Below are 211362 nucleotides of genomic sequence, written 5' to 3'. Positions count from 1 at the left end.
CAGGAGCAAATAAAGAACATTTATTCCATTCGAGAGAGAGGGCTTTTTAAAAGTCCTTTCTTTTGAAAAAATGTCTTTACATACACCCTAAAAGTTGCATTAGTTAGTTGAATCTAGTAAAGTAATAAACTCAGTAAATTTACTTTTCTCTAAAAATGTTAAATGAAATAGAAAACTTACTATTGCAAAACGGAAAATCCTTCCCATCGCGTTTGTTAATATTTAATTAATGGATACGATTTAATCTTTTTAATCTTTGTTTAACAACAATAAAATCAATAAAAACACACAAACAGTTAATTTTAAGAAAGTTCTCATAAATAATTATAAAAATATAGGGAAAATATCTATATTTTTGTTAAAAAAATAAATTCCTTGATATAAACTTTATATTTGAAAGCCTCGCTATTTTTAAATATTTAAAATCTACAAATGACAGATAAACTTGACCTCTATTTCAAGGCTGCACAATCAGCTAAGATTGGTATTTGGAAAATGAATTTACTGACTAATCATATTTTTTGGGATGCAGTTACAAAATGTATTCTTGAAGTTTCTGATGATTTTGAACCTGTAAACGGTAGCGGAATAAATTTTTACACGGAAGGTGAAAATAGAGATAGAATTAAAAGTCGTATGGAAAGTGCTATGCACCAAGGAATTTCTTTTGAAGATAAATTTCAAATTACCACAGCTAAAAATAATATCAGATTCATCGAATGTATTTGCCAAGTAGAAATCATTGATGGAAAACCTGTAAATTTATTAGGCACTTTTCAGGATATTACAAATGAGCAAAATTTAATTAATGAACTGCGGTTAAATGTAGAAAAATTTTCGTCTATTTTTTCTAGCGCCAACGACGCCATTTTTATCATTGACACTTCAAATGGAGTTATAACAGATTGTAATCCAAGATCATCCGACCTTACCGGATATGATCTTTTTGAATTAAAGGGTTTACACAATTCTGAACTTTTCCCGGAAGAATTTAGAAAACAAGTCCGTTTTATTTTAAATTATAATTTATACAGGAATGAATATACCGTAGACGAAACGTATATAAAAACAAAAGGCGGAAAATCAATACCTGTAGAAATAGCTTCGGGTAAAAAATTTCAGGTAGATAACATCACCTATCTAGTTTGTTTCATTAGAGATATAAGCGAAAGAAAAAACGTCGAAAATAAGTTAAATTTACTTTCACTCGCTGCCTCCGAAACTACAGATACCATAGTAATTGCAAATTTAAACGGAGATGCAGTATGGGCAAATCAGGCTTATTTAGAACTTACAGGTCTGAATATGGAAGAAGTAATAGGCCAAAAACCTGGTTATTTATCCATAGGGCCTGAAACTGACTTGAAGACAACCTTGTTAATGCAAAAAGCAATCAAGAATAAAGAAAGCATAAAAACCACGATACTCAATTATAATAAAAATAAAGAAAAATATTGGTTTGAGTTGAATATTACCACAGTATTCGACAGTGATAATAATTTCATAAACTTTGTAGGAGTAGGCCGCAATGTGACTTTAAGAATTGAAAAAGAATTAGAACTCAAAAGATTGTTAGAAATCACTAGTTGTCAAAACAATAAATTATTTAACTTTACACATATTGTTTCCCATAATATTCGGTCACACACTAGTAACCTCTCTATGATTGTCGATGTTATAGAAAATACTGACAACATTGAGGATAAACTTTCTTATTTTGATTTATTCAAAGAAGGAACTGATAAACTGTCTGAATCAATAGAATATTTGAATGAGATTATATGCATTCAGCAAAATACAAATATTGAAAAAAAAGGGATTCGCTTAAAACACGAAATCGAAAAAACAAAAATGGCATTAAGCTTGGCCATAAAAGAGAGCAAAATAATCATTACTGATACTATTCCCGAAGATTTAGTTGTTACTGCCATTCCCGCTTATTTAGACAGTATTTTAATAAATTTGTTTACAAATGCCATAAAATACAAGTCACCTGAGCGAACTGCAACCCTTTCAATAGGATTCGAAATTATTGAGGATTGTATTGTTATACATTTTAAAGACAATGGGTTAGGATTAAATTTAGAAAAAAACGGCCATAAACTCTTTGGAATGTACAAAACTTTCCACGGTAACGAAGATGCGAAAGGAATTGGATTATTTATTACTAAAAACCAACTGGAAGCTATGGACGGCAGAATTGAAGTTGAGAGTGCAGTGGGTCAAGGTTCTAATTTTAAAATTTATTTAAATGAAAAATAAATTAACATACATCATAGATGACGACAAATTAACCGTAAAACTAATGAGTATCCTCATTTCTAAAAATGATTTTTGTGAAGAAATAGAATCGTTCTACAACGCTCAAGATGCTATTACTAAATTAAAACAAAATGCAGAAAATAACGCAATTCTGCCGGATGCAATTTTACTGGATCTAAATATGCCGGTCATGGATGGATGGCAGTTTTTAGATGAATTTATTTCATTACCATTAAAGAAAGATATTCATATTTTCATAATGACTTCCTCCATTGACCCAGTTGATATTGAAATGGCCGCGAAATACAGAGTGGTTAGAGAATATATTATGAAACCTATAACTACCCAAAAATTAGATGTTTTATGCAAATTAATCGGTGATTTAAACTAAATCTGATTAATTAGTAACAAAACGCTTCCTTGATCGTCCAATATAAAAAAGTAAAAGATGAACTCATTGGAAACGATACTTTCTATCAAAAATCTCAACAAACGATATGGTGCTCTTCAAGCGCTAAAAAATGTTTCTTTCAATATCCACAAAGGCAATGTATACGGAATTCTAGGTCCTAATGGTAGCGGAAAATCAACTACTTTAGGGATCGTACTAAATGTTGTCAATAAAACTTCCGGAGAATACAGCTGGTTTGGTGGTGCAATGAAAACCCATGAAGCACTAAAAAAAGTGGGCGCAATTATCGAAAGACCCAATTTCTATCCGTACATGACGGCGAAGGAAAACTTAGAATTGGTCTGTAAAATTAAAGGAATTAGCTACACTAAAGTCACCGAAAAGTTAGAGTTAGTGGGATTAACAGATCGACAACACAGCAAATTCAGCACGTTTTCTTTAGGAATGAAACAGCGATTAGCCATAGCTTCTGCATTGCTGAACGATCCTGAAATTTTGATTCTTGATGAGCCCACAAATGGTTTAGATCCCCAAGGAATTCATCAAATTAGAGACATTATCAAACAAATTGCCGCGAAAGGAACGACTATACTACTTGCGTCTCATTTATTGGACGAGGTAGAAAAAGTGTGTACGCATGTTTTAGTTTTAAGAAAGGGAGAGATTTTATACACGGGATTAGTTGATGGTATGTCAGCAAATGAGGGATTCTTTGAATTACAGGCTGATGACAATACGAATTTAATTGAAGTTGTTAAAATGCATCCGGCAGTTAAAAATGTTGCGAACGAGGATGGAAAAGTTTTAGTGTATTTGAAAGATAATTTAGAGGCTAAAGAATTGAATCGATTTCTTTTTGAAAAAAACATACTTTTAAATCATTTGGTTAAACGAAAAAACAGTCTGGAAGAACAATTTTTAGAATTGACGAAAAATAAATAACTCCGTCTTGTTTTCTCACAACCTTAAAATCATAAATATCAATCTAAAAATGAAAAGACTCCTTTCTATAGAACTTCAAAAAATCTGGAAAAATAAAGCAAGTCGGATTTTGACTTTAACATATTTTATTCTCTTAACCTTCATTGCATTAATAGCCTCAATAAAATTTGACTTGGGTATTTTTAAGTTTCATTTGGCAGAGATGGGAATATTTAACTTCCCTTTTATTTGGCATTTTAACACTTATATCGCAGCGATATTAAAATTATTTTTGGCTATCGTAATCGTGTCCATGATGGCAAACGAATATAGTTATGGAACTTTGAAACAAAATTTAATTGACGGAATGAGTAAAAGAGAATTTATTCAGTCTAAATTTCTAACCGTCATTTTATTTGCAACAGTTTCTACGCTTTTTATCTTCATAATGTCACTTCTTTTAGGGTTAAGTTTTTCTTCTTATACTGAATTCAGCATTGTTTTTTCAAATTTAGAATACCTGTTGGCTTATTTCCTTAAATTAGTTGGTTTTTTCTCCTTCTGTTTATTTTTAGGAATACTAGTGAAACGTTCCGCATTTGCGTTGGGATTTCTTTTAGTTTGGAATATTATTGAAGGAATTATCAAAGGAATTTTGACTTTCAAAATATTCCCAAATAGCAAAACTGCGGCTTCAATTATGCAGTTTTTTCCTTTAGAATCCATGTCCAATTTAATAGTTGAACCGTTTTCTCGATTGTCAGTGGTAAAAAACTTGGGAACACAAATTGGTTTAGACAACATAAAAGATTATGGTGTACATTATTCCTCCGTTGGTATTGTTTTGTGCTGGACCGTAATTTTCATTTTCCTTTCCTACCGATTATTAAAAAATAGAGATTTGTAGTATTTTATATCTCTACGAGCGGTGCGAGAACAATACTGTTTTGTCTTTTCATTTTTTGAATTTCAATTAATGCACCCGCACAATCTATTACAGTAACCAACTCGTAAAGAGCAACTCAATTAGTTGAAAATATTTTGGTAAAATGTTACTATGGAGCCATTTCTTGCGCTGTAGTTATTAGAGATGAATATTCCGGCAGGCAAAAAAGTTATTTTTATTCTAAGATGTCAATAATTTTCCTTTTAAAGAAGAAGCTCTTTTATATACTTAAAGCAGTCTGAATTCCCTATCATTGGAAAGGTGTCAATTTTATAAAAGAAAGAAAAAAATATTTTTTATAAAAAGAAATTCTAACTCATGTAGCTTCTTATTTTTTTGCGTTTGAAGATCATTTTAATATGGATAGTATGGATTTGAAAACCTGTAAATTTAATGTCGAAACTGGATCTAAAGCCACAAAAATGTATTTACAACTGATTCATCAGTAAGATTTAGTCCATCACAAAACAATTGTTTTTTTCTTTATCAACTCCACGTAGTTTGTTACGAAAGATTATAAATGCATAAAGCGTACAACCTACTCAAAAATGCAAACCAATTGCGCAATGATTAAAATATTCTTTACGAAAAACTAAAATACTAAAATTAAATATGAGCAACAATATTATGCTGGACAACTTAAAAGAAACCTTTATTGATTTAATCTCTTTTCTAAAAAATCCTATAGACGAAGCGGGTCCCGAATTATCAGTCGTTAAAAAATTTAAGACACTAATTTCTTTATTTATTATTGAAATTCCTCTGATGGCAGTTTTGATACTTCTGATAAGTGGTTTGGAAACATTGGGACTTGTTGACCCAGATAACCACAAAATTCTGGACATGATAAAGTCGTATCCAGTTGTATTGTTATTAGTGTTAACCGTTGTAATTGGTCCTTTAATTGAAGAATTAATTTTCAGGCTATATCTGCGTTATAAAAATAATTATGCGCTGCATTTTTTAATTTCATTCGTTTCCCTCACGGGCGTTCGGAATGAACAAAAGGCAGAAACGTTTTTGATTTCTCTTTGGAAAAAAAGATACAAGTTCATATTCTATTTTTCTGCTGTGCTTTTCGGGTTGATCCACATCAGTAATTTTGAATTTTCGTATACGATTTTACTTTTATCACCAATATTGGTGGCACCACAAATAATTTTAGGTCTCATTATCGGCTATGTAAGAGTTCGCAATGGATTTGTTTCAGGACTACTGATGCATTCACTTCACAATGCTTTCTTTATCGGCATCCCTTTATTTTTCATGTTTAACGATACGGAAAAACTAAACGCCGAAACCAGTTTATATTCGATAAAAATCGAAGAAACCAATGATATATCTATTCCAAGTACCCAAAAAAACCATTCTGACAGCATTATTTATAAAAATGTAAGTCTGAAAACTACCGTAACATATTTATTGAATACAAATGAAATATTGCTGAAAACCAATGATAAAGAAATGTTAGACAATACGCTGAACTTAAACTTCAAAAACAAATCGAAAGACAGTTCTCGAACCAAAAGTATTGCTTTGAATCAATTGGCTAAAAGCTATGATTTTAAAATCAAAAAAAGTACCAAAGCAACTGAAGTCTGGAATCTAGAAGTTGTAAATCCAGCGTTATTATTGAAAAATAAATCAAACAAAAACGCTTGTGGAAACATGATTACTGTAAGTTCAGAGGAAATCATCATCAAAAAATCCAAAATTAATGCGCTTATCAATGCTCTGATGCCAAAAATCAATAAAATGATTTTGGATAAAACAGGCAACAAAGACAATTATAACATTACACTTAAAACGAATGATTTTGAAAGTATAAAAAAACAATTAAAAGAAAAATATGGACTTTCCTTAGTCAAACAAAAAGTAAATTTAGAGCACATCATGATTGAGTTTCAAAAGCCAGAATAAATTCAATTCTTAAGTACAACTCCTTCTCCAATTGCAGCGAAAAAACAAGAGTTACCAAAGCTCTGCAACGCTTTGCATTAAATAATCACTCCAAAAACTTCGTGCTTACAGCATAAAGCGTTAATGGACTCAAATAAAAACACCTAAAAGTAAAAATATTTCCCAATTTGAATTTTTAAAACCATTCAAACACTTATTTTTGCGCTATGGCAAAGAAAAATACAGACAAAGTTGTCTTTCATCAAATAAAAGTCCTTGATGCTGGTGCAAAAGGCGTTTCGGTAGCAAAGGCTCCCGATGGAAAAGTAGTTTTTATCCCGAATGTAGTTCCGGGTGATGTGGTTGATGTGCAAACTTTCAAGAAGCGCAAAGCCTATTACGAAGGTAAAGCTGTTCATTTTCATGAATTTTCCGAGCATCGTATAGAACCTATTTGCGAGCATTTTGGTGTTTGCGGTGGTTGTAAATGGCAGAATATGAAATACAGTCAACAGTTGTATTACAAGCAAAATGAGGTGAAAAATCATTTGCAACGCATTGGGAAAATAGAACTTCCTGAATTTGAACCGATTCTTGGTTCAGAAAAACAGTTTTTTTACAGAAACAAAATGGAGTTTTCTTTTTCGAACAGCCGTTGGTTGACTGAAAAAGAAATTGACAGCACCGAAGATCTAGGAAACAGGAATGCACTTGGTTTCCATATTCCGAAAATGTGGGACAAAATTCTCGATATTAATAAATGTCATTTGCAGGAAGATCCATCGAATGCAATTAGAAACGAAGTGAGAGATTTTGCTAATGCAAATGGACTGACTTTCTTTAATCCAAGAGCTCATGAAGGTTTATTGAGAACTTTGATGTTGCGTACATCTTCGACAGGTGAAATCATGGTTTTGATTCAGTTTTTTGAAAACGACAAAGCTAATAGAGAATTAATTCTAGATCATCTTTACGAGAAATTCCCTCAAATTACTTCGCTGCAATACGTAGTGAACAATAAAGCGAACGATACTTTATACGATACTGATATTAAATTATACAAAGGAAGGGATTACATTTTGGAAGAAATGGAAGGGTTGAAATTTAGCATTAATGCAAAATCTTTTTATCAAACTAACTCTGATCAAGCCTACGAATTGTACAAAATAACGCGTGATTTCGCCGGTCTTACCGGAAATGAAATTGTTTATGATTTATACACAGGAACTGGAACTATTGCACAGTTTGTTTCTAAAAAAGCAAAAAAAGTAATTGGTGTAGAAAGTGTTCCTGAAGCGATAAAAGATGCTAAACTGAATGCAGAACGCAATGAAATCACAAATTGTGAGTTTTTTGTGGGGGATATGAAAGTGGTTTTCAACGATGATTTCATCGCACAACACGGTCATCCTGATGTGATTATTACCGATCCGCCAAGAGATGGAATGCACAAAGATGTAATTGAACAAATAATGAAAATTGCTCCTGAAAAGGTGGTTTATGTAAGTTGTAATTCGGCTACACAAGCGCGTGATTTGGCTTTAATGGACGAAAAATACAAAGTGACTCGTGTACGTCCTGTGGATATGTTTCCGCAAACGCATCACGTAGAAAATGTTGTACTTTTGGAAAGAAGAAAATAGTAGTCCGTTTGAAGTTTTAAGATTCCAGAAAGTGTAATCCACAACACTAAACACTGAATATTATTGTATGAAAAAGATATTTTTATTGTTATTGTTTTTTGTTTTCACTTTCTCCAGTTGTGAGAAAGACGACATTTGCGATGCAAATACTCCCACAACGCCACGATTGGTGATTGGTTTTTATGATTTTTTGAATCCTTCAGTTTTAAAAAACGTATCTAATCTGAAAGTTGTTGGTGAAGGAATGACCGATGGAATTCTTTTTAACGGCAGCCAAACAACCAGCGGAAATACCATTTCAATTCCGTTAAAAACTGTTGGAACAAGCACAACCTATAGTTTCACATTAAATTCAGGAAATCCTAATCGTGCATTGGTTGATGAAGACATTATAAAATTTAATTATACCACACAGGAACTTTTTGTTTCCAGAGCGTGTGGTTACAAAACAATTTTCACATTAGATCCAACAAATCCATATACGCATACCGATGCAACAGCAGCAAATCAAAAATGGATAAAATTTATATCGGTTGAAAAAAGTAATATCGAAAATGAAAATGAAACACACATTAAGATCTTTTTTTAGTATTTGTCTCCTATTGTCGTTGACTTTGGTGCAGGGGCAAGAGACTACTCCTATCAAAAGCGATCCAAAAACCACCAAAACAGACCAGATTATTCCTGAAGCACCTATACCATTAGTAGAAATTAAACCAGCTTTGAAAAAGAACGATTCAATTCCTGTAAAGACCGATCGTTATGGCGTACGTGTGGGTGTTGATTTATATAAATTGACACGCGCTCTTTATGACAAAAATTATAAAGGAATTGAATTAGTGGGAGATTATCGATTGACTAAAAAATATTTTTTGGCTGCAGAATTAGGGAATGAAAATAAAACTACGGATGATGATCGCGTCAATTTCACTACTAAAGGTTCATACATAAAAGCGGGTTTTGATTATAATGCTTACGAAAATTGGCTGGATATGGAAAATATCATTTCTATAGGTATGCGTTACGGTTTTAGCACATTTAATCAGCAATTGAACAGTTACAGAATTTACAATGCGAATCCATATTTTGGAGAAGTCCCTGTAATTCCTTCTGGTAAAAAGTTTGATGGATTGTCCGCTAGTTGGATTGAAGTCGTAGCAGGAGTAAAAGCCAAAGTATTTAATAATGTGTTTGTGGGTTTTAGCCTTCGATTGAACCGATTGGTAACCAATAAAGAACCTGAAAATTTCTCCAACTTATATATTCCAGGATTCAACAGAACCTACGATGGTAGTTTTGGAGTAGGATTCAATTATACAGTAACTTATTTTGTTCCTATTTACAAGAAGAAAGTTGCTCCAAAAAAAGTAGAGAAAAAATAACCGCCAATTCGCTAATTTTTATTTTTGGTGAAAATTAGCAGATTAGCGGTCAGTATTTTAAAAAACACAACATCTTAGGATTTCTAATCTACCCTATTTCCTTAATTCCTTTCATGAAAATCCATTTCATGTATAATTTCTCTCCATCTTTGGTTTTTATCGCATGAAATTTTGGCGATAAAAGTGTTCCTATTACAAAGGCGGTTAACGGAATCCCGAATCCAGTTAAATTAGTATAATGTTCCACTAAATACCTAGCAGAAATAAATAATATCGCAAAACATCCAAGTTGATATATAAATGCTCGTATTTGTAATTTGGTCATGATAAATTATAAATTGTGAGTTATGAATTATAAATTTTTAGTTGATTACTCCTGACTATCTTCTAAAGTCTGATTCGTAGAATCTGAATCCTGAACAGCCTGAAACTTCGTTCTTTTACTTCCTTCATACATTTCGTATTTTACCAAACGTGCTTCTAAACCAGCATTAAAAAGTTTAATTTTTCTCGAAGGTTTCAGACCTACATATTTCAGTGCTTCCAAGTTCGCTGTAATCATCCAGGCATTCGTTCCAGGGTAATTTTTCTTTAAGGTATCACCGATATTTTTGTAGAATTCTTCCATGTGAATATCCAGACGCTCATCATACGGCGGATTGAAAACGATCTGCAGTTTTCCTTCCGAAGTTTTTTCAGTGTCAAAAAAGTTCTTTTCTTCAATAGAAATATACTCGTCAAGATTGGCGTTTTTGATGTTGTCTTTGGCCTTTTGAACCGCACTTGGTGCTTTATCGTAGCCTTTTATGGTGTAATGAAACTCACGAACGCGTTTTAATAAACTGTCGGAAATACTATCAAACAAATCATTGTCCCAATCGTTCCATTTTTCAAAAGCAAATTCTTTACGGTTGATGTTTGCAGGAATGTTGCAGGCAATCATGGCGGCTTCAGCTAAGAACGTTCCCGAACCACACATTGGATCCAAGAAATCTGTTTGACCGTCCCAACCGGAAAGCAATAGAATTCCTGCTGCCAAAACCTCGTTTATAGGAGCAATATTCGTTGCGGTTCTGTACCCACGTTGGTTCAATGCATTTCCTGAAGTGTCCAATGCAACTGAAACCTGGTCTTTATCGATATGGATGTTGATTCTTAAATCAGGATGTACTTTATCAATACTTGGACGTTGTCCGGTTCTTTCTCTGAACTGATCGACAATCGCGTCTTTACATTTTTGGGAAACAAATTCCGAGTGATTAAAATATTCCGAATGTACTGTGGTATCAATCACAAAAGTCTGATTGGCAGTCAGTAATTTAGACCAATTCACCCCAGAAATACCTTTGTATAAAGCCTGTTCGTTATTTGCCTTGAAAAAATAAATAGGTTTCAGGATTTTCAAAGCGGTACGCAAAGACAAATTTGCTTTGTACATAAACCCTTTATCTCCTTTAAAACTCACCATTCTCACACCTTGCTCTACGCTTTGCGCGCCAAGGTTTTGCAGTTCTTTTGCTAATATTTCTTCAAAACCAAAAAAGGTTTTGGCAACCATTTTATAATTATTTTCCATTTGCCCCCTCTGTCCCCTAAAGGGGAAATTGTTATCGTTATATTCGGCAAAAATACACTAAATTTGCATTAATCGAATTAATTGAAAAAGAATAAATGTCTGCAACACAAAATCCACCGACTGAAAATCAACTAAAATCAACTGGAAACTGGTACACTTCCTGGTTTGACACTCCATATTATCACATCCTTTACAAAGATAGAAACTATGGAGAAGCTCAGGTTTTTATGGATAATATTACCCATTACTTAAATCTTCCTGAAAACGCAAAAGTATTGGATTTAGCATGTGGTAAAGGCCGCCATTCTATTTATTTGAACCAATTAGGTTTTACGGTACTTGGAGCTGACCTATCTGAAAACAGCATTGCCGAAGCCACTAAAAATACGAATGAGACCCTTCATTTCAAAGTACACGACATGCGTGAACCTTTTGAAGAAAAATTCGATGCCATTTTCAATTTATTTACCAGCTTTGGTTATTTCGAAAATGACGAAGACAATCTCACTACATTAAAGGCCATCAAAGAAAGCCTGACGGAATATGGTTTTGCCGTGATTGACTTTATGAATGTTGCTCAGGTCATCGAAACGCTTATTCCGGAAGAGACAAAAACGGTTGAAGGCATCGATTTTCATATCAAACGTTATTTAAAAGAAGGTCATATTTACAAAGAAATTGACTTTGAAGATAAAGGCCAAAAATTTCATTTTACTGAAAAAGTAAAAGCTTTAACATTAAAAGATTTTGAGGAATTAATGGAAGAAGCCGGAATTTATCTATTGGATATTTTTGGTGATTATAAATTAAAAAAATTCCATAAAACAGATAGTGAACGCCTAATCATGATTTTTAAGTAAATGAATTACCTTTTACCATTACTTTCCGTAATCATCGGATATATTGTCGCCTTGAGTATCCGACCAAAGAACAAAATCAACCTAAAATTGCTGTTGGCTTTCAGTGGTTCTTTCTTACTTTCATTGACGGTAATGCACTTATTACCTGAAATTTATGAAAGTGCGAACCCAAACATCGGACTCTTTATCATGCTGGGAATATTGTTCCAGATTATATTGGAATTTTTCTCAAAAGGAGCGGAACACGGTCACGTTCACGGACAGGAAACAATGACGCAAATCCCTTGGTTATTATTTATTAGTCTTTGTATACATGCGTTTCTGGAAGGATTTCCCGTAAGCCATCATCATGATTTAGCGATAGGAATTGCCATTCATCACTTGCCTATTGCCATCATTCTGACTACCTTTTTTACCAATGCCAGTTTGAATAAAAAAGCCATTTTTTTCTTCATGATCACCTTTGCAGTGATGACGCCGCTGGGAACCATTTTATCTGATTATCTGCCAATATTAAACGTTTATTACACTGAAATCACAGCCATAGTAATAGGAATTTTATTTCATATTTCATCCACCATTATTTTCGAAAGCAGCGAAGGACACAAGTTCAATATCGCAAAGGTTTCGATGATTGTAATAGGAATTGCGTTGGCGTATTTTATATAATTTTATAATTTGGGCGTAACCGCAAGAGTCGGGCTATTCGCTGTAAATGAAATTGACCGAATTCCGACTAAAATAAAAGTAAAATGAGGTAATCTTTTTTCATTTCGCTAAAGCTACATGATAAAAAGGATTTCCGCTATTATCCCTCACCGAAGAAAAATAAATGCACGGACAACTCGCAAGTTTTCCCTTCAAAAAAAACATGAATATGGAATTCACGAAAACCACCGAACAATCCTCGAAATACGAACATTTAGAAAAAATGTCGGTTCAAGAATTGTTATCTAATATCAATCAGGAAGACAAAACCGTTCCGCTTGCCGTAGAAAAAGCTTTGCCAGAAATAGAACGTTTAATCACTGAAATAGTTGCCAAAATGAAACTGGGTGGACGATTATTTTACATTGGCGCCGGAACATCGGGGCGTTTAGGAATTCTTGATGCTTCAGAATGTCCGCCAACATTTGGCGTTCCTTTCGATTTAGTAATTGGGATCATTGCCGGTGGTGACGCCGCCATTCGTAAAGCCGTAGAAAATGCCGAAGACAACGCAACACAAGCCTGGATTGACTTGAAAGCTTTCAATATAAATGAAAATGATATTGTTCTTGGAATTGCCGCTTCAGGCACAACTCCTTATGTCATTGGAGGATTACAAGCTTGCAATGAAAATTATATTACTACAGGAAGTATTTCTTGCAATGCCGAAAGTCCACTTTCGAAAACGGCAAAATTCCCTATTGAAGTGGTTGTAGGACCCGAATTTGTAACCGGAAGCTCCCGAATGAAAGCAGGAACGGCACAAAAAATGGTACTCAATATGATAACAACCGCCACCATGATTCAACTGGGAAAAGTGAAAGGCAACAAAATGGTCGATATGCAACTCAGTAACAGCAAACTCGTGGATCGCGGCGTAAAAATGATTATGAGTGAAATTCCCGTTGCCTACGAACAAGCCGCTGACTTATTAAAAAAACATGGTAGTGTGCGAAAAGCAGTCGATTATTTTACAGCTCAATAAACAGATTACAGGCAAACATTTTTGAGTACATCAAAAAACTTTAAACCTTAAATAAAACAATGGCAACCAACAAAGAACTATTAGCTAAAGGAATCAAATATTTATCAGGAGCTTTACCGTTGATCTTTATTGGTCCGACCTTAATATATAATGCCTTTATGAACAAACAAAATGTATGGCATTATGCGATTTTAGCAATAGGAATAATTGCTTGTCTGGGGGCGATGTATTTGATGTTTTTGGGTTTAAAAACAATTATGAAAAGCTTATTTAACGACTAATGGAAAACTTAATTCACGTTCATAAAACATTTGAAAAAATAGTTTACGTCGATAAAAAAGTAAACAATAGAGAATTTGAGGATTGCATTTTTAAAAACTGTGATTTATCAAATAGCGATTTCTCTTACAGCACATTTATGGATTGCGAGTTCATAGATTGTAATTTGGCTATGACCAAATTATCAGGAACTAGCTTGAAAGGTGTACAATTCAACAACTGTAAATTGCTGGGAATTCAGTTTGAGGAATGCGATGACTTCTTGTTTAATGTAAGTTTTCAGGAATGCGTTTTGGATTATTCTTCGTTTATCAATAAAAAAATGCCAAAAACAAAATTTAATTCTTGTTCGTTGCGAGAGGTCAGTTTTGTTGGAACCAATCTTACGAGTGCTGTTTTTGACAACAGTAATTTAGATGGTGCTGTTTTTAACAATACACAATTAGCCGGCGCCGATTTTTCGAAAGCAACTGATTATAAAATTGATCCTGAATTCAATCCAATGAAAAAAGCAAAATTTTCGACACAAGGAATTATTGGTCTTCTGGACAAATACGATATTAAAATACAATAATGCATTACCCCAGATGGAAGTGAAAACCCGCAAGGCTCAAAGCTATTTTTTCTTGACTAAAAAGAGCGACCAAAGGAAGCTCCTTTTTTGTCAATAGAAAAAAAGATTTTAGACTTGGGAGTTGCAACGTACAGCTGGATTAGGTCCTAAAAAATAAATAATTTAAAAATGAAAAAAATAACATTCCTCCTCCCACTATTGCTACTGTTGTCATGCTATGATGCGGAGCGCAATTGCAAAGATTTCAAAACCGGTAAATTCAAATTTGAATATGAAGTTGACGGTATCAAGAAAACAACTGTTTTTGAAAGAAACGACAGTATTGAAATAGAAACTTTTGAAGGAAAGACTGACACCGCTTCGATACGATGGGTAAACGATTGCGAATATGTTTTGCTAAAATTGCATCCAAAAAATATGGCCGAAGAAAAGGCTATTGGCATGAAAATTTTGACAACCACAAAAAATTCCTATACCTTTGAATTTGGTTTGGTGGGTTCTGATGCTAAACAAAGAGGAACGGTTACAAAGATTGCTGACTAAATAGTATAAACTATAATTAAATAATCATGGAAGTATTTTTAAATCCGGATGCGTGGATTGCCCTTTTAACATTAACATTTCTGGAGATTGTGTTAGGAATCGACAATATCATTTTCATATCAATTGCCACTGGCAAATTACCTGTCGAACAACGTAAAAGAGCCACAAAAATCGGAATGTTTCTTGCCATGTTCATGAGAATCGCGCTTTTGTTTGGTATTAATTTATTAATTCAAATGAAAGAACCTTGGTTTCATATTGATTTCAGTTGGTTTTCAGCGGGAATCACAGGTCAAAGCCTTATTTTACTTGCTGGTGGATTATTCTTAATATATAAGAGTACGAATGAAATTAGAGAAAAAGTAGACGAAAAAGGGCATGAAGAAAAAGAGTTAGGAAAATCGGCCACAAAATCGTTTCAAAATGTACTTTTTCAAATTATAATGATTGATTTAGTTTTCTCTTTTGATAGTATTCTTACCGCGGTAGGTATGACTAACGGAGTTGAAGGTGCTTTGTATATTATGATTACCGCTGTGGTTATTTCTGTATTAATCATGATGCAATTTGCTGTTCCTGTTGGAAACTTTGTCAACAAGCATCCTTCAATTCAAATACTTGGTTTATCGTTTTTGATTCTTATTGGAATGATGCTGCTTACTGAAAGTGCTCATTTATCGAATGCTTTAATCTTTGGAAGTCACGTTTCACCAGTACCAAAAGGGTACTTGTACTTTGCGATATCATTCTCATTATTAGTTGAAGTACTAAACATGAAAATGAAGAAAAACAAATAATAAAATTTTTTTATTTAATAAAAAAGCTCCCTTGCGGGAGCTTCTTTTATTCTAAAGATAAAGTAATCTGACCGTCATCGTCTAATTGAATATCCGCATCATCAGCATCCGTTTCTCCTTTTACTTCTAAATCCTCAGGGATAATCTCAACAGGGATTTCATATGGTAACGATTCAAGCAGGTTTACTTGTTTTAGCTTATCGGTTGTCAATTGATTTCCTAAAGCTCTAAATCCTTTTACGGAAATAAATGATTCTATGTCTACCGTCATCGTCTCTTTTTGAACTCCTTTTATTTTTGTAAAAACTAATTCTGCTACCGGACGATAATCTGTTGATACAATCTCTAATTGTGAATTAGGATGCTCCGTGATAAAACTTTCTTCTTTATTTTCGGTTTCCACCAAAAAACGTTTGATGTAATACCGCTCTTTTTCGCCATCATAATAAATAGCTGAAATTGGTTTCTTCGGAACCCATTTTTCCAAAACTACCATATCTTCATCAAAATGAGTAGATAGTTCCGGTGTAATTACTTTTATTTTCCCGGATTGCGATATGATTAAAATTTTATCATTTGGTCTGAACTCTCCTAATAACTCCCCTCTTGCATCTACGTTTAAACGCTGTACAGTGTCATCAAACCAGATTTTTCTTGGCAATAAAGTAGAAATTCCTTTCTCCTTCAGTTCTATTTTTTTAATTGGATATTTAGTTACCAAATTTCCTTTGGAAGCCCTCCCTTTTATCGTTAAACTGGCAAAATCAATATCGAATTTCAATTTTTTAACACTTCCTACCTGACGCAATAATATCGTAATAACTTCCGCTTCTCCATTTGGATTACAAGAAAAATACACTACTTGAGAACCTGCCGTTTCATTGGTTAAATCATACGCTTTGTCTCGGGTCACTCCCGAAACATTGAATCGTTTTATATATGAAGGCCCAGATTTTCCATCACGGTAAATCATGTTATAAATGGTACGCTTGTCGCTTTTGTCAAAAATAGCAATGTGTATAATATCTTTTCCTACAAAGGTCTTCGCATCTACTTTGGTAATCATCATTTTTCCGTCACGCAGAAAAACAATTACATCATCAATATCAGAACAATCTGTGACGTATTCGTCTTTCTTCAAGCTAGTACCCACAAAACCTTCTTCTTTATTGACGTATAATTTAGTGTTTCGTAAAACTACTTTGGTCGCTTCGATATCATCAAAAATACGGAGCTCCGTTTGACGTTCCCGCCCTTTGCCGTACTTCTCTTTTAATCTAGTGAAATAGGCAATCGCAAAATCAATCAGATTTTCTAAATTGTGTTTTACTTGTTCAATATCCCCTTCCAACGATTCGATTTTATCCTGCGCTTTATTACTGTCAAATTTGGAAATACGCATAATTCGGATATCCAATAAACGCAAGATATCTTCTTCGTTAACAGCTCGTTTTAAGTGTTTTGTATGCGGTTTCAAACCATCATCAACCGCTTTCAGTACTCCTTCTCTTGTCGTTTGCTCTTCAATGTCACGATAGATTTTATTTTCGATAAAAATACGTTCCAACGAAAGAAAATGCCATTGTTCTTCCAATTCACTCAATTGAATTTCGAGTTCGCTTTTCAGTAATTGAACTGTTCTGTTCGTTGAAATTTTCAACATTTCCGAAACCCCAATAAACAACGGTTTGTTATCCTCAATCACACAACCTAATGGTGCTACCGAAGTTTCACACGCCGTAAAAGCAAACAATGCATCAATCGTTTTATCTGGAGAAACACCCGGGAAAAGGTGAATTAATATCTCAACCTCAGCTGCGGTATTGTCCTCAATTTTCTTGATTTTGATTTTACCTTTCTCATTTGCTTTCAAAATACTGTCAATCAAAGTGGTCGTATTTGTCGAGAACGGAATTTGGGTAATGACTAAAGTATTTTTATCCAGCTGCCCAATTTTGGCACGTACACGTACACGTCCGCCACGTAATCCATCATTGTAATTGGACACATCAGCAATGCCTTGTGTCAAGAAATCCGGATATAAGGTAAATGGTTTTCCTTTTAATATTTTTATGGACGAATCAATTAACTCATTGAAATTATGAGGCAACACTTTCGTGGAGAGACCTACCGCAATTCCCTCTGCTCCAGAAGCCAATAATAATGGAAATTTTACAGGCAGATTGTTGGGTTCTGCACGACGACCATCGTAAGAAACACCCCAATCCGTAATTTTTGGACTATAAATAACCTCCAGAGCAAATTTAGACAAACGCGCTTCAATGTAACGGGAAGCCGCAGCACCATCTCCCGTTAGTATATTTCCCCAGTTTCCCTGACAGTCTATCAATAATTCTTTTTGTCCAATTTGTACCATCGCATCACCAATACTCTGATCTCCGTGAGGATGATATTGCATGGTGTGTCCAACAACATTGGCAACTTTATTATAACGGCCGTCATCTAATTCCTTTAAAGAGTGCATAATTCTGCGCTGAACCGGTTTAAAACCGTCCTCAATCGCCGGAACTGCACGTTCCAGAATCACATACGAAGCGTAATCCAGAAACCAGTCCTTGTACATTCCCGTAACTTTGGTAATGGTATCGTTTCCGTCTTCTTGATTATCGTAAAAATGTTGTCCACCTGTAGAAATTATGTCTTCAAATGCACCTTCGCCAGCTGTGTTTTGATATTCTTGTCCTTCTGGTAATATGTTGTCGTCGTCTTCGTCTTTCATTATCTCGATTCCGAAATTAATTGTATTAAATCCTCTCTGCTTGGCAGAATTGTTTTGTATTTACTGGCAAAAATTTGCTCGTTATTTTCTGGTAAAGTATATTCTACAACTAAATCACTTTTGTTTTGGCAAAGAACAATTCCTATCGTTTTATTTTCGTCTTCCAAACGCATTTCTCTGTCGTAATAATTGACATACATTTGCATCTGTCCTAAATCTTGGTGTTTTAATTCGCCTATTTTTAAGTCAATCAGCACAAAACATCTAAGAATTCTGTTGTAAAAAACCAAATCGATTCGAAAATGTTTATCGTCAAAAGTAATTCTGTTCTGTCTTGCGACAAAAGTAAAACCATGACCTAATTCTAATAAAAAATGTTCTAGTTTATTGATAATTTCTTCCTCTAATTCCGATTCAGAATACTGATGTAACTCTGGTAAACCCAAAAATTATAAAATATAAGGATCTTTAATAAGGTCTTTTGGTTTTTCTATAATCTGACCTTGTTCCGAAAGTTTCAAAACTCCCGCTGCATCTCGACTTAAAGCCAGTCGTGTATAAAGAGCTGAATCATATTGTCGTTTTAATTCTCGAACACTCCAATTGTATTTCTCAGATTCAATTTCGTAAAAACGTCTTTCTTTTTCATCGTCAATTCGCATTAAGAAAACATAATGTGTCCAAGTCAATTTAAAAAACGAAGATAATGTTTCGTAATCAAATTTATTTAAATCCGCGTTCACTGTCTGCGCTTTTTGAGATTTAAATTCCCCGGTCAGTGACTGGAATATTTGAATTTGTAAAATCCGAGTCATTGACTCGGAAATTGAGTAAGCTAAATAAAACTTCCTCATATTTTCTAAATTATCAGCAGAAAACCCTTTTCCAAACTCAATTGTCAACTGTTCCGAAAGTCCTTTTAGTAGTTGCTTTCCGTATTGAGCTCGTTCTTTTCCGCTTTGTTCTTCTTCAACAATCATTCTTCCTATTTCAAAATAGGTATATACCATTGTTGAATTTACGGTACGCAAAACCTGTTGACGGGCATTTTGCAATAGCGCGACTACTTGAGAAAATAAAATTTTATTTTGTGGATTATCTGAAACTGTATTTTCTTCGTCTTTCATTAAATATATTCTATTGAATACTAATTAATTTAATTTTGTTCTAAAAATGCTAAAAAGAATATTTTTCATTACAAACATGATCTTCTTTTACAGCCTCAATTCCATTTTTATCCAACTCTTTATTTACGACTTGATCACATTCTTTGTGATCATTACTAATTTTAATAAAAAAAACAGTTGACAAACTAATCACAAGTAATATAGCGATAAAATTCAGTGTTTTTTTTGTAGGCATTTTTTAACGATTTAAACTTTCTCAATTACATCTAATTCTACTTTCAAATTCTTAATGATAAATTCTTGCCTGTCTGGTGTATTTTTACCCATGTAGAAAGACAGTAATTGTTCAATAGAAGTATTTTTATCCATCATAATAGGATCTAAACGAATGGTTTCTCCTATGAAATTTTTGAACTCATCTGGAGAAATCTCTCCCAATCCCTTAAATCGGGTGATTTCTGGTTTAGGTTTTAATTTTTCGATAGCATTTCTACGTTCTTCTTCAGAGTAGCAATAAATGGTTTCTTTCTTGTTTCGAACTCTAAAAAGTGGAGTTTGCAAGATATACAAATGACCTTCCTTAATCAACTCGGGAAAAAACTGCAGAAAAAAAGTAATCAGGAGCAAGCGAATGTGCATTCCATCTACATCGGCATCGGTCGCAATTACTATGTTGTTGTAACGCAATTTTTCTAATCCATCTTCAATATCGAGAGCGGCCTGAAGCAAATTGAATTCTTCATTTTCATAAACAATTTTCTTGCTCATTCCATATGAATTCAACGGCTTACCACGTAAACTAAAAACGGCCTGTGTATTTACGTCACGTGATTTGGTGATAGATCCGGAAGCCGAATCTCCCTCAGTAATGAAAAGCGTGCTTTCCAAATTTTTAGGGTTTTTAGTATCCGGAAGGTGCGCGCGGCAATCTCTTAATTTCTTGTTGTGTAAATTCGCTTTTTTAGCGCGATCTGTTGCCAATTTCCGAATCCCGGATAGTTCTTTACGCTCTCTTTCGGCTTGAATAATTTTTCGCAATAAGGCTTCCGCAGTTGGAGGATTCTTATGTAAATAATTATCCAATTTCGTTTTTACAAAATCGTTTACAAAAGTTCTCACCGAAGGCATTCCCGGTTCAGAACCCATATCTGTTGAACCTAATTTGGTTTTAGTCTGTGATTCAAAAACGGGTTCCATTACTTTGATGCTTATCGCCGTAACAATCGATTTTCGAACATCTGATGCTTCAAAACTTTTATTGTAAAATTCTCGAATAGTTTTCACTATGGCTTCCCGATACGCCGCTAAGTGCGTTCCTCCTTGGGTGGTATTCTGTCCGTTTACAAATGAGTGGTATTCTTCGCTGTATTGCGTTTTACTGTGTGTTAAAGCCATCTCGATATCATCCCCTTTCAAGTGAATGATTGGATATTCCAAATCTTCGGCGTGAATGGTTTCTTCTAATAAATCTTTCAGACCATTCTCAGAAAAATATTTTTCTCCGTTAAAAATGATAGTCAAACCGTTGTTTAGGTAACAATAGTTTTTGAGCATTTTGATAATATACTCAAATCTAAATTTATAGTTTTTGAAAATCGATTCATCCGGAATAAAAGTTACTTTGGTTCCTTTTCGCTTCGTTGTCTCAATAATATCTTCTTCGACAACAAGATTTCCAGCAGAGAATTCGGCTGCTTTTTGTTTTTCATCACGAACAGATTCTACACGGAAATAGTTCGACAATGCATTCACGGCTTTTGTCCCTACTCCATTCAAACCAACCGATTTCTTAAATGCCAAAGAATCGTATTTTCCTCCGGTATTCATTTTAGAAACTACATCAATCACTTTTCCCAGTGGAATTCCACGTCCATAATCCCGTACCGTAACCGTTTTATCTTTTATAGTTACCTCGATCGTTTTACCGGCGCCCATGACAAATTCATCGATACAGTTATCAAGAACTTCTTTTAAAAGAATATAAATACCATCATCCGGCGAAGATCCATCACCCAGTTTCCCGATGTACATTCCGGGCCGCATGCGAATATGTTCTTTCCAGTCGAGTGACCGAATATTATCTTCGGTATATTGATTTTGTTCGGACATTGTAAAATTTGTGGATTTTGTGCTAATGTAGTGTAATTCGATACATTTTGAAATACCAAAGCACCAAAGTTATCAAGAATGATATTGACAAACGATTCGTGATTTAGGAGTAACGATTTTAGATTGCAGATTTCAAATTACTATTAGTACTTCTATTAAAATTTAAAAATTATTAATAATTTCTTTCAATTGATTATCCAACTCTGCATTGGAAATTTTACCATTTTCGACATCAAAATTAGCCTCAAAACTAGGCAATGAAAACGTTGCTTTTATATTTCCACCGTAAAATGGAAAGGCATTTTTTGCAATTCCTAAAACGCTTGCTCCACCTTTAGCTCCGGGCGAAGTTGCCATCAATAACATTGGTTTTTCCTGAAAAACTTTAGCATTTATTCTGGTACACCAGTCAAAGATATTCTTGAAAGCAGCAGAATAATTTCCGTTATTTTCTGCCATTGAAACCACTAAAACATCGGCGGGGGCAATTTTAGCCAGAAAAGCTTTGGCTAATTCGTGCTGACCAATTTCTTCTTCGATATCAACGGTGTATATTGGCATTTGGAAATCGTTTAAATCCAAAACCTCAACTTCTGCATTTGCGAAAAGATTTGCTGCGTAAGTCGCTAATTTTTTATTGATAGAGTTTTTGCTGGGGCTTGCGCCAAAAGCGATTATTTTCATAAGAATTAGTTTTTTTTTAAAAGTACTAAAAATCGGCTCTGCCACAAAAAAATTACCTACTGATTCACAGATTATGAAAATAAAAAACCAAACGTCATTTTTCCCAGATTAATTTTACCCCAGAGTGAAACGGAAAGCATTTTGCAGAACAATCTTATTTTTTCTTGATAAAAAAGAGCGACCAAAGGAAGCTTCTTTTTTGTCTTAGAAAAAAGAGATTGATGGGAAAATCTTGAAGTGGAAAGCTGGAATAGGTACAAAAAAAGTCGAAAGCAATTACTAACTTTCGACTTTATCACTTTTGCCTTTATGACTTTTTTTTAAACGTTAAATCTAAAATGCATTACATCTCCGTCTTTTACGACATATTCTTTTCCCTCTACTTTAAATTTCCCGGCTTCTTTACATTTAGCTTCTGAACCATATTGAACGAAATCTTCGTACGCAATAACTTCGGCACGAATAAATCCTTTTTCGAAATCAGTGTGAATCACTCCTGCGGCTTGTGGAGCAGTGGATCCAATATCAATAGTCCAAGCACGAACTTCTTTTACACCTGCTGTAAAATAGGTTTGTTGCTTCAATAATTTATAGGCTGCACGAATAAGAACTGACGCTCCAGGCTCCGTCAAACCCATGTCTTCTAAGAAAACCTGACGCTCTTCGTAACTTTCTAATTCGGTAATATCAGCTTCAGCACCAACCGAAAGGATAATCACTTCGGCATCTTCATCTTTTACCAACTCCCGAACTTGGTCAACATATTTGTTTCCGCTCACAGCTGAGTTTTCATCCACATTACAAACATACAAGACTGGTTTTGCGGTAATCAATTGAAACCCTTCCATCAAAATTTCCTCATCATTATTTTGAGGAGTTACCGTTCTGGCAGATTTTGCCTGAAGTAACGTCTCTCTGATTCGGTCTAAAAGTGCTTTTTCGGTTTGCGCTTCTTTGTTGCCTGTTTTTGCGGCGCGATTTACTTTTTCTAGACGTTTTTCAACGTTTTCTAAGTCCTTCAACTGCAATTCGATATCAATCGTTTCTTTGTCACGAATTGGATTTACATTTCCGTCAACGTGTACGATATTATCGTTGTCAAAACAACGCAAAACGTGAATAATGGCATTACATTCTCTGATGTTTCCAAGAAATTGATTCCCTAATCCTTCTCCTTTACTGGCACCTTTTACCAATCCTGCAATATCAACGATATCAACCGTTGCCATTTGAACGCGTTCTGGTTTCACCAACTCTTCCAATTTTTCAATTCTCGGATCTGGTACATTTACAACACCTATATTTGGCTCAATAGTACAAAAAGGAAAGTTGGCACTCTGCGCTTTTGCATTGGATAAACAATTGAATAATGTTGATTTTCCAACATTTGGTAATCCTACAATTCCTGCTTTCATATGTGGATAATATTTTATTTTTAATGGAATATTGTGTCGTGAACCTGTTGTTATTTCGCAACCGATCTTACGAAACTTTTTTTACGTATCACACGCTATTTGTAAATTCAGCGGTCGCTCAAAAGTTTGCAAAGATAAGATTTTAATAATATTTAAATTGATAAAAATCGCAGTTTAAACAGGTATCATACATTTTTAAAAAAAAATTAAATTATGTTCTAATATTTTGTTAAAAAAAATTATATTGCGAATAATTTAAAACTAAACAAAGGACTAAACACATCTTATTATGAAAAAATTTATATTATTATTATTCCTATTAAACGTCACGCTTCTTTTTGCCCAAAAGGAAGTTTCGGGTGTAGTACAAGATAATACTGGTGCTGGATTACCAGGTGTTAACATTATCGAGAAAGGAACGAACAACGGGGTCTCCACCGACAGCGATGGAGGATATAAAATAAAAGTGAAAGAAGGTGCCACTTTAGTTTTTAGTTATGTAGGATTCTCTACTATCGAAAAATTGGTTACAGGCACTTTTATCAAGGTTGTTTTATCAGAAGAGGGCGGAGAAGTCCTGAAAGATATTGTAATTGTGGGTTCCAGAAACTCAAAAAGAACGGTAGTAAATTCAGCGGTCCCCATTGATATTATTAACGTAAGAGACGTAACGACACAAAGCGGAAAATTAGAAATTAATGAATTACTCCAATATGTTGCACCTTCATTCAATGCGAACAAACAATCAGGTTCTGACGGTGCAGATCATGTTGACCCCGCTTCACTAAGAGGTTTAGGCCCTGATCAAACGCTCGTTTTGATAAACGGAAAAAGAAGACACCAATCGTCTCTTGTCAATCTTTTTGGAACTCGTGGAAGGGGAAATACCGGAACAGATTTGAATGCGATTCCGGCATCTTCAATAAAAAGAATTGAAATTTTGAGAGATGGTGCTGCTGCACAATATGGATCTGACGCTATAGCAGGAGTGATCAATATTGTTATGAATGACAATGTAAATGAATTAACTGGTGCCGTAACTTACGGTGCCTATAATACAAATGCAAAAGGAGATTTTCTTCCCGGAACCGCTAATACAGATGGCAATCGATTAGACCAAAATGGTTTCGGTAATTCTAAAGGCAAAAATAAAAGTTTTGATGGTGGTTCTATAAAAGTAGCAGCTAATTATGGTGTTGCGATTGGAGAAAAAGGCGGTTTTGCTAATTTTACCACAGAATATTTAAGTAAAAATAAAACCTTACGCCCTGGATATGATTTCAGAAAAGGTTTTGGTGAAGCAGAAATTCAAGGATTCAATTTTTTTGGAAACATGGCTATTCCTGTATCCGATAAAACTGAATTTTACGCTTTTGGCGGAAGAAACTATAGAGATACGGATGCATATGCTTTTACAAGAAATGATGGTGAAAGAGTAGTAGAATCCGTATATCCTGGAGGTTACACCCCTAGAATTACGTCAAATATTATTGACAACTCTATTGCTGCAGGTTTTAGAACTGAAACGGCAAGTGGTTGGAAAATAGACATTAGCAATACATTTGGAAAAAACCTTTTCCATTATTTTATCAAAGGAACTATCAATGCATCATTAGAAGATGCTTCTCCAACAGAATTTGACGCCGGAGGACATAGTTTGAGCCAAAACACAACAAATTTTGATTTTTCAAAAAACTACAGTTCCGTTTTATCAGGAATGAATCTTGCATTTGGAGCAGAATTCAGAACTGAAAAATTCAACATTTTTGCCGGAGAACAAGGTTCTTACGCTACTTATGACACCAATGGATTTCCTATAACTAATCCTGCAACTCAATCTGCTCCAATCGATCCTATTTCCGGAGAGCCAAGACCAGGAGGTTCTCAAGGGTTTCCGGGATATAGTCCCGCAAATGTCGTTGATAAAAGTCGTACGAACTTGTCTTTATATACGGATACAGAATTTGATATAACGGATAGTTTTTTAGTAAGTGCAGCGGTTCGTTTTGAAAACTACAGTGATTTTGGAAGTACTGTTAATGGAAAAATAGCGACTAGACTTAAAGCTTCGAAAAACATTAATTTTAGAGGTTCGTTAAGCACAGGATTTAGAGCACCTTCATTGGCACAAATTTACTACAACTTACGTTTTACTAATTTTAATGCCGGAGGAGCAACAGAAGTGCTACTCTCACCAAACAATAGCCCTGTAACGCAAGCATTTGGAATCGGGAAATTAAATGAGGAAAAAGCAGTTAATGCATCATTAGGTTTTACTTCAAATTTTGGAGATTTTACAGCTACAGTCGATGGATATTATATTAAGGTAAAAGACAGAATTGTTTTAACTGGCTATTTTGATGCAAGCCAACTAAATCTTGGTGTTTCAGCTGCCCAATTTTTTACCAATGGTGTTGATACAAGAACAGCTGGTTTAGATTTAGTTTTTGCATGGAAAAAAACATTTGGCGATTCAAAATTGGGAGCGACGTTGGTTGGAAATATCAATGACATGAAAATTGACAATGTGAAAAACGGAAGTTTAGACGAAGGTACTTTTTTTGGAAAACGTGAAAAAGCATTCTTATTGGCTTCAGCGCCAAAAAGTAAATTTGGCTTAAATCTTAATTATTCTAAAAATAAATTCGATGCTGGTTTAGCTTTCACCCATTTTAGTAAAGTAGTTCTTGTGGATTATGCTGATGAAGATGACGTATACAACGCAAAAACGGTTACTGATTTAACTTTAGGCTACAAATTATCGAAGCAATTAAAATTGAGCATTGGAAGCAATAACCTCTTCAATATTTACCCTGACAAACAAGATGAGCAAGGAAATACTGAAGCAGGAGGATATTGGGATTCAGTACAAATGGGATTCAGTGGTGCCTATTATTATGCTCGATTGGGATTTAATTTCTAATTCAATTATCCAATGATTATAAAAGGGCTGTCAATGACAGCCCTTTTTTTATTTCGCTTACTCTCCCAAAATTGAATACTTACTAACCGCTATTATTGACGGAAAATATATGCTACCGATTAGCGTAGTATGATCACACTACAAAAATAAAACAAAAAACCCCGAGCGTAAAACTCAGGATTCTTGGTTTGATGTACTAACAAATACTATTTTATTCGTTGTGTAAAAACGCTTGCCTATTCAGTAACGTTTCTTCGCTTTCGACGTGATTGTCATCCGGAATACAACAATCTACAGGACATACAGCCGCACATTGTGGCTCATCATGAAAACCTTTACATTCAGTACATTTTCCCGGTACAATATAATACACTTCGTCAGAAATGGGAGTTTGAGCTTCATCAGAATCAATTTCGGTTCCATCAGGTAAAATCACTTTCCCTTTTAGTTTTGTTCCGTCTTTATATCTCCAATCGTCCGCTCCTTCGTATATTGCTGTATTTGGGCACTCGGGTTCACAAGCACCACAATTGATACATTCGTCTGTAATTATAATTGCCATCTTTTTAATTTAGGATTAAGGAAATAAGATTTTGGATTTAAGATTCTCATATCTTTCCTCTTTTAATCTTTTAACTATACGTTTTATAGCTTATTTTTGTGCAAAATTACAATCAAAACTATTCATAAGCAAACATTATGACATTAGAAACAAAAAAAAGTGTTTTTGTTGAATTAGGAAAATTTTTAAGTCAGTTTTCTGAAAATAACACTTTAAAAAATCCGGCCGTTTTGCGCAACGAAACGTTTTTTGATGCTTTTGTTGAATTAATACATTTATCACAATCGCACAATGGCTGGTACACTCCTGAAAACGTCTATTTCTCTATACATTCTTGGGCAGAAGCTTTAACAGAAGAGAACCTGAATAAATGGCTTTCAAGCTACACAATTCCGATCCGAGAGCCTAAAAATGTCGCGTTGATTCTTGCCGGTAATATTCCTTTGGTAGGTTTTCACGATTTCCTTTCGGTTTTGATTACAGGAAATAATGTGCTGGTAAAAACATCATCAAACGATCAGCATTTATTGCCTTTTTTAGCGAAATACATTACTGCGGTTAATCCTGAATTTGCTGAGAATATTACTTTTGTAGATGGAAAATTAGAAAATTTTGATGCCGTAATAGCCACAGGAAGCAACAACACAGCTCGTTACTTTGAATATTATTTTAAAGACAAACCTTCCATTATTCGAAAAAGCAGAAATTCAGTAGCGGTTTTGACCGGAAATGAAACCAAAGAACAACTTACCGCTTTGGGCGAAGATATTTTTCGTTATTTTGGATTAGGTTGCCGCAATATTTCTAAACTTTTTGTGCCGAAAGGATATTCCTTTGTTCCTTTTTTTGAAGCGATATTTGCCTACCAAGACGTAATTCATTACGAAAAATACGCTAACAATTACGATTACAACAAAGCCGTTTTCCTGATGAGTAATTTTAAATTATTGGATAATGGATTTCTGACTTTAAAAGAAGATCAAAGTCATGCCTCGCCTATTTCGAGTGTTTTTTATGAGTTTTACGATGATCTGAATGAATTAAAAATGAGATTAAAGTCTGAAAATGAACTGTTACAATGTATTGTTGCTGATGAGACTATTGAAAACAGCGTGGCATTTGGACAAACTCAAAATCCCCGATTATGGAATTACGCAGATAACACCGATACAATTTCATTTATGTTAACGATATAGCCAAAAAAAGTTCAATTATTCCGAATAAATTAACGCTTTTTAAACTCCTATTGTCGAAATTTGCATTTTAATTTTTTGGACATAAACTACACCATGAAAAAACACAACTACAGCGCAGGACCTTGTATTTTACCGCAAGAAGTTTTTGAAAAATCAGCACAAGCAATTTTAAATTTTAACGATTCCGGGTTATCACTTTTAGAAATTTCGCACAGAAGCAAAGACTTCGTTGCGGTAATGGATGAAGCGAGATCCATCGTTCTTGAACTTTTAGGTCTCGAAGGCAAAGGATATCAAGCATTATTTCTTGCTGGCGGAGCAAGTTTAGAATTTTTAATGGTTCCTTACAACTTGATGCAAGAAGGTGGAAAAGCGGCTTATCTTGACACAGGAACTTGGGCAGCAGCAGCTATAAAAGAAGCAAAACTTTTTGGAGATACAGTTGTTGTCGCTTCCTCAAAAGAACAAAATTACAATCATATTCCAAAAGGATATACAATACCAGCAGATGCTGATTATTTCCATTGCACCAGTAACAACACTATTTTTGGAACGCAAATGAAAGAATTTCCATCAGTTGATATGCCACTTATATGCGATATGAGTTCCGATATATTTTCAAGAGAATTAGATTTTTCTAAATTTGATTTGATTTATGCAGGAGCACAAAAAAATATGGGTCCCGCAGGAACTACTTTGATTGTTGTAAAAGAAGAAATTTTAGGTAAAAATGGTAGAATAATCCCAAGTATGCTGGATTACGCCAAACATATCAAAGCCGAAAGCATGTACAATACGCCGCCTGTTTTCCCTGTTTACGCATCTTTATTGACGCTACAATGGTTGAAAAACCTTGGTGGAATTGCTGCTATTGAAAAAATAAACAATGCTAAAGCGGCATTGCTTTATGGAGAAATTGACAGAAACCCATTATTCAAAGGAGCTGCAGCTGTTGAAGATCGTTCGAACATGAATGCTACTTTTTTATTAAATGATGAAGCGCATGCAGAGACATTTGATACAATGTGGAAAGCAGCGGGAATATCTGGATTACCGGGGCACCGTTCAGTAGGTGGTTACAGAGCTTCTATGTACAATGCGCTTCCGTTAGAAAGTGTTCAGGTGTTAGTGGATGTAATGAAAGAATTGGAAGCCAAAGTCTAGTTTTTAGCCGCACTTTTCAGTTATACAAAATAGCAATTGAATTCTGGATTCCTAGCCCTGATAGCAGTGAAAATCCTTTCTAGTCCTGAACTTGTTTCAGGATCCTGAAACAAGTTCAGGACTAGAAAGATTGTAACGGATAGCGGGAAATAGCTTCAGAAAAATAAAATAAAAATAATATGAGGACTAGATTGCTTCTTTCCTCGCAATGACATAAAAAATGAAAGTATTAGCCAATGACGGAATTTCTAAAAGTGGAATATTAGCTTTAGAAAAAGGTGGATTTGAAGTTATAACGACTAAAGTAGCGCAAGAACAGGTCGCTAATTTTGTTAATGAAAATAATGTAAGCGTAGTTTTGGTTCGTAGTGCGACTAAAGTTCGTAAAGATATCATTGATGCTTGCCCAGGATTGAAAATTATAGGTCGTGGCGGTGTAGGAATGGATAATATTGATGTGGATTATGCGAAAAGCAAAGGGATTCACGTAATAAACACTCCAGCTTCATCCTCAGGATCAGTTGCAGAATTAGTTTTTGCACACTTATTTTCTGGTGTTCGTTTTTTACATGATTCGAACAGAAACATGCCGCTTGAAGGAGATACCAACTTTGATGGTTTGAAGAAAGCATACGCAAACGGAATCGAATTAAGAGGAAAAACACTTGGAATAGTTGGAATTGGCCGTATTGGTCAAGCTACCGCTAAAATGGCGTTAGGATTAGGAATGAAAGTTATTGCTGCCGATAGTTTTATCCCGCAAGTTGATGTTAAAGTTGAATTTTTTGACGGACAATCCATCACAACAAATATCGTTTCTCAATCATTGGAATCTTTATTCAAAGAAGCTGATTTCATTACGTTACACGTTCCCGCACAAGATGGTTACATCATTGGAGAAAAAGAATTGGCTATAATGAAAGACGGTGTAGGTATTGTAAACTGCGCTCGTGGCGGCGTTATTGACGAAGTTGCATTAGTAAAAGCATTAGACAGCGGAAAAGTATTATTTGCTGGACTAGATGTTTTTGAAAACGAACCAACTCCTGAAATGGCTATTTTGATGAATCATAAAATCTCGTTGACTCCACACATTGGAGCGGCAACAGGAGAAGCCCAAGATAGAATTGGTACTGAATTAGCCTCACAAATTATTAGTATATTAGGTTAATTTTTCCTTCTTAAATATTTAATGAGAGGCTGTTTGATAAAAACAGCCTCTTTTTTTACTTAACAGTATACCAATCAATGATTTGTTTTATGTAACTTTATAATTCAATTTTATTATCATGAAGAATAGCTACTACATAATAATTGTCATTTTTTGTTTGCTTTTGGGCTGTACTACCTCAAAGTCTGCTTTTCCAAATACTGAAAAATCAGTTGCGGCTCAAGGCGATACGGTAAGAATTGCCAATGACAAACTGGAATATGAAGTGATTATTATTGATCCCGGTTTTAATACCTGGCTCAATTCAAGAGCATTCCCACGACAATATCATTCTCAATCTTTTTTTGAAAACAAAAACCAGTTTTATGTGAGTGAATGGAACAGTCGGGTGTTGCAACCGCAACGATATGATCCCAATTTGTACGAAATGACAATCAATTATGACCCTAATATTGATTATGGGTACGAGGTAAATTATTTGATATACAATTATATGATTTATTTTCAAAACACGTACAAACAAAAACTTTTTGGTTTTGTCCCCATCAGATAATGTTGCTATATTTGTATTCATTATAAATAAAAATGAACAAACTTAAACAGCGATGGGGAATTGAAACTAATTTTCAACTTACCCTAATATTTATTGTTTTTGCAATAACCGGATCGGCATCGGCATGGCTTTCAAAACCGTTTTGTTTTTGGCTTGGAATTACAAAAGAAGATTTAAGCTATTGGTTCACTCCTATCAGATTAATTTTAATTTTCCCGATCTATCAAGTACTTTTGGTTCTAATTGGTTTTTTATTTGGACAGTTCAGATTCTTTTGGGCTTTCGAAAAAAAATTGCTGAAACGCATGGGATTAGGATTTCTTTTTAACGACTAACTAAAAATGCCTCGAATTACGAGGCATTTTTGTTTTTAATTACATAATTATAAATCCAGGTTAAGGTAAACGTTGGTATAAAATCCGAAAATGGTAAAATTTCTTCCAGAAATGTCACTACTCCTCCCACTCGACCTATTGTTCCTTTATACATCCAAGTCATCAAAAAACCAGCTAAAGGAGCCCAAATTACATCTGAAAATTCACCGATTAAGGGGACGGTAAATGAAAGCATTCCAATGGAATCAAACAGAATTCCCAACACCAAATCTCTAGTTTTGTTATTTACTGCACTAACGGACACTTGTTCTGTCATGGTATTTTGATTATTATTTTCAAACTACTTACAAATCTAATGCCAATTATTTTTTTAGCTTAGCTTGATATAATTTTTTCAACTTATCAATTTTGGGCGTGATAACATAGCTGCAATATCCCTGCATTTTGTTCTGATTGTAATAGTTTTGGTGGTAATTTTCCGCAACATAAAACTTGGGGGCTGGAGAAACTTTGGTAACAATTGGTTTGCCAAACGTATTTTCAGTAGTCATTAAAGCCATATAATCCTCGGACATTTGTTTCTGGAAAGGATTATGGTAAAAAATTTCACTGCGGTATTGTGTCCCTACATCATTCCCCTGACGGTTCAATGTCGTGGGATCGTGTGTGGCAAAAAATATTTCCAAAAGCTCACCAAAACTGATTTTATTAGGATCAAATGTAATCTCAATCGCCTCAGCATGGCCGGTTTCTCCAGTACCAATTTCCTGATACGTAGGATTTAACGTGTTTCCTCCAATGTATCCTGAAACCACTTTACTAACACCGTCCAGTTCTAAAAAAACTGCTTCAGTACACCAAAAACAACCTCCCGCAAAGGTTGCAACTTCAATTTCGTTTTGTATTTCCATATTTTTAGTTTCTATACTTTTAGGCAAAATAACATTCTTTTCTTTTGCACAAAATGAAAAAGGCAACAGCGCCAAAAAAAACCCAATTATTTTTTTCATTATATATGATTTAAAGTCAAAGTTATTCATTAAAATCCTTCGAATATTCCCTCTTAACTAAAGTTTATACTTTGTCAAATCAAAATTTACTATGATGCTTTCAATAATCACTAAAATCTTTGTTTCTTTGTCAAAACAGTTTTAAAATGATCCAAGCAAAAAATCTACATAAATATTATGATCAACTTCACGTATTAAAAGGAGTAGATTTGCATATTCAAAAGGGAGAAATTGTTTCCATAGTAGGTGCTTCCGGTGCCGGGAAAACGACACTTTTGCAAATTCTCGGTACTTTAGACAAGCCAACCGTTGAAAACGGAATCGAATTGCGCATCAACAATGAAGACATTCTGACCATGAATGACAAAAACTTATCTAAATTCAGGAACCTAAATTTAGGTTTTATATTTCAATTCCATCAATTATTGCCTGAATTTACCGCACTGGAAAATGTATGTATTCCTGCATTTATTGCTAATAAATCCAAAGAGGAAACTGAGGTCGAAGCCAAAAAATTATTGACATATCTTGGCCTTTCACATCGAATGAACCACAAACCAAATGAACTTTCTGGTGGGGAACAACAACGTGTGGCGGTGGCCAGAGCGCTGATTAATAAACCAGCCATCATTTTTGCTGATGAGCCTTCCGGAAATCTCGACACGGCTTCCGCTGAGAACCTGCATCAATTATTTTTCAAACTGCGAGATGAATTGGGACAAACCTTTGTCATTGTTACTCATAATGAAGATTTAGCCAATATGGCCGATAGAAAACTAATAATGGTTGACGGATTAATTAGTAATTAGGAGCTATTTCCAGCTATTCACTATATCTTTTTATTTTTAAAGAAAAAATAAAAAGGATGCCGTTTCTATCTGGGCTAAACCTTGCAAGAACAAGCTGTACTTCCTAAAAAAAATTAGTATCATAAGTCATCATCAATAATGAATCCATCAGAACTTAAAGATTTTCTCGACGAAAAAGTCTTGCAATACAACACACCCGACTTCATAGAAAGTGATCCGGTACAAATTCCACATTTATTCTCACTAAAAGAAGACATTGAAATTGCCGGTTTTCTCAGTGCCACTATTGCTTGGGGAAATCGCAAGATGATCATAAGTAATTCATATCGTATGATGGATTTAATGGGAAACGCCCCGTTTGATTTTGTCATGTCGCACACCGAAAATGATTTGGAACGATTGGAAACTTTTGTACATCGCACGTTCAACGGAATCGATTTTGCCTGTTTTATTAGAAGTATACAGCACATCTACACCAATCACGGCGGTTTAGAAGCGGTGTTCAGCAAACATCAGGAAACCCATTCAATGCAAAAAAGCATCCATGAATTCAAGAAAATATTCTTCGAAGTTCCACACCAGTACAGAACCCAAAAACATATTTCGGATCCGCTGAATAATTCGGCAGCAAAAAGAATCAACATGTATCTTCGTTGGATGATTCGCCAAGACAACAAAGGAGTCGATTTAGGAATTTGGAAAAGTATTTCAACAGCTTCATTATCTTGCCCTTTGGACGTACATTCCGGAAATGTGGCACGCAAATTAGCAATATTGACACGAAAACAAAATGACGGCAAAGCTTTGTCAGAATTGGATTTAAAACTTCGTGAATTTGATGCAAAAGATCCCGTAAAGTACGATTTTGCTTTATTTGGATTAGGGGTTTTCGAAGGATTTTGACTTCCTGAAACGGTATTTTATCGTTTGTGTAATTTTTATTTATATATTTAAACCGAAAGTTGTTTTAGAACAGTTCCCGCTATTTTATTTACGACAAATGCCTTTACAAAAATTGAACTTAAACTGAACAAAAACATGAAAACCTACTTGAATGTTTTGCTGCGAGATAATATTGAAGTCAACATTATTTTCCGAGCTGAATTAATATTTTTCAATAGCCTAAAAAATTTAAAAACTGAATTTAATTTTCCCAATAATTCTTTTTATAAACTCAAATTACCAAGTGATTTGATTCGGCATTTTATAAAACACAACTTGCTTTTTATCTTTCCCAGCTTCCATCTGTTGCTAAATCTAAAAAATAATGGATTTGGCAACAAAGACATATTTAATGATCTCGTCAAAACAAGTCTTTCTTAACATAGATTGTATTAGTTTGTAACAAAAATTACAAATAAGCTTTCATCACAATGGGTATAATCTTTGTTTACGTACTTTGATAATTTACTAAAATCACCAAGTTCTAAATAACTTCATTAAATTAACATAAGTCAGAAACCATTGTTGATGACTTTTCGTAAATATAAATGATAGGTATTAGACCAATCATTCCTATTTGGCATTCCCAAGTAGAATAAATTAGAGATTCACTTTATGACAAAAAAATTACTCAGAGAAAAACTACGAAATAAAATTGCAGAAGTCATAAATTTCTACCAATTAATTTTAAAGCAGCAGTCGTATACATTTTTACCAGAATTAAAATTAATGTACCATGATTGATGCCAAAAAAATTGTCTTAGCAGAAGATAATTCTATTTTTTTGTTGTTGTTAAAATTTAGGTTAGAAAAAGAAGGTTATAAAATTCTGACCGCTGTAAATGGCAAAGAAGCAATTGAATTAATTGAAGAACACAGTCCAGAATTAATTTTGACCGATATTATGATGCCTTTCATCAGCGGATTAGAAGTCATTAGTCATGTAAGAAATAAACTGAACATGCAAACTCCTATTATTGTTTTTTCATCAGCCGGTCAAGAGGAAATAGTCCTTAAAGCATTTGATTTAGGTGCTACTGATTTTATGAGTAAACCTTTAAGCCCTAATGAACTGGTCATTAGAATAAAAAGATTACTGCCGTAATAATTTAAATTGCCTGATATTACACTATGAATACAAATTACTATTTGATTGATTATTTTCATGAATCGCCATCTATTATTCAAGTAGCATGGATCATTAGTGGTGTGTTTTTTATAATTCTCACTCCATTGATTCTTTATCTAAAATTTTTGAGAGGACATTTAAGAAAAAAAGAGAGAGTGACTGCTGAATTTGAGAATGATTACGAATCGTCTCTTATTAAATATTTGTATTCTGGAAATGACGAAGAGGAGATAAGCGCAGAGCAAAAAGTAATTATTAATCAATTAAAAGAATGTATTCCAGACCCTTTCAGACGAAAAATTTTAATTGCTGTTTTGTTAAAATTAAAAAATGAAGTTTCAGGGGAAATTGCTGAATCTATTCAGAAACTGTACTTTCATACCGGTCTTGTCAATTTTGCTTTATCACGATTAAAACATAAAAAATGGTACGTCATAGCTAAAGGAATTCGCGAACTAAAGCAATTTCATGTCAAGGAAGCACATGATGAAGTTATTGTTCACATCAATCATCCCAGAAAAGAAGTCCGAAAAGAAATGCAATTGTACATGGTCAATTTATTTTATTTTGAAGGACTTGATTTTTTAGATATTTTAGAAACGCAATTATCAGAGTGGGACCAGATTCAATTATTAGAAGTATTGCAACGAATGGAAAACCAAAATATTTCTAATATTAAATCTTGGTTGAATTCCGATAATGATTCCGTTATCATTTTTGCTTTAAAACTTGCAAAAATTTACAATCAGTTCGAGGCAAAAGATGAACTGATTATTTTGCTGTACCACATTAATAAAAAAATCAGACTGGAGGCAATACATGTATTAAGTTATTTGAATGCTTTGGAAGCCAAAGAAATTTTGAAAAATAATATCGAAGAACGCAGTCCGGAGGAACAAATTGCGTTTTTTAAAATGATGGAGGATTTGTATGAACAAACGGATGAATCTTTTGTAGTGAAATACATCCATCACGAAATTTTTGAAATTAAAGTTTCTACTTTAAAAATTTTAAAAGTACTTAACAGAGAAAGATTCAATCTTCTTAAGTTCGAATCTTCAGAGCCAAAATTTTTGAGAATTGTTAATTTTATAGAAAACAATTAAAGATGGGTGTAACTACATATCAAATTATTCTTGAGGTAATTCATTATTTATTTTTTATTTACAGCATTGCGGCAATAGGATCTTATCTTTTACTTGCCGCCATTTCTGGTGTGGAGACGGTTGAATACAAAAGAAAAAACAGTTTTGTCAATTACAAAGAAATAATGTCCTCAAACATTTCACCTTCTATTTCTATCATCGCACCGGCGTATAATGAAAGCTTAAATATTGTTGAAAACGTGCGTTCCTTATTGTCTAATCACTATGTAAATTACAACGTAATCATAGTAAACGACGGAAGTAAAGATGATAGCTTGGAAAAACTGATTGAAGTTTATGATTTGGTACTGGTAGATTATCTCATCAACGAACAAATTCCGACCAAACCCCTTAGAAAAGGAATTTACAAATCAATAAATCCCGCATTTGAAAAACTCATTATCGTTGATAAAGAAAACGGAGGAAAATCTGATGCTTTGAATATGGGACTTAATATAAGCAACAATAAATATGTAGCTTGTATCGATGTAGATTGCTTATTATTAGAAGATTCTCTTCAAAAAATGATAAAGCCATTTCTGGAGACCACTGACAGGAGAGTTATTGCTGCCGGTGGAGTGATCAGAATTTCGAATTCCTGTGTTGTCATCGACGGTAAATTACATGACGTTAATTTTCCTAAAAAACTATTAGAGCAAGGACAAATTCTAGAATACATTCGTGCTTTTTTATTAGGAAGAATGGCTTGGAGCAGACTCAATGGTTTGTTAGTTATTTCTGGAGCTTTTGGTCTTTTTGATAAAAAAATCGCAATTAGGGTTGGCGGTTACGACACTAAAACTGTAGGAGAAGATATGGAGCTTGTGGTGAGAATGAGAGGCCACATGGAGGAGCTGAAAAAAAAATATAAAGTAGCGTATATTCCTGATCCGTTGTGCTGGACCGAAGCTCCTGATAATTATAAAATATTTATTTCCCAAAGAAACAGATGGACGCGCGGAACTATTGAAACCTTAAGAAGACATCGTAAAATTGGCTTTAATCCAAAATATAAAGCGCTGGGAATGCTGAGTTATCCATATTGGTTTTTTTTCGAAAGATTGGCACCGGTAATTGAAGTGGTTGGTCTGTTTTATTTTGGAATTCTTATTTTGCTGAATCTAGTACGATGGGATTATTCAATTGCCTTTATTACTTTAGCCTATTTATTTACCGTTTTCTTTTCGCTGATAGCTTTAGTTACTGAAGAATTAACCTATCATCAGTATAAAAAGAAAGGAACGGGTTTTCGCTTATTACGGATTGCTTTTTTAGAACCAATCGTTACTCATCCTTTTATATTATATGCCGCAATTCGAGGAAATATAGATTACTATTTTAACAAAAATAAGAAATGGGGAGAAATGACCCGAAAAGGAATGACGAAAGGATAAAATAATAAACCACAGATCAATGAAAATGAAATTTACTTATAAAGACATTTTAGAATACCTATATGCAACGGTTTCGTTAATCCTTGTTTTTTGCCTGTTGAGTTTTATTGAAGTAATTAAAAATTTTGATAAACTGTCATTTGCGTATAGAATATTAAATGATTTTTTCACCGGTATGTTAATTGGATTGTTGTTTTTTCCGTTGTATTTAGTTTTAAAATACATTAAAAATTCTGTGGGAATAATTGTCATCAAAATATTATTCTCTATTATTGCGCTCATTCAACTTGGACTAATAGGATACAGCCTAACCACTCATATTAATCTTGGTGCAGATCTTTTAGGGTATTCTTTGAGTGATATCTACACTACTGTTACTGCATCTATATCCATTTCATTCCTTCTATTTTTACCGTTGATAATTTTGCCTGTTATTTATTTGGGAATGAACTGGTTGTTGCATTTTTTTGGACATAAAATCAACTCTAAAATTTTACTTGTAGCTGTATTCTTTTTTGGAAGTTTAAATTTAGTACTTGCCGGAAGCGGTAAACCTGCTACTCAAAACAAATTGAATTTCTTGTTGAGTGACATCATTCGTGCTGAAAATGATAAATCTTTGGCTACTCAGGACAATCCCACTTTTAGAAAAGAATACCCTTTAGAACAATCTTCAGAAAACACTAAAGATGTTCTGGCGCCATTTTTCAACATCAGCAAAGAAAAACCAAATGTTGTTTTTATAATTGTCGAAGGACTTGGTAGTGATTTTACGGATGACGGTGAGTACAAAGGTTTCACGCCGTACTTGGATTCGTTGACTTCGAAATCCCTTTATTGGGAGAATTTCGTAAGTACTTCTGGTCGAACATTTGGCGCACTGCCCTCGTTATTAGGTTCGTTGCCTTTTGGCGAAAATGGCTTTATGGAATTAAATCCGTTACCAAAACACAATTCACTTATCAGTATACTGAAATCAAACGGATACACTACCAATTATTTTTGTGGTGATGAATCCAGTTTTGACAGAAAAAGTAATTTCTTAGAATACAATGGTACCGATAAAATAATAGATATCAATAAATTTGGCCCCGGATACGTTAAAACAAAAGAAAATGCCGGTGGATTTTCATGGGGTTATCCCGACGCTGAAATATATCGTAAAGCATTAACTGAGTTAAAAGGTAGCAAGCAACCTAGGCTGGATATTATAATGACGCTCACCAATCACGAACCTTTTGATTTCCCTTCTAAAAAAGTGTATTTAGAAAAAGTGGAACACATTTTAAAAAACAAATCATATTTTGAGAAAAACAAACTAAATGAATACAAAGACATATTTGCCTGTTTGTTGTACACGGACAATTCTATCCAAAATTTCATGGAAGCCTATTCTAAAAGACCTGATTATGTAAATACCATTTTTATAATTACAGGTGATCACAGGCTAATTCCGGTACCGCAAAAAGATAATTTATCCCGTTTTCATGTTCCTTTTTACATTTATAGCCCGATGCTGAAGAAAACGGCAAAATTCAAATCTATTTCTTCACACAGTGATGTAACGCCAAGTTTAGTTTCTTTCTTAACAAATAATCACAAATTCAATGTATTAGAAAAAACAACTTGGCTTAGTAAGGGACTCGACACTGTGAGACAATTTAGAAATATTCACAATATTCCTTTGATGCGATACAAAGGAAGCATCAATGATTATATTTATAAAGATTATTTCTATTCTGATGGGACTTTGTTTAAAATTGATGAAAATTTCAATCTGAGTGAAACGGACAACAACATGACGGAAACGGTAAGTAGTTCTTTCACGGATTTTAAAAAATTAAATGCTTATTTGACAACAAAAAATAAAATCACCAACGCTGTTTCAGGGTATAAGAAACCGACATATACTTTTACTGCTGAAGAATTTTCGACCATTAAGAAATTAACAAAAGGACTGGATCACGACCGCATTTTCTTTTTAGCACGAGATTTAGCATTCAAAAAAGAGCGCGAAAAAGCACGATTATTATGCAATTATGTTCTGAATGACCTTCCTAATTATGGCGACGTCAGAACTCTGAAAGGGCGAATATTAGCTTGGGATGGCGATTATAAAAATGCGGAAAAAGAATTGTTGGAAGTAATCAACAGAACCCCTTTTTTTGGTGATTCCTATTTAGCGCTGATTGATGTGTATTGGTGGTCAAACCAAAATAAAAAAGCAGTGGCTATTGGCAAACAAGCATTAAGCAATCAAATAAATGATGCCGAATTGGGTTATAAATTGGCTCAGGCATACAATAGAATGCAGAATTATAAAGATTCAAACAAAATTATGGATAGCCTATTGGTGCTATATCCTAAAAATAAAGAATACTCAAATTTTAAAAATTCCTTAAAAAAATGATGGCAAAAATAATTATAAAATTAACTTTTATGTTCGTACTTTTTGGCAGCTTTCAAGTGTCCGGACAAGAAATTAAATTTGATGGTGATCCGGATGCTTCTTTCGAAAATGCTCGTAATCTAGCATTCAACCTTAAGCGGAAACAAGCGCAGGACACCTTATTATTTATCCTGACAAAATATCCTGATTACCATGACGTAAGATCATTTTTGGCAACGACATACTCTTGGGACGGTGAATATAAAAAAGCCAGAAAAGAATTTAATTATGTTCTGGAGAAAGACAAAGAGAATAAAACTATTTGGATGGCAGCCATAAAAAATGAATTGTGGGGTGACTTGCCGTTTGCAGCAATAGAAATGACGAATAACGCGTTAAAAACATTCCCTAATGACTCCGAGTTATTGTTATTGAAAGCAAGTGCGCAAGAAAATACAAATAATCCATTAGAAGCATTAAGTACGATTCAATTCGTGTTGGATCAAAATCCTGACGACCAGAAAGCCAAAGATTATAAAGCGACGTTAAACAATGGCTTGAGCCGAAATGCGATTGGAATAACCTCTTCAGTGGATATTTATTCCGATGTTTTTGACCCAATGCAGTATTATGCGTTGACGTACAGGAGACAAACCAAATATGGAAGTATTATAGGAAGAGTAAATTTCAATAGGAGATTTAACGAAAATGGATTGCAATATGAAGTGGATTTGTACCCAAAAATTGCAAAAGGACTGTACGCCTATGTAAATGTTGGTATTGCTAATACTTTTCTGTTTCCTGACGTAAAATATGGTGCTGAATTATTCAAATCGTTGCCTAAAAGCTTCGAAGTTTCATTGGGATTCCGGACCTTGAAGTACAATACTACCACCAATATCTACACTGGATCAATAGGCTGGTACACCGGAAATAGTTATTTATCGTTCCGTCCCTACTTTACTCCCGGAGAAGCAGGAATTAGCAAATCCGGGACTTTAAACTATCGAAAATACCGAAGTGATGCTGATAATTATTTAGGCGTAGCTGTCAGTGTGGGTTTTTCACCGGAAATTAATCAATTTAATATCAATGAAAATGCAGCCAAATTTGTTGATTTGGAATCTCAGAGAATCAATCTGGGCTATTATTTTACTTCTGCAAATAAACAAAACGCCTGGGGTGCACAATTTGCGGTTTCACACCAGGAAATAATATTTGACCAAGGGAATTTCTTTTGGATTTATTCATTAGCTCTTTCGTGGGATTTAAAATTCAAATAAAATAATGCAAAACAAATTGCCCGTTCCTTGAATACAGTAGATTTTATAGTTTTACTTTCAAAAAGACTATCTTTGCAAAAAATTTAAGCAAATGACTACTTTTGAGCAATTCAACCTTCCTAAATCCGTACAAAAAGCGATCGACGATTTAGGATTTACAACACCCACTCCTATTCAAGAAAAAACCTTTTCTGTGATAATGTCCGGAAGAGATATGATGGGAATCGCTCAAACGGGTACCGGTAAAACATTTGCTTACCTATTGCCTTTATTAAAATTATATAAATTCACACCCGGACATACTCCAAAAATAGTTATTCTGGTACCTACTCGCGAACTTGTGGTTCAGGTAGTTGAGGAAGTAGAAAAACTGACAAAATACATGTCGGTTCGAACTATTGGGATTTTTGGTGGTGTCAATATTAATACTCAAAAAACGACTGTTTATCAAGGTTGCGACATACTGGTGGGAACTCCGGGAAGAATCATGGACTTAACGCTGGACAATGTAATTCGTTTTGAAGAAATGCAAAAGCTGGTCATAGATGAGTTTGATGAAATGCTTAATTTAGGATTTCGTACCCAACTGACAGCTATCTTGGCGATGATGCCTAAAAAACGTCAAAACATTCTTTTTTCCGCTACAATGACCGATGAAGTAGATGCAATTTTGAATGATTATTTTGATTATCCAGAAGAAGTTACACTTTCGGCATCAGGAACTCCATTAGAAAACATCAAACAATTATCTTACAAGGTTCCTAATTTCAATACCAAAATAAACCTTCTAAAACACCTGTTGCAAAATAACGAGGACATGAGTCGTGTTCTGGTATTTGTCAATAATAAAAAGATTTCGGATATGGTTCTCGAGCGAATCGAAGAAGATTTTGATAGTCAGTTTGGAGTAATTCACTCTAATAAATCACAAAATTATCGTTTGAGCACGATGGCGTCCTTCCAAGAAGGAAATTTACGTGGTCTGATTACCACTGATATTATGGCTAGAGGCTTAGACATTTCGAATATTACCCACGTTATCAATTTTGAAATGCCCGAAATGCCTGAATTGTATATGCACAGAATTGGTAGAACCGGTCGTGCTGATGCTTCAGGAACCGCCATAAGTTTTATCGCACCTCGTGAAGAAGAATTTAAAGTAGAGGTCGAAGTACTTATGAATATGGAATTGGCGATTGAGCCTTTCCCGGAAAGCGTTGAAGTTTCATCCAAATTAATCGAGCCTGAAAAAGACAGACAACCGATTAAGTTTATGATGAAAAAACAGAAACTTGACGGAGATGGTGCTTTTCAAGAGAAAAGTAAAAAGAATAAGAAAGTCAATTTGGGAGGACCTGGTGTTACCAAGAAAAAAACACACGGTTCTGTAAACAGAAACATGCTAAAAACCAGAGACAAAAAGAGAAAAGACAAGAACAAATAACGATCAGTATTCCGTTTTTAGTGTTCCGTTTCTTTGTCCTCTTTTTTTGCTTAGCATGAAGGATAAAAGATTAAAACAAAAATAAATAGTAAAAAAGGGTTGGAAAATAGAAATCATTTTCCAACCCTTTTTCTATGAATATTATTGAATTTTTTAGTTTAATTCTTTGTGAAAACCAAACAAACCGGAGAACACAACGCAATCTTTTTACTAGTATCAGTAAGTAAACCAGTCTTTTTATTTCTCTTAAAAATTACAATATCATTTGTAAATTGATGTGCTACCAAAAGAAAATTGCCGCTTGGATCAATGGCAAAATTTCTAGGTCCTTTTCCTAGAGTGCTGGTTTGTCCATTCAATTGTAATTTTCCGTTTTTTTGAATTTTAAAAATTGTAATGTTATTGGCTTCCCCGCGATTAGAAGCATATAAAAACTTTCCGTCCGGCGAAATATGGATATCCGCAGCACTAAAATTCCCTTTATAGTCTTTTGCAAGAACAGTGGTTTCATCAATCTTTTTTAATATTCCGTTTGAGTACCTAAATACGGTTAAAGCTCCGTCAAGTTCTTGTAATAGATAAACAAATTTCCCGTCTTTACTGAACGTCAAATGTCTCGGTCCACTTCCAGACTTCACTGAAATGGTATCTTTAATTTCTAAAACAGTACGTGCAGCATTAGGATTGTAAGCATATGAATATAATTTGTCATTACCTAAATCATTGGACAAAACAAACTTTTTATCTGGAGAAAAATGAACCATGTGCACATGAGGACCTTCTTGTCTTTGCGCATTAGTTCCTTTTCCATAATGTTGAATAACTTGCTTTGCTTCAGCAAGACTTCCGTCGTTGTTTTTATTAAAAACGGAGATGTTCCCGCCAGAATAGTTTGCAACAATTACATTTTTGTCGTCGTTTATAATGTAACAAGGATTAGCACCTTTTGAACTTTGTTTGTTAATTAAGTCTAATTTTCCGCTTGCTGGATTATAACTAAAAGAACTTACGGTACTTTCAGCCCCAAATTCATTCACGGAATAAACAAAATTATTATCTTTTGAAACTGACAAATAACTTGGATTTATAACCTTTTCAGTCGCATTTTTAAAACTGAAATCACCTGTCTTTGAATCAAATTCATACACATAAATTCCTTTACTATCGCAGCTTTGGGTATAGGTTCCAATCAGTAGATTAAATTTATTCTTTTGTGCTTGAACACTTGTAAAAATGAAAATTAATAGAACAACAGCAAATGGTTTTTTCATGTTTTTAAATTTTATTGTACAGCTAAAATACACATTATATTCAGAAAGAATTTCAATTGTTTATTCCTTTGAAAATTTTTAACAACTTCATCTAAAACTGTCAACAAATTTGTATTTTTGACTCACGAAGTTCAATGAATTCCATTGAAAACCAAATTCAGTGAAGTAAACTCAAGCTCAGAATGCATTTTAAACATCCCGAAATTTTCTACTTTCTGTTCTTGTTGATTGTTCCAATTTTGGTTCATTTATTTCAATTACGCCGTTTCAAAAAAGAATATTTCACTAATGTTCGTTTCTTAAAAGCACTTTCGATTCAAACCAGAAAAAGTTCTAAAATCAAGAGATGGCTACTTCTCGCCTGCCGATTATTATTGCTAACGTTTATCATTACAGCATTTGCACAACCTTTCTTTGAGTCAAAAGACAGCAAAAATGCCAGTAATGAACTTTACATTATTTTGGACAATTCTTTTAGCATGCAAGCCAAAGGTAAAAAAGGTGAATTGCTGAAAAGAGCCGTTCAGGAACTACTCGAAGAAACTCCGGAAAACGTGAATTTCTCTTTGCTCACCACTTCCGAAAATTATTGGAACACAGATATTAAGTCTGTTCGTAGTGCTTTGCAAAATCTAAAATACAGTGCTACTCCTTTTCAATTAGACAATATGTTAGCGAAGTTAAAAGCGCATAAATCAGCTTTTAAAAAAGATATCATTGTCATTACCGATGCTGTAGGTCTGAATGAAAAACAACTGAAAAACAGTGATGCTACTAATTCTCTTTTCTTTATAATCCCAAAAGCAGAACAAAAAAACAACGTTTCTATTGATAGTGTTTTCATCAATAAAACATTAGACAATTTTTATGAAATCAGTGTCCAAATATCCGGTTATGGAAATGATTTCAACCCGATTCCAATTTCTTTGTACAATGAAAACAAGCTTATTGCAAAGACAATAGTACCATTGAACAGCAAGAAAAAAAAGCTGAATTTTACGATTCCAAAACAAGCTTTTCATGGCTATTTTTCCATAGTTGACAATGGATTATCTTATGACAATACGTTGTTTTTTAGTATTTCTAAAACTAATAAAACCAGCATAATCAGCATTGGAGAACCGACAAAAAGCAATTTCCTGTCCCGAATTTACACCAGTGAAGAATTCAATTATAACAATTATACTTTAAGCGCGTTAGATTACAATAATTTGGAAGAACAAGATGCGATTGTTTTAAATGAATTGGATGAAATTCCGCAAGCTTTGGCTACCACTTTGAAATCTTTTGTAGAAAAAGGCGGTAATTTAATTGTAATTCCTTCGGCAATAATTTCAACCACTAGTATGAATTCTTTTGTATCGAATTTTGGGAATCTAAAATTTAATTCTTTAGAAAACAGAGAAAAGCTGATAACTAAAATTAACTTCAATCATCCTATATTCACAGGTGTTTTTGAAAATAAAGTGACTAATTTCGAATATCCAAAGACAAAAAGTTCGTTTTTATTATCCAGTTCCAGTCCTGCGGCTTTGTCTTATGAAGACCAAAGTATTTTTTTGACTTCGATAGCAAATTCGGTTTCAGCTGTTGCTGTTTTTGCAGCTCCTATCAACATCGAAAATTCAAATTTCCAGCAATCTCCATTAATTGTGCCTACATTTTACAAGATGGCGATGAACAATCAAAACAACGGTGTAAATGCTTTGATAATAGGAAATAACAACCCGCATTTGACAGAGGCATCATTAAACAAAGACGCTATTTTAACTGTAAAAGGTTTGGACGAACAATTTATTCCTATCCAACAAATTCTGAATAATAAAGTCAAAATGACTTTCAATGATTATCCGGAACAAGCCGGAAATTTCAGCATTTGCAATAAAAAAGAATGGATTGAAAACATCAGTTTCAATTACAGCAGAACTGAAAGTGATTTGGCTTCAGGCAATGAAAATATTCTTTCGAAATATAAAACAATCGAATCAATTTCATCGCTATTTGACACTTTACAAACTGACAGAACTGATAATCAACTTTGGAAATGGTTTGTTATCTTTGCGCTGTTATTTCTAATAACCGAAATGGCAATTATACGATTCGTAAAGTAATTAACGAAGGTCCAATAATTAAAAAATTAATATGAAATAAGCATGACCATCAATTGGTCGTAAGAGTTAATACAGCTCTGCGAATTCCATATTCCATCAAAAAAACAAATATTATCTATATATGAAATTAATTATCAGAGGTGCCAAAATTATCGATTCGAAAAGTCCCTTTCATAACAAGACTCTAGATATTTTAATTGTTGATGGTTTTATAAAAAAAATTGGAACTTCGATTCCAAATCCAGATAAAGCAGACGAAATACAACTTGACAATCTTCACGTATCACAAGGCTGGTTTGACAGTAGCGTTTCGCTTGGAGAACCTGGTTTTGAAGATAGAGAAACCATTTCGAACGGACTTAATGTAGCTGCCAAAAGCGGTTTTACGGCAATCGCATTACAGCCCAACTCCTTCCCTGTTATTGACAATCAATCCCAAGTAAATTTTGTTTTAAATAAAGCACAAGGATTTGCAACACAACTCTATCCTATTGGCGCTTTGAGCAAAGAGAGTGCAGGAAAAGACATGGCTGAATTGTATGATATGAAAAAAGCTGGAGCAGTTGCCTTTGGAGATTATAATAAAAGTTTAGACAATGCTAATTTGCTAAAAATTGCCTTACAATACGTTCAGGATTTTGATGGATTACTCATCGCTTTTTCACAAGACGAAAATATAAAAGGAAACGGAGTGGCGAATGAAGGCATTGTTTCTACCCGATTGGGACTGAAAGGAATTCCAAATCTTGCTGAAGAATTACAACTTGCCAGAAATTTATTTTTGTTAGAATATACCGGTGGAAAACTACATATCCCGACAATTTCGACTAAAAAATCAGTTCAATTAATCAAAGACGCCAAAGCCAATGGACTTAATGTAACGTGTAGCGTAGCAGTGCATCATTTGGTTTTAACCGATGAAAAACTGGAAGGTTTTGACACCCGCTATAAAGTTTCGCCGCCACTTAGAACTGAAACTGATAGAAAAGCATTGCTGAAAGGAATAAAAGATGGTACGATCGATATGATTACATCCGACCACAATCCGATAGATATTGAACATAAGAAAATGGAATTTGATTATGCGAAAAATGGAACAATTGGATTGGAAAGTGCTTTTGGTGCTTTGATGACAGTCTTACCATTAGAAATCGTAATAGATAAATTGACATCCGGAAAAACAACTTTTGGTATCGACACAGAAAAGATTAGTGAAGGGTCTAAAGCAAATATTACCTTGTTTAATCCAGAACCAGAAAGCATTTTCACAAAATCATCAATTTTATCAAAATCAAAAAACTCCGCATTTCTGCAAACAGAAATGAAAGGAAAAGTTTATGGGATTATCAATCAAGGAAAATTAATTTTATCAGAAAAAAATGAATAATAATAATAATAATAATAATAATAATTCAGAGTCAGGAAAGACCGCTGCCATAACCAGTTATATTTTAGGAATTGGTGTTTTCATAGCGATGTCCATGAACTCCGAAGACAAAAATGAGTTTGCTTCTTTTCACATTCGCCAAGGACTTGGACTCACGTTAACTTTTATATCATTGGGATTAATCATCAGTAATTTTGACAGCTTACTGATTTCGGCTCCAATGTGGATTTTCGTCTTTGTTTTGTGGTCTTATGGAATTAATACTGCTATAAAAGGAGAAACAAAACCAGTTCCTTTACTGGGAACTTATTATCAAAAATGGTTATCAAACATATCATAATTACAATGAACTTATCCTTAAAATACAAAATACGAGAACCTAAAATAAAATTAGACAAAAATCCGCTTATCCTTTTATTGCACGGGTACGGCAGCAATGAAGATGATTTATTTTCATTTGCTACTGAACTTCCGGAAGAATATTACATAATCTCGGCACGTGCGCCTTATGATATGCAAAATGGTGCTTTTGCGTGGTACGCAATCAACTTCGATGCGGATGAAAACAAATTTTCTGACCACGAACAAGCTAAAGTTTCAAGGGATTTAATCGCTGGATTTATTGATGAGCTAATTGCTAATTATCCAATTAATGAGAAACAAATTGCTTTAGTTGGCTTCAGCCAAGGCGCCATCCTAAGTTATGCTGTGGCACTTTCATACCCAGAAAAAGTTCAGAAAGTAGTAGCTATGAGTGGATATTTGAATTTAGAGATTATGGCTGATGATTATCTTAAAAATAGTTTTACAAACTTGAAAATATTTGCTTCACACGGAACTGTAGATCAAGTAATCCCAGTGGAATGGGCAAGAAAAACACCTGCAATAGTAGAAAATTTAGGAATAAATATCACATGCAAAGAATATCCTGTGGGTCATGGAGTAGCTCCACAAAATTTTTATGACTTTAAAAATTGGCTTCAGGAAAAGTAGTATTTAGTAAGCTGTCGCAGTTTTCAATACTGACAATTTCTGAAAGCTGCGACTGAATATTTATTTTTGGTATAATAAGGATTGATTTACTTCAAATGAAATACTGTCATCTGCATTTACAAAATATTTTAATAAAACCTCACCCCAAATTTCACCATCACTAAAGTCAGCAATAATCCATCTGTGATTTAGTATTTTTGCCTTATTGATAATAAATTTATTGGCACCAATTTGATCTTGACCAGTGTAAGGATTTCCTTTTGGGTTGGAATTAAAATCTAATAATTTTTCAGTGACGTAAGGAATTAATTTCTCGTATTGGATTGTTTTTTCAGAACTTGCAGAATCAAAGTAGTTTTGCGCATTTTCATTTTTTTCCAAAGAAAAATAGTTGGCATCCGCTAATCTTTTAGTAACCGAGGCTAAACTGTCCTTTAACTTTGTTGTTGTTTTTTTGTATCTATTTTGTTCGAAAGCTACTTGTTTACTCAAAAACATATACGTAAAAATTGAAGAAAGAACAGCTAGAATAGTGAGATAAAGGAATAATGATCGTTTCATTTTTAATAAAATTAAATTTTAATTTCTAAATTATCGTAGGCAAGATAAACATTTGCGGGAAGATTTTTTTGAACCTCTTCATGATATCCCATTATATGACTGATGTGCGTGAGATACGCTTTTTCTGGTTGCACCAAAGTTATGAATTCTAACGCTTCTTTCAAATTGAAATGTGTGTCATGCCGTTCTTCTCGTAACGCATTCACAACCAAAACTTTTAAATTTTTTAGCTTGGCTATTTCTGTTTTTTCAATAGTTTTCACATCTGTTAAATAAGCAAAATCATCAATTCGGTACCCAAAAACCTGAAGATTTCCATGCAAAACATTTATTGGAACAGCAGTTTTGTTTCCAATAGCAAATGGCTGGTCGTTAATAACTTCGATAGTTTTTACGGAAGGAGAACCGGGATATTTATCAACCGTTTCAAAAACATAATCGAAACGCTTTCTTAAATTATAAATCACTCGCTGGTGTGCATAAATTGGAATTTCTCCTTGTTTAAAATTAAAAGGTCGAATATCATCAATTCCAGCAGTATGATCTGAATGTTCATGGGTAAAAAGAATGCCGTTCACCTTTTGACAATTAGACGAAAGCATTTGCTGTCTAAAATCAGGTCCGCAATCGATAATAAAAGAATAATTTTCCCAAGAAATCCATACAGAAACGCGTAGTCTTTTGTCTTTAAAATCAGTGCTTTTGCATACGGGATGATTACTCCCAATAACGGGAATCCCTTGTGACGTACCAGTTCCTAAAAAATATACCTTCAACTTTCTTGATTTTGTTTACAAAAATAGGATTAATTCTCTTTCATTAGAAACCTAATTCATTAACTTTGACAAATATTAGCCATATTAAAAGAAAATGGATACAGAAATTAAATTAAAAGGTGATAAAATCATCGAACAAATTCCTTCTACTAAAGATAAAGCGCTCCGTATCAATTTGAATGAAAATATTTATGGAACTTTTGCAGAAATTGGAGCAGGACAGGAAACTGTAAGACATTTTTTTAGATCTGGTGGATCTTCAGGTACAATTGCAAAAGCAATGTCAGCCTATGATAAAGACTTCAGTGATGCTGTATATGGAATAGAAGAAGACGGCCGATACGTAACGGAAAGCCGATTAAAAAAAATGCTTTCTCATGAAGTAAATCTTATAGAACGACGACTGAGCAGAGAAAAACATCCCAACAAAATGTTTTTTAGTTATGCCAATACCGTAGCTACTATTGATTTTGCTAAACAATTTAAAGGACATGGCTGGGTTGGAATCAGTTATCAAATTGAACCGGATGAGGATTACAACGAGATTATTCTTCACATTCGCTTTAAAGAAACTGATGTTCGTTTACAACAGGAAACACTGGGAATTCTTGGCGTAAATTTGATTTACGGTGCGTATTACAAATACAATGATCCTAAGCGATTATTGCGTTATTTATACGATCATTTAGACAAAGATCAATTAGAAATAGATACAATTAATTTCTCAGGGCCCCGTTTTGCTGATGTAGACAATCGTTTGATGAGTTTACAATTAGTGAAAAATGGAATGACTGATGCTGTAATGTTTAATCCTGATGGAAAAAACATTCTTCCTGCAGCCATACTTTACAAGAAAAACATTCTTGCTTTTAGAGGGAGTTTCCGTCCCGTTACAAAAGTAAATATGGACATGTATGAGAAATCATTGAAAATGTTCCTTAATGAAAATAAGGTAAATGCCGAAAATACTTTAGTTGTCTTTGAAATTACATTATCCAACTTGCGTTCTGATGGAGAAATAGACGAACGGGATTTTATGGATCGAGCTGAATTATTGTGTTCTCTTGGACAAACAGTTATGATTTCTAATTTTCAAGAATATTATAAAGTGGTCGAGTATTTCGCTAATTATACCAAAGCCAGAATGGGATTAGCCATGGGCGTAAATAATTTAGTAGATATCTTTGACGAAAAATATTACCGTCATTTAAGTGGTGGAATTCTGGAAGCTTTTGGAAAATTATTTTATCGCGATATGAAAGTATTCCTATATCCAATGATTGGAGAAAATGGAGAAATTATTACATCCGAGAATTTAAAAGTACATCCAAGAATGAAAGAACTCTATAAATTCTTTAAATTCAACGGAAAAGTAGTTGATATTGATGATTATGATCCTACGATTTTAGAGGTTTTCTCCCGCGAAGTCTTGAATATGATAAATCATGGAAAACCGGGCTGGGAACAAATGCTTCCTTCTGGTATTGCAGAAATAATTAAAGAACACAGACTTTTTGGATTTGATCCAAATAAAGTCTTGAATGAAAGCAATTAATTGATAATAGTCAATAATCAGTTTTTAGATATAATTAATATCAGAATCCGTCTTAAATTTCGATAAAAGTTATAAAATAAAGTCCAGAACTGCGGTCAATTATTACCTCAAGTCTGGACTTTCCTTTGTCTTTAATAATCTAAATTCAGTTTATGAAAACATAATTTGAAACGAGTAGTAACTAAACGCTTATTTTAGTATCTGTGCCGCATGAGCTTTAGTTTTTACATCAGCTATCACCTCATCAATGATTCCGTTTTCGCCTATTACAAATGTAGTTCTGTGAATTCCGTCATATTCTTTACCCATGAATTTTTTAGGTCCCCAAACACCAAAAGCCTGAATTATGGATTTATCTTCATCCGCAAGTAATGGAAAAGGAAATTCATACTTATCTTTAAACTTAGCTTGTGCTTTTTGGCTGTCGGCACTTACGCCTAACAATGCATAATTATTAGCTTGAAAACGTTCGAAATTGTCTCTCAAATCACAAGCTTCTGCGGTGCAACCTGGCGTATTTGCTTTGGGATAAAAGAAAACCACCAGTTTTTTTCCTGCGTAATCTGCTAATTGATGTGATTTTCCCGATTGGTCAAGACCAGAAAAATTAGGGGCTTTATCTCCTTTTTTTAATGTTGTCATTATTTATATTTTTTTATTTATTTGAATTAAAGTTGCACTTTGCTTTTGCTATTGAAATTGTTTTTCTTTGCCAATCAAATTTAACTAATAATGAATAAACAAGAACGTGTAACTTTTGTTATAAATACGTTAAAAGAACTTTATCCTACAATTCCAGTTCCACTGGATCATAAAGATCCCTATACTTTATTGATTGCGGTTTTACTTTCTGCCCAATGTACCGATGTGCGCGTGAATCAAATTACACCTTTACTTTTCGCAAAAGCAGATAATCCGTATGATATGATAAAAATGTCTGTGGAAGAAATTAAGGAAATCATTCGACCTTGTGGCTTATCTCCAATGAAATCAAAAGGTATTCATGGTTTGTCTCATATATTAATTGATAAACATGATGGAAAAGTTCCGCAAAGCTTTGAATTTCTGGAAGAACTACCTGCCGTAGGACATAAAACGGCTAGTGTCGTCATGTCGCAAGCTTTTGGAGTTCCTGCGTTTCCTGTTGACACACACATTCATCGCTTAATGTATCGATGGAATTTAACCAATGGAAAAAACGTAGTTCAAACGGAGAAAGATGCGAAACGCATTTTTCCTGAAGAAATCTGGAATGACCTGCATCTTCAGATTATTTGGTACGGAAGACAATATTCTCCGGCTCGGGGCTGGGATTTAGAAAAGGATAGTATTACCAAAACAATTGGCCGAAAAACGGTACTCGATGCATATTATAAAAAATAAACTGAAGACAAACAAAAAAACCACTAATTCTATTTAAAATCAGTGGTTTTTTTTTCATTACCGAATTGGGCTACTAAAATTTATTTCTTTTGGAATTATATAGATTCTAATTTGATATAATTTCAAAACTTATATTTTCTATTTCTATTATGGTTAACGCTTTTGAATAGCCTAATAAAAAAGAAATTGTTTCTTTACTTGGTTTCATTACTTGAGAAAATAATGATTTTTTTGAGTAAGTTTTTGCCATAAAGTAATATGTATTTGTTTTACATTACAACGCAGCACTTTTCAAAATATTATTAATTGGTTAAAACAATTTGGTGCTTATCAATTACCTTTCTCAAATTCATCAAAGCATAACGCATTCTTCCTAATGCAGTATTAATACTCACTCCAGTTATTTCCGAAATTTCCTTGAAACTCATGTCTTGATACATTCTCATGACTAAAACTTCTTTTTGATCAGCAGGAAGTCCTTCAATTAGCTTTTGTAAATCCATTTGAACTTGTTCAGATATTATTTTATTTTCTATCGTCAAGGAATTATCAGACATAATAGAGAAAATTGAAAATTCCTCTGTTTCCCTGAACATTGGCATTTTTTTGGTTTTTCGGTAATGATCAACTACTAAATTATGGGATATACGCATTACCCACGGTAAAAATTTACCTTCTTCATTGTAAGAGTTTGATTTCAAGGTTTTTATTACTTTGATAAAGGTATCTTGAAAAATATCGTTGGTAATATCTCTATCCGGGATTTTAGAATAAATAAATCCATATATTTTTCCCTCATGCCTCTTTATTAGTTTAGCTAAGGCATCCTCATTACCTGCGACATATTCCTTAACTAATGACGCGTCTGGGAGTTGTATATTAACCATAATAATACTTTTTAGTTTTTAATTAAAATTGGAGAGTTTTCTCTAAAAAGTAGTTTTTTATTATAGGCTAAAGTGTGTTTAGGTTTGTTCAGTTTTCAAATTTAACTAATTATTATTTTACCATGCAAGTAAAATTAATAAAAATTAACATTTCAAAATTTAAATTTGTTAAAATTTATCTTCTTTTTTCACATTTACCACACAAATAGCATGCCGATGCATAAGAAAGCGTTAATTTAATCTAAAAATTTTAATAAAAATAAAACTAAAATAAGGTCTGCTTATTTTAGTTTCACTTATTTATGCATAAAAACTATACCAGAAGAAAAATCAGTTTTCAACCGTGCTTTTAATGATTATTTGTGAGTTGTTCATTCCCTTTTCTCTGTTGAAAATTGATTACTTTTGTAAAAATTATCATTTTTATGCAAGTTGACCTTTCGAAATTGGATCCAAGGAAAAATATCATCATAAAAGGTGCACAGGTACATAACCTAAAAAATGTTGATGTTGCTATTCCCCGAAATAAATTAGTGGTTATCACAGGACTTTCGGGTTCAGGAAAATCAAGTTTGGCCTTCGATACTTTATATGCCGAAGGACAGCGCCGTTATGTAGAAAGTTTATCTTCGTATGCGAGACAATTTCTTGGACGATTGGACAAACCAAAAGTAGAATATATTAAGGGAATTGCTCCTGCGATTGCTATCGAACAAAAAGTGAATACGACAAACGCGCGGTCGACGGTAGGAACCTCAACAGAAATATATGATTACGTAAAATTACTTTTTGCCAGAATAGGACGAACTTATTCCCCAATTTCCGGTCGTGAAGTCAAAAAAAATACCGTCACTGATGTCGTTTCCGATGTGAAAAATTTTGAATTGGATAGCAAATGGTTGTTGCTCGCGCCTATTCATTTGGAAGAAGGACGAAAATTGGAAGACAAACTAAAAGTCCTTTTGCAACAAGGATTTGCCCGAATATTGGTAAATAATGAAATGATTCGTTTAGACGATTTACCAGACTCATTAGATAAAAAAGAAATCTTTTTAATCGTCGACCGAATAGTGGTTAATCACGACACTTCCGCAGAAGAAGAGTTTTACAATCGTCTTGCTGATGCGGTTCAAACTGCTTTTTTTGAAGGAAAAGGAATTTGCCATTTACAAGAATTAAACTCTGATAAAAAGTATTCCTACTCCAATAATTTTGAATTGGACGGCATCACATTTCTGGAACCAAACGTTCATTTATTCAGTTTTAATAATCCATACGGAGCATGTCCTGTTTGTGAAGGTTATGGAAATATTATTGGTATTGATGCCGAATTAGTTATACCAAATACGACATTATCCGTTTTTGAGAATGCTATTTTCCCTTGGCGAGGCGAAAGTATGAGTTGGTTTCGTGACGAACTGGTAAGTAAGGCGTACAAATTTGACTTTCCAATACACAAACCATATTACCAATTATCTGAAGACCAAAAAGAATTAATCTGGAATGGAAATACCTATTTTCAGGGGTTAAATGATTTCTTTAAAGAATTGGAAGAAAAGAATTATAAAATCCAAAACAGAGTGATGCTTTCGCGTTACAGAGGAAAAACTAAATGTCATTCCTGCAAAGGAAAACGCTTAAGAATTGAAGCTTCCTACGTGAAAATTAATGAAAAAACAGTTTCTGATTTAGTTGATTTACCGATAAAACATTTGGTTACTTTTTTCAAAAACATTGATTTAGATGTTTATGAAAAACAAATTGCCAAACGATTATTGGTGGAAATCAACAACCGTTTGTCTTTTCTAACCGAAGTAGGATTGGATTATCTGACATTAAACAGGAATTCAGCAACACTTTCCGGAGGAGAATCGCAACGTATTAATTTAGCAACTTCGCTTGGAAGCAGTTTAGTTGGTTCCATGTATATTTTAGATGAGCCAAGTATTGGGTTACACCCAAAAGATACAGAACGCTTGATAAAAGTATTACTTTCCTTACGGGATTTAGGAAATACGGTTATCGTAGTAGAACACGATGAAGACATCATGAAAGCTGCTGACATGATTATAGATATTGGTCCGGAGGCCGGAACTTTAGGCGGGAATTTAGTCGCTCAGGGAACCTACGACGAAATATTAAAATCGACTTCACTTACAGCGAAATATCTAAATGGTGATTTAGAAATTACTGTCCCTAAAAAAAGAAGATTATTTAAGAATTTTATCGACATAAAAGGAGCACGAGAAAATAATTTACAAAATATTGATGTTACTTTTCCGCTGGATGTATTGACGGTAATTACAGGAGTTTCTGGAAGTGGAAAAAGTACTCTTGTTAAGAAGATCCTTTTTCCGGCCATGCAAAAAAAATTGGAAAACGTAGGTGAAAAAGCAGGACAGTTTACAGAAATGAAAGGTTCATTTGCACAAATTAAACACATTCAATACGTTGATCAAAACCCAATAGGAAGAAGTTCCCGTTCAAATCCTGTGACTTACATTAAGGCGTATGATGACATTCGGGAATTGTATGCCAAAGAAAAACTATCAAAAATAAGAGGGTATCAGGCCAAACATTTTTCTTTTAATGTTGATGGCGGAAGATGCGAAACCTGCAAAGGAGAAGGTTCTATAAACGTAGAAATGGTTTTTATGGCCGATGTTCAATTACCGTGTGAAACCTGTAACGGAAAACGATTCAAGAAAGAAATTCTGGAAGTCGCTTTTGAAGGTAAAAACATTCACGATATACTAACGATGACAATCGATGATGCTATTGCCTTTTTTATAGTAAATAAACAATCTAAAATCACTCAAAAATTACAGCCTTTACAGGATGTAGGCTTGGGCTATGTGCAATTAGGACAATCGTCTTCTACACTTTCCGGAGGAGAAGCACAGCGAATAAAGCTCGCTTCATTCCTGGTAAAAGGAGCTACAAAAGATAAAGCTTTATTTGTTTTTGACGAACCTACAACTGGATTGCACTTTCATGACATCAAGAAACTAATAGCTTCCTTCGATGCATTAATTGATAAAGGGCATTCGATTATTGTTATCGAACACAACCTTGATTTAATAAAGTGCGCGGACTGGATCATAGATTTAGGTCCCGAGGGCGGGGAAAATGGTGGCAAATTACTTGCAGTAGGAACTCCGGAACAAGTTGTAAAAATAAAAGAATCTGTTACGGGAAAATATTTGAAAGATAAATTATAAATATTATCCCATGTAACATTTTTCTTCAAAAGGATTTCCGTCTTCATCAATTGCTATTAAAATCTTTTTAGCTTTTGATGAAACTTGCGAAATGTAAATCCAAGCTATAGACCAAAGTCCAAGAGTAGCGCAAAAGATGCAAAAATTAAAAACATGATCAACCTTTTTTTTCTTTTTCAATAAAACGACAAAAGGTAACTTATCGTTTCGCTCTAATACTACAAACCCATCATTGGTTTTATCGGCTATTATAGATAAAAATTTGATTAAATTATCATCGCTTGTACTTTTATTACTATTCATGCTTATCATTGAAATTTAAATACTTTTTTGCTGTCTTTAATAAAACTGACTTTGCAAAAATAATAGTAAATTTAAAATTCCACAATACCCACTTTTAGTGATATTTGATTTCTTTTTGTTAAAAAAGCTAAAGTAACTTTCGATAAGTAATAGGAAATGAAACAGTTATTTTTTTTTATTATCCAACAGAAACGCTCCTAATTTATCTTAGCTTTTTCAAAACAACATCGATAGCTTGATTAATTTCGACCGAAATAACAAATTTATAATTAATGTAAATGTAAGAAATAGTTAATAAAACTGATTTTAATATTATTGCTATTTTTGGGTCAAAAGGAAATTCCCAAAAATAAAACAAAAGAAACAATAGCAATGTGATTCCCATAGAATACAATGTTTGCTTTGTAAATGGATACAAATGCAAACGTTTCACCACAAAAAGCAACTTGGCTATGCTATATAATGTTATTGATAATAATGTTGCAAACGCAGATCCCATAATCCCGTACAAAGGAATAAAAATCGCGTTCAACCCAATAGCTAAAGCAACTAAAAAAACACCGAGGAACAACACAGCTCTGTAATATTTTGTATTAAAAATTATTGCATTATTATTCCCTAATATTAAATCAAAATATTTAGATAATCCAATCATAAATACAACTAAAATACCACCGCTGTACTCTTTGGGAACCATTTCATATAACTGATTGATATTGACAAATATACCCAACATAACAAAGCCACCCACGACTTGTAAATTAATAGATGTCTTTTTATACAAAATATTTAATTCCTCAAATTTGTTATCATGCATCAGTCGGGCCGTAATTGGATAGACAATTTGGTGCATCGCGCGACTTGGAACAGAAATAACCAAAGCAATATAAGTAGCAACGGAGTAATACGCTATATTCTCAATAATCATGTATTGGTTAAGCATAATTTTATCCCCATCCAATAGCAAATTAGCTACACTCCCTGATAAAATAATATAAAAAGTATACTCCATTATATTTTTTACATTAGAAGGTATTGCAAATTGGAAATCAGGCTTTTTAATATAATAAGCATAACCCATTGTAATAATTAATGCCAAAAAGTAAATTCCTGCAGTCACGTAAACGAACTCCACAACTGTTATCCATCTGTAATAAACGCAAATCAACGCAAATAATGAAAACAATCTCAATCCTACCTCTTTAACAAAATTACCAAAAACCGAATGCATGTGAACTTTGGCCCAAGCATAAAAAATTTCGAAATAAGCCATGCATAATCCTACAAATGGAATAAGCCAAATGAAATCCTTAACTACCGGGTTTTTCTTTGTTACAAAGAATAAAATATCATCAAAAAAAAGTAATCCTAACAATATTAAAGGAATAGACAAAACTAAAGGAAACAACACGGTGAAAGATAAAAATCTGGATTTTTCCTCTTCTGACTCATATTGCGAATAAAATTTCACTAACGTATTTTGCATCCCTATTGCAAATAAAGGCATGATTACATTTGCACAAGATAGAATGTAACCTGTTACAGCATAATAAGTATCTCCTAAAAAAACAGGATACAAATACAGCGTATTTATTGCACCAATTCCAAAACCCAAATAGGTAATTATTGTATTCTTTAAAGACTGATTTAATACTATTCCCATTATTTTATCATTGCGAAGTATTGAGAAACCTCACTTTCTAATTTACATTTTGTTAAGCAATTCAACCAATTCTTTCGTTAGGTTTCTTCTGGAATAATTTTGTAAACCGACTCCATTTGATTGTAATTTACCTTTCAAAAACTGATTATAAAAGTCCAAAATTACACTTTTAAGTTTTACTTTCTCGGAATAATCAAAAAACACACCCGTGTTAGTATTCGTAATAATCTCAGCAAAATCTGAATCTTTAGGACCTATGGCAACAATAGGCCGGTTTGAAACCATGTACTCAAATAATTTTCCCGGAATAATGCTTTTAGTATCTTCCGAATTAATTTCGACAAGCAACAAAACCTGCGACTTTCGTTGGTGCGCAATCGCTTCCGAATGGGAAACATAACCCAAATTATTCAAATACGTATTAAGCCCGAATTGATTTAACGTTTCTAAAACTTCCTGACTAACCGCTCCGATTAGTTTTATTTCGAAATGCGATTTGAAATCTGGAATCTCATGAATTAATTCAACCAAACTTTCCCATAAAATCAGAGGATTTCTTTCCGACAAAAAAGAACCGATGTGTGCTAAACTAAATTTAGAATCCAGCGTTTGTTTTTCAACTTCTTCCTTATCATAGCCATTCGTTATTACCGCAATAGGTTTAGTGGTAATCTCCTGGAATTCGGTTTTGGTGGTTTTGCTCGTTACAATAATGGTATCGGCTGAATTTAAAACCTGATGTTCTAAAACTTTGTGTTTTTTGGCAGCAAAACTCGACAATCGCAATGATTTGTGATAGCCAATTGTCGTCCATGGATCACGGAAATCAGCAAACCATCTCAGATTTAATTTTTGTTTTAATTCCAATCCAATAAGATGCAGACTGTGTGGCGGTCCTGAAGTAACAATTGTATCAATATTATTGTCAACGATGTATTTCTCCAAAAAAGCAACCGATGGTTTTACCCAAAAAACACGCGCATCGGGAATAAAAAGATTTCCACGAATCCAAAGAAAGGTTTTATCCAGAAAAGATTGCTTTTTCTGATTTGGAATAATTCCTGAACTGATTTTTTTTGTTTTATTCTTCGAAAGAAAAGACGCCAGTTGATACGGTTCAAAAATCTTCTGTTTCAGAATAATGGCTTTCTCCGAAACTTCTTTTACCAAGTTTTGATCAACAATAGGATATGTAGGATTCTGCGGAATATAAACAATCGGCTGAATGCCAAAATCTGGCAAATACTTGACAAACTTAAGCCAACGTTGCACTCCTGGTCCTCCAGCAGGAGGCCAATAATAAGTAATTATTAAAATTTTCTTGGGTTCCAAAGTTAGGCTTTTGTAGTAATTGATTTTAAATCCATAAAAAACGAATTACTGTTTTTATACAATCCTTTTGAAATAAAGTATAAAACTGGTAACGACGGTAATAACAATATTAATCTAAATTTGTCCCGATTAATGAAGTATAGTGTTAATAAAACTCCAATAATAATTCCTACAAGAAAAAGCCAAAACAATATTTGTTGAAACGATTTTAAACCGAATAATTCTATCATACTTTTAACAAATATTTTTATTATTTAGTTTCTCCAACTCTTCAATATCGAGCTGGTCTTTCAGTCTGTTGGCTGCTTTTTTGGCAATAATCAGATTATCGTAATCAATAAAAAAAACCGGAATTCCATCTATATCTATGATATTTGCTTTTTCTAAAAGTACTACGAAAGGCTTATTTTCTAGACCTTTAACGGAAGTCATAATATCCAATCTAAAATTAATATTTAAAGTGAAATCTGTGCAACCCGGAATGAATTGCATCGTTTTAATACTTTCAAAATCACCTAATCCCATTTGTTTAATAGCATTTCTCAAATTTTCACGATTAGCAATCGTATCTTCAATGAAAATATCAATATCTCCTGTATTTCTTCCGTAGCCATAAATGTTTACAGCAAATCCACCGATGGTTAGATAGTTTACATTGTTTTCTGACAAATACTTCCAAACATCTATTATTTGTTTCTGCATATTTGTTTCAAATTATTTTGATTTTGAATATTTTTTTGCCGATTTTAATACGCAAGAAAGTTCGATTATTGCCATCAGTTTTTCAAAACGTTGTTGATAAGTCAATTGTCTTGTTTCTTCAATATATCTTGCCTCCATAACTGACGGAGGTGCGTGATTTAATTTGACTTTACCCATTGCTTTAAAAATTTAGAATGTATTCGAAATTTATTAGATCAAATTTACAAATAAATATCAGACAGCTAACGCCTTTTTCTTCCTTTCAAAATAGATCCCCCCAATCAAAAGCAATAGTATCCCTATGGAACTAATCAACGTTATTGTACTTCCGGTTTTAACGACTTGTGGCTCAAACTTGAATTCTATCGAGTGTTTTCCAGCTGGAATTTGCAATCCCCTTAGAACGTAATCTACTCTAATATGATCTGATTTTCTACCGTCTATATACGCATTCCAACCTTTTCCATAATACATTTCGGAGAAAACGGCTAAACCTTCATTTGCGTTTTCAGAATTGTACTTCAAATAATTGGGTTTGTAGTTTTCTAAAGTTACAGTCGCTGCGCTGTCTTTGGCGAAAGCCGTCTTTTTTAATTCAAAATCTTTACTATTTACGACTGCCACATTCTTAGAATCTAAACTATCCAACGCTTTCATCTCATCATCAGCAGAAGTCACCAATTTTACTTGACTTACAAACCATGCATTTCCATTTGCATTAGGATTTGACGTTGGAAATTCTTTCCCTTCTTTATCAGTTTGGATTACATACTTTACATTAAGCATATTCAGTACTTCCATGTTGTTATTAGAAATTTGGTAATCGAATAACTGCTGCATTCTTCGCGGTTTTACTGCACTATAACCTCCAATTGATTTATGAAAATAGGAAGCTCTGGCACTGGATAAATTCCCAGAGACCTCGAAAACTCTGTAATGTGTGGTATCTTTAAGAATCTCAACATTCGAAGGGGATTCTTGAAAAGGAACTTCTACTTCTCTTCCGGTAACGAAATCTTTTCCCGAAACATAATTTTTATCCACGAAAAACAAGTCGGAAACCATCAATAATCCCACGATTATAATAGCCGTATTTTGAGCAAATCTATCTTTAATCGATAACCACAAAACTCCCGTAGTTAGTAAGATAAAGAAAGCAGAGCGCAATAAATCAGCGCTATACAAACTCATCCTGTCCTGTTTCAATGCATTTACAAAATCCGGACCGTAGGTTTGTTGAAAATAAGCATCATTTCCGCCAGAAAAACTGAACATACTTTTGCTCAAAAACAATATTACAATAATTCCGAGGCTTAAAATTCCAGTTTCATATAAAGCTTTCCACTGTAATTTTTTATCCAATTGAAAAAAAGACTGCAACCCCATAATCGCCAAAACAGGGAAACACAACTCAAGAATAACTTGTATGGAGGAAACTGCTCTGAATTTATTGTACATCGGAACATAATCAATGAAAAAGTCCGTCAATATTGGGAAATTTTTTCCCCATGAAAGCACTAACGCAATTATTGAACCGCATAGGAATACATACTTTATTTTACGTTTATCGATGAACAAAGCCATTATTGCTAAAAAGAAAACCACCACACCTATATAGGCAGGAGCCGCTACAATAGGCTGATCGCCCCAATACGTTGGCATTCCAGAAACAAAATCAGTTGCCTGATCTTCCGGCACGCCTTGACCAATCATGAATTCATACATATTACTATCTTTCCCAACGGCCTCATTATTTGACCCACCAAAAAGTCGCGGTGCAATCAAATTAAAACTTTCAGTAATTCCATAACTGTATTCCGTAATATAATCATGCGTCAGCGCACTGCTGTTTGTATTTTTTGAACCATCAGGATTAAAACTTAATTCGCTTTTTCCACGCGTACTAAAATCCGCATATTCAGAAGTTGCCAATAAATTAGTCGCATTCGCACCAAGAGCAAAAATTCCGGCTACTGCCAATGTTCCAAAGGAATACAACATTGATTTATATTCCTTTTCTTTTACTAGCTGATAGATAAAATAAGCAGAAAGAATTAATAAGAAAATCAATAAGTAATAAGTCATTTGGAAGTGATTCGCATTGATTTCTAATGCTGTTGCAAATAGTGTAATCAAACCTCCCAGAATATATTTTTTCTGAAAAACCAGAATAAACCCAGCAATAACAAGTGGCATGTAAGCAATCGCATGCGCTTTGGCATTATGGCCAACGCCCAAAATAATGATCAAATAGGTAGATAAACCAAAAGCTAATGCTCCAAAAAAGGCTTTCAAAGGATCGACTTTTAACACCAGCATCAAACCGTAAAATCCTAAAAAATATAAAAATAAATAATCCGCAGGTCGCGGTAAAAAACGCAACGCATCATCAATAGCGCCAATATAATCGTGTGGGTATTTTGCTCCTAATTGATACGTTGGCATTCCGCCGAAAGCTGAATTAGTCCAATAAGGTTCTATATGATCCGTGCCTCTAAAGTCATTTTGCTCTTTGGCCATTCCGGTATACTGTACAATATCAGACTGGAAAATTTGTTTTCCTTGTAGTACAGGATAAAAATAGAGTGTAGAAACAAGTACAAAACCAAGTAGGGCAAGGGCGTGTGGATAGAACCTATTTATTATTTTCAATTTAAAAAAGTTTGGATTAGAATAAAAAGCTTGTTAATAATGACAAACTTAATCTATTTCTTCGTAATCAACATAATCTCCCACTTTTTTGGTTTCGCGGGGATTTTTAGTATTTACTGAATTGTATGTTACATCATCCTTACTTTGTGTTTTTTTCCAAGTGCTGTCTTCCGCATGCTTTTGTTGTTTCTGCATACTTTCGCCCGCTTTTTCAACTACTTTTTTAACTATTAAAGGCAAAAATAATTTTGCTAAAAATCTGAAAATATAGTAGAAAGCAATCATATAAAATAGTGCTTTTATAAAACCCGTAAATGAAGCTGTTTGCATAGAAGTGTAATTTTTTCCAAAATTAATAAATTCATCTCGAAAGTTCGGGACAAAATAAAAATATCATTCTTAAATAAATAATAAAATATAGTACATTTGAAAAGCGTTATTACTTTTTAACTCAAAAAAAATAATATGTCCAAAATCAAAATCATACTTATCGCAGCTATTGCAATGTTTCCAAGTATTCATTACAGCCAGCATACGGATCAAATAAATTCTAACAGACCAGGAGAAACCATGTCGGCTTTTGCAGTTGGGAAATCAGTAATCCAAATAGAAACAGGCGTTTACGGAATCAAACAAAACCATAGTTTGTTGAATTATGATGCCAATGGTTTTGGTGTTGATGCCACCTTACGATGGGGAATGTTCATGGAAAAACTTGAATTGATAGCTGACATACAGTACCAGAACGAGAAATATACCACCTTGTTCAATAGCTCGAAAAGAGCCGACTTCAAACAAACTATTTTGGGAGCCAAATATTTGATTTACGATCCTTTCAAAAATTACGAGAAAAAGGTGAATATTTATAGCTGGAAAGCCAACAGAGCTTTTAATTGGCGTCAACTGGTACCTGCCGTTTCTGTTTTTGCCGGAGCAAATTTCACTATGGCGGACAATCCATATTCTTTTTCTAAAGAATCCAGCATTTCCCCAAAGATAATACTGATAACTCAAAACCATTTGGGTGACGGTAGATGGGTTTTTGTAACCAATATAATAGCTGATTATGTAACAACTGATTTTCCTAGTTATGGTTATGTATTGACTTTAACCCGAGGATTTAATGATAAATGGTCCGGATTTTTGGAAAACCAAGGATTTAAAAGTGATTTTTATAGCGATGCCATTGTTCGCGGAGGCGCCGCTTATTTATTAAATAAAGACATGCAAATTGACGCTTCGATTGCTACAAGTCTGAAAGACACTCCATCTGCCCTCTATGGCGGAATTGGTTTTTCCTGGCGTTATGACGCCAATTATCAGGAAGTGCGCATAAACAATGACTCAGGGGACTCAGGAAAGAAAGCGGAAAAAAGAGCAAAAAAGACAAAAAAAGGATAATCACAGAATTTAAAAAACAGAATGATTACAATACAAGAAGCAAAAACTAAAAGTGAATTAACTGAATTTGTAAAATTCCCTTTTTCTTTATATAAAAACAATAAGAATTGGGTTCCGCCATTAATTGGTGAGGAACTGGAAGGATTTGATAAAACTAAAAATCCTGCTTTTGAAACTGCTGAAGCATATTTTTATATTGCCAAAAGAAATAACAAAACTGTAGGCCGAATTGCCGCAATCATCAATTGGAGCGAGGTAAAAGACCAACAAAAAATGAAAGTTCGTTTTGGATGGTTTGACGTGATTGATGATGTAAAGGTGACTGAAGCACTTTTAGAAAAAGTATATGAATTAGGTCGAAAAAACTATTTAGAATATGTTGAAGGACCTATGGGTTTTTCAAATCTGGATAAAGTGGGCGTACTTACCGAAGGTTTTGATGAAATAGGAACCATGATTACTTGGTACAATAATCCATATTATGCCACTCATTTCGAACAATTGGGATACGTAAAAGAGAAGGAATATATTGAAAGTAAATTTCCTTTTGTAAACGTAAAGCCTGAATTTTTTGAAAAAGCAAATGATTTGGTTAAAAGAAGGTATCAATTAAGTCCGCTTAATTTTAAAACGACCAAAGAAGTAATGCCGCACGTGGATAAAATGTTTGATTTATTCAATAAGTCTTATGTTTCGTTATCTTCGTTTGTAGCTATTTCAGATACAGAAAAAGAATATTTCAAGAAAAAATACATAAGTTTCATCAATCCTGAATTTATCAAATTCGTGGAAGACAAAAACCATAATATTGTTGCTTTCAGTATTGTAATGCCCTCTTTTTCTGAGGCGATACAAAAAGCAAAAGGGAAATTATTCCCATTTGGATTTCTTCATTTGCTCAAAGCAAAAAAACGAAGTAAGGACGTCATTTTCTACCTTATTGGTGTGTTGCCTGAATACCAAAACAAAGCGGTCACAGCCATTATATTCAAAGAATACTACGAAACTTTCAAAGAAAAAGGTATTGTCAATTGTTTCAGAACTCCTGAATTAGTTGATAACGCCGCAAGCATCAACTTGTGGAAACATTTTGATCCTCAGATTCACAAGCGCAGATGTACTTATAGAAAAGAGTTGTAATAAGTAGTTGTCTAACATTAATTCAAATAAACTTTCTTTTGCATTGCAGTGAAAATTTTATTCTACTTTAGGGTTTTAAAACATTTTTTATCTTAAAATATTTAAAACAAGTAAAACAATTTACATGAGAAAACAGATACTCTTAACAATCGTATTTTTATTAATGTCAATGCACAGCGCTGTCGCACAATTTATAGACAACAAACCAATTTCAGAACTAGATATTGATTACATAAAAATAAAAGCAGAAGCAAAATTATTTGCTAAAAAATTAAGTATTAGTATTGATTATGGTCAAGAAAAAGTAGAAGAATTAAAAGACCTGAGCGGAAATCCAAATCAATTCAATTCTATGATTGATGCTTTAAATTTTATGAGTAAAAATGGATATGATTTCATAAGTATTGACAATGAAAAAATAGGTGACACACAATACTTGTACCGCTATATCATGAAAAAAAGAAAACAGTAATCGTAAATAATATTATTTTGTCACCTTGAGCGCAGTCTAGATGTAATTGATTTCTCGACTGCGATTGAACGGACAATTAGATTAATTTACTAATGCCATTCATGAAAATCACATTTTACAATCCACTTTTGACAACAGAACATTTCCATCAAATTGTAATTGTTTTTTATCTTTAAAAGTTACTTTCCCTTTATTGTCATCAATCACATCTCCAAAACCTTCGACATAAGAATCGTCTTTTTTTAAGAAAGCAACTTCTCGAACTGACGAAATACCTTCGGACATGAAAGTGTAATCCGCATAAAGCGTGTCTCCTTTAAATTCTCCTACAAGTGTTCCTGCATTTTTATCTTTTTCAAAAAAATTATAGCTTAAATTTCCCGAAGAAAGCTGACCGTTTTTTACATTTAAAGTCAATGAAACAGTGTCTTTTTTAAGAATTGCTCGGTAACACTCTTTAGATTCAGGTTCTTCAACAACAATTTTTTCTAAAACAGCAGGAGATTCTTCCGTTTTCATTCCTTTTTTACAAGAAACAAAAACACTAATAAAAACGACACCCAATAATATTACTTTTTTCATATATTTTCAATTTAGTTTAATAAATATACTAATTCCTGACACAATAAAATACAAAAAAATCCATCATTGCGAAAAATGATGGATTTATATGTAAAAACTTAATTACTTAATTATGCATCTAAATCGACTGTAGTTCTAATTGCAATTTCTTTGTATGTCCCATTTTCTAGTTTCTCACGAATCGCTTCAAAAGCAGTTAGTGTTTCATCAACATCTGATAAAGTATGAGACGTTGTAGGAATCATTCGCAACAAGATAATCCCTTTTGGAATCACAGGATAAATTACAATCGATAAGAAAATGCCGTAGTTTTCTCGTAAATCGTTTACCATAATCATTGCTTCCGGTACACTTCCTTCAAGATATACTGGAGTTACACAGGTATTGGTGTCACCTATATTAAAATTACGCTCTCTCAATCCGTTTTGCAACGCATTTACGTTTTCCCACAATTTATCTTTTAATTCCGGGTGATTACGCAACAATTCTAATCGTTTTAACGAACCAATTGTTTGTATCATTGGCAATGCTTTAGCAAACATTTGAGAACGCAAATTGTATTTTAAATAATCAATTATGTCTTTGTCTGCGGCTATAAAAGCACCAATATTTGCCATCGATTTCGCAAAAGTTGAGAAATAAATATCAATTCCGTCCTGACAACCTTGCTCTTCTCCTGCTCCGGCACCTGTTTTTCCAAGTGTTCCAAAACCATGTGCATCATCAACCAGCAAACGGAAATTATATCTTTCTTTCATGGCAACAATTTCCTTCAATTTTCCTTGTTGTCCACGCATTCCAAAAACACCTTCGGTAATAAAAAGAATTCCTCCTCCTGTAACTTCCGCTAATTTTGTCGCACGCTCCAAGTTTTTTTCCATGCTTGCAAGATCATTGTGACGGTATGTAAAACGTTTGCCCATATGCAAACGAACGCCATCAATAATACAAGCATGAGCATCAACATCATACACAATTACATCATTTTTTGTAACCAAAGCGTCAATTGTTGACATAATTCCCTGATATCCAAAATTCAACAAATATGCCGATTCTTTCATTACAAAAGCTGCCAATTCATTCTCTAATTGCTCATGATATTTAGTGTGACCACTCATCATACGCGCTCCCATTGGGTAAGCGGCGCCATATTGTGCTGCTGCTTCCGTATCTGCCTGACGCACTTCGGGATGATTAGCAAGACCTAAATAGTCATTCAAACTCCAATTCAAAATATCTTTTCCACCAAACTGCATTCTTGGACCCAACTCACCTTCTAATTTAGGAAAAACAAAATAACCTTCTGCTTGTGAAGCCCATTTTCCTAACGGTCCTTTATTGTTTTGAATCCTTTCGAATAAATCTTTTACCATAATATATCAAGTAATAATTTTAATTTTGAGAAGTGGCAAAAATAATTATTTAAACTTTATAAAGGACTTGAAAGTAAATTTATTTTTCAAGCTTTAACTTTATGATTATCTGGAGCTAATTCCTGCTTTACACTGTATCTTTTGCACTGTCAGGAAGATTGCTGCGTTCCTCGCAATGACAATGCAAAAGGATGCCGTTGCGGTCAGGGCTAAAAAAACGATTCAAATGGTAAACTTTGTATATTTGAATTATATAAAACATAGTTTATGTCTGACAAAATAACAAATGAACTGCATGAACTACTAAATGCCAAGGTAGTTAGTGCAGAAACAGCCGAGAGAATACGCGATTACTTCCACCAAAAAAAAAAAGAAAACTATAACAGACTCTTTTCCGTTTTTGGGATTTTGGGAGCCATACTTGTTGGACTTGGAATTATTCTTGTTTTCGCACATAACTGGGATACTCTTTCTAGACTTACCAGAGTAGTATTATCTTTTCTCCCGCTTCTGATTGGCCAGATTTTTTGCGGCTATTCTCTTTTAAAAAAATCCGCAAGTACGGTTTGGAGAGAAACAGCATCCGTTTTTGTATTCTTTGCCATTGGCGCAAGCATTTCATTAGTTGCTCAGGTTTATAATATTCCCGGAGATATTAATTCCTTCATTATCGCTTGGATGCTATTGAGTTTACCACTGGTTTATCTGCTTCAATCCTCGATAGTTTCTCTTTTATATATTGCTGGGATTACGTATTATGGCTGTAATTCTAATTATTTTACCTATCCAAGTACGCATTCCTTTTTACACTGGTTTTTACTTTTAGGAATTGCTCCCTATTATTATCAGTTGGTAAAAACTAAAGCACTAAGCAACTTTACACTGTTTCACAACTGGTTTATTTCTATATCAATTGTAATTTGCCTCGGTACGATTGCCCATAAAAATGGACATTTACTGTATTTAAGCTACATGAGTTTATTCACGATTTTTTACTTCATTGGTAAGACTCCATTTTTTGACCAGCAGAAATTAAAAAACAACAGCTTTCTGATTGTTGGAAAATTAGGGATACTCTATTTATTGCTGTTATATAGTTTTAAGTGGTTTTGGAATAAATCTTTTTACAAAACGGATTCAATATTAGAAACACTGCTGTCGATAGAATTCGTAACTGCTTTTGTACTCACAGTACTCGCAGCGTTTTTCTTTTACAAGAAAAACAGTCCAACAAATTTTAAGGAAGTCTCTCTTTTTGAACTTTCATTTTTGATGAACATACTTCTTCTCATTACCGGTTACGAGTTTTCATTAGCAGCAAATGCACTCGTATTATTCATTGGTATATTTGAAGTTAAACGAGGCTTAAAACGAAATCATATGGGACTATTGAATTTTGGATTACTCCTTATTACTGTTCTTATCATGTGTCGTTTTTTCGATACTGATTTAAGTTTCGTCCTTCGAGGGATTCTATTTATAACAATTGGTTTAGGATTCTTTTTGGCTAATTATTTCATCCTTAAAAAAAGAAACAAAAATGAAAAATAAGAAAATTACATTCCTAATTTTCATCTTGATTGTTATGGCGCAATTATACGTTCCATTCCAAATGATATACAATCAGGAAGATATTATAAAAAGTGGAAAAGAATTTAGATTCCAAACTATTCCAATAGATCCGTACGATCCTTTTAGAGGAAAATACATTACATTATTCTTTAAAGAAAGAGAAATCACTGTACAAAAAAACATTAAATGGCACAGCGGTGAAACTGTTTTTGCAACACTCACTACCGACAAAAATGGGTTTGCCAAAATCAGTTCTATTTCTAAAATCAAACCAAAAAATAACGAATCCTATATTAAATTGAAAATTAGTTTGGATTATATTAACTCCAAAATACTAATAGATTTTCCTTTCAATCGGTTTTATATGAATGAAGATATTGCGCAAAAAGCGGAGAAAATCTATCAGGAATTCTCTATCAAAAAGAAAAACGAAACTTACGCTTTAGTGGCAGTAAAAAATGGAGAAGCGGTACTTAAGGATGTTCGCATCAATGACGTTTCAATTAAAGATTTGGCTTCCAAAAAATAAAATAAACACAATTCAAAAGAATAATCTGTACCTTTAAGTACGAAAATCAATACTTTTAATAAAATGTCACAAGATACAAAAGAATTAAAATTAGCCGTTCTCATTGATGCTGACAATGTTCCGTACAGCAATGTAAAAGGAATGATGGAAGAAATTGCTAAATTTGGAACACCCACCACCAAACGTATTTACGCCGATTGGACTAAACCAAATGCAGGTGGCTGGAAAAGTGTCTTATTGGAACACGCCATTACTCCTATTCAACAATACAGTTATACAGTTGGAAAAAACTCTTCGGATTCAGCGATGATTATTGATGCTATGGATTTATTGTATTCCGATAAAGTGGATGGTTTTTGTATCGTATCCAGTGATTCTGATTTTACACGTTTAGCCATCAGATTAAGAGAATCCGGAATGAAAGTCATTGGAATCGGCGAACAAAAAACGCCAAACTCATTCATTGTAGCCTGTGACCGTTTCATTTATATCGAAGTTTTGGATGGCGCCATTAAAAAGAAGTTACCAAAAAGAACCGCAACTGATACTAAAAAAGCAACGCCAAAAAGCTTAAATAAAGTCGATTTGCATACCATAGAATTAATAGAGTCAACCATAGAAGATATTGCTGACGATAGCGGTTGGGCGTTTCTAGGTGATGTGGGAAACCTAATTGTAAAGAAAAAACCGGAATTTGACCCAAGAAATTATGGCTTTTCAAAATTAACTCCCATGCTAAAATCATTGACTGACATACTCGAAATCGACGAAAGAGACTCTGATAAAAAAGGAATCAAACATGTTTATGTAAGACTGCGTTTCAGTTAAACTAATTTTTTAACCGCCTCATATAAAGTTTCTTTCTTTAGTGGTTTCGACAAATAATCATTCATTCCTATTTCCTTTACACGATCTTTTGTGGTTTCCATTACATCGGCGGTAACTGCAATGATAGGAATATTGCTGTTGTGCGCTCCAACTTCGCCATTTCTGATAGCGATTGTTGCCTCATAGCCATCCATGATTGGCATTTGTAGATCCATTAATACAATATCAAATTGATTTGTTTTAAATGCATCTAATGCTTCCTGACCATTATTAGCATAAACCACCTTAGTATCCAACCATTTTTTTGTAATCATTTTTATCACCATCTGGTTAATGAAATTATCTTCGACCACTAGAATGGATTTTCCTACCAAATCATCCAAAACAACTTTAGCCGGAGCCTCTAGCTTTTTTTGCTGTGCTGATATGGCAAAATCAATTGTAATAACGACAGTCGTTCCTTCGTTTACTTTACTTTCCATTTTGATGGTTCCGCTTTGCATATCGACTAAAGTTTTCACGATATAAAGTCCTAAACCAAGTCCGCCAAATTTTCGTTTATTATCAATAATATTTTGAGAAAAAGAGTCAAAAATACTTTCCATTTTATCTTTTGAAATGCCAACACCGGAATCCGAAACAGTCAAAATCAAACTGGCTATATTTCCCTCTTTCAATTGGCAATCAACATGAAATTTGACAAATCCTGTCGCTGTAAATTTGATGGCATTATTCAGCACATTATTCACAACTTGAACCAATCGGTTAACATCCCCGATCACTAAATCAGGAAAAGTACCTGACTTTGAAAACTGAAAAACTAATCCTTTATCTTCGGCTCTATTGATGGCATTATTCTTTAAATTTCCCAAAACCTGTACTAGATCAAATGGGTTCTTTTCAAGCTTTAATTCTCCTTTCTCGATTTTAGAAAAGTCTAATATATCATTCACAGAACTTAATAAACTATGAGAAGAGTACTTTATAATTTGGCAATTTTTTTTGATTACATCATCCTGAACTTCACTAGAAATAGAATCAATTAAATTTATAATTGCATTCAGCGGCGTTCGCAATTCATGACTGATATTCGATAAGAAATAGGATTTTAAATCATTCATTTCTTCGGAGCGAATCAAAGCAAGACGATTGAGCTCGTTTTTTTCATTTTTCAAATTCCGTATCAAATTTGCCATCGAAAGTGAAAGAAAAATAACCTCTAATCCAGTCCCTAATTTTGAACTGTTTTGATTGAAAAAATTATTAGGTAATAATCCGAAATTATATAAAATAAAAATACCGAATCCGATAATCAGAAATGAAATACCAGCTGTAAAAAAAGGATCTATGTACTTTTTTTTACAATATAAATATATTATTGAGCAAACAATCAAAATTAAAAACACAAGCGTAAGAACATTAACTAAAACATACGAAAATAATAAAGTTGAGGGAATAAAAATGATGCATAATAATAATAAAAACAATAATACGTAAGCGATATTAAACAGAATATAAATTTTCTTACTATTTTTTTTAATCTTTAAAAATAATTCACTGTATTTACCCGAAAAAAAGACGGCAATTATCGCCATAAATAAGACAGTATGATTTGAAAACCATCCTGCATTTGGTGTGACATACTTGTAGAAAAAACCATCTAACGCGAATTGTAGTAATCCAACAAATAAAACGTATAGACTGTAGTATAAAAATATTTTTTCATTTAAAGCAAAAAAGAAGAAAAAATAGATAATGGCTGCGATAGACAAAATGCCGTAAAAAATTCCAAAAAATAATTGTTCATTTGAAATCATTTGTATGAACCTTTCCGACGAATAAAGCATCATGGGAATTTTTATTACCTCACCGTCACTCTTTAAATGCATATATAATTGCAAACTGGATTTTGGTGCTATTTCAATCTTAAAAATAGTTTTTCGATTATCGAAACTACGTTCGGAATATGCCAAATTATCCCCACTAATCTTGGTAGTTATTTTTCCTGAGGCTACATCAACAATAAATAATTCTACTAAATCTGTTATGGGACGTGCCGTTTCCAGATAATAATTTAATTTTGAATTTGTAAGATTTTTTATTTTTGTTTTTGACCAAAAATTATTTTGAGTAAAACCTAAATCATCATTTTCACTGATAAGTTTTGTGGGATTCAGGGTGTCATAATTGGCAACAACATATTTGATATTCAAACTTCTTTTCCCTACATCTGCAATTGTGGTGTGATTATGCAAAGAGATTTCTTTAGGAATTGTATCACCGCTAAAGACATATTGAGAATAGGTGTTTGAAAAAAACAAGGTGAAAAATAATAATTTCAAAATAGCACAAATCTGTTTATTGGTTTTTTGACTCATGTTTAATAAATTATGATTAAGCAACATATGTACGTAACGTAAGAAACTTTAGTTTTCCAACTACGCTTAAATTTTACATTTGTTTTGTGAAATAAAGCAATTTCTGTCAAATAACAGAATTAAAAGTCCAAAATATTTAAAATTCTTATTATTGTCGGGGCTGAAAAAACTTTACAATAAGTCAAAAAATTATATTTTTAGTAATATTCGTACTTATGAGTAAACCTGTCATTTATTATTATTTTAATATTGGATTGCTATTCATGGCTGCATTGATTGTATATTCTCAGTAAGTTTTGCAAATGCTTCACGGTACAAACATTGCATTTTAAGAAATTTTGCTGTTTTGGGTTATTTCAGATATATTCGAAATGATAGCTCCTGCGATTCAGCGATATTTTTCAGAACGTTCCACGAACGGAAAACCATTTTCAAGAAATGAATGTTCGCTCACGTATCAAAGAGCTAAAAATATTGATTCGAAGACATCGTTTGGGACACAAATGAATTAAAACCAGTCTATGTAGGAAGGAAATAAACATTCTATTTTCCCAACAGCAGACAATTAAGAGCTTCTGCGGGTTTCAATTGGCGCGCCTGATTGAACACAACAGTATTAACCTTGCTGATTAAACATTTCAGCAATGAGTTTTGATTCTTTAAGCAAAAATGCAATAGTGAAACTGAACCAAGGAGCCCAAAAAGAAAAATTACATCACAATACTATCAACACATGGCGACGTATTCTGGCAAATGGGTACTGGTTGTTTTGGCTGCCGAGATGATAGAGGTGGACTCTATGGCATTAGTTTTGCTGAAAAAGCAAATTTGCCAGAAGTAAAAATGAGTTTAATTAAATTACCGAAGCCAGCAAAATAAGGTCACGAAGGTGTTTTGCCTGTAGCAAAAAACACGTTGCAAATTACTAAAATAAGAGGTCTTTTACTAAACACAATAATACTTTCTTCTCCTAGTCGTGCTGCTTTTGAAGATATAATAGCTTTAATTGCTTTAATAGCAAAATTACGTCAGCTGTCTAATGGCAAACCAATTGTCTTTAAATTATGCATTGGAGATACCCGAGAATTTGAACTAGTATGCCACGAAATGATTACCCAAAACTGCTTTCCTGATTTCATTACCGTTGATGGTGCCGAGGCAGGAATTATTACTGGATCATTAAAATTTGCAGATGGTGCAGGAATGCCATTTGAGTCATTACATATTTTTGTCAACAAAGCTTTAGTTAGTTTTAGAATTAAAGAAAAAATCCGAATCATTTCCATTGGTAAACTTATATTTGGATATTCCATACGGAGAGCAAGAGCAATTGGCGCTGACATCTGCAATAGTGCGCGCCGATGTATATTATTGTTGGGATGTATCTAAGCGTTAGGATGAAACAATAACCAATGTATAACAAGAGTTGCAACACAAGACTAAATGAGGATAAAAGGATTAGTGGTTACAGATAAGACAGAACGCGTTTTTAATTTTAATAAAAACACTTTATACTCCGCTGACGTGATCCTTCCTGCAGCAAGTAAAAAAAGCTTTGCTGGAGTTGACATCAATATTTTTGTTCACGGTGCTGAATTAGTTCATTTATCCGATTTATATTTTTCGAAATAATTTAAAAAGTGTAATCAAGAATCAAAGTAAAATACGCTTGAATTAAAAGGAGGGCCTTTATAGCCCTCCAGTTGTTGATTCTGATTTACCATTATCAACTCATACTGTTACAAGTATAGATGATTATTGAATTATCAAATCTTATTGTAAGATGGATATACTCAAGTAATGAATCAAAACCACATTTAAATTTAAGATTTAATAAATTAACAAGTGCTAATAATCAATACTTTAACCTCAAATTAACAGGTGATTTTAGTAATTACGATTATGAAACAAAACTAATATGTATTAGTGGTAATAAAAAAAGGAGGACTTGTAAAGTCCTCCAATTGTTGATTCTGATTTACCAATACTAACTCATACCGTTACTGATAGAGTCAATTATAAGTTGTCAATCTCATTATAAAAGTAACAACTTAATCAATTAATCAAAACCACAATCAAAGATACAATTATTTTATTGCAATAAATTCATTGTCAGTATTTTAACTATAATTTAAAATTTTAAAAGCATTATTTCATTTATATAATTCATATTTGAAAGGAAATTTTATCATATAGTTTTTTAAAATTTAAAATGAGATCTTAACAAACTGCAAAATTATTTATTGGAGAAAGAGCAAAAAAAGGAGGCCGTTTTAAAGGGCCTCCAAATATGAACTTTGGTGTGTTGTTATCAGATTGAATCTTTCGATGCTACTAACTAATAAATACTCTTCTCTTTGCAGATGGACATATTCAACAAAAAACCAAAACCATATTCAAATATACAACAGTTTTTGAATTAAAAACCCTTAATAAAGACTTTAACATGTATTTAACGTGCTGTTTGCCAATACAATAACAACAATTCTAAACAGTTTATTTAAATCCCAACATTACGAATAAATAAGTGAATGCATTTTCAACAATTGAAAAATTGTAAAAATCATGTTCTTGTTTTACAAATAGGCACAAAAAAAGGAGGCCTTTTTAAAGGGCCTCCAAATATGGACTTTGGTTTGTTGTTATCAGATTGAATCTTTCGATGCTACTAACTATTAAATACTCTTCTCTTTGCAGATGGATATATTCAACAAAAAACCAAAACCATATTCAAATGTACAAAGGTTTTAAACATAAAAAACAATTAATTAATATTTTAACATGTTTTTAACTTATTGGATTACAGTCTATTAACAACCCGTTATCGATGTAGTCTAGAATAAAAAATTTCTGATGAAAATATTTAAAAAAAAAGGAGGCCTTGTTAAAGACCTCCAATTGTTAATTTTGATTTACCATTATCAACTCTACCGTTCAGAACAATTGACTATCTGAATATTATCACCATCGCTGGTAAATTATTCAAGTGACCAATCAAAACTACGCTCAAATATACGTTAATATTTTATTTAAAATATTAACAATCAATTATTTAACTAAATATTAAGACGATAAATAAAACATATATAAAAAATGCTCAAATATTTATATCGAGCCAATACATATTAGTAATAAAAAATCAACCATTTCAATTCATAAATAAGTAGAAAATGTATATTTGAAGATTAAAACTAAAAAAATGCAATTTGTTTTCGCCTCAAATAACAAAAATAAAATCTCGGAATTACAAAGCATGCTTCCTAAAACTATAACCATTTTAAGTTTAGAGAGCATTGGTTGTTTTGAAGACATTCCAGAAACCGCGAATACTATTGAAGGGAATGCAATCCAAAAAGCAAATTATGTCACGGAAAAATTCGGGTATGATTGCTTTGCCGATGATACTGGACTGGAAGTGGACGCTTTAAATGGCGATCCGGGTGTCTTCTCTGCACGCTATGCTGGCGAACAACGCAGTGCAGATGACAACATGAATAAATTATTAGAAGCCTTAATGTTTCAAAATGAAAGGAAAGCACAATTTAAAACTGTTATTGCATTAAATTTAAACGGCAAACAATATCTTTTTACAGGAATTGCAAAAGGCGAGATCACTTTAGAAAAAATTGGTAATCAAGGTTTTGGTTACGATCCCATTTTTCAACCGGAAGGATTTCTTCAAACATTTGCCCAATTATCATTGGACGTAAAAAATAAAATAAGTCACAGAGGAAAGGCGACTCAGCAATTAATTACTTTTTTGAAAGAAACCGAATAAGTTATGATTACAACATTTTTACAATACAATATTAAATTCAATGTCATAATTTTACACGCAATTTTCTAAATCGAAACTTCAAATTTGTAAATAAAAATATAACTTTCTGATAATCAAATTATAATAAATCATCAAATCTTAAAATAGCATTAGTTTATATGGATTATAAACAGTAATTTTGCACCCTATTTTAAAAATACATATGAATAAATTTGAACAATTAGGATTGAGTGAATCGTTACTGAAGGCGATTTTAGATCTAGGATTTGAAAATCCGACCGAAGTACAGGAGAAAGCGATTCCCCTATTATTGGAAAAAGACACAGATATGGTTGCGTTGGCTCAGACAGGGACAGGGAAAACGGCAGCTTTTGGTTTTCCAGTTATTCAGAAAATTGATGCCAACAACAGAAACACACAAGCATTAATTTTATCTCCAACCCGCGAATTGTGTTTGCAGATTACCAACGAAATTAAAAACTACTCTAAATACGAAAAAGGTATTAATGTGGTAGCAGTTTACGGTGGAGCTAGCATAACAGAACAAGCGAGAGACATAAAGAGAGGTGCGCAGATTATTGTGGCAACTCCAGGAAGAATGCAAGACATGATCAATAGAGGTTTGGTAAACATCTCTCAAATCAATTATTGTATTCTTGACGAAGCTGACGAAATGTTGAACATGGGTTTTTATGAAGATATCGTAAACATCCTTTCGACTACGCCAGACGAAAAAAATACATGGTTATTCTCTGCAACAATGCCTGCTGAAGTAGCACGTATTGGAAAACAATTCATGAAAGATCCAATTGAAATTACAGTTGGAACTAAAAACTCGGGTTCAGCTACAGTTTCACACGAATTTTACCTTGTTAATGCTCGTGACCGTTACGAAGCTTTGAAACGTTTAGCCGATTCTAATCCAGACATTTTCTCAGTAGTTTTTTGTCGTACCAAAAGAGATACGCAAGCTGTTGCTGAAAAATTGATTGAAGACGGATACAGCGCTGCTGCTTTGCACGGAGATTTATCTCAAGCGCAACGTGATGGGGTAATGAAATCTTTCCGCGGAAGACAAATTCAGATGCTTGTAGCGACTGATGTTGCTGCACGTGGAATTGACGTTGACAATATTACTCACGTAGTAAATTATCAATTACCCGACGAAATAGAAACGTACAATCACCGTTCTGGTCGTACTGGTCGTGCTGGTAAATTAGGAACTTCTATCGTAATTGTGACTAAAAGTGAATTGCGTAAGATTTCTTCAATTGAAAGAATCATCAAACAAAAATTTGAAGAGAAAACAATTCCTTCTGGAATTGAAATCTGTGAAATCCAATTGTTACACTTAGCAACGAAGATTAAGGATACTGAAGTTGATCATGAAATTGACACTTACCTTCCTGCAATCAATAGTGTACTTGAGGGTTTATCTAAAGAAGAACTTATTAAGAAAATGGTGTCGGTTGAATTCAATCGTTTTATCAATTATTATAAGAAAACTAGAGATATTTCTAATCAAGCATCAGGTTCTGAAAGACGTGATCATGATGACAGAGACGGTGCTCCACGAGAAAATAACAATAGTGGTGCAACAAGATATTTTGTGAACATAGGTTCTAGAGATAACTTTGATTGGATGTCATTAAAAGATTATTTGAAAGAAACATTGGACTTAGGTCGTGATGACGTTTTCAAAGTAGATGTAAAAGAAGGTTTCTCTTTCTTTAACACAGATCCCGAACATACTGACAAAGTAATGGAAATATTGAATAACGTGCAATTAGAAGGACGTAGAATCAATGTTGAAATTTCTAAAAACGACGGTGGCGGAAGACGTGACCATAATGGAAGAAGTTCAGGTGGAAGTTTTGGTGGCGGAAGAAGTTCAGCTCCAAGAAGAGAAGGAAGTTTTGCCCCAAGAAGAGAAGGTTCAGGCGGATTTAGAAGCGATAGAAGTTCGGCTCCAAGAGAAGGTGGATTTGGCGGAAGAAGTGATGCTCCAAGAAGAGAAGGTGGTTTTTCATCTGACAGGCCTAGAACGGAAGGTTCATCTGATAGAGCACCGAGAAGATCTGAAAGCTTTGGTGATTCACCAAGACCAAGAAGACCAAGAAGAGACTAACAGATATTGTTAATTTTCTTATAATTATACTGGAACTACAAAATATTTAATCCTGTTTTATTACTTTTAAAGTCTTAAATCAGTTTATGAAATATTTTGTAGTTTTCTTTTTTTTAGTAATATCCACAACAGCGTTTGCGCAAGTTAAAGAACCTTCACAAAAAGTTGATGGTATCATCATCAGTAATTCAACCAGACAACCCCTATCCAGCGTAAATATTATTAATATCAACAAAGTAAGAGGTGCTACAACTGATGCAGGAGGATTTTTTGAGATAGATGTTCAATTAAACGACACCTTACACATTACAAGTCTGGGTTTTCAATCTCTTCGTGTTAGGGTCACCAATGACTGGATCAAAAATAAAAGCACCAAAATACAACTTACTGAAAAAGCGATCGCACTTGAAGAAGTGGTAATACGCCCTTTTAATCTGACCGGTTATCTTGAAGTAGACACCAAAATTATTCCTGTAAAAGAAAACTATCGCTACAGTATTTCCGGCTTGACTCAGGGATATGAAGCTGGCGAATATTCTCCAAATGCGTTTGGAAAAGTTCTTGGTTCTATCTTTAATCCAGCAGATATGCTGTATAATTTCTTTGGTAACAATCCAAAAGAGCTCAAAAAACTCAAAGAAATGAAGAAAGATGATACGGTACGTAATCTTCTGGAATCAAAATTTGACAGAGAAACTATAGCCGTACTTTTAAATATTGATAAAAATGAAATTCCTGAGATTTTACAGCGTTGCAACTATTCGGAATCGTTTATAAAAACGGCGAACGACCTACAAATTATGGACGCCATTAGTGGTTGTTATGAGGAATATAAAGTTCTAAAGAAAAAATAAAAATTGTTATTGAATTAAAGTTTAGACTTTTATAATAAATTAGATTATTCCTCAATTCTGAAAAAATTGGGGACTTTTATTTTAAAGTCATTACATTCAAGTTCTATTCAAAATTTTAATAATCAAAAAAGTGAAATAAATGTCCAATATACCTTTCCAAACTATTGATTGGGATTCAATAGAAAAAACTGAACATATCGGGACAACAGGAATAGCGCATTGGCAAACAATACAATTAGGCGGACTTAGAATTCGTAAAGTAAGGTATTCCAAAGATTATCTGGCAAATCACTGGTGTCAAAAAGGACATGTTGTTCATTGTCTTGAAGGAGATTTTATTAGTGAATTAAAATCGGGAGAACAAGTTCTGCTTTCTAAAGGAATGACCTATGTAGTTTCTGATGATGCTAGTTCGCATCGCTCTATGTCTGTTAATGGTGTAGCATTATTAATTATCGATGGGGATTTTTTAAAATAATATTTAAGACAAATCAAAAATATTATATACATTTACCTGAATCAACAATTAAAAACAAAACCTAAATTCCTATATCATGGCAAAAAGTCAAGACGCAAAGAAAACCGCGAAGAAAGAGCCCTTAAAAACGGCTAAAGAAAAGAAAGAAGAAAAAAGAGACAAGAAAAACAGTCCTAAAAGAGATTAAAATTAGTGTTCAGCATTCAGTTTATAGTGTTCAGTTTCATTTGTTACTGAACACTATTTTTTTTTAAATGCTGAACACTGAATATTATTTCACCGGAATATTAGCTAAAATTTCCAATAGAAATTTCCAAAATTTCTGAGAAGAAGAAATACTCGCTCTTTCATCCGGAGAATGTGCACCATGAATCGTTGGTCCAAAAGAAATCATATCCATATCAGGATAATTAGTTCCTAGAATCCCACATTCTAATCCTGCGTGACACGCCACCACTTTTGGTTTTTCACCGTTTTGTTTTTCATATATTGGAACTAAAACATCTAAAATCTCTGATTCTGAATTTGGTGTCCAACCTGGATATGAACCTGAAAATTCTACTTCACAACCCATTAATTCAAAAGCGGAACGCAACGCATTAGCCAAATCAAATTTAGATGTTTCGACAGAAGAACGCGTTAAACACTGTACTGAAAGTTGACCATCTCCAACAATCACTTTGGCGATGTTATTTGATGTTTCTACTAAATCGTCAAAATCAGCACTCATTCTATACACTCCGTTGTGAGCAGTATACATGGATCTCACAAAGTAAAACTGAGCAATTGTTGGCATTACTTTAGTAGGAGCTGCAGCCATTTTTTCAAAAACAACTTCAAAATTTGGTTCCGTTATTTTAAACTCCGTTTTGATTTCGTTTACAATTTGCTGCATGTCAAAAACAAAAGCTTCATCATACACTTCGGCAATAATTACTTTTGCCTGACTTTCACGAGGAATTGCATTGCGTAAACTGCCTCCTTTTATTTCAGCAATTTGCAAACCAAAATTATCAAAACCATCAAATAACAATCGATTCATGATTTTATTGGCATTACCCAAACCTTTGTGAATATCCATTCCTGAATGTCCACCTTTCAATCCTTTCACAGTAATTGTATATCCTACAGAACCTTCCGGAGTTTCCTCTTCATCATACTCAGCAGTAGCTGTCACATCGATTCCTCCGGCACAACCAATGTCAATTTCATCATCTTCTTCTGTATCTAAATTCAGCAGAATTTGACCTTGCAGAATACCTCCTTTTAAATTCAAAGCTCCTGTCATTCCAGTTTCTTCATCAATGGTAAACAAAGCTTCTATTGCAGGATGCGGAATATCAGTGCTTTCTAAAATTGCCATGATAGCCGCAACTCCAAGACCATTATCAGCACCAAGAGTTGTTCCGCGAGCACGAACCCAATCCCCATCAATATACATGTCAATTCCTTGTATATCAAAATCAAAAACAGTATCCGAATTTTTTTGGTGCACCATATCCAAATGTCCTTGAAGTACGATTACTTTTCGGTTTTCCATTCCAGCAGTAGCTGGTTTTCGAATGACTACGTTGCGAATTTCATCTTCGAAAGTTTCTAAACCTAGGCTTTCGCCAAAGTTTTTCATGAACGCAATCACACGCTCTTCTTTTTTAGAAGGACGAGGCACTGCATTCAAATCGGCAAACTTATTCCAAAGTGCTTTTGGTTCCAGATTTCTTATTTCTTGGCTCATTTAATTTTGTTTGAGGTTTTACATTTACAAGTACCAAAGTTACAAAGTTTAAATTCCCTATGGTAGTAATTGATATTGTAATTATATTTACATTACCAAAATTCAAACATTGAAAACTAAATATTTCCTTTCCTTCTTTCTATTTATTCAAATACTGCTTTTGCAAATTATTCCCTTTTACCCCGCACAGATAGAAGAATGGTACAGCAATGGTTTCTATCCGATACTTTCATTGTTTTCAAGAACTATTTTCGGTGAAATTCCTTTTTCTGTCGGTGACTGTCTTTATTTCCTTGTTATTCTATTGATTTTTAAATGGTTTTGGAACCAACGAAAAACATGGAAATCCGAATGGAAAAACACTTTATTTAGCATCTTGAGTTTTGTTTCAGTTTTTTACTTTTTGTTTCATGTTCTTTGGGCGTTGAATTATTACCGTGAACCGCTTTTTGAAAAAATGGAAATTCAAAAAGATTATTCGGATGAGGATTTGTTGGCTTTCACCAAAAAAATAATTGCCAAAACCAATGCTGTTCAAAACCAACTCACAAAAAACGACAGCTTGAAAGTGGAATTTCCTTACTCCCAAGAACAGGTTTTTGAAATGAGTCTGAATGGATACAAAAACTTATCCGCGGAATATCCTTATTTTTCCTATTCCAAGTTGAGTACCAAGAAATCACTGATTAGTTTGCCATTGACTTATATGGGTTTTGGAGGCTATTTGAATCCGTTTACTAATGAAGCACAGGTTAATTATTTGGGTCCAATGTATAGTTTCCCGATGACTACAAATCATGAAATGGCACACCAAATGGGTTACGCCAGCGAAAGTGAATGCAACTTTATCGGCTTTTTAGCAACTATAAAAAATGATGATCCATACATTCAGTATTCGGGCTACAGCATGGCTTTACGCTATTGTTTAGGTAATTGGCAAGCCCGAGACGAAACGATTTACAAACAATTATTAAAAACTGTCCATCCCGGAATTTTGAAAAACTACAAAGAAAGTGAGCATTTCTGGAAGCAATACGACACGATTATCGATAAGGGTTTTCATGCTTTTTACGACCAATTCTTAAAAGTGAACCAGCAAAAAGACGGCATGGAAGGCTACAGCAAATTTGTGAATTTGATGGTGAATTATTATAAGGAAAAAGAATTTTAGTCTTAAAGTTTGAAAGTCAAATGTCTAAAAGTAAATTGACGATCCTTCTAATACTAATTTTTGAGACAGATTTAAATATTTAAAAAGAGATAAGGAGAATTTAGAGCGTTATTTAAGAGACATAATTTGATTTTTTATCCCTTGATAATGAAAGAAAAAAGTTACAGTGGAATAACAAACAACTCAAAAAAACTACCAACATTTGACTTTAAGACTTTCTAAAATTACACTTCATCACTCGTAAAAGTCATAAAACTTTTCTTTTTGTAGGGTCTAATGATTAATCTTCCTTCACGATCAAAACGAATGTAATTGTACACCCAATTCAGGAATACGACGGCCTTATTTTTGAATCCAATAAGGGAAAACAAGTGGACAAACATCCAAACAAACCAAGCAAAAACGCCACTGAAATGGTAATTAGGTAAATCGACAACCGCTTTATTTCTGCCTATGGTTGCCATCGAACCTTTATCATTGTATTCGAAGGCTTCCATAGGTAGCTTTTGAATTAATTTTACTAAGTTTTCACCCAACAATTCCCCTTGTTGCATTGCAGGTTGTGCCATCATGGGATGTCCTTGCGGATAGCTTTCGGATTCCATGGAAGCGATATCGCCTACTGCAAAAATATTGTCGTAGCCCACCACTTGATTGAATTCATTGACCCTAATTCGTTCTACTTTGTCAACCAAAGATTTACCATCCAATCCCGCGACAAGAGCGCCTTGAACTCCTGCTGTCCAAATTACGGTGGCAGTTTCAAAAGTCAAATCGGAATTTGTGGTTATCGTGCGTCCGTCATAATTAGTTACGCGAACGTTTTTCCAGATTTTAACTCCTAAATTAGTTAGAAACTTTTCGGCAGCTTCAGATGATTTCTCACTCATTGTATTAAGAATCCTGTCGCCACTTTGAATCAGATTGATTTCCATTTTGGCAATATCAAGATCGGGATAATCTTTTTGCAGAATGGCTTTTTTCATTTCGGCTAAAGCTCCGGAAAGCTCTACTCCTGTTGGTCCAGCACCTACGAGTACAAAATTGATGAGACTATTTTGTTCGGCTACATCAGTGGTTAAAACCGCTTGTTCAAAATTTTCAAGAATCAGACTTCGAATATTGAGCGATTGCGGTATGGTTTTCATAGCCATACTGTTGCGCTCAATTTCTTTGTTGCCAAAATAATTGGTTTTGGAACCTGTGGCAATCACGAGATAATCATAGCTCAATTCTCCAATTTCGGCGATTATCTTTTGGTTTTTAGTGTCGATTTCTTGAACATTGGTGAGTCTGAAATAGATGTCATCGTATTCCTGAATTACTTTTCGGATTGGGTATGCTATAGAACCCGCTTCGAGACCGCCTGTAGCTACTTGATATAATAAAGGTTGGAAAGTGTGATAATTGTGTTTGTCTAAAAGGACAACCTGAACTTTTTTGTTTTTTAGTTTTTTGGCTAATGCAATCCCCGCAAAGCCACCTCCTATAATTACTATTCTGGGTAAAGTTGAATTTGGGATGTTCATATTTTTATAAAAAAGTTTCAAAATTGTCAAGAATCAAAGATACAATGTTTTCTACTGTTGAATTTCATCAAATAGTATCGAAATTTTTGTTTTTTAACAAATGCTCTTCTAAAAACTATACGGGTGAAGTAGCCCCGATGGCAATGAAAATCCTTTATTTACTGATTTTTATCAGGAAATAAAGATTGTAATGTATAGCGGGACGAGTCTTAGTCATGAAATGAATAGTGTTGTGCTCCTCGAAAAAAAAGTGCTACTTTGTAACAAAAACCAGTATTGAATTACTAACGTATATATGAGTGATAATTTAGAACATTCTTTTGTAAAGCAGTTGCAGGAAAATCAGAATATAATCCACAAAATTTGTAGGTTATACACTAATGGCGATGATGCACACAAGGATTTGTTTCAGGAAATTACAATTCAGTTATGGAAGGCTTTTCCAAAATTCAGGGGTGACAGCAAATTTTCTACTTGGGCGTATCGAGTTGCATTAAATACAGCAATTACTTTGTATCGAAAAACAAAACGATCCATAGTTACTATAGAATTTGAAGGACGACAACATTTCCTGAATGATGTGGAATATGACTATGAAGAGGAGGAACAATTAAAATTAATGTACAAAGCAGTTTACCAACTGAATGATATTGAAAAGGCGTTGATATTTATGTATCTGGAAGATAAAGATTACCAGGAAATATCAGAAACATTGGGGATTAGCGAAGTAAATGCAAGGGTGAAAATGAATAGAATAAAAGGGAAATTAAAAAAAATATTAAATCCATTAGGAATATGAAAGAGCTGGATTTATTAAAAAAAGATTGGCAGAAGAGCGAAAACTCTTTTGAGCAAGTATCCGAAATCGAGATTTATAAAATGATACATAAAAAATCTTCTTCGATAGTGAAGTGGATTTTTATTATTAGTATCATAGAATTTATAGTATTAAATTCATTAAGCTTTTTACTTCCAGATGATCGGGTAAGTAAATCTGAAATAATTACAATATTAATTACTGCTTTAGATTATTTAAGCTACGGTGTAGCGCTATATTTCATCTATTTATTCTATAAGAATTACCGCTCAATATCAGTTACTTCAAATACAAAAAAACTAATGGAGTGCATTTTAAACACACGGAAAACAGTACGATATTATATAGGATACAATTTATTTATTGCATTTTTTGTTTCTGTAGTATTACTTTCCAATGAGATTCAAATTAAATCAGCAACGGGTAATGATGATGGAGCTAGAATATTTTTTATTTGTATCTTGATGTTAGTTTTCGTAGTTGTTTTAGTAGGTATCGTATGGTTATTTTATCAATTGATTTATGGTATTTTATTAAAAAAATTGAATAGAAACTACACAGAATTAAAGAAAATCGATTTATAAAAAACACACTTTTTTTTCCTAAAAAAAGAACTGCTTGACGCGCTACAATTGAAATAGGAAAGATTTTTAAAATTAATCTTAGATTATGTTTTGCGCATGTTTGACCGAAAATATTTTTTAATACGACACTGATTCTTACAAACCCGCTGGATTATTAATTTTAGACTAACAAACCTTACATATATATTGTTTGTGTTTTTGTAATGATCTATCTTTGCATTCTTAAAATATCAAACAATGATTAAGATTACTTTGCCCGACGGGTCAATTAGAGAATTTGCTCCAGAAGTAACTCCCATGGATGTTGCTAAAAGCATTAGTGAAGGATTTGCCAGAAATGTAATTTCGGCTTCTTTTAATGGTACAACTGTGGAGACTACTACCTCTTTGACGACGGACGGCAGTCTTACATTGTACACCTGGAATGATGATGCTGGAAAAAAAGCGTTCTGGCACTCCACTTCACACGTCATGGCACAAGTTCTGGAGGAAATGTATCCTGGAATAAAATTAACACTCGGACCAGCAATTTCAAATGGATTTTATTATGATGTAGATTTTGAAGATCATAAAATCACTGATGCTGATTTTAAGAAAATTGAAGACAGAGTTCTTGAAATTTCAAGAGGAAAACATGAATTTAAATTACGCCCAGTTTCTAAAGCTGATGCGTTAGAATTATACAAAGACAACATTTACAAAACAGAATTGATTACCAATCTTGAAGATGGAACAATTACTTTTTGTGATCATTCTACTTTCACAGATTTATGTCGCGGTGGACATATTCCAAATACTGGAATAATCAAAGCGATGAAAATCATGAGTGTAGCAGGTGCATACTGGCGTGGTGATGAAAAAAACAAACAACTTACACGTGTTTACGGAACCTCATTTCCCAAACAAAAAGAGCTGACAGAATACCTTTTATTATTAGAAGAGGCAAAGCGTCGTGATCACAGAAAATTAGGGAAAGAATTGGAATTATTTGCTTTTTCACAAAAAGTGGGTGCAGGTTTACCCTTGTGGTTGCCAAAGGGAGCCGCTTTGAGAGATCGATTGGAACAGTTTTTGAAAAAAGCACAAAAAAAAGCAGGATATGAGCAAGTAATTACCCCACATATTGGCCAAAAAGAACTGTACGTAACTTCTGGACATTATGCGAAATATGGTGCAGATAGTTTTCAACCGATCACTACACCAGCCGAAGGAGAAGAGTTTTTGTTGAAACCGATGAACTGCCCTCATCACTGTGAAATTTATAATGTACGCCCTTGGTCGTATAAAGATTTACCAAAGCGTTATGCTGAATTTGGCACGGTTTACCGATACGAACAAAGTGGCGAATTACACGGTTTAACTCGTGTAAGAGGCTTTACTCAAGATGATGCACATATTTTTTGTACTCCGGAACAACTGGATGAAGAGTTTAAGAAAGTAATTGATTTGGTATTGTATGTTTTTGGCTCATTAGGTTTCGAAAACTTTACCGCTCAAATATCTTTAAGGGATAAAGAAAATAGAGATAAATATATTGGTTCTGACGAGAATTGGGAAAAAGCAGAAAATGCAATTATTAATGCTGCTGCAGACAAAGGTTTGAACACAGTAATTGAATATGGCGAGGCTGCTTTCTATGGTCCAAAATTGGATTTCATGGTAAAAGATGCTTTGGGACGACAATGGCAACTCGGGACGATTCAGGTAGATTATAACTTACCAGAACGCTTTGATTTGACTTATAAAGGATCGGATAACGAATTACACAGACCTGTGATGATTCACCGTGCTCCTTTTGGATCGATGGAACGATTTATCGCTATTTTATTAGAACATACTGCAGGAAATTTCCCGCTATGGTTAATGCCTGAACAAGCTATAATATTGTCTTTGAGCGAGAAATATGAAATATATGCGAAAAAAGTTTTAGATTTGCTAGAAAATCACGAAATTCGCGCCTCGGTTGATAATAGAAACGAGACAATAGGAAAGAAAATCAGAGACGCCGAAATGCAAAAAACACCGTTTATGTTGATTGTAGGTGAGGAAGAAGAGAAAAATGGTACGATCTCTATCCGTCGTCATGGACAAGAAGGAAAAGGAAATATCACCGTTACAATAGAAGAATTTGTTGCTATTGTAAATGAAGAAATCAACCAAACATTAAAAGTATTTTCAGTTTAACTTAAATTATAAAGTCATAGCAATAAGAAGCAACAGAGGTTATCAACCTCGCGTAGAAAAAAAGGATGCACACAGAATAAATAATCTTATTCGTGGTGTACAAGAAGTAAGGCTTGTAGGTGAGAATATTGAACCAGGAGTTTTTAAACTTTCAGAAGCCTTAAGATTAGCGGATCAATTCGAACTGGATTTAGTAGAGATATCTCCTAATGCAGAACCTCCGGTTTGTAAAATAATGGATTACAAGAAATTTGTTTACGAGCAAAAAAAACGTGACAAAGTCCTGAAAGCGAAATCTACACAAGTAGTCGTTAAAGAGATTCGTTTTGGACCTCAAACAGATGAACATGATTATGAATTTAAAAGAAAGAATGCGGAAAAATTCTTAAAAGAAGGCGCAAAATTGAAAGCTTTCGTTTTCTTTAAAGGACGATCAATTATTTATAAAGATCAAGGTCAAATCTTATTGTTGAGATTAGCTACAGATCTTGAAGAATTTGGTAAAGTGGAAGCGATGCCAGTTTTAGAAGGAAAGAGAATGATTATGTTCATTGCTCCGAAGAAGAAAAAATAGTATTCAGTTTGAAGTGGTCAGCGTCCAGTTTTACAACTTTAAACTTGAAAAAAGATAAGTAAGTAAGAATAAATTAAAATACTAGGAAAAAATGCCTAAAATGAAAACCAAATCTAGCGCCAAGAAACGTTTTAAAGTTACTGGTTCTGGAAAGATTAAAAGAAAGCATGCTTTTAAAAGTCACATTTTGACTAAAAAGTCTAAAAAACGTAAATTAGCTCTGACACACTCAGCGTTAGTTCACAAAACAGATATGAAAAGCATCAAACAACAATTAAGAATTATATAAGTAAGTCTTAAAGTTGTAAACTCAGAAGTCTTAAAGACTTTCGAGATTCAACTTTAATAACTTTTGACTAAATAATCTTTAGGTTAAAACAATTTAAAATAACCTTGGAGTATGGCCATTAAGCGCTTTTGATTTAATTCAAGCCGCCAGCTACAAAAACACATCAAAATTATGCCAAGAGCGGTAAATTCAGTTGCTAAAAGAGCAAGAAGAAAAAAAATAATGAAGCAAGCCAAAGGTTTCTTTGGTAGACGTAAAAACGTTTGGACAGTTGCTAAGAATGCGGTAGAGAAAGCAATGTGCTACGCTTACCGTGACAGAAAAGTGAACAAAAGAAATTTCCGTGCATTGTGGATTCAACGTATCAACGCTGGAGCTAGATTGGAAGGAATGTCTTATTCACAATTTATGGGTAAAGTAAAAGCTAACGGTATCGAATTGAACCGTAAAGTTCTTGCAGATTTAGCGATGAATCATCCAGAAGCTTTCAAAGCAGTACTTAATAAAGTAAAATAAACGTTTTATCAACTCAATTTAGATTACTTACTTATATAAAAACCCCAATCGAAAGATTGGGGTTTTTTGTTTTTAATTTTGTTTTAAATATTAAAAAATTATAGCAATCCGTTACCTTCTGTTTTTAATTAAATTTCAGTAATTTCGTGCAATGATGTGCAAAAAAAAATATTTACCGGTTTTTTATGTATTCTTGGCATTCCTTTTTGCCACACAATCCTGTGAAAAGAAAAAGAGACATAACTCCCCTAAAAAACAAGATCTTACAGAAATCAACAGACTCATAGATATTGGCCACAAACATTATGAAAACGAAGCATATGATAGTTCCTATTATTACTTTAATAAAGCCAAATATGCTGCCGCAATAAAAAAAGATACTTCCCGAATTATTCACACCTTAAGCTGGTTGGCACAAATACAACGAAACCATGGAGATAATGCCGGAAGTGAAACTACTAGCATTGAAGCGTTTCCATTAATAGAGAATTCAAATAAATATCTATATGGAGAAACTAATATATATATTGGTTTAGGTAATAATTACTTGCTTACCCATGAAAATGATAAAGCTATATATTATTTTAAAAAAGCAATAAATTCGAAAACAGATGAAGACACTAAATCTGGAATTTTAAATAATATCAGTATGGCCTACACTGAAAAAGGTGATTATCAAAAAGCAATACAAATTCTCTTGCCATTAACACGTAAAGAAAGAATTATAAATAATGCCGAGATAATTGCTCGAATAAATGATAATTTGGGGCATGCTTATGATAAATCCGGAAATTCAAAAGCATTTTTTTATTTAATTAAAGGATTAAAAACAAGGTTAGATATAAAAGATAAATCGGGACTGATTTCAAGTTATTACAATTTATCTGAATATTACAAAACTAGAAATTTAAATCTATCTATTAAATACGCTCTCCTTGCCTACAACAAAGCGACTGAAATAAACCATGTGGACGACCGACTAGTTTGTTTAAAATTATTAATACAAAATACATCAGATGATCAACTGAAAAAATATTCTCTCGCATATCTTCACATTAATGACAGTATTACTGACGTCCGACAAAAAGCAAAAAATCAATTTGCTAAAATCAAATACGATTTTAAGAAAGTGAAAGAGGAGAATCTAAAATTAAAAACTCAGCAAGCAAATCAACAAAGACAGGAACTATATAGAGATCAGCTTATCTATTTTGCATTGGTAATACTTATTTTATTGAGTATAATTATTGCGAACTATCTTAAAATAAAAAATAAAAGAGAAAAAATAAAAGCAACGTATAATACTGAAATTCGGCTTTCTAAAAAACTTCACGATGAATTAGCAAATGACGTTTTCCAAACGATGGCTTTTGCTGAAACACAAGATTTATCGTCAAGTCAAAATAAAAAAATATTGATTTCACATTTAGACACAATTTATTATCAAACCCGAAATATCTCAAGAGAAAATAGCAATATAAATACCGGAACACCATTTGCGTCTCATTTAAAAGAAATGTTATCTGGTTTCAATACCAAGGAAGTCAATGTTATTACAAACGGTATCGATACCATATTTTGGTCCAATATTGAAAATTACAAAAAAATCATCATATATCGTATCCTTCAAGAATTATTGGTAAACATGAAAAAACATAGCAAATGTAGCTTAGTCGTAATCTCTTTCAAAAAAAATGAAAATAAGTTACAGATAAATTATAGTGATAATGGAGTTGGCGCAACATTTGAAAAATTAGCTTCGAAAAATGGTTTACAGAATATCGAAAATCGCATTCATTCCATAAAAGGAAAAATTTCATTTGACACCCAATCTAATAAAGGATTTAAAGTGAGTTGTGAGTTCCCGATATGAAGTAAATCTGATCGTAAATAGACATTTCTGTTAACAATCTGAGTTTATTATATCGGACAACTTAACTTTATCAGCCTTGAATTTTAAACTAAAGTACACCTCGATTGCAATGATAGCAGGCTTTGAATAAGAAATAAAATATTTAATTAAAAAAATGGACTGCTGAATGTGGAAAACCGTAATAGAACCAGAAAAGGAACTATTACTTTTGATACTAAATCTTATGTAGGATTTAAAGTTAATTTTAATTTTTCATTATAAACCAGTTACTTATGTTTAATAAAGTATTAATTGCCGAAGATTTAGACAGTATCAGTATAGCCTCAATTAAAGCACTTGAAGAACTATCCATAATGGAAATTCATCATTCAAAGTACTGCGATGATGCTTTTTTGAAAATAAAAAAAGCACTTCATGATAAAGTCCCTTATGAATTGTTAATTAGTGATTTGTCATTCAAACCGGATCATCGAGAACTTCGATTGGAGTCAGGTGAAGAACTGATTAAAGAAGTAAAAAAAATACAACCAGATATAAAAACAATAGTTTTTTCTATTGAGGATAAGTCTTACCGAATAAAATCACTTTTTCAAAATATAGGTATTAACGCTTATGTATTAAAAGGCAGAGACAGTATTCCGGAACTTAAAAAAGCAATTTACCGCATTTATAACAACCAAGAAATCGAATTATCTGAAGAGGTTGCGTACGCAATGAGAGACAAATCATTATTTGAAATTGAAGCATATGATATTACTCTTTTGAAATCCTTAGCGAAAGGATTTACACTTGACGATATATCCTCCGAATTCAAAGATTCAGGCATTATTCCAAATGGAAGCAGCAGCTTAGAAAAACGAATTAATAAATTAAAAATATATTTTAAAGCAACTAACAATGTGCATTTGATAGCCATTACTAAAGATTTAGGGCTAGTTTAGGCAACTTAACTATTTCATAAAAAATTAGTAAAACAAAGAACCAATTTATTTTAAACCATCTACCTTGAGTTAATACTCTCAAAAATAAATGCCATTCTTTTTTAAATTTAAAAAAAAACAATCCATTTACGGTTTCCCGTAAAGATATAGTTTTTAAAGATGTTAGGTTTACCCCATAAACTTTAAAATCATTTAAAATGGCCAATTTCACAAGAGAAGACTTAGCATTTAACGGATATTCTCAAAAAATTGATTTGACAAATAATTCCGATTGTACTGAAATCTTTGATCACATATATATCGATAAAACAGAAGAATTTCAAATAATCCATTTCTGCAATCAGTTTTTAGAAAAATATAAAGTTCCCCAAACTAAAGCCAGTTTTCAAAAAGTAGAAAGTTTTTTACAACATCCCGAATTAGAAAATGAAGTCCACAAAGATCATTTACAAGATTGGATTGCCAGTAACTGGATAAAAATATAACTTCTTTTACTTCTCGATTCGATTGCAAAAAAAATATGCGTTTATAATTTAACAATCACCATAAATATTTTTAACTGCTATACTTCATTTTAATAGAATCGAAAAATAACATTTAGACAATACATATTATTATTTTGATGCGTTACGGTTTACCGTAAGGAAATTTACTTTATCGCTTTTAACTTTGAGGAAATCATAAATTTAAATTATTTTCATAATCAATTCAGTCTTGAAAAATTACGAAAACGAAGTTCAGAATCCTTTCACTGTGAAAGAAAAAGAAAATCAAGTATATGACAAATGGAACAAAAGAATTTAAGATGGTGAAAATTATGTAAAAGAATATCTAAAGATTGATAAGAAATCACTTTAGACAAATACCGTTTCCTTATCAAAATGTCTACACATGAAAATCAAAACAGAAGTTTTAAATACGAAATTGAATAAACCAATGGAAATGAATAACGGACTGTTGACAAAAATACAAATAAAAAAATTTAGAAAATTTAATTGAAAATAGTAAATAAATGATGTGATTAAATCTTTATTAAAGACAAAATGAAAAAAAATATTTTAATTGGGGTAATAGTATTAATCCTGCTTTTTTCTTATCCAACAAAACTAAAACACAAATACAATAATAGGACAAATAAAGAAAATGCAATTTTAATAACAGTATTAAACGGCCGAAAATTTGATTCTGACGAAGAAAATTCAACGAAAATTTCTGAAGAATTTTACAAGAAAAATTTCATCCAAAATCCGTTTGATATTTACAAGAATGAAAATACTATCCAGCATTCCTCAAGAAACAATAAAGGAAAAATCATGCTTTCATACGATCATTATATAATTCCTGAAACTAAACTTGATTAACAATTTTTCAGTAAATAAAATTTACACCAACAATAAAAATAATGAAACCATTACACCTTTTAAATACAAATTTATTGTTTTTTGTACAAATAGTAATGTTGCTTATAGGCGCAATTGGCCTTATTTATTTAGTTTATTATTTATGGAAGAAATAAATAATTAAAAAAAGTTTTTCTGCAAACTCTAAGAATAACGGTAAATTAATTAAGATAAATAACACACGTCATGAACCTTACAAATAATTTTAGAAAATTAACATTAAATAAAAATGGAATACTTTTAATTCTCAAAACAAAAGAAAATAAACAAATTTTATTTTCTGATTTAGATCTAATTTACATAACTGTAAACAAAATGAAAACCATTTATGAAGTTCTAATATTGCTGTCTGCTGCAGGTATAGCGGCATTTAATTATTTATATTTCCAAATTGACTTAATCCTAATCATTGCTTTCTTGGTCGTAATTGCTATCATTATAAAAAAGAATGACTACAAAAGCTACAGCTTAAAATTACGCTTAAAAAACGGTCAAATTTTTAAAAATAAAGTACATTTAAAATCAAAACATCTTACAATAGATATTGTAAATGAGGTTCGAAAAGAAATTTATACTATTAAAATACAAAAAAGTAATGAAGCTCTAATTTCAGTTTCATAGCTACAAATTTAAAAAAATGAGGAAATAATTTAATCCTTCCTTTATCAATTTTACTAAAAGAAATAATAAATTAAATCTGGTTTATATCGAATAACTACCGTCGATTTATTCTAATTTTACAACTTATAACATCCGTAACATTTGAATGCATTGAAATCCTTTTATTTTCTTCTATTTGTACTTTTCCCCTTCAGCATTCTATCTCAAACCAAATTGCTTTCTTGGAATATAGAAAATTTTGGAAAATCTAAATCAGAGAAAACAATAAACTACATCGCCAATACGCTGAGAGAATACGACATCATTGCAATTCAGGAAATTGTTGCGGGTTATGGAGGAGCACAGGCAGTAGCAAAACTGGCCGATGAACTCAATCGTAAAGGCGCTAAATGGGATTATGTGATTAGTGACCCGACCAGCAGCAGTGCCTATAAAACCGAGCGTTACGCTTTTATTTGGAAAACTAGCAAGGTAAAAAAAATTGGAAGAGCATGGCTCGAACAAAAATACCATCAAGAAATAGTAAGAGAACCCTATTTTTGTACGTTCGAATATAAAAATAAACAATTTACAGTGGTAAATTTTCATGCCATTTCTAAAAAAAGTCAACCTGAAACCGAAATTAAATATTTTAAATTTCTACCGGACGAATATCCTCATTTAAATTTAATTTTTACGGGAGATTTTAACTGTCCACAATCGCATAACGTTTTTAATCCTTTGAAAAAAATGGGGTACGAATCAATTTTGATTGATCAAAAAACATCGCTTAAACAAGAATGTAAAAATGAAAAATGCCTCGCATCCGAATTTGACAATATGTATTACAATTCTTTAAAAGTAAATTCCCTAAAATCGGGTATAATTCACTTTTATAAAAATTTTACTTCATTAAAAGAAGCCCGGACAGTATCGGATCACATTCCTATTTGGTTTGAATTTTCTTTAAATTAACAACAATTTAATTCATTACCGTTTAATCGAAAACTTCAAAATTATCTCCGTCAAAACTGGCAAAAACCATACTTGGATGCGAATCCTGATGAAACACACTTCCTTGATTATCAATAGCAATCGCGCCTGCAAAACCATCATAAGGTTTCAATTCGTTAAACGTTTTGGTGAAAGCGTCCTGCAATGAAAACCCATCGGTAACTCGAGTGACGATTTTTGCCGCCGTCGCATTACTCACGATGTCCTCACCTACTCCGGTCAAACTCACGCCGCAAAATGCGTTGGCATAATTCCCGGCTACAGTAGCAGAATCAGATATACGACCCGGCATTTCAAATCCCTTACCGCCAGTAGAAGTCGCAGCGGCAATTTTACCGTGTTGGTCCAAAGCCACGCAACCTACCGTTCCTGTTCCCAGTGATTTTAGTTTCGCTTCATATTCCGCTTTTCGCTGTGGAATTTCAGTTGAAAAAGGTTCAAAACCATGTTGTCTTGCAAAATTAGTTGCTCCACTTCCTCCCAAAATTCTATCGTCATATTGCATTAGCACTTGGGCAACCTGAACAGGATTTTTAACTGCTTCAATATTGATGACGCCACTCATTTTCTGGGTTTCACCATCCATAATCGCAGCACTCATTCTTATTTTTCCGTCACTTTGTATTTGCGATCCAGTTCCAGCATTAAATAATTCGTCATCTTCTAAAAGGGAAATAGCATAAACAACCGTCTCTAATCCGGTGTGTGTTTTCAAAAAATCGTAAGAATCTTTGACAATTCGTTCTAAAGCCTTTTGCTTAGCGACTTTTGTTTCGTGATTGGTTGATGATTCCGAGAAAAAACCACCATGTATAATTAGTTTCATATTTGATAATGCTTTTAGTTTGCACCATTAAATGTTACAAATAATGCGAAGATTGAATGTACATTTTGTGCGTTTCAAGATTGTAAGTGTCAAATTTACTCATGACATGAGTTACCAAATGGGAGATGGATATGGGCTGACCTAACTCTACTTTTGTCAAATTAGTATCTTTTATCTCGCGACCGTCCACTAAAATAACTAAACCAGAACCTATCGCTTCCATATCTTTATTATTAGTAATTAATAGTCCTGTATCCTCACCAAGTCCGATTCCCAATACTCTAGGATTGCCAACCACTGCTTGAAAAAGTCTGCCAATTCTGCCGCGTTGCACAAAATGAGTATCGATAATAACGCCATCAATTAAACCCAATCCACTTGAAATTTTAACTTCACCTTTTAGTAATGCTTCTGAGCTACTTCCCTGATAAATCATGTTATTCGAGGCTGCTGCTGCTCCAGCCGAAGTTCCGGCATATATAAATTCTTCATTATGATATTTATCCAATAACATATCATGAAATCGTGTTCCACCAAGAATAGAACTCAATCTAAGTTGATCACCTCCGGTAAACATAACAATATCAGCCGCTTTTAATCGGGCCAAAACTGCTTCATCAGCTGCTTGTTCTCTTCTTTCAATATGTAAAATATCAATATTTTTAGCATTTAAATATTCAAATGCCTTAACATATTCAGGACCAATCTCTCTCGGAATGACTGAAGCCGTTGTAATGACTTCTATTCGTGATTTTTCTTTGTGTTTTGATTCATTTAATATTCTTTTTAAAATTCCAGTTTCAAAAAAGTTTAAATTATTGGTGGCATTTTTATCTAAATCGGTTTCTGTAAAACTTCCTTTATCTACTGCACCGCCTATTATTATTAGTTTTCCAAGTATATTCATTTTGTAAAAATAACCAAAAAGATAAAAAAGAGCCTTTGAAGTTGTGTTTTTTTTTTCAGTAATTACCAACAGAGATACTATTAATTAATTTTCAAAGAATAAATTTTGATTACTATTGTAAAAACTTTACTTTAGTTACAGCATAACTTATTTAGATTGAATTATTAGATTGTACTTTACTTTTTTTATCCAAATTATTAATGGGTGAAAATGAAAATTAAGACTTTCTATTCAACTGCATTTTTAAACAAAAATAATTTTTCCGTTTTTATGAAAATAATTAAAATACAAGCCCTTCGTGGACCGAATATCTGGAGTATTCGACGAAAAAAATTAATTCAAATGCGTTTGGATTTGGAAGAAATGGAGCAATTACCTACCAATAAAATAGACGGATTTAAAGAACGAATTGAAGCGATGTTTCCTTCAATGATTGAACATCGTTGTTCTGAAGGTTGTAGAGGCGGATTTTTTTCCAGAGTAGAACGCGGAACCTGGATGGGACATGTCATCGAACATATTGCACTCGAAATTCAGTCGCTTGCCGGAATGGAAACCGGTTTTGGAAGAACAAGAGAAACTAAAACTTCCGGAACTTATAATGTAGTTTTCAGTTATACCGAAGAAAATGTAGGTCTTTTTGCAGCGGAATCCTCTGTTGCCATTGCCGAAGCATTAATTGCGGGGACTGAATATGATGTGAATGCCGACTTGCAGAAAATGAGAGAAATACGCGAGCGCGTGAGACTTGGGCCAAGCACCGGAAGCATTGTGGAAGAAGCAGTTTCCAGAGATATTCCTTGGATACGACTTGGAACAAATTCTTTGGTACAACTTGGATACGGCATCAATCAAATGCGTTTTCAGGCGACAATTACCTGCAAAACAAGCAGCATTGCGGTTGATATTGCCTGCAATAAAGAACAAACTAAAAAAATGTTGGAAATGGCTTCCATTCCCGTAGCCAGCGGAAGCATTTGTATAGACGAAGACAGTTTAGCTGAAGTGATACAAAAAATTGGCTATCCTATTGTCCTAAAACCTTTGGGCGGAAATCATGGAAAAGGCGCCTCTATTAATGTTACTAATTGGGAGGATGCGGTTGCCGGTTTAACATTTGCGCAAGCATACGGCCAACGTGTCATTGTAGAAAAATTCATTACTGGTTTCGATTTTAGAATATTAGTTATCGATAATAAATTAGTTGCTGCTGCAAAAAGAGTTCCTGCTCATGTTATAGGAAATGGAACGGACAACATTCAGAATTTAATTGACACCACAAATCTGGACCCACGTAGAGGTTACGGACATGAAAATGTACTGACTCAAATTGATGTCGACCGGGATACCGAAGATTTATTGAAAAAACTAAACTACACATTAGAAACTATTCCAAATATTGGAGAAATTGTATTTTTAAAATCCACAGCAAATTTAAGCACCGGCGGAACATCTGTAGATGTAACTGATATGATGCACCCAGAAAATATCTTTCTTGCCGAAAGGATTTCAAGAGTCATTGGACTCGATGTTTGCGGAGTTGATATTATGGCCGAAAATTTAACGCAACCGTTAAAAGAAAATGGCGGTGTAATTTTGGAGGTCAACGCGGCGCCCGGTTTTAGAATGCACCTTGCGCCTTCGGAAGGATTGCCAAGAAACGTTGCGGCACCGGTAATTGACATGTTATATCCCCCGGGAAAATCATGTCGTATTCCAATAATTGCTGTGACAGGAACTAATGGAAAAACTACTACTACCCGCCTTTTGGCACACATTGTTAAAAATAATGGATTTAAAGTAGGATTCACCACATCAGACGGGATTTATGTTCAAAATCACATGATGGAAAAAGGAGATACTACAGGACCTTTAAGCGCCGAATATATTTTGAGAGATCCAACTGTAGAATTCGCTGTTCTGGAAACTGCCAGAGGCGGAATTCTTCGTTCTGGACTGGGTTTTAGCCGTTGTGATATCGGGGTTATAACTAACATTCAGGAAGATCATTTGGGTTTAAGTGACATTCATACCTTAAGTGATTTGGCTAGGGTGAAAGCCACAGTGGTCAAAAGTATCAAGAAAAACGGCTGGGCTGTCTTGAATGGTGATGACGAACATTGTGTAAAAATAGGTCAAGACCTGAATTGTAATGTCGCATATTTCAGTTTAAGCGAAGACAGCGATTTCATAAAAAAACTTTGTGCCGAAGGAAAAACAGTTGCTGTTTATGAAAATGGTTTCATCACCATCAAAAAAGGAGAATGGAAAATCCGCATCGAGCGTGCCACTCACGTACCTTTAACATTGGGCGGAAAAGCGAAATTTATGATTGCCAATGTACTCGCAGCCACTTTAGCGAGTTATTTATGGGGTTTCAAAACTGAAGATATCAGCTTGTCTTTGCAAACTTTTATTCCAAGTGCCGCACAAACTCCAGGTCGTATGAATATTTTTGAGTTTAAAAAATTCAAAGTATTGATTGATTTTGCTCACAATGCATCAGGCTATAAAGGTGTCGAAGAATACCTTCATAGTGTAGATGCTACTAAGAAAATTGGAATTATAGCAGGAGTTGGCGACCGTCGTGACGAAGATATCAGGGAATGTGCCACTATTGCCGCCCGAATGTTCGACCACATTATCATCCGACAAGAAAAATACCTGAGAGGAAGAACTGAAGATGAAATCATTAATTTAATTCTTGAAGGTATCAAAAATTCCGGTAAAACCGTTACTTACGAAATTATTCCTAAAGAAACCGAAGCGATAAAACATGCCATAAATTGCGCCGAAGAAGGAAGTTTCATCACTGCCTTAAGCGACGTAGTTACGAATGCAATTGATATTGTACAAGAATATTTAGACAAAGAAAACGAACACGGAGTGCTGTAATTTTCAGAAGCTATTCCTGCTGTCCGTTATATCTTTCTTTGCCTAAAGAAGGCAAAGAAAGGATGCCACTACCATCAGGGCTAAAAAATAAAAGCCAATCGATTTCCGATTGACTTTTATTTTTACCTTATGTTTTCAATTTTTTCTTTCTGGCTGCTGGAAACAACACATTATTCAAAATCAAGCGATAGCCCGGTGAATTAGAATGCAAGTCTAAAACCGTAGGTGGATCACCCACCTGATGTTGAAAATCTTCGGGGTCATGTCCACCATAAAACGTGAACATCCCTTTGCCTTTTTGCCCATGAATATAACGTGCTTCCCCATTTAATTCACAAGATCCCATAACCAAGACATTTGATTTTATTAGAGGCAAATCAAAAGCGGTAGTTTGCCCCATAAATCCTTTGACCAACTGCGTGTGATTTTGACACAACATACTAGGAATTGGGTCCCACTTTGCTGAAAATTCCATTAAAGTAAAGTAATCTTTGTCCATAGGAATTCTTCGTTTCGAAGTCATATCAATATCTGAGAATTCATATTGCTCGGGTCTTCTTTCCAAAATAAAATCTTTGAAGGCAAAAGAATTATTGTAATTCATCTTTGATTGGTAATTTCCTTCACTGGCATCGCCATCAAACATGGCTTCGCAAATATCAAGTCCGTCAGCCGCCAAAGCAATATCAAAACTATCCGTTGCCGAGCACATCGCAAACATAAATCCTCCTCCAATTACAAAATCCCTGATTTTCTTGGTTACAGCTCCTTTTTCAGTAGAAACTTTGGAATATCCTAGTTTTGAAGCTAATGTTTCAGCCTCTTTCTTTTGTTCAATATACCAAGGAACATTTTTATAGGCTCCATAAAATTTTCCGTATTGTCCCGTAAAATCCTCGTGGTGCAAGTGCAACCAATCGTAAAGCAATAATTGATCACTAAGTACTTCTTCATCATAAATGGGAGTAAAAGGAATTTCAGCATAGGTCAAAACCAAAGTTACAGCATCATCCCAAGGTTGTTTTCCTTTGGGTGTGTAAACGGCAATCTTTGGAGCTTTTTCTAATATTACTGATTCCATATTCTGGGATGGACTGGAAATTTCATTTAATATGGCTACTTCTTCTCCATCAGAAATTATTTCAAAACTGACACCCCGAATCTGACATTCTTTACGAATTTCCTCTGCATCAGGCAGTAAAAAAGATCCGCCACGGTAATTGAGTAACCAGCTTGCTTTATAATTTTTATCCAAACACCAATAAGTTATTCCATACGCTTTCAGATGATTTTTCTGCGAAGTTTCATCCATTGGTAATAAAATAAAAGACGCTTTACTTGTTATTGACAGTAACAAAATGAGTATAAATAGAAATCGTTTGCGCATATTCTGAAAATTTTGATACCTCAAAGATAGAAATTAAGCATTTGAATTATTTCAAATTTAACTTTTAAATGAATTACAAAAATTGTCTTTTTTAATAAAACACGTAAAAATACGCATAGCCAAACTACATCTTAATCATAAATTCGCAGATATCTCTTAAGCAATCATAATGAAAAATTTAGTAATGAATCCAAATGAAAGCAATGACCCGTTTAATTTAATGAATTTATTGAAAAAAATAGGATTATGTCTATTAGTAATTCTGATTTTAACTTTCTACATGCTTTGTTTCCAACATCTCCGTCTGTAAATCACTAAAAAAAATCATTTTGAAAAATTATTATACCACTTTATCAGAGGAAATTCTCTCTATAGCAAAATTCGAAGGGGATTCCACATTGCTCAGAAGACAGCTTTTTTATATCCGACAAGCCAAACTGGAGAAAAGTTTGGATACTAATGATTTGAGAAAAACATTTTGGATAAATATTTACAATGCATTTTTTCATATCATTTCAAAAGATACGGCAGATCGTGAAGCCATTTTCGCATTGAAAAGAATAAAAATTGCTCATTGTTTACTTTCATTAAACGATATTGAGCACGGAATTTTAAGGAAGACTAAATTTAAAATGGGTTTTGGATACTTTACCAATCCATTTTACTCTGATTTTATAAAAACACAGGCAGTAAAAGAGTTGGATTACAGAATCCATTTTGCGTTAAAAAGTATTTGTTTAAATAATCCAATAATTGATTATTATGAGAGTGAAATTATCAACGAACAACTCCAAAAAATCACCAAAAAACTGATCAAATCGCAGACCCATTTCGATACCGATTTAAAATTAATCACAACGTCAAAATTTTTATTTTCCTACCATCGAGATTTTGGAGGCATGAGTTCCGTTAAAGAATTATTGCAAACAACTTTAGAAAAAGACATGAGAGGGTACACGTTTCAGTTCAAAAAAAGTTAAAAACGCCAGAAATACCTACTAACCATAAACTCTATTGCTCTTACTTTTGAATTTAACCTGCAATCTTAGACATCAAGCAGCATAATTTGATTTTGAACTGCGTAGACAACTAAGCCTGCAATATTTCTTGAATCTGTCTTCAACAACAAATTATTTCTATGTCCTTCAACGGTTCTTGGACTAATAAAAAGAGCATCTGCAATTTCAACTGTACTCTTTTGCGAACAAATAAGCTTAAGCACTTCAATTTCCCGAACGGTTAAAAAAGTAGTGTCTAATATGCTTTTTGTTTTTTTAGAAGTCAACACGTCCGCCTGAATGATTTTCATCACATGATCCGTATAATAAAATCCTTTTTCTGCAACTTCATTTATAGTTGTCAGTAATTCTTGGGGCGTCGCGGTTTTTATCAAATACGAAACCGCACCCACATCAATCATATTTGCGACAAAAGATTTAGAGTTATAACTCGTTAATGCAATAATTTTTAACTCAGGAAACTCGGCATGCATAATCTTTGTTGCTTCGACACCATTTATTCCGGGCATTTTTAAGTCCATGATAATAATATCAGGGTGATTATTTTTATTGTTGTGGAGAAAAGAAATCAATTCGTTCCCATCAGACGCTTCAAAAATAATTTTAATATTTGTCTCGCGCCCCAATAAAAAAGAAATTCCTTTTCTAAAAAGAATTTCATCATCCACTAATACAATTTTTATAGTTTTATTCATTATTTAAAAATTAAAAACTACGGAAATCCCTTTGTTTAATGTTGATTCTAAGGTCAATTTACCGTTCAAAAAAGCGATTCTGCTTTCTATATTTTTCATTCCGAGACCTTGCTGATTTTTATTATTTTTTATTTCAAAACCAGTACCGTTATCCGTGTAATGACAATTTTTTACACCATTTTCTTCTTCAAAAAGAATGGAAATAACCGTGGCTTTTCCATGCCGTAATGAATTATTCATCAGTTCCTGCAAAATTCTAAACACATGCAAATGTTTATCGTTATCTGAAATAGCAAATGTCGTTTTATTTTGATAATCTATATCTACAGCTTTGGAACTGCTAAATTCCATGCATAATTCCTCCACGCCTGCATGCAATCCAAATTTATCTAAAACCGGCGGTAGCAAACCGTGTGCAATTTTCCTTGAATTATCTAATGCTTTGTGTGCAAGATTAATAATATTCGCTGTGATTTCAATTACTTCATTAGCGCTTAAATTAGGCGCGGTCAGCAAATGACTGTTTAATGAAACTATATTGAGTTTAGAACTAATATCATCATGCAAATCTTGCGCAATACGCTTGCGTTCCTCTTCTTGTGTAATAATAACAGCACTTAAAAGCTCTTTTTGATACTTAATTTCTAAATCTTTTTTTTCCAATTCTTTTTGAATGATTTTTCTTTGTGAAAGTTTAAAGAAAAGTATTAGCAACAAAGCCATGAATAATATTAGAAAGACCCCAAGTGCAACAATTAAAACTAATCTGTTTTCCTCCGATAAAAGCTCTTCCACCATTCGATATTAATTAAGATTTGATATAATAAACAAAAGAAAGCATTTAATACCCAAAAATACATATATAAAGAAGGACTAGTTTCAACTAATAAATTTCCTGCCGCAAAAATTAACGAACTTGTTAACATATAAATAAAAATACCGGAATTTATATATGAATATGACTTTTCTTTAGTAAGAGTATTTAAGAAATATATTACTGCAAAGGACGAAATTACAACTTGCGTGATAAAAATTCCTAATGAATTATACTTTTCAAAAACATGATCCTCAATCGAATATTGAAATGTAAAAACGACCATCGTAAAAATTATAATCCCGCCAATGACAATTCTTATTTTCCTTTTTTTTAGTAAATAATAATAAAAGAAGCTAAGAAATAAAAATTGAGAAATGAAATAATAGTGGGACAACCAAATATTATTAATGCGTTTATTAAATAAATAAGTTGAATAGAATTGAATCACACCTACTGTCAAAAGATAGCAGAAAAATATTACAAAGATTTTTTCCTTAACAGCGGTTTTTAGAAATAAAAGTATGTTAAAAGCTAACAGGTAATTGGCTGATTTATATAACAATTCATAGATTTCCTTTGCTCCATAGGGCAAAAACATTAAATTTATAGTGGTATACGACCCCATCTCGTTAAGTTTTATAGTTGATTTATTTGACGAATGCTTTTCTAATAAGTCTTTTAGTACATAGTTTTAATTGATAATTGCCATTATTTTTTTTCTATTTACATAAAATATGAATCATTGCTTAAAAAACAACGCGACATAAAAACAACAAATCTCTATGACTATTAAATTAAAGCAACATTTTATTCTCCCTCCAACTCATCAAATTTGCTCTTTAGCCATACAAAAGCCTCTTCTAATTTATTATTTTAAGCAATGCTTTAAAGAGAACTCTTTTGTCATAGTATATCGTAGAAAGAGCTTCTTCCATATAATCCTGCATTTTAATCATACTGCTTACTAAAGGTGAGACAAAATAATACATTTCGTTTTACTTGCTACTCCCATCCAATTTTAAAAAAATATCACATCAATGAACTTTCTATAAAAATTCAATTCACGCTCTGTAGAATATTTTTCAACCATCAATGTTGCTAAACTTGTCTAATATCCATCACAACCTCGAAGCATTGGAGGTCGAATCCATTTAAACAGTAGCAAAATTTCGCGTTTGATCATTTTAAGGTAAGAGAACGGACTTAATAATGTTATCACTTATCTCAAAATGAAAAGCCATAAACTTGCAATTCTAATTCTAAAACCTGTTATCCAAAGAATTCTCACCAAAAAAATCTCCTCTTATTGTTTTTTTTATATTCTAAAGCATCATTAAATTGCATTTGATACTGTACAAAAATTACTAATAATTCAGATACTTCATCTACAAAATAACGATTCCCAAAATATTCACGATAACCATTTTTTGTTAAAATCGGAATACATTAGCTGCCGAAATCTAATTTGCAACACGGTATCAATAAAAGTCGAATAGAGTTAAGATTTAAATGGTCCTTTAAACCATACATAAAACGAATACCTACTATTTTTTCTGAAATACTTAGTATGCTCAAAATCATATTTTTATCTACCAATACAGCGTTTTGTAAACCAGAGTAGATGTCATCACATTATCCTTTCACTGATTTGTACACTTCGTTAGAGATATAATCTAATAAGTTTTTGTCTTGAAGTATAATTCTTAAATTTTAATGTTACACAAATTTCAAACTTTTAAAATCAAGCGGCTACTGATTAAGCGGGCTATTTTTATCACAAGCATTTGGACAAGGAGTTGTAAAATCATAAATATCATCTTGCCCGGCTGGCTCATTCCCCACCCCAACGGTAATCATATCGACATAAATCTTTGTTAACGGATCGTATTTCGTACCTACGATCATTAGTTTCTCCACTCCATTATCATCAATCCCAATATAGGCTCTCACGGCATCAACGTCTTCGGTCAATACCTCCAATAAATCTATTTTTGGAATTAAAAAGGCATTTAATTCGTGGTGTTTGTTGTAGTTCCCTTCTTTTTTCTTCCATCGCTTGGCCCATTTTTTTGCCTCTATTAGCGAAATGGTGTTTACTTTTTTTGCACCCTCAGATGCATTGTTACCTGTTACGGCTTCTTCTGACATAATGTTTAGTTTTTTAGTTATACTACTATTCCGTTAAGAAAAAGAAAATCTAAAGTACTGTTTTTTTTTCTTTTATGAAGAAAAGGTTTATGTACAATATAAAAAATGTTACATTAATTAAATATTTCCAGTTTTACTTTTTTATTCACTGGAATAATAAGCACACATTTGCCATTTAGATCCTGACACTTAAAGAAATAAATCTTATAATCTGAATAACTTGATGTGATTTGTTTCACTTGTTCACTTCGTTTAAATCTCCTTGGTTGAAATGACACTATTAACAATAAATATTCCGGTATTTTAAAAACTAAAATGGTATTAATTACAAAAAAGCCTACAAAAGTAGGCTTGAATCGTATTTCAAAAAAGGAACGTATGTTAAAAAGGAACATCACTATCATCATCCGGATCATTCAAATTGCTTCCAAACGCGTCATTGGCAGACGGTAAATTTTTGGTGATAAAAGGATTATCATCCTGATTCATACTGGATGGTAAATCATCATAACCACCGCTATAATCTTCCAGATTATCAAATTTTCCGAGATGTCCTATAAACTTCAGTCGAACGTTTTCTATACTCCCGTTACGGTGTTTGGCAATCATTATTTCCGCCTGACCCGCAGTTGGTGAAGCTTCATCGTCATCCCATTCGTCAATTTTGTAATATTCGGGACGGTATAAAAAAGATACAATATCCGCATCTTGTTCAATCGCTCCCGATTCACGTAAATCAGATAATAAAGGTCTTTTGCTTGATCCACGAGTTTCTACCGCACGGGACAATTGCGAAAGGGCAATTACAGGAACGTTCAATTCCTTGGCTAATGCTTTTAAGTTTCGTGAAATCGTTGAAATCTCCTGCTCTCTATTTCCTCCACCTTTTCCGTTTCCTCCAGCTGTCATCAATTGCAAATAATCGACAATAATAATTCGGATTCCGTGTTGTGAAACCAAACGTCTTGATTTAGCCCTTAAATCAAAAATAGACAATGAAGGTGTATCATCAATAAACAGAGGTGCTTTTTCTAAATTCTTAACTTTGGTACTCAGTTGTTCCCATTCGTGCTTTTCCAGTTTTCCGGTACGTAATTTCTCCGATGACAAACCAGTTTCTGAGGATATCAAACGGGTAATTAATTGTACAGATGCCATCTCCAGAGAAAATAAGGCCACTGGCATTCCGTAATCGATTGCCATATTTCGAGCCATCGATAGTACAAATGCTGTTTTTCCCATTGCAGGTCTTGCCGCTATAATGATTAAATCGCTTGGCTGCCAGCCTGAAGTAATCTTGTCCAGTTTGTCAAAACCGGTTGCAACACCACTCAAACCCTCTTGGCCTGCAATTTCTTCAATTCGTTTTTTGGCTTGCAATACTAAACTCTGCGCCGTCTCCGAACTACGTTTTATATTTCCTTGTGTTACTTCGTATAATTTAGATTCGGCTCTGTCTAATAAATCAAAAACATCTGTTGTTTCATCATAGGATTCTTCAATAATTTCAGTCGAAATCCGAATCAAACTGCGTTGAATAAATTTTTGAAGTATGATTCTGGAGTGAAATTCGATGTGTGCAGAAGACGATATCTTTTGCGTAAGCTGAATTAAGTAAAAATCACCGCCTGCCAATTCTAATTTTGCATTTTTCTTGAGCTGCGCAGAAACGGTTAATAAGTCAATAGGCTGCGTTTCTGTAAACAATTGAACGATAGCCTCAAATATATGTTTGTGTGCTTCCTTGTAAAAAGCATCGGGCTGCAGAATGTCAATTACATCATCAACCCCTTTTTTGTCAATCATCATGGCACCCAGTACAGCCTCTTCTAAATCGAGAACTTGCGGTTGCAATTTTCCTTTTTCAAGGCTTATAATAGTAGTTTTATCAACCTTAACAGGACTAATATTTCTGAAGTTTTCCATAGAGCGAAAGTAGCAAAAATAAAAAAAAAATTGGCATTGAGTTGTTACAAATAAATGTTCATAAGTAACTATTTTTTGTTTATAACCCAAAAAAAATCCGAAACGGTAAGGCTTCGGATCAAATTATATTTTGTAAGATTTTACTCTTTATACTCGCCCATTTTACTGTATTTCTCCATTCTCTGAGCCACTAATTCGGTTGTTGATAAGTCTTTCAATTCGTTAAAACCTTTCATGATATATTGCTCCACCGTTTTGAAAGTGGTTTCTCTGTCGTAATGCGCTCCACCTAAAGGTTCCGGAATAATATCATCCACTAATTTTTGTTTTTTCATGTCAGCTGAAGTCAATTTCAAGGCCTCAGCAGCCTGTTCTTTATATTCCCAGCTTTTCCATAAAATAGACGAGCATGATTCTGGAGAAATAACGGAATACCAAGTGTTTTCCATCATGTATACTTTGTCACCCACTCCTATTCCTAATGCTCCACCAGAAGCTCCTTCACCAACAATAACAGTGATAATAGGCACTTTTAAACGAATCATTTCAAATATGTTTCTGGCAATCGCTTCTCCTTGTCCGCGTTCTTCAGCTTCTAATCCAGGATAAGCTCCCGGAGTGTCAATCAAAGTCAAAACAGGAATGCCAAATTTCTCTGCCATTTTCATCAATCGCAGCGCTTTTCTATATCCTTCCGGATTGGCCATTCCAAAATTACGGAACTGACGCGTCTTGGTATTAAATCCTTTTTGTTGTCCCACAATCATAAACGATTGTCCGTCAATTTTTCCTAAACCACCTATCATGGCTTTGTCATCCTTAAAACCTCTGTCGCCAAAAAGTTCCAGAAAAGTGTCGCCACACAAAGCGCGAACGTGATCCATTGTATACGGACGACTTGGGTGTCTGGAAAGTTGTACACGCTGCCAAGCAGTCAAGTTTTTGTATATTTTTCTTTTAGTCTCTTCTAGTTTCTTGTTGATTTGTTTGCAAGTATTCGTTACATCAACATCTGATTCCTGACCAATAATGAGACATTTGTCTAACTGTTCTTCTAGTTCTTTTATTGGAAGCTCAAAATCTAAATATTCCATAGGATTTTTGCGTTTTTGTTTTTATTTGGAACCGCAAATATAAAATTTTAAATCGGTCGAAAAGGTAAATATTCTATTTATGTGTAAAAGTCTGCTTCAACAAAGCAGTAGATTCTTATTCTGTTTTGCCCTTTTGATAGTGTTTAATAGCACCATTCAGGATTACGGTGATGACGATTATCAGTGCGCCAATGTAAAATTCAAAACTCATTTTTTCTTTTCCTCCAAGGATAAAATACGCCAACACAATGCCGTAAACCGGTTCCAGATTCGTCGTCAACATTACGGTGTATGGTGTTAATTTCTGCATTACTTTCACCGAAGCTGTAAAGGCATACGCCGTGCAAATGGAAGCCAGAATCAGAATTAGAATCCAATTATTAGCGGTCAATACAAAAAAGTCACAAGTGAATTTCCCTTGAAACAAAAAGTAAATCGAGATGAAACAAACGCCCGCCAGAAATTCATAAAAAGAAATTACCGAAGGATCGTGATCTGCAATCAGTTTTCCGTTCATTAACGTAAATAAAACGCCTAATATAATCGATGCCAGAGCGTATAACATTCCGTCAAGATAATTGATTTCGACCTTCATGATCAGTGCCAATCCAGCGATAATGATGAGTCCAAAAAAAACTTCGTACCACAATACCTTTCGACCATAAAACAATGGCTCTAGTATTGATGCAAAAAAAGCACCCAACGAAAAAACCGACAGCGTAATTGACACATTGGAAACATGGATCGCTTTGAAAAAGAAGATCCAGTGCAATGCAATCAACAAGCCGACAAAAATTAATTTGAGAAAAGATTTTAAAGGGATTCTGAACGATTTTTTCTTTAATAGTATAAAAATGGCTAAAAATACCCCGGCAAAAAACATGCGATACCAAACTAAAGCATCTGCTGTAATAGTAATTAAAGCGCCTAAGATGGCGGTAAAACCCCAAATAAAAACAATTAAATGAAGGTTTAAGTAACTTTTTAAATTATCGTTTTGCATTTCGTAATAAATAAATGGCTAAAATTCCGAAAGCAATATTAGGCAACCAAACGGCTAACATTGGCGGAATACTCGATTTTTCGGCTAATACGCCAAAGATTTTATCAAAAAACACAAAGGCAAAAGCCAATGCAATTCCAATGGCTAAATTGGTCCCCATTCCTCCTCTTCGTTTCATTGAAGAAACCGCAACCGCAATGATAGTGAGAATAAATGCCGATACCGGAACGCTGTATTTTTTATATAATACCACCAAATACACATTGATGTTAGAAGATCCTCTTTCTCTTTCTTTCTCGATAAAGGCATTCAATTTTCCTAAACTTAAAGTTTCTGCAATGTAAACTACAGGTGTTAAATCCTCTAAATCAAACGCGAAAACAGCATCTTTTTGGGGTAGCTTTTCAATTTTATCATTCAGTTCACCCACTGTTCTTTTCGTGTAATCAAACATCGTGTAAGTACTGTCTTTTGGATTCCATTGTATTCTGCTGGCAGTGATTTTATGGATAAGTTTTTCGTTTTTAAATTTTTCCAATGAAAAATTAAAAGCTGTTTTAGACTCGGTATTAAAACTGTTTACATAAATAAACTCATTGTCATTGATTTGGCGGTACACATCTGTATTATCACCGCGCATCGCTTCTTTTCCGCCTCCTTTCAAATACGTGTATCTGAAATTATTAAAGCCTTCACTGGCAGCTGGAACAACAAAAAATCCCATTAACAATACAAAAACAGAAACGATAGATGCGCCTATAATATACGGTCTCAAAAATCGTGTAAATGAAATCCCCGAACTTAAAATAGCGATAATCTCCGTATCATTCGCCAGTTTTGACGTGAACCAAATCACCGATAAAAACAAAAATATCGGAAAAAGAGAGTTCGCAAAATAAACCGTAAAGTTGTAGTAATAAAGACCTATCTCTAAAATCGGAACTTTATTTTCCAGCATTTTATTGATCTTCTCAGATACGTCCACAACGATTCCTATCGGGATAAACAACAACAGCATCACCACAAATGTGGCTAAATATCTTTTTACGATGTATTTGTCAATTATTGTTAGCATATTTTAAATTATGAATTATGAGTTATGAATTATGAGATGCGTGCTAACTCATAATTTATAACTCATAATTATTTTACAGTCTCTGGTTCATATTTTTCACCATCATTTCTTTCCAAGGCTTGAAATCGCCCGCTAAGATATGTTTTCTGGCCTCACGAACCAACCACATGTAAAAACCAAGATTATGTATCGTAGCAATTTGTTTCCCGAGGTATTCATTGGCAGCAAAAAGGTGACGCAAATACGCTTTGGTGTATTCTGTATCTACAAAGGTGATTCCCATTTCGTCAACGGGCGAAAAATCAGCTTCCCACTTTTTGTTTTTGATATTAATCGTACCATTTGCTGTAAACAACATTCCGTTTCTGGCGTTGCGCGTAGGCATTACACAATCAAACATGTCGATTCCAAGCGCAATATTTTCGAGAATATTTATTGGAGTTCCCACACCCATCAGGTACCGCGGTTTGTCTTCGGGCAGAATTTCACAAACAATTTCAGTCATGGCATACATTTCTTCGGCAGGTTCCCCTACTGAGAGTCCGCCGATCGCATTTCCTTGTTGATTGGAATTTGCAATATATTCTGCTGATTGTTGGCGTAAGTCTTTGTAACAACTTCCTTGGACAATTGGGAAAAACGTTTGTTCGTACCCGTATTTAACAGGCTGTGTTTCTAAATGATTGATGCAACGGTCCAGCCAGCGGTGCGTCATTTTCATCGAGCGTTTAGCGTAGTTGTAATCACACGGATACGGAGTACATTCATCAAAAGCCATGATAATATCGGCACCTATGGTACGCTGAATTTCCATCACATTCTCTGGTGTAAAGAAGTGATAGGAACCATCGATATGCGATTTGAACTTCACGCCTTCCTCCTTAATTTTTCGGTTGGCCGAAAGCGAATACACTTGGTATCCTCCGGAATCCGTCAAAATATTACGGTCCCAGTTCATAAATTTATGCAAACCACCGGCTTTCTCAAGAATTTCGGTTTGCGGACGCAAGTATAAGTGGTAAGTGTTTCCCAGGATAATATCCGGATTTATATCTTCTTTCAATTCCCGCTGATGCACTCCTTTTACTGAAGCTACGGTTCCAACAGGCATAAAAATTGGGGTTTCGATCACCCCATGATCAGTAGTAATACTTCCCGCTCTGGCTTTAGACAGCGGATCTTTTTTTAATAAATCAAACTTCATATTGGCATATTTCTTCCGATTGTTCGGCGGGCAAAGATAGGTTAATTTGAAAACTAGATAATTAGATAATTTAAAAAATTAATCAAGATTTAGCAAATCAATTGGGGCGTGCCCTAAAAAGGTCGGGCTATCCGCTATAATCTTTTATTCCGCTACGCTTCATAAAAGGATTTTCACTTTTATCCCTCACGCAAAACAGCCTTAATACCACCAGCGACATTGCAGTAATAAAACCTCATTTACCAAAATAATTACTATCTTTCAATCACAAAATCAACACGATATGACTTGGGCAGCAAAACTGATAAAACACAACAGTGAAAATAGAATTGCCGTTTATTTTGAAAAAAATCAAGACCTGATTGCCAGGATCAAACAAATAGAAGGCGCACGGTGGAGCCAGCAAAAAACGGTTTGGCACCTCCCAGACACAGAGGAAAACAGACTGCGTTTTAACATAGCGCCCCCTGCAAATTTGGTCCCTTCAAGCGAAGGAATAACACAAATCGAAAAATTCAAACAATGGATGTGTTCTAAACGGTATAGTGAAAGTACCATTACTACCTATAGCGATGCCTTGAAATCCTTTTTGATTTTCTATCGGGAAAAACCCATTTCCGAAATCACAAATGACGATGTAATCATTTACAACAATGACTATATCTTAAAGAATAATTTGTCAGCATCTTACCAAAACCAAATCGTTAACGCTATAAAACTGTATTTTATGACAGTCAGAGCAACAAAAATTGAAGTTGATAAAATTCACCGACCAAAACGAGCTAAACTTTTACCCAATGTATTAAGCAAAGAAGAAATAAAATTGATATTAAACGCTCATAGTAACATCAAACATAAAATGATGCTTTCATTGATTTATAGTTGTGGCCTGCGTTGTGGCGAATTATTGGCTCTCCGGCCCGTTCACATAGATTCGATGCGGAATATTGTATTGCTTAAAAATTCAAAAGGCAAAAAAGACAGGATAGTCCCATTAAGCCCAAAAATTTTAGAAATGCTACGGGAGTATTATAAAGTATTTAAACCCACAACGTATTTATTTGAAGGACAAATCAAAGGAAAGCCCTATGATGATAGAAGCTTACAACAAGTTTTAAAACAAGCCATACAAAAATCAGGAATTAGAAAACCCGTTACTTTGCACTGGTTACGCCACAGTTATGCTACGCATTTACTTGAAAGCGGAACCGATTTGAGGTACATTCAAGAATTATTGGGACACAATAGCAGCAAAACGACCGAAATATATACCCACGTAAGTACAAAAAGTATCCAACAAATAAAAAGTCCTTTTGATGATTTGTAATAAAAATATTATTTATACATTTGATAAAAATACGCTACTCCGTAGCGACTATCCATCCTAAATTGGGTAGATTGTCGCTACTTTGTAGCGAGTATATACAAGTTGTATGCTATTTTACTGAAAATCGGAATCAAAAATAAATTTGAGATATCCAAAAAATCTATCAAATCGAAAATGAAAATAATAATTATATTTTTACTTCTATTTCTAACTTTAGTTTATTGTAAGAAAGAACAAAATGAGAATATAATTGATGAAAATTTTTGTAGAGAACAATTAGAAATTATAATTGACGAAAGCAGAATCATAATAGATATTGAAAGTAATATTGGTAGAGTTGAAACTGAAAAAATAATCAACAAAAAACCTATCATAGAAAATAAATCTTTTAAACTGACAGAAATTGAAAAGCAAAAGTTATTTTCAAATGCATATAAACTAATAACTTTAAAAGAATATACAATTCATACTAAAACTTGTAATGCAGGACAAAACTTCATTTTAAGATTAATATGTAACAATAAAGCATTGGAATTTCATCAGCCTTCAGTAGTTAGTTGGTCAAGAATTTCGAAAGAAACGGCGGAAATCTATTCAATACTTAAAGACAAAACAGATTTAAAAGAATAAAAACAGCATACAACAGCTGTTTTGAGCTAGCTGGAGTTTAGTGGAATTGCCGTTTCGCATCAAGTTTTCGTTAAGCAGAAAATTGAGCGGTTACGAATTTCCAGCCATCTCAAAGCAGCGGGACGTTGGGCGAAATTGGCGAGTCCTACCCGTTATTTGCACAATGAATTTTCGGGATATTTTTTGGGATTTAAAAGGGAAATGAATTTCGCTTCAAGTCTTTCGATTAGAATCGTATAAAGTTCACTTTCAAACGTTTGGCAACGTAAAGACTTGGCTAAGTTATCTAAAAAAAATGACAAAGTCAAGACCTTTTTTTTTGAAAACTTTAAATCCTAAAAAAATAGAGCCCAAAAACCCTATTATTGACTTCGCCTAGCAGGCTTGCTAAGCGCAATAAATAATAGTTTCATTAAAATAATTGAATTGAAAAATATTGGAGTAGTACCGCCAACTCCATTACTGAAAAATCAGTAACTTCCCCCAACAGGCCGATTGGCGAAAGAAAAAAAGGCCAAATCTTGACACCGTCAAGGCCTTTTTTCCCTTCGCCAAGCGGCCGGTACGTTGGGCAACATATTAACCGAAAATAACTAAACCGAAAAAATGAAAAAAATTATAGTATTAAGTTTGATTTTATTGTCAGCTAAAAGTTTCGCCCAGACAAAAAATTTTATCGATTTGCCATATATTGAAACTTCCGCTAAAGTTGATACTTTAGTAGTTCCAGATAAAATTTATCTAAATATTATGATTACGGAAAAAGATACAAAAGGCAAAATATCTGTTGAAGAACAAGAAAGAAAAATGAATGAGAAATTAAAATCTCTCGGAATTGCAACGGAAAAACAACTGACTTTAAATGATTTATCTAGTAACTACAAAAAATACTTTTTAAAACAGCAAGATATTCAGAAAAGCAAAAACTATTCTCTGATAGTTTATAATGCTAAAACTGCGGGTAAAGTAATAATCGGATTAGAAGAAATTGAAATTGCAAATGTCACTTTAGAAAAAACAGAATTCTCAAAAGCTGAAGAAATGATTTTGACTTTAAAAAGCAAAGCAATTTTGAAAGCTAAAAACCAAGCAATTGCAATGACAAAACCGCTAAATCAAAAAGTTGGAAATGCAATTTACATATCAGATTACAATAATATTTCAAATATGTTAAGCCGACGAGTTGCGGGAATTCAAATTTCTGGAATGGCTAGCCTAAAAGAAAAAGACAATTTTGAACCGATTAACATTGAATTCGAAAAAATAAAAATTGAAACCGAAGTTAAAGCGACATTTAAACTAGAATAAAAATACGATTGCCCAACAGCTGTCTGTGGCTATTGTGGGATTTAGTGGAATTATCGTTTCGCATAAACTTTACGTTAAGCCAAAATTTGAAAGGTTACGAACCTCCACAACAGCCACAGGCAGCGGAACGTTATGCCGGATTGCTCCGTTAACGAGACGCAACCGATTTTAATTAGGCCTTTTAGCAGGAAAAGAATTTAATGACGCTGAAACCGAGCTGACCGAAATCTGATTTTTAATTGTTGCGGACAAACAAACGTGAACCGCTTTTCGGATAACCGAGGGCGGAATTTTTTTGTCGATTTTTTTTGAGGTTTAATTGAAGCTTTTCAAAGTTGGGCTTAAAATGTGGAAACTATTTGAAGCGGAAAATTGGAAGGAGGAAATTCATTCGCAATTGGAATCGATAATTGGAAGGCGGAATGGCGTTCGCAATTGGAATAGATAATTGAAATCGATGTACATTCGTGCTCAGCGTGTGTGTCACAACCCTGCATAACAGCTGCTACACGTGATTTGGGCAATTGGCTTAATGGGGAAATAGGTTTGTATTTGTAAGAATTTGGTTAAACCGAAAAATTACGCTAATTTAGTCCCAAACCACGTGTAGCACCAAGACGTTGTGCGTCAGCTTGGAGAACCGAAACCGACAGAATAATAATAAACCAAATTTTTTATGAAAATAAACATTCATCTTATTTACACTTCAATTTTATTTGGCTTGATTGTTTTTTGTTGTGTTGAGTATCATAATAATAATGTTTTAGAAACTAGAATAAACTCTTTGAATAAAAACTCAATTGATTTTAATTCTGAAAAGACGTTTAAAGAAGATTACTATATTACCCAACGAAGCAGTGATACAAATCTTATTCTTGTCGTTTTTGCAGTTCTGATTACATTTAGTGGAGTTTTTACATATGTAAATATCCTCGAACGTTGGAACTCCAAGATGACAGAAATAAATACCGAAAGAGACAAACAAAACGAGAAGTATAAGGACTATGAACATAATTTAATGGTTTTAAAATCTGAATTAGATTTCCAGATTGGATTAATTTATAGTGACAGAGGAACTACACTTATTAAGGATAATTTCAATGACGGATTAATGATGTGTTTTTGCTCTATGGAAAAGTATTCTACCATTGGAATTAACTCACCTTTTAACCTTAAAGAAGAAGCACTAAAACTTCTGAATACTGAATTAAAGTATTTAAATAAACTAATAGATGATAATGATATTTTTGAAATTAACATAGAGTACAAAATTTATAAAGACAGAATCGATAGAATTACAAAGGTTTTAGATTATGAAGCATTAAATATGTTTAACCGAATAATATCTAAAATCCGAATAAATGCAACCGAAAAATAAAGCCAAACGCACAACAGCTGTTTTGAGATAGCTGTAATTTAGTGGAATTACCGTTTCGCACCATATTTTCTGTAAAGCCAAAAATTGAATGGTTACGAACTCCCAGCCATCTCAAAGCAGCGGGACGTTATGCCGGATTGCTCCGTTAACGAGACGCAACCGATTTTAATTAGACATTTTAGCAGGAAAAGAATTTAATGCCGCTGAAACCGAGCTGACCGAAATCCGATTTTTAATTGTTGCGGACAAACAAACGTGAACCGCTTTTCGGACAACCGAGGGCGGAATTTTTTTGTCGATTTTTTTTTGAGATTTAATTGAAGCTTTTCAAAGTTGGGCTTATAATGCGGAAACTATTTGAAGCGGAAAATTGGAAGGAGGAAATTTATTCGCAATTGGAATCGATAATTGGAAGGCGGAATGGCGTTCGCAATTGGAATAGATAATTGAAATCGATGTACATTCGTGCTCAGCGTGTGTGTCACAACCCTGCATAACAGTTGCTACACGTGATTTGGGCAATTGGCTTAATGGGGAAATAGGTTTGTATTTGTAAGAATTTGGTTAAACCGAAAAATTACGCTAATTTAGTCCCAAACCACGTGTAGCACCAAGACGTTATGGGCTATTTAAAAACCGAAAAGTGACGAAAAACAATCCTGAAATACTATTCAAAGCACATCTGAAAATATACGTTTTGCCGAAAGACAAAATTATATTTGAATTTGAATTAGAAAATAACAATATCGAATATTATAGTGATATAGAAAATCAGCCAAATTTTGAAAACGGAATTAGATATTTGATATTAGATGCCGACAGAATAAAGCTTGATAAAATTTTTACCGAAAACGGAATTATTGCTCATACAGAAACAATCCCAACTTCGGATTATCGAGACGGAAAAAAAGCAATGAAATTGTATCTAAAAGTTGGCGGAATAGTAGTAGGGATTATGATTTTAATAATGATTATTGAAAGCTATTTAAAGTGAAAATTGAAAAGCAGAGAGTATTAGAATATATATTTGAAATAACATAAACAGCCCATAACCGCCATTTTGAGCTAGCTGGAATTTAGTGGAATTATCGTTTCGCATCAAGTTTTCGTTAAGCCGAAAATTGAGCGGTTACGAACTTCCAGCCATCTCAAAGTGGCATAACGTTGTGAGAAATGCTTAAAAAACAACATCATATGAATGCAATTTTAGTTAATATTGGGTGTGGGATTGCAGGAGGACTAGTTGTGTTGGGCGTCCAAGAAACAATCGCATATTTTAGAAAGCAAAGAGAGGAAAGACAAACTTTGACTGTCGGTAATCCTAAATTAAAAATATTAGATTCCGATTTCCTTAATAAGTATGAGCCTGGAAAAATTTCTATTGACAAAATTATTCAAGAATTTGGGCAAGCAAACAGAATCGAAACTTCGACGGAATCTATTGGCGAAATTGCTGCTTATTTTTATATTTTGGAAAATGCAAAAGTAATTTTTACAACTTTGAATAAAGAGCCTAACATTGTTTCCATCACCGTTTTTTCGACAAGAAATCAAAAATATCCTATTATTTGTAAACAATCATTTAAAGATGATGAAGAAATTTTTGGGAAAGCAAAACTTACAGATTCTATTTTGAGAGATAATGTAAGCATAGAGAATCATGAATCAATTCACGAACAAACAACCGTAATTAAATCTCGATTTTTCTATCGTCAAATAAAACATTTATATTTTGGTTACTCGATTGACGGATATTTTGAAAAGTTGAGTGACGCTAAAGGTCAACTGATACAACAGGTTTGCGTTAGTGAAGTTGAGTCTATAAGTCCAATGCTAAGTTTTTTCGACACATTCTACAATTAGCACTTCTCACAACACTTGCTAAAACTTATGGCTAGTTTTTCGGTAAATTGTTCGTTTACTTTTCATAACTTCGCTTGGTCGGTTATGGAAAAAAAGCTTTCCACAAGCCGCCACAAGCTCTAGCAAGGAAACGTTATGCAACAGTTTAGAAAACACATATATGCGAAAAATAACAATTGTGCTATTACTTTTTATTTCAATCAATACTTTATCGCAGAATAACGATACAATTAACCTTTCCAAAATTAAATTTTGTGAATTAACAATTAATGATTTAAAGAGTGAAGATGCCGAATTAAAAGAAGTAAGTCTTGAAGAAATGGATTTGTGTTCTGATGGTTTTGTTAAAGATGGCAGATTTGAAAATAGAATCGGATATGAAAGTAAATTGTATCCTGGCGTGATTTTTCAAAAATATCAATCCGACAATAATATTATTGCAAAAATTCACTTAACAAGTGAATTTAAAGGATTTCTTCCCGACGGAAATTATGTTGAAATAAAAACTTTAAAAGCCGAAGATATTATAAAAAAATATGACTCATTAAACTCATGGACTTCTAGAGGTTGTTCTGATTATTATGGAATAAAAAAAGATGATCAAATTTATTTTTATATGAAAATCAACAAAGACAAAAGCCCTCAATATCCAGTTGATGAAAAGTATTATTCAAAACAGTTAGTAGAAGGAATAGACATTGTTTCTAACTGTTATTCTTATTACGAAAAGACTAAAATTAATACCCTCTATATTGTAGACGGAAAAGAGACAACCGAAGAAATAATTAGAGATTTAAAACCCGAAGATATAGACTCAATAACTGTCTTGAAAGATAAAAATGCAGTCGAAAAATATGGTGAAAAAGGTAAAGGTGGTGTAATTGAAATTTACCTTAAGAAGAAATAAAACCGTTGCATAACAGCTGTTTTGATATAGCTGGAGTTTAGTGGAATTTCCGTCTCGCATCAAGTTTTCGTTAAGCCGAAAATTGAGCGGTTACGAACTTCCAGCCATCTCAAAGCAGCAAAACGTCAAACTGTCTAATAACCTCCTTTCTCCCTGTTAAATAAATTGTATTAAAAATCGTTCAAATAATTTGCATAACTCGTTGGTTTTTATTATATTTAAGGATGAAATTCATCAACGGAATTAACAGAAACCAACTCCCGCTTTTTGCTTCATCGATTGATGATGCCATTGCGCAAGACAACAAAATCAGGCTCATTGACCTTTGTGTAAATAGTTTAAAACCTCCTGATTTTGGATTTACTTTCGATTTTGTCTAAAATTGATCCAGATCGTTTAAAACAGTATCTAAAAGTATCAGCACAACATTTTTGGATCGTAAAAGATATTTTAAATGCTTTATATGGGTTGTTTTATTTCAAAATTCATCAATTGACTTTTCTCAGAAAGAATTTTAATTATATTTTAAATCACATATATTTACTTACTGATTAACTCAAACAAGGGACAACGAAGGTACTTATACGAACTGCCGTTATAAAGCATTTTAATAAATTGTGTAAAAAACAACCAAAGAAAAATGAATGGAGTTGTTTTTATAATTGACTGCGGCTAAGAATAATATTTTCAAATACTAATTTTACTCATTCAAGCTCAAACGCATAATCATATTGAATTTTCTTTACATAAAAATACTCTAAACATATCTAACTTTTTGGGGCAGTCTAATATACGTATCAGCATCTTGGCTGCAAAAAAAAACCAGGTTATTAAAAAGAATAAGTTGTTGCGAGCAAGGCGTAAGCCGTAACTCCTTTTGGCGCTGCATCACTATTTGAAAATATATCTTCAGATGCTGTATCTAAACGAAACTCCGGAATAATTGTTAAATTTCCCACCTTATAATTCAACGATAATGTATTCCCTACCAAACTTCTTCCTGCCAACAAACCAAGTGATGCAGTCGCTTCTTTAGCATCAAAATATTCTAATCTGTAAGCCAGACTTAATGTTTCATTTAAAGCTAAATTCGCATATCCAACCAAAGAAAACCATTCTCCATCCAAAGTACTATCAAAATCATTGATAGTCATTGCATATGTTCCGTTGAAACCTAATGAAAAAGCATCACTCAATTTTTTTGTACCAACAAAGTCAAACTGAGTTTTATTTTCATCAGAAGATGGGTTACTGCTTCCTGAAGTTACATTAAAATAAGCGCTTCCAGTATCCCCTAAAAATGCAACTTGCCCAACAAATGTTTTTTGAGAAGAACCGGCTTCAATAGTAGTCTTGAAATCTGTTGGGTTTGACACTCCTGCCATAAAACTAAACTTTCCGGAAATATACTGTGCTTTTACACCTGTATTAAAAAACGGACCGTACGTAAACGCATAAGACATACTATAGTTTTTATTATCTACTGCATCCAATAGTTCATATCCGACGTGAGTTCCAAAACTTCCCGCAGTTACTTTGAACTTATCTGAAAACTCATATGTAAAAAATAATTGTTTAATCATAAATGTAGCCGAATCATCATTATAGGTAAATTGCGACGCCCTCTTTCCGAAACCCAAGTCAACAAAAACAGCTGCTTTCCCCATTTTATGAGAAGCCTCGAGACTAGCCATTCCCAATTCAAATGAGTTGTGAGAATTTGTAAAACTGGTTAAACTATTATCTATTCCGGAAAAATCATATTTGTAGTACGCATCTGCAGAACCCGCAAAAATAGTTGCAGGTGCAGACGTTGTTTGTTGTGCAAATGTAACTGTTGTTGTTAACAGTACTGCAATCGAAGCGAATTGGTTTTTCATCTTTAGTTGGTTTTAATTAGTACTCTAGTTTGGTGATTTTTTGGTTTTGGTTAATACTTTTTTTAAGAAGAGGACTTCAGTTGATATCAAAAAACATGTTTTTAATGCTCTTTTTGATATTCTATTTTCCTTTACCTGAAACGAATTTATTAACTTTTATTTCACTAAAATTACTATTTATAACTTTTTTACGTTGATTAAAGAAGAATTATCAATAACAAAAAATGAACAACAATAAATGGATATTCCACATTTAAAAGAAAAAATTTTAAAAATTCAATAATTACCTATTAACCATATACCCCATTTTTTATATAGTGAAAAACAATAAAGTATATTTTAAATAAGCAAATAACCCAAAATACATATTTTTAAATAATTATACCCCATGATAAATAGTTCTTAATAAAAATAAACGATAATTATACTTTTCTTTAAAACATAAAAAATGAGCATAGTCAATTCATCTGTTTTTATAAAAAAGTTCTTAATCACCAATTTAAGTGCGACTCATGACAGTCCAAATAAAAGTGCCAATAGTTTTGCTTTTTTATGAAAATTTTAATTCTTAGTAAATTCATTTTTTATTACATTTAAAACATGATTCAACTGCTGAGCAAAATCTTTGTAGTGCTGTTATTTGTCAGTTTCACCTTTGTTTGGTAAAGTGATCAATTTGCTACTTTATCCAATGAAAAAAAATATGATTTTTACGAGCAATCCGAAAAGAACACAGAAAAAAATAATTTGGAAAACAAAACTAAAACTTTTTTTATGGCAATAATTGAAAATTTCAATAGCTTAGATTACAGCCCATTCAAAAAAAAGAACATCAATTCTTCCTACTTGTTTAAAGCAAAAGAAAATGCTTTAAAAAATGTGACATCTCCACCAAAAAACGGATATTCGTTTTAGTTTTGCTAAAAAAATAAAATTAGGTTCCAAAAAAGCTTCAATAAATCTACCTACATCCCAAAAAAATGAGAAATATTTACACAATACTCACGCTATTAATAACAATGTCATTAGTAGCACAAACACATGAAATCACCACACATAACGGAAAAAAAATGGAGGTGAATTTCATTAAAATAGCAAATAATTTATTGTACTACACCACCGCACAAAGTCAAGAAGAAAAGAGCATTAGTCAATATGCAATTTCTAAATTGCACGAAAAATCAAAAACAGAGACGAAAACCATATCCGAAAAAATAGCGCTTTCAGGAAAAGCTGACTACACGAAAATAATCGTATTGAAACCGTCTCAAACCGAAGGCTTGAAAGAATCCGGCATTGTCACTAGTTTTTTAGGAAAAACAAAGGGAGAAACCAATCAATCTTTTTTGGATGCAGCAAAAAAAAGATTGAAACAAAATGCAGCGCTCAAAGGATCTCCATTTATTGTAATTGTTTCCGATAAACCAAAAAATTTGAAAGCGGTAATGTACACGTATTGATGATACAGCGAATGCGAATGCTGTAAGTTTTTAACAAAAAAGAAAAAATCGAGAGTAGATTTGCGTCTGCAAGTTCTAATCTCGATTTTCATATATTTAGCACGCTACTGTTTTACCCAATAGTCTCAGCTATTGGATAATCACTGATTTCATGTTCATGAATTCTTTTATTCCTATAGTTCCCAATTCTCTTCCATAACCGGATTTTTTTATTCCTCCAAAAGGAATTCTGGAATCAGAGCGAACAAGAGAATTTACAAAAACATTGCCTGCCTCTATTTTTCTGGCCAACTGTAAACCTTGCTCACGATCTTCAGTCCATAGTGAAGCAGCCAAACCATATCTGTGATTATTGGCAATCGCTATAGCATCATTCTCATCTTTAGCTCTAATAATTGTTGCCAATGGCCCAAAAGTTTCTTCCTGAAACGCTATATTATTTGAATCCACAAAATCAATTAGCGTGGGTTGAAAATTGCAATCATCCCGCTCCCCGCCCACTATTAATTTAGCACCTTGATGTAATGATTTTTCCAGTTGATCCGCTAATTTATCGGCTATATCCAAGCGGGCCAGAGGTCCCATTTGTATTCCTTGCTGTAATGGATTTCCCTGCTGAATTGATTGTATTTTTTGTGCAAACAGTGCGGCGAATTCATCCGCTACTTTTTCGGTAACTATAAATCGTTTGGCACAGATACAAGCCTGACCAGCGTTGAGCATTCTGGATTGTGTTGCAATTGTTACCGCTTTTTCGATATTAGCATCATTCAAAATGATAAAAGCATCAGAACCACCCAATTCCATTACCGCCTTTTTGATGTGCTTTCCAGCCAACGAAGCCACGGAAGAGCCTGCCATTTCACTTCCAGTTAATGTAACGCCGCAAACAATATCAGCAGCAATTACAAGCTCGACTTGAGGAATGTCAATCATAATTTGTTGAAATACACCTTCGGGAAAACCAGCTTCTAAGAATGCGTTTTCAATAGCTTTAGCGCAGCCTGTAACATTTGGAGCATGTTTTAGAAGTGTAACATTCCCCGCCATAATTGCGGGAGCAGCGTAACGTAATACTTGCCAAAACGGGTAATTCCACGGCATAATGGCAAACACGGCGCCCAATGGATCATAAACCGACATCGATTTAAAAGGGGTATCGTAAATTTCCTCTTTTAGCATTTGCTCCGCGTGTTCTGAATAAAAGTCACAATTTTCCGCTGATTTTTCTACTTCGGCAATACTTTCAGATAAAATCTTACCCATTTCATTTGTAATTAGCATTCCTAATTTCTCCTTATTTACGCGGAGAATCTGAGCTAATTTTTGCATCTTGTCTGCTCTTTCCTGAAAAGAAGTAGTTTTCCATTTCTGGAAAGCGGTTTCAGAAATATGTAGTTTTTGATTGAGTTGTGCATTCGTCAAAACTTCATATTCCGCAATCACTTCTTGTGAAAATGGATTTATCGATTTAAATATCATGTTCATTATATTTGAAATTCCTTGTCTGTATGTTTTAAAAAAATTGAAAATCATTTAGGAAGCAGGCAATCCGATTAATTCAAAAACAAAGACAAATAGAATAATAAAAGTAATCAAATAGAAATCTTAAGTGCTGTTTATTATTAAATTTTAAGAATTAATTTCCACAAAAATAGTATCCAATAATTCGAATATTTTTTCTTTGTCCAATGGTTTTGTAATATAGTCCATAAAACCGAATTGCATGATTCGCTCTTTGTCTTCAAAGGATGAATACGCCGTTTGGGCAATAACAGGTAGTTCCGGTTTTAATATTTTGATTTGTTCAAACGCATCGAAACCGTTTAAGACTGGCATTTTTATATCCATGAAAACTAAACTTATATGGGGGTTTTCAGCACAAATATCTACTGCTTCCTGACCATTATTAGCGCGTAAAACGGTATGCTTTTTTGATTCTATAATTTTCTTTAACAGCAAGAAATTAATATTGTCATCTTCCGCGATCAAAATAATCTCATTCTCATAATTTCCAGAAAAAGATATCTTTATTTTTGGGATACTTTCCACAACAGTTTCATCATACTTTAACGGTATTGTAAATGTAAAAACAGATCCAATTCCCATAGTTGATTCTACACTTATTTTTCCGCCCAGCATTTCCACATACGCCTTCGTGATAGACAAACCAAGTCCCAATCCTGTTATTTCGGTAGTTGCATTGTCTTCGATTCTTCTGAATCTGTCAAAGATAACTTTTATATGATCCTTACTAATTCCTAAACCAGAATCTTGAATCGTAAACTCTAAAACATCGTTTTCCTTATCTATGAAATATCCAAAAGAAACAAAGCCTTTTTCTGTAAATTTTACAGCGTTCGTTATTAAATTTCCAATTACCTGTTTCAGTTTTGTCTCATCGGTAACAATATTTTTCTGAATCTTATCGCTACTTTCTACTACATAAAACTCAATATCTTTTTCTTTGGGAATGGTAATTTTGATAGATTTATGCAATTCGGCAATGCATTTTTCTATATTCAACCCTTTATAATTCGGTGTAATTTGCTTTGCATCAATTCTGGACATTTCAATTAAATCCTCAATAATTGACACTAAATTATTTCCGCTGTTTTTGATAATTTTCAAATATTCGAATTTCTCTTTTTCCGTCAGATTAGCATCCGTAAGCAAATCACTGAATCCCATAATGGCATTCATAGGCGTTCTAATCTCATGTGATAAATTAGCTAAAAAAGAAGATTTTAGCGTATCGCTTTCCTCTGCTTTTTGTTTGGAAATTTCTAATTGCTTCCTTTGATTACTATTCTCTTCAAAGAGATTTCCAATGTAACCAAACTCTCCTTTGGATTTTTTTAAACTATATATAGAAGTGACATTTCCGGTTTCCAGAATATTTTTAATCAATTTTAATGGATTATAAACCCATTTTTTAGTGTAAAAAGTAAAAATTAAAATATTAAACAAAGAGGCTACAACAACGATAAAAAGAATTTCTTTCGTTTTGCTATAATTTAAATTAAAAGGCCTTTTAAAAAGTAATTTGCTGACCACATTGTTTTTCCAATCTTTTAAATCCACTGCAACAGTGACAAAATCATCCTCAGCATTAACGACGTGATCCACTGCAACTAAATTAACTTTAGAACTGCTAATATTCCCAAGTGAAGTAAAAAAGGATCTGTCTAAAAGCCTCGCGATAAAAAAATAGCCCGAAGGTTTTGTTTTATTCTTTTTTGGGTCATTTGAAGGATGAATTGTTGCAGCAAAAACCTCAACAATTCCCTCAGGAATTTTTATATAAAACCTTTTCAATTTAGATTTGTAAAGTGAAGTCATCATCGCTTTTGGAATAAAATCAAAGCTTTTAAGCTTAGCAGATGTTGTCTTATTTATTATTTTTTGATTTAAACCATAAATTCCAATATAATCCACTTCGTACGATTCAAATTCGCTTACTACATACTTATTGTACCATTTTTCATCCTTTTTTTTGGTAAAATTGACTAATTCATCCCAAAATGTAACATCAATAATTGTTGCAGTATGCGTTTTAGAGTTCAGCCTGAATAATGATTTTACCTCATTATTATATTGGTCGTAGGTCACTTTATAAAAACGATTCTCTTCCTGAACGGTATAAAGGTACAATGAAGTGTATAGAATAAAAAAGAACACAGTTGCTGATGCAATCAACAACAATAATTTAAAATACGTATTTAGGTTCAATAATCTCTTCATATGACGTAAGAAAATAAAAAAATAACCAAATCATCTTACCTGTAGTTTTGTAAGATATATCACTTTTTTAGCTGGCGCAAGTTAGGCTTTTTTTGTCATAAAAAAAACTCAACAATTTAAACTAACGTACTTTATCATAAACACAATTTGTTTTTAAGTTGCTAAAATCCAAATCTTTATCCAACTTGTGCTCTAATTAAAATTTTATCTCATAGATTCTATTCCAATTTATATCTTCTTATTTTTCAAAAAATTGTTCCCCCTGACACCGGAACCAAATAATAATTATGACGAAATCTGAAATGAATAATTCTTACATCATAAAACATCATTCGGATTCTCCAATTTTTTTTCATAAAAAACCCCAAATAGTATGTAACTTTTTGGGGCAGTTCAAAAATTAATTTTTATTTAATTCTATCTAATAATTACAAAGGTATATTCCCGTGTTTTCGGTTAGGAGTAATGCTTACTTTATTTTCGAGCATGCTAAAGGTCTTTATCAATTTGCGTCTGGTGTCTTCGGGTAAAATTACCTCATCTACAAAACCACGTTGCGCTGCAGTGTACGGATTCGCAAACAAATCAGCGTATTCCGCTTCTTTTTCTAACAGTTTTGCTTCATGATCTTCGGCTTCATTTATTTCTTTCTTGAAGATAATTTCAGATGCCCCTTTAGCTCCCATTACGGCAATTTCAGCTGTTGGCCAAGCAAAATTCATGTCGGCGCCTATGTGTTTCGAGTTCATCACGTCATACGCACCACCGTAAGCTTTACGAGTAATCACGGTAACTCTCGGCACGGTTGCTTCACTTAAAGCGTACAACAATTTTGCACCGTGAACAATAATCCCGTTCCATTCTTGATCGGTTCCAGGCAAAAAGCCCGGTACATCCACCAAAACCAATAACGGAATATTAAAACAATCGCAAAAACGGGTAAATCGAGCCGCCTTTTTCGAACTGTTCACATCAAGACAGCCTGCTAAAACCATCGGTTGGTTTGCTATAATTCCAATGCTTTTTCCTGCCAATCGGGCAAAACCAACCAGAATATTTTCGGCATAATTTTTATGAATTTCAAAAAAAGAATCTTCATCAATAATTCCCCCAATCACCATGTGCATGTCATACGGTTTGTTTGGATTATCGGGAATAATATTCGCTAGTGTAGTACGAACCTCATCGTTCAGGTCGTAAGGTAAATTGTGTGCTTTTTCTTTATTGCTTTGCGGCAAATAGCTCAACAAGCGTTTTAAATCCTCCAGACATTCCACATCATTAGCCGACGTGCAATGCGCCACACCCGATTTACTAGAATGTGTGCTCGCACCACCCAATTCCTCCGAAGTCACGGTTTCATTCGTTACGGTTTTCACAACATTCGGCCCTGTTACAAACATATAACTGGTATCTTCAACCATCATCGTAAAATCAGTCATTGCTGGAGAATATACAGCTCCACCCGCGCAGGGTCCCATAATAGCAGAGATTTGCGGAATCACTCCTGAAGCTTGTACGTTTCGATAAAAAATATCGGCGTAACCACCCAGAGATCGAACACCCTCCTGAATACGAGCGCCACCAGAATCATTAAGTCCAATCATGGGCGCTCCCATTTTGACTGCCATATCCATGACTTTACAGATTTTTTCGGCATGGGTTTCGGATAACGAGCCACCAAAAACCGTGAAATCCTGTGCGAAAATATATACTAATCGTCCGTTTATGGTTCCATATCCCGTAATGACACCATCCCCGTAATACAGTTCTTTTTCCATTCCAAAATCAGATGTTCGGTGTGTAACCAACATACCAATTTCTTCAAAAGAACCCTCATCCATTAAATAATTGACACGTTCTCTTGCAGTAAGTTTTTTATTGGAATGTTGTTTTGCAATTCTGTTTTTACCTCCACCCAAATGAGCTTCAGCAATTTTATCGTTTAATATATTTATTTTGTCTTTCATATTTGTTCTTTTTTAACCGCTGATCCGCTAATTTTTATCTAATTTTCCTTCAAACCATTAAGTTATTAAGAAAACTAAGTGCTGCTTTTTCTAATTAAAATTTAATCTCTTCATTGTGAATAAATATTTTAGATAGGTAAGCGTACGATTTTTTGATCTTCAAAATATTGTTTCAAAGCCACCAAAGCGGCGATTTCAGCTTCTTGTGCCATCTGTTTTTTCAACACATCCGCATTGTAATAGTTTTTTACGAAATGCGTGTCAAATTTCCCGGAACGAAACGCCTCGTGTTCAAAAACAAATTTCCCAAACGGTAAGGTTGTTTGTACACCCTCAACTTTATAAGCTTCAATGGCTTTTAACATAACTTGAATCGCTTCTTCGCGGGTTTCGCCGTATGTAATCAATTTGGCTAACATTGGATCGTAATAAATAGGAATATCCATTCCTTGTTCAAAACCATTATCCACACGAATTCCCTCACCAACGGGCAATTGATACACATCCAAATGACCGACACTTGGCAAGAAATCATTCATAGGATCTTCGGCATACACACGTAACTCCATCGCGTGCCCTTTTATTTTCAAATCTTCTTGTTTGATTGCCAATGCTTCTCCTCTGGCAACTCTGATTTGCAGTTCTACCAAGTCGGTTCCGGTAATCCATTCTGTAACGGGATGTTCCACTTGCAAACGCGTGTTCATCTCCAAGAAGTAGAAATTGTTATTTTCATCCAATAAAAATTCGACGGTTCCCGCTCCTAAATAATCACAGGATTTGGCCACCAAAACAGCTGCTTCACCCATTTTTTTACGCAATTCCGGTGTTAAAACCGAAGAAGGCGCTTCTTCAATTACTTTTTGATGACGACGCTGGATGCTGCATTCTCTTTCGAATAAATACAAAACATTTCCATGACTGTCTGCCATCACCTGAATTTCGATATGTCTTGGCGAGCCCACATATTTTTCGATAAAAACCGAACCGTCTCCAAAGGCAGCAATCGCTTCACTTATGGCGCGATCCATCTGAGATTCGAAATCAGCTTCACTTTCAACTACTCGCATTCCTTTTCCACCTCCTCCGGCCGATGCTTTAATTAAAATTGGAAAACCAATTTCTTTAGCAACCACTTTTGCTTTTTCGACATCCGTAATGGCTTGGTCAAAACCGGGAACCATTGGAATATTGTATTGCTTAACGGCATCCTTAGCCGCTAATTTACTTCCCATTATTTTTATTGCTTTCGATTTTGGACCAATAAAAATGATGTTATTTTTCTCCGCTTCTTCGGCAAAATCAGCATTTTCACTCAAAAATCCGTAACCCGGATGAATGGCGTCCACGTTTAAAGATTTCGCAACCTCTATAATTTTACTTCCTAATAAATAGGATTGACTCGAAGGGGCTTCTCCAATCCAAACGGCTTCATCAGCAAATTTTACGTGCGGTGCATTTCTATCGGCCGTTGAATAAACTGCTACGGTTTTTATGCCCATTTTTTGTGCAGTTTTCATCACCCTGATGGCAATTTCACCTCTATTGGCAACTAATATTTTTTTCATATTTAAATAAGACTAAAAGAATAAAGACCGCTTTGCTGCAAAAGCAAAGAAATATAAATTCTTGGTTCTTTTTATCTAGTAACTTTTATCTCTACTCGAATTCAATTAACAACTGTCCTTTATCCACGGCGTCTCCCATAAGTACCGAAATGCTTTTGATAACTCCATCTCGCGGAGATAGAAAACTATTTTCCATTTTCATGGCACCCAAAATAATCAGGTTGTCGTTCTCTTTTACAGTTTGTCCTACCACCACACTGATTTCTAGAATCAATCCGGGCATTGGTGCTTTGATAAAATTGACTTGTTTGGTAAGTCCCATTTCGAATCCCATTTCCTTAATCAAAATATCCAAAGGATTTGAAATAGCAACGGTGTACGTGTTGTTGTTTACCTTGACGGTATAGTTTTTTTTAAGAAAATCAGAAGTGATGATTTCCGCTTGATAAGGAGTGTTTTCATGTAATACATGGAATTTATTCGTCTCCACGCTCACTGCATCCAGTTGTGAAACACTTTCCTTTTCCAAATCAAAATGAAAAGTGTCGTTTACATTAACTTTATAACCAATACTCATTTGTTTCTATTTTAGAATCGTAAAAATAAGTAAAAGAAAACGTTTTCGTAATCGAAAAATAAAAGTTTTATGCTAATTTAATATAGTTTAATAAAACTAATTTACAAAACTAATAATCCAAACTCTCTAAGGATTTTAATTGGTTTTGAGTACCAAAATAATTCAAAGTCTTCCAGAAGTGATTCAAAATCAGCTTTAACTTCTTGGTAATTATAAATTTTAGCATTAGAAACGGAGATTTTCTGTAACATTTCTACCAACCATTCTCCTTCATTTTTATTAGTTTGAATAGAGAAACTTTCCTTTTTATCATGAAAAGTCAGGGTCATCATTTCCCAAGAATTTCCTTTTTTAGATTTGGTAAAGTGTTCTAAAAATGGCTTCCCGCCCAACCAAACGATTTTTGCTGTAGGTTTAATATTGAATTCATTCTCTTCCTGAAGTGCATCAAAAATAAAATCGGGTGAAATTGTAGTCTTTGGAATTTTAAATTCGAACCAATCCTGCAGTTCATATTCAAAACAGATTCCGTGCATAAAATTAAACAAGGATTTCTTAAGTCCAAAACTGAATTTATCATGGTCAATTCCTGTTGCATCCATATAATTAATATCGTTATTGGCGAAAGTTCCAATGATTTCTGTTTCTTTTACCACACCAAATTTTTCCGGATACAAACCCACGGGACTGTGCGCGGTCATCGCAAATTGATGCCAAAATCCGGATTGCAACACGCCTACTTCAAATAATTGACGCACCATTTCAAGACTGTCAACCGTTTCTTGAATGGTTTGTGTAGGATATCCGTACATTAAATAGGCATGCACCATTACGCCTGCTTCGGTGAAATTTCGGGTAACTTTAGCCACTTGCTCCACCGTTACGCCTTTATCAATCAGTTTTAATAACCTGTCAGAAGCGACTTCGAGTCCGCCAGAGACGGCAATACAACCGGAAGCTTTTAGAAGCAAACACAAATCTTTGGTAAAACTTTTTTCGAATCGAATGTTTGTCCACCACGTCACCGCTAATTTTCTGCGAAGTATTTCTAGTGCCAAAGCGCGCATCAAAGCCGGAGGAGCAGCTTCATCAACAAAATGAAATCCATTCTCACCTGTTTGGTCAATCATTTCCTCCATTCGGTCGCACAATAAATTAGCAGCTACGGGTTCGTAAATTTTGATGTAGTCCAAAGAAATATCACAAAATGTACATTTTCCCCAATAGCACCCGTGTGCCATAGTAAGTTTATTCCAGCGTCCGTCACTCCACATGCGATGCATTGGATTCACAATTTCGATAACCGAAATGTATTTATCCAAAAATAAATCCGAATAATCAGGCGTTCCCACTTGTGATTGTTTGTAATCGTGTTTTAAGGAATTATTTTTATAAACTACTTTTTCTTCTTCCAATAGAAAGGTTCGTTTATAGGAATTGTAATCCGAATTTTCAATATTGGAAATTAATTCTTCAATTGGCATTTCGCCATCATCCAACGTAATAAAATCGAAAAACTCAAACACACGAGCGTCAGAAAGCGACCGCAATTCGGTATTCGGGAAACCGCCACCCATCGAAATTTTAATGTTTGGATAATGCTTTTTTACCCATTGTGCTGAACGAAAAGCCGAATACAAATTTCCTGGAAACGGAACTGAAATCAAGAATAATGTAGGCTGAATGGTTTCTATTTTTTCTTTTAAAATAGAAAGAAGAACGGTATCAATATAAGTTGGTTGCTGTTGCAAAGCTTCATATAATTCGTCAAAAGAATTCGCGCTCCGTCCCAAACGTTCTGCATAACGGCTGAAACCAAAATTAGCATCAACACATTCGACAATAAAATCAGAAATATCTTCGAGATATAAAGTCGCCAAGTGTTTCGCTTTATCCTGCGTTCCCATCGTTCCAAAAGCCCAATCCAATTCTTCCAATTGTGCAAATCGAGACGCTTCCGGCAAGAAATCTTCCTGACAAATTTGAAGCGCCAATGTTGGATTTTTCCCTTGTAAAAAAGCAATCACGGGATCAATCGTCTTTAGATATTCATCTTGTAATGCTTGAATTCTTTGGGAGTTGGATGTTAGATTTTGGTTGTTAGAAGTTGTAAATGCAAACACATTCTCCAAACCTTCTTTAGAAAACAATTTCAAAATCACTTCGATACCCAAATCTGCTTGAACAGACTCAATGTTTTTGGTATTCAGAAACCCTTTAATATATGCGGTTGCCGGATACGGTGTATTCAGTTGGGTAAAAGGCGGCGTGATTAAGAATAATTTGGTTTTCAAAGGGAATAAGTTTGGTGCAAAAATAAAGGTTAAAAATGAATTTTTAGCAATTTAAAAACAGACAATTCCTAAACATATCTTAAACCAAAAAAACCTAACTTTACTTTTTAGTACTTTAGCATCAAATTTAGAAACTCAAAACATGCCCACCGACTGTATCAGCTATCAGAACTCAGGATATTTTTCTGCTTTAATGAATGATTATTTAGAAGAAAAAAGCAATCTTCACTCTTTATACCATCGTTTTCCAACTCTTAAAAACTTTGAAGAACAAATTCAGGAGAAGCAAGCTAATTTTAATGATAAATCAAGAGCTACTTTGGTTTCCGTTTTACAAAAACAATACGCTAAAAGCGAAATGTCGGCTTTAACAAATCAAAATATTGAAGCTTTAAATAATCCAAATACATTCACGGTTACAACTGGTCATCAATTAAATCTTTTCAGCGGACCTTTGTATTTTTTGTATAAAATCATTTCGACTATTAATTTAACAACCGAATTAAAAGCGAAATATCCAACCTATAATTTTGTACCCATTTACTGGATGGCGACCGAGGATCATGATTTTGAAGAAATCAATTATTTCAATTTTAAAGGCAAAAAATTCCGTTGGAACAAAGAAAGTACAGGTCCTGTTGGTCGATTGTCTACTGCAGGTTTAGCTGATTTCCTTGAAGTATATGCGCTGGAATTAGGCTCCAGTACGAATGCAGAAACGATAAAAAAACTATTTACCGATTCGTACCTTGCTCACGATAATTTAGCAGATGCCACGAGATTTTTAGCAAATTCGCTTTTTGGTGCGTATGGGTTAGTCATCTTGGATGCGGATAATCAAGATTTGAAACGCAACTTTGTACCTTATATAAAAGAAGAATTATTACAGCAATCTTCTCACAAATTAGTGTTGGAAACTGCTGAAAAATTAAAAGAGTACACGGTTCAGGTAAACCCGCGAGAAATCAATTTGTTTTATATTGAAGATGACATCAGAGAACGCATCCTATTTGAAAACGATATTTACAAAGTAAACCATACTAAAATAGAGTTTTCTGAAACAGAAATTCTAACCCTTTTAGAAAATCATCCCGAAAAATTCAGTCCAAACGTGATTATGCGTCCATTGTATCAGGAGGTGATTTTGCCAAATTTATGCTATATCGGCGGTGGCGGAGAAATTGCGTATTGGTTAGAATTAAAATCTTTTTTTGAATCCGTAAAAGTAACTTTTCCAATCCTTTTATTGAGAAACTCTGTGCTATTAGCCACTGAAAAACAAGCGATAAAAGCAGACAAATTAGAATTGAATTGGGGAAATTTATTTTCGAAACAGCCCGATTTAGTAAATACTAAAACTACAGTACTATCAGATTTCCCAGTTGATTTAACGCATCTAAAAGCCCAATTGCAAAAACAATTTAGCACGCTTTATGAAGTAGCGAATAAAACAGATGAATCTTTTCTTGGAGCTGTAAAAGCGCAGGAATCAAAACAAATCAAAGGATTAGAAAATCTGGAGAAACGTTTGCTAAAAGCACAAAAAAGAAAGTTAAGCGATATTTTACAACGAATTACCGACTTGCAAAACGGGTTATTCCCGAACCAAAGTCTACAGGAACGACAAACTAATTTCTCTGAATTTTATTTGGAATATGGTGAAAATCTGATTCCAACATTGATTAAACAACTCAAACCATTGGATAATACATTTGATATTATTGTACTTTAATCAGATTACGCTCATTTGAATGCCGTATTTGTAAAAATAATCAATAAAAAAATACTAATTTTGCACAAAATTAAAAAAAAATTAAAAGATGGCTACTAATAGAACATTTACAATGATTAAGCCTGATGCTGTTGCTAACGGACACATCGGAAACATACTTGCAATGATTACAACTGCAGGTTTCAAAATCGTTTCTTTGAAATTAACACAATTAACTGTTGCTGATGCTCAGGCTTTTTACGAAGTACACGCTGCAAGACCATTTTACGGCGAATTAGTTGAATTCATGTCAAGAGGACCAATTGTTGCTGCAATTTTAGAAAAAGAGAATGCAGTTGAAGATTTCAGAACTTTAATTGGTGCTACAAATCCAGCTGAAGCTGCTGAAGGAACTATCCGTAAAGCATACGCAACTTCTATCGGAGAAAATGCAGTTCACGGTTCTGATAGCGATGAAAATGCAGCTATTGAAGGTGCGTTCCATTTTGCTGGAAGAGAGCAGTTCTAGTATACAGTTTTCTTTCGCATATTAAACTGAAAATAAAAATACAAAAAATCCCATTTCAAAATTGAAACGGGATTTTTTTTTACACAAATGTCCCGTCCTGAAATAGCGATACACAAAAAACCATCATTATGGAAGCAAATATAAATTATGTGAAGCGAAAAGAGATTATAGTATATCTTTATTTATGCCTTAGTCTGATTGGGTTTTTCCATTAATATGTTCCCTTCAAACAAAATAAAGGAACAAAATTAAATCAAATTTAAATAATGGGAAAAAATAAATCGGAACAGAATTACTTCTGTTCCGATTTAGCTGTTTTAAATTGTAAATCAAGTCAACCTTTTGAAAGATAACTCTGTTAAAAATTATCAGGACGACATATCTTCCAACAAATCTATTATCTATGAGTCTATTATCTTTTATCTTTTATCTCAAATAAACTTCTAAATTAATCTTATTCTTTGGCAGCCAAATACCTTTCGGCATCAAGAGCAGCCATACAACCAGTTCCGGCCGCAGTTATCGCCTGACGATACACATGATCAGCAGCATCTCCCGCTACGAAAACGCCTTCAACATTTGTTTTGGAAGTTCCAGGAGTATTGATAATATACCCTGTTTCGTCCAATGTGATAAAATCTTTAAAAATATCTGTGTTGGGTTTGTGACCAATAGCTACGAAGAAGCCGGTGACAGGAATATCAAAAACTTCATTAGTATTTTTGTTTAAAGCCTTTACCCCAATAACTACCTGCTCATCTCCTAATACTTCAACAGTATCGTGGTTCATTAATATGGTAATATTCTCTGTTTTCCGAACGCGTTCTTCCATGATTTTAGAAGCTCTAAATTTTTCGCTACGCACTAACATGGTTACTTTTTTACAAAGTTTGGACAAATAGTGTGCTTCTTCACAAGCTGAATCTCCTGCGCCTACGATTACTACTTCTTGATTTCTATAGAAAAAACCGTCGCAAACTGCACATGCCGAAACTCCACCACCCATTTTTAAATAGTGCTGTTCTGATGGCATTCCCAAATATTTAGCTGTTGCTCCTGTAGAAATAATTACGGTTTCGCAATGCAATTCTATCGTATCATTGATCCAGACTCTATGGATCTCACCTGAAAAATCAACTTTAGTAGCCCAACCATCACGTACTTCAGTTCCAAAACGTTGTGCTTGTGCCTGCAACCCCACCATCATTTCTGGACCAGTTATCCCTTCAGGATTTCCAGGCCAATTTTCTACTTCGTTGGTTGTTGTCAGCTGACCTCCTGGCTGCATTCCTTGGTATAAAACAGGATTCATATTTGCTCTGGCTGCATAAATAGCTGCAGTATAACCTGCTGGACCAGAACCTATAATAAGACATTTAATTTTTTCGATTGTATCAGACATAGTAAGTGTGAATTATAATTTTTTAACAATGCAAAAATAAGTCATAATTGCTTTATTACAGAACCTGAAGCATCAGTTTTTATTATTCTGCAATAAAAAAATCCCTTCTGTTAATACAGAAAGGATCTTTAGTCGGGGTGGCAGGATTCGAACCTGCGGCCTCCTGCTCCCAAAGCAGGCGCGATAACCGAGCTACGCTACACCCCGAAAGCGGTGGCAAATATAGCACTATTTTCGGCTTCTGCAAAACTATTTCGGAAATAAGAAATAAATTTAATTTACTGAGAAAACGGTATAAAAACAAAACTACAGATCATATTTAAATGTCAAGTCCCATATCCCAGATGGACGTGAAAAGCTTCCCAAAATACTCCTTTTTTTTTGACACAAAAGAGCAACTGAATCACGGCTACAGAAAAAAAGAAGTAGTTCCAGTCCCGAACTAAAGGGATTTCAACGTACCGCTAAAATAGCTTCAGAAAATCTATTCGGTTCTAAAAATGGGAATGTGTCAAAAGACAAGGAATCAAGCTTTAACAAATGTTAACAAAATAGATTTTTAGAAACCATAAATAATTGTATTTTTACGGTTCAAAATTTAGAAAAATAAATGGGCAAAATCATCGCGATTGCTAATCAAAAAGGAGGAGTTGGAAAGACTACAACATCAGTTAATCTTGCTGCTTCATTGGGAGTTTTAGAAAAGAAAGTATTACTTATTGATGCTGATCCACAGGCAAATGCGTCATCAGGATTAGGAATTGATGTTGAATCTGTTGAAATAGGAACGTACCAAATTCTAGAGCATAGTCATACGCCAAAAGAGGCCATCATAAAATGTTCTGCCATAAATGTAGACGTGATTCCATCACATATCGATCTAGTCGCCATTGAAATCGAATTAGTCGACAAAGAAAACAGGGAATATATGCTTAAAAAAGCATTGGAAAGTGTCAAAGACGATTACGATTATATCATTATTGATTGTGCGCCATCGCTGGGATTACTAACCCTTAATGCTTTGACCGCTGCTGATTCCGTGATTATTCCTATTCAATGTGAGTATTTTGCATTGGAAGGTCTAGGAAAATTGCTGAATACCATAAAAAGTATCCAAAAAATTCACAATCCGGATTTAGATATCGAAGGATTGTTATTGACGATGTTTGACTCCCGTTTGCGTTTGTCAAACCAAGTAGTTGAAGAGGTTCAGAAACATTTTAACGACATGGTTTTTGAGACAATCATTCAGAGAAATGTAAAATTGAGTGAAGCACCAAGTTTTGGCGAAAGCATCATAAACTACGACGCTACAAGTAAAGGCGCAACCAATTACCTGCATCTGGCTCAAGAAGTTATAAAGAAAAACAGTAAATAGTTTTATGGCAAAAGCACTTAAAAAACAAGTCTTAGGAAGAGGATTATCGGCATTATTAAAAGATCCGGAAAACGATATAAAATCTGTTTCCGATAAAAATGCTGATAAAGTCGTAGGAAATATTATTGAACTTGAAATTGAGGCGATTGAAATAAACCCGTTTCAACCAAGAAGCAATTTCAATGAGGAATCATTGCGAGAATTAGCAACATCTATCAAAGAATTAGGTGTGATTCAGCCCATTACTGTGCGTAAACTCGACTTCAATAAATACCAGTTAATTTCCGGAGAACGTCGTCTTCGCGCGTCGACTCTCGTGGGATTAAAAACAGTTCCTGCATATATTCGTATTGCAAATGACAACGAATCATTGGTTATGGCCTTGGTAGAAAACATCCAGCGTCACGATTTAGATCCAATTGAAATTGCACTTTCATATCAACGTTTGATTGACGAAATTCAATTGACTCAGGAACAAATGAGCGAGCGTGTAGGGAAAAAACGTTCTACAATTGCTAACTATTTGAGACTTTTAAAACTGGATCCGATAATCCAAACTGGAATCCGTGATGGTTTCATCAGTATGGGGCACGGCCGAGCTATCATCAATATTGAAGACCAAGAAATTCAAACTGATATTTACCAAAAAATTGTCAGTCAAAATTTATCGGTTCGTGATACAGAAGCTTTGGTGAAAAACTATCAGGAAAGTTTAAAACCTAAACCTGCCGGAAAACCAAAAGCAGCTTCGTTTGAAATAGCGGATGCTCAAAAAAGCACTTTTACTAATTATTTTGGTACCAAAGTAGATGTAAAAGTAGCCGGGAACGGTAAAGGAAAAATTACTATTCCATTTCACTCTGAAGAAGACTTTAACAGAATCATAAAATTAATAAACGAATAGTGAACAAAATCATTTTCATCGTTCTGTTCCTTTTTACAGTGGGAAATACTACTGTTTTTGCGCAAACGGAAACAGAAGCGGTTTTGGTCGCTGAAGACACTTTGAAATCAAATGACATTGATCCTTTGACACCTGCAAAAGCAGCTTTTTATTCCGCCGTTCTGCCGGGTTTGGGTCAGGCTTACAATAAAAAATACTGGAAAATACCGCTTGTATATGGAGCTTTAGGAACGAGTATTTATTTTTATGTTGACAATAATAAAAAATACCATCAATATAGAGACGCTTATAAAAGTAGACTGGAAGGTTCCGTTACTGACGATTTAGCTTTTCTGGACAACAACCGTTTGATTGCCGGACAGAAATTTTACCAACGCAACCGCGATTTATCCGCTTTAGTGACTTTAGCGTTTTACGCATTAAATATTCTTGATGCCAATGTGGATGCCGCTTTAATCCAGTTTAATGTAGATGAAAACTTGTCTCTAAGACCTATTCTTTATCCGAATGATGTAACGTTAAAGACGAATGTAGGACTAACTTTTAATTATAGTTTCTAGCTCCAAAAATTAGTTGATAGAATTAGATAAATAAAACCATGCGATATGTCATTAATCAATAGAATTGGGAAGAAATATTTTTTTATTGGAACTACGATTTTATTACTAATCACCTTAGTAAATTATTCCGAAAATAAGACATTCGATTCAATCCGAATGAACACTTTCTTTTCAGGATTCATCGCCGGAGTTTTATTGGCATTACTAGCTGCAGGACTCTTTAATTATTCGAAATTTAAAAAATAAAAAAAATGAAAATTGCGCTTTTAGGATACGGAAAAATGGGCCAGGTAATTGAAAAAATTGCGCTGGAAAGAGGCCATGAAATCGTTTTGAAAAAAGATGGAAATACTACTTTTGATGGCCTTTCAACTGCTGATGTAGCAATTGATTTCAGTGTTCCAACTGCTGCAACGAGTAATATTTCAACCTGTTTCCATGCAAATGTACCGGTAATTTCCGGCACCACAGGTTGGCTGGAACACTATGACGAAGTAGCGGCACTTTGCCATGAAAAAAAAGGAGCATTTATCTCCAGTTCTAACTTTAGTTTAGGGGTAAATATATTCTTTGAACTAAATGAATATTTGGCTAGAATCATGTCGAAATTTGACACTTACAAAGTAGCAATGGAAGAAATTCACCATACTCAAAAACTGGATGCACCAAGCGGCACTGCGATATCATTGGCTAAAGGAATTATTGAAAATAGTTCGTACACTAATTGGACATTAGAAAAACCGGAAGCGGAGCAAATTCATATTGAAGCCAAAAGAATCGGGACTGTTCCGGGCACGCACACCGTAGCGTATAAATCGTCTGTAGATGCAATAGAAATCAAGCATACTGCACACAATCGCGAAGGCTTTGCACTTGGGGCGGTTATTGCTGCGGAATGGATTGTGGGGAAACAAGGTATTTTCACAATGAAAGACGTATTAGATTTAAAATAAAAATTATTCGCCTGTTTAAGAGTCACCGTTTCTTCTGAAACATCCTTAAACTTTAAACTTTAAACAAAAAAAAAACGATGACACTACTTCAATGGTTTGTATTTTTTCTGCTGGTACAGATAGTTCACTTTTTAGGAACTTGGAAATTATATGAAGCTGCCGGAAGAAAACGTTGGGAAGCTGCCATTCCAGTTTATAATGCAATTATTTTGATGAAAATAATTGGTCGTCCTACGTGGTGGACTATCTTATTATTTATTCCAATAATCAATTTAATTATCTTCCCTGTTATCTGGATTGAAACATTGAGAAGTTTTGGAAAAAGATCTGGATTAGATACTTTCTTAGGAATTATTACGCTAGGATTCTATATCTATTATGTAAACTACACCCAAAAATTAGAATATGGAGCTGACAGAAGTTCAAGCCCACAAAACAAGGCTGCTGACACGATTAGCTCATTGCTTTTTGCAGTTGTTGTAGCGACAATCGTTCATACTTATTTCATTCAACCTTACACGATTCCGACTTCTTCGTTGGAAAAATCTCTATTAGTTGGTGACTTCTTATTTGTCAGCAAAATGAATTATGGCGCCAGAGTTCCCATGACAACTGTTGCTTTACCAATGGTTCACGACTCTATTCCTTTGACCAAAAGCAAATCATATCTGACTTGGCCACAATTACCGTACATGAGATTGCCTGGAATTCAAAATATAAAACGTACTGATATCGTTGTATTTAACTGGCCTGTTGATACCGTTTACAGATTTTTTGACACTTCAAAAAGACGCGCTTATAAACCAGTCGACAAAAAATCAAATTATGTAAAAAGATGCGTGGGAATTCCCGGTGATAATTTATCCATAAAAGACGGTGTCGTTTACATCGATGGTAAAATACTACAATTACCGGAACGAGCTAAACCGCAATTCTCTTATAAAGTAGCAATAGATGGAAAAACGCCTATAGATTTTGAAACTCTATACAAAGAGCTAGACATCACAGATCCTTCAGGATTCATAAATGAAACTACAAAAGACACTATTTTCATGAGTGCCCTGACTGAAGCCGGAGCGGAAAGATTGAAAAACACACCTGGTGTAACTGCTGTAATCAGACAAATATCGAGAGATGTTGACAAGGCAAACTATGGAAAAGGAGTATTCCCGCATATCAATAAATGGAATAGTGATAATTATGGACCAATTTACATTCCTGAACAAGGAAAAACAGTGGTGTTGAACAGCGAAACATTGCCATTTTACAAAACTATAATTGATGATTATGAAAATAACGATTTAAAAGTAAATGGTACAAAGATCCGAATAAATGGTAAAGTTGCCACTAGCTATACTTTTAAACAAAATTATTACTGGATGATGGGCGACAACCGTCACAACTCAGAAGACAGTCGTTATTGGGGATTTGTTCCTGAAAATCATATCGTCGGGAAACCTATTTTCATATGGTTGAGTATCGATCCAAACGGAAAAGGAATAAACAAAATTCGTTGGGACAGAGTTTTCACAACTGTAAGTGGTGAGGGTCAACCGCAATCATACTTTAAATTATTTCTACTTGGATTACTAATTTTCTTCGTCGGAGAATATTTTTGGAAAAAAAGAAAAAATAGAAAAAATTAGTTAAAAGTCATAAAGTCGAAAGTCATAAAGCTCCATTTAGTACAGCGCTATGACTTTCGACTTTATGACTTTAAAAACTTTAGACAAAGATGAACATTCTCCTCCATCCCACTTATTTCCCATCGATCAGCCATTTTACAGCAATGACTCAGTCGGAAAATATTACGTTTGAGATAGAAGATAATTTTCAGAAACAAACAAACCGCAATCGCGCTTACATTTACAGTCCAAATGGCATTCAATTGTTAAATATTCCGGTAAAGCATTCGAAAGAAAGCCATCAAAAAACCAAAGATATTAGAATTGAAACCGAATTTGATTGGCAAAAACAACATTTCAAATCACTGGAAGCAGCTTACAGAAGCTCTCCCTTTTTCGAGTTTTTCGAGGATGACCTGCGTCCTTTTTTTGAAAAAAAACATGAATTTTTATTGGATTTAAATTTTGAAGCTTTGGAAGTTGTGTCAAAATGTCTTCGAATGAAAATGAATTATACAACTACAACCGAATATTTTCATGAAGTTGACACTACAGTAACTACCGATTATAGAAGTTTGGTAAATGGGAAAAAAGACTTTTCAATATTTGAAAATTACACCCAAGTTTTTGATGACAAACATGGCTTCATAAACAATCTCAGTGTGTTGGATTTACTTTTTAATGAAGGGAAATATGCAATGGTTTATTTAAAAAAACAGCAACTGATTATCGAATAACAATTCCATTCGAGTTATTCAAAAGATAATCGTGCCATGATAGGAAAATGATCCGAGTTTATAAAACGAGGGAAATGTTCAAAACTCTTGACTTTCATTTTTTCATCAGCAAAAATATAATCTATTCGAGCGGGATAATACCTAAACTTGTAAGTTTCTCCAAAACCAATACCCGCCTCTTCAAAGCTATCTTTCATCTTACCTTTTATATTTCGGTATACGTAGGAAAACGCGCTGTTGTTCATATCGCCACAAATAATTGTAGGGTAAATACATTTCATTTTGTGCTCTTTGAACAGCTCTGCTTGTTGCTGTTGCTGCTTGAATGCTTTACTGATTCTAATGAAAAGCATCTGTGATTTTTGTTGATTGATGGCATCTATATTTTCATCAATCTCGTTTACATCCGGAGAAATCTTAATGGACTGTAAATGCATATTGTACACTCTGATAATATCTTTCCCTTTTTTGATATCTGCAAATACTACGTTATTGCTGGAATTAGGAAAAATAATATTCCCTTGGTTAATAATTGGAAATTTAGAAAAAATTGCCTGACCGGTTTTTATTTGGTTTCCATCTGTAAAAATATAGCGATGCGGATATACTTTCAAATCAATATTAGCCGAAGAGGAGAATTCTTGCATACACAATATATCGGGATTTTTGTCATTGATGAAAGCCAGAATATCCGAAGGCACATCATCCCTGTCAATCCACCTGAATACATTCAACAACCGAACATTGTAACTCATTACGGTAAAATCTTTTTCTTCCTTAGAAAATTTAGGAGAAGAAAATTTATAGAACTTATTTATAAAAGTGATTCCTATCAATAAAACCAATCCGGAAACAATCAATTGCTTCTTGAACTGCATTGCCCAATACACAAAAAAAAGCGCATTAAAAACAAAAAAAAGCGGCATGAAAAGTGTCAAAACGGATAAAAGAGGAAATGATTTTGGCGCTAAAAAAGGCAAAATATAAGCAATAAAAGTCACGAAGGTTAGCACTATATTGAAAAAAAACATTCCTTTATTAAACCATGAAAGATTTTTCATTTTCTATATTTTATTATTTTTACAAAAAGCCAACCGTTCACTTAAAAATTTATTTACCTGCTTTAAACAAGAATTCTTTTTCTTCTTTGGACAAACTATCGTACCCTGACTGACTAATTTTGTCTAAAATTTCATCAATTTGTTGTTGCGATTTATCCTTAGTAATTATTTTTGAAACGCTTCTTTCCAATGGTTTACTGTAGTTTTTATGCACTTTCTTGAATGGTGTTGACGTGTTTTTTTTGAATAAATTTTCAAAAAAATCTAATACACCAGAAACTATTTTACTTAAATCCGTTCCATTTTGAAGCAATTTAATAAAAATAAAGCCAAAAAATGCACCTGCAAGATGAGAAATATGTCCACCCATATTCTCCGAACGCAATTGCATCAAATCCACGATAATAATGACAGCGGTTATATGCCATAACTTAACATTTCCAATAATTAGTAAACGAAGATCCATCAACGGATAATACGTAGTTGTAGCGACTAAAATAGCCATAATAGCAGCAGAAGCGCCTACAATAGGAGCACTAATATTTAAAACATAAAACACCAGAATATAACTTATTCCCGCAAAAATGGCACTTAGCACATACAAGCCAAATAATTGCTTAGATGTAAAATACGTCATAAATAATCGCCCCGAAAAATTCAAAACAATCATATTAAAAACGATATGCATGATTCCGCTGTGAAAAAAAGAATACGAAAGCAATGACCACGGTTTCCAGAGCAAAAGCGCCGGATTAGAAGACAAACTTACATACTGAATATAATCGATAGTGATGCCCAACAACGATAAAAGCGCAAAGAGGAGCCACGGAAGCACAAACAAAGCTACGTTCCAAAATATTAGCCTGGTTACTATTCCTCCCGTTTTATAATGTAATTTCAGGTCGTCAATAATATTCATAATTCTATCGGGATTTAAGAGCTGCTATTTAAGTTGTACTACTTTTAAAGATATTACAATTTTAATTCCAACGGTTTTTATTGAACTGATTTTTTTTCCAATACCACATAATGATAAATCCAAACAAAGCGCCACCAACGTGGGCAAAATGGGCAATTCCACCACCTCCGAAAATTGATTTCCCAGAAATCCCTAAATATAAATCGACTAAAACTAAACCGGGTACAAAATATTTTGCTTTTATAGGTACAGGAATAAACATCAAGGCCAATTCAGCATTTGGAAACATAAAAGCAAATGCCACTATTATTCCGTAAATAGCTCCAGACGCACCAACAGCAGTTCCAGCAAAGGCACTGGTGAAATTCTGAAAATCAGAAATGGATATAAATTGTTGCCATCTGGTATCAATTTTACCCTCATTCAAAAGTTGCAAAATATCTTGTTTTTCAAATCCATTAGAAACCAAAGTATTTAAACCATCTTGAAAATAGTAATAATTGACTCCGGTATGCAACAACGCAGCGCCGAAGCCACATGAAATATAGAAGAACAAAAATTTCTTACTTCCCCAAATTTGCTCTAAAGCAGATCCAAAAGAAAACAATGCAAACATATTGAAAAAAATATGCATAAAACTTCCATGCATAAACATGTGCGTTAACGGCTGCCACAATTGAAAATCTCGATTTACAGGAAAATACAAAGCTAATATTTTATAGGCAGCATCACCTATTATCAAAGTACCTACAAAAAACAATACATTGATAATAATCAATTGTTTTACGGTTTCAGTTACATTTCTCATATTGCAAATTTTTTATCTAAATCTTCCACACGCATCGTGATGAAAGTGGGTTTATGAAAAGGGGAAACATTTGGATCTTTACAGGCAAAAAGTCCGTTGACCAAGTTTTCCTGCTCTTTTTCGGTTAAGTGCGTTCCTGTTTTCACGGCTAAACTTTTGGCCATCGATTTGGCAATCGTATCATTCTGACTGAAACTGCTTGCCGGTATTCCGTCATGTAAATCGCTTAACAATTGTTCTAAAACCAATGAAACTTCACTCTCCGTTACATTTACCGGAATTCCTGAAATAACGATATGATCTGTATTATTTTCTTCAAAAACAAATCCGGTGTTCATCAATGACAGCTGTAACTCCCCAATAAGTTCCATTTCGCTTGACGAAAAAAACAGGTTCAAAGGAAACAACAATTGCTGACTTGAAGCTTGTTGAACGGTCATATTTACCAAAAACTGTTCGTACAAAACACGTTGATGCGCGCGTTGCTGATCGACAATTACCATTCCTGATTTAATAGACGAAACGATGTATTTTTTATGTATTTGATAGGTCTTATGAACGGAATGCTCTACTTCTTCGTCATTGAACAAAGAGGAAGTCACTTCTTCATTCTCGAAAGTCATGTGTCCAATTTCATCCGTATCTTGTTTTAAACCTACATAAAGACTTTCCCAATTGGCTGTTGGTTCCGGTTTTCTATAACTGGAAAATTGTTTGCTGGGTTTATCTTCAGAGAATGGATTGAAAGTACCATCTACCTGAATTGTAGGCGTTTCTCCAGTTAAATCTTTGTAATGATACGGGGTGTCTAAATTAGAATCCCTATCGAAATCCAATACTGGAGCCACATTAAACTGTCCCAAACTATGTTTTATAGAAGCTCTCAAAATCGCATATAATGCATGCTCGTCATCAAATTTAATTTCTGTTTTGGTAGGATGAATATTGATATCAATTGTGTTTGGTGGCACTGATAAATATAAAAAATAACTCGGCTGTGCGCCGTCTTTCAGGATTCCGTCATAGGCAGCCATAACTGCATGATGTAAATAACCACTTTTTATAAAACGCTCATTGACAAAGAAAAACTGTTCTCCCCGACTTTTCTTGGCAAATTCTGGTTTGCTGACAAATCCCTGAATGGACACTATTTCTGTTTCTTCCTGAACCGGCACTAATTTTTCATTGGTTTTACCCGAAAAAATATTGACAATCCGTTGTCTCAAAGTAGATGGCGGCAAATTAAACATTTCACTGCCATTGTGGTAAAACGTAAAGTGAATATTGGAGTGCGCCAAAGCGACACGATGAAATTCATCAACAACATGACGGTATTCCACGGTATCCGACTTCAGGAAATTACGTCGCGCCGGAATATTAAAAAATAAGTTTTTAACTGCAAAAGAAGTTCCTTTTGGCAAAACTGCCACTTCTTGTGATATAAATTTGCTACCCTCAATGATGATATGGTTTCCCAGTTCCTCTTGATCTTGACGCGTTTTCATTTCTATATGCGCTATGGCAGCGATAGAAGCCAAAGCTTCACCACGAAACCCTTTGGTGTGCAATGAAAATAAATCTTCGGCTTGACGGATTTTCGAAGTGGCGTGTCGTTCAAAACACAAGCGCGCATCCGTTACGCTCATTCCTAAACCGTTGTCGATTACTTGTACCAACGCTTTTCCGGCATCTTTTATAATTAATTTGATATCTGTAGCTCTTGCATCAACCGCATTTTCGAGCAGTTCTTTGACCACTGAAGCTGGTCTTTGAACAACTTCTCCAGCAGCAATTTGATTGGCAACATGATCAGGAAGTAATTGAATTATACTCGACATTAAAAAATTTAGGTTTAAAGTTTAAGGTTTAAAGTTTTTTAAAACCAAGAGGTACAAATTTAATAAATTTCTATTGGGTTTTATTATTAATGTGCTTTAAAAAAACAAAAAATCATAACCTAAAAAAACCGTCAATTAGGACTTTTTAAAAACTGCTTTCAACCATCGTTAACTCGCAAATACAACTACGCAAACTAATAAATACGTTCTGAAAAATTATATAAAATTATATGTCAAAAAAAATAAAATTATAAATTAAAAAAATTTAAACACCTGAAATACAGTATTGTAAAATGTAAATTATGGGATGTTTTAACAAAATTCTATAATTGCTGTGCTTGTTTAAAACTTACATTTGTTAAAACAAACAAGTTAACAATTAAAAAAATCTATTATGAAAGCGACCAACGAAAAACAAGAAAAAGAAGAAGTAGCCTCTAAAAAAGGAGCTGTAAAAGCAAAACCAGATGCGGCACAAGGTTTAAGAGATTTTTTTGAAGATGGATTAAAAGATATTTTTTGGGCAGAACATGCCTTGGTGAAAGCCTTACCTAAAATGGCAAAAAATGCCACCTCTTCAAAACTGATACAGGCTTTTGAACATCACTTAAAAGAAACAGAAGAACATATTACTCGTTTAGAAAAAGTGTTTGAATCTTTAGGACTGAAAGCAGTTGGGAAAAAATGTGATGCAATGGATGGTTTACTAAAAGAAGCCGATGGGATTATGGCAGAAACTGAATTAGGAGTAGTACGAGATGCCGGAATAATTGCAGCTGCACAAAAAGTAGAACATTACGAGATAGCTACGTACGGTACGTTGAGAGCTTATGCTGTTACTTTAGGCGAAAGCAAAGTGGCTACTCTGCTGGATAAAACCCTTGAAGAAGAGAAAAAGGCTGATGTTACCTTAACAGAAATCGCTTTGGCTGAGATTAATATTGAAGCTGCAAATGCCGATGAAAAATAGGCTGATCAATAACTGATTTGTCATTTATAAAAACCTGTTTTTTCAGGTTTTTATAAATGTGTTTGTTTAAAACAGTATTGGTTTCGAATACAGAACGAAACTGCATAAAAAAACCTACTCCATTGGAATAGGTTTATATTATTAATCTAAAAAATAACAGGTAATGCTATTATTTATTCTTTTAATTCGAGAGGAGTTCCTTCATCTAACTGAACAGCACCCGAAGATAATAAATGTTGGTTGTCAATTTGATGTGACAACGAGGATTGTTGACGAATATAAGCCATTTTGATAGCGGCAATAGCAGCTTCGGTACCTTTATTTCCGTGAATTCCTCCACTTCTGTCAATGGATTGTTGCATTGTATTGTCAGTAAGTACACAAAATATAACTGGAATATCCGTTTGAACATTCAAATCTTTTATACCCTGCGTTACGCCTTCACATACAAAATCAAAATGTTTGGTTTGCCCTTGAATGACACATCCAATAACAATAACAGCATCAACATTTTGTGTTTGCAACATTTTTTTAGCGCCATAAATAAGCTCAAAGCTTCCTGGAACGTTCCAACGGATTATTTGTCCAGCTGGAACTTCGTTTTCTAACAGGGTTTTGAACGCACCATTAAAAAGACCTTCAGTTATATTCTCGTTCCACTCAGCAACTACAATTCCAAAACGAAAATTTTTCGCATTTGGAACAGTATTTTTGTCGTATTCGGATAAATTTTTATTTTCGGTAGCCATTTGATTTTAGAATTTTGATTTTAAGATTTTGATTTCAGATATTAAAGATAGCATTTTGAAATCAAAAGTCTACAATCTTAAATCACCAATCTTAAATCATTTTTTACTATTGTGCTAATCCTATCAAAACGTCAACTGAAGCAGCTTCTGGAGTAGCTTCATAATTTTCTTTGATATCAGTAAAATATTTTAATGCATCTGCCTTATTTCCTAGAGCCAGAGCAATTTTTCCAGCTTTCAACAAGAAACGCGGCGTTGTAAAATCATTTTTGTTTGATTCAGCAGCTTTTACATAATTTTCCAAAGCTTCCTTTGGTTGATTTTTTTGAGAATAAGCATCTCCAATCGCTCCTTTTGCCAAAGCTCCTAAAACAATATCATCTGATTTAAACTTGCTCAAATAATCAATTGCTTCTGTATATTTTCCTGTATTCAAATAGGCAATTCCAGCATAATAATTTGCTAAATTACCCGCATCAGTTCCCGAATATTCATCTGCTATTTTCAAGAATCCAAATTTCCCTTCTGAACCGTTTAAAGACAACTTATATAATGAATCACTTGCTACTCCATCCGTTGCTTTTTGAAAATTTTGTTGTGCAACGAACATTTCATTAGCGGCCTCATCTTGTTTTGGCGAAGCAATAAATCTTTGGTATGCTAAATATCCAATAGTTAATATCGCTGCAGCGGCAACTAATCCAATAATGATTTTTTGATTTTTGGCAACCCAGTCCTCCGTTATTGTAGCACTTTCATCTAATTTTGAAAAAACTTCAGCAGTTGTACTGTCTTTTTCGTCAATGATTACCGCTTCAACTCCTTCTTCTTTAACTTCTTTTTCTTTTGGTGCTTTATATCCTCTTTTATTGTAAGTAGCCATTTAAATTTAATTTAGTGAGTCGCAAAAATAAAATTTTTATTCAAACCCACACAAAAAATATGCTTTTATATTAAAAAAAAATATACTGCGGAATTCTTGGTTTCTAAAGACAAAATAATTCTCAGAGAAAAAACAGAAAAGAAGGTTTTATCGATATTTTTCAATAATTTGCACCCACTTTAAAAAACCCATTTAAAAACAGTAAAGTTCTCAATACCAGCAAGCCTTACCCATGTATTTAAAAAAGATTTCATTATTCAATTATAAGAATTTCTCAGAAGCAAATTTTGATTTCGACAGCAAAATAAATTGTTTTGTAGGCAAAAACGGAATTGGTAAAACAAATGTGCTGGATGCTATTTATCATTTATCATACGGAAAAAGCTATTTTAATCCGTTAGCGGTCCAAAATATTAAACACGGAGAGGAATTTTTTGTCATTGACGCTACATTTGACAAGAATGAACGAACGGAACAAATAGTCTGCAGTCTTAAAAAAGGCCAGAAGAAAATATTGAAACGCAACGGCAAAGCATACGATAAGTTTTCGGACCATATTGGATTTATTCCTTTGGTGATTATATCCCCAGCCGACAGAGATTTGATTGTGGAAGGCAGTGAAACCAGACGGAAATTTATGGACAGCGTCATTTCGCAACTGGATTTCCATTATTTGCAGCAACTTATTCAATACCAGAAAGTAATGAGCCAGCGCAACGCTTTATTAAAATATTTTGCATTGAACCATGTTTTTGATACCGATACGCTGTCTATCTATAATGAGCAACTCAACGGTTTTGGCAATTATATTTTTGAAAAAAGAAAAGAATTCATAGAACAATTCATTCCTATTTTCAACACGCACCATCAAGCCATAACAGGTTCGCAGGAAACTGTTCAGCTTGTGTATGAAAGTCATTTATTTGAGAAAGATTTACTAAGCCTTTTACAGGAAAACATTAATAAAGACCGCGCTTTACATTACACGAGTGTGGGAATTCATAAAGACGATTTAGCTTTTGATATTGATGAACATCCAATAAAGAAATTTGGCTCACAAGGCCAACAAAAATCCTATTTAATCGCTTTAAAACTAGCACAATTTGAATTTTTAAAAAAACAAAGCGGTGTGAAACCAATTCTGTTATTTGATGATATTTTTGACAAATTAGATGAAAGTCGGGTGGCCAAAATAATCGAAATGGTCAACAGTGATACTTTTGGACAACTATTCATTTCGGATACGCATCCGGAGCGTACTGAAGTTATTTTAAAATCGACGCATCAGAGCTATAAAATTTTCAACTTATAACTTTTATTTAATAGTTTTTATAGCGTTCAAAAATCGAAAAAAACTAATTTAGCCTATTCAAATTTAAATCAAAACACAATGAAATTCAGTTCAATATTTCTATTAATCATATCTTTTGCTTTTTTATCTTGTAACGGACAAGCATCAAAAGAAAGCCAAACTATCGATGCAAAAGCTTTTAGCGAAAAAATCGCAGCAACAACAAATCCACAAATTCTGGATGTACGAACGCCTGCGGAATTTTCGTCAGATCATATAGACAAGGCCGTCAACGTAGATTGGCTCGGAGACAGCTTTGTTGCGGAAACTGAAAAACTGGACAAAACAAAACCTGTTTATGTGTACTGCAAAAGCGGCGGAAGAAGTCAAAGTGCCGTTGCAAAACTGAAAGAACTTGGTTTTACAAATGTTTATCAATTACAGGGAGGAATTTTAAAATGGGACGCTGCAGGACTGTCTAAACCAAGCAACAAAATAACCGGAATGACTTTGCAGGACTACAATAAATTAGTAGACTCCGATAAAAAAGTATTGGTTAGTTTTTATGCTGAGTGGTGTGCGCCTTGCAAAAAAATGACACCCTATATCACAAAAATGCAAACTGAACTAGAAGATAGCGTAACCATCATACGATTGGATGCCGACAAAAACAAAACTTTAATGACCGAAATGAAAATTAGTGAACTTCCTACAATATTATTGTATGAAAAAGCAGCAGTAAAATGGAGAAAATCCGGTTTTATTAGCGAAGGAGAATTAAGAGAACAAATACAATAGTACTAGATGCTTTCAAAAGAAACACTACAATTTTTGGATGATTTAAAAGCCAATAACAACCGGGATTGGTTTTTGGAAAATAAAAAACGTTACGAAGCTTTCAAGAAAGATTACCAACAATTAGTTGCTGATTTACTGGATGCCATGAAACCGCTTGACCCATCGCTGGAAATGCTTGAAGTCAAAAATTGTACGTTCAGAATCAATCGCGACATTCGGTTTTCTAAGGACAAAACGCCGTACAAATCCCACTTAGGAATCTGGCTTTCGTCTGGTGCGAAAGGGCTGAATCGTTCCGGTTATTACATTCACTTAGAAAAAGACGCAAGTTTTATTGCTGGTGGATTGTATTGCCCAGAGTCCGAAGATTTAAAAAAAATGCGCAAAGAAATTGCCTATTTTCATGATGATCTCGAAGCTATTCTTGAGGAAAAAAATTTCAAAAGGGAATTTGGCGACTTTGATAGAAATGAAAAAGATACTTTAAAAAACCCGCCAAGAGGCTATGACAAAGAACATCCGGCGATAGAATTATTAAAATTAAAGAGCTTTGAGTCTTCTCAGAAAATTGAGTTCTCAGCTGCTGCAAAAAAAGATTTTGTTGGTGTAATGAGCCAAAAACTGATTGCGCTAAAACCATTGAACGATTTCATCAATCGCGCCTTAACGTCGGAATAATTAAAATGAAAAAAAAGAAAATACTTTTTCTTGGAGAATCCTATAGAGCCGATGCCATCACTTGGATGAACGGACTCAGGGAATTTGGCAATTTCGAAATCATCACTTGGGAATTAAAAACGCCCAGCGATTGTTTTAGGAAACGAATTTTAAGGATTTTCGAATTTGAATTTGCTATTTTCAAAATCAAAAAACTAATCCAGCTGCATAGACCGGATATGGTTATTGCGGAACGAACTACCAGTTATGGCTTTCTTGCTGCATTGTCCGGAGTAAAACCTGTAGCAATTGCGCAACAAGGCCGAACAGATTTGTGGCCGGAAAAATCTATTTCACTTCCGTTAAAAAAAATAATTCAGTATTACGCTTTCAAAAAAGCCGATTTAATTCATGCTTGGGGACCCGTGATGACAATATCTATGCTGCAGGCTAAAGTTGACATGAGTAAGGTTTTGGTATTACCAAAGGGAATTGATTTGGTACAATTTGGCAATCAAAACACAGCCAATCCTGAAAAAATTTGCGCTATCGTCACCCGCTCTTTGATGCCGGAATACCGCCACGCTACTATTTTAAAGGCATTTGCTATTTTAAACCAAAAAGGGATAGATTTCGTCCTTACCATTGTAGGAGAAGGAACGCAACTTGAAAAATTGAAAAATTTAGCAAAACATTTAGGTATCGAAAATAAAGTCAATTTTACCGGAAGAATTCTGAACACGGCATTGCCAAAGCTATTGCAAGAATCTAATATTTACATCAGTATGCCCATAACAGAAGGCGTTTCGGCATCCTTATTTGAAGCGATGGCTACAAATTGTTATCCAATAGTGAGTGACATTACAGGAAATCAAAGTTGGATTGAGCATCGAAAAAACGGTCAATTAGTTACCGTTGACGATTCTGAAAAGCTTGCCGAGGAATTAATTTGGGCTTTTGAAAATAGAGATCACAGGGCACAAGCCGTTTCTAACAACAGGACATTTGTTGTAAAAAATGCTGACTACATTACAAATATGAAGATTATTGCCCAAAAATACCACGAATTAATTAACTCAAATCACTCCAATTAATTATGTGTGGAATTAATGGAATCTTGCATTTACAATCTCAAAAAAAAGTAGACGAACGCAATCTTGTAAAAATGCGGGATTCTCTGGAACATCGCGGCCCGGATGATAAAGGATTATTCATAGCAAATAATATTGGTTTAGGACACCGAAGACTTTCAATTCTGGATGTTTCTTTAGCCGGACACCAACCTTTCTTTTCAGAGGACGGAAGATACATTATGGTTTACAATGGCGAAATCTATAATTATAAAGAATTTTACCCTGAGTTAAAAAGCAGCGGTTTTGACATCAAAACTACTTCGGATACAGAGGTTTTAATGAAATTATTTGAATTACACGGCTTAAAAATGCTCGACCGCCTCAATGGAATGTTTGCTTTTGCTATTTGGGATAAATTAGAAAAAAAGCTGACTCTTGTTCGAGACAGAATGGGCGTTAAACCGCTATATTATTCTTTTTATAACGAAACATTTTATTTTGCATCGGAGCAAAAAGCACTTTTCACGGCCGGAGTTCCGCTAAAAATGGCGCAAGACGGACTGGAAGAATATATTTTTAACCGATTTGTAGCCGGCGAAAACACATTGTACCAAAACATAAAAAAAATATTGCCTGGACATTTTATGACCATTCACGAAGGTGGAAAAACCACTACCCAAAAATGGTGGGATTTAAAAAAGGAAATTCAAAATCAGCCTGTAATAAAAAATCCTGTACAATGGTTTCGGGAAACCTTCGATGATTCTGTTAAAACGCGAATGGTGAGCGACGTTCCTGTTGGTGTATTATTAAGTGGCGGACTGGATTCTTCCTCGGTTTTAGCGTCATTGCACCATCAAAAATACAAAGACATCCAGACGTTCAATATGGGTTTCAAAGAAAAGGAACACAACGAAGCACATTTAGCAAAAATGATGGCCGAGAAGTTCAATTATGGATTTCACACAATGCAATTAGAAAATAAAAATCTTTATGATCAATTAATCAGTTCAACTTATTTTCAGGATGAACCCATTATGCATTTAAGCGAACCACATATTTTAGCAGTAGCACAAATGGCAAAACCTGCCGTAAAAGTATTGCTGTCGGGTGAAGGCGCCGATGAATTAATGGGCGGTTATGTACGCTACAAAGCTTTGAAATATCCGTCTTTGTTAAATTCAATTGCGACCATCAGCAACATCGAATTATTTTCTAAAACACCAAGGTATGAAAAGCTGCGTCGTTATGCTCAAATCAGTAAAAAATCTGATTTGGTTATTTACAATGGCTCGAATATTTACCCTAATGATATTGCAAAAACTTTTGGCATAAATACACCTCCAACAAACGAATATAGGAGAAAAATCTACGAAGAAGCAAAATCATTGTATCCTGATAATTTACGCAGACAAGCACTTTATTTTGACCAACATACCTATTTATGCTCGCTGCTGGATAGAAACGATCGTTGTACAATGGGCGCATCCATTGAGTGTAGAGAACCATTTTTGGACCCGAGATTAATTATTGGGCTAGGATCATTGGATGACAACTGGCTCTTCTCAGGAAAAAAATGGAAATTCATTCTGAAAAAAGCAATGGAAGAACGTTTACCAAATGAAATTCTGAATTTTAGAAAAGTAGGTTTGAGTGCGCCTTGGGGCGATTACATTACAAAAAGCCCGGCTTTTAAAGACGAATTAGACTCTTTTTCAAAAAGTGATCTATTTCAAATCCCTTATTTCGAACACATTAATATCCAGAAATTATTACTGAATTTACAAAAAGGCGATACTAGAATGACTCCTTATATTATGCCATTGTTTATGATGCATATCTGGATGAAAACGTATGCAACTAAATTTTAATTCTTACTTTTGGTGCATAATTCAACAATACAAAACGCACTTTCTTTTATGGAAATACAGCATAATTTCTCTTTAAAAAAATACAATACATTTGGTATTGAAGCCAAAGCAAAACAGTTTGTCGCAGTACATTCTGTGCAGGAATTAAAAAATGTTTTACAAGAAAATAAAACCATCCAAAAATTTATTTTAGGCGGCGGAAGCAATATGCTTTTTACAAAGGACATTGATGCGCTAGTAATTCATATCGATTTAAAAGGCAAGAAAATTATAAAAGAAAACGACGATTTTGTCTGGGTCGAATGTCAAGCTGGAGAGAGCTGGCATGAATTTGTGCTTTGGACCATCAACCAAAATTTTGGAGCACTGGAGAATATGTCACTTATTCCGGGAAATATTGGAACTACGCCAGTCCAAAACATTGGAGCGTATGGAACCGAAATAAAAGACACTTTTGTTTCCTGTGAGGCAATGACAATAGCAAGTCAGGAAATGAAAACGTTTACGAAGGAAGAATGTCATTTTGGGTACCGAGAAAGCATTTTTAAAAATAAAGTAAAAAACCAATATATTATTACATCAGTTGTCTTTAAATTGACAAAAACGAACCATAAAATTAATACTTCTTACGGAGATATTTCGGCTGAATTAGCCAGAAACAACATCACTAATCCTACTTTAAAGGATGTTAGTAACGCCGTAATTACTATTCGGAAAAGCAAATTACCCGATCCAAAACAGTTGGGTAACAGCGGTAGTTTCTTTAAAAACCCAATTCTCCTGAAATCAGATTTCCAAAAAATTCATCAACAATTTCCTGAAATGAAATATTTTGACATTTCAGAAACCGAAGTAAAAGTTCCCGCTGGCTGGCTAATTGAACAAGCTGGTTTCAAAGGAAAACGTTTTGGAGATGCCGGAATCCATAAAAACCAAGCTTTGGTTTTAGTTAATTACGGTAATGCAACCGGTCAGGAAATTTTGAATGTTTCTAAAGATATTCAGCGCACTATTTTTAAAATGTTTGGAATTCATATTGAAGCCGAAGTTAATGTGATATAGATTTTAGCTTGCAGTGTTCAGTCGCAGTGTTCAACTCCAGAAAAATCGGAATTTTTTATGGATTTCAGATTATTAATACCAAAATAGCATTTCAAAACTGCTAAATCCTAATTCTTAAAGTAAAAATGTACACTCCAGAAATCTACAAAAACGAGAATCAAGAAGAAATAAAAAAATTTCTGCAAGAAAATAGTTTTGGTATTCTCATCAATCAAACCAATGGGAAATTGTGTGCAACACATATTCCTTTGGAACTGGAGACCAATAATGAAGGCAAGGACATTTTATGCGGGCACATTTCTAAAGAAAACCCACAATGGATTGGTTTTACAGACAACGACCAAATTCTAGCTGTATTTTCAGGTCCTCACAGTTATATTTCTTCTTCTTGGTACGATCATGAAAATGTTCCAACATGGAACTATGTTGCGGTTCATGTGTATGGAAAAATCAAAATTATTGAAGGAGAGGCCGTCATCGAATCCTTAAAAAAGCTAGTTGATAAGTACGAAAAAAAATCTGAAAATCCGGTTCGGGTAGAAGATTTATCGAAGAAAACCATGATGCAATCTCGTGGAATTGTGGCATTTGAAATTGAAATTACTGAAATCCTAGCCACAAGAAAATTGTCTCAAAACAGAGACAAAAAAAATTATCAAAACATTATATCCGAGTTAGAAAAAGCGAACACGAATCAGTCCATCGCTATCGCAAATGAGATGAAGAAATGCCCAATGTAATTTCTTTCGAAATTCACGAATTGTATTTAACAATTTAGAATTCAATTCATACCTTTGCACTCTCCCGTTTCGAGGCCTCGGCATCGATATTAAAAACTCATAAAACTCAAATGCTTATACCAATTCTTTACTTTTTTATTTTTATTGTTGTCATTCAAATTTCGTATTATTTAGGTGTTTTTCGAAAATTTGCTTTCGCTGACGCGCAGAAAATTACACCTAAAAGAATCCCGATTACGGTAATTGTTTGTGCGAAAAACGAAGAAGAAAATGTCGCAAATTTTATTCCCCTACTTGCGGAACAAAACTATCCTGATTTTGAAATTGTACTGATTGATGATGCGTCAAGTGATCGTACTTTGGATATTTTTGAAGGTTTTGAAAAGCAATATCCTAATGTTCGTTTGGTAAAAGTCGAGAACAATGAAGCCTTTTGGGGAAACAAAAAATATGCTTTGACATTGGGAATAAAAGCGGCCAGAAAAGAGTACTTATTATTCACGGATGCTGATTGTTACCCCACTTCAAAAGAATGGATAACAGCAATGAGTTCTCAATTTACCATGCAAAAAACAATTGTTTTGGGATATGGTAAATATGAAAAAATTCCTAATTCATTTCTGAATAAAATAATTCGTTTTGAAACTTTATTGACCGCAATTCAATATTTTTCATGGGCAAAAATTGGACATCCTTACATGGGCGTCGGAAGAAATTTAGCCTACAAAAAAGAAGAATTTTTTAATGTAAATGGATTCATTGAACACATGCAGATTCGTTCCGGCGATGATGATTTATTTGTAAACCAAGCTTCAAAAGCTAAAAACACTACTATTGCCTATACACTCGATAGTTTTACGCTTTCTAAACCGAAAACTACTTATAAAGAATGGTTGACCCAAAAGAGAAGGCATATTGCGACGGCAAATTATTATAAACCATTCGATAAATTACAATTGGGAGCATTCTATTGTTCACAATTACTATTCATTTTATTGCCCATTATCCTGTTGGCTTTTCAATTTCAATGGATATTAGTTTTAAGTTTAATAGCATTGCGTTATCTTGTGGCATGGATTGTGGTAGGTTTTTCAGCAGGTAAACTTAAAGAAAATGACATTAAATTCTGGTTTCCTGTCGTCGAGGTAGTACTTATCTTCACACAAATCAATATTTTTATAACAAATATATTCTCAAAACCAGTACATTGGAAATAAACAAACAAATAGAAAAAGCAAAACAAGGCGATCAGGTTGCCTTCACTTTTCTATTGAATTATTATTGGAATGAAGTGTATGGTTTTATGCTGAAACGTACCGAAAACGAAACCAATGCAGAGGATGTTACTATAGAAACTTTCTCGAAAGCATTTGATAAAATAGCTTCTTACAACTCGGAATTTCAATTTAACACTTGGCTTATTGCTATTGCAAAAAATGTATACATTGATTTATTGCGAAAAAAGAAATCAAGTCTTTTTGTAGAAATTACTGATGAAGAAGACCAGCAAGCCTACAATATTGCTGACACTACTCCATCTGCAGAAGATGAATTGATTACTGAACAAAACCTTTCCCGGTTATTGCAATTCATCAAAGAATTGAAACCACATTATCAAGAAGTGATTCAGTTGCGCTATTTTCAGGAAATGAGTTACCAGGAAATTGCCAATAAAATTGGTGAACCATTAAGTAATGTGAAGATTAAATTGCTTCGCGCCAAAAAACTTCTGGCAGAAATTATTCAGAACAAAAGGTAGTTTTCTTTTTATAAAATAGCATCGATTTTTAATCCTTTAAAAATAAAAAAAGTGATCTAAATTAATTTTAGACCACTAGATTAAAATCAAAAGCGAATACTGATTACTAAAAAATTATTTTATCACTCTTTCCGGATAATCCGTAATAATTCCGCTTACTTTAAGTCCTTGTAAATTTTTAATATCCACAGGTTCATTCACTGTCCAAGGATAGATTTTAAAATTATTCGCTTTCATTATCGCTACATTTTCAGCCGTTAAAGTTTTAAAATACGGATTTACTGCCTGCGCATCAAGCTCTTTTGCGGTTTTTATAATAGTCTCTATAGGATCTTTGTACGTAAGCAACCCAATTGCTATTTTTGTACTTAAAGATCTCATTTTTTGCAATTCTCCTATGCGAAAACTAGAAATAAAGAAATCTTTATTTCTCCATCCTTTTTTCTTATATTCTTCTATAATTCTGTACGTATCCGTTGCGGTATTAGTTCCTTTCAACTCAATATTAAGCACTACTCTTTTATCAATGGTCTCAATAACTTCTTGCAAAGTTGGGATTTGATGTTTTCCAGCAACCAAAACTTTTCTCAATTCATCGAAAGTGTATTCTTCAATTTTACCTTTTGCGTTTGTGATTCGATCCAAATCATCATCATGAAAAACAACCACTTCCCCCGTTTTTATTTTAAAAACATCTATTTCTAACATATCCGCTTTTAACTCGATTCCTTTTTCTATTGATGCCAATGTATTCTCTGCGGCATGCCCCATTGCTCCTCTGTGACCACAAACAACAAATTTATTTGAAGTGCAATTTGAAAATAATAGGACTACTGATGATGCCAATAATAGTTTAGTGAATTTCATAATTTTCATTTAAGTTTTTATAGTAAAAATAGATTATGCGGCAGTCTCAAATATTAAGGAAGGATTAAATTAAGACTATTTTATTTAAACAAATTCAATGATTTCAGTATTCAAATTGTTAACAAAATCGCAAAAAAAGGTTCTTTTCAAGCTCTTTTTTAGATTTCATTAACATAAAAGTATTCTAGTATTATTGTTAAAGTAACGACCATTTTTCAATTAGTCAATTTCTTTGTCAACACTAAAAAACAAAAAAATAGTATTCATGAAACAACTCAAATTATTTTTATTTACAATTGTGCTGACAGTATTTGTCGGCAATAAAAATTTTGCGCAAACTACTCAAGCGTCCATATCAGGTATCGTTTTAGGCGGTAATTCAGAACCTATAAAAGATGCAATGGTTCAAATTCGGAATGAGTCAACTGGATTTAAAACCAACTCCTTGTCTAATTTCAAAGGCGCTTTTACCTTCAAAGAACTACCGTTAGGCGGACCTTATACTATTAGCGTTACAGCTTTAGGCTTTGGAGAGCAACAGCGCTCCGGCTACACTTTAAATCAAGGTGATTTAATAAATATTGAAATGGTTATGCAAAACGACATGCAAAATTTAGAAGTCGTCGAAGTTGTAGGAAGAGGTTTGAAAAATAAAACAGGAAACTTAGGAGCAGCTACGGCAGTAACCGCAAAACTGATAAATGCGTTACCGGTAAACGGAAGAAATTTTACCAGTTTAATGGATTTATCGCCTTTGAGCAGAGGTGGAAATATTTCAGGGCAATTAGCTTCTTCCACTAATTACACGTTGGACGGAATGAATGCTAAAAACCCAACTTCGGCAGGATCTACAACAAGTCGAAGTGGTGCTCCTTACTCCATATCGATTGAAGCCGTAAGAGAATTCAAGGTCGTTACCAATCAATATGATGTAGGCTACGGTCGAAGTGGCGGTGGAACAGTAAGTGCTGTGACTAAATCAGGGACAAATGATTTTACAGGAAGTATGTTTGCTTATAATCGTGCAGACTGGCTGTCAAGCCCGTACGATATTAGAGGAAACAGACGTCAAAATGATTTTTCTACGTCACAATATGGTTTCACTTTTGGCGGACCAATCATAAAAGATAAATTGCATTTTTTTGTAGCATGGGACCACCAACAAGATTCCCGTCCATTAATTATAGCTGATGTTCAATCCGCAGAAGACGAATTACGTTTTAATGTTACAAGAGCCACATTAGATAATTTTGTAACTATTGCCCGCAATAAATATGGCGTTTCTAACACTCCACAATATGGAACTTTTGACAAAAAACGTAATTCTGATGCCGCTTTTGCTCGTATCGATTGGCAAATTGACAGTAATAATTTATTGACGGTACGTAATAACTTTACCTATGATAATAATAAACTAGGCTTACAAGATAATACGACCATCAATTTATATGAATCATATGGCGACGATTTTAATGTTGACAACAGTATTTTAGCTTCTTTACGAACAAAAGTAAATTCCAGAGTTACAAATGAACTAAAAGTGCAACATTTATATACTTTTCAAGACAGTAATCCAGGAGATCAATTGCCTTCGTTCAATATTCCACGTGCTGTTGTAGAAAATGTTGCTTCAACTATTAATGGAGCAGTAAGAACTTCGAATATCCAAATTGGCGGACACCGGTTTGCCCAAGAAAAATTCACCAATAATGTTTTTCAAATTGTAGATAATTTATACTTTAACACGGATAAAGTTAAATATACTTTTGGTTTTGATTTAATGCAAACCAATTCAGAATCTTTATATGGTAGCGAAGTAAATGGTCGTTTCCATTTTAATAGTGTTGCTAATTTTGACAACTTAACGCCTTATCGATATTATAGAGAAGTACCATTAGTAGCCGATCCTACCGTAACTTCAAATATATTAAACGCCGGAATTTATGGTCAGCTACAAACTAAAATTGCATTGGGATTAGACCTAACTTTAGGATTGCGATTTGATTATGCTAAATACCCGACCGCAACATTCAATCAATTGGTTTTTGATGAATTAGGCATTCGTACTGATAACAAACTTCAGTCAGCTATTCTTCAACCGCGAGTGCAATTATCTTGGGATGTGAATGAAGGCCACAAAGATTATGTTCGTTTAGGAGCTGGAATTTTTGCTTCCGATTTAAATAACTATGCGGTCATCAATAATCTATATTTTGATGGAAATCACACCGCTACTGTCGATGTACGATCTCCAAATGTTCCGATGCCAAATTTCATTAATTATCGAAATAATTATGCCAGTATTCCCACTTTGGATGCGTTTCAATTACCAACTATTAATTTCACAGGAACAAATGCTAAAGTACCGGTAGTCTATAAAGCAAATATATCGTACTCCCATTTCTTCACTGATAAATTAAAAGCAGGAATAGCAGGATATGCAACTTTAGGACGCAATAACTATGTTTATGTAGACCGAAATATGGTAGCAGATCCATTTTTTACTTTGGGCAATGAAGGAAATCGTGGTGTATATGTTCCTGCAAGTTCAATTCCGGCAAATGGCGCGGGAGACTGGATGCAAGGACGTATCAGCAAGAAATTAGGACGTGTTTTAGAATTAAACAGCGAAGGTAAAGTCAATCAATTTGCACTGGTTGCAGATGCTACTTACCGCTATTTTAAAGATGGAGAAATTTCTGCGAGCTACACCTTGAATGACACAAAAGACAATACTTCATATAACGGAAACGTTGCCAACACAGCAACTTTAGTTTTACCGGTAAAAGATGATCCAAGAGACTTGAGCAAAATGAGTTATTCAGATAATCATTTTCGACATAAAGTAGTGTTTTACGGAACATTGCCTACATTTTATGGTTTCAACGTTGGTGTTCGTTACTCTGGCATCGGTGGGACTCGCTACAGCTTAGTTTCAGGAGGAAATACAAATGCCGATTTTGTCGCTGCTTCAAATGACTTAGCGTATATTTTTGACATCAATGATCCAGCGGTTCCTCAGAATATAAAAACGGGATTAGAAACCATTCTTGACAACCCTGATGCAAGTCAAAGTTTGAAAGAATATATCAATAAATACTCTGGAAAATTAGCCGAAAGGAATGGCGGTGTAAATGAGTTTTATGGCCTTGTTGATGTCAGAATCAGCAAAAAGATTGCATTAGACAAAAAACAATTTCTGGAATTTACAGCTGATATATTTAATGTTGCCAATTTATTTAATAAAGAACGGGGTGTAAATAAATCTCTGGGAAGTCAATCATTATATGCTTTAGGCACACCAGCATCGGGAACAACAGCTGCAGTTCCCGGATTTGACAGCGCCAAACAACAATTTAACTACAGAGTAAACAATGCAGGACTTCCTTCGCTTTCAGGAAATCCATTTCAAATTCAAATTGGATTTAAATATGCTTTTTAAATCTTAAAAATAAATTATTTTAAACTTAACAGAGCGCATTCATTAATTTGAATGCGTTTTTTTATGAATACACAACTCTAAGATTGATTAATACAATAATTAAATAGAATAAAAGTTAAATTAATAAATATAATTTAACTAAAATCAAAAATAATTACTAAATTTATATACTAATACTTTTATTTTGCACGTTACCAATAAAAACTCTTCGCTTATGATTTAATTGTACTTAACCTCTAAAACCATAAATTATGTCAAAACTAAGCATTTACGAAACAGGCTGGATTAATCTTGTTTTTCAAGACAGAAACAAAGAATATGGTGCATATCAGTTGCGCCAAGAAAGTACTAAAACGGCATTAACGGCACTTTTTACCGGTGTGATTTTTATCTTCGGAGTTTTAAGTATTCCTGTCGTCAGTAACTATCTTAATCCTGGTAAAACTGATACGATAGGCATTCCCGAATTTACAAATATCACAGTGCGACTTACTGACATAATTCCAAATCAGCTAGAGCAAAAAAAATCTCTTCCTGCCGTAAAAACTAAAACTATTGATGTTCCCGCAAAAAGCGCCAAACTGGTAAACCCTGTGATCGTTCCGTCTTCAGAAGCCAATCAGGACATTGCAAAAATTACCGATAATACGACGGTAACAAATACAACTACAAAAGGAACAGGAATTGTAGGAGTCAATCCAACTTCATCGTCAGGAACAGAAACGGAAATCACATCAGTTGTTGATACAGGCAATACCATCATCAATAGCGTTGCATTAGATAAACTACCAGAATTTCCCGGCGGAATTAATAAGTTTTACAATTATGTTGGAAATAATTTTGAAGAACAAGAAATAGATGGCAGTGGTTCGATTCGAGTGTATGTTTCTTTTGTTATTGAAAGAGACGGAAGCATGACCGATATTCAGGTAAAAAGAGATCCTGGCTATGGTTTAGGAAAAGAAGCCGTCCGAGTTCTAAAATCCATTAAAACGAAATGGGTACCCGGAATGATTGCTGGAAAACCAGTGCGGACCGCCTATAATCTCCCGATTACAGTAGAGATGAATTAAAAAAAAGAAAAGCTTCAAGTAATTTTGAAGCTTTTCTTTTTTTAACCTTTTTATTTTTTTTACATTCTATCCTAAAACAATAAAAAGTCCGAACTCCTGATTGCAGCGGCATCCTGCGCTGTCATTGCGAGGAACGTCGCAATCAGCGTGAATCTAGCGGAAAACAGGACGACTATTCCCTAAGAACAAGTACATATTGTGCTCCTAAAGCATCCGTTTCTCTTTATTCAAATAAACAAATAAAGAAATCCACAAACAAGCAACTTTCCTTATCTTTGTGCTCTGAAAATTGATATATGGAAACTGTTTTAGAAAATACTTTACCTACCGGAACCCGAGGCGGAGCCGAATTGAGCGGAGCTAAACCAAAATGGCTGAAGGTAAAGCTCCCAATAGGCCAAAAATATACAGAGCTTCGCGGCTTAGTAGATAAATATAGTTTGAACACTATTTGCACTTCTGGAAGTTGCCCGAATATGGGTGAATGCTGGGGTGAAGGAACAGCAACATTCATGATTTTAGGAAATGTGTGTACACGTTCTTGTGGCTTTTGTGGTGTAAAAACTGGAAGACCAGAAACCGTGGACTGGGACGAGCCGGAAAAAGTGGCGCGTTCTATTAAAATTATGAATATCAAACATGCCGTAATCACAAGCGTTGACAGAGATGATTTGAAAGATGGCGGTTCCATTATTTGGATTGAAACCGTAAAAGCCATTCGAAGAATGAACCCAAATACGACACTGGAAACGTTGATTCCTGATTTTCAAGGTATCGAAAGAAACATTGACCGAATCGTTGAAGCGAATCCGGAAGTAGTTTCGCATAATGTAGAAACCGTTCGCAGATTGACACGTGAAGTACGAATTCAGGCGAAATACGACCGAAGTTTAGAAGTGTTACGTTACTTGAAAGAAAAAGGAATCAACAGAACAAAGTCGGGAATTATGCTTGGTCTTGGCGAGCAAGAAGAAGAAGTGTATCAAACAATGCGAGATTTGCGTGAAGTCAATGTCGATATTGTAACGATAGGTCAATACTTGCAGCCTAGTAAAAAACACTTGCCAGTAAAGGAATTTATAACGCCGGAACAATTTGCAAAATACGAGCAATTTGGTTTGGAATTAGGTTTCCGCCACGTAGAAAGCGGACCATTAGTTCGTTCCTCTTACAAAGCACAAAAACATATATTGTAGTCGACTGTCGTAAAGTCAGGAAGTCGAAAGGCTTCATATCTTGACTTTCTGACTTTCTGACTTTAAGACTTTAAGACTTATGATAAGAATTGCCATAAATGGTTTTGGAAGAATTGGAAGAAATTTATTCCGATTACTTTTAAACCATCCTTCAATAGAAGTGGTAGCCATAAATGATATCGCCGACAAAAAAACAATGGCCCATTTAATAAAATACGATAGTATTCACGGTGTTTTACCTTTTGCAGTAAGCGATTATGAGAAAGGAATATTGGTGGATGGAAAACATTTTTTGTTTTTTCATGAAAAAAATATTTCAAATCTGGATTGGAAAAGTCTTGACATTGATTACGTTGTGGAATCCACTGGGAAGTACAAAACTTTTGAAGAACTCAATTCCCATATTATTGCTGGTGCCAAAAAAGTGATTCTCTCCGCACCATCAGAAGTTGACACCATAAAAACGGTGGTACTCGGTGTAAATGATTTTATACTTGACGGTACGGAAACTATTATTTCAAATGCCAGTTGCACGACAAATAATGCCGCACCAATGATTAAAGTAATCAGTGAACTTTGCGGTATAGAACAAGCGTATATCACCACGATTCACTCTTACACGACGGACCAAAGTTTACATGATCAACCGCACAAAGACTTACGCAGGGCCCGCGGTGCAAGTCAGTCCATTGTTCCTACAACCACTGGAGCGGCAAAAGCATTAACGAAAATATTTCCGAAATTTGAAGGCAAAATTGGCGGTTGCGGTATTCGTGTTCCCGTGCCTGATGGATCCTTGACTGATATTACTTTTAATGTGAAACGTGCCGTTACCATAAATGAAATAAACGCGGCTTTTAAATCGGCAGCACAAACTACTTTAAAAGGCATTTTAGATTACACTGAAGACCCTATTGTTTCCGTTGATGTAATTGGCAATAAAAATTCATGTATATTTGATGCACAACTTACTTCTGTTATCGATAAGATGGTGAAAGTGGTGGGATGGTACGATAATGAGATAGGATATTCCTCACGAATAATTGATTTAATTCTTTTGACTGATATGAAAAACAAGCAATAAAAAAATCGGCTACGAATGAAATATTTTTTCGTTTATGTACTTTTTTTAAACACGCTACTGTTCGCTCAACCCAATGAGAAAACAGATAGCACCGCTTATTACAGCAGCTTGAGCAACTCATACGTTCAAGATAATGATTATAAAAATGCTTTACTAAATACGCAGAAAGCAATACTATATTCAGAAAAAAATAAAAACATCAAGGACCAAGCCTATCAAAATTTTTATCTTGGAAAACTTTACATTGATTTAAGAAAATATAACGATGCAGTTGAATCGTTATTAAAAAGCTCTGAATTATATGCCAACTTAGACCCTAGCTCAGATCAAGCTAACATGTATTACCATCTTGGCTTGAGCTTTATGGCAACAGCAAATTTTGACAGAGCCATACTTTACTTCAATAAGGCAAAATCAATTTACACCACATTAAATATTCCCGACACTGCTGAATTATTTACGCTTCAAACGGGACTTATTTACAAATCAAAAAATAAATTAGATTTAGCATTATCTGTTTTTAAGACTATCATTGCAAAACCTGACAGTCCTAATTTATCAAATACTAAAGCAGAAGCCTTGTACCAAACAGGAAGAATTGAAGCGTTTAAAAGCAGGAATAATTTAGCTTTAAATTATCTAAATAAAGCATTAGACCTCAATAGTAAAACTGAGAATCTGGAACAAAAATCTAATATTTTGCTTGCCTTGAGTACTGTATATGAAAAAATGTTAGATAAAAATAATGCCTATTTATACTTGAAACAGCATCTTAATCTAAAGGAACGAATTGCCATTTTAAACAATAAGAGACTTGGTATTGATGACTATACAAATTTTAAAGAATCCGAACGGTTAAAAGAAATTGTACAAACCAATGATGAAAACATAGAGCAGGCAAAAGCAAGTAAGTTTTCTAAACTGATTAGTATTCTGGCTGTAGCGTTGGTTTCAATTTTATCCCTGTTGAGTTTGTCTTTGTATAAAAACAATATCATCCGCAATCAGTCAAATTTATTGCTAAAAGAAAAAAATAAAGAATTAGAAATTGCGAAAGAAAAAGCAGAAAAAGCATCAAAAGCCAGGTCTGAATTTCTTTCGACAGTAAGTCATGAACTTCGTACACCGCTTAATGCCATCAACGGAATTACCCACTTATTATTGAAAGAAAAACCTAAGAAAACTCAAATGGATTATTTATCATCATTAAAGTTCTCAGGTGATTATTTAACAAAATTCATTAATGAAATTTTAGAAATAAACAAAATAGAATCGCACAATGCTGAAATAGAATATACAAGTTTTAATCTAAAACAACTTTTGACAGACATTCAAAATTCCTTAAAAGAATTGGCTTTAATAAACAACAATAATTTCACACTCAAAATAGACCATGCTATTCCTGACTATTTGATTGGAGACCCTACAAAACTATCGCAGATCGTAATGAATCTGATTAATAATGCCTTGAAATTTACTAAAAATGGGGATGTGAAGGTACTTGCCAAGCTCGGAAATTTAGTAGATAAAAATGCGACATTGTATTTTGAAATAACAGATACCGGAATTGGGATACCCCCAGATAAATTAGTCAGTGTTTTTGACAGCTTTTCTCAAGGTTCTACAGAAGTCAATCGCAAATATGGCGGCACAGGTTTAGGCTTGACCATCGTAAAAAAATTAATTACAATTCTTGGAGGACATATAAAACTAACAAGTACTGTTGGCCTAGGCTCGACATTTTCATTTGAATTGGCATTTAAAACAAGTGAAAAAACTTTACTTGTGGAAAAAACTTCAAAAATAGATTACGATTCTAAATTGTTAAACAAAAAAATCCTGTTAGTGGAGGACAATCGAATCAATCAAATGATTATCATGAAAATGCTTCTCAATAAACAAATAATTTGTGAAGTAATTGATAATGGTGAAGATGCTATTGAATTAGTACGAAAAAACAAATTTGATCTCGTTCTTATGGACGTTCATTTACCCGGCATCAACGGAACTATTGCTACAGAACTGATTCGAACATTCGATACAACCACCCCTATTATTGCTCTTACCGCAATATCATTAGATGAAAATCGCGAAATGTTATTATCATTTGGCATGAACGATGTTATTACTAAACCGTTCATACCAGAGGAATTTTACACCGTGATTGCAGGATATATTTAAAACTAATACTTTAAAATCAATTCTCTGATAAGGTTTCGCACTTTTGGTTCGGCTTCTTTAGCAGCTTCTAAAACTTCGTCATGAGAAATGGTTCCAATACTTTCTTCGTTACCCATATCAGTAATTACTGAAATACCAAATGTTTCCAAGTCCATATGACGTGCCACAATTACTTCAGGAACGGTTGACATTCCCACGCAATCCGCGCCCAAAATTTTTACCATTTTGTATTCGGCCAAAGTTTCAAAAGTTGGTCCTTGTAGACCCAAATAAATTCCTTCATGAACTTCTATATTAAGCTCCTTTGCTAATTCAGTGACTTTTGCAATCATTTTTCGAGAATATGGTTCACTCATATTTACAAAACGAGGTCCAAAACGTTCGTCATTTTTTCCACGCAACGGATGTTCAGGAGTCATATTAATATGATCCGTAATCATTACTACAGACCCTACTTTGTAACTTGGATTCACTCCGCCTGATGCATTAGAAACCACCAGTTTTTCAACACCCAAAAACTTCATTACCCGCACGGGGAAAGTAACTTCTGTCATTGAATAACCTTCATAATAATGAAAACGTCCTTGCATGGCAACTACTTTCTTCTCGCCTATTGTTCCAAAAACCAATGCACCTTTGTGCCCTTGCACTGTTGACACCGGAAAATTTGGAATTTCATTGTACGGCAAAGTAAATTTTACCTGCATTTCATCCGTAAAACTTCCTAATCCCGAACCTAAAATCACGCCATATTCTGGCTTAAAATCAATTCTTTCCTTAATATAACTTACTGTTTGTTGTACTTTTTCCCACATAATTTAAAATTGTTTTGTCAAAATTTTCACTTCCTGAAACGAAAGAACTTTGTATTGGTAAATAAAAAAGTTGTTCGTCTGGCAAACTTCCGTTTAAACGCACATAATCTTTTTCGGTGGTGATAATAATGTTGTTTTGAGCTACGTTTTTGATTTCTAAAATGTCTGTATCCGTAAAATTGTGATGGTCTGGAAAAGACAGACAGACATCATTTGTATCTTGTAAATAAGCGAAAAACGGTTCTGGCTTTGCAATTCCTGCCACCAATACTTTAGCAGCAACTTGAATTTCATTTACATTTATTTTTCGCTTCTCACCATAAATAAATTCTTCGTAAGCTATAAAAGTAAAGTACAATTCTTGATTTGCAGTAACTTTTAACCTCTTATTAATCTTATTCTGTTCGTCAAGCGAAAGATTAAAAGGACACTTAGTCACAATAATGACATCAGCTCTCTTTGCTCCACTTCGGCTTTCGCGTAAATTTCCGGTTGGCAGCATAAAATCATCCGAATATAAATCGCCGTAGGAAGTGAGTAAAATGTAAAATCCTGCCTTAACTTTTCGATGTTGAAAAGCGTCGTCTAGCAAAATTACTTCTGGCTTTTCAGGAAGAGATAGTAATTGTTCAATTCCGTTTTTTCTGTCGGCATCAACCGCAACTTGTATTGAAGGAAATTTTTGAAAAAATTGAAAGGGTTCGTCTCCTAGGATTTTTGCATTTGTACCAGCTTTCGCCAAAACAAAACCTGCAGATTGTCTTTTGTATCCGCGGCTTAACGTGGCGATTTTATATTTATCCGAAAGCAAGCGAATCAAATATTCGATTTGGGGCGTTTTTCCAGTTCCGCCAACGCTAAGATTTCCGACAGCAATAACAGGCAAATCAAAAGAATATGATTTTAAAACTCCCATATCGAAAAGAAAATTGCGAATGGTTGTTATGGTACCATATAACATGGCAAACGGAAACAACAATTTTCGCAGTAAATTCATTTTACGAAAGTAGAATAAATTATCTTTGAAATAAAAATCTAACACATATTTCACCAGTTTTCACAAATTAAAAATAACTATGATTGTTTGTGTAAAATAAAATTTGTGTAAATCTGTAAAATCTGTGTCAAAAACATGAAAATTAAAGAAATAATTTCTGTACTCGAAGAAATGGCGCCACTCGCCTATGCCGAAGATTTTGACAACGTCGGATTATTGGTTGGCGATCAGGAAATAGAAGCTACCGGAATTTTGGTTTGCCATGATGCTTTAGAAAATATAATTGATGAAGCGATTTCAAAAAACTGCAATATGGTGGTTTGTTTTCATCCTATCCTATTTTCTGGTTTGAAAAAAATAACAGGAAAAAACTACGTAGAAAAAGCCGTTATCAAAGCCATAAAAAATGACATTGCAATTTATGCCGTTCACACTGCTTTAGACAATCATCAGGAAGGCGTGAATAAAATATTCAGCGATGCACTGGGTTTGGTAAATACCAAAATCCTGATTCCAAAGCAACATTTCATTCGGAAATTAGTGACCTACACCATTGCTGAAAATGCGGAAGAAGTGCGAAATGCTTTATTTGATGCTGGCGCAGGAAATATTGGCAACTATGAAAACTGCAGTTTTAATTCAAAAGGAATTGGAACGTACATGGGAAATGAGCATAGCAATCCGCAAGTTGGAGAGCGATTTGAGTTTGTGCAAGGAGACGAAATAAAAATCGAAGTCACTTTCGAAAAACATTTGGAAAATAAAATCCTGAAAGCATTATTTAAAATTCACGCGTACGAAGAAGTCGCGTATGAAGTATATGAACTGCAAAACCAACATCAGAATATTGGCTTGGGAATGATTGGCGAATTGAAAAATCACATGAATGAAAAAGAGTTTCTGCATTTCGCAAAAGAAAAAATGCAGTGTGGCGGAATTCGACATTCCAGCTTTACTGGCAAAGAAATTAAAAAAGTGGCCGTTCTTGGCGGAGCTGGAAGTTTTGCGATAAAAAATGCAATTCAAGCAGGAGCTGATGCCTATTTAACTGCCGATTTAAAATACCATCAGTTTTATGAAGCCGAAAACAAGTTACTTTTGGCCGATATTGGACATTTTGAGAGCGAACGGTATACAAAAAATTATATTGTAGAGTATCTTCGAAAAAAAATCCTTAATTTTGCAGTTATTTTATCAGAAGAAAATTCAAATCCAGTTAAGTACTTATAGAATATGGCGAATACGAAAGAATTAAGTGTTGAAGACAAGTTAAGAGCAATTTACGATTTACAACTTATTGACTCTAGAATTGACGAAATCAGAAACGTAAGAGGAGAACTTCCTTTAGAGGTAGAAGATTTAGAAGATGAAGTGGCTGGTTTAAGCACACGTTCAGAAAAATTGAAAGGAGAACTTGAAGTTATCGAGGATCTAATCAAATCAAAAAAGAATGCAATTGATGAGCACAAAGAAGCTATCAAAAAATATACCAAGCAACAAGAAACTGTTCGCAACAACAGAGAATTTAATTCGTTGACTAAAGAAATTGAATTTCAAGAATTAGAAATTCAATTATCAGAAAAACAAATTAAAGAAATGAAAGCTTCAATCGAACACAAGAAAGAAGTAATTTCAAGTTCTAAAGAAAGATTAGAAGCAAAATCAAATCACTTAAAGCACAAAAAATCAGAGTTAGACGCTATCATGTCTGAAACTGCTAAAGAAGAAGCATTCTTGTCTGAGAAATCAGCAGAATTTCAAGCTTTAATTGAAGAAAGATTATTGAAGGCTTACACAAGAATCAGAAGTAGTGTTCGTAACGGATTAGCAGTAGTTTCCATCGAAAGAGGGGCATCTGCAGGATCGTTCTTCACTATTCCTCCACAGACACAAGTAGAAATTGCTTCCAGAAAGAAAATCATTACTGATGAGCACTCCGGGAGAATATTAGTCGACAGTTCTTTGGCCGACGAAGAAAAAGAGAAAATGGAACAATTATTTTCTAAATTCTAATTACATTTAAGTCCCGATACACATCGGGACTTTTTTATTATGAAGAAATTGCTTTTTTTTATATTCGCTAAATCTATTGGTTTATACATTAACATGCTGAGTTTTGTATTTCCGAGGAAAGCATCGCAACTAGCGTATGGATTTTTTAGTGAACCCCGAGAAGGGAAATTATCAAAGGATAAACTTCCGGAAATTCTGCAAGAAGCACAGTCCGAAATGTTCCAACTTCAAGAAGATTCCTTTCATACTTATACTTGGAAAGGGAATGATACTATAATTCTTTTAGTTCATGGCTGGGAAAGTAACGCTTCTCGCTGGGAAAATTTACTCCCATATCTCAAAAAATCAGGAAGCACCATCATCGCCATTGACGGACCGGCTCACGGCCTATCCAGCGGAAAAGAATTCAATATTCCTCAATACGCCGAATTTATTCACGTTGCTGTGCAAAAATTCAAACCACAATATCTTATCGGACATTCCATCGGCGGAAAAACCTGTTTGTATTATCAATCCGTTTATCAAAATGATGCTTTAAAGAAAATGGTAATACTAGGAGCTCCAAGTGATTTCAAAATCATCCTTAACAACTACATAACGTTATTAAGTTTGAATAATAAAATTTCAAAGTCTTTAGAAGCGCATTATCTTACTAATTTCAAACTCAGCTTAGAACAGTTTTCCGGTAAAATATTCGCTTCAAAATTAAATATAAAAGGATTAATTGCCCATGACATTGATGACTCTGTAGTTTTATTTGAAGAAGCAAAAAAAATTGCAGGAGCTTGGAAAAATGTCGTTTTTATTGAGACAAAAGGCTTAGGCCATAGCATGCACGACGATGAGCTGTATAAAAAAGTGTTTCGATTTTTATTTGAAGAAAAATAAACTTCTTAGATTTTTAGACTTCTTAAATGACAGGAACTTGTGAATAAAATCAAAGAATATTTTACATAGTCCATTTAAACTAAGCTTTCACACAATCCTAAAATCTAAGAAGTCTAAAATCTAACAAACAAATTCATTACTTTTGCAGTATGGAAGAAAATCTAAAACGCCTCAACAAATTTATAGGAGAAACTGGGTATTGCTCCCGCCGCGAAGCCGATAAAATCATTGAAGAAGGTCGTGTAACCATCAATGGAATCGTTCCGGAATTAGGTACGAAAGTTTCCCAAGATGATGAAGTGCGTATTGACGGTAAACTAATCCGTGAGAAAAATGAAAAACCCGTTTATCTTGCTTTTTACAAACCTGTCGGAATTGAATGTACCACAAATTTAGATGTTCGCAATAATATTGTAGATTACATAAATTATCCAAAACGTATTTTTCCAATTGGAAGATTGGATAAAGCCAGTGAAGGATTAATTTTCATGACCAATGACGGTGACATTGTTAATAAAATATTACGAGCCAGAAATAATCACGAAAAAGAATATACTGTTACTGTAAACAAACCCATCACTGATCGTTTTATTGAAAGAATGGGAAATGGAATTCCAATTTTGGACACCATTACCCGAAAATGTAAAGTAGAACAAATCAGTAAATTCACTTTCAAAATCATTCTGACACAAGGTTTAAACCGCCAAATTCGTAGAATGACAGAATATTTGGGGTACGATGTTACGGCGCTTAAACGCATCCGAATTATCAATATTTCGCTTGACATTCCTGTTGGTCGTTATCGCGATTTAACAGATGCCGAAATTAAAGAATTAAACGAACTGATCGAGCCTTCAAGCAAAACTGAAGAAGCAAGTTTGCCAAAAACGGAAGTATCAAAACGAAAAACTGAATTTATCAAAAGAGATGATCCCAGGTTTAAAGGACGAGGTGATTATTAAGTGGGCATAAAATCAAAATGCATTATTACTATAGTTTCTTTTCCAATTTCATAAAAGATTTTAGCTGTTGTAAATCTGATATTATCGTGTGTTACTTTAAATCCTCCAAATATGTCAGAACCTTTTATATTCAATAGGCGTTCTTGAATTCGTTCTCTGTTGAAATATATCATTTTCTCGTGGAATATAATCCTGCAATAATGAAGGTTCGCGGGAACCTACAGATTGAGAATTTTCGTTTTCTACTGAAGGACTTCGGGAAGTTGTTGTAAATATTTCATGTGATTTCATATTAATATAATTTAATATTTTTCATCACTTGACAACAAAGAGTAAAACACAAATAAAATTGATGGTATGTACTAAAACCGTGTTGAAAAACAATCTGCAGCATTTTTTTACCAAAAATATATAGAATTGAAATACGTGAAATTGGGTGTTTACACGGCTTATTTCAATAAAGAAAAGTTACTGAGTATTAATAGAATAAAGTTGAAAAAACTTAACGTATGTACAACAAAGTAATAACAAAATCTTAACAGCAAAACAACTGCTGAAGTGTGACCTTTGCAATGTAATAAACTGGTTATTTATTATTTTGGTTTTGGTTAGTTAAAGAATTGCCTGTATGTAAATGCAGGCTTTTTTTATTTAGCTGTGCTAATAAAGGAAAGGACGGCATCATTAAAAGCATTAGGTTGCTCCACATTTACTACATGTCCACATTTTTCGATTACAAAGAGTTCGGACGATTTATAATGATTCTCTACAACTTTACGAACTGATGGCAAAAACATATAATCTTCTTCGCCCATCACATAAAGAGTAGGAATATTCAATTCAACCTGACGAAACCATTTCAATACCGGATTTATTTCGGCAGTGAGTTTAAACCATTTTATAAATTCCTTTTGATATAATTTTTTGGCCTCGTTAATAAAAAGCAAGCGCGATTGTTTGTGACTTTTTTTGGGCATAATCACAAAAGCAAAAAACTTATACAAAACGAGATAAGGCAAAACGTATTTAAACATATTTCCCAAACGCATCAATACCTGGGAACGGAAATTCATCTTTAAGATTGCACCTCCCAAAATCATGCTTTGTACCCTTTCTGGGTACATTTCTGCCAACTGTCTTATGAGTATGGTGCCCAAAGAAATTCCAACAAAATGTGATTTTTTGATTTTAATAAAGTCTAAAACCTCCAGAATATCATTGGCCAAAGCCGAAAAAGTATATTTCTGTTTGAAAGCTGTTTTTAAAGTAGGTTTTGATTCTCCGTGACCTCGCAAATCCAGCAACAATACATTATACTGTTTTTTGAAATCGCGAATTTGCTTGAACCAGATAGAAGAACTTCCTCCGGCACCATGAACAAAAGTTACCCACTGGTCGGTGTTTTTATTTTCGTAAATGGTATAATTAATCACGTGTTTTTTTTGTAAAAATATAACTTTAATTTTAAATCTCAATCTTAACAAAAAATAATGCCAATTTAAAGATTGTATGCCGTAAATTTGCAAAAAATTATACCCATGCAAGGATTATTGATAGAAAAAGATGAAATCGAAAAGTTAAAAAGAGAATACCAAATACTGTCCGAACAAAATTTCAACGTCGAAAAGACTACAGTAAAATCAATCGTGACAACAGAAAAATTGATTTTAGACGAATGCGAATTATAATTTTTGATGCATTTTTTTAAAATAATCAAAAGCTTTTAGCAATCGGCTTCCATACCAAGAAAACATTTCGCCATCTACAAATACAGTTTTTGCGTGGTGCGTGAAACGACCTATCTCAAAAGCATCTTCTTCCTTAAAAGGATACGGCTCTGACGATAGGAAAACCAAATCAGGATCACCATGCAAGCGCATTTTTTTGAGTTCGATTTCGGGATAACGTCCCGAAGTCTCGGAATTGTCAGCATAAATGTTTTGAAAATGGTTTAGTTTTAATAATTCATTGATAAAATTATCCGAACCTGCGACCATAAAAGGGTTTTTCCAAATGAAGTAGGCTACTTTTTGTTCCGGTTTATCTTTGATGAAGTTTTTAAAATCGCTCAAGGCAAAAGCCAATTTGTCGTTCCATTTCTGGGCTTCTGTTCTGCAATTAAAAAGCTGACCAAAGTCGGTTATCATTTGAAAATTATCTTCAATAGTGATGATATTTGTCACCCAAACAGGACAAATTTTTCGCAATTCTTCCACAATTTCAGCGGTGTTTTCCTCTTTATTACAAATGATAATATCCGGTTGCAGCAATCTGATTTTTTCGTAATGTACTTTTTTGGTTCCGCCAACAATTTTCTTCGTTGATATAAAATGATACGGATGCACACAAAATTTTGTAATTCCTATAATTCGGTCTTCTAAACCTAAATCATAAAGCAATTCCGTTTGTGAAGGAACCAGTGAAATAATGCGTTTTGGCGACGTTTTAAAAGAATGAATTATTCCGATTTGATCTATTAAAGTTTTCATAGTATTATTTCACAAAGATTGATACGAACATGCCGATATTCACTGACTTTTTTTTAAAAAAAATTTACAAATCTTGACAAATAAATCTGTGTTAATTTATGAAATCTGCGTCTAACTGAATTCGTACCAATTCGTGTTTATTTTTATTGAACTGTGTTTAATATTGCTGCCATTTCCTGTTGCATCTTCAACACCTCTATTCTTGCTTTTTCGGCAAAATCAATTCCGTTTGAGGCATAAATAATTGCTCGGGAGGAATTGATCAGCAATCCAATATTCTCGTTCATTCCGTATTTACAAACTTCCGAGAGACTACCTCCTTGCGCGCCAACTCCAGGAACTAATAAGAAACTGTCAGGGACAATTTTGCGAATTTCAGTGAAATATTCCGCTTTGGTAGCGCCTACGACGTACATCAGGTTTTCGCTGTTTTTCCACGTTTTAGAAGTTTCTAATACTTTTTTGTACAGTTCTTTTCCACCTGAAGTATCGGAAACGTTTAAAGTCTGGAAATCAAAAGCACCTTCATTTGAAGTCAAAGCCAACATAATCGTATGTTTATTTTTGAAAGCTAAAAAGGGTTCAACCGAATCTTTCCCCATGTAAGGAGCAACCGTAACGCTGTCGAAATTCAAATCTTCGAAAAAAGCTTTGGCATACATTGATGACGTATTTCCAATGTCACCTCGTTTCGCATCTGCGATCGTAAAAATATCCGGATAGGTTGAGTTGATGTATTCAATTGTTTTTTGCAACGACATCCATCCTTTAATTCCGTTAGCTTCATAGAAAGCGGTATTGGGTTTGTAGGATACTGTCAAATCATGCGTGGCATCAATTATTGCTCGATTAAACTCGAAAATCGGGTCTTCTAAATCTAATAAATGCCTCGGAATTTTGTTTAAATCAACGTCTAAACCAATGCATAGGAACGATTTTTTCTGTTGAATTTGTTGGATAAGTTGTTGCGTTGTCATTTTTATATAGTTGTGCGGCAAAATTACAAACATAGAATCAAAATCAGTTACAATCCTGTAATAAAATTCGAATTTATATGGTGAAATCAAATTATAGAATTACGGTACTTAAAAAATTGCAATGACAGAAAACAGAGATTAATTTAAACACAAAAAGAACGTTATTAACAGAAATTGATAAAAGCAAAAACGGAGTTTAAAATTAAGATGTAACCTGCTAAATAAGTAATAATAACAGGTGAAATTCCGAGGAAATTCAAACAAAAAAACATTTAAAGCGTATACGAACTGTTAAAAAAATTGTAAAATTAACGATTGTTGAGCATTTAAAATTTTATTGAAGTGCCAAATCATAATTTTTTTTTATTTTTAAAATCTTAATAATGAAAACTTAACCCTTACGTAATTAATTAAAACTTGGGTAAAAGTCGCTAATCGCTCCGTTTTAAATTCGAAAAAAAGTTTTTAAGAATGATTCAAAAATGAATTTAAAAGCAAGCTTTTTATATCTTTACTATTAAACAAAAGTCTTTATGAAAGTATATTTAAAATTTGATTATGCTCAACTGACAAAAAAAATTGTTCAGGAAAAATTATCCGAATTGGGGTATAAATTTAATATTATCGGGTTTGGTGAGTTTAATTTTTTAGAAAAAATACCGTCTGGGAAATTGGATGAAATCACAGCTATTTTCAAAGAATATGGAATAGAAATCGTTGAAAATCAAAAAAGAGTATTAGTTCAAAAAATAAAAGACGCTATTGTTGAAATGGTAAATAGCGACAAACCTTTGAACATAAAAAGCTCCGTGTACATTGCGGATAAGTTAAATCTCAGTTACGCGTATTTGTCTAATGTTTTTTCAGAAGTTACGTACACTTCTATTGAAAATTTTATTATTATTCAAAAAATAGAATTATCCAAACAATTAATGATCAGCACACCACTTAATTTAACTGAAATTTCCATTCAGTTGAATTATTCGAGCGTAGCACATTTGAGCACGCAATTTAAGCATACGACCGGAATGACGCCTTCCGCTTTTCAACGAATTATTTCGAAAAGAAGGGAATTATCTAACAAAAACAACAGCTAAAACACATTTATATGAATACTGAATTTATAAATATTTGCCTTGCGGACGATGACGAAGATGACAGACTGTTTTTTACAGATGCCTTTGATGAATTAAAAATAAATACAAAAGTGAGTACTTTTAATGATGGTGTCGCACTGATGAATTATCTAAATAATGAGGATTCTGTTTTGCCCAGCGTATTATTTTTAGATTTAAATATGCCAAAAAAGAATGGCGTAGAATGTTTATTGGAAATCAAAAAAAATGAAAAACTAAGTGATATTGCCATTGCGATTTATTCGACCTCATCATCGGAAGAACATATTGAAGAAACCTTTATAAATGGCGCCAATATTTACATTAAAAAACCAAATGATTTTGAGGATTTAAAAAAAATACTTGCAGAAGTTGTGACCATAAATTGGCAATACCACACATCCGGCTTAAACAAAGACAATTTTTTAATGCGAATGTAAAATGAGATATACTCAACTTCAGAAGTCACCTGTTTTTCTAAAAATTATTTTTGTTATTTCGGTCGCGATTATATTTTTTATTGGAGGCATTACTTTTAAGCACATTACGGTTCTAAAAAAATCGTCCGCTTGGGTGAGCAACAGTCATGAGGTGAATGCTGAACTTGAACGTTTAATTTCCTATATAAAAGATGCCGAAACCGGACAAAGAGGTTACATTTTGAGTAGTGATAAAAGCTTTCTGGAACCATATTATAAATCAAAGATTTTAGTAAGAAAATCGTTTAAAAGAGTTTCCAAACTAACGGCAAATAGCAGAACACAACAAAGCAATTTAAAAAAGCTGTTGTTTTTCATTAACAAAAGACAAAATTATCTTTCAAAATCGCTCTATCTAAAGGAACAGGGGATTTACGATCAAGAAATTCTTAAAAACAACTTAATTATCGGTAAACAAACAATGGATTCTATTCGCATTAAAATAGAAGACATGATGATTACCCAACACAGACTTTTAAAAAACAGACAACAGGAGTATGAATCGACTATGAATTATACTCCGCTGCTCATTTATTTAACGTTAATTGTAACCTTGGTTTTAATTACGATTGCTTTCATAAAAATGAACAAGGATTTAGTATTGCTGAAAAACACAATTAATACGTTATCTGTTGCTAATGAAGCCAATAATCTTGCAGAAATAGTTGGTGGTTGTGGAAGTTGGCAGTTAAATTTTGAAACGAATACCTATACTTTCTCTGACAATGAATATCGGCTATTGGGGTGCGAGCCTCAATCTTTTGAAGCGAGTTTAGCGGTGTTTTTAAACTTTATCCATCCTGAGGATTTAGAATTTGTAATCGAAAAGACCAAAAGCATTCATACCCATAATGATCTTGCTCCTTTCACGTACAGAATTATTAAAAAAGATGACAAAATAAGATATTTCAGAACGGTAGGACGAATTGTCACAATTGCTTCCGGCGACAAAACTTTTATAGGCACCACAAGCGATGTTACGGACGAAGTGCAGGCGCAAAACCTTATTGAAGAGCGGAACAGGGAATTAGAAAACAATAACAAAGAATTAACTGCTTTCAATTACATTGCGAGTCATGATTTGCAAGAACCATTGCGAAAAATTGAAACTTTCCTTTCGCGATTAGTGATTAAAGATTACAGCAATTTATCAAAATCCGGACAGCAATACGTGTCCAGCATTCAATCCTCTGCCAACAGAATGCGGGTTCTTATTCATGATTTATTGCAATTTTCGAGAACTAATAAAGGGGAAAAAGTTTTTGAAGAAGCTGATTTGAATGTTTTACTTGAAAATGCAAAGCAGGAATTAGCTCAAATTATTGAAGATAAAAAAGCAATTGTAGAAAGTAATCAATTACCAACCATGAACGTAATTCCATTTCAAATTCAGCAGTTGTTTATCAATTTAATAAGCAATTCTTTGAAATACAGCAAAGCCAAAACTGCTCCAATCATCAAAATTAATGCTTCGATAATCACTCACAACGAAGAAGACCTGCTGCCGAATAGCAACTCTAAATATTACAAAATTAGTATTGAAGACAACGGAATTGGTTTTGAGCAGGAATATGCCAAAAAGATTTTCATCCTCTTTAATAGACTTCACAACAAAAACGAGTACGAGGGAACCGGAATTGGTCTCGCTATTTGCAAAAAAATAGTAGAAAACCACAAAGGATTTATTGTTGCGAAAGGAATTCCTGATGAAGGCGCAACGTTTATCATTTATCTGCCGGCGTAATGTACAAGATATTCTTTACTGAATTTTACAATTAATGTTAGGCTCTTTTTGGAAGCACTCGCTTTTACAGTGAGGACTGTTTTTGCAAAAAAAATAGTATTGGTTAACCTATTGGTTACAATTACTTAAAATTAAAAGTTCCAAAAAAATTTAAAACAAACGCTTAGATACATAGAAAATTAAGATTCAAACAGCCCAAATTCTTGAGTCATAAAGCTGTGCTTTAATGCAATAAGGTAAAAATTCTTAAGTGAAATTCATAAAAACTATATTTTATGCGTTATTCAAATTCGCTTCATTTTCAAGGTTATTTAAAAAAAGTAGACAAACCGTAACCTTTTTTGACAGTCATTTTTTTATCCAAGGTTTTACAAACCCATATTTAAATTCTGTAATAAAATTCGAAATTGATGTAACGCCCAATCAGCAGAGGCATTGCATCTTTGTAAAACTAAATTAACAATGTAAAAAGTATTCAGAATGAAAAATTTAAAAAAAGTATCAGCGGTTGTTTTATTAATTGCAGGAATAACAAATTTAATTCAAGAACAAAAAAGCAGTATTTTTTAGGTTTAAAAGCTGGTCTCAACACGTCTAACTTGCATAGTAAAGATATTGATGATGAAAATGTACCGATGAGTTTAATCTAGAATTATTTGCGGAATCGCCAATAACTTCCAGCTTAGCTTTGCAACCAAAGATAAGTTTAACGACCAAAGAAGCCGAAATACAACACGACAATGCTTTTGCGCAAGGAACACGGAAATTCAGGCTGAACTATCTTGAAGTTCCTTTGTTATTAAAAGCAAATCTAACAGATAATTTCAACGTTCACTTCGTTCTGTATGCCGCTTTTCTGGTAGATTCCAAAATTACAAATGAATCTTTAAACGGCTCCCACAACACAAAAGACAATATCGATGAAGATGATTTAAATAAGTTTGATCATGGTTTAGCCGCTGGAATTGCATTTGATTTTGACAGTTTCGGAATAGGCGCCAGATACAATTACGGTTTAAACAAGGTGGGAAAAGAAAGAACAGTTATTGGACAAACCTTTACTTTTCCAGATTCTAAAAACAGCGTATGGAGTGTGTACGAAGCGATAAAATTTTAATGAAATAAGTACATCATGTCAAATTTAATTTATGCAGTCGCGGTGGTGCTTGTAATTATTTAAACGTTGGGATTTTTCATTTAGAGCGTAGGAAGCATCATTCCTGTTTTTTGGCAATAGCATTAATAGCCATTACACCGCGAATGATAAGTGGATATAAATTCAAATTTAAAAAAAAATAAAATCATGAAAAATAACAATTTAGCAGCAGGAATACTTGGCGGTTTAGCAATCGGAACGGTTTTAGGAATACTTTTTGCCCCGGCAAAAGGGTGCGAAACCAGAAAAAAAATTGCTGATAAAAGCAGTGATTTAGCAGATTCTCTAAAAGATTCTTCCGGAAAATGGAATGAACAAATTGCCCAAACTATCAGTCATCTCAAAAAGGATTTCGAACAATTGCTTGGAAATGCTTCAGACATCTTAAAAGAAGAAATAGCAAATACGGATAATTTAAAAAGTATTAATAAGCACACAATTTAAGTTCAAAGTCGTTTCAAACGAACTTTTTACAACACTGAAAAATTACAACTTTTATTTCAAAAATTGATTAAAACACAGTATTATGAAAAACACATTCAATATCAAAACTTTTATTACCACGTTAGCTATAATTTTAGGAATAGCAACCACTAGCGCGCAAGAAGCAAAAAATTACAATCAGGGATTTCGTCTTGGATTTGGAATCAACGGTGGACTTCCACTGGATAATCCATACGATTATAATTTGGGTGCCGATGCCAGACTTCAATATGATTTGTCCAAAAAATATTCCGTAACATTTACCACAGGATTCAGCAATATGTTTGCATCCGGTGATACTAATGATTTGGGTTACATTCCTGCAAAAGCCGGTTTCAAAGCATTTGTACTCAAAGACCAATTGTATCTGATGGGAGAAGTAGGTGCGGCTTTTGCAGTGACAAACGGATACAACGACACCTCTTTGTTGTTAAGCCCAGCCATTGGATATGCTACGGATAAAATCGACATCAGTTTGCGATACGAGCATTTCAATGACTTTCCGGTGGTTAAAAACAACGTTGTCAAAGAAGGTTTAGGACAAATTTCACTGCGATTGGCATACGGATTTAAACTATAGCATAAATCCAAAATGAAAAATTCAGTATCACTTTTAGTACTTTTTTTACTGACGATTTCCTTTACTTCTTGTAAAACTAAAACCGAAAAAAAGGCCGAAATAGTTACCGCTAATTATGTTCGTTTTGTTGATTCTGTTACGCACAAAACTACTGCTGATGCGGCAGCGAATTGGTCCAATATTGAAAAGTATTTCGAAAAACAATCCAATGAACTCAATTGTACGATTGACAATTTAGATGATACCTCGGCTTTTGACGCCAAAATTGATTCGGCGACCGCTAAATACGAAGTTTTCAAAAATTCGATTCCGAGGCAAAAAAAAGTATTTAAAGCAGTACATCTTTCAGCAGAATAAATTTGGTTATTTATAGGTATAAAAAAACCAGCGGTAAATTAATTTTCGCTGGTTTTTTGTATTTAAAAGTATCTCGTTTGCTTAGTAAACTTCGCTGGCTTCTTTCAATTTTTCCATGTTGTTGACTAAAGCCAACTCATCAACAATTTTCTGAATGTCACCATTCATGATATTTCCCAAATCGTACAACGTCAATCCCACACGGTGATCCGTTACACGACCTTGCGCATAATTATAGGTGCGGATTTTTGCCGAACGGTCACCAGAACTCACTTGAGACGTACGCGTTGTAGCATCTTCCGCTTGTTTTTTGGCTAATTCCTGTTCGTACAAACGGGAACGCAAAACGCCAAATGCCTTATCTTTATTCTTGTGTTGTGATTTTTGATCCTGACATTGCGCCACTAATCCGGTCGGAATGTGTGTCAAACGAACCGCTGATTTGGTTGTATTTACGGATTGTCCCCCTGGTCCTGATGAACAGAAAAAATCCACACGTACATCATTCATATCAATCTGTACATCAAATTCCTCTGCTTCCGGCAATACCATAACAGTCGCTGCCGAGGTGTGAACACGTCCTTGCGTTTCCGTTTGCGGTACACGTTGCACACGGTGAACACCCGCTTCAAACTTCAAGGTTCCGTACACATCTTCGCCGGTAACTTCAAAAATCACCTCTTTAAAACCACCCGAAGTTCCTTCATTCATATCCACCACAGATGTTCTCCAACCTCTGTTCTCACAATATTTCGTGTACATACGGAACAAATCCCCGGCAAAAATACTCGCTTCATCCCCACCCGTTCCGGCACGAATCTCCACCATCACATTTTTGGCATCTTCAGGATCTTTAGGAATCAACATAAACTTGATTTCTTCCTCCAGTTCCGGCAATCTGTCCTTCGCTTCTTCCAGTTGCATTTTGGCCATTTCGGTCATATCTGCGTCACTGTTATCGGCAATTATTTCGTTTGCTTCCTCGATATTTGCCATCAAAATAACATATTCATCGCGCTTTTCAGCCAAAGCTTTTAAACTTTTGTACTCTTGATTCAATTGCACATAACGCTTCTGATCCGAGATTACATCCGGTTGAATAATCAAATCCGAAATCTCATCGAAACGTTGTTTTACTATTTGAAGTCTATCTAACATTTTCTTAGTCCTTTATTTAGAGTGCAAAATTACGAAAAAAGTATTCAGTTTGCAAGGTTCGTTTTTGGCTATTTCAGCAACTACTTGTCACTCCGTGGCACGAGGAATCTCATGATATGAGTAACCAATATAATTCCTTATACCTCGGAATGATAAACCACGACGTTCTCGAAGAAAGCGAACTGGCGAAATAATCTCGCAAGTGGCTTGACAATCCCACTTTTAAAAGCCATTATTTATTAGCTTTTAACTTTTTCAGGAGCTATTTCCTGCTATCCGCTGTATCTTTTTCTGGCAAAAAAACCAGAAAAAGGATGCCGCTGCTATCAGGGCTAGGGCATTTGTGTAAAAAAACAGCGTTTACGGTTTTCCGTAAAAACACTGAAGCAAAAGGAGTTAGTTTTGGATGGAGATTTAAAATTGAAATGTTTTTATCAGTATTTTCGGTAGAAAGTTATATATTTAAAAAAAAATATAGACACCGACGTTTAACAGACACATCTACCCAATTTTGGGATGAAATGTATGATGTTGGCAGTACTGTATATTAGTTATACACAATGCGACCACCTTAACGTTAAATAATTTTTATGAAAGAAACTACGTTTGAAAATCTAATTAAATGCTCAATAAAATCGTTATACGAAAATAGAACAATTCAATTAATTGCGACTAACGCAAAATTTGACATTGTTTATCTTATTACAAAAGATTCAAAATTTGCTGAAATTACTATTGGGAAAAAATCAACTGAATTATTAACTAAAAGAGGTCTTACGAAAGATATAATTATGCAATCATCTATTGTTTTGCTGGAAGATAATGCAGAAAAAAATAGATTAAGATTCTATATAAGTAACTATACCGATTTAAGCGAAATCTTTGAATCCAAACTTAATGTTAAAGACAAAAAAATCAAAAGCAATCAAACTAAAATCATTTCAGAAGAATTAGAAAAATATTGGACATTCAAAAGTGATTATTAAAAGCACTGTGAAAAGCAGCTACTAAAATGTTGGCAGAAATCTTAAAAAAATGAGAAGAAATGAATAAACCAAATATAGAAGTTAAAGACCAATTCAGTTTTTTTAATGAGTTAGTTTTCGAAGAAAAAATTGTTCTAAATAAAGAAATTATTCTAAAACCAAAAAAAAGTAATGTCTTTTGGTTTGAAGGTCAATCTAACATTCAACACAGCACTATTAGTGAAGATATTGTTTTTATGATTGAGCAAAGTAAAAGAGATAACAAATATGGAATAAAACTTCGATGTCAAAATTTCATTAAACAACCATACTTTAGATTTGACTCTGATGGTCCTGCGCACAGAAATGAAAATCCACAAATTCCTCTTGAAAAACAATCAATTAAAACTCCTCATTTCAATTCATTTGATGAAAATGGAAATTATATAGCATACCAAAATGAAACATTAAAAAATGAAACTGAGTCGCAAATAATTGCAAATGACATAAATTTTGGAATTTCATTATTTTGTATGGAAACAAATTCAAAGTTAATTGATAATAATTTTCCAACTGTCGCTCAACTAATTCAAGAATTTGGTTTTGAAGAAAATAATAATATTAACTTTGATAACATTAATTTTGAATAATGGAAAACGAAAAAGTAATTGAGCAAATAAAGAAGTCTTTTTGTAGCTTAACAAGTTTCAAAGAAAGAGATAATGCTTTAGAGATCATAACCGCATTTTCAACCATTAATAACAAATTTGTTTCAGTTTTTGTAACAATTACAAATCAAAAAATCGTAGTTACAGACAGCGGTTGGATTGACCAAAATTATTATGAAACTCCATATTTTGAAGAATCAGAAGATTTGATACGAAGAATAATTTCTTCTTATTCAATGAATTATAAAGTAAAATCAACTTTAGATAAATCAGGGATTGAGTATTATTATAAAATCTGTAGCAAAATTGAAGAAATTCCAACTGCAGTATTTGATTTAGCAAATTTTATTGTAGGTGCTGTGAATTCATTTTGTATTCAATACAAAGACGAAAAAGAGGAAAAAGAAAGAGAAACTTTTAGAAGCGATGCAAACACATTTTTAAAAATAAACTACAATGATGATGTAAAATTGAGACATTATTTAGATGATTATAAAAACATTAAATTTAATGCGATTATTACAAAAAAATCAAAAATAAATTTAATCACTTATGTTACCGGTTCAACTCCAAGTTATTTTGAAAATGATTTAAGAAAATCTATTGTAAATTTTGAAATTGCTTTTAAATCAAAATATGAAAATTTCATAGATGAAAGAATAACAATTTTTAATGACAAATCAGAAGGTTATTCCCCAGAAAGATCATCTTCTCTATTCCAACTTTTAAATGAAAAAACAACAAAAGAGCCGATAATGTGGTCTGAAAAGGAACTTCTATTAAAATACATATAAAAAATACTTCTGCCAAAACCATCGCTAGCGCGAGCGTCCCGCTCGTAAACACAAACGAATGCAAAGATGTTCTTAATTATAAGTGGCACGAGCGGGATGTTCACGCCAGCCTTTATTGGAAAAGACTGTGACCGATCGCTCGGATATCTACAATCATTAGCGCAGTTTTTGCAAACTGTGCGCAAAACGAGAATCAAATAAAATAATAGATCATCTGAATGGGATTTCTTTGTTCCTCGTAATGACTTAATTCAATCGCCCAAAAACAAAACCAACTGAAATGAAAAAGATCCTTATTATATTTTCAATAGTTACATTCTTTGTTTCTTGTAAAGAAACAACTAGCAAAAAAGCGGCCGAAGTTAAAAATCAACATGTTGACAGCACAGCAAATCAAGTGATAGAAGTTGCTGCGTTCAAAGGGCAACAAGTTACCGGAGTCACACTTACTGATGCCGGGCGTGTTTTTGTAAACTTTCCGAGATGGAGAAAAGGAGTTGATGATTCCGTCGTGGAAATAACAAACAATACCGTTCAAAAAAGCTATCCGGATGAAAATTGGAATTCTTGGGAGATTGGACAGCCAGTTGTAGCCAATAAATTTGTTGGAGTGCAGTCAGTAGTTGCCTTTGAAAACCAATTGTATGTTTTAGACACCAGAAGTCAATTATTCGAAAATGTACTGGATGCGCCTCGTCTTTTTGTTTTTGATCTAACAACTGATAAATTAGTTAAAACCCATGTATTAGATAAAAATAGCTACCACCCTGATTCTTATATCAACGATCTTAGGATAGATAAAAAAACTCAAAAAATTTATCTTACTGACTCAGGAAACTCTGGTATTGTCATCATAGACATTAAATCCGGTCGTTCTAGAAGAGTTTTAGACAATCATAAATCAACAACTGCCGAACAAGGCTTTTTGACATTTGGAGACAAAAAATGGAAAAATACCATTCATTCTGATGGAATAGCACTAGACACTGAAAACGACCGACTTTATTTTCATGCCCTTACAGGATACAGCCTCTATTCAATTGCAAACAATACGCTTAACTCTAAAGATGAAAAAAGCATTGAAGAAAGCGTTCGATTTGAGGCAAAAACCGCCGCACCGGACGGCATGCTATTTGACGACAATGGCAATTTATATTTTGCCGATTTAGAAAATAATAAAATCCAGTATAGAAAACCGGATGGCAGTATTCACACTTTGGTAGAAGGTGATATGATAAAGTGGGCAGATACATTTAGTATTTATAACAACTACTTGTATTTTACTAACTCAAGAATAAATGAGGTTACAGCTGATATTTCAAATTTGACTTTTACTTTAAACAAAATAAAATTAGCCAAATAGTAAAAAAAGTTTCTTGACAAATCCAGCATTTGTAACGAATACAAAGTTTACTGATTTGAAAAAATCGTTTATAGTTTCAATCTACGATATAAAATGGGTGAGATTTTTCAGACCAGATCGCTCGGGTATCCGCAGTAGTTAGCACAGTTTTGCAAACTGTGCCCACAACGAGAAGCAAATAAAATAATAGACAAACTGGAAGGGATTGCTTCGTTCATTACAATGAATTAAACCGATTAATCAACAGAAATTTGTCAATATAGCGGGGTTTGGGTTTAATTTGAAGTTGGTTTTGTACTTGCAAAGTCAGTGTTTAATCGAAAGTTTCGGCTCCATCACTCCGCCACATCGCCAAGCTGTGAAACGTTTTAGCCAATGCTAAGGACGACACAACAATGACAAACATTTTACATAAATAGTATGACAAAAGTTTTAATTACTGGGGCGACAGGAAATGTTGGGACAGAAGTGATAAAGTCATTGCAAAACATTGACCATCAACTTGAAATTTATGCTGGAGTTAGAAACTTAAATGAAGACCGACTTAAATTATCCAATTACAAAGTAAATTTTTCTCTATTTGACTTTACAGATGTTGAGACATACAAAACCGCTTTGAACGGCTGTGAAATCCTTTTTTTATTACGACCGCCACAAATTTCAGAAGTAGAAAAATATTTTAAACCTATCATTGACACTTGTAAAAAAAACGGAGTTAAACATATTGTATTCTTATCAGTTCAGGGCGTTGAGAAAAGTAAAATGATACCGCACCACAAAATTGAGAAACTAATTGTTGACAGCAAAATACCATACACGTTCCTGAGACCTGCTTATTTTATGCAAAACTTTACTACTACTTTGCATAACGACTTAGTGAATAAAAAAAGAATTTATCTACCTGCTGGTAACGCAAAATTTACGCTGGTTGACGTTCGTGACATAGGTGCAGTTTCTGCAACTATCTTAACAAACATATCGGAGCATATCAATAAATCGTATGAATTAACATGTAAAGTAAAGTTGACGTTTTTGGAAATGGCAAGAATATTAAGTGACATTTTAGGAATTGAAATTCAATATATATCACCAAACCTTATAAGTTTCTTCCTGACAAAAAGAAAAGAAAAAACACCAACGATGTTTATTCTTGTGATGATTATGCTTCACTATTTCCCAAGATTTCAAAAAGAACCTGAGACTACTAACTGGGTCGAGAAAATCACCAATAGACAACCAACAACATTTGAACAATTTATAAATGACAATAAAAAAGCACTTACCGAATGACAATAAGCTCCCGATCGCTCAGATATCCACAGTCGTTAACGAAGTTTTGCAAACTGTGCCCACAACGAGAAGCAAATAAAATAATAGTCTAACGGGATGGGATGCTTTTGGACTTAAACGTGATCTTACCGAAAGAGGAAAAATAGCGTTCGAAGCGCTTCAGGCCGAAATATATGATAGTATTCCAGTGGATTTGCGAATGTCTGTAAAAAGTGGATTTGAAGTTACAGAATATATTGTTAAAACAATAAAATCAAGAATTCTTGTTATTGCCTTAACTGCTGATTTTACTTAAGTGGATTTGAAAAAATACAAATCAAAAGCAATGAAAGATTGTATTTCAAAACCTGTTGATGAAACACCATTGTCTGGCAAGATTATTGGCCTTTTACATAAAGTACAAGTGGTAAAATAAATTTAATTTTTTGGTTTCAAAAAAAAAATGGTGAAATGTAGTAATTAGTTGTTTAAGAAAAACTAAGCTTACAATAATTACCACTATTTAACCCTATTGTAAACTACTCATTTATAGTACATGTGGTAATTTTTAGTTAGCACAAAATACTATGATATCTAAAAAACTTTCCAAAACGACAATCTTATAACTAAATACTACAATTTCATAACTTATTCTATAGTAATATCTTTACATTTATCGAGTGTCAAATAAGTCACAAAGTAAATAAATAGTTATGAAATTAAAAAACACACTATCTACCCTCGCTATCCTATCGGTAGTATTTTTGACCAGTTGTACTAATGATAATGTTGAGAATTCAACTTCTAATTCCTCTGCTGTTGCAAAATCAGATGGTTCAACTTCTACTATATTTGCGGTAAATGAAACTTATAACATACCAACAAAAATTGGTTCACAGAAACCAGTAAATCTTGGCATTGCAGGAGATTTTGCAATTTTATCAAAAACAGGAATTACAAATGTGTATAAATCAGCTATTACGGGTGATATTGGTTCAAGTCCAATAACTGGTGCTGCAGTATTGGTTAGATGTACAGAAGTAGTAGGAACAATATACACCGTTGATGCTGCCGGTCCGCTTCCGTGTAGTGTACCTAATGCTACAAGATTAACAGTTGCTGTTGGAGATATGCAAACCGCTTATACTGATGCAGCAGGACGAATTAACCCTAATTTTCTGAATTTAGGTGCCGGAAATATTGGAGGAAAGACGCTTACACCTGGCTTGTATAAATGGACAACTGCGCTTACTATTCCAACGGACATAACTCTTTCTGGTAATTCAACTGATGTTTTTATTTTCCAAGTAGCAGGTACTCTGAAATTGAGTTCAGCAGTTAGAATGACATTAACAGGAGGAGTACAAGCCAAAAATATTTTTTGGGTAGTTTCCGATGCCGTAACATGTGGAACAACTAGTCATTTTGAAGGAAATATATTAGGAATGACCGGGATCAATTTACAGACTCATGCAACAATAAATGGTAGATTGTTAGCACAAACTGCCGTAACACTTCAAATGAATGACGTAACCAAGCCATAATAATTGTAAGAAATAAAAATAAAAAAAATAGGCTACCCGATTTCGAAAGCCACTGAAAAATATCGCTTTTTTTTGATTAGCGTCATTTTTCAGACAATAAAAAAACGCTTATAACAGGATTTTAAACATCCTTTATAAGCGTTTTTCTTTTTATAACTATTTTTTATTACAAGTTGTATGAGTCTTTTTTTGACTTCTTTAGGTGCATTTTGCATAATGCGGGTGTAGATTGCATTTCCTACATTAGTTTCAGTATTCTTTTTTAGTTGACTGCGAAAATTGCTATTGCTCCCTGCATTTACATAATGGTAAGACCATACGATCTTGCTCTATCAAAACCATGTACATTTTTTAATCCGATCGCTCTGGTATCCACAATTGTTAGCGCAGTTTTACAAACTGTGCCCACAACGAAAAGCAAATAAAATAATAGACAAACTGGATGTGATTGCTTCGTTCCTCTCGATGACTTAATCCAATCACTCAGAAATAAACTCTGGAAGCAAAAAGTTTTAACCCATTAAAAAACCAACAGATGGAAGTACCACTTACCCCCCGCTGGCGAAAGCGTTCCGCTCGGGAACGTGATCAAAATCATTTATTTATTCATTTTTCGATATTGTCAGGAAACAAAATTATATTCACGAGCGGAACGCTCAGAATAACGTAAAAACAGGGACAAGAAAAACTCAAGTTTCAGAAAACCGAAAAAAAATTGAAAATAAATTTATGATTGAACAACTTGAAGATAATTCCACTGCCGCTCGTTTTCAACGAGTGCCAGTTTAATTTATGGCATAATCGTATCGTTTGCAACGCAGATTTTTATTACTTTTATTAAATCAAATTCTTCATTATTTCTTAAAATGAAACCCGATCGCTCATATACCCATAATCGGTAACGCAGTTTTGCAAACTGTGCCAACAACTAGAAGCAAATAAAATTATAGACCAACTGGATGGAATTGCTTCGTTCCTCGCAGTGAATTTATCCAATTGCTCACAAATAAACGCAAAAGCAACAAAAAAATACTAACACATTAAACAAACCAAACCAATGAAATTACTACTTACTACTTTACTTTTAATATTCAACCTGACAGTATTCGCGCAATCGAATGCATTTGCTGGCGATTACAATCGCACCTTTAACAAAGAAGCAGATCATTTAATTGAATACAAATTAACCTTAAATCAAGATGGAACATTCGTATTTCATTCCTATTCTAAAATTAAAAACGGAGTTCCACCTGAAGTAAATAGATACGGAAAAGGAAAATGGACTGCGAAAGACAATGTGATTACTTTTTCTTCGAACAAACAAGAAGACTTTGATGTAAAAAATATGTTGGATTTCAATAAATCCAAGGCGAGATTTGTAACTAAAAATCCCAGAGATAAGAGTGACCGAATCATCAAGACCAGACTTACTTTTGTTGAGTCAGAAATTCCGTGGATACAAAGACTGGATGTTTTCAAAATATAACTACGGATTATAACGTTGGTGTATAATTCCATTTCTTGGCGTTCACCACAAAAATGATAAAGTAAAAGAACTGATAAACTGAATGCGATTACTTCGTTCCTCGAAATAATTTCTCTAGTTTAACGCAAGCTTCCCGCTCATGAAAATAAACGGATTTAAATACATTATTGATTGAAATTCGGTTTAGCGGGACGTTCGCGCGAATCTTTACTAAAAAAATATTTCTTTCGTTATTATAAAAATAAAACGTAGTTGATAGCCCTGATGGAAGCAGCATCTCCCGATTTAGAAAAACAAGGCTTTTTCAGCCGTAGATTTTATTAATCGGGAATACAGCGGACAGCAGGACGGTTCGTTATTGAAAACACCATTCGTTCTTCTCCTAAAAAAATACAACTTACCCGTTCATAACTCCTACCACTTTCTTTTTAATACCAATTTCTAAATTCCTAATTTGCGCTCTTAAATTAGAAAGAGAAAATGAAGGTCTGTATTGCCGAAAAACCGAGTGTAGCGCGCGAAATCGCATCCGTTTTGGAAGCTAATACCAAGCACGACGGGTATTACGAAGGCAATGGCTATCAGGTAACGTATACTTTTGGGCATTTATGTACGTTAAAAGAACCGAACGATTACAAACCCCACTGGAAAAGTTGGGATTTGAACAACCTGCCCATGCTGCCCGACAAATTTGAAACCAAAGTAGTCGAAAATTCGGGAATCCAAAAGCAATTCAAAATCATAAAAAGTCTGTTTGACAAAGCTGAGTTGGTAATCAACTGCGGGGATGCGGGGCAAGAAGGAGAACTCATTCAGCGCTGGGTGATGAACGAAGCCAATTATAAAGGCGAAGTACAACGCTTATGGATTTCATCCCTTACCACCGAAGCTATAAAAGAAGGTTTTGAGAACTTGAAACCATCCGCCAACTACGATAACTTGTACTATGCCGGATTTTCCAGAGCCATTGGCGACTGGTTACTCGGTATGAATGCCACGCGTTTGTACACCGTAAAACACGGCGGATACAAGCAAGTTTTATCTATTGGAAGGGTGCAAACCCCTACTCTTGCCATGGTCGTGGACCGATTCAAAGAAATTGAGAATTTCAAGCCGCAACCCTATTGGGAGTTGCAAACCTTGTATAGAGAGACGCTGTTCAGCTATGAGGAAGGACGTTTTTTGAAAAAGGAAGATGGCGAAATCCTAGCCAACAAAGTCAAGGAAAGCGAGTTCGAAATTGTCTCTGTCGAAAAAAAGAACGGCAATGAATTTGCACCAAAACTCTTTGATTTAACAGGCTTACAAGTGTATTGCAATACGAAATTTGGCTTTACCGCAGATGAAACACTTAAAATTGTACAGACTTTATACGAACAAAAAGTAGTCACGTATCCGAGAGTCGATACCACGTTTTTGCCAAACGATATCTATCCAAAAGTTCCCGGCATACTAAAAAACTTAACCAATTATGCCGCGTTGACGCAACCGCTTTTGGGAAAAAAGATTAAAAAATCGACCAAGGTTTTCAATGATAAAAAAGTTACGGATCACCACGCGATTATTCCAACGGGGATTCAAAGCAATTTGCAATACAATCAGCAACAAGTGTATAACATAATTACCAAGCGTTTTATTGCCGTGTTTTACGACGATTGTTTGGTAGCCAATACCACAGTAATCGGGAAAGCAGCCGATGTAACCTTCAAAACGACGGGAAAAGAAATCCTAAAAAAAGGTTTTCGAATAGTCTTTGAAGACCCAAACGCAAAAGAAAAAGAAGCTGATATATTACCCAGTTTTATTGTAGGCGAAAAAGGTCCACACGAACCCTCGTTTTTAGAAAAGGAAACCAAGCCGCCGAATCAGTTTACGGAAGCTACCTTATTGCGCGCCATGGAAACCGCGGGCAAACAAGTGGATGATGAAGATTTACGTGAACTAATGAAAGAAAACGGTATCGGGCGTCCATCCACACGAGCCAATATTATTGAAACGCTGTTTAAACGCCAATACATCATTCGAAACAAAAAACAAGTATTGCCAACACCTACAGGAATTCAATTGATTGATACCATTCAAAATGATTTGGTAAAGTCGGCTGAACTCACGGGTTCTTGGGAAAAGCAATTGAAAGATATTGAAAAAGGAACCTTTACCGCCGGTTCGTTTATCAATAATATGAAGCGAATGGTGGAAACTTTGGTGTATGAAGTACGCAGTGAAACCAGACGCGCAAATATTTCGCATGCAGGAAGTATCCAAAAAGAGGTAGGTAAAGTAGAGAAAAAGAAAGCAGCAGGAATTTTGGCGGAGGCCTGTCCAAAATGTAAAAAAGGGACACTAATAAAAGGAAAATCTTCATACGGATGTTCCGATTATAAAGTAGGTTGCACCTTTTTATTGCCTTATACGTTTGCAGAGAAAAAAATATCCGAGAATCAATATTTGCGGTTGCTTCAAAAAGGTTCTACCGTAAACTTGAAAGACTTTAAAACGGATGCTGGCACTCTGGAAGGTTTGCTTCGTTTTGACGAAAATTTTAAACTCAAATTAGAGATAAAGAAAACTTTGGCTAAAGCCAATCCGGACGAATTAGCCTGTCCGAAATGTAAAAAAGGAACGGTTCTGAAAGGAAAAACTGCTTATGGTTGTAGTCATTATAAATTGGGCTGTGATTTTAAAGTCACTTTTGATGCGGTGAGAACCCAACTTAAAGATCAAAAACCCACCAAAGAATTGGTATACACTATTTTGAAAAAATGTGTATAATACCGAAATAGGTAAACTTCATTATCATTTACTGTCCCGAATTTCAGGAATTATAACGAATTATATTCGTATTAAAGGCGAATTTGTGAAATTTAAACAGATAATTTTTTCGTGCAAATTTGTGTAAGCGTGGCCATGTTTTTTTTAAAGCGTTAGCTGTAATATTCCAGAACCAAAAATAAAATACACCTATTCTATTTTTTCATAATTTAGCTTAATCTAATTAAATACGAAAAATCTAAACTTATGTTTCAAAAAACGACTCTTGCACTGCTTTTGTTAGCCTTTGTTTCCTGTAAAAATTCGGATGCAAATGAAAAAGAAAAAATCAAAGCCGCAAATTGGCTTTTGGGAAATTGGGAAAGTAAATCAGTTGAAGGCAATCTAACCGAAACTTGGGAAAAAGTAAACGACAGTACGTTTCAAGGGCAGTCATACTTCATCAAAGAAAAAGATACCTTGCATTTTGAATCGATAACCTTGCAACAAAAAGGAGATAAGTTAACGTATTCCGCTACCGTTAAAGGACAAAATAACGACAAAGCGGTTACTTTCAAATTGACAACCGGAACAGAAAAGCAAATGGTTTTTGAAAACCCAAAACACGATTATCCAAAAAAAATCATTTATACCCAAATTACAAAAGACAGTCTAGTGGCTAATATTTCGGGAATTCAACAAGGAAAACCTAGTTCAGAACAGTTTTCGATGAAAAAAATCAAATAATCTGCTATAGACATAAAGTGACTAAAAACTTTACAGGTAAAGACGTAGATTTACGTAGTACTACAAACTGAATTTTAGCACTCTGTCTAAAAACACTCAAATGCTATTCATATTTATTCTAAATAATTTTTGTATTATTTAAATGGGTTGTATATTTGCGTCAATTTATTCTTATTTATTCTAAATAAGACGTTACAAAAAAGATCAACCCTAATAATATACGTATGAAAAAGAATCTTTTTATTTCTTTTGTCTTAGCCACTACTTTGTTTATGAATGCGCAACAAAAAAATACACTTTTGGAGCAGTCATTCTGGAAAACACATCCGGATGTAAATACAGTTAAAGCGGAAATAGCAAAAGGAAACAGCCCGTCAGCATCAACCCCCAATGCTTTTGATGTAACAGTTATGGCTATCAACAATGATGCTCCTGTGACTACAATTAAATTCTTACTGGAACAACCCGGGAATGAAGTCAATAAATCAACACACGACAATCGTATTTATTTACACTGGGCAGCAAATAAAGGAAATCCAGCAATCGTAGAATATCTAATAGCCAAAGGTTCCGATATTAATCTAGAAGACAGTCAAGGCTATACACCAATTACATTTGCAGCTACGAATGGTCAAAACAATATTGCTGTTTATGAAGCATTATTTAAAGCCGGAATAAACCCGAACAAGAAATATAAAGACGGTGTAAACCTATTGCTGTTGGCGATACCGTCGGACAAAAGTCTGACACTTTCTAACTATTTTATTACTAAAGGAATGTCTCTTGATGCTGTTGATGACTATGGTAATACCGCATTTAATTATGCGGCGAGAACAGGAAATATTACCCTTCTAAAAACACTGTTAGAAAAAGGAGTAAAATACAATGATAATGCACTAATTATTGCCGCGCAAGGTTCCCGTAGAGATGCAAATACTCTTGAGACCTTTAAATATTTGGTAGAGGAATTAAAAATAAATCCAGCAGTAATCAGCAAAACAGGTGAGACAGTACTTCATTTTCTTGCAGGTAAATCCAAACAAAACGAAATCATCAATTACTTTTTAGCCAAAGGAGTAGATCCCAACAAAGCTGATAACGACGGAAATACAGCATTAATGGCTGCTGCTGCATCCAAAGAAATCGCTGCAATGGAACTGTTATTACCAATTGTAAAAAACAACAATTTGCAAAATAGCAAAGGAGAATCGGCATTAACGATGGCGGTGAAGTCAGGAACCCCTGAAGCAGTTGCACTTCTTTTGAACAAAAGTGCTGCGGTAAATGTTTTAGATAAAGACGGAAACAATTTGGGATACTACTTAATACAATCCTACAGACCAATGAGTCGTGGCCCAGAAGTGGCAAATGGACCATCACAAGATCCTTTTGACGCTAAAATAAAATTGCTGCAAGACGAAGGATTCAACTTAGTCGCTCCTCAAAAAGACGGAAGTACGCTCTACCACTTTGCTATCGCCAAAAACGATTTGGCATTATTAAAGAAAATCACCAATTTGAACATTGATGTAAATGCAAAAAATAAAGATGGTTTAACTGCGTTGCACAAAGCAGCCATGATTGCTAAAGACGATGCTATCATAAAATACCTAGTGTCTATTGGTGCCAAAAAAGAAATCACCACTGATTTTGACGAAAGCGCCTACGCCTTAGCAAAAGAAAATGAGTCTTTAACAAAAAACAACGTTTCTCTAGAATTTTTAAAACAATAGTATGCAATCAATATTAAAATTAGGTGTAACAGCTTTGCTATTATCCTTATTATCTTTTCAGGCTTCCGCACAAACCAGTAAATACAAATGCATGCTGCAAATGTCAAACTACATGGGAGAAGGCGCTTATATTGTAGTTTCACTTATAAACGCTAAAGGCGATTATGTAAAAACGTTATATGTAATGGGTGATGATAAAAAATGGTACAAAACCCTTAAAGAGTGGCACAAATTTTACGCTAAAAAACCAGAAAACATCAGCGCCAAAACCGGAGCTTCTGTAACTGGTGGTGACCGAAGCATCACAACAATAGAAATTGAAGATGCTAAAATCAATAAAGGATTTAAATTACGATTTGAAACAGCAGTAGAAGATCATAAATATAATACCGCTGATTTAGAAATTCCACTCACAACTGAAGGAATTGCTGCAAAAACTGAAGGTAAAGGTTACATTCGCTACGTAAGATTAAATAAAATTTAAAAAACAGCTATATTTGCTAAAGGTAGTTTGGGCGTGACCCTCTCTAAAAAAGGTCGGGTCGGGTCTTCCGTTCCCGCTTTTTTTATAAAGACAAAAAAGCCTTTATAAAAAAGAGCTCCACTTCAACCCCTCACGCAAGCGCAGCGGTAAAGCAACCAAAAATATTTAAACAACATTTTAATCCAGTTTCAACTCCCTCCCTCCGGGGAGGGTTGGGGTGGGGAAACATACAACTTGACAAATGACTCTTTCTTTTTGGCGTTACTTACATTTGGCTTTGGCTGTATTTTCTGCTGCATTTTTAGTGTTGGCGTCCGCAACTGGTGTCATACTTGCCGTAGATGCCATACAGGAGAAAACACCGCCATACAAAGTAGAAAATTTTGAAAAAATAACACTCGAAGAAACTTTACCAGCACTAAAAAAAGCGTATCCCGAAATAACGGAATTGAATGTTGACCACAATCAATTTGTGACCCTGCAAGGTATTGACTGGAAAGACAATGATGTTAATGCTTACATCGACCCAAGAACTGGAAAAATACTAGGAGAACCCATCAAAAAAAGTGCGTTTATCCAATGGACAACAGCGCTCCATCGTTCTTTATTCCTTAAAGAAACCGGGCGTTTTTTTGTTGGTTTTATTGCCTTTTTGTTAATATTGATTTCCATTTCGGGTTTTGCTTTGATACTCAACCGTCAAAGAAGTCTTCGCAGTTTATTTTCTAAAATTGTAAAGGAAAATTTTGTACAATATTACCATATTTTTTTAGGTCGATTATCACTGATTCCAATTCTGATAATTGCACTTTCGGGTACGTATTTAACCTTGGAAAAGTTTAATTTTTTCTTCGAAAAAACAGATGTAGAAGAAAAAACCGAAATAGCAACACGTACGTCTATTTCAAAAAAAGAAACTCCTATTTCAGTTTTTAAAAACACGCTTCTGGCTGATGTTAAAAAAATTGAATTCCCTTTTTCAGATGATCCTGAGGAATATTATAGCATTACATTAAAAGACCGAAAAATAGAAGTCAACCAAATTACTGGCGCGATAGTGCGTGAAATTCCTTTTCCGTTGCAAACTTTAGTGTCAGACTTGAGTCTTAATTTGCATACCGGTCGCAGCAGTATTTTATGGGCGATAATTTTAGGAATAGCGAGTTCAAATATTTTATTTTTTATCTACTCCGGTTTTGCCATGACGCTAAAACGAAGAGCGAGCCGAATTAAAAATAAATACAAAGCTGAAGACAGCACATTCATTTTACTGGTAGGTTCCGAAAATGGAAGTACGCTACTATTTGCCAATGCCATTCAGAAACAATTGCTTACCAACGGAAAAAAAGTTTTTCTTACCGAAATAAATAATTATTCAGTTTATCCGATAGCAGAGCATCTTATCGTATTTACTTCAACCCACGGACTGGGCGATGCGCCTTCGAATGCGGGTAAATTTATAGCACTGGTCAATAAAACTGAACAAAATCAAAAAATCAATTTTGCGGTCGTTGGTTTTGGGTCGAAAGCGTATCCTGATTTTTGCGGTTTTGCCCGTGAAATTGATACCGTTTTGGAAAAACAAAATTGGACTGAACGCTTATTAAAATTACAAACCGTAAATGACAAATCAGCGAAAGAATTTGTAAAGTGGATTAAATTATGGAGTGCCAAAACAGGAATTCCACTTTCGGCAACTCCATCTTTATATAGTAAAGTTCCAAAAGATTTGCAAAAGCTGACCGTACTTGATAAAACTGCCATTTCTGATACGGAACATACTTTTTTACTTACATTACGTTCTAATAAGAATGCTAAATTTACTTCTGGGGATTTACTGGCTATTTATCCTTCAAACGACAATCAAGAACGTCTCTACTCTATTGGAAATCATAACGGCAACATACAATTAGTGGTAAAACTGCATCCTTCTGGTTTGGGTTCAGGCTATTTATATGGCGTTAAAAAGGGATCTGTTTTCAAGGCACGAATTATTAAAAATCTATCATTTCACTTCCCGAAAAAAGCATCTAAAGTAGCACTGATTTCAAATGGAACCGGCATTGCTCCTTTTCTGGGAACGATAGAACAAAATAAGAAAAAAATTGAAATTCATTTGTATTGTGGTTTTCGAAAAGCAACTGAAACTGTAATAGTATATGAAAAATTTGCTGCTGAAATGATTCAAAAACAGCAACTTAAAAGTTTTCATGTGGCGTTATCCCGCGAAGTAAACCATCACTATGTAATGGATCTAATCAAACGAGATGCTGATTTTTTTATGGATTTACTGTCACAGGGAGGCGTTGTAATGATTTGCGGTTCTCTTGCGATGCAAAAGGACGTGGAAGCGGCTCTTGATGCACTCTGTCTTGCGAAAGCAACTTTGAGAATTGCAGATTATAAGGCTAATAGACAAGTGCTGACGGATTGTTATTAAATCCTCTCCCCAGCCTTCTCCAAAGGAAAGGGAGCCGAAACTAAATTGAATTTACAATAACTACTGCTGTTTTTGTAGAATTGCTCCGCGTGAGTGATGGCAGTGAAGCTCTTTTTTTGAGAGGCTTTTTTCAGCCACTCAAAAAAAAGCGGGAACGTACAGCACGACCCGAAGTTTTTACGCAGGGTCACGCCCAAATAATTTTAACATTGAATTTTATGTTTATAAAATACTTCTTTTTACTGATTGCGATACTTTTTCTGAGTCAAGGAAGTCATGCACAAATCGGACGAAAAAGAACCACCTTACTTATGGGCGGTCGATTTGACATTACCATTGTAGCGAAGGATTCATTGTCAGCAGAACAAAACATAGATGCTGCTATTGTCGAAATTACACGAATAGAAAATTTGATTTCCGACTGGAAACCGGACTCGCAAGTATCAGAAGTGAACCAAAATGCGGGTATTCGGCCGGTGAAAGTGGACAGGGAAGTTTTTGAATTGACGCAAAGAGCGATTCGGTTTTCTGAAGTGACTAATGGCGGTTTTGACATCAGCTTTGCGGCAATGGATAAAATCTGGAAGTTCGACGGCTCCATGACTGAGATGCCTTCGGCGGAAGCCATTCAAAAATCAGTTGAAAAAGTAGGCTACAAAAATATAATATTGGATAGCGTCCGATCAACCATTTTTCTAAAACTAAAAGGGATGAAAATTGGATTTGGCGCATTAGGAGAAGGATACGCCACCGATAAATGCCGGGATATGATGCTTGCAAAAGGCATTCAAGCCGGAATTATAAACGGATCAGGAGATATGAGCACTTGGGGAAAACAGCCTAATGGAAAAGCTTGGAATATCGGTATTACGAATCCTTTTCATCCTGAAACAATTTTAGCTGTTGTACCATTAGAACAAGATGCCGTAACGACATCAGGCAGCTACGAAAAATTTGTTGTTTTTGACGGAAGACGCTATTCACATATCATCAATCCAGCAACGGGATATCCCGCTACAGGCTTATGCAGTGTGACGGTTTTTGGTCCAAATGCTGAAATGGCAAACGGTTTAAGCACTTCATTGATGGTTTTAGGGAAAACAACAGGACTGCTTTTGCTCAACAAATACCCTAATTATAGGTGCGTCATGATTACAGATAATGGAAAAGTAGTGAAATCAAAAAACTTCCGAATCAAGAAATTTAAGACCAAGTTCTTAGAAATTAAATAGTATACGGCAAAGCATAAGTACCACATCCAATTGTGTATGAAAAATAATTTTTACTCATAAACCATTCCTGATTATTTACCCAGACTATTTAAATTCAAAAAATAATTCTCTAAAAAATCGATTCTTTTGTCGCTTTATTTTTGATCATTTTCATTTTAAGCTTTACCATTTAAATAACCTAAACTCTTTATTAGTTTTGCTTTTATGTTACTTATTGGATTTGTTCCTCAGCACTATTTATCGTTCAAATTTACCTTAACATAAATTAACATAAGACATTTGCAGCTCTTTCAGACACAATTAACCGCAGGCACAACCGTCAAATATTACTTTTAAGGTTTAAAAAATGAATTTTATTAAGAATTATTTAATTTTTTAAAAATATAAATATTTACAAAACAACACCTTACAATTAAATATAAATATTATTCATATTTAATCTAAATAAGTTTTGCAAAACCACACTTGGGTTTTATATTTGCATTATTATTTTTAATTATTCCAAATAAACAATCATGAAATATATTTTCCTTCCCACATTAACCCTTTTATTTAGTCTATCGTGTTTTGCGCAAGAATCACTAAATCCATCTGACGATAAAAATTTTGATGACCCTTTCGAATCAATAACGGATACGATAAAAAACAAAAAAGGTGGAATTCTTAAAGAAGTTATTGTTACGGCCAACAAAGAGAAAAAGGTAGTTTCAGCATTAAGATCAGGATTAAAACCAATGGACACTCCGCAAAGTGTTCAGGTTATTGGAGCTGAAATAATTGAGCAACAGCAAGCCATTCGTCTAAGTGAAGTTATCAAAAATGCTAATGGTATTTATGTAGGTTCCGCACGTGGTGGCGCTCAGGAATCGTTTTTCTCAAGAGGGTATGATATGTCAGCCAACAATATGTTTAAAAATGGTTTCCGTTATAATGCAGGTTCTATTCCGGAAGTTTCAGGTTTAGAGAAAGTGGAGTTTCTTAAAGGTGGTTCTGCCTTATTGTACGGAAACGTTGCTCCGGGTGGAATTTTAAATTTGGTAACAAAAACGCCTTCTTTCAAAAGTGGTGGAGAAATTACAATGCAAGCAGGGAGTTATTCCTATTATAAACCATCGATTGATTTCTACGGACCTTTAAATAAACATATCGCTTATCGATTTAATGCGTCGTACGAAAACTCAGAAAGCTTTAGAGATTATGTCAAAAATGAGCGTATTTATATAAATCCTTCATTTCTTTTTAAAGTAAGCGATAAAACTCAAATTACGGTACAAGGTGACTATCTTAGTGCCGATTGGACACCTGATTTTGGGACTGGAATAATTGGTAAAACAATTTTAGATTTGCCCCGAAACACGTATTATGGAGCGCTTTGGTCAACAGGTAAAACAAAATCATCCAGTGCTTCAGTATTGGTCAATCATGATTTCAACAACAACTGGAAATTAAGTTTTAATTCTTCTTTTCAGTCTTACAACAGAACTCAAAAATCGACTGCACAGTTAAACTCGATTGACGCCAATGGAAATTGGAAACGTGGCTTGACACAAGCTGATGCTTCTGAAAAAATATTTGGAGATCAATTAAATTTACAAGGAACCTTTAACACTGGAAGCATCAAACACCAAATATTTACAGGAGTTGATTATGAAAATTCTATGGCACCAAGTTATACTTTTGGCTTCTATGCCAATCCAAATGGTACGAAGGCTTTAACCACTGAAGCAACTGCCATAAATCTATTCAATTACGATTATAGCACACAAAGCCTCACCTCGCCATATTCAACTAGAAGAACCCAACTGGCTACTACAGATACACAACGTTTTGGAGTATATGCGCAAGATTTAATTTCGATCACTGATTATGTTAAGGTTTTGGCCGGACTGCGTTGGTCATGGCAAGAAAGTGAGGTCACAACCTCCAAAGAAGTGATAGGGAAAGTGAATGGAGTTGACGCCATTACAACAACTCTAGATAATGCAACCGCTACAACTGGAACTAAAAACTTAAACAGAGCCTATTCCCCAAAAGCGGGACTGGTAATTCAACCAAATAAAGATTTGTCTTTGTTCGCCAGTTATTCGAACTCATTTACTCCTAATAGCGGAACAACGGTAGATTTGCGACCTTTAGATCCTTCTATAATAGATCAATTCGAGGTGGGTATCAAAAAAGATTTTTGGAAAGGTATTTTGAGTACCAATGTAACAGCATATCAAATCTCAAACAATAATTTAGCTCAAACCGTTTTGTTTGCGGCTGACGGTGTAACACCTAATGTAAATACGAACTTAAAAGAACTGGTAGGGGGAACAAAAGGAAAAGGAATTGAAATAGATGTTACTGCAAAACCAACACTAGGTTTGAACATCATTGCCGGATATAGCTTTAACGAAACCAAAATTTCTAAATCTTCAGGAACAAGCGGAAGTCTTGTAATAGGGGATATTTTAGCAAGAACACCAAAACATACAGCCAATTTGAGTTTTTTCTACAAATTGCCTAGCGGGGCACTGAAAGGGCTTACTTTTGGAGCCATCGGGAACTATATTGGTGACCGAACAGGAGGTTGGAATGACCGTTATGTATGGACAGAAAACAAACCAGTAACTGCTCCAAAAACATATACTGTGACTATTGAAGACCGTGACATTCCATTAAAAGGGTATACAACAATTGATGTTTCTGCAGGTTATGAATGGAAGAAATTCTCCATCTTGTGCAAACTATCTAATGTGACAAATGAGTTGAATTACACCGTACACGAAAATTACAGTGTAAATCCAATCGCTCCACGTCAAGTATTGACAAGCTTGAAATATAAATTCTAAAACCTTACTTAGGTTGTATTTTATCCAAAGTTTTTCTGTCCCTTTCATTTTTTTGATAAGCAGAAAAAGTTTTGAATTTTTTAATAAAAAAATCCCATCTCCTTTTGACCGGAAATGGGATTCTATATTTTAGAAGAATTTGAAGTTATTTCAAACCCGCCAAACTGTGTTCGATAGTTTCAATTTTTGCCAAAGCGTCGGCTTCTTTTTGTCTTTCGTTTGCCAATACTTTCTCTGGCGCACCAGCCACAAATTTCTCATTTGCCAGTTTGTTTTGAACCGATTTCAAGAAACCTTGCGTATACTCCAACTCTGTCGTAAGTTTAGCAATCTCAGCTTTTACATCAATGTTTCCGGTTATTGGAATGAAATATTCATTTGATTTTACACGGAAAGATAATGCTCCGTCCACTTTATCTGAAACATATTCTAATGAAGTAATATTCCCTAATTTGGTTACTACCGAATCAAAATAAGTGGAAGCTTTGTCATTGTTTACTACTTTCAGTTCGATTGTATCTTTGAAAGGAATATTTTTGTCTTTACGAATTGTTCTGATCCCAGAAATCACTTCAATTGTATTCTCAAAATCAGCAATTAAACTGGCATTGAACGGTTTCATTTCCGGCCAAGTTGAAACGATTAATGCTTCTTCTGTAGTTCTTTGATCAAGAATTTGGTAAATTTCCTCTGTTAAGAACGGCATAAACGGATGCAATAATTTCAAGTTATTTTCCAGCATTGCTATGGCTTTCGCCAAAGTTAAGCTGTCAATTGGCTGTTGGTAAGCTGGTTTTATCATTTCAAGAAACCATGAACAGAAATCGTCCCAAACCAATTTATAAATTGCCATTAACGCATCGGAAATTCTATATTTTTCAAAATTATCTTCGATTTCCAAAAGCGTTTGTTGCGATTTGGCTTCATACCATTCAATCGCAACTTTTGATGATTCCGGTTGCGGTATGGCATCTGAAACTTCCCAACCTTTTATTAGTTTGAACGCATTCCAGATTTTATTGGTAAACGCCTTTCCTTGATTGCACAATTCTTCATCAAACATAATATCATTTCCTGCAGAAGCGCTCAAAAGCAATCCCACACGAACTCCATCAGCTCCAAATTTTTCGATTAAATCCAAAGGATCCGGAGAATTCCCTAATGATTTGGACATTTTACGTCTTTGCTTGTCACGAACCAAACCAGTCAAATATACATTTGTAAATGGTTTTTTGCCTGTATATTCATAACCTGCTATGATCATTCTCGCTACCCAGAAAAACAAAATATCCGGACCGGTAACTAAATCATTCGTTGGATAATAATATTTAAAATCTTCACTTTCCGGATCCATAATTCCGCCAAAAACAGACATTGGCCACAGCCAAGAGGAAAACCAAGTATCCAAAGCATCAACGTCTTGTCTTAAATCTTTTGTTTCAAGTTTCAAGTTTAAAGTTTTGGCTTTTGCCAATTCTAAAGCATCTTCTATATTCTCGGCAACCACAAAATCTTCTTTTCCATCACCATAGAAATACGCAGGTATTTGTTGTCCCCACCACAATTGACGTGAGATATTCCAATCGCGAATGTTGTTCAACCAGTGTGCGTACGTATTATTAAAACGAGCAGGATGCAATTTGATTTCACCATCTTCTAATACTGATTTAATAGCAGGTTTCACCAAATCTTCCATTTTCAAGAACCATTGGTCTGACAAACGAGGCTCGATAACCGCCTTGGTTCTTTCCGAAGTTCCTACTTTATTCAAGTGAATTTCTGTTTTTGCTAAAGCACCAATTGTTTCTAATTCTTTGGAAATTTCCTCACGAACCACAAAACGGTCTTTTCCTTGGTAATGCAATCCAAAACTATTCAAAGTAGCATCTTCATTGAAAATATCAATAATCTCCAAATTATGCTTTTCTCCCAATGCCTTGTCATTCATATCGTGCGCCGGAGTTACTTTCAAACAGCCTGTTCCAAATTCGATATCGACATATTCATCTTCAATAATTGGAATTACCCTTCCGCAAATGGGTACAATGGCTTTTTTGCCTTTCAAATGAGCAAATCGTTCGTCATTTGGATTAATACAAATTGCAGTATCTCCAAAAATAGTTTCCGGACGTGTGGTTGCAATCGTCAGGAAATCTTCGCTTCCTTCGATTTTATATTTTAAGAAATATAATTTTCCTTGTTGTTCTTCATAAATTACTTCTTCGTCAGACAAAGTCGTTTTGGCTTCGGGATCCCAGTTTACCATTCGGTATCCTCTATAAATCAGTCCTTTGTTGTATAAGTCTACAAAAGAACGAATCACCGACGCTGACATATCAGGATCCATCGTAAACTTGGTTCGTTCCCAGTCACAAGAAGCTCCCAGCTTTTTTAATTGATCTAAAATTACACCACCATATTTATCCGTCCATTCCCAGGCATGCGCCAAGAATTCTTCGCGAGTCAAATCATTTTTATTAATTCCTTCCGCTTTTAATTTGGCAACCACTTTTGCTTCAGTTGCAATTGAGGCGTGATCCGTTCCCGGAACCCAGCATGCGTTGAAACCTTTAAGACGCGCTCTTCTAATTAACACATCTTGAATCGTATTGTTTAACATGTGCCCCATGTGCAAAACTCCAGTCACATTTGGTGGCGGAATCACAATGGTATATGGTTTTCTGTGATCTGGCTCCGAATGAAAATAATTATTTTTCATCCAGTAGTCGTACCACTTATTTTCAATAGTTTTAGCGTCAAATTGTGCAGGAATTGTCATTTTATCGTGGATTCGTTTACTCGTTAAATTCAAGTGTTTGTTGCCTATGTTAAACTGATAACAAAAGCAACAGGTACATTTTATATTTTGGTCTAATATTTGTAATTAAATTGCGGAACAAAAGTAAATAATTAAGTAGATTATAAAAAGAGAAATAAAAATTTGTGCATTAATTAAAAGAAACTAATTTTACTAAATGATTTTAAATAAATGAAAATGAAAAAAACTTTAATTTTATTCGCATTCGCATTGATCAGCAGCATCGGTTTTGCTCAAAATGGCCCTAAAATTGAGTTTGCCGCGAAAGACAACACTATTGATTACGGAAAAGTTACCAAGAATGAAAATGGCTCTCGTGATTTTATTTTTACAAACACAGGTAATGCTCCATTAATTATTACTAATGTACTGTCTACTTGTGGTTGCACGGTTCCTACAAAACCTGATGAACCAATTATGCCTGGAAAAACAGGAAAAATAACTGTAAAATACAACATGGCTCCTGGACCCATCAGAAAAACAATAACAGTTGAGTCAAATGCAGTGAATTACGAAGCTGGTAGAGTTGCTCTGAAAATAAAAGGAGAAGTGATTTCCAATTAATTTTAGAATTAATAATAAATTAAAAACGCTTTTGGATAATTTTTCCAAAAGCGTTTTATTGTCATAGGATATCGTCCAGCTTAAACCGAAACTTTAAAATTTGGCTTTCCCGTTCAATCTCAATATCAATCCACTTATCCTCTACCGACTTAAAAAGAAAATTGATTTCTTGCAAAGAATATTGATAAGGAATGTTGTTATTAATTTTTATAATAATATCTCCTTTTTGCAATCCTACTTTTGCCGCTGGCGAATTCTTCCTAACGTTAGCTATTTCATAAATAGGTTTCAATTTAAATTTATATTTAAAATCAGTAGTTACACTAACCCCGCCGGATTCATTATATCTCGTACTTAACGGAACTGTTCCCATGCGCACAGTTTCCTGAACCCACTGCAAACCATTGTGCTGTATTTCAACACCACTTTTATTGTAACTAAAAGGAGCTTGATAATCACTGTTTTTTTTGAAATAAAGTTGCTGTTCCCTATAATCAAATATGACCGTAAACCGTCTCATGATTTCGCCACCTACTGACCCCATTCGGTCTGGCACCATAGAAACGTTTCTAATTGAAATGGAGTC

The 211362-nt window shown here is 33.9% G+C and carries 191 protein-coding genes, 1 tRNA gene and 1 pseudogene (1 of these 193 cut by a window edge); 125 read left to right on the top strand and 68 right to left on the bottom strand.

Going from position 1 to position 211362, the window contains the following annotated elements:
* Positions 1 to 432: 432 nt before the first annotated feature.
* From ACP7AQ_RS07910 to ACP7AQ_RS07875, 8 genes are all read left to right on the top strand, one after another.
* The gene (locus ACP7AQ_RS07910; protein ID WP_426095056.1) at positions 433 to 2262 is read left to right on the top strand and encodes a PAS domain S-box protein; all 1830 of its coding nucleotides are present in this window, start codon (positions 433 to 435) and stop codon (positions 2260 to 2262) included.
* Entirely contained in the window at positions 2252 to 2653 is a 402-nt protein-coding gene (locus tag ACP7AQ_RS07905) for a response regulator (protein ID WP_426064850.1), read from the top strand. The genes ACP7AQ_RS07910 and ACP7AQ_RS07905 overlap by 11 nt, the downstream gene beginning before the upstream one ends.
* A gap of 66 nt (positions 2654 to 2719) precedes the next feature.
* Complete coding sequence (locus tag ACP7AQ_RS07900; protein WP_426092137.1) at positions 2720 to 3616, top strand: ABC transporter ATP-binding protein; 897 nt, start codon at positions 2720 to 2722, stop codon at positions 3614 to 3616.
* Positions 3617 to 3665: 49 nt separating this feature from the next.
* Positions 3666 to 4502, top strand: a complete 837-nt coding sequence (locus ACP7AQ_RS07895) for an ABC transporter permease (protein ID WP_426064848.1) — start codon at positions 3666 to 3668, stop codon at positions 4500 to 4502.
* Between the two features lie 651 nt (positions 4503 to 5153).
* On the top strand, positions 5154 to 6461 hold the full coding sequence (locus ACP7AQ_RS07890) for a CPBP family intramembrane glutamic endopeptidase (protein WP_426095055.1): 1308 nt from the start codon (positions 5154 to 5156) through the stop codon (positions 6459 to 6461).
* A 206-nt stretch (positions 6462 to 6667) separates the two neighbouring features.
* Positions 6668 to 8083 carry a 23S rRNA (uracil(1939)-C(5))-methyltransferase RlmD gene (rlmD, locus tag ACP7AQ_RS07885; RefSeq protein ID WP_426095054.1) on the top strand — a complete coding sequence of 472 codons (1416 nt, stop codon included), beginning with the start codon at positions 6668 to 6670 and terminating at the stop codon, positions 8081 to 8083.
* Positions 8084 to 8150: 67 nt separating this feature from the next.
* Positions 8151 to 8672: a DUF6452 family protein gene (locus ACP7AQ_RS07880; RefSeq protein ID WP_426095053.1), complete on the top strand. Its 522-nt coding sequence runs from the start codon at positions 8151 to 8153 to the stop codon at positions 8670 to 8672.
* Entirely contained in the window at positions 8644 to 9465 is an 822-nt protein-coding gene (locus ACP7AQ_RS07875; RefSeq protein ID WP_426095052.1) for a DUF6048 family protein, read from the top strand. Before ACP7AQ_RS07880 ends, ACP7AQ_RS07875 begins: the two co-directional genes overlap by 29 nt.
* An 88-nt stretch (positions 9466 to 9553) precedes the next feature.
* Here ACP7AQ_RS07875 and ACP7AQ_RS07870 read toward each other — a convergent pair whose 3' ends face one another.
* Both ACP7AQ_RS07870 and ACP7AQ_RS07865 read right to left on the bottom strand, forming a co-directional pair.
* Positions 9554 to 9790, bottom strand: a complete 237-nt coding sequence (locus ACP7AQ_RS07870; RefSeq protein WP_426095051.1) for a hypothetical protein — start codon at positions 9788 to 9790, stop codon at positions 9554 to 9556.
* A gap of 45 nt (positions 9791 to 9835) precedes the next feature.
* Positions 9836 to 11041: a THUMP domain-containing class I SAM-dependent RNA methyltransferase gene (locus tag ACP7AQ_RS07865; RefSeq protein WP_426095050.1), complete on the bottom strand. Its 1206-nt coding sequence runs from the start codon at positions 11039 to 11041 to the stop codon at positions 9836 to 9838.
* 95 nt (positions 11042 to 11136) lie between these two features.
* Here ACP7AQ_RS07865 and ACP7AQ_RS07860 point away from each other — a divergent pair, with 95 nt between their 5' ends.
* From ACP7AQ_RS07860 to ACP7AQ_RS07830, 7 genes are all read left to right on the top strand, one after another.
* Positions 11137 to 11901, top strand: a complete 765-nt coding sequence (locus ACP7AQ_RS07860; RefSeq protein WP_426092057.1) for a class I SAM-dependent methyltransferase — start codon at positions 11137 to 11139, stop codon at positions 11899 to 11901.
* Positions 11902 to 12570: a ZIP family metal transporter gene (locus ACP7AQ_RS07855; RefSeq protein ID WP_426092058.1), complete on the top strand. Its 669-nt coding sequence runs from the start codon at positions 11902 to 11904 to the stop codon at positions 12568 to 12570.
* Between the two features lie 208 nt (positions 12571 to 12778).
* Entirely contained in the window at positions 12779 to 13594 is an 816-nt protein-coding gene (gene murQ, locus ACP7AQ_RS07850) for an N-acetylmuramic acid 6-phosphate etherase (protein WP_426095049.1), read from the top strand.
* 59 nt (positions 13595 to 13653) lie between these two features.
* On the top strand, positions 13654 to 13875 hold the full coding sequence (locus ACP7AQ_RS07845) for a DUF6095 family protein (RefSeq protein WP_426092060.1): 222 nt from the start codon (positions 13654 to 13656) through the stop codon (positions 13873 to 13875).
* Entirely contained in the window at positions 13875 to 14447 is a 573-nt protein-coding gene (locus ACP7AQ_RS07840; protein ID WP_426095048.1) for a pentapeptide repeat-containing protein, read from the top strand. Before ACP7AQ_RS07845 ends, ACP7AQ_RS07840 begins: the two co-directional genes overlap by 1 nt.
* A 168-nt stretch (positions 14448 to 14615) precedes the next feature.
* Positions 14616 to 14990: a DNA topoisomerase IV gene (locus tag ACP7AQ_RS07835; RefSeq protein ID WP_426095047.1), complete on the top strand. Its 375-nt coding sequence runs from the start codon at positions 14616 to 14618 to the stop codon at positions 14988 to 14990.
* A gap of 26 nt (positions 14991 to 15016) precedes the next feature.
* A complete protein-coding gene (locus ACP7AQ_RS07830; RefSeq protein ID WP_426064830.1) occupies positions 15017 to 15787 on the top strand; it encodes a TerC family protein in 771 nt (256 codons plus the stop codon).
* 46 nt (positions 15788 to 15833) lie between these two features.
* On the opposite strand, the gene ACP7AQ_RS07825 is transcribed toward ACP7AQ_RS07830, so the two are convergent.
* The 7 genes from ACP7AQ_RS07825 to ychF all read right to left on the bottom strand — a co-directional run bounded on the left by ACP7AQ_RS07825 (position 15834) and on the right by ychF (position 23862).
* The gene (locus ACP7AQ_RS07825; protein WP_426095046.1) at positions 15834 to 18527 is read right to left on the bottom strand and encodes a DNA gyrase/topoisomerase IV subunit A; all 2694 of its coding nucleotides are present in this window, start codon (positions 18525 to 18527) and stop codon (positions 15834 to 15836) included.
* Positions 18527 to 18973 (bottom strand): PDDEXK nuclease domain-containing protein, encoded by a 447-nt coding sequence (locus ACP7AQ_RS07820; protein WP_426095045.1) that lies wholly within the window; start codon positions 18971 to 18973, stop codon positions 18527 to 18529. Before ACP7AQ_RS07820 ends, ACP7AQ_RS07825 begins: the two co-directional genes overlap by 1 nt.
* 3 nt (positions 18974 to 18976) lie before the next feature.
* Complete coding sequence (locus ACP7AQ_RS07815; RefSeq protein WP_426095044.1) at positions 18977 to 19654, bottom strand: DUF1016 N-terminal domain-containing protein; 678 nt, start codon at positions 19652 to 19654, stop codon at positions 18977 to 18979.
* Between the two features lie 49 nt (positions 19655 to 19703).
* Complete coding sequence (locus ACP7AQ_RS07810) at positions 19704 to 19889, bottom strand: hypothetical protein (protein ID WP_426092065.1); 186 nt, start codon at positions 19887 to 19889, stop codon at positions 19704 to 19706.
* An 11-nt stretch (positions 19890 to 19900) separates the two neighbouring features.
* Positions 19901 to 21763, bottom strand: coding sequence for a DNA topoisomerase IV subunit B (locus ACP7AQ_RS07805; RefSeq protein WP_426095043.1), 1863 nt, complete (start codon positions 21761 to 21763; stop codon positions 19901 to 19903).
* A 162-nt stretch (positions 21764 to 21925) separates the two neighbouring features.
* Complete coding sequence (locus ACP7AQ_RS07800) at positions 21926 to 22447, bottom strand: NADPH-dependent FMN reductase (protein ID WP_426095042.1); 522 nt, start codon at positions 22445 to 22447, stop codon at positions 21926 to 21928.
* Positions 22448 to 22767: 320 nt separating this feature from the next.
* Positions 22768 to 23862: a redox-regulated ATPase YchF gene (gene ychF, locus ACP7AQ_RS07795; protein ID WP_426064822.1), complete on the bottom strand. Its 1095-nt coding sequence runs from the start codon at positions 23860 to 23862 to the stop codon at positions 22768 to 22770.
* A 289-nt stretch (positions 23863 to 24151) separates the two neighbouring features.
* Here ychF and ACP7AQ_RS07790 point away from each other — a divergent pair, with 289 nt between their 5' ends.
* A complete protein-coding gene (locus ACP7AQ_RS07790; RefSeq protein WP_426095041.1) occupies positions 24152 to 26785 on the top strand; it encodes a TonB-dependent receptor in 2634 nt (877 codons plus the stop codon).
* A 211-nt stretch (positions 26786 to 26996) separates the two neighbouring features.
* Here the strand turns inward: ACP7AQ_RS07790 and ACP7AQ_RS07785 are convergent, their stop codons facing one another.
* The gene (locus ACP7AQ_RS07785; protein ID WP_091171992.1) at positions 26997 to 27347 is read right to left on the bottom strand and encodes a 4Fe-4S dicluster domain-containing protein; all 351 of its coding nucleotides are present in this window, start codon (positions 27345 to 27347) and stop codon (positions 26997 to 26999) included.
* A gap of 137 nt (positions 27348 to 27484) precedes the next feature.
* Between ACP7AQ_RS07785 and ACP7AQ_RS07780 the strand changes: the two genes are divergently transcribed.
* The 5 genes from ACP7AQ_RS07780 (at position 27485) to ACP7AQ_RS07760 (ending at position 31766) form a co-directional block, all read left to right on the top strand.
* Complete coding sequence (locus tag ACP7AQ_RS07780) at positions 27485 to 28543, top strand: acyl-CoA reductase (protein WP_426095040.1); 1059 nt, start codon at positions 27485 to 27487, stop codon at positions 28541 to 28543.
* A gap of 93 nt (positions 28544 to 28636) precedes the next feature.
* Entirely contained in the window at positions 28637 to 29707 is a 1071-nt protein-coding gene (gene serC / locus ACP7AQ_RS07775) for a 3-phosphoserine/phosphohydroxythreonine transaminase (protein WP_426095039.1), read from the top strand.
* Positions 29708 to 29927: 220 nt separating this feature from the next.
* A complete protein-coding gene (locus tag ACP7AQ_RS07770) occupies positions 29928 to 30878 on the top strand; it encodes a D-2-hydroxyacid dehydrogenase (protein ID WP_426064817.1) in 951 nt (316 codons plus the stop codon).
* Positions 30879 to 30996: 118 nt separating this feature from the next.
* Positions 30997 to 31431, top strand: coding sequence for a DUF6146 family protein (locus ACP7AQ_RS07765; RefSeq protein ID WP_426064816.1), 435 nt, complete (start codon positions 30997 to 30999; stop codon positions 31429 to 31431).
* A 32-nt stretch (positions 31432 to 31463) separates the two neighbouring features.
* Positions 31464 to 31766 carry a DUF6787 family protein gene (locus ACP7AQ_RS07760; RefSeq protein WP_426064814.1) on the top strand — a complete coding sequence of 101 codons (303 nt, stop codon included), beginning with the start codon at positions 31464 to 31466 and terminating at the stop codon, positions 31764 to 31766.
* A gap of 16 nt (positions 31767 to 31782) precedes the next feature.
* On the opposite strand, the gene ACP7AQ_RS07755 is transcribed toward ACP7AQ_RS07760, so the two are convergent.
* A complete protein-coding gene (locus tag ACP7AQ_RS07755; RefSeq protein WP_426095038.1) occupies positions 31783 to 32082 on the bottom strand; it encodes a hypothetical protein in 300 nt (99 codons plus the stop codon).
* Positions 32083 to 32128: 46 nt separating this feature from the next.
* The gene (msrA, locus tag ACP7AQ_RS07750) at positions 32129 to 32677 is read right to left on the bottom strand and encodes a peptide-methionine (S)-S-oxide reductase MsrA (protein ID WP_426095062.1); all 549 of its coding nucleotides are present in this window, start codon (positions 32675 to 32677) and stop codon (positions 32129 to 32131) included.
* 245 nt (positions 32678 to 32922) lie between these two features.
* Here msrA and ACP7AQ_RS07745 point away from each other — a divergent pair, with 245 nt between their 5' ends.
* The 8 genes from ACP7AQ_RS07745 (at position 32923) to ACP7AQ_RS07710 (ending at position 43311) form a co-directional block, all read left to right on the top strand.
* Entirely contained in the window at positions 32923 to 33585 is a 663-nt protein-coding gene (locus ACP7AQ_RS07745; RefSeq protein ID WP_426064812.1) for an ABC transporter ATP-binding protein, read from the top strand.
* A gap of 138 nt (positions 33586 to 33723) precedes the next feature.
* The gene (locus ACP7AQ_RS07740; RefSeq protein WP_426095037.1) at positions 33724 to 34488 is read left to right on the top strand and encodes a TIGR02757 family protein; all 765 of its coding nucleotides are present in this window, start codon (positions 33724 to 33726) and stop codon (positions 34486 to 34488) included.
* A 775-nt stretch (positions 34489 to 35263) separates the two neighbouring features.
* On the top strand, positions 35264 to 35632 hold the full coding sequence (locus tag ACP7AQ_RS07735) for a response regulator transcription factor (RefSeq protein ID WP_426064809.1): 369 nt from the start codon (positions 35264 to 35266) through the stop codon (positions 35630 to 35632).
* Between the two features lie 26 nt (positions 35633 to 35658).
* Positions 35659 to 36762 carry a hypothetical protein gene (locus tag ACP7AQ_RS07730; protein ID WP_426095036.1) on the top strand — a complete coding sequence of 368 codons (1104 nt, stop codon included), beginning with the start codon at positions 35659 to 35661 and terminating at the stop codon, positions 36760 to 36762.
* Positions 36763 to 36764: 2 nt separating this feature from the next.
* Entirely contained in the window at positions 36765 to 38195 is a 1431-nt protein-coding gene (locus ACP7AQ_RS07725; RefSeq protein ID WP_426095035.1) for a glycosyltransferase family 2 protein, read from the top strand.
* A gap of 19 nt (positions 38196 to 38214) precedes the next feature.
* Positions 38215 to 40605, top strand: a complete 2391-nt coding sequence (locus ACP7AQ_RS07720) for a sulfatase-like hydrolase/transferase (protein WP_426095034.1) — start codon at positions 38215 to 38217, stop codon at positions 40603 to 40605.
* Between the two features lie 29 nt (positions 40606 to 40634).
* Positions 40635 to 41867 carry a YaiO family outer membrane beta-barrel protein gene (locus ACP7AQ_RS07715; RefSeq protein WP_426095033.1) on the top strand — a complete coding sequence of 411 codons (1233 nt, stop codon included), beginning with the start codon at positions 40635 to 40637 and terminating at the stop codon, positions 41865 to 41867.
* Positions 41868 to 41958: 91 nt separating this feature from the next.
* Entirely contained in the window at positions 41959 to 43311 is a 1353-nt protein-coding gene (locus tag ACP7AQ_RS07710) for a DEAD/DEAH box helicase (protein WP_426092079.1), read from the top strand.
* Positions 43312 to 43469: 158 nt separating this feature from the next.
* Here the strand turns inward: ACP7AQ_RS07710 and ACP7AQ_RS07705 are convergent, their stop codons facing one another.
* Positions 43470 to 44582 (bottom strand): lactonase family protein, encoded by a 1113-nt coding sequence (locus tag ACP7AQ_RS07705; RefSeq protein ID WP_426092080.1) that lies wholly within the window; start codon positions 44580 to 44582, stop codon positions 43470 to 43472.
* A gap of 182 nt (positions 44583 to 44764) precedes the next feature.
* On the opposite strand from ACP7AQ_RS07705, the gene ACP7AQ_RS07700 reads away from it, so the two are divergent.
* From ACP7AQ_RS07700 to ACP7AQ_RS07685, 4 genes are all read left to right on the top strand, one after another.
* Positions 44765 to 46693, top strand: a complete 1929-nt coding sequence (locus tag ACP7AQ_RS07700) for a BatA domain-containing protein (RefSeq protein ID WP_426095032.1) — start codon at positions 44765 to 44767, stop codon at positions 46691 to 46693.
* Positions 46694 to 46814: 121 nt separating this feature from the next.
* The gene (locus ACP7AQ_RS07695; protein ID WP_426095031.1) at positions 46815 to 48080 is read left to right on the top strand and encodes a dihydroorotase; all 1266 of its coding nucleotides are present in this window, start codon (positions 46815 to 46817) and stop codon (positions 48078 to 48080) included.
* Positions 48073 to 48420 (top strand): hypothetical protein, encoded by a 348-nt coding sequence (locus tag ACP7AQ_RS07690; RefSeq protein ID WP_426095030.1) that lies wholly within the window; start codon positions 48073 to 48075, stop codon positions 48418 to 48420. Before ACP7AQ_RS07695 ends, ACP7AQ_RS07690 begins: the two co-directional genes overlap by 8 nt.
* Before the next feature lie 5 nt (positions 48421 to 48425).
* Positions 48426 to 49073 (top strand): alpha/beta hydrolase, encoded by a 648-nt coding sequence (locus tag ACP7AQ_RS07685; RefSeq protein WP_426095029.1) that lies wholly within the window; start codon positions 48426 to 48428, stop codon positions 49071 to 49073.
* A 60-nt stretch (positions 49074 to 49133) separates the two neighbouring features.
* Here ACP7AQ_RS07685 and ACP7AQ_RS07680 read toward each other — a convergent pair whose 3' ends face one another.
* Both ACP7AQ_RS07680 and ACP7AQ_RS07675 read right to left on the bottom strand, forming a co-directional pair.
* Positions 49134 to 49634: a hypothetical protein gene (locus tag ACP7AQ_RS07680; RefSeq protein ID WP_426095028.1), complete on the bottom strand. Its 501-nt coding sequence runs from the start codon at positions 49632 to 49634 to the stop codon at positions 49134 to 49136.
* Positions 49635 to 49645: 11 nt separating this feature from the next.
* On the bottom strand, positions 49646 to 50410 hold the full coding sequence (locus tag ACP7AQ_RS07675) for an MBL fold metallo-hydrolase (protein ID WP_426095027.1): 765 nt from the start codon (positions 50408 to 50410) through the stop codon (positions 49646 to 49648).
* A gap of 94 nt (positions 50411 to 50504) precedes the next feature.
* Between ACP7AQ_RS07675 and ACP7AQ_RS07670 the strand changes: the two genes are divergently transcribed.
* The gene (locus ACP7AQ_RS07670; RefSeq protein ID WP_091205268.1) at positions 50505 to 51965 is read left to right on the top strand and encodes a TonB-dependent receptor; all 1461 of its coding nucleotides are present in this window, start codon (positions 50505 to 50507) and stop codon (positions 51963 to 51965) included.
* 189 nt (positions 51966 to 52154) lie between these two features.
* Here ACP7AQ_RS07670 and bcp read toward each other — a convergent pair whose 3' ends face one another.
* A complete protein-coding gene (gene bcp, locus ACP7AQ_RS07665) occupies positions 52155 to 52607 on the bottom strand; it encodes a thioredoxin-dependent thiol peroxidase (RefSeq protein ID WP_426095026.1) in 453 nt (150 codons plus the stop codon).
* Positions 52608 to 52697: 90 nt separating this feature from the next.
* On the opposite strand from bcp, the gene ACP7AQ_RS07660 reads away from it, so the two are divergent.
* Positions 52698 to 53348, top strand: a complete 651-nt coding sequence (locus ACP7AQ_RS07660) for an endonuclease III domain-containing protein (protein WP_426095025.1) — start codon at positions 52698 to 52700, stop codon at positions 53346 to 53348.
* Between the two features lie 106 nt (positions 53349 to 53454).
* Here the strand turns inward: ACP7AQ_RS07660 and ACP7AQ_RS07655 are convergent, their stop codons facing one another.
* Together ACP7AQ_RS07655 and ACP7AQ_RS07650 are read right to left on the bottom strand one after the other, a co-directional pair.
* Complete coding sequence (locus ACP7AQ_RS07655) at positions 53455 to 53598, bottom strand: hypothetical protein (protein WP_426064787.1); 144 nt, start codon at positions 53596 to 53598, stop codon at positions 53455 to 53457.
* Positions 53599 to 53650: 52 nt separating this feature from the next.
* The gene (locus tag ACP7AQ_RS07650; protein WP_426092089.1) at positions 53651 to 54235 is read right to left on the bottom strand and encodes an RNA polymerase sigma factor; all 585 of its coding nucleotides are present in this window, start codon (positions 54233 to 54235) and stop codon (positions 53651 to 53653) included.
* Positions 54236 to 54660: 425 nt separating this feature from the next.
* Between ACP7AQ_RS07650 and uvrA the strand changes: the two genes are divergently transcribed.
* Entirely contained in the window at positions 54661 to 57456 is a 2796-nt protein-coding gene (gene uvrA, locus ACP7AQ_RS07645; RefSeq protein WP_426095024.1) for an excinuclease ABC subunit UvrA, read from the top strand.
* 3 nt (positions 57457 to 57459) lie between these two features.
* Here the strand turns inward: uvrA and ACP7AQ_RS07640 are convergent, their stop codons facing one another.
* From ACP7AQ_RS07640 to ACP7AQ_RS07605, 8 genes are all read right to left on the bottom strand, one after another.
* Positions 57460 to 57759 (bottom strand): hypothetical protein, encoded by a 300-nt coding sequence (locus ACP7AQ_RS07640; RefSeq protein ID WP_426064776.1) that lies wholly within the window; start codon positions 57757 to 57759, stop codon positions 57460 to 57462.
* A gap of 202 nt (positions 57760 to 57961) precedes the next feature.
* A complete protein-coding gene (locus tag ACP7AQ_RS07635) occupies positions 57962 to 59422 on the bottom strand; it encodes a lipopolysaccharide biosynthesis protein (protein WP_426095023.1) in 1461 nt (486 codons plus the stop codon).
* A gap of 42 nt (positions 59423 to 59464) precedes the next feature.
* Complete coding sequence (locus ACP7AQ_RS07630; protein WP_426095022.1) at positions 59465 to 60754, bottom strand: glycosyltransferase family 4 protein; 1290 nt, start codon at positions 60752 to 60754, stop codon at positions 59465 to 59467.
* 2 nt (positions 60755 to 60756) lie between these two features.
* Entirely contained in the window at positions 60757 to 60984 is a 228-nt protein-coding gene (locus ACP7AQ_RS07625) for a hypothetical protein (RefSeq protein WP_426095021.1), read from the bottom strand.
* A gap of 4 nt (positions 60985 to 60988) precedes the next feature.
* Positions 60989 to 61456 (bottom strand): nucleotidyltransferase, encoded by a 468-nt coding sequence (locus tag ACP7AQ_RS07620; RefSeq protein WP_426095020.1) that lies wholly within the window; start codon positions 61454 to 61456, stop codon positions 60989 to 60991.
* Positions 61457 to 61468: 12 nt separating this feature from the next.
* A complete protein-coding gene (locus ACP7AQ_RS07615) occupies positions 61469 to 61633 on the bottom strand; it encodes a hypothetical protein (RefSeq protein WP_426092095.1) in 165 nt (54 codons plus the stop codon).
* A gap of 57 nt (positions 61634 to 61690) precedes the next feature.
* Complete coding sequence (locus ACP7AQ_RS07610; protein WP_426095019.1) at positions 61691 to 64108, bottom strand: YfhO family protein; 2418 nt, start codon at positions 64106 to 64108, stop codon at positions 61691 to 61693.
* Between the two features lie 48 nt (positions 64109 to 64156).
* Entirely contained in the window at positions 64157 to 64438 is a 282-nt protein-coding gene (locus ACP7AQ_RS07605) for a DUF4834 family protein (RefSeq protein ID WP_426064769.1), read from the bottom strand.
* A 135-nt stretch (positions 64439 to 64573) separates the two neighbouring features.
* On the opposite strand from ACP7AQ_RS07605, the gene ACP7AQ_RS07600 reads away from it, so the two are divergent.
* The 3 genes from ACP7AQ_RS07600 (at position 64574) to ACP7AQ_RS07590 (ending at position 67121) form a co-directional block, all read left to right on the top strand.
* On the top strand, positions 64574 to 65509 hold the full coding sequence (locus ACP7AQ_RS07600; RefSeq protein WP_426095018.1) for a transporter: 936 nt from the start codon (positions 64574 to 64576) through the stop codon (positions 65507 to 65509).
* Between the two features lie 21 nt (positions 65510 to 65530).
* The gene (locus ACP7AQ_RS07595; protein ID WP_426095017.1) at positions 65531 to 66649 is read left to right on the top strand and encodes a GTP cyclohydrolase; all 1119 of its coding nucleotides are present in this window, start codon (positions 65531 to 65533) and stop codon (positions 66647 to 66649) included.
* A gap of 124 nt (positions 66650 to 66773) precedes the next feature.
* Positions 66774 to 67121, top strand: a complete 348-nt coding sequence (locus ACP7AQ_RS07590) for a hypothetical protein (protein WP_426095016.1) — start codon at positions 66774 to 66776, stop codon at positions 67119 to 67121.
* Between the two features lie 108 nt (positions 67122 to 67229).
* Here ACP7AQ_RS07590 and ACP7AQ_RS07585 read toward each other — a convergent pair whose 3' ends face one another.
* Both ACP7AQ_RS07585 and ACP7AQ_RS07580 read right to left on the bottom strand, forming a co-directional pair.
* Entirely contained in the window at positions 67230 to 67703 is a 474-nt protein-coding gene (locus ACP7AQ_RS07585) for a hypothetical protein (protein WP_426064764.1), read from the bottom strand.
* 110 nt (positions 67704 to 67813) lie between these two features.
* Positions 67814 to 69076 carry an aminotransferase class I/II-fold pyridoxal phosphate-dependent enzyme gene (locus tag ACP7AQ_RS07580; RefSeq protein ID WP_426095015.1) on the bottom strand — a complete coding sequence of 421 codons (1263 nt, stop codon included), beginning with the start codon at positions 69074 to 69076 and terminating at the stop codon, positions 67814 to 67816.
* Positions 69077 to 69343: 267 nt separating this feature from the next.
* On the opposite strand from ACP7AQ_RS07580, the gene ACP7AQ_RS07575 reads away from it, so the two are divergent.
* From ACP7AQ_RS07575 to ACP7AQ_RS07565, 3 genes are all read left to right on the top strand, one after another.
* Positions 69344 to 70627 carry a DUF2157 domain-containing protein gene (locus ACP7AQ_RS07575; protein WP_426095014.1) on the top strand — a complete coding sequence of 428 codons (1284 nt, stop codon included), beginning with the start codon at positions 69344 to 69346 and terminating at the stop codon, positions 70625 to 70627.
* Positions 70617 to 71177 carry a GDYXXLXY domain-containing protein gene (locus ACP7AQ_RS07570; protein WP_426095013.1) on the top strand — a complete coding sequence of 187 codons (561 nt, stop codon included), beginning with the start codon at positions 70617 to 70619 and terminating at the stop codon, positions 71175 to 71177. The genes ACP7AQ_RS07575 and ACP7AQ_RS07570 overlap by 11 nt, the downstream gene beginning before the upstream one ends.
* Before the next feature lie 63 nt (positions 71178 to 71240).
* Complete coding sequence (locus ACP7AQ_RS07565; RefSeq protein WP_426064759.1) at positions 71241 to 72005, top strand: NYN domain-containing protein; 765 nt, start codon at positions 71241 to 71243, stop codon at positions 72003 to 72005.
* Here the strand turns inward: ACP7AQ_RS07565 and ACP7AQ_RS07560 are convergent.
* Entirely contained in the window at positions 72002 to 74383 is a 2382-nt protein-coding gene (locus tag ACP7AQ_RS07560; RefSeq protein ID WP_426095012.1) for a 7TM diverse intracellular signaling domain-containing protein, read from the bottom strand. The two genes, ACP7AQ_RS07565 and ACP7AQ_RS07560, sit on opposite strands and share 4 nt — an antisense overlap.
* A gap of 644 nt (positions 74384 to 75027) precedes the next feature.
* Between ACP7AQ_RS07560 and ACP7AQ_RS07555 the strand changes: the two genes are divergently transcribed.
* The 7 genes from ACP7AQ_RS07555 (at position 75028) to ACP7AQ_RS07525 (ending at position 81621) form a co-directional block, all read left to right on the top strand.
* Positions 75028 to 75168: a hypothetical protein gene (locus ACP7AQ_RS07555; protein ID WP_426095011.1), complete on the top strand. Its 141-nt coding sequence runs from the start codon at positions 75028 to 75030 to the stop codon at positions 75166 to 75168.
* Between the two features lie 109 nt (positions 75169 to 75277).
* Complete coding sequence (locus tag ACP7AQ_RS07550; protein ID WP_426095010.1) at positions 75278 to 75772, top strand: glutamate synthase-related protein; 495 nt, start codon at positions 75278 to 75280, stop codon at positions 75770 to 75772.
* Between the two features lie 54 nt (positions 75773 to 75826).
* Complete coding sequence (locus tag ACP7AQ_RS07545) at positions 75827 to 76015, top strand: hypothetical protein (protein ID WP_426092105.1); 189 nt, start codon at positions 75827 to 75829, stop codon at positions 76013 to 76015.
* 1567 nt (positions 76016 to 77582) lie between these two features.
* Positions 77583 to 78161, top strand: coding sequence for a non-canonical purine NTP diphosphatase (locus ACP7AQ_RS07540; RefSeq protein ID WP_426095009.1), 579 nt, complete (start codon positions 77583 to 77585; stop codon positions 78159 to 78161).
* A gap of 202 nt (positions 78162 to 78363) precedes the next feature.
* Positions 78364 to 80289, top strand: coding sequence for a DEAD/DEAH box helicase (locus ACP7AQ_RS07535; RefSeq protein WP_091205315.1), 1926 nt, complete (start codon positions 78364 to 78366; stop codon positions 80287 to 80289).
* A gap of 86 nt (positions 80290 to 80375) precedes the next feature.
* On the top strand, positions 80376 to 81143 hold the full coding sequence (locus ACP7AQ_RS07530; RefSeq protein WP_426095008.1) for a carboxypeptidase-like regulatory domain-containing protein: 768 nt from the start codon (positions 80376 to 80378) through the stop codon (positions 81141 to 81143).
* 139 nt (positions 81144 to 81282) lie between these two features.
* Positions 81283 to 81621 (top strand): DHCW motif cupin fold protein, encoded by a 339-nt coding sequence (locus ACP7AQ_RS07525; protein WP_426064750.1) that lies wholly within the window; start codon positions 81283 to 81285, stop codon positions 81619 to 81621.
* Positions 81622 to 81892: 271 nt separating this feature from the next.
* Here ACP7AQ_RS07525 and ACP7AQ_RS07520 read toward each other — a convergent pair whose 3' ends face one another.
* Positions 81893 to 83356, bottom strand: coding sequence for an aminoacyl-histidine dipeptidase (locus tag ACP7AQ_RS07520; RefSeq protein WP_426064749.1), 1464 nt, complete (start codon positions 83354 to 83356; stop codon positions 81893 to 81895).
* A 109-nt stretch (positions 83357 to 83465) separates the two neighbouring features.
* Here ACP7AQ_RS07520 and ACP7AQ_RS07515 point away from each other — a divergent pair, with 109 nt between their 5' ends.
* Positions 83466 to 84527, top strand: a complete 1062-nt coding sequence (locus ACP7AQ_RS07515) for a DUF3810 domain-containing protein (RefSeq protein WP_426095007.1) — start codon at positions 83466 to 83468, stop codon at positions 84525 to 84527.
* A gap of 224 nt (positions 84528 to 84751) precedes the next feature.
* Here the strand turns inward: ACP7AQ_RS07515 and ACP7AQ_RS07510 are convergent, their stop codons facing one another.
* Positions 84752 to 86056 (bottom strand): NAD(P)/FAD-dependent oxidoreductase, encoded by a 1305-nt coding sequence (locus ACP7AQ_RS07510; RefSeq protein ID WP_426095006.1) that lies wholly within the window; start codon positions 86054 to 86056, stop codon positions 84752 to 84754.
* Positions 86057 to 86351: 295 nt separating this feature from the next.
* On the opposite strand from ACP7AQ_RS07510, the gene ACP7AQ_RS07505 reads away from it, so the two are divergent.
* The 12 genes from ACP7AQ_RS07505 to ACP7AQ_RS07450 all read left to right on the top strand — a co-directional run bounded on the left by ACP7AQ_RS07505 (position 86352) and on the right by ACP7AQ_RS07450 (position 96809).
* Positions 86352 to 86855 carry an RNA polymerase sigma factor gene (locus ACP7AQ_RS07505; protein WP_426092111.1) on the top strand — a complete coding sequence of 168 codons (504 nt, stop codon included), beginning with the start codon at positions 86352 to 86354 and terminating at the stop codon, positions 86853 to 86855.
* Positions 86852 to 87457 (top strand): hypothetical protein, encoded by a 606-nt coding sequence (locus ACP7AQ_RS07500; protein WP_426092112.1) that lies wholly within the window; start codon positions 86852 to 86854, stop codon positions 87455 to 87457. The genes ACP7AQ_RS07505 and ACP7AQ_RS07500 overlap by 4 nt, the downstream gene beginning before the upstream one ends.
* A 237-nt stretch (positions 87458 to 87694) precedes the next feature.
* A complete protein-coding gene (thrS, locus tag ACP7AQ_RS07495) occupies positions 87695 to 89641 on the top strand; it encodes a threonine--tRNA ligase (protein ID WP_426095005.1) in 1947 nt (648 codons plus the stop codon).
* A 16-nt stretch (positions 89642 to 89657) separates the two neighbouring features.
* Positions 89658 to 90215 carry a translation initiation factor IF-3 gene (gene infC / locus ACP7AQ_RS07490; protein ID WP_369699884.1) on the top strand — a complete coding sequence of 186 codons (558 nt, stop codon included), beginning with the start codon at positions 89658 to 89660 and terminating at the stop codon, positions 90213 to 90215.
* Positions 90216 to 90306: 91 nt separating this feature from the next.
* Positions 90307 to 90504: a 50S ribosomal protein L35 gene (gene rpmI, locus ACP7AQ_RS07485; RefSeq protein WP_022827375.1), complete on the top strand. Its 198-nt coding sequence runs from the start codon at positions 90307 to 90309 to the stop codon at positions 90502 to 90504.
* 171 nt (positions 90505 to 90675) lie between these two features.
* Positions 90676 to 91020, top strand: coding sequence for a 50S ribosomal protein L20 (rplT, locus tag ACP7AQ_RS07480; protein WP_091205336.1), 345 nt, complete (start codon positions 90676 to 90678; stop codon positions 91018 to 91020).
* Between the two features lie 151 nt (positions 91021 to 91171).
* On the top strand, positions 91172 to 92893 hold the full coding sequence (locus ACP7AQ_RS07475) for a tetratricopeptide repeat-containing sensor histidine kinase (protein WP_426095004.1): 1722 nt from the start codon (positions 91172 to 91174) through the stop codon (positions 92891 to 92893).
* 272 nt (positions 92894 to 93165) lie between these two features.
* Positions 93166 to 93834 (top strand): response regulator, encoded by a 669-nt coding sequence (locus tag ACP7AQ_RS07470; protein WP_426064738.1) that lies wholly within the window; start codon positions 93166 to 93168, stop codon positions 93832 to 93834.
* A gap of 197 nt (positions 93835 to 94031) precedes the next feature.
* Complete coding sequence (locus ACP7AQ_RS07465) at positions 94032 to 94319, top strand: hypothetical protein (RefSeq protein ID WP_426095003.1); 288 nt, start codon at positions 94032 to 94034, stop codon at positions 94317 to 94319.
* Between the two features lie 558 nt (positions 94320 to 94877).
* Positions 94878 to 95195: a hypothetical protein gene (locus ACP7AQ_RS07460; RefSeq protein ID WP_426092116.1), complete on the top strand. Its 318-nt coding sequence runs from the start codon at positions 94878 to 94880 to the stop codon at positions 95193 to 95195.
* A gap of 354 nt (positions 95196 to 95549) precedes the next feature.
* Entirely contained in the window at positions 95550 to 95855 is a 306-nt protein-coding gene (locus ACP7AQ_RS07455) for a hypothetical protein (RefSeq protein ID WP_426064735.1), read from the top strand.
* A 150-nt stretch (positions 95856 to 96005) separates the two neighbouring features.
* Positions 96006 to 96809, top strand: coding sequence for an endonuclease/exonuclease/phosphatase family protein (locus tag ACP7AQ_RS07450; RefSeq protein WP_426095061.1), 804 nt, complete (start codon positions 96006 to 96008; stop codon positions 96807 to 96809).
* 22 nt (positions 96810 to 96831) lie between these two features.
* On the opposite strand, the gene ACP7AQ_RS07445 is transcribed toward ACP7AQ_RS07450, so the two are convergent.
* Positions 96832 to 97674, bottom strand: coding sequence for an isoaspartyl peptidase/L-asparaginase (locus ACP7AQ_RS07445; RefSeq protein ID WP_426095002.1), 843 nt, complete (start codon positions 97672 to 97674; stop codon positions 96832 to 96834).
* Between the two features lie 34 nt (positions 97675 to 97708).
* Positions 97709 to 98581 carry a cyanophycinase gene (locus tag ACP7AQ_RS07440; RefSeq protein WP_426064732.1) on the bottom strand — a complete coding sequence of 291 codons (873 nt, stop codon included), beginning with the start codon at positions 98579 to 98581 and terminating at the stop codon, positions 97709 to 97711.
* Between the two features lie 270 nt (positions 98582 to 98851).
* On the opposite strand from ACP7AQ_RS07440, the gene cphA reads away from it, so the two are divergent.
* Positions 98852 to 101476 (top strand): cyanophycin synthetase, encoded by a 2625-nt coding sequence (gene cphA / locus ACP7AQ_RS07435; protein WP_426095001.1) that lies wholly within the window; start codon positions 98852 to 98854, stop codon positions 101474 to 101476.
* A 127-nt stretch (positions 101477 to 101603) separates the two neighbouring features.
* Here cphA and ACP7AQ_RS07430 read toward each other — a convergent pair whose 3' ends face one another.
* On the bottom strand, positions 101604 to 102788 hold the full coding sequence (locus ACP7AQ_RS07430) for an asparagine synthetase B (RefSeq protein ID WP_426064729.1): 1185 nt from the start codon (positions 102786 to 102788) through the stop codon (positions 101604 to 101606).
* Between the two features lie 404 nt (positions 102789 to 103192).
* Here ACP7AQ_RS07430 and ACP7AQ_RS07425 point away from each other — a divergent pair, with 404 nt between their 5' ends.
* Complete coding sequence (locus ACP7AQ_RS07425) at positions 103193 to 103843, top strand: DUF547 domain-containing protein (protein ID WP_426095000.1); 651 nt, start codon at positions 103193 to 103195, stop codon at positions 103841 to 103843.
* Positions 103844 to 103908: 65 nt separating this feature from the next.
* Here the strand turns inward: ACP7AQ_RS07425 and ACP7AQ_RS07420 are convergent, their stop codons facing one another.
* From ACP7AQ_RS07420 to tgt, 8 genes are all read right to left on the bottom strand, one after another.
* On the bottom strand, positions 103909 to 104577 hold the full coding sequence (locus ACP7AQ_RS07420; protein WP_426094999.1) for a response regulator transcription factor: 669 nt from the start codon (positions 104575 to 104577) through the stop codon (positions 103909 to 103911).
* A 3-nt stretch (positions 104578 to 104580) separates the two neighbouring features.
* Complete coding sequence (locus tag ACP7AQ_RS07415) at positions 104581 to 105375, bottom strand: sensor histidine kinase (protein WP_426094998.1); 795 nt, start codon at positions 105373 to 105375, stop codon at positions 104581 to 104583.
* 1768 nt (positions 105376 to 107143) lie between these two features.
* Positions 107144 to 107542, bottom strand: coding sequence for a hypothetical protein (locus tag ACP7AQ_RS07410; protein ID WP_426094997.1), 399 nt, complete (start codon positions 107540 to 107542; stop codon positions 107144 to 107146).
* A 381-nt stretch (positions 107543 to 107923) separates the two neighbouring features.
* On the bottom strand, positions 107924 to 109468 hold the full coding sequence (gene dnaB, locus ACP7AQ_RS07405; RefSeq protein WP_426064723.1) for a replicative DNA helicase: 1545 nt from the start codon (positions 109466 to 109468) through the stop codon (positions 107924 to 107926).
* Positions 109469 to 109608: 140 nt separating this feature from the next.
* Positions 109609 to 110562 carry an acetyl-CoA carboxylase carboxyltransferase subunit alpha gene (locus ACP7AQ_RS07400; protein ID WP_426092127.1) on the bottom strand — a complete coding sequence of 318 codons (954 nt, stop codon included), beginning with the start codon at positions 110560 to 110562 and terminating at the stop codon, positions 109609 to 109611.
* Between the two features lie 115 nt (positions 110563 to 110677).
* Positions 110678 to 111565, bottom strand: coding sequence for a DMT family transporter (locus ACP7AQ_RS07395; protein WP_426094996.1), 888 nt, complete (start codon positions 111563 to 111565; stop codon positions 110678 to 110680).
* Positions 111552 to 112640: an LptF/LptG family permease gene (locus tag ACP7AQ_RS07390; protein WP_426094995.1), complete on the bottom strand. Its 1089-nt coding sequence runs from the start codon at positions 112638 to 112640 to the stop codon at positions 111552 to 111554. Before ACP7AQ_RS07390 ends, ACP7AQ_RS07395 begins: the two co-directional genes overlap by 14 nt.
* Before the next feature lie 73 nt (positions 112641 to 112713).
* Positions 112714 to 113844 (bottom strand): tRNA guanosine(34) transglycosylase Tgt, encoded by a 1131-nt coding sequence (tgt, locus tag ACP7AQ_RS07385; protein WP_426092130.1) that lies wholly within the window; start codon positions 113842 to 113844, stop codon positions 112714 to 112716.
* Between the two features lie 283 nt (positions 113845 to 114127).
* On the opposite strand from tgt, the gene ACP7AQ_RS07380 reads away from it, so the two are divergent.
* The 8 genes from ACP7AQ_RS07380 (at position 114128) to ACP7AQ_RS07345 (ending at position 121637) form a co-directional block, all read left to right on the top strand.
* On the top strand, positions 114128 to 115171 hold the full coding sequence (locus ACP7AQ_RS07380; RefSeq protein ID WP_426094994.1) for a tyrosine-type recombinase/integrase: 1044 nt from the start codon (positions 114128 to 114130) through the stop codon (positions 115169 to 115171).
* A gap of 174 nt (positions 115172 to 115345) precedes the next feature.
* Positions 115346 to 115801 carry a hypothetical protein gene (locus tag ACP7AQ_RS07375; protein ID WP_426094993.1) on the top strand — a complete coding sequence of 152 codons (456 nt, stop codon included), beginning with the start codon at positions 115346 to 115348 and terminating at the stop codon, positions 115799 to 115801.
* Positions 115802 to 116407: 606 nt separating this feature from the next.
* Entirely contained in the window at positions 116408 to 117109 is a 702-nt protein-coding gene (locus tag ACP7AQ_RS07370) for an SIMPL domain-containing protein (protein WP_426094992.1), read from the top strand.
* Positions 117110 to 117893: 784 nt separating this feature from the next.
* On the top strand, positions 117894 to 118487 hold the full coding sequence (locus ACP7AQ_RS07365) for a hypothetical protein (RefSeq protein WP_426094991.1): 594 nt from the start codon (positions 117894 to 117896) through the stop codon (positions 118485 to 118487).
* 643 nt (positions 118488 to 119130) lie between these two features.
* Positions 119131 to 119481 (top strand): hypothetical protein, encoded by a 351-nt coding sequence (locus tag ACP7AQ_RS07360; RefSeq protein WP_426094990.1) that lies wholly within the window; start codon positions 119131 to 119133, stop codon positions 119479 to 119481.
* A gap of 200 nt (positions 119482 to 119681) precedes the next feature.
* Entirely contained in the window at positions 119682 to 120350 is a 669-nt protein-coding gene (locus tag ACP7AQ_RS07355) for a hypothetical protein (protein ID WP_426094989.1), read from the top strand.
* Between the two features lie 160 nt (positions 120351 to 120510).
* Entirely contained in the window at positions 120511 to 121257 is a 747-nt protein-coding gene (locus ACP7AQ_RS07350; protein WP_426094988.1) for a hypothetical protein, read from the top strand.
* A 224-nt stretch (positions 121258 to 121481) separates the two neighbouring features.
* Complete coding sequence (locus tag ACP7AQ_RS07345; protein WP_426094987.1) at positions 121482 to 121637, top strand: hypothetical protein; 156 nt, start codon at positions 121482 to 121484, stop codon at positions 121635 to 121637.
* A gap of 450 nt (positions 121638 to 122087) precedes the next feature.
* Here the strand turns inward: ACP7AQ_RS07345 and ACP7AQ_RS07340 are convergent, their stop codons facing one another.
* On the bottom strand, positions 122088 to 123137 hold the full coding sequence (locus ACP7AQ_RS07340; protein ID WP_426094986.1) for an outer membrane beta-barrel protein: 1050 nt from the start codon (positions 123135 to 123137) through the stop codon (positions 122088 to 122090).
* Between the two features lie 774 nt (positions 123138 to 123911).
* On the opposite strand from ACP7AQ_RS07340, the gene ACP7AQ_RS07335 reads away from it, so the two are divergent.
* On the top strand, positions 123912 to 124052 hold the full coding sequence (locus ACP7AQ_RS07335; RefSeq protein WP_426094985.1) for a hypothetical protein: 141 nt from the start codon (positions 123912 to 123914) through the stop codon (positions 124050 to 124052).
* A 65-nt stretch (positions 124053 to 124117) separates the two neighbouring features.
* Positions 124118 to 124597, top strand: coding sequence for a hypothetical protein (locus ACP7AQ_RS07330; RefSeq protein WP_426064235.1), 480 nt, complete (start codon positions 124118 to 124120; stop codon positions 124595 to 124597).
* A 129-nt stretch (positions 124598 to 124726) separates the two neighbouring features.
* On the opposite strand, the gene ACP7AQ_RS07325 is transcribed toward ACP7AQ_RS07330, so the two are convergent.
* From ACP7AQ_RS07325 to ACP7AQ_RS07300, 6 genes are all read right to left on the bottom strand, one after another.
* The gene (locus ACP7AQ_RS07325; protein WP_426094984.1) at positions 124727 to 126085 is read right to left on the bottom strand and encodes an NAD-dependent succinate-semialdehyde dehydrogenase; all 1359 of its coding nucleotides are present in this window, start codon (positions 126083 to 126085) and stop codon (positions 124727 to 124729) included.
* 144 nt (positions 126086 to 126229) lie between these two features.
* Positions 126230 to 128341: an ATP-binding protein gene (locus ACP7AQ_RS07320; protein ID WP_426094983.1), complete on the bottom strand. Its 2112-nt coding sequence runs from the start codon at positions 128339 to 128341 to the stop codon at positions 126230 to 126232.
* 428 nt (positions 128342 to 128769) lie between these two features.
* The gene (locus ACP7AQ_RS07315; protein WP_426094982.1) at positions 128770 to 130311 is read right to left on the bottom strand and encodes an acyl-CoA carboxylase subunit beta; all 1542 of its coding nucleotides are present in this window, start codon (positions 130309 to 130311) and stop codon (positions 128770 to 128772) included.
* A 128-nt stretch (positions 130312 to 130439) separates the two neighbouring features.
* Entirely contained in the window at positions 130440 to 131879 is a 1440-nt protein-coding gene (accC, locus tag ACP7AQ_RS07310) for an acetyl-CoA carboxylase biotin carboxylase subunit (protein ID WP_426094981.1), read from the bottom strand.
* 91 nt (positions 131880 to 131970) lie between these two features.
* A complete protein-coding gene (locus ACP7AQ_RS07305; RefSeq protein WP_426094980.1) occupies positions 131971 to 132456 on the bottom strand; it encodes an acetyl-CoA carboxylase biotin carboxyl carrier protein subunit in 486 nt (161 codons plus the stop codon).
* Between the two features lie 101 nt (positions 132457 to 132557).
* Positions 132558 to 134750, bottom strand: a complete 2193-nt coding sequence (locus ACP7AQ_RS07300) for a B12-binding domain-containing radical SAM protein (RefSeq protein WP_426094979.1) — start codon at positions 134748 to 134750, stop codon at positions 132558 to 132560.
* A 142-nt stretch (positions 134751 to 134892) separates the two neighbouring features.
* Between ACP7AQ_RS07300 and bshC the strand changes: the two genes are divergently transcribed.
* Complete coding sequence (gene bshC / locus ACP7AQ_RS07295) at positions 134893 to 136482, top strand: bacillithiol biosynthesis cysteine-adding enzyme BshC (protein WP_426094978.1); 1590 nt, start codon at positions 134893 to 134895, stop codon at positions 136480 to 136482.
* Positions 136483 to 136570: 88 nt separating this feature from the next.
* The gene (locus ACP7AQ_RS07290; protein ID WP_426064244.1) at positions 136571 to 136990 is read left to right on the top strand and encodes a nucleoside-diphosphate kinase; all 420 of its coding nucleotides are present in this window, start codon (positions 136571 to 136573) and stop codon (positions 136988 to 136990) included.
* Between the two features lie 454 nt (positions 136991 to 137444).
* Here ACP7AQ_RS07290 and trxB read toward each other — a convergent pair whose 3' ends face one another.
* The gene (gene trxB, locus ACP7AQ_RS07285; protein WP_426094977.1) at positions 137445 to 138392 is read right to left on the bottom strand and encodes a thioredoxin-disulfide reductase; all 948 of its coding nucleotides are present in this window, start codon (positions 138390 to 138392) and stop codon (positions 137445 to 137447) included.
* Between the two features lie 132 nt (positions 138393 to 138524).
* Positions 138525 to 138599, bottom strand: a tRNA-Pro gene (locus ACP7AQ_RS07280).
* A 403-nt stretch (positions 138600 to 139002) separates the two neighbouring features.
* Between ACP7AQ_RS07280 and ACP7AQ_RS07275 the strand changes: the two genes are divergently transcribed.
* From ACP7AQ_RS07275 to ACP7AQ_RS07245, 7 genes are all read left to right on the top strand, one after another.
* Positions 139003 to 139770 (top strand): ParA family protein, encoded by a 768-nt coding sequence (locus ACP7AQ_RS07275; RefSeq protein ID WP_426064246.1) that lies wholly within the window; start codon positions 139003 to 139005, stop codon positions 139768 to 139770.
* A 4-nt stretch (positions 139771 to 139774) separates the two neighbouring features.
* A complete protein-coding gene (locus tag ACP7AQ_RS07270; protein ID WP_426094976.1) occupies positions 139775 to 140674 on the top strand; it encodes a ParB/RepB/Spo0J family partition protein in 900 nt (299 codons plus the stop codon).
* Positions 140674 to 141234: a DUF5683 domain-containing protein gene (locus ACP7AQ_RS07265; RefSeq protein ID WP_426094975.1), complete on the top strand. Its 561-nt coding sequence runs from the start codon at positions 140674 to 140676 to the stop codon at positions 141232 to 141234. The genes ACP7AQ_RS07270 and ACP7AQ_RS07265 overlap by 1 nt, the downstream gene beginning before the upstream one ends.
* Positions 141235 to 141279: 45 nt before the next feature.
* Positions 141280 to 141480, top strand: coding sequence for a hypothetical protein (locus tag ACP7AQ_RS07260; RefSeq protein ID WP_426064249.1), 201 nt, complete (start codon positions 141280 to 141282; stop codon positions 141478 to 141480).
* Between the two features lie 5 nt (positions 141481 to 141485).
* Positions 141486 to 142187 (top strand): 4-hydroxy-tetrahydrodipicolinate reductase, encoded by a 702-nt coding sequence (gene dapB, locus ACP7AQ_RS07255; protein WP_426094974.1) that lies wholly within the window; start codon positions 141486 to 141488, stop codon positions 142185 to 142187.
* Between the two features lie 77 nt (positions 142188 to 142264).
* Positions 142265 to 143833, top strand: coding sequence for a signal peptidase I (lepB, locus tag ACP7AQ_RS07250; protein WP_426094973.1), 1569 nt, complete (start codon positions 142265 to 142267; stop codon positions 143831 to 143833).
* Between the two features lie 89 nt (positions 143834 to 143922).
* Positions 143923 to 144549: a WbqC family protein gene (locus tag ACP7AQ_RS07245; protein WP_426094972.1), complete on the top strand. Its 627-nt coding sequence runs from the start codon at positions 143923 to 143925 to the stop codon at positions 144547 to 144549.
* Between the two features lie 14 nt (positions 144550 to 144563).
* On the opposite strand, the gene ACP7AQ_RS07240 is transcribed toward ACP7AQ_RS07245, so the two are convergent.
* From ACP7AQ_RS07240 to mutL, 4 genes are all read right to left on the bottom strand, one after another.
* On the bottom strand, positions 144564 to 145610 hold the full coding sequence (locus tag ACP7AQ_RS07240; protein ID WP_426091630.1) for an endonuclease/exonuclease/phosphatase family protein: 1047 nt from the start codon (positions 145608 to 145610) through the stop codon (positions 144564 to 144566).
* Between the two features lie 49 nt (positions 145611 to 145659).
* A complete protein-coding gene (locus tag ACP7AQ_RS07235) occupies positions 145660 to 146529 on the bottom strand; it encodes a rhomboid family intramembrane serine protease (RefSeq protein WP_426091629.1) in 870 nt (289 codons plus the stop codon).
* Positions 146530 to 146590: 61 nt separating this feature from the next.
* Complete coding sequence (locus ACP7AQ_RS07230) at positions 146591 to 147337, bottom strand: rhomboid family intramembrane serine protease (RefSeq protein ID WP_426091628.1); 747 nt, start codon at positions 147335 to 147337, stop codon at positions 146591 to 146593.
* Positions 147334 to 149175 carry a DNA mismatch repair endonuclease MutL gene (gene mutL, locus ACP7AQ_RS07225; RefSeq protein ID WP_426064256.1) on the bottom strand — a complete coding sequence of 614 codons (1842 nt, stop codon included), beginning with the start codon at positions 149173 to 149175 and terminating at the stop codon, positions 147334 to 147336. Before mutL ends, ACP7AQ_RS07230 begins: the two co-directional genes overlap by 4 nt.
* A gap of 394 nt (positions 149176 to 149569) precedes the next feature.
* Here mutL and ACP7AQ_RS07220 point away from each other — a divergent pair, with 394 nt between their 5' ends.
* Positions 149570 to 150145 carry a ferritin-like domain-containing protein gene (locus ACP7AQ_RS07220; protein ID WP_426091626.1) on the top strand — a complete coding sequence of 192 codons (576 nt, stop codon included), beginning with the start codon at positions 149570 to 149572 and terminating at the stop codon, positions 150143 to 150145.
* Between the two features lie 173 nt (positions 150146 to 150318).
* Here ACP7AQ_RS07220 and ribH read toward each other — a convergent pair whose 3' ends face one another.
* Positions 150319 to 150894 (bottom strand): 6,7-dimethyl-8-ribityllumazine synthase, encoded by a 576-nt coding sequence (ribH, locus tag ACP7AQ_RS07215; RefSeq protein ID WP_426064258.1) that lies wholly within the window; start codon positions 150892 to 150894, stop codon positions 150319 to 150321.
* A 106-nt stretch (positions 150895 to 151000) separates the two neighbouring features.
* Positions 151001 to 151777, bottom strand: a complete 777-nt coding sequence (locus ACP7AQ_RS07210) for a tetratricopeptide repeat protein (RefSeq protein WP_426064259.1) — start codon at positions 151775 to 151777, stop codon at positions 151001 to 151003.
* Between the two features lie 232 nt (positions 151778 to 152009).
* Here ACP7AQ_RS07210 and recF point away from each other — a divergent pair, with 232 nt between their 5' ends.
* The 9 genes from recF (at position 152010) to ACP7AQ_RS07165 (ending at position 161028) form a co-directional block, all read left to right on the top strand.
* Positions 152010 to 153089, top strand: a complete 1080-nt coding sequence (gene recF / locus ACP7AQ_RS07205) for a DNA replication/repair protein RecF (RefSeq protein ID WP_426064260.1) — start codon at positions 152010 to 152012, stop codon at positions 153087 to 153089.
* Between the two features lie 78 nt (positions 153090 to 153167).
* On the top strand, positions 153168 to 153866 hold the full coding sequence (locus ACP7AQ_RS07200) for a thioredoxin domain-containing protein (protein ID WP_426094971.1): 699 nt from the start codon (positions 153168 to 153170) through the stop codon (positions 153864 to 153866).
* Between the two features lie 6 nt (positions 153867 to 153872).
* Positions 153873 to 154544 carry a DUF2461 domain-containing protein gene (locus tag ACP7AQ_RS07195; protein WP_426064262.1) on the top strand — a complete coding sequence of 224 codons (672 nt, stop codon included), beginning with the start codon at positions 153873 to 153875 and terminating at the stop codon, positions 154542 to 154544.
* Positions 154545 to 154549: 5 nt separating this feature from the next.
* On the top strand, positions 154550 to 155617 hold the full coding sequence (locus ACP7AQ_RS07190; RefSeq protein WP_426094970.1) for a glycosyltransferase: 1068 nt from the start codon (positions 154550 to 154552) through the stop codon (positions 155615 to 155617).
* A gap of 2 nt (positions 155618 to 155619) precedes the next feature.
* Complete coding sequence (gene asnB, locus ACP7AQ_RS07185; RefSeq protein WP_426094969.1) at positions 155620 to 157467, top strand: asparagine synthase (glutamine-hydrolyzing); 1848 nt, start codon at positions 155620 to 155622, stop codon at positions 157465 to 157467.
* A 48-nt stretch (positions 157468 to 157515) separates the two neighbouring features.
* Positions 157516 to 158529, top strand: a complete 1014-nt coding sequence (murB, locus tag ACP7AQ_RS07180; protein WP_426094968.1) for a UDP-N-acetylmuramate dehydrogenase — start codon at positions 157516 to 157518, stop codon at positions 158527 to 158529.
* Positions 158530 to 158654: 125 nt separating this feature from the next.
* Positions 158655 to 159269 (top strand): FMN-binding negative transcriptional regulator, encoded by a 615-nt coding sequence (locus ACP7AQ_RS07175; protein WP_426091619.1) that lies wholly within the window; start codon positions 158655 to 158657, stop codon positions 159267 to 159269.
* Positions 159270 to 159379: 110 nt separating this feature from the next.
* The gene (locus tag ACP7AQ_RS07170; protein WP_426094967.1) at positions 159380 to 160486 is read left to right on the top strand and encodes a glycosyltransferase; all 1107 of its coding nucleotides are present in this window, start codon (positions 159380 to 159382) and stop codon (positions 160484 to 160486) included.
* Positions 160477 to 161028 (top strand): RNA polymerase sigma factor, encoded by a 552-nt coding sequence (locus ACP7AQ_RS07165; protein ID WP_426064268.1) that lies wholly within the window; start codon positions 160477 to 160479, stop codon positions 161026 to 161028. Before ACP7AQ_RS07170 ends, ACP7AQ_RS07165 begins: the two co-directional genes overlap by 10 nt.
* 114 nt (positions 161029 to 161142) lie before the next feature.
* Here ACP7AQ_RS07165 and ACP7AQ_RS07160 read toward each other — a convergent pair whose 3' ends face one another.
* Positions 161143 to 161895, bottom strand: coding sequence for a glycerophosphodiester phosphodiesterase (locus ACP7AQ_RS07160; RefSeq protein WP_426094966.1), 753 nt, complete (start codon positions 161893 to 161895; stop codon positions 161143 to 161145).
* Positions 161896 to 162160: 265 nt separating this feature from the next.
* Between ACP7AQ_RS07160 and ACP7AQ_RS07155 the strand changes: the two genes are divergently transcribed.
* The 5 genes from ACP7AQ_RS07155 (at position 162161) to ACP7AQ_RS07135 (ending at position 170871) form a co-directional block, all read left to right on the top strand.
* Entirely contained in the window at positions 162161 to 165337 is a 3177-nt protein-coding gene (locus ACP7AQ_RS07155; protein WP_426094965.1) for a carboxypeptidase regulatory-like domain-containing protein, read from the top strand.
* Between the two features lie 251 nt (positions 165338 to 165588).
* Positions 165589 to 166410: an energy transducer TonB gene (locus ACP7AQ_RS07150; RefSeq protein ID WP_426094964.1), complete on the top strand. Its 822-nt coding sequence runs from the start codon at positions 165589 to 165591 to the stop codon at positions 166408 to 166410.
* A 296-nt stretch (positions 166411 to 166706) separates the two neighbouring features.
* Positions 166707 to 167606 (top strand): lipoyl synthase, encoded by a 900-nt coding sequence (lipA, locus tag ACP7AQ_RS07145; RefSeq protein WP_091203815.1) that lies wholly within the window; start codon positions 166707 to 166709, stop codon positions 167604 to 167606.
* A 79-nt stretch (positions 167607 to 167685) separates the two neighbouring features.
* Positions 167686 to 168690, top strand: a complete 1005-nt coding sequence (gap, locus tag ACP7AQ_RS07140) for a type I glyceraldehyde-3-phosphate dehydrogenase (RefSeq protein ID WP_426094963.1) — start codon at positions 167686 to 167688, stop codon at positions 168688 to 168690.
* Positions 168691 to 168705: 15 nt separating this feature from the next.
* Complete coding sequence (locus ACP7AQ_RS07135; RefSeq protein ID WP_426094962.1) at positions 168706 to 170871, top strand: ATP-binding protein; 2166 nt, start codon at positions 168706 to 168708, stop codon at positions 170869 to 170871.
* A 2-nt stretch (positions 170872 to 170873) separates the two neighbouring features.
* Here ACP7AQ_RS07135 and ACP7AQ_RS07130 read toward each other — a convergent pair whose 3' ends face one another.
* Together ACP7AQ_RS07130 and lpxK are read right to left on the bottom strand one after the other, a co-directional pair.
* Positions 170874 to 171686: a purine-nucleoside phosphorylase gene (locus ACP7AQ_RS07130; protein ID WP_426094961.1), complete on the bottom strand. Its 813-nt coding sequence runs from the start codon at positions 171684 to 171686 to the stop codon at positions 170874 to 170876.
* Positions 171649 to 172683, bottom strand: a complete 1035-nt coding sequence (gene lpxK, locus ACP7AQ_RS07125; protein ID WP_426094960.1) for a tetraacyldisaccharide 4'-kinase — start codon at positions 172681 to 172683, stop codon at positions 171649 to 171651. The genes ACP7AQ_RS07130 and lpxK overlap by 38 nt, the downstream gene beginning before the upstream one ends.
* A gap of 135 nt (positions 172684 to 172818) precedes the next feature.
* On the opposite strand from lpxK, the gene ACP7AQ_RS07120 reads away from it, so the two are divergent.
* The 4 genes from ACP7AQ_RS07120 (at position 172819) to rluF (ending at position 176546) form a co-directional block, all read left to right on the top strand.
* Positions 172819 to 173913 carry a Nif3-like dinuclear metal center hexameric protein gene (locus ACP7AQ_RS07120; RefSeq protein ID WP_426094959.1) on the top strand — a complete coding sequence of 365 codons (1095 nt, stop codon included), beginning with the start codon at positions 172819 to 172821 and terminating at the stop codon, positions 173911 to 173913.
* A 3-nt stretch (positions 173914 to 173916) separates the two neighbouring features.
* The gene (locus tag ACP7AQ_RS07115; protein WP_426064278.1) at positions 173917 to 174696 is read left to right on the top strand and encodes a zinc ribbon domain-containing protein; all 780 of its coding nucleotides are present in this window, start codon (positions 173917 to 173919) and stop codon (positions 174694 to 174696) included.
* Between the two features lie 39 nt (positions 174697 to 174735).
* A complete protein-coding gene (locus tag ACP7AQ_RS07110) occupies positions 174736 to 175584 on the top strand; it encodes an alpha/beta fold hydrolase (protein WP_426094958.1) in 849 nt (282 codons plus the stop codon).
* Positions 175585 to 175733: 149 nt separating this feature from the next.
* Complete coding sequence (gene rluF, locus ACP7AQ_RS07105) at positions 175734 to 176546, top strand: 23S rRNA pseudouridine(2604) synthase RluF (RefSeq protein ID WP_426094957.1); 813 nt, start codon at positions 175734 to 175736, stop codon at positions 176544 to 176546.
* Here rluF and ACP7AQ_RS07100 read toward each other — a convergent pair.
* The 3 genes from ACP7AQ_RS07100 to ACP7AQ_RS07090 form a co-directional block, all read right to left on the bottom strand.
* Complete coding sequence (locus ACP7AQ_RS07100) at positions 176543 to 176719, bottom strand: catalase (RefSeq protein WP_426094956.1); 177 nt, start codon at positions 176717 to 176719, stop codon at positions 176543 to 176545. The genes rluF and ACP7AQ_RS07100 overlap by 4 nt on opposite strands.
* Positions 176661 to 176837: a hypothetical protein gene (locus tag ACP7AQ_RS07095; RefSeq protein ID WP_426095063.1), complete on the bottom strand. Its 177-nt coding sequence runs from the start codon at positions 176835 to 176837 to the stop codon at positions 176661 to 176663. The genes ACP7AQ_RS07100 and ACP7AQ_RS07095 overlap by 59 nt, the downstream gene beginning before the upstream one ends.
* A 356-nt stretch (positions 176838 to 177193) precedes the next feature.
* Entirely contained in the window at positions 177194 to 177979 is a 786-nt protein-coding gene (locus ACP7AQ_RS07090; protein ID WP_426064284.1) for an alpha/beta fold hydrolase, read from the bottom strand.
* A gap of 105 nt (positions 177980 to 178084) precedes the next feature.
* Here ACP7AQ_RS07090 and ACP7AQ_RS07085 point away from each other — a divergent pair, with 105 nt between their 5' ends.
* The gene (locus ACP7AQ_RS07085; protein ID WP_426094955.1) at positions 178085 to 178234 is read left to right on the top strand and encodes a hypothetical protein; all 150 of its coding nucleotides are present in this window, start codon (positions 178085 to 178087) and stop codon (positions 178232 to 178234) included.
* On the opposite strand, the gene ACP7AQ_RS07080 is transcribed toward ACP7AQ_RS07085, so the two are convergent.
* Entirely contained in the window at positions 178229 to 179035 is an 807-nt protein-coding gene (locus ACP7AQ_RS07080) for an ABC transporter substrate-binding protein (RefSeq protein ID WP_426094954.1), read from the bottom strand. The genes ACP7AQ_RS07085 and ACP7AQ_RS07080 overlap by 6 nt on opposite strands.
* Positions 179036 to 179178: 143 nt before the next feature.
* Positions 179179 to 180012 carry an orotidine-5'-phosphate decarboxylase gene (gene pyrF, locus ACP7AQ_RS07075; RefSeq protein ID WP_426094953.1) on the bottom strand — a complete coding sequence of 278 codons (834 nt, stop codon included), beginning with the start codon at positions 180010 to 180012 and terminating at the stop codon, positions 179179 to 179181.
* Positions 180013 to 180545: 533 nt separating this feature from the next.
* On the opposite strand from pyrF, the gene ACP7AQ_RS07070 reads away from it, so the two are divergent.
* From ACP7AQ_RS07070 to ACP7AQ_RS07040, 7 genes and pseudogenes are all read left to right on the top strand, one after another.
* Positions 180546 to 181109, top strand: coding sequence for a helix-turn-helix domain-containing protein (locus ACP7AQ_RS07070; protein WP_426064288.1), 564 nt, complete (start codon positions 180546 to 180548; stop codon positions 181107 to 181109).
* A gap of 11 nt (positions 181110 to 181120) precedes the next feature.
* Complete coding sequence (locus ACP7AQ_RS07065) at positions 181121 to 181567, top strand: response regulator (RefSeq protein WP_426064289.1); 447 nt, start codon at positions 181121 to 181123, stop codon at positions 181565 to 181567.
* 1 nt (position 181568) lies between these two features.
* A complete protein-coding gene (locus ACP7AQ_RS07060; protein WP_426094952.1) occupies positions 181569 to 183350 on the top strand; it encodes a sensor histidine kinase in 1782 nt (593 codons plus the stop codon).
* Positions 183351 to 184002: 652 nt separating this feature from the next.
* Positions 184003 to 184467, top strand: a pseudogene (locus ACP7AQ_RS07055) (porin family protein); the annotation flags it as partial.
* 186 nt (positions 184468 to 184653) lie between these two features.
* Positions 184654 to 184950 carry a YtxH domain-containing protein gene (locus tag ACP7AQ_RS07050; RefSeq protein WP_426091600.1) on the top strand — a complete coding sequence of 99 codons (297 nt, stop codon included), beginning with the start codon at positions 184654 to 184656 and terminating at the stop codon, positions 184948 to 184950.
* Positions 184951 to 185032: 82 nt separating this feature from the next.
* Positions 185033 to 185569: a hypothetical protein gene (locus ACP7AQ_RS07045; protein ID WP_426091599.1), complete on the top strand. Its 537-nt coding sequence runs from the start codon at positions 185033 to 185035 to the stop codon at positions 185567 to 185569.
* A 12-nt stretch (positions 185570 to 185581) separates the two neighbouring features.
* Positions 185582 to 185926 carry a hypothetical protein gene (locus ACP7AQ_RS07040; protein WP_426094951.1) on the top strand — a complete coding sequence of 115 codons (345 nt, stop codon included), beginning with the start codon at positions 185582 to 185584 and terminating at the stop codon, positions 185924 to 185926.
* Between the two features lie 81 nt (positions 185927 to 186007).
* On the opposite strand, the gene prfA is transcribed toward ACP7AQ_RS07040, so the two are convergent.
* Positions 186008 to 187084: a peptide chain release factor 1 gene (prfA, locus tag ACP7AQ_RS07035; protein WP_091203850.1), complete on the bottom strand. Its 1077-nt coding sequence runs from the start codon at positions 187082 to 187084 to the stop codon at positions 186008 to 186010.
* 590 nt (positions 187085 to 187674) lie between these two features.
* Here prfA and ACP7AQ_RS07030 point away from each other — a divergent pair.
* From ACP7AQ_RS07030 to ACP7AQ_RS06965, 14 genes are all read left to right on the top strand, one after another.
* Positions 187675 to 188070 carry a hypothetical protein gene (locus tag ACP7AQ_RS07030; RefSeq protein ID WP_426094950.1) on the top strand — a complete coding sequence of 132 codons (396 nt, stop codon included), beginning with the start codon at positions 187675 to 187677 and terminating at the stop codon, positions 188068 to 188070.
* Between the two features lie 59 nt (positions 188071 to 188129).
* Positions 188130 to 188699 (top strand): hypothetical protein, encoded by a 570-nt coding sequence (locus ACP7AQ_RS07025; RefSeq protein WP_426094949.1) that lies wholly within the window; start codon positions 188130 to 188132, stop codon positions 188697 to 188699.
* Positions 188699 to 189511, top strand: a complete 813-nt coding sequence (locus ACP7AQ_RS07020; RefSeq protein WP_426094948.1) for a hypothetical protein — start codon at positions 188699 to 188701, stop codon at positions 189509 to 189511. The genes ACP7AQ_RS07025 and ACP7AQ_RS07020 overlap by 1 nt, the downstream gene beginning before the upstream one ends.
* A 280-nt stretch (positions 189512 to 189791) precedes the next feature.
* On the top strand, positions 189792 to 190874 hold the full coding sequence (locus ACP7AQ_RS07015) for an L-dopachrome tautomerase-related protein (RefSeq protein WP_426094947.1): 1083 nt from the start codon (positions 189792 to 189794) through the stop codon (positions 190872 to 190874).
* A gap of 420 nt (positions 190875 to 191294) precedes the next feature.
* Positions 191295 to 192164 carry an NmrA family NAD(P)-binding protein gene (locus tag ACP7AQ_RS07010; RefSeq protein ID WP_426094946.1) on the top strand — a complete coding sequence of 290 codons (870 nt, stop codon included), beginning with the start codon at positions 191295 to 191297 and terminating at the stop codon, positions 192162 to 192164.
* Positions 192165 to 192856: 692 nt separating this feature from the next.
* Positions 192857 to 193687 (top strand): ice-binding protein, encoded by an 831-nt coding sequence (locus tag ACP7AQ_RS07005; protein ID WP_426094945.1) that lies wholly within the window; start codon positions 192857 to 192859, stop codon positions 193685 to 193687.
* A 1057-nt stretch (positions 193688 to 194744) separates the two neighbouring features.
* Complete coding sequence (locus tag ACP7AQ_RS07000) at positions 194745 to 195173, top strand: copper resistance protein NlpE N-terminal domain-containing protein (RefSeq protein WP_426094944.1); 429 nt, start codon at positions 194745 to 194747, stop codon at positions 195171 to 195173.
* Between the two features lie 480 nt (positions 195174 to 195653).
* A complete protein-coding gene (locus ACP7AQ_RS06995; protein WP_426094943.1) occupies positions 195654 to 197945 on the top strand; it encodes a DNA topoisomerase 3 in 2292 nt (763 codons plus the stop codon).
* Between the two features lie 246 nt (positions 197946 to 198191).
* Positions 198192 to 198671, top strand: a complete 480-nt coding sequence (locus tag ACP7AQ_RS06990; protein WP_426094942.1) for a DUF6265 family protein — start codon at positions 198192 to 198194, stop codon at positions 198669 to 198671.
* Between the two features lie 224 nt (positions 198672 to 198895).
* Complete coding sequence (locus tag ACP7AQ_RS06985) at positions 198896 to 200404, top strand: ankyrin repeat domain-containing protein (RefSeq protein ID WP_426094941.1); 1509 nt, start codon at positions 198896 to 198898, stop codon at positions 200402 to 200404.
* Position 200405: 1 nt separating this feature from the next.
* Positions 200406 to 200888, top strand: coding sequence for a DUF2271 domain-containing protein (locus ACP7AQ_RS06980; protein ID WP_426064303.1), 483 nt, complete (start codon positions 200406 to 200408; stop codon positions 200886 to 200888).
* A gap of 241 nt (positions 200889 to 201129) precedes the next feature.
* Positions 201130 to 203328, top strand: coding sequence for a PepSY domain-containing protein (locus ACP7AQ_RS06975; RefSeq protein ID WP_426094940.1), 2199 nt, complete (start codon positions 201130 to 201132; stop codon positions 203326 to 203328).
* A gap of 218 nt (positions 203329 to 203546) precedes the next feature.
* Positions 203547 to 204560, top strand: coding sequence for an FAD:protein FMN transferase (locus ACP7AQ_RS06970; protein ID WP_426094939.1), 1014 nt, complete (start codon positions 203547 to 203549; stop codon positions 204558 to 204560).
* Between the two features lie 515 nt (positions 204561 to 205075).
* Positions 205076 to 207394, top strand: coding sequence for a TonB-dependent siderophore receptor (locus ACP7AQ_RS06965; protein WP_426094938.1), 2319 nt, complete (start codon positions 205076 to 205078; stop codon positions 207392 to 207394).
* A 145-nt stretch (positions 207395 to 207539) separates the two neighbouring features.
* Here the strand turns inward: ACP7AQ_RS06965 and ACP7AQ_RS06960 are convergent, their stop codons facing one another.
* Positions 207540 to 210173, bottom strand: a complete 2634-nt coding sequence (locus tag ACP7AQ_RS06960; protein WP_426094937.1) for a valine--tRNA ligase — start codon at positions 210171 to 210173, stop codon at positions 207540 to 207542.
* 216 nt (positions 210174 to 210389) lie between these two features.
* On the opposite strand from ACP7AQ_RS06960, the gene ACP7AQ_RS06955 reads away from it, so the two are divergent.
* Complete coding sequence (locus ACP7AQ_RS06955) at positions 210390 to 210776, top strand: DUF1573 domain-containing protein (RefSeq protein ID WP_426064308.1); 387 nt, start codon at positions 210390 to 210392, stop codon at positions 210774 to 210776.
* A gap of 61 nt (positions 210777 to 210837) precedes the next feature.
* Here ACP7AQ_RS06955 and ACP7AQ_RS06950 read toward each other — a convergent pair whose 3' ends face one another.
* Positions 210838 to 211362, bottom strand: partial view of a PDZ domain-containing protein gene (locus tag ACP7AQ_RS06950; RefSeq protein WP_426094936.1) — the end only. It continues 804 nt past the right edge of the window; only the last 525 of its 1329 coding nucleotides appear in the window; the start codon falls outside the window, past its right edge; it ends in the stop codon at positions 210838 to 210840.

It is taken from the genome of Flavobacterium sp. DSR2-3-3, from assembly GCF_049896585.1.
Taxonomy (GTDB): Bacteria; Bacteroidota; Bacteroidia; order Flavobacteriales; family Flavobacteriaceae; genus Flavobacterium.
The sequence above is the reverse complement of the archived record's forward strand: the minus strand, read 5'-3'. Positions and strand labels throughout refer to the sequence as shown.

Bases quoted from the DNA above. Each gene is read 5' to 3' on its own strand.
- ACP7AQ_RS07910 (WP_426095056.1), top strand. From the start codon at position 433: ATGACAGATAAACTTGACCTCTATTTCAAGGCTGCACAATCAGCTAAG.
- ACP7AQ_RS07905 (WP_426064850.1), top strand. From the start codon at position 2,252: ATGAAAAATAAATTAACATACATCATAGATGACGACAAATTAACCGTA.
- ACP7AQ_RS07895 (WP_426064848.1), top strand. From the start codon at position 3,666: ATGAAAAGACTCCTTTCTATAGAACTTCAAAAAATCTGGAAAAATAAA.
- ACP7AQ_RS07890 (WP_426095055.1), top strand. From the start codon at position 5,154: ATGAGCAACAATATTATGCTGGACAACTTAAAAGAAACCTTTATTGAT.
- rlmD (WP_426095054.1), top strand. From the start codon at position 6,668: ATGGCAAAGAAAAATACAGACAAAGTTGTCTTTCATCAAATAAAAGTC.
- ACP7AQ_RS07880 (WP_426095053.1), top strand. From the start codon at position 8,151: ATGAAAAAGATATTTTTATTGTTATTGTTTTTTGTTTTCACTTTCTCC.
- ACP7AQ_RS07875 (WP_426095052.1), top strand. From the start codon at position 8,644: ATGAAACACACATTAAGATCTTTTTTTAGTATTTGTCTCCTATTGTCG.
- ACP7AQ_RS07870 (WP_426095051.1), bottom strand. From the start codon at position 9,790: ATGACCAAATTACAAATACGAGCATTTATATATCAACTTGGATGTTTT.
- ACP7AQ_RS07865 (WP_426095050.1), bottom strand. From the start codon at position 11,041: ATGGAAAATAATTATAAAATGGTTGCCAAAACCTTTTTTGGTTTTGAA.
- ACP7AQ_RS07860 (WP_426092057.1), top strand. From the start codon at position 11,137: ATGTCTGCAACACAAAATCCACCGACTGAAAATCAACTAAAATCAACT.
- ACP7AQ_RS07855 (WP_426092058.1), top strand. From the start codon at position 11,902: ATGAATTACCTTTTACCATTACTTTCCGTAATCATCGGATATATTGTC.
- murQ (WP_426095049.1), top strand. From the start codon at position 12,779: ATGGAATTCACGAAAACCACCGAACAATCCTCGAAATACGAACATTTA.
- ACP7AQ_RS07845 (WP_426092060.1), top strand. From the start codon at position 13,654: ATGGCAACCAACAAAGAACTATTAGCTAAAGGAATCAAATATTTATCA.
- ACP7AQ_RS07840 (WP_426095048.1), top strand. From the start codon at position 13,875: ATGGAAAACTTAATTCACGTTCATAAAACATTTGAAAAAATAGTTTAC.
- ACP7AQ_RS07835 (WP_426095047.1), top strand. From the start codon at position 14,616: ATGAAAAAAATAACATTCCTCCTCCCACTATTGCTACTGTTGTCATGC.
- ACP7AQ_RS07830 (WP_426064830.1), top strand. From the start codon at position 15,017: ATGGAAGTATTTTTAAATCCGGATGCGTGGATTGCCCTTTTAACATTA.
- ACP7AQ_RS07825 (WP_426095046.1), bottom strand. From the start codon at position 18,527: ATGAAAGACGAAGACGACGACAACATATTACCAGAAGGACAAGAATAT.
- ACP7AQ_RS07815 (WP_426095044.1), bottom strand. From the start codon at position 19,654: ATGAAAGACGAAGAAAATACAGTTTCAGATAATCCACAAAATAAAATT.
- ACP7AQ_RS07810 (WP_426092065.1), bottom strand. From the start codon at position 19,889: ATGCCTACAAAAAAAACACTGAATTTTATCGCTATATTACTTGTGATT.
- ACP7AQ_RS07805 (WP_426095043.1), bottom strand. From the start codon at position 21,763: ATGTCCGAACAAAATCAATATACCGAAGATAATATTCGGTCACTCGAC.
- ACP7AQ_RS07800 (WP_426095042.1), bottom strand. From the start codon at position 22,447: ATGAAAATAATCGCTTTTGGCGCAAGCCCCAGCAAAAACTCTATCAAT.
- ychF (WP_426064822.1), bottom strand. From the start codon at position 23,862: ATGAAAGCAGGAATTGTAGGATTACCAAATGTTGGAAAATCAACATTA.
- ACP7AQ_RS07790 (WP_426095041.1), top strand. From the start codon at position 24,152: ATGAAAAAATTTATATTATTATTATTCCTATTAAACGTCACGCTTCTT.
- ACP7AQ_RS07785 (WP_091171992.1), bottom strand. From the start codon at position 27,347: ATGGCAATTATAATTACAGACGAATGTATCAATTGTGGTGCTTGTGAA.
- ACP7AQ_RS07780 (WP_426095040.1), top strand. From the start codon at position 27,485: ATGACATTAGAAACAAAAAAAAGTGTTTTTGTTGAATTAGGAAAATTT.
- serC (WP_426095039.1), top strand. From the start codon at position 28,637: ATGAAAAAACACAACTACAGCGCAGGACCTTGTATTTTACCGCAAGAA.
- ACP7AQ_RS07770 (WP_426064817.1), top strand. From the start codon at position 29,928: ATGAAAGTATTAGCCAATGACGGAATTTCTAAAAGTGGAATATTAGCT.
- ACP7AQ_RS07765 (WP_426064816.1), top strand. From the start codon at position 30,997: ATGAAGAATAGCTACTACATAATAATTGTCATTTTTTGTTTGCTTTTG.
- ACP7AQ_RS07760 (WP_426064814.1), top strand. From the start codon at position 31,464: ATGAACAAACTTAAACAGCGATGGGGAATTGAAACTAATTTTCAACTT.
- ACP7AQ_RS07755 (WP_426095038.1), bottom strand. From the start codon at position 32,082: ATGACAGAACAAGTGTCCGTTAGTGCAGTAAATAACAAAACTAGAGAT.
- msrA (WP_426095062.1), bottom strand. From the start codon at position 32,677: ATGGAAATACAAAACGAAATTGAAGTTGCAACCTTTGCGGGAGGTTGT.
- ACP7AQ_RS07745 (WP_426064812.1), top strand. From the start codon at position 32,923: ATGATCCAAGCAAAAAATCTACATAAATATTATGATCAACTTCACGTA.
- ACP7AQ_RS07740 (WP_426095037.1), top strand. From the start codon at position 33,724: ATGAATCCATCAGAACTTAAAGATTTTCTCGACGAAAAAGTCTTGCAA.
- ACP7AQ_RS07735 (WP_426064809.1), top strand. From the start codon at position 35,264: ATGATTGATGCCAAAAAAATTGTCTTAGCAGAAGATAATTCTATTTTT.
- ACP7AQ_RS07730 (WP_426095036.1), top strand. From the start codon at position 35,659: ATGAATACAAATTACTATTTGATTGATTATTTTCATGAATCGCCATCT.
- ACP7AQ_RS07725 (WP_426095035.1), top strand. From the start codon at position 36,765: ATGGGTGTAACTACATATCAAATTATTCTTGAGGTAATTCATTATTTA.
- ACP7AQ_RS07720 (WP_426095034.1), top strand. From the start codon at position 38,215: ATGAAAATGAAATTTACTTATAAAGACATTTTAGAATACCTATATGCA.
- ACP7AQ_RS07715 (WP_426095033.1), top strand. From the start codon at position 40,635: ATGTTCGTACTTTTTGGCAGCTTTCAAGTGTCCGGACAAGAAATTAAA.
- ACP7AQ_RS07710 (WP_426092079.1), top strand. From the start codon at position 41,959: ATGACTACTTTTGAGCAATTCAACCTTCCTAAATCCGTACAAAAAGCG.
- ACP7AQ_RS07705 (WP_426092080.1), bottom strand. From the start codon at position 44,582: ATGAAAAAACCATTTGCTGTTGTTCTATTAATTTTCATTTTTACAAGT.
- ACP7AQ_RS07700 (WP_426095032.1), top strand. From the start codon at position 44,765: ATGCATTTTAAACATCCCGAAATTTTCTACTTTCTGTTCTTGTTGATT.
- ACP7AQ_RS07695 (WP_426095031.1), top strand. From the start codon at position 46,815: ATGAAATTAATTATCAGAGGTGCCAAAATTATCGATTCGAAAAGTCCC.
- ACP7AQ_RS07690 (WP_426095030.1), top strand. From the start codon at position 48,073: ATGAATAATAATAATAATAATAATAATAATAATTCAGAGTCAGGAAAG.
- ACP7AQ_RS07685 (WP_426095029.1), top strand. From the start codon at position 48,426: ATGAACTTATCCTTAAAATACAAAATACGAGAACCTAAAATAAAATTA.
- ACP7AQ_RS07680 (WP_426095028.1), bottom strand. From the start codon at position 49,634: ATGAAACGATCATTATTCCTTTATCTCACTATTCTAGCTGTTCTTTCT.
- ACP7AQ_RS07670 (WP_091205268.1), top strand. From the start codon at position 50,505: ATGGATACAGAAATTAAATTAAAAGGTGATAAAATCATCGAACAAATT.
- bcp (WP_426095026.1), bottom strand. From the start codon at position 52,607: ATGACAACATTAAAAAAAGGAGATAAAGCCCCTAATTTTTCTGGTCTT.
- ACP7AQ_RS07660 (WP_426095025.1), top strand. From the start codon at position 52,698: ATGAATAAACAAGAACGTGTAACTTTTGTTATAAATACGTTAAAAGAA.
- ACP7AQ_RS07655 (WP_426064787.1), bottom strand. From the start codon at position 53,598: ATGGCAAAAACTTACTCAAAAAAATCATTATTTTCTCAAGTAATGAAA.
- ACP7AQ_RS07650 (WP_426092089.1), bottom strand. From the start codon at position 54,235: ATGGTTAATATACAACTCCCAGACGCGTCATTAGTTAAGGAATATGTC.
- uvrA (WP_426095024.1), top strand. From the start codon at position 54,661: ATGCAAGTTGACCTTTCGAAATTGGATCCAAGGAAAAATATCATCATA.
- ACP7AQ_RS07640 (WP_426064776.1), bottom strand. From the start codon at position 57,759: ATGAATAGTAATAAAAGTACAAGCGATGATAATTTAATCAAATTTTTA.
- ACP7AQ_RS07635 (WP_426095023.1), bottom strand. From the start codon at position 59,422: ATGGGAATAGTATTAAATCAGTCTTTAAAGAATACAATAATTACCTAT.
- ACP7AQ_RS07625 (WP_426095021.1), bottom strand. From the start codon at position 60,984: ATGATAGAATTATTCGGTTTAAAATCGTTTCAACAAATATTGTTTTGG.
- ACP7AQ_RS07620 (WP_426095020.1), bottom strand. From the start codon at position 61,456: ATGCAGAAACAAATAATAGATGTTTGGAAGTATTTGTCAGAAAACAAT.
- ACP7AQ_RS07615 (WP_426092095.1), bottom strand. From the start codon at position 61,633: ATGGGTAAAGTCAAATTAAATCACGCACCTCCGTCAGTTATGGAGGCA.
- ACP7AQ_RS07605 (WP_426064769.1), bottom strand. From the start codon at position 64,438: ATGCAAACAGCTTCATTTACGGGTTTTATAAAAGCACTATTTTATATG.
- ACP7AQ_RS07600 (WP_426095018.1), top strand. From the start codon at position 64,574: ATGTCCAAAATCAAAATCATACTTATCGCAGCTATTGCAATGTTTCCA.
- ACP7AQ_RS07595 (WP_426095017.1), top strand. From the start codon at position 65,531: ATGATTACAATACAAGAAGCAAAAACTAAAAGTGAATTAACTGAATTT.
- ACP7AQ_RS07590 (WP_426095016.1), top strand. From the start codon at position 66,774: ATGAGAAAACAGATACTCTTAACAATCGTATTTTTATTAATGTCAATG.
- ACP7AQ_RS07585 (WP_426064764.1), bottom strand. From the start codon at position 67,703: ATGAAAAAAGTAATATTATTGGGTGTCGTTTTTATTAGTGTTTTTGTT.
- ACP7AQ_RS07580 (WP_426095015.1), bottom strand. From the start codon at position 69,076: ATGGTAAAAGATTTATTCGAAAGGATTCAAAACAATAAAGGACCGTTA.
- ACP7AQ_RS07575 (WP_426095014.1), top strand. From the start codon at position 69,344: ATGTCTGACAAAATAACAAATGAACTGCATGAACTACTAAATGCCAAG.
- ACP7AQ_RS07570 (WP_426095013.1), top strand. From the start codon at position 70,617: ATGAAAAATAAGAAAATTACATTCCTAATTTTCATCTTGATTGTTATG.
- ACP7AQ_RS07565 (WP_426064759.1), top strand. From the start codon at position 71,241: ATGTCACAAGATACAAAAGAATTAAAATTAGCCGTTCTCATTGATGCT.
- ACP7AQ_RS07560 (WP_426095012.1), bottom strand. From the start codon at position 74,383: ATGAGTCAAAAAACCAATAAACAGATTTGTGCTATTTTGAAATTATTA.
- ACP7AQ_RS07555 (WP_426095011.1), top strand. From the start codon at position 75,028: ATGAGTTTTGATTCTTTAAGCAAAAATGCAATAGTGAAACTGAACCAA.
- ACP7AQ_RS07545 (WP_426092105.1), top strand. From the start codon at position 75,827: ATGAGGATAAAAGGATTAGTGGTTACAGATAAGACAGAACGCGTTTTT.
- ACP7AQ_RS07540 (WP_426095009.1), top strand. From the start codon at position 77,583: ATGCAATTTGTTTTCGCCTCAAATAACAAAAATAAAATCTCGGAATTA.
- ACP7AQ_RS07535 (WP_091205315.1), top strand. From the start codon at position 78,364: ATGAATAAATTTGAACAATTAGGATTGAGTGAATCGTTACTGAAGGCG.
- ACP7AQ_RS07530 (WP_426095008.1), top strand. From the start codon at position 80,376: ATGAAATATTTTGTAGTTTTCTTTTTTTTAGTAATATCCACAACAGCG.
- ACP7AQ_RS07525 (WP_426064750.1), top strand. From the start codon at position 81,283: ATGTCCAATATACCTTTCCAAACTATTGATTGGGATTCAATAGAAAAA.
- ACP7AQ_RS07520 (WP_426064749.1), bottom strand. From the start codon at position 83,356: ATGAGCCAAGAAATAAGAAATCTGGAACCAAAAGCACTTTGGAATAAG.
- ACP7AQ_RS07510 (WP_426095006.1), bottom strand. From the start codon at position 86,056: ATGAACATCCCAAATTCAACTTTACCCAGAATAGTAATTATAGGAGGT.
- ACP7AQ_RS07505 (WP_426092111.1), top strand. From the start codon at position 86,352: ATGAGTGATAATTTAGAACATTCTTTTGTAAAGCAGTTGCAGGAAAAT.
- ACP7AQ_RS07500 (WP_426092112.1), top strand. From the start codon at position 86,852: ATGAAAGAGCTGGATTTATTAAAAAAAGATTGGCAGAAGAGCGAAAAC.
- thrS (WP_426095005.1), top strand. From the start codon at position 87,695: ATGATTAAGATTACTTTGCCCGACGGGTCAATTAGAGAATTTGCTCCA.
- rpmI (WP_022827375.1), top strand. From the start codon at position 90,307: ATGCCTAAAATGAAAACCAAATCTAGCGCCAAGAAACGTTTTAAAGTT.
- rplT (WP_091205336.1), top strand. From the start codon at position 90,676: ATGCCAAGAGCGGTAAATTCAGTTGCTAAAAGAGCAAGAAGAAAAAAA.
- ACP7AQ_RS07475 (WP_426095004.1), top strand. From the start codon at position 91,172: ATGATGTGCAAAAAAAAATATTTACCGGTTTTTTATGTATTCTTGGCA.
- ACP7AQ_RS07470 (WP_426064738.1), top strand. From the start codon at position 93,166: ATGTTTAATAAAGTATTAATTGCCGAAGATTTAGACAGTATCAGTATA.
- ACP7AQ_RS07465 (WP_426095003.1), top strand. From the start codon at position 94,032: ATGGCCAATTTCACAAGAGAAGACTTAGCATTTAACGGATATTCTCAA.
- ACP7AQ_RS07460 (WP_426092116.1), top strand. From the start codon at position 94,878: ATGAAAAAAAATATTTTAATTGGGGTAATAGTATTAATCCTGCTTTTT.
- ACP7AQ_RS07455 (WP_426064735.1), top strand. From the start codon at position 95,550: ATGAAAACCATTTATGAAGTTCTAATATTGCTGTCTGCTGCAGGTATA.
- ACP7AQ_RS07445 (WP_426095002.1), bottom strand. From the start codon at position 97,674: ATGAAACTAATTATACATGGTGGTTTTTTCTCGGAATCATCAACCAAT.
- ACP7AQ_RS07440 (WP_426064732.1), bottom strand. From the start codon at position 98,581: ATGAATATACTTGGAAAACTAATAATAATAGGCGGTGCAGTAGATAAA.
- cphA (WP_426095001.1), top strand. From the start codon at position 98,852: ATGAAAATAATTAAAATACAAGCCCTTCGTGGACCGAATATCTGGAGT.
- ACP7AQ_RS07430 (WP_426064729.1), bottom strand. From the start codon at position 102,788: ATGGATGAAACTTCGCAGAAAAATCATCTGAAAGCGTATGGAATAACT.
- ACP7AQ_RS07420 (WP_426094999.1), bottom strand. From the start codon at position 104,577: ATGAATAAAACTATAAAAATTGTATTAGTGGATGATGAAATTCTTTTT.
- ACP7AQ_RS07415 (WP_426094998.1), bottom strand. From the start codon at position 105,375: ATGGTGGAAGAGCTTTTATCGGAGGAAAACAGATTAGTTTTAATTGTT.
- ACP7AQ_RS07410 (WP_426094997.1), bottom strand. From the start codon at position 107,542: ATGTCAGAAGAAGCCGTAACAGGTAACAATGCATCTGAGGGTGCAAAA.
- dnaB (WP_426064723.1), bottom strand. From the start codon at position 109,468: ATGGAAAACTTCAGAAATATTAGTCCTGTTAAGGTTGATAAAACTACT.
- ACP7AQ_RS07400 (WP_426092127.1), bottom strand. From the start codon at position 110,562: ATGGAATATTTAGATTTTGAGCTTCCAATAAAAGAACTAGAAGAACAG.
- ACP7AQ_RS07395 (WP_426094996.1), bottom strand. From the start codon at position 111,565: ATGCAAAACGATAATTTAAAAAGTTACTTAAACCTTCATTTAATTGTT.
- ACP7AQ_RS07390 (WP_426094995.1), bottom strand. From the start codon at position 112,640: ATGCTAACAATAATTGACAAATACATCGTAAAAAGATATTTAGCCACA.
- tgt (WP_426092130.1), bottom strand. From the start codon at position 113,844: ATGAAGTTTGATTTATTAAAAAAAGATCCGCTGTCTAAAGCCAGAGCG.
- ACP7AQ_RS07380 (WP_426094994.1), top strand. From the start codon at position 114,128: ATGACTTGGGCAGCAAAACTGATAAAACACAACAGTGAAAATAGAATT.
- ACP7AQ_RS07375 (WP_426094993.1), top strand. From the start codon at position 115,346: ATGAAAATAATAATTATATTTTTACTTCTATTTCTAACTTTAGTTTAT.
- ACP7AQ_RS07370 (WP_426094992.1), top strand. From the start codon at position 116,408: ATGAAAAAAATTATAGTATTAAGTTTGATTTTATTGTCAGCTAAAAGT.
- ACP7AQ_RS07355 (WP_426094989.1), top strand. From the start codon at position 119,682: ATGAATGCAATTTTAGTTAATATTGGGTGTGGGATTGCAGGAGGACTA.
- ACP7AQ_RS07350 (WP_426094988.1), top strand. From the start codon at position 120,511: ATGCGAAAAATAACAATTGTGCTATTACTTTTTATTTCAATCAATACT.
- ACP7AQ_RS07345 (WP_426094987.1), top strand. From the start codon at position 121,482: ATGAAATTCATCAACGGAATTAACAGAAACCAACTCCCGCTTTTTGCT.
- ACP7AQ_RS07340 (WP_426094986.1), bottom strand. From the start codon at position 123,137: ATGAAAAACCAATTCGCTTCGATTGCAGTACTGTTAACAACAACAGTT.
- ACP7AQ_RS07335 (WP_426094985.1), top strand. From the start codon at position 123,912: ATGGCAATAATTGAAAATTTCAATAGCTTAGATTACAGCCCATTCAAA.
- ACP7AQ_RS07330 (WP_426064235.1), top strand. From the start codon at position 124,118: ATGAGAAATATTTACACAATACTCACGCTATTAATAACAATGTCATTA.
- ACP7AQ_RS07325 (WP_426094984.1), bottom strand. From the start codon at position 126,085: ATGAACATGATATTTAAATCGATAAATCCATTTTCACAAGAAGTGATT.
- ACP7AQ_RS07320 (WP_426094983.1), bottom strand. From the start codon at position 128,341: ATGAAGAGATTATTGAACCTAAATACGTATTTTAAATTATTGTTGTTG.
- ACP7AQ_RS07315 (WP_426094982.1), bottom strand. From the start codon at position 130,311: ATGAAAGACAAAATAAATATATTAAACGATAAAATTGCTGAAGCTCAT.
- accC (WP_426094981.1), bottom strand. From the start codon at position 131,879: ATGAAAAAAATATTAGTTGCCAATAGAGGTGAAATTGCCATCAGGGTG.
- ACP7AQ_RS07305 (WP_426094980.1), bottom strand. From the start codon at position 132,456: ATGAGTATTGGTTATAAAGTTAATGTAAACGACACTTTTCATTTTGAT.
- bshC (WP_426094978.1), top strand. From the start codon at position 134,893: ATGCCCACCGACTGTATCAGCTATCAGAACTCAGGATATTTTTCTGCT.
- ACP7AQ_RS07290 (WP_426064244.1), top strand. From the start codon at position 136,571: ATGGCTACTAATAGAACATTTACAATGATTAAGCCTGATGCTGTTGCT.
- trxB (WP_426094977.1), bottom strand. From the start codon at position 138,392: ATGTCTGATACAATCGAAAAAATTAAATGTCTTATTATAGGTTCTGGT.
- ACP7AQ_RS07275 (WP_426064246.1), top strand. From the start codon at position 139,003: ATGGGCAAAATCATCGCGATTGCTAATCAAAAAGGAGGAGTTGGAAAG.
- ACP7AQ_RS07270 (WP_426094976.1), top strand. From the start codon at position 139,775: ATGGCAAAAGCACTTAAAAAACAAGTCTTAGGAAGAGGATTATCGGCA.
- ACP7AQ_RS07260 (WP_426064249.1), top strand. From the start codon at position 141,280: ATGTCATTAATCAATAGAATTGGGAAGAAATATTTTTTTATTGGAACT.
- dapB (WP_426094974.1), top strand. From the start codon at position 141,486: ATGAAAATTGCGCTTTTAGGATACGGAAAAATGGGCCAGGTAATTGAA.
- lepB (WP_426094973.1), top strand. From the start codon at position 142,265: ATGACACTACTTCAATGGTTTGTATTTTTTCTGCTGGTACAGATAGTT.
- ACP7AQ_RS07245 (WP_426094972.1), top strand. From the start codon at position 143,923: ATGAACATTCTCCTCCATCCCACTTATTTCCCATCGATCAGCCATTTT.
- ACP7AQ_RS07240 (WP_426091630.1), bottom strand. From the start codon at position 145,610: ATGAAAAATCTTTCATGGTTTAATAAAGGAATGTTTTTTTTCAATATA.
- ACP7AQ_RS07235 (WP_426091629.1), bottom strand. From the start codon at position 146,529: ATGAATATTATTGACGACCTGAAATTACATTATAAAACGGGAGGAATA.
- ACP7AQ_RS07230 (WP_426091628.1), bottom strand. From the start codon at position 147,337: ATGAGAAATGTAACTGAAACCGTAAAACAATTGATTATTATCAATGTA.
- mutL (WP_426064256.1), bottom strand. From the start codon at position 149,175: ATGTCGAGTATAATTCAATTACTTCCTGATCATGTTGCCAATCAAATT.
- ACP7AQ_RS07220 (WP_426091626.1), top strand. From the start codon at position 149,570: ATGAAAGCGACCAACGAAAAACAAGAAAAAGAAGAAGTAGCCTCTAAA.
- ribH (WP_426064258.1), bottom strand. From the start codon at position 150,894: ATGGCTACCGAAAATAAAAATTTATCCGAATACGACAAAAATACTGTT.
- ACP7AQ_RS07210 (WP_426064259.1), bottom strand. From the start codon at position 151,777: ATGGCTACTTACAATAAAAGAGGATATAAAGCACCAAAAGAAAAAGAA.
- recF (WP_426064260.1), top strand. From the start codon at position 152,010: ATGTATTTAAAAAAGATTTCATTATTCAATTATAAGAATTTCTCAGAA.
- ACP7AQ_RS07200 (WP_426094971.1), top strand. From the start codon at position 153,168: ATGAAATTCAGTTCAATATTTCTATTAATCATATCTTTTGCTTTTTTA.
- ACP7AQ_RS07195 (WP_426064262.1), top strand. From the start codon at position 153,873: ATGCTTTCAAAAGAAACACTACAATTTTTGGATGATTTAAAAGCCAAT.
- ACP7AQ_RS07190 (WP_426094970.1), top strand. From the start codon at position 154,550: ATGAAAAAAAAGAAAATACTTTTTCTTGGAGAATCCTATAGAGCCGAT.
- asnB (WP_426094969.1), top strand. From the start codon at position 155,620: ATGTGTGGAATTAATGGAATCTTGCATTTACAATCTCAAAAAAAAGTA.
- murB (WP_426094968.1), top strand. From the start codon at position 157,516: ATGGAAATACAGCATAATTTCTCTTTAAAAAAATACAATACATTTGGT.
- ACP7AQ_RS07175 (WP_426091619.1), top strand. From the start codon at position 158,655: ATGTACACTCCAGAAATCTACAAAAACGAGAATCAAGAAGAAATAAAA.
- ACP7AQ_RS07170 (WP_426094967.1), top strand. From the start codon at position 159,380: ATGCTTATACCAATTCTTTACTTTTTTATTTTTATTGTTGTCATTCAA.
- ACP7AQ_RS07160 (WP_426094966.1), bottom strand. From the start codon at position 161,895: ATGAAATTCACTAAACTATTATTGGCATCATCAGTAGTCCTATTATTT.
- ACP7AQ_RS07155 (WP_426094965.1), top strand. From the start codon at position 162,161: ATGAAACAACTCAAATTATTTTTATTTACAATTGTGCTGACAGTATTT.
- ACP7AQ_RS07150 (WP_426094964.1), top strand. From the start codon at position 165,589: ATGTCAAAACTAAGCATTTACGAAACAGGCTGGATTAATCTTGTTTTT.
- lipA (WP_091203815.1), top strand. From the start codon at position 166,707: ATGGAAACTGTTTTAGAAAATACTTTACCTACCGGAACCCGAGGCGGA.
- gap (WP_426094963.1), top strand. From the start codon at position 167,686: ATGATAAGAATTGCCATAAATGGTTTTGGAAGAATTGGAAGAAATTTA.
- ACP7AQ_RS07135 (WP_426094962.1), top strand. From the start codon at position 168,706: ATGAAATATTTTTTCGTTTATGTACTTTTTTTAAACACGCTACTGTTC.
- ACP7AQ_RS07130 (WP_426094961.1), bottom strand. From the start codon at position 171,686: ATGTGGGAAAAAGTACAACAAACAGTAAGTTATATTAAGGAAAGAATT.
- lpxK (WP_426094960.1), bottom strand. From the start codon at position 172,683: ATGAATTTACTGCGAAAATTGTTGTTTCCGTTTGCCATGTTATATGGT.
- ACP7AQ_RS07120 (WP_426094959.1), top strand. From the start codon at position 172,819: ATGAAAATTAAAGAAATAATTTCTGTACTCGAAGAAATGGCGCCACTC.
- ACP7AQ_RS07115 (WP_426064278.1), top strand. From the start codon at position 173,917: ATGGCGAATACGAAAGAATTAAGTGTTGAAGACAAGTTAAGAGCAATT.
- ACP7AQ_RS07110 (WP_426094958.1), top strand. From the start codon at position 174,736: ATGAAGAAATTGCTTTTTTTTATATTCGCTAAATCTATTGGTTTATAC.
- rluF (WP_426094957.1), top strand. From the start codon at position 175,734: ATGGAAGAAAATCTAAAACGCCTCAACAAATTTATAGGAGAAACTGGG.
- ACP7AQ_RS07100 (WP_426094956.1), bottom strand. From the start codon at position 176,719: ATGATATATTTCAACAGAGAACGAATTCAAGAACGCCTATTGAATATA.
- ACP7AQ_RS07095 (WP_426095063.1), bottom strand. From the start codon at position 176,837: ATGAAATCACATGAAATATTTACAACAACTTCCCGAAGTCCTTCAGTA.
- ACP7AQ_RS07085 (WP_426094955.1), top strand. From the start codon at position 178,085: ATGCAAGGATTATTGATAGAAAAAGATGAAATCGAAAAGTTAAAAAGA.
- ACP7AQ_RS07080 (WP_426094954.1), bottom strand. From the start codon at position 179,035: ATGAAAACTTTAATAGATCAAATCGGAATAATTCATTCTTTTAAAACG.
- pyrF (WP_426094953.1), bottom strand. From the start codon at position 180,012: ATGACAACGCAACAACTTATCCAACAAATTCAACAGAAAAAATCGTTC.
- ACP7AQ_RS07070 (WP_426064288.1), top strand. From the start codon at position 180,546: ATGAAAGTATATTTAAAATTTGATTATGCTCAACTGACAAAAAAAATT.
- ACP7AQ_RS07065 (WP_426064289.1), top strand. From the start codon at position 181,121: ATGAATACTGAATTTATAAATATTTGCCTTGCGGACGATGACGAAGAT.
- ACP7AQ_RS07060 (WP_426094952.1), top strand. From the start codon at position 181,569: ATGAGATATACTCAACTTCAGAAGTCACCTGTTTTTCTAAAAATTATT.
- ACP7AQ_RS07050 (WP_426091600.1), top strand. From the start codon at position 184,654: ATGAAAAATAACAATTTAGCAGCAGGAATACTTGGCGGTTTAGCAATC.
- ACP7AQ_RS07045 (WP_426091599.1), top strand. From the start codon at position 185,033: ATGAAAAACACATTCAATATCAAAACTTTTATTACCACGTTAGCTATA.
- ACP7AQ_RS07040 (WP_426094951.1), top strand. From the start codon at position 185,582: ATGAAAAATTCAGTATCACTTTTAGTACTTTTTTTACTGACGATTTCC.
- prfA (WP_091203850.1), bottom strand. From the start codon at position 187,084: ATGTTAGATAGACTTCAAATAGTAAAACAACGTTTCGATGAGATTTCG.
- ACP7AQ_RS07030 (WP_426094950.1), top strand. From the start codon at position 187,675: ATGAAAGAAACTACGTTTGAAAATCTAATTAAATGCTCAATAAAATCG.
- ACP7AQ_RS07025 (WP_426094949.1), top strand. From the start codon at position 188,130: ATGAATAAACCAAATATAGAAGTTAAAGACCAATTCAGTTTTTTTAAT.
- ACP7AQ_RS07020 (WP_426094948.1), top strand. From the start codon at position 188,699: ATGGAAAACGAAAAAGTAATTGAGCAAATAAAGAAGTCTTTTTGTAGC.
- ACP7AQ_RS07015 (WP_426094947.1), top strand. From the start codon at position 189,792: ATGAAAAAGATCCTTATTATATTTTCAATAGTTACATTCTTTGTTTCT.
- ACP7AQ_RS07010 (WP_426094946.1), top strand. From the start codon at position 191,295: ATGACAAAAGTTTTAATTACTGGGGCGACAGGAAATGTTGGGACAGAA.
- ACP7AQ_RS07005 (WP_426094945.1), top strand. From the start codon at position 192,857: ATGAAATTAAAAAACACACTATCTACCCTCGCTATCCTATCGGTAGTA.
- ACP7AQ_RS07000 (WP_426094944.1), top strand. From the start codon at position 194,745: ATGAAATTACTACTTACTACTTTACTTTTAATATTCAACCTGACAGTA.
- ACP7AQ_RS06995 (WP_426094943.1), top strand. From the start codon at position 195,654: ATGAAGGTCTGTATTGCCGAAAAACCGAGTGTAGCGCGCGAAATCGCA.
- ACP7AQ_RS06990 (WP_426094942.1), top strand. From the start codon at position 198,192: ATGTTTCAAAAAACGACTCTTGCACTGCTTTTGTTAGCCTTTGTTTCC.
- ACP7AQ_RS06985 (WP_426094941.1), top strand. From the start codon at position 198,896: ATGAAAAAGAATCTTTTTATTTCTTTTGTCTTAGCCACTACTTTGTTT.
- ACP7AQ_RS06980 (WP_426064303.1), top strand. From the start codon at position 200,406: ATGCAATCAATATTAAAATTAGGTGTAACAGCTTTGCTATTATCCTTA.
- ACP7AQ_RS06975 (WP_426094940.1), top strand. From the start codon at position 201,130: ATGACTCTTTCTTTTTGGCGTTACTTACATTTGGCTTTGGCTGTATTT.
- ACP7AQ_RS06970 (WP_426094939.1), top strand. From the start codon at position 203,547: ATGTTTATAAAATACTTCTTTTTACTGATTGCGATACTTTTTCTGAGT.
- ACP7AQ_RS06965 (WP_426094938.1), top strand. From the start codon at position 205,076: ATGAAATATATTTTCCTTCCCACATTAACCCTTTTATTTAGTCTATCG.
- ACP7AQ_RS06960 (WP_426094937.1), bottom strand. From the start codon at position 210,173: ATGACAATTCCTGCACAATTTGACGCTAAAACTATTGAAAATAAGTGG.
- ACP7AQ_RS06955 (WP_426064308.1), top strand. From the start codon at position 210,390: ATGAAAAAAACTTTAATTTTATTCGCATTCGCATTGATCAGCAGCATC.